218 protein-coding genes, 2 pseudogenes and 1 riboswitch (1 of these 221 running past the window's edge) are annotated in these 224,656 nt (G+C 63.7%); of the genes and pseudogenes, 112 read left to right on the top strand and 108 right to left on the bottom strand.

All coding sequences use genetic code 11. The annotated features are described in order from the left end of the window. Positions 1–123 precede the first annotated feature (123 nt). Positions 124–527, bottom strand: a pseudogene (locus tag ABG82_RS28090) (hypothetical protein). A 73-nt stretch (positions 528–600) separates the two neighbouring features. On the opposite strand from ABG82_RS28090, the gene rpmH reads away from it, so the two are divergent. The 9 genes from rpmH to ABG82_RS27360 all read left to right on the top strand — a co-directional run bounded on the left by rpmH (position 601) and on the right by ABG82_RS27360 (position 6,900). After that, positions 601–744 (top strand): 50S ribosomal protein L34, encoded by a 144-nt coding sequence (gene rpmH / locus ABG82_RS27395; RefSeq protein WP_005072119.1) that lies wholly within the window; start codon positions 601–603, stop codon positions 742–744. Between the two features lie 23 nt (positions 745–767). After that, entirely contained in the window at positions 768–1,151 is a 384-nt protein-coding gene (rnpA, locus tag ABG82_RS28085) for a ribonuclease P protein component (RefSeq protein ID WP_078343405.1), read from the top strand. Next, on the top strand, positions 1,148–1,447 hold the full coding sequence (gene yidD / locus ABG82_RS28080; RefSeq protein WP_078343406.1) for a membrane protein insertion efficiency factor YidD: 300 nt from the start codon (positions 1,148–1,150) through the stop codon (positions 1,445–1,447). The genes rnpA and yidD overlap by 4 nt, the downstream gene beginning before the upstream one ends. Next, entirely contained in the window at positions 1,440–2,522 is a 1,083-nt protein-coding gene (gene yidC, locus ABG82_RS27385) for a membrane protein insertase YidC (protein WP_043079327.1), read from the top strand. Before yidD ends, yidC begins: the two co-directional genes overlap by 8 nt. 42 nt (positions 2,523–2,564) lie before the next feature. Then, positions 2,565–3,110 carry a Jag family protein gene (locus ABG82_RS27380; RefSeq protein WP_043079326.1) on the top strand — a complete coding sequence of 182 codons (546 nt, stop codon included), beginning with the start codon at positions 2,565–2,567 and terminating at the stop codon, positions 3,108–3,110. A gap of 48 nt (positions 3,111–3,158) precedes the next feature. Continuing rightward, positions 3,159–3,872, top strand: a complete 714-nt coding sequence (rsmG, locus tag ABG82_RS27375) for a 16S rRNA (guanine(527)-N(7))-methyltransferase RsmG (protein WP_043079325.1) — start codon at positions 3,159–3,161, stop codon at positions 3,870–3,872. A gap of 124 nt (positions 3,873–3,996) precedes the next feature. Beyond that, entirely contained in the window at positions 3,997–4,872 is an 876-nt protein-coding gene (locus ABG82_RS27370) for a ParA family protein (RefSeq protein WP_043079375.1), read from the top strand. A gap of 64 nt (positions 4,873–4,936) precedes the next feature. Next, complete coding sequence (locus tag ABG82_RS27365) at positions 4,937–5,929, top strand: ParB/RepB/Spo0J family partition protein (RefSeq protein ID WP_043079324.1); 993 nt, start codon at positions 4,937–4,939, stop codon at positions 5,927–5,929. 254 nt (positions 5,930–6,183) lie between these two features. Beyond that, complete coding sequence (locus ABG82_RS27360) at positions 6,184–6,900, top strand: hypothetical protein (RefSeq protein ID WP_043079323.1); 717 nt, start codon at positions 6,184–6,186, stop codon at positions 6,898–6,900. 25 nt (positions 6,901–6,925) lie between these two features. Here the strand turns inward: ABG82_RS27360 and ABG82_RS27355 are convergent, their stop codons facing one another. From ABG82_RS27355 to ABG82_RS27315, 9 genes are all read right to left on the bottom strand, one after another. Beyond that, positions 6,926–7,837 carry an MBL fold metallo-hydrolase gene (locus ABG82_RS27355; RefSeq protein WP_043079322.1) on the bottom strand — a complete coding sequence of 304 codons (912 nt, stop codon included), beginning with the start codon at positions 7,835–7,837 and terminating at the stop codon, positions 6,926–6,928. A 112-nt stretch (positions 7,838–7,949) separates the two neighbouring features. After that, the gene (locus ABG82_RS27350; protein WP_043079321.1) at positions 7,950–9,137 is read right to left on the bottom strand and encodes an N-acetylmuramoyl-L-alanine amidase; all 1,188 of its coding nucleotides are present in this window, start codon (positions 9,135–9,137) and stop codon (positions 7,950–7,952) included. A 156-nt stretch (positions 9,138–9,293) separates the two neighbouring features. Further along, positions 9,294–9,698 carry a thioredoxin gene (trxA, locus tag ABG82_RS27345; protein WP_407661896.1) on the bottom strand — a complete coding sequence of 135 codons (405 nt, stop codon included), beginning with the start codon at positions 9,696–9,698 and terminating at the stop codon, positions 9,294–9,296. Beyond that, positions 9,653–10,630, bottom strand: a complete 978-nt coding sequence (trxB, locus tag ABG82_RS27340; RefSeq protein ID WP_043079319.1) for a thioredoxin-disulfide reductase — start codon at positions 10,628–10,630, stop codon at positions 9,653–9,655. The genes trxA and trxB overlap by 46 nt, the downstream gene beginning before the upstream one ends. A gap of 106 nt (positions 10,631–10,736) precedes the next feature. Continuing rightward, a complete protein-coding gene (locus ABG82_RS27335; protein WP_043079318.1) occupies positions 10,737–11,636 on the bottom strand; it encodes a hypothetical protein in 900 nt (299 codons plus the stop codon). Positions 11,637–11,721: 85 nt separating this feature from the next. Then, positions 11,722–12,312: an RNA polymerase sigma factor SigM gene (gene sigM / locus ABG82_RS27330; protein WP_407661846.1), complete on the bottom strand. Its 591-nt coding sequence runs from the start codon at positions 12,310–12,312 to the stop codon at positions 11,722–11,724. 244 nt (positions 12,313–12,556) lie between these two features. Next, positions 12,557–15,991 (bottom strand): lipid II flippase MurJ, encoded by a 3,435-nt coding sequence (locus ABG82_RS27325; RefSeq protein WP_062826728.1) that lies wholly within the window; start codon positions 15,989–15,991, stop codon positions 12,557–12,559. Further along, positions 15,979–18,270: a DUF6049 family protein gene (locus ABG82_RS27320; RefSeq protein WP_043079315.1), complete on the bottom strand. Its 2,292-nt coding sequence runs from the start codon at positions 18,268–18,270 to the stop codon at positions 15,979–15,981. Before ABG82_RS27320 ends, ABG82_RS27325 begins: the two co-directional genes overlap by 13 nt. Then, entirely contained in the window at positions 18,267–19,082 is an 816-nt protein-coding gene (locus ABG82_RS27315) for an NUDIX hydrolase (RefSeq protein ID WP_043079314.1), read from the bottom strand. Before ABG82_RS27315 ends, ABG82_RS27320 begins: the two co-directional genes overlap by 4 nt. 62 nt (positions 19,083–19,144) lie before the next feature. Here ABG82_RS27315 and ABG82_RS27310 point away from each other — a divergent pair, with 62 nt between their 5' ends. Further along, on the top strand, positions 19,145–20,587 hold the full coding sequence (locus ABG82_RS27310) for a CCA tRNA nucleotidyltransferase (RefSeq protein WP_043079313.1): 1,443 nt from the start codon (positions 19,145–19,147) through the stop codon (positions 20,585–20,587). A gap of 6 nt (positions 20,588–20,593) precedes the next feature. On the opposite strand, the gene ABG82_RS27305 is transcribed toward ABG82_RS27310, so the two are convergent. Continuing rightward, entirely contained in the window at positions 20,594–21,340 is a 747-nt protein-coding gene (locus ABG82_RS27305) for a sulfite exporter TauE/SafE family protein (protein WP_043079374.1), read from the bottom strand. Positions 21,341–21,507: 167 nt separating this feature from the next. Here ABG82_RS27305 and ABG82_RS27300 point away from each other — a divergent pair, with 167 nt between their 5' ends. After that, positions 21,508–22,056, top strand: a complete 549-nt coding sequence (locus ABG82_RS27300; protein ID WP_043078179.1) for a hypothetical protein — start codon at positions 21,508–21,510, stop codon at positions 22,054–22,056. Here the strand turns inward: ABG82_RS27300 and ABG82_RS27295 are convergent. From ABG82_RS27295 to ABG82_RS27285, 3 genes are read right to left on the bottom strand one after another with little or no spacing between them, the layout of a single operon-like run. Further along, positions 22,024–23,178 (bottom strand): phthiocerol/phthiodiolone dimycocerosyl transferase family protein, encoded by a 1,155-nt coding sequence (locus ABG82_RS27295; RefSeq protein ID WP_043078251.1) that lies wholly within the window; start codon positions 23,176–23,178, stop codon positions 22,024–22,026. The two genes, ABG82_RS27300 and ABG82_RS27295, sit on opposite strands and share 33 nt — an antisense overlap. Positions 23,179–23,219: 41 nt before the next feature. After that, positions 23,220–23,999, bottom strand: a complete 780-nt coding sequence (locus ABG82_RS27290) for a TIGR03084 family metal-binding protein (protein WP_043078180.1) — start codon at positions 23,997–23,999, stop codon at positions 23,220–23,222. Continuing rightward, positions 23,983–25,299: an MFS transporter gene (locus tag ABG82_RS27285; protein WP_043078181.1), complete on the bottom strand. Its 1,317-nt coding sequence runs from the start codon at positions 25,297–25,299 to the stop codon at positions 23,983–23,985. Before ABG82_RS27285 ends, ABG82_RS27290 begins: the two co-directional genes overlap by 17 nt. Positions 25,300–25,425: 126 nt before the next feature. Here ABG82_RS27285 and ABG82_RS27280 point away from each other — a divergent pair, with 126 nt between their 5' ends. Then, complete coding sequence (locus tag ABG82_RS27280; protein WP_043078182.1) at positions 25,426–26,052, top strand: YqgE/AlgH family protein; 627 nt, start codon at positions 25,426–25,428, stop codon at positions 26,050–26,052. 2 nt (positions 26,053–26,054) lie between these two features. On the opposite strand, the gene ABG82_RS27275 is transcribed toward ABG82_RS27280, so the two are convergent. From ABG82_RS27275 to ABG82_RS27260, 4 genes are all read right to left on the bottom strand, one after another. Next, positions 26,055–26,888 carry a DUF4393 domain-containing protein gene (locus ABG82_RS27275; RefSeq protein ID WP_043078183.1) on the bottom strand — a complete coding sequence of 278 codons (834 nt, stop codon included), beginning with the start codon at positions 26,886–26,888 and terminating at the stop codon, positions 26,055–26,057. Positions 26,889–26,924: 36 nt separating this feature from the next. Beyond that, positions 26,925–28,301, bottom strand: a complete 1,377-nt coding sequence (locus tag ABG82_RS27270; protein ID WP_043078252.1) for a hypothetical protein — start codon at positions 28,299–28,301, stop codon at positions 26,925–26,927. Between the two features lie 127 nt (positions 28,302–28,428). Continuing rightward, positions 28,429–28,791, bottom strand: coding sequence for a hypothetical protein (locus tag ABG82_RS27265; protein WP_052511027.1), 363 nt, complete (start codon positions 28,789–28,791; stop codon positions 28,429–28,431). A gap of 30 nt (positions 28,792–28,821) precedes the next feature. Next, a complete protein-coding gene (locus ABG82_RS27260; protein WP_043078185.1) occupies positions 28,822–29,775 on the bottom strand; it encodes an LpqN/LpqT family lipoprotein in 954 nt (317 codons plus the stop codon). A 234-nt stretch (positions 29,776–30,009) separates the two neighbouring features. On the opposite strand from ABG82_RS27260, the gene leuS reads away from it, so the two are divergent. Then, positions 30,010–32,877 carry a leucine--tRNA ligase gene (gene leuS, locus ABG82_RS27255; protein WP_043078186.1) on the top strand — a complete coding sequence of 956 codons (2,868 nt, stop codon included), beginning with the start codon at positions 30,010–30,012 and terminating at the stop codon, positions 32,875–32,877. On the opposite strand, the gene ABG82_RS27250 is transcribed toward leuS, so the two are convergent. After that, positions 32,874–33,539 (bottom strand): SDR family oxidoreductase, encoded by a 666-nt coding sequence (locus tag ABG82_RS27250; protein WP_043078187.1) that lies wholly within the window; start codon positions 33,537–33,539, stop codon positions 32,874–32,876. The genes leuS and ABG82_RS27250 overlap by 4 nt on opposite strands. Positions 33,540–33,658: 119 nt before the next feature. On the opposite strand from ABG82_RS27250, the gene ggh reads away from it, so the two are divergent. Further along, positions 33,659–34,999, top strand: a complete 1,341-nt coding sequence (gene ggh, locus ABG82_RS27245; protein WP_043078188.1) for a glucosylglycerate hydrolase — start codon at positions 33,659–33,661, stop codon at positions 34,997–34,999. A gap of 3 nt (positions 35,000–35,002) precedes the next feature. Here ggh and ABG82_RS27240 read toward each other — a convergent pair whose 3' ends face one another. Beyond that, complete coding sequence (locus tag ABG82_RS27240) at positions 35,003–35,476, bottom strand: Lrp/AsnC family transcriptional regulator (RefSeq protein WP_043078189.1); 474 nt, start codon at positions 35,474–35,476, stop codon at positions 35,003–35,005. Between the two features lie 165 nt (positions 35,477–35,641). Here ABG82_RS27240 and pdhA point away from each other — a divergent pair, with 165 nt between their 5' ends. The 8 genes from pdhA to ABG82_RS27200 all read left to right on the top strand — a co-directional run bounded on the left by pdhA (position 35,642) and on the right by ABG82_RS27200 (position 43,582). Continuing rightward, the gene (pdhA, locus tag ABG82_RS27235; RefSeq protein WP_043078190.1) at positions 35,642–36,721 is read left to right on the top strand and encodes a pyruvate dehydrogenase (acetyl-transferring) E1 component subunit alpha; all 1,080 of its coding nucleotides are present in this window, start codon (positions 35,642–35,644) and stop codon (positions 36,719–36,721) included. 11 nt (positions 36,722–36,732) lie between these two features. Further along, a complete protein-coding gene (locus tag ABG82_RS27230) occupies positions 36,733–37,692 on the top strand; it encodes an alpha-ketoacid dehydrogenase subunit beta (protein ID WP_162269284.1) in 960 nt (319 codons plus the stop codon). A 16-nt stretch (positions 37,693–37,708) separates the two neighbouring features. Then, complete coding sequence (locus tag ABG82_RS27225; protein ID WP_043078192.1) at positions 37,709–39,013, top strand: dihydrolipoamide acetyltransferase family protein; 1,305 nt, start codon at positions 37,709–37,711, stop codon at positions 39,011–39,013. Between the two features lie 90 nt (positions 39,014–39,103). After that, on the top strand, positions 39,104–39,784 hold the full coding sequence (locus ABG82_RS27220) for a sensor domain-containing protein (RefSeq protein WP_043078253.1): 681 nt from the start codon (positions 39,104–39,106) through the stop codon (positions 39,782–39,784). 76 nt (positions 39,785–39,860) lie between these two features. After that, complete coding sequence (locus ABG82_RS27215) at positions 39,861–40,598, top strand: SDR family NAD(P)-dependent oxidoreductase (RefSeq protein ID WP_043078193.1); 738 nt, start codon at positions 39,861–39,863, stop codon at positions 40,596–40,598. Then, positions 40,595–41,242 carry a TetR/AcrR family transcriptional regulator gene (locus ABG82_RS27210; protein WP_043078194.1) on the top strand — a complete coding sequence of 216 codons (648 nt, stop codon included), beginning with the start codon at positions 40,595–40,597 and terminating at the stop codon, positions 41,240–41,242. Before ABG82_RS27215 ends, ABG82_RS27210 begins: the two co-directional genes overlap by 4 nt. A 1-nt stretch (position 41,243) precedes the next feature. After that, on the top strand, positions 41,244–42,533 hold the full coding sequence (locus ABG82_RS27205) for an acyl-CoA dehydrogenase family protein (RefSeq protein WP_043078195.1): 1,290 nt from the start codon (positions 41,244–41,246) through the stop codon (positions 42,531–42,533). Then, the gene (locus ABG82_RS27200) at positions 42,533–43,582 is read left to right on the top strand and encodes a phosphotransferase family protein (RefSeq protein ID WP_043078196.1); all 1,050 of its coding nucleotides are present in this window, start codon (positions 42,533–42,535) and stop codon (positions 43,580–43,582) included. Before ABG82_RS27205 ends, ABG82_RS27200 begins: the two co-directional genes overlap by 1 nt. Here the strand turns inward: ABG82_RS27200 and ABG82_RS27195 are convergent. After that, a complete protein-coding gene (locus ABG82_RS27195; RefSeq protein ID WP_078343411.1) occupies positions 43,572–44,960 on the bottom strand; it encodes an amino acid permease in 1,389 nt (462 codons plus the stop codon). The two genes, ABG82_RS27200 and ABG82_RS27195, sit on opposite strands and share 11 nt — an antisense overlap. A gap of 149 nt (positions 44,961–45,109) precedes the next feature. Between ABG82_RS27195 and ABG82_RS27190 the strand changes: the two genes are divergently transcribed. Next, positions 45,110–46,657 (top strand): CoA transferase, encoded by a 1,548-nt coding sequence (locus tag ABG82_RS27190; RefSeq protein WP_052511028.1) that lies wholly within the window; start codon positions 45,110–45,112, stop codon positions 46,655–46,657. Positions 46,658–46,720: 63 nt separating this feature from the next. Beyond that, positions 46,721–47,551, top strand: coding sequence for a TIGR03619 family F420-dependent LLM class oxidoreductase (locus tag ABG82_RS27185; RefSeq protein ID WP_043078197.1), 831 nt, complete (start codon positions 46,721–46,723; stop codon positions 47,549–47,551). An 80-nt stretch (positions 47,552–47,631) separates the two neighbouring features. On the opposite strand, the gene ABG82_RS27180 is transcribed toward ABG82_RS27185, so the two are convergent. From ABG82_RS27180 to ABG82_RS27160, 5 genes are all read right to left on the bottom strand, one after another. After that, on the bottom strand, positions 47,632–48,723 hold the full coding sequence (locus ABG82_RS27180) for an inositol-3-phosphate synthase (protein ID WP_043078198.1): 1,092 nt from the start codon (positions 48,721–48,723) through the stop codon (positions 47,632–47,634). 41 nt (positions 48,724–48,764) lie between these two features. Further along, on the bottom strand, positions 48,765–49,319 hold the full coding sequence (locus ABG82_RS27175) for a PadR family transcriptional regulator (protein ID WP_043078256.1): 555 nt from the start codon (positions 49,317–49,319) through the stop codon (positions 48,765–48,767). A 99-nt stretch (positions 49,320–49,418) separates the two neighbouring features. Continuing rightward, complete coding sequence (locus ABG82_RS27170; protein WP_043078199.1) at positions 49,419–50,285, bottom strand: DUF1707 SHOCT-like domain-containing protein; 867 nt, start codon at positions 50,283–50,285, stop codon at positions 49,419–49,421. Between the two features lie 34 nt (positions 50,286–50,319). Further along, positions 50,320–51,105, bottom strand: a complete 786-nt coding sequence (locus ABG82_RS27165) for a DUF1707 SHOCT-like domain-containing protein (RefSeq protein WP_043078200.1) — start codon at positions 51,103–51,105, stop codon at positions 50,320–50,322. Between the two features lie 25 nt (positions 51,106–51,130). Next, positions 51,131–51,586: a hypothetical protein gene (locus ABG82_RS27160; RefSeq protein ID WP_043078201.1), complete on the bottom strand. Its 456-nt coding sequence runs from the start codon at positions 51,584–51,586 to the stop codon at positions 51,131–51,133. Positions 51,587–51,715: 129 nt separating this feature from the next. Between ABG82_RS27160 and ABG82_RS27155 the strand changes: the two genes are divergently transcribed. From ABG82_RS27155 to ABG82_RS27115, 9 genes are all read left to right on the top strand, one after another. Further along, on the top strand, positions 51,716–52,138 hold the full coding sequence (locus tag ABG82_RS27155) for a DUF5318 family protein (RefSeq protein WP_012296823.1): 423 nt from the start codon (positions 51,716–51,718) through the stop codon (positions 52,136–52,138). Between the two features lie 19 nt (positions 52,139–52,157). Beyond that, positions 52,158–54,539 (top strand): transglycosylase domain-containing protein, encoded by a 2,382-nt coding sequence (locus ABG82_RS27150; protein WP_043078202.1) that lies wholly within the window; start codon positions 52,158–52,160, stop codon positions 54,537–54,539. Between the two features lie 4 nt (positions 54,540–54,543). After that, on the top strand, positions 54,544–56,175 hold the full coding sequence (locus tag ABG82_RS27145) for a glycosyltransferase family 87 protein (RefSeq protein ID WP_078343434.1): 1,632 nt from the start codon (positions 54,544–54,546) through the stop codon (positions 56,173–56,175). A gap of 170 nt (positions 56,176–56,345) precedes the next feature. Beyond that, positions 56,346–56,636: a 30S ribosomal protein S6 gene (gene rpsF / locus ABG82_RS27140; RefSeq protein ID WP_005072064.1), complete on the top strand. Its 291-nt coding sequence runs from the start codon at positions 56,346–56,348 to the stop codon at positions 56,634–56,636. A gap of 84 nt (positions 56,637–56,720) precedes the next feature. Further along, positions 56,721–57,221: a single-stranded DNA-binding protein gene (locus tag ABG82_RS27135; protein WP_043078203.1), complete on the top strand. Its 501-nt coding sequence runs from the start codon at positions 56,721–56,723 to the stop codon at positions 57,219–57,221. A 44-nt stretch (positions 57,222–57,265) separates the two neighbouring features. Then, positions 57,266–57,520, top strand: coding sequence for a 30S ribosomal protein S18 (gene rpsR, locus ABG82_RS27130; RefSeq protein WP_005064619.1), 255 nt, complete (start codon positions 57,266–57,268; stop codon positions 57,518–57,520). Between the two features lie 18 nt (positions 57,521–57,538). Further along, complete coding sequence (rplI, locus tag ABG82_RS27125; protein ID WP_043078204.1) at positions 57,539–57,994, top strand: 50S ribosomal protein L9; 456 nt, start codon at positions 57,539–57,541, stop codon at positions 57,992–57,994. 452 nt (positions 57,995–58,446) lie between these two features. Beyond that, the gene (gene dnaB, locus ABG82_RS27120; RefSeq protein ID WP_043078205.1) at positions 58,447–59,823 is read left to right on the top strand and encodes a replicative DNA helicase; all 1,377 of its coding nucleotides are present in this window, start codon (positions 58,447–58,449) and stop codon (positions 59,821–59,823) included. A 265-nt stretch (positions 59,824–60,088) separates the two neighbouring features. After that, positions 60,089–60,304 (top strand): SRPBCC family protein, encoded by a 216-nt coding sequence (locus ABG82_RS27115; protein ID WP_052511029.1) that lies wholly within the window; start codon positions 60,089–60,091, stop codon positions 60,302–60,304. On the opposite strand, the gene ABG82_RS27110 is transcribed toward ABG82_RS27115, so the two are convergent. After that, complete coding sequence (locus ABG82_RS27110) at positions 60,301–60,891, bottom strand: TetR-like C-terminal domain-containing protein (RefSeq protein ID WP_043078206.1); 591 nt, start codon at positions 60,889–60,891, stop codon at positions 60,301–60,303. The genes ABG82_RS27115 and ABG82_RS27110 overlap by 4 nt on opposite strands. A 52-nt stretch (positions 60,892–60,943) precedes the next feature. Here ABG82_RS27110 and ABG82_RS27105 point away from each other — a divergent pair, with 52 nt between their 5' ends. Then, positions 60,944–62,092 carry a saccharopine dehydrogenase NADP-binding domain-containing protein gene (locus ABG82_RS27105; RefSeq protein WP_052511031.1) on the top strand — a complete coding sequence of 383 codons (1,149 nt, stop codon included), beginning with the start codon at positions 60,944–60,946 and terminating at the stop codon, positions 62,090–62,092. 17 nt (positions 62,093–62,109) lie between these two features. Here ABG82_RS27105 and ABG82_RS28070 read toward each other — a convergent pair. Beyond that, a pseudogene (locus ABG82_RS28070) lies at positions 62,110–62,908 on the bottom strand (acyl-CoA dehydrogenase family protein); the annotation flags it as partial. Positions 62,909–63,083: 175 nt separating this feature from the next. Between ABG82_RS28070 and ABG82_RS27095 the strand changes: the two are divergent. Next, positions 63,084–63,311 carry a hypothetical protein gene (locus ABG82_RS27095; protein ID WP_043078208.1) on the top strand — a complete coding sequence of 76 codons (228 nt, stop codon included), beginning with the start codon at positions 63,084–63,086 and terminating at the stop codon, positions 63,309–63,311. A 21-nt stretch (positions 63,312–63,332) separates the two neighbouring features. On the opposite strand, the gene ABG82_RS27090 is transcribed toward ABG82_RS27095, so the two are convergent. Further along, positions 63,333–64,475: a cellulase family glycosylhydrolase gene (locus tag ABG82_RS27090; RefSeq protein ID WP_043078209.1), complete on the bottom strand. Its 1,143-nt coding sequence runs from the start codon at positions 64,473–64,475 to the stop codon at positions 63,333–63,335. Between the two features lie 196 nt (positions 64,476–64,671). Here ABG82_RS27090 and mug point away from each other — a divergent pair, with 196 nt between their 5' ends. Both mug and ABG82_RS27080 read left to right on the top strand, forming a co-directional pair. Continuing rightward, on the top strand, positions 64,672–65,238 hold the full coding sequence (gene mug / locus ABG82_RS27085; protein WP_065212781.1) for a G/U mismatch-specific DNA glycosylase: 567 nt from the start codon (positions 64,672–64,674) through the stop codon (positions 65,236–65,238). A 123-nt stretch (positions 65,239–65,361) separates the two neighbouring features. Beyond that, entirely contained in the window at positions 65,362–66,057 is a 696-nt protein-coding gene (locus ABG82_RS27080; protein ID WP_043078211.1) for a helix-turn-helix domain-containing protein, read from the top strand. On the opposite strand, the gene ABG82_RS27075 is transcribed toward ABG82_RS27080, so the two are convergent. The 3 genes from ABG82_RS27075 to ABG82_RS27065 form a co-directional block, all read right to left on the bottom strand. After that, positions 66,034–66,831 carry an alpha/beta fold hydrolase gene (locus ABG82_RS27075; RefSeq protein ID WP_043078212.1) on the bottom strand — a complete coding sequence of 266 codons (798 nt, stop codon included), beginning with the start codon at positions 66,829–66,831 and terminating at the stop codon, positions 66,034–66,036. The two genes, ABG82_RS27080 and ABG82_RS27075, sit on opposite strands and share 24 nt — an antisense overlap. 154 nt (positions 66,832–66,985) lie before the next feature. Continuing rightward, a complete protein-coding gene (locus tag ABG82_RS27070) occupies positions 66,986–67,714 on the bottom strand; it encodes an HXXEE domain-containing protein (RefSeq protein WP_052511032.1) in 729 nt (242 codons plus the stop codon). Positions 67,715–67,754: 40 nt separating this feature from the next. Continuing rightward, on the bottom strand, positions 67,755–68,420 hold the full coding sequence (locus tag ABG82_RS27065; RefSeq protein ID WP_043078213.1) for a hypothetical protein: 666 nt from the start codon (positions 68,418–68,420) through the stop codon (positions 67,755–67,757). A 111-nt stretch (positions 68,421–68,531) separates the two neighbouring features. Here ABG82_RS27065 and ABG82_RS27060 point away from each other — a divergent pair, with 111 nt between their 5' ends. Beyond that, a complete protein-coding gene (locus ABG82_RS27060) occupies positions 68,532–69,194 on the top strand; it encodes a TetR/AcrR family transcriptional regulator (protein ID WP_043078261.1) in 663 nt (220 codons plus the stop codon). Positions 69,195–69,240: 46 nt separating this feature from the next. Here ABG82_RS27060 and ABG82_RS27055 read toward each other — a convergent pair whose 3' ends face one another. From ABG82_RS27055 to ABG82_RS27045, 3 genes are all read right to left on the bottom strand, one after another. After that, positions 69,241–69,906 (bottom strand): YoaK family protein, encoded by a 666-nt coding sequence (locus ABG82_RS27055; protein ID WP_043078214.1) that lies wholly within the window; start codon positions 69,904–69,906, stop codon positions 69,241–69,243. Between the two features lie 125 nt (positions 69,907–70,031). Then, positions 70,032–70,844: a DUF1906 domain-containing protein gene (locus tag ABG82_RS27050; RefSeq protein WP_043078215.1), complete on the bottom strand. Its 813-nt coding sequence runs from the start codon at positions 70,842–70,844 to the stop codon at positions 70,032–70,034. A gap of 127 nt (positions 70,845–70,971) precedes the next feature. Further along, positions 70,972–72,495 (bottom strand): serine hydrolase domain-containing protein, encoded by a 1,524-nt coding sequence (locus tag ABG82_RS27045; RefSeq protein ID WP_078343414.1) that lies wholly within the window; start codon positions 72,493–72,495, stop codon positions 70,972–70,974. 153 nt (positions 72,496–72,648) lie between these two features. On the opposite strand from ABG82_RS27045, the gene ABG82_RS27040 reads away from it, so the two are divergent. Next, positions 72,649–73,332, top strand: coding sequence for a class I SAM-dependent methyltransferase (locus tag ABG82_RS27040; protein ID WP_043078216.1), 684 nt, complete (start codon positions 72,649–72,651; stop codon positions 73,330–73,332). Between the two features lie 14 nt (positions 73,333–73,346). On the opposite strand, the gene ABG82_RS27035 is transcribed toward ABG82_RS27040, so the two are convergent. The 4 genes from ABG82_RS27035 to ABG82_RS27020 all read right to left on the bottom strand — a co-directional run bounded on the left by ABG82_RS27035 (position 73,347) and on the right by ABG82_RS27020 (position 76,754). After that, complete coding sequence (locus tag ABG82_RS27035) at positions 73,347–74,774, bottom strand: alpha/beta hydrolase (RefSeq protein WP_043078263.1); 1,428 nt, start codon at positions 74,772–74,774, stop codon at positions 73,347–73,349. A 9-nt stretch (positions 74,775–74,783) separates the two neighbouring features. Continuing rightward, complete coding sequence (locus ABG82_RS27030; RefSeq protein WP_043078217.1) at positions 74,784–75,257, bottom strand: MarR family winged helix-turn-helix transcriptional regulator; 474 nt, start codon at positions 75,255–75,257, stop codon at positions 74,784–74,786. 120 nt (positions 75,258–75,377) lie between these two features. Next, positions 75,378–75,806, bottom strand: a complete 429-nt coding sequence (locus ABG82_RS27025; protein ID WP_131676265.1) for a hypothetical protein — start codon at positions 75,804–75,806, stop codon at positions 75,378–75,380. A 387-nt stretch (positions 75,807–76,193) separates the two neighbouring features. Further along, entirely contained in the window at positions 76,194–76,754 is a 561-nt protein-coding gene (locus ABG82_RS27020) for a TetR/AcrR family transcriptional regulator (protein WP_043078218.1), read from the bottom strand. 174 nt (positions 76,755–76,928) lie between these two features. Between ABG82_RS27020 and ABG82_RS27015 the strand changes: the two genes are divergently transcribed. The 3 genes from ABG82_RS27015 (at position 76,929) to ABG82_RS27005 (ending at position 79,648) form a co-directional block, all read left to right on the top strand. Continuing rightward, the gene (locus ABG82_RS27015) at positions 76,929–77,495 is read left to right on the top strand and encodes a carboxymuconolactone decarboxylase family protein (RefSeq protein ID WP_043078219.1); all 567 of its coding nucleotides are present in this window, start codon (positions 76,929–76,931) and stop codon (positions 77,493–77,495) included. Positions 77,496–77,497: 2 nt separating this feature from the next. After that, positions 77,498–78,472 carry an MBL fold metallo-hydrolase gene (locus tag ABG82_RS27010; protein WP_043078220.1) on the top strand — a complete coding sequence of 325 codons (975 nt, stop codon included), beginning with the start codon at positions 77,498–77,500 and terminating at the stop codon, positions 78,470–78,472. Between the two features lie 105 nt (positions 78,473–78,577). Further along, positions 78,578–79,648, top strand: a complete 1,071-nt coding sequence (locus tag ABG82_RS27005; protein ID WP_054173129.1) for an FUSC family protein — start codon at positions 78,578–78,580, stop codon at positions 79,646–79,648. A 24-nt stretch (positions 79,649–79,672) separates the two neighbouring features. Here ABG82_RS27005 and ppc read toward each other — a convergent pair whose 3' ends face one another. Further along, a complete protein-coding gene (gene ppc, locus ABG82_RS27000) occupies positions 79,673–82,462 on the bottom strand; it encodes a phosphoenolpyruvate carboxylase (protein WP_043078222.1) in 2,790 nt (929 codons plus the stop codon). 44 nt (positions 82,463–82,506) lie between these two features. Next, positions 82,507–83,505, bottom strand: coding sequence for a ketopantoate reductase family protein (locus ABG82_RS26995; RefSeq protein WP_043078265.1), 999 nt, complete (start codon positions 83,503–83,505; stop codon positions 82,507–82,509). Positions 83,506–83,651: 146 nt separating this feature from the next. Here ABG82_RS26995 and ABG82_RS26990 point away from each other — a divergent pair, with 146 nt between their 5' ends. After that, positions 83,652–84,911, top strand: a complete 1,260-nt coding sequence (locus ABG82_RS26990) for an MFS transporter (protein WP_043078223.1) — start codon at positions 83,652–83,654, stop codon at positions 84,909–84,911. A gap of 20 nt (positions 84,912–84,931) precedes the next feature. Here ABG82_RS26990 and ABG82_RS26985 read toward each other — a convergent pair whose 3' ends face one another. After that, a complete protein-coding gene (locus tag ABG82_RS26985) occupies positions 84,932–85,210 on the bottom strand; it encodes a hypothetical protein (RefSeq protein ID WP_234708034.1) in 279 nt (92 codons plus the stop codon). A gap of 87 nt (positions 85,211–85,297) precedes the next feature. Beyond that, entirely contained in the window at positions 85,298–85,918 is a 621-nt protein-coding gene (locus ABG82_RS26980) for an FMN-binding negative transcriptional regulator (RefSeq protein ID WP_043078224.1), read from the bottom strand. A gap of 157 nt (positions 85,919–86,075) precedes the next feature. On the opposite strand from ABG82_RS26980, the gene ABG82_RS26975 reads away from it, so the two are divergent. Next, entirely contained in the window at positions 86,076–86,381 is a 306-nt protein-coding gene (locus ABG82_RS26975; protein WP_043078225.1) for a hypothetical protein, read from the top strand. A 13-nt stretch (positions 86,382–86,394) separates the two neighbouring features. On the opposite strand, the gene ABG82_RS26970 is transcribed toward ABG82_RS26975, so the two are convergent. The 6 genes from ABG82_RS26970 to ABG82_RS26945 form a co-directional block, all read right to left on the bottom strand. Continuing rightward, a complete protein-coding gene (locus tag ABG82_RS26970; protein WP_043078226.1) occupies positions 86,395–87,423 on the bottom strand; it encodes an amidohydrolase family protein in 1,029 nt (342 codons plus the stop codon). After that, a complete protein-coding gene (locus ABG82_RS26965; RefSeq protein WP_054173128.1) occupies positions 87,423–90,374 on the bottom strand; it encodes an MMPL/RND family transporter in 2,952 nt (983 codons plus the stop codon). The genes ABG82_RS26970 and ABG82_RS26965 overlap by 1 nt, the downstream gene beginning before the upstream one ends. Then, on the bottom strand, positions 90,371–90,832 hold the full coding sequence (locus ABG82_RS26960; protein WP_043078268.1) for an MmpS family transport accessory protein: 462 nt from the start codon (positions 90,830–90,832) through the stop codon (positions 90,371–90,373). Before ABG82_RS26960 ends, ABG82_RS26965 begins: the two co-directional genes overlap by 4 nt. Positions 90,833–91,155: 323 nt before the next feature. Next, positions 91,156–91,989 (bottom strand): SDR family NAD(P)-dependent oxidoreductase, encoded by an 834-nt coding sequence (locus tag ABG82_RS26955; RefSeq protein ID WP_043078378.1) that lies wholly within the window; start codon positions 91,987–91,989, stop codon positions 91,156–91,158. A gap of 117 nt (positions 91,990–92,106) precedes the next feature. Then, positions 92,107–93,609: a PPE domain-containing protein gene (locus ABG82_RS26950; protein ID WP_043078269.1), complete on the bottom strand. Its 1,503-nt coding sequence runs from the start codon at positions 93,607–93,609 to the stop codon at positions 92,107–92,109. Between the two features lie 278 nt (positions 93,610–93,887). Beyond that, complete coding sequence (locus ABG82_RS26945) at positions 93,888–94,685, bottom strand: DUF1906 domain-containing protein (RefSeq protein ID WP_043078270.1); 798 nt, start codon at positions 94,683–94,685, stop codon at positions 93,888–93,890. A gap of 73 nt (positions 94,686–94,758) precedes the next feature. On the opposite strand from ABG82_RS26945, the gene ABG82_RS26940 reads away from it, so the two are divergent. Next, on the top strand, positions 94,759–96,417 hold the full coding sequence (locus ABG82_RS26940; protein ID WP_043078271.1) for an ABC-F family ATP-binding cassette domain-containing protein: 1,659 nt from the start codon (positions 94,759–94,761) through the stop codon (positions 96,415–96,417). Between the two features lie 20 nt (positions 96,418–96,437). Here the strand turns inward: ABG82_RS26940 and ABG82_RS26935 are convergent, their stop codons facing one another. Beyond that, on the bottom strand, positions 96,438–97,466 hold the full coding sequence (locus tag ABG82_RS26935) for a fused (3R)-hydroxyacyl-ACP dehydratase subunits HadA/HadB (protein ID WP_043078379.1): 1,029 nt from the start codon (positions 97,464–97,466) through the stop codon (positions 96,438–96,440). Positions 97,467–97,769: 303 nt separating this feature from the next. On the opposite strand from ABG82_RS26935, the gene ABG82_RS28065 reads away from it, so the two are divergent. Further along, positions 97,770–97,958: a hypothetical protein gene (locus ABG82_RS28065; protein ID WP_054173127.1), complete on the top strand. Its 189-nt coding sequence runs from the start codon at positions 97,770–97,772 to the stop codon at positions 97,956–97,958. Between the two features lie 106 nt (positions 97,959–98,064). Next, complete coding sequence (locus ABG82_RS26925) at positions 98,065–98,964, top strand: glycoside hydrolase family 6 protein (protein ID WP_043078273.1); 900 nt, start codon at positions 98,065–98,067, stop codon at positions 98,962–98,964. A gap of 8 nt (positions 98,965–98,972) precedes the next feature. Here ABG82_RS26925 and ABG82_RS26920 read toward each other — a convergent pair whose 3' ends face one another. From ABG82_RS26920 to ABG82_RS26880, 9 genes are all read right to left on the bottom strand, one after another. Continuing rightward, positions 98,973–99,722, bottom strand: coding sequence for an enoyl-CoA hydratase-related protein (locus tag ABG82_RS26920; protein WP_043078380.1), 750 nt, complete (start codon positions 99,720–99,722; stop codon positions 98,973–98,975). Between the two features lie 59 nt (positions 99,723–99,781). Next, positions 99,782–100,462 carry a CoA-transferase gene (locus ABG82_RS26915; protein WP_043078274.1) on the bottom strand — a complete coding sequence of 227 codons (681 nt, stop codon included), beginning with the start codon at positions 100,460–100,462 and terminating at the stop codon, positions 99,782–99,784. Further along, positions 100,459–101,154 carry a 3-oxoacid CoA-transferase subunit A gene (locus tag ABG82_RS26910; RefSeq protein ID WP_043078275.1) on the bottom strand — a complete coding sequence of 232 codons (696 nt, stop codon included), beginning with the start codon at positions 101,152–101,154 and terminating at the stop codon, positions 100,459–100,461. The genes ABG82_RS26915 and ABG82_RS26910 overlap by 4 nt, the downstream gene beginning before the upstream one ends. Next, complete coding sequence (catC, locus tag ABG82_RS26905; RefSeq protein WP_043078276.1) at positions 101,151–101,435, bottom strand: muconolactone Delta-isomerase; 285 nt, start codon at positions 101,433–101,435, stop codon at positions 101,151–101,153. The genes ABG82_RS26910 and catC overlap by 4 nt, the downstream gene beginning before the upstream one ends. Positions 101,436–101,459: 24 nt before the next feature. Beyond that, the gene (locus tag ABG82_RS26900) at positions 101,460–102,560 is read right to left on the bottom strand and encodes a mandelate racemase/muconate lactonizing enzyme family protein (protein ID WP_043078277.1); all 1,101 of its coding nucleotides are present in this window, start codon (positions 102,558–102,560) and stop codon (positions 101,460–101,462) included. After that, on the bottom strand, positions 102,557–103,465 hold the full coding sequence (locus ABG82_RS26895) for a LysR substrate-binding domain-containing protein (protein WP_043078278.1): 909 nt from the start codon (positions 103,463–103,465) through the stop codon (positions 102,557–102,559). The genes ABG82_RS26900 and ABG82_RS26895 overlap by 4 nt, the downstream gene beginning before the upstream one ends. Positions 103,466–103,576: 111 nt before the next feature. Further along, positions 103,577–104,332: an alpha/beta fold hydrolase gene (locus ABG82_RS26890; RefSeq protein ID WP_052511036.1), complete on the bottom strand. Its 756-nt coding sequence runs from the start codon at positions 104,330–104,332 to the stop codon at positions 103,577–103,579. Positions 104,333–104,368: 36 nt separating this feature from the next. After that, positions 104,369–104,764 (bottom strand): PPOX class F420-dependent oxidoreductase, encoded by a 396-nt coding sequence (locus ABG82_RS26885; protein ID WP_043078279.1) that lies wholly within the window; start codon positions 104,762–104,764, stop codon positions 104,369–104,371. Then, entirely contained in the window at positions 104,761–105,390 is a 630-nt protein-coding gene (locus tag ABG82_RS26880; RefSeq protein WP_043078280.1) for a class I SAM-dependent methyltransferase, read from the bottom strand. The genes ABG82_RS26885 and ABG82_RS26880 overlap by 4 nt, the downstream gene beginning before the upstream one ends. A gap of 77 nt (positions 105,391–105,467) precedes the next feature. Here ABG82_RS26880 and ABG82_RS26875 point away from each other — a divergent pair, with 77 nt between their 5' ends. Continuing rightward, positions 105,468–106,040, top strand: coding sequence for a TetR/AcrR family transcriptional regulator (locus ABG82_RS26875; RefSeq protein ID WP_043078382.1), 573 nt, complete (start codon positions 105,468–105,470; stop codon positions 106,038–106,040). A 202-nt stretch (positions 106,041–106,242) separates the two neighbouring features. Next, a complete protein-coding gene (locus ABG82_RS26870) occupies positions 106,243–107,037 on the top strand; it encodes a L,D-transpeptidase (protein WP_043078281.1) in 795 nt (264 codons plus the stop codon). Positions 107,038–107,159: 122 nt separating this feature from the next. On the opposite strand, the gene ABG82_RS28490 is transcribed toward ABG82_RS26870, so the two are convergent. Beyond that, positions 107,160–107,603, bottom strand: a complete 444-nt coding sequence (locus ABG82_RS28490; protein ID WP_043078282.1) for a hypothetical protein — start codon at positions 107,601–107,603, stop codon at positions 107,160–107,162. Positions 107,604–108,189: 586 nt separating this feature from the next. Here ABG82_RS28490 and ABG82_RS26860 point away from each other — a divergent pair. Then, positions 108,190–109,134: an NAD-dependent epimerase/dehydratase family protein gene (locus ABG82_RS26860; RefSeq protein WP_054416685.1), complete on the top strand. Its 945-nt coding sequence runs from the start codon at positions 108,190–108,192 to the stop codon at positions 109,132–109,134. A 324-nt stretch (positions 109,135–109,458) separates the two neighbouring features. On the opposite strand, the gene ABG82_RS26855 is transcribed toward ABG82_RS26860, so the two are convergent. Then, positions 109,459–110,118, bottom strand: coding sequence for a biliverdin-producing heme oxygenase (locus ABG82_RS26855; protein WP_043078383.1), 660 nt, complete (start codon positions 110,116–110,118; stop codon positions 109,459–109,461). Between the two features lie 98 nt (positions 110,119–110,216). After that, positions 110,217–110,783 carry a TetR/AcrR family transcriptional regulator gene (locus tag ABG82_RS26850; protein ID WP_043078284.1) on the bottom strand — a complete coding sequence of 189 codons (567 nt, stop codon included), beginning with the start codon at positions 110,781–110,783 and terminating at the stop codon, positions 110,217–110,219. A gap of 458 nt (positions 110,784–111,241) precedes the next feature. Between ABG82_RS26850 and ABG82_RS26845 the strand changes: the two genes are divergently transcribed. From ABG82_RS26845 to ABG82_RS26825, 5 genes are all read left to right on the top strand, one after another. Next, complete coding sequence (locus ABG82_RS26845) at positions 111,242–112,813, top strand: FAD-dependent oxidoreductase (protein ID WP_043078285.1); 1,572 nt, start codon at positions 111,242–111,244, stop codon at positions 112,811–112,813. A gap of 29 nt (positions 112,814–112,842) precedes the next feature. Continuing rightward, positions 112,843–113,358 carry a nitroreductase family protein gene (locus tag ABG82_RS26840; protein WP_043078286.1) on the top strand — a complete coding sequence of 172 codons (516 nt, stop codon included), beginning with the start codon at positions 112,843–112,845 and terminating at the stop codon, positions 113,356–113,358. 14 nt (positions 113,359–113,372) lie between these two features. Beyond that, a complete protein-coding gene (locus ABG82_RS26835; protein WP_043078287.1) occupies positions 113,373–113,816 on the top strand; it encodes a lipocalin-like domain-containing protein in 444 nt (147 codons plus the stop codon). 101 nt (positions 113,817–113,917) lie between these two features. Next, complete coding sequence (locus ABG82_RS26830) at positions 113,918–114,280, top strand: cupin domain-containing protein (protein WP_052511037.1); 363 nt, start codon at positions 113,918–113,920, stop codon at positions 114,278–114,280. A gap of 44 nt (positions 114,281–114,324) precedes the next feature. Continuing rightward, complete coding sequence (locus ABG82_RS26825; RefSeq protein ID WP_043078288.1) at positions 114,325–114,903, top strand: TetR/AcrR family transcriptional regulator; 579 nt, start codon at positions 114,325–114,327, stop codon at positions 114,901–114,903. A gap of 43 nt (positions 114,904–114,946) precedes the next feature. Here ABG82_RS26825 and ABG82_RS28395 read toward each other — a convergent pair whose 3' ends face one another. The 3 genes from ABG82_RS28395 to ABG82_RS26815 all read right to left on the bottom strand — a co-directional run bounded on the left by ABG82_RS28395 (position 114,947) and on the right by ABG82_RS26815 (position 116,887). After that, entirely contained in the window at positions 114,947–115,168 is a 222-nt protein-coding gene (locus ABG82_RS28395; protein WP_131676268.1) for a hypothetical protein, read from the bottom strand. Between the two features lie 61 nt (positions 115,169–115,229). Continuing rightward, complete coding sequence (locus ABG82_RS26820) at positions 115,230–116,102, bottom strand: lysophospholipid acyltransferase family protein (protein ID WP_043078289.1); 873 nt, start codon at positions 116,100–116,102, stop codon at positions 115,230–115,232. Further along, entirely contained in the window at positions 116,099–116,887 is a 789-nt protein-coding gene (locus ABG82_RS26815; RefSeq protein ID WP_043078290.1) for a class I SAM-dependent methyltransferase, read from the bottom strand. The genes ABG82_RS26820 and ABG82_RS26815 overlap by 4 nt, the downstream gene beginning before the upstream one ends. Positions 116,888–117,534: 647 nt before the next feature. Here ABG82_RS26815 and ABG82_RS26810 point away from each other — a divergent pair. Next, positions 117,535–118,104: a TetR family transcriptional regulator gene (locus ABG82_RS26810; protein WP_043078291.1), complete on the top strand. Its 570-nt coding sequence runs from the start codon at positions 117,535–117,537 to the stop codon at positions 118,102–118,104. 37 nt (positions 118,105–118,141) lie between these two features. Here ABG82_RS26810 and ABG82_RS26805 read toward each other — a convergent pair whose 3' ends face one another. Then, entirely contained in the window at positions 118,142–119,143 is a 1,002-nt protein-coding gene (locus tag ABG82_RS26805) for an adenylate/guanylate cyclase domain-containing protein (RefSeq protein ID WP_043078385.1), read from the bottom strand. A gap of 111 nt (positions 119,144–119,254) precedes the next feature. Between ABG82_RS26805 and ABG82_RS26800 the strand changes: the two genes are divergently transcribed. The 3 genes from ABG82_RS26800 (at position 119,255) to ABG82_RS26790 (ending at position 123,105) form a co-directional block, all read left to right on the top strand. After that, complete coding sequence (locus tag ABG82_RS26800) at positions 119,255–119,701, top strand: hypothetical protein (protein ID WP_043078292.1); 447 nt, start codon at positions 119,255–119,257, stop codon at positions 119,699–119,701. 177 nt (positions 119,702–119,878) lie between these two features. Next, on the top strand, positions 119,879–120,277 hold the full coding sequence (locus ABG82_RS26795; RefSeq protein WP_043078293.1) for an MmpS family transport accessory protein: 399 nt from the start codon (positions 119,879–119,881) through the stop codon (positions 120,275–120,277). A 44-nt stretch (positions 120,278–120,321) separates the two neighbouring features. Continuing rightward, a complete protein-coding gene (locus ABG82_RS26790; RefSeq protein ID WP_043078386.1) occupies positions 120,322–123,105 on the top strand; it encodes an MMPL/RND family transporter in 2,784 nt (927 codons plus the stop codon). On the opposite strand, the gene ABG82_RS26785 is transcribed toward ABG82_RS26790, so the two are convergent. The 3 genes from ABG82_RS26785 to ABG82_RS26775 all read right to left on the bottom strand — a co-directional run bounded on the left by ABG82_RS26785 (position 123,011) and on the right by ABG82_RS26775 (position 125,734). Next, positions 123,011–124,282 (bottom strand): PepSY-associated TM helix domain-containing protein, encoded by a 1,272-nt coding sequence (locus tag ABG82_RS26785; RefSeq protein ID WP_043078387.1) that lies wholly within the window; start codon positions 124,280–124,282, stop codon positions 123,011–123,013. The two genes, ABG82_RS26790 and ABG82_RS26785, sit on opposite strands and share 95 nt — an antisense overlap. A gap of 93 nt (positions 124,283–124,375) precedes the next feature. Then, positions 124,376–125,071 carry a cupin domain-containing protein gene (locus tag ABG82_RS26780; protein ID WP_043078294.1) on the bottom strand — a complete coding sequence of 232 codons (696 nt, stop codon included), beginning with the start codon at positions 125,069–125,071 and terminating at the stop codon, positions 124,376–124,378. Between the two features lie 72 nt (positions 125,072–125,143). Next, on the bottom strand, positions 125,144–125,734 hold the full coding sequence (locus tag ABG82_RS26775) for a TetR/AcrR family transcriptional regulator (RefSeq protein WP_043078295.1): 591 nt from the start codon (positions 125,732–125,734) through the stop codon (positions 125,144–125,146). A 107-nt stretch (positions 125,735–125,841) separates the two neighbouring features. On the opposite strand from ABG82_RS26775, the gene ABG82_RS26770 reads away from it, so the two are divergent. Beyond that, positions 125,842–126,966 (top strand): alpha/beta fold hydrolase, encoded by a 1,125-nt coding sequence (locus ABG82_RS26770; protein ID WP_043078296.1) that lies wholly within the window; start codon positions 125,842–125,844, stop codon positions 126,964–126,966. 5 nt (positions 126,967–126,971) lie between these two features. Here ABG82_RS26770 and ABG82_RS26765 read toward each other — a convergent pair whose 3' ends face one another. Continuing rightward, positions 126,972–127,577 carry a TetR/AcrR family transcriptional regulator gene (locus ABG82_RS26765; RefSeq protein ID WP_043078297.1) on the bottom strand — a complete coding sequence of 202 codons (606 nt, stop codon included), beginning with the start codon at positions 127,575–127,577 and terminating at the stop codon, positions 126,972–126,974. 124 nt (positions 127,578–127,701) lie between these two features. On the opposite strand from ABG82_RS26765, the gene ABG82_RS26760 reads away from it, so the two are divergent. Genes ABG82_RS26760 through ABG82_RS26750 form a run of 3 tightly spaced genes read left to right on the top strand, consistent with a single transcriptional unit; the run spans position 127,702 to position 130,246 of the window. Beyond that, positions 127,702–128,637: a metal-dependent hydrolase gene (locus ABG82_RS26760; RefSeq protein ID WP_043078298.1), complete on the top strand. Its 936-nt coding sequence runs from the start codon at positions 127,702–127,704 to the stop codon at positions 128,635–128,637. 2 nt (positions 128,638–128,639) lie between these two features. Then, positions 128,640–129,797, top strand: coding sequence for a hypothetical protein (locus ABG82_RS26755; protein WP_043078299.1), 1,158 nt, complete (start codon positions 128,640–128,642; stop codon positions 129,795–129,797). A gap of 44 nt (positions 129,798–129,841) precedes the next feature. Next, positions 129,842–130,246 (top strand): WhiB family transcriptional regulator, encoded by a 405-nt coding sequence (locus ABG82_RS26750; RefSeq protein WP_109475895.1) that lies wholly within the window; start codon positions 129,842–129,844, stop codon positions 130,244–130,246. On the opposite strand, the gene ABG82_RS26745 is transcribed toward ABG82_RS26750, so the two are convergent. Together ABG82_RS26745 and ABG82_RS26740 are read right to left on the bottom strand one after the other, a co-directional pair. Next, complete coding sequence (locus tag ABG82_RS26745; protein WP_043078301.1) at positions 130,236–132,182, bottom strand: YhgE/Pip domain-containing protein; 1,947 nt, start codon at positions 132,180–132,182, stop codon at positions 130,236–130,238. The genes ABG82_RS26750 and ABG82_RS26745 overlap by 11 nt on opposite strands. Before the next feature lie 3 nt (positions 132,183–132,185). Then, complete coding sequence (locus ABG82_RS26740) at positions 132,186–132,911, bottom strand: hypothetical protein (protein ID WP_078343418.1); 726 nt, start codon at positions 132,909–132,911, stop codon at positions 132,186–132,188. A gap of 222 nt (positions 132,912–133,133) precedes the next feature. On the opposite strand from ABG82_RS26740, the gene ABG82_RS26735 reads away from it, so the two are divergent. Genes ABG82_RS26735 through ABG82_RS26725 form a run of 3 tightly spaced genes read left to right on the top strand, consistent with a single transcriptional unit; the run spans position 133,134 to position 134,928 of the window. After that, positions 133,134–133,616, top strand: a complete 483-nt coding sequence (locus tag ABG82_RS26735) for an RNA polymerase sigma factor (protein ID WP_043078389.1) — start codon at positions 133,134–133,136, stop codon at positions 133,614–133,616. After that, the gene (locus ABG82_RS26730; RefSeq protein ID WP_043078302.1) at positions 133,613–134,221 is read left to right on the top strand and encodes a methylated-DNA--[protein]-cysteine S-methyltransferase; all 609 of its coding nucleotides are present in this window, start codon (positions 133,613–133,615) and stop codon (positions 134,219–134,221) included. The genes ABG82_RS26735 and ABG82_RS26730 overlap by 4 nt, the downstream gene beginning before the upstream one ends. Beyond that, positions 134,218–134,928: a 2OG-Fe(II) oxygenase gene (locus ABG82_RS26725; RefSeq protein ID WP_043078303.1), complete on the top strand. Its 711-nt coding sequence runs from the start codon at positions 134,218–134,220 to the stop codon at positions 134,926–134,928. Before ABG82_RS26730 ends, ABG82_RS26725 begins: the two co-directional genes overlap by 4 nt. Before the next feature lie 34 nt (positions 134,929–134,962). Here the strand turns inward: ABG82_RS26725 and ABG82_RS26720 are convergent, their stop codons facing one another. From ABG82_RS26720 to ABG82_RS26710, 3 genes are all read right to left on the bottom strand, one after another. After that, a complete protein-coding gene (locus ABG82_RS26720; protein ID WP_043078304.1) occupies positions 134,963–135,637 on the bottom strand; it encodes a nitroreductase family protein in 675 nt (224 codons plus the stop codon). Between the two features lie 77 nt (positions 135,638–135,714). Continuing rightward, positions 135,715–136,560 carry a patatin-like phospholipase family protein gene (locus ABG82_RS26715; RefSeq protein ID WP_043078305.1) on the bottom strand — a complete coding sequence of 282 codons (846 nt, stop codon included), beginning with the start codon at positions 136,558–136,560 and terminating at the stop codon, positions 135,715–135,717. Between the two features lie 9 nt (positions 136,561–136,569). Beyond that, positions 136,570–137,391, bottom strand: coding sequence for a TetR/AcrR family transcriptional regulator (locus tag ABG82_RS26710; protein WP_043078306.1), 822 nt, complete (start codon positions 137,389–137,391; stop codon positions 136,570–136,572). Between the two features lie 91 nt (positions 137,392–137,482). Here ABG82_RS26710 and ABG82_RS26705 point away from each other — a divergent pair, with 91 nt between their 5' ends. The 3 genes from ABG82_RS26705 (at position 137,483) to ABG82_RS26695 (ending at position 140,486) form a co-directional block, all read left to right on the top strand. Continuing rightward, a complete protein-coding gene (locus ABG82_RS26705) occupies positions 137,483–138,724 on the top strand; it encodes an FAD-dependent oxidoreductase (RefSeq protein ID WP_043078307.1) in 1,242 nt (413 codons plus the stop codon). A gap of 61 nt (positions 138,725–138,785) precedes the next feature. After that, complete coding sequence (locus ABG82_RS26700; RefSeq protein WP_043078308.1) at positions 138,786–139,841, top strand: NAD-dependent epimerase/dehydratase family protein; 1,056 nt, start codon at positions 138,786–138,788, stop codon at positions 139,839–139,841. A 21-nt stretch (positions 139,842–139,862) separates the two neighbouring features. Next, positions 139,863–140,486: an MBL fold metallo-hydrolase gene (locus ABG82_RS26695; RefSeq protein WP_043078309.1), complete on the top strand. Its 624-nt coding sequence runs from the start codon at positions 139,863–139,865 to the stop codon at positions 140,484–140,486. On the opposite strand, the gene ABG82_RS26690 is transcribed toward ABG82_RS26695, so the two are convergent. Next, positions 140,483–141,442 (bottom strand): GlxA family transcriptional regulator, encoded by a 960-nt coding sequence (locus tag ABG82_RS26690; RefSeq protein WP_043078310.1) that lies wholly within the window; start codon positions 141,440–141,442, stop codon positions 140,483–140,485. The two genes, ABG82_RS26695 and ABG82_RS26690, sit on opposite strands and share 4 nt — an antisense overlap. Before the next feature lie 136 nt (positions 141,443–141,578). On the opposite strand from ABG82_RS26690, the gene ABG82_RS26685 reads away from it, so the two are divergent. Further along, entirely contained in the window at positions 141,579–142,214 is a 636-nt protein-coding gene (locus ABG82_RS26685; RefSeq protein WP_043078311.1) for an HD domain-containing protein, read from the top strand. A 9-nt stretch (positions 142,215–142,223) separates the two neighbouring features. On the opposite strand, the gene ABG82_RS26680 is transcribed toward ABG82_RS26685, so the two are convergent. From ABG82_RS26680 to ABG82_RS26650, 7 genes are all read right to left on the bottom strand, one after another. Then, complete coding sequence (locus ABG82_RS26680) at positions 142,224–143,561, bottom strand: HNH endonuclease signature motif containing protein (protein WP_043078312.1); 1,338 nt, start codon at positions 143,559–143,561, stop codon at positions 142,224–142,226. 93 nt (positions 143,562–143,654) lie between these two features. Then, entirely contained in the window at positions 143,655–145,598 is a 1,944-nt protein-coding gene (locus tag ABG82_RS26675) for a thiamine pyrophosphate-dependent enzyme (RefSeq protein ID WP_043078313.1), read from the bottom strand. Beyond that, the gene (locus ABG82_RS26670; protein WP_043078390.1) at positions 145,595–147,223 is read right to left on the bottom strand and encodes a glutamate synthase-related protein; all 1,629 of its coding nucleotides are present in this window, start codon (positions 147,221–147,223) and stop codon (positions 145,595–145,597) included. Before ABG82_RS26670 ends, ABG82_RS26675 begins: the two co-directional genes overlap by 4 nt. Positions 147,224–147,290: 67 nt before the next feature. Continuing rightward, the gene (locus ABG82_RS26665; RefSeq protein ID WP_043078314.1) at positions 147,291–150,083 is read right to left on the bottom strand and encodes a LuxR family transcriptional regulator; all 2,793 of its coding nucleotides are present in this window, start codon (positions 150,081–150,083) and stop codon (positions 147,291–147,293) included. A gap of 52 nt (positions 150,084–150,135) precedes the next feature. After that, on the bottom strand, positions 150,136–151,875 hold the full coding sequence (poxB, locus tag ABG82_RS26660) for a ubiquinone-dependent pyruvate dehydrogenase (protein WP_043078315.1): 1,740 nt from the start codon (positions 151,873–151,875) through the stop codon (positions 150,136–150,138). Positions 151,876–151,980: 105 nt separating this feature from the next. After that, positions 151,981–152,916: a patatin-like phospholipase family protein gene (locus ABG82_RS26655; RefSeq protein WP_043078316.1), complete on the bottom strand. Its 936-nt coding sequence runs from the start codon at positions 152,914–152,916 to the stop codon at positions 151,981–151,983. A 56-nt stretch (positions 152,917–152,972) separates the two neighbouring features. Beyond that, the gene (locus tag ABG82_RS26650) at positions 152,973–153,740 is read right to left on the bottom strand and encodes an SDR family oxidoreductase (RefSeq protein WP_043078317.1); all 768 of its coding nucleotides are present in this window, start codon (positions 153,738–153,740) and stop codon (positions 152,973–152,975) included. Between the two features lie 154 nt (positions 153,741–153,894). On the opposite strand from ABG82_RS26650, the gene ABG82_RS26645 reads away from it, so the two are divergent. After that, positions 153,895–154,437 (top strand): TetR/AcrR family transcriptional regulator, encoded by a 543-nt coding sequence (locus ABG82_RS26645; RefSeq protein ID WP_043078318.1) that lies wholly within the window; start codon positions 153,895–153,897, stop codon positions 154,435–154,437. A 44-nt stretch (positions 154,438–154,481) separates the two neighbouring features. Then, a complete protein-coding gene (locus ABG82_RS26640; protein WP_043078319.1) occupies positions 154,482–154,913 on the top strand; it encodes a pyridoxamine 5'-phosphate oxidase family protein in 432 nt (143 codons plus the stop codon). A 34-nt stretch (positions 154,914–154,947) separates the two neighbouring features. Here the strand turns inward: ABG82_RS26640 and ABG82_RS26635 are convergent, their stop codons facing one another. The 3 genes from ABG82_RS26635 to ABG82_RS26625 are packed head-to-tail and all read right to left on the bottom strand — an operon-like array spanning position 154,948 to position 158,542. Beyond that, positions 154,948–155,217 (bottom strand): metal-sensitive transcriptional regulator, encoded by a 270-nt coding sequence (locus tag ABG82_RS26635; protein WP_043078320.1) that lies wholly within the window; start codon positions 155,215–155,217, stop codon positions 154,948–154,950. Between the two features lie 20 nt (positions 155,218–155,237). After that, positions 155,238–158,057, bottom strand: a complete 2,820-nt coding sequence (locus ABG82_RS26630; protein WP_109475896.1) for an MMPL/RND family transporter — start codon at positions 158,055–158,057, stop codon at positions 155,238–155,240. A 29-nt stretch (positions 158,058–158,086) separates the two neighbouring features. Continuing rightward, positions 158,087–158,542 (bottom strand): MmpS family transport accessory protein, encoded by a 456-nt coding sequence (locus ABG82_RS26625; RefSeq protein ID WP_234708038.1) that lies wholly within the window; start codon positions 158,540–158,542, stop codon positions 158,087–158,089. Positions 158,543–158,748: 206 nt separating this feature from the next. Between ABG82_RS26625 and ABG82_RS26620 the strand changes: the two genes are divergently transcribed. The 5 genes from ABG82_RS26620 to ABG82_RS26600 all read left to right on the top strand — a co-directional run bounded on the left by ABG82_RS26620 (position 158,749) and on the right by ABG82_RS26600 (position 163,416). After that, positions 158,749–159,369, top strand: a complete 621-nt coding sequence (locus tag ABG82_RS26620; RefSeq protein ID WP_043078321.1) for a mycothiol-dependent nitroreductase Rv2466c family protein — start codon at positions 158,749–158,751, stop codon at positions 159,367–159,369. Between the two features lie 182 nt (positions 159,370–159,551). Further along, positions 159,552–160,721, top strand: a complete 1,170-nt coding sequence (locus ABG82_RS26615; protein WP_043078393.1) for an NAD(P)/FAD-dependent oxidoreductase — start codon at positions 159,552–159,554, stop codon at positions 160,719–160,721. A 42-nt stretch (positions 160,722–160,763) separates the two neighbouring features. Continuing rightward, complete coding sequence (locus ABG82_RS26610; RefSeq protein ID WP_043078322.1) at positions 160,764–161,840, top strand: class I SAM-dependent methyltransferase; 1,077 nt, start codon at positions 160,764–160,766, stop codon at positions 161,838–161,840. 27 nt (positions 161,841–161,867) lie between these two features. Beyond that, positions 161,868–162,263: a hypothetical protein gene (locus ABG82_RS26605; RefSeq protein ID WP_043078323.1), complete on the top strand. Its 396-nt coding sequence runs from the start codon at positions 161,868–161,870 to the stop codon at positions 162,261–162,263. Positions 162,264–162,387: 124 nt separating this feature from the next. Continuing rightward, entirely contained in the window at positions 162,388–163,416 is a 1,029-nt protein-coding gene (locus tag ABG82_RS26600) for a TQO small subunit DoxD (protein ID WP_043078324.1), read from the top strand. On the opposite strand, the gene ABG82_RS26595 is transcribed toward ABG82_RS26600, so the two are convergent. Next, positions 163,417–164,250: a glycoside hydrolase family 16 protein gene (locus ABG82_RS26595; RefSeq protein WP_043078325.1), complete on the bottom strand. Its 834-nt coding sequence runs from the start codon at positions 164,248–164,250 to the stop codon at positions 163,417–163,419. A 56-nt stretch (positions 164,251–164,306) separates the two neighbouring features. Continuing rightward, complete coding sequence (locus tag ABG82_RS26590; protein WP_043078326.1) at positions 164,307–165,467, bottom strand: NAD(P)/FAD-dependent oxidoreductase; 1,161 nt, start codon at positions 165,465–165,467, stop codon at positions 164,307–164,309. Positions 165,468–165,578: 111 nt separating this feature from the next. On the opposite strand from ABG82_RS26590, the gene ABG82_RS26585 reads away from it, so the two are divergent. Further along, positions 165,579–166,829 (top strand): M20 family metallopeptidase, encoded by a 1,251-nt coding sequence (locus ABG82_RS26585; protein ID WP_043078327.1) that lies wholly within the window; start codon positions 165,579–165,581, stop codon positions 166,827–166,829. Here the strand turns inward: ABG82_RS26585 and ABG82_RS26580 are convergent. The 4 genes from ABG82_RS26580 to ABG82_RS28390 are packed head-to-tail and all read right to left on the bottom strand — an operon-like array spanning position 166,789 to position 169,540. Continuing rightward, a complete protein-coding gene (locus ABG82_RS26580; protein ID WP_052511038.1) occupies positions 166,789–167,640 on the bottom strand; it encodes an HpcH/HpaI aldolase/citrate lyase family protein in 852 nt (283 codons plus the stop codon). The genes ABG82_RS26585 and ABG82_RS26580 overlap by 41 nt on opposite strands. A 26-nt stretch (positions 167,641–167,666) precedes the next feature. Next, positions 167,667–168,317: a thioredoxin domain-containing protein gene (locus ABG82_RS26575; protein WP_043078329.1), complete on the bottom strand. Its 651-nt coding sequence runs from the start codon at positions 168,315–168,317 to the stop codon at positions 167,667–167,669. 22 nt (positions 168,318–168,339) lie between these two features. Continuing rightward, the gene (locus ABG82_RS26570; protein ID WP_043078330.1) at positions 168,340–168,831 is read right to left on the bottom strand and encodes a Dps family protein; all 492 of its coding nucleotides are present in this window, start codon (positions 168,829–168,831) and stop codon (positions 168,340–168,342) included. Between the two features lie 46 nt (positions 168,832–168,877). Continuing rightward, positions 168,878–169,540 carry a TetR family transcriptional regulator gene (locus ABG82_RS28390; protein WP_052511039.1) on the bottom strand — a complete coding sequence of 221 codons (663 nt, stop codon included), beginning with the start codon at positions 169,538–169,540 and terminating at the stop codon, positions 168,878–168,880. Positions 169,541–169,596: 56 nt separating this feature from the next. Here ABG82_RS28390 and ABG82_RS26560 point away from each other — a divergent pair, with 56 nt between their 5' ends. From ABG82_RS26560 to ABG82_RS26540, 5 genes are all read left to right on the top strand, one after another. After that, positions 169,597–170,457: an SDR family oxidoreductase gene (locus ABG82_RS26560; RefSeq protein WP_043078331.1), complete on the top strand. Its 861-nt coding sequence runs from the start codon at positions 169,597–169,599 to the stop codon at positions 170,455–170,457. Positions 170,458–170,521: 64 nt separating this feature from the next. Continuing rightward, the gene (locus tag ABG82_RS26555) at positions 170,522–172,120 is read left to right on the top strand and encodes an acyl-CoA carboxylase subunit beta (protein WP_043078332.1); all 1,599 of its coding nucleotides are present in this window, start codon (positions 170,522–170,524) and stop codon (positions 172,118–172,120) included. Further along, complete coding sequence (locus ABG82_RS26550; protein ID WP_043078333.1) at positions 172,117–174,087, top strand: acetyl/propionyl/methylcrotonyl-CoA carboxylase subunit alpha; 1,971 nt, start codon at positions 172,117–172,119, stop codon at positions 174,085–174,087. The genes ABG82_RS26555 and ABG82_RS26550 overlap by 4 nt, the downstream gene beginning before the upstream one ends. A gap of 16 nt (positions 174,088–174,103) precedes the next feature. Continuing rightward, the gene (locus tag ABG82_RS26545; RefSeq protein WP_043078334.1) at positions 174,104–175,261 is read left to right on the top strand and encodes an acyl-CoA dehydrogenase family protein; all 1,158 of its coding nucleotides are present in this window, start codon (positions 174,104–174,106) and stop codon (positions 175,259–175,261) included. A 14-nt stretch (positions 175,262–175,275) separates the two neighbouring features. Beyond that, positions 175,276–176,049, top strand: coding sequence for an enoyl-CoA hydratase family protein (locus ABG82_RS26540; RefSeq protein WP_043078335.1), 774 nt, complete (start codon positions 175,276–175,278; stop codon positions 176,047–176,049). Positions 176,050–176,064: 15 nt separating this feature from the next. Here the strand turns inward: ABG82_RS26540 and ABG82_RS26535 are convergent, their stop codons facing one another. Beyond that, on the bottom strand, positions 176,065–176,925 hold the full coding sequence (locus tag ABG82_RS26535; RefSeq protein WP_043078336.1) for a sigma-70 family RNA polymerase sigma factor: 861 nt from the start codon (positions 176,923–176,925) through the stop codon (positions 176,065–176,067). 76 nt (positions 176,926–177,001) lie between these two features. Here ABG82_RS26535 and ABG82_RS26530 point away from each other — a divergent pair, with 76 nt between their 5' ends. Continuing rightward, positions 177,002–177,298 (top strand): hypothetical protein, encoded by a 297-nt coding sequence (locus ABG82_RS26530; protein WP_043078337.1) that lies wholly within the window; start codon positions 177,002–177,004, stop codon positions 177,296–177,298. Then, entirely contained in the window at positions 177,298–177,660 is a 363-nt protein-coding gene (locus ABG82_RS26525; RefSeq protein WP_043078338.1) for a DoxX family protein, read from the top strand. The genes ABG82_RS26530 and ABG82_RS26525 overlap by 1 nt, the downstream gene beginning before the upstream one ends. Here ABG82_RS26525 and ABG82_RS26520 read toward each other — a convergent pair. Continuing rightward, positions 177,657–178,280: a TetR/AcrR family transcriptional regulator gene (locus tag ABG82_RS26520; RefSeq protein ID WP_043078339.1), complete on the bottom strand. Its 624-nt coding sequence runs from the start codon at positions 178,278–178,280 to the stop codon at positions 177,657–177,659. The genes ABG82_RS26525 and ABG82_RS26520 overlap by 4 nt on opposite strands. A gap of 118 nt (positions 178,281–178,398) precedes the next feature. Here ABG82_RS26520 and ABG82_RS26515 point away from each other — a divergent pair, with 118 nt between their 5' ends. After that, positions 178,399–179,700, top strand: a complete 1,302-nt coding sequence (locus ABG82_RS26515) for a flavin monoamine oxidase family protein (protein WP_043078340.1) — start codon at positions 178,399–178,401, stop codon at positions 179,698–179,700. Here the strand turns inward: ABG82_RS26515 and ABG82_RS26510 are convergent. Further along, positions 179,694–180,956 (bottom strand): PucR family transcriptional regulator, encoded by a 1,263-nt coding sequence (locus tag ABG82_RS26510; protein WP_043078341.1) that lies wholly within the window; start codon positions 180,954–180,956, stop codon positions 179,694–179,696. The genes ABG82_RS26515 and ABG82_RS26510 overlap by 7 nt on opposite strands. 89 nt (positions 180,957–181,045) lie before the next feature. Between ABG82_RS26510 and ABG82_RS26505 the strand changes: the two genes are divergently transcribed. The 7 genes from ABG82_RS26505 to ABG82_RS26475 are packed head-to-tail and all read left to right on the top strand — an operon-like array spanning position 181,046 to position 189,293. Further along, on the top strand, positions 181,046–182,365 hold the full coding sequence (locus ABG82_RS26505; protein WP_043078342.1) for a saccharopine dehydrogenase family protein: 1,320 nt from the start codon (positions 181,046–181,048) through the stop codon (positions 182,363–182,365). A gap of 12 nt (positions 182,366–182,377) precedes the next feature. Further along, entirely contained in the window at positions 182,378–183,115 is a 738-nt protein-coding gene (locus ABG82_RS26500; protein ID WP_043078343.1) for a hypothetical protein, read from the top strand. Positions 183,116–183,133: 18 nt separating this feature from the next. Continuing rightward, complete coding sequence (locus ABG82_RS26495) at positions 183,134–184,444, top strand: NAD(P)/FAD-dependent oxidoreductase (RefSeq protein WP_078343422.1); 1,311 nt, start codon at positions 183,134–183,136, stop codon at positions 184,442–184,444. A gap of 33 nt (positions 184,445–184,477) precedes the next feature. Beyond that, the gene (locus ABG82_RS26490; RefSeq protein WP_043078344.1) at positions 184,478–185,959 is read left to right on the top strand and encodes a flavin-containing monooxygenase; all 1,482 of its coding nucleotides are present in this window, start codon (positions 184,478–184,480) and stop codon (positions 185,957–185,959) included. Between the two features lie 12 nt (positions 185,960–185,971). Then, complete coding sequence (locus ABG82_RS26485; protein ID WP_043078345.1) at positions 185,972–186,916, top strand: alpha/beta hydrolase; 945 nt, start codon at positions 185,972–185,974, stop codon at positions 186,914–186,916. After that, a complete protein-coding gene (locus ABG82_RS26480; RefSeq protein ID WP_043078346.1) occupies positions 186,913–188,166 on the top strand; it encodes a saccharopine dehydrogenase family protein in 1,254 nt (417 codons plus the stop codon). The genes ABG82_RS26485 and ABG82_RS26480 overlap by 4 nt, the downstream gene beginning before the upstream one ends. A gap of 20 nt (positions 188,167–188,186) precedes the next feature. Next, the gene (locus ABG82_RS26475) at positions 188,187–189,293 is read left to right on the top strand and encodes an NDMA-dependent alcohol dehydrogenase (RefSeq protein WP_043078347.1); all 1,107 of its coding nucleotides are present in this window, start codon (positions 188,187–188,189) and stop codon (positions 189,291–189,293) included. Between the two features lie 10 nt (positions 189,294–189,303). On the opposite strand, the gene ABG82_RS26470 is transcribed toward ABG82_RS26475, so the two are convergent. Next, the gene (locus ABG82_RS26470) at positions 189,304–190,158 is read right to left on the bottom strand and encodes a LysR substrate-binding domain-containing protein (RefSeq protein ID WP_043078348.1); all 855 of its coding nucleotides are present in this window, start codon (positions 190,156–190,158) and stop codon (positions 189,304–189,306) included. A gap of 71 nt (positions 190,159–190,229) precedes the next feature. On the opposite strand from ABG82_RS26470, the gene ABG82_RS26465 reads away from it, so the two are divergent. From ABG82_RS26465 to ABG82_RS28040, 3 genes are all read left to right on the top strand, one after another. After that, positions 190,230–191,246 carry a bile acid:sodium symporter family protein gene (locus ABG82_RS26465; RefSeq protein ID WP_043078349.1) on the top strand — a complete coding sequence of 339 codons (1,017 nt, stop codon included), beginning with the start codon at positions 190,230–190,232 and terminating at the stop codon, positions 191,244–191,246. A gap of 18 nt (positions 191,247–191,264) precedes the next feature. Next, the gene (gene nei2 / locus ABG82_RS26460; RefSeq protein ID WP_043078350.1) at positions 191,265–192,029 is read left to right on the top strand and encodes an endonuclease VIII Nei2; all 765 of its coding nucleotides are present in this window, start codon (positions 191,265–191,267) and stop codon (positions 192,027–192,029) included. A gap of 94 nt (positions 192,030–192,123) precedes the next feature. Continuing rightward, entirely contained in the window at positions 192,124–192,783 is a 660-nt protein-coding gene (locus ABG82_RS28040; protein WP_043078351.1) for a restriction endonuclease, read from the top strand. Here ABG82_RS28040 and ABG82_RS26455 read toward each other — a convergent pair. The 3 genes from ABG82_RS26455 to ABG82_RS26445 are packed head-to-tail and all read right to left on the bottom strand — an operon-like array spanning position 192,704 to position 196,536. Continuing rightward, a complete protein-coding gene (locus ABG82_RS26455) occupies positions 192,704–193,369 on the bottom strand; it encodes a DUF3159 domain-containing protein (RefSeq protein WP_043078352.1) in 666 nt (221 codons plus the stop codon). The genes ABG82_RS28040 and ABG82_RS26455 overlap by 80 nt on opposite strands. Continuing rightward, positions 193,366–195,234 (bottom strand): S9 family peptidase, encoded by a 1,869-nt coding sequence (locus ABG82_RS26450; RefSeq protein ID WP_043078353.1) that lies wholly within the window; start codon positions 195,232–195,234, stop codon positions 193,366–193,368. Before ABG82_RS26450 ends, ABG82_RS26455 begins: the two co-directional genes overlap by 4 nt. A gap of 48 nt (positions 195,235–195,282) precedes the next feature. Next, positions 195,283–196,536, bottom strand: a complete 1,254-nt coding sequence (locus tag ABG82_RS26445; RefSeq protein WP_043078354.1) for a sodium:proton exchanger — start codon at positions 196,534–196,536, stop codon at positions 195,283–195,285. Positions 196,537–196,816: 280 nt separating this feature from the next. Here ABG82_RS26445 and ABG82_RS26440 point away from each other — a divergent pair, with 280 nt between their 5' ends. Beyond that, complete coding sequence (locus ABG82_RS26440; protein WP_043078355.1) at positions 196,817–197,578, top strand: MerR family transcriptional regulator; 762 nt, start codon at positions 196,817–196,819, stop codon at positions 197,576–197,578. Between the two features lie 16 nt (positions 197,579–197,594). Here the strand turns inward: ABG82_RS26440 and ABG82_RS26435 are convergent, their stop codons facing one another. The 3 genes from ABG82_RS26435 to ABG82_RS26425 all read right to left on the bottom strand — a co-directional run bounded on the left by ABG82_RS26435 (position 197,595) and on the right by ABG82_RS26425 (position 199,501). Further along, positions 197,595–197,795 carry a hypothetical protein gene (locus tag ABG82_RS26435; RefSeq protein WP_043078356.1) on the bottom strand — a complete coding sequence of 67 codons (201 nt, stop codon included), beginning with the start codon at positions 197,793–197,795 and terminating at the stop codon, positions 197,595–197,597. A 30-nt stretch (positions 197,796–197,825) separates the two neighbouring features. After that, positions 197,826–197,981, bottom strand: a complete 156-nt coding sequence (locus ABG82_RS26430) for a DUF6131 family protein (protein ID WP_052511040.1) — start codon at positions 197,979–197,981, stop codon at positions 197,826–197,828. Between the two features lie 89 nt (positions 197,982–198,070). After that, positions 198,071–199,501 (bottom strand): phytoene desaturase family protein, encoded by a 1,431-nt coding sequence (locus ABG82_RS26425; RefSeq protein ID WP_043078357.1) that lies wholly within the window; start codon positions 199,499–199,501, stop codon positions 198,071–198,073. 200 nt (positions 199,502–199,701) lie between these two features. Here ABG82_RS26425 and ABG82_RS26420 point away from each other — a divergent pair, with 200 nt between their 5' ends. After that, positions 199,702–199,902 carry a three-helix bundle dimerization domain-containing protein gene (locus ABG82_RS26420; protein WP_043078358.1) on the top strand — a complete coding sequence of 67 codons (201 nt, stop codon included), beginning with the start codon at positions 199,702–199,704 and terminating at the stop codon, positions 199,900–199,902. Here ABG82_RS26420 and ABG82_RS26415 read toward each other — a convergent pair. Then, positions 199,899–200,576: a potassium channel family protein gene (locus ABG82_RS26415; RefSeq protein ID WP_043078396.1), complete on the bottom strand. Its 678-nt coding sequence runs from the start codon at positions 200,574–200,576 to the stop codon at positions 199,899–199,901. The two genes, ABG82_RS26420 and ABG82_RS26415, sit on opposite strands and share 4 nt — an antisense overlap. A gap of 60 nt (positions 200,577–200,636) precedes the next feature. On the opposite strand from ABG82_RS26415, the gene ABG82_RS26410 reads away from it, so the two are divergent. The 6 genes from ABG82_RS26410 to car all read left to right on the top strand — a co-directional run bounded on the left by ABG82_RS26410 (position 200,637) and on the right by car (position 209,410). Further along, a complete protein-coding gene (locus ABG82_RS26410) occupies positions 200,637–202,133 on the top strand; it encodes a potassium/proton antiporter (RefSeq protein ID WP_043078359.1) in 1,497 nt (498 codons plus the stop codon). 83 nt (positions 202,134–202,216) lie between these two features. Further along, a riboswitch (M-box (ykoK) riboswitch) is annotated at positions 202,217–202,385 on the top strand. Positions 202,386–202,686: 301 nt separating this feature from the next. Beyond that, a complete protein-coding gene (locus tag ABG82_RS26405) occupies positions 202,687–204,423 on the top strand; it encodes an NRAMP family divalent metal transporter (protein WP_043078360.1) in 1,737 nt (578 codons plus the stop codon). Positions 204,424–204,427: 4 nt separating this feature from the next. After that, positions 204,428–204,682, top strand: a complete 255-nt coding sequence (locus tag ABG82_RS28035; protein WP_078343604.1) for a WhiB family transcriptional regulator — start codon at positions 204,428–204,430, stop codon at positions 204,680–204,682. A 320-nt stretch (positions 204,683–205,002) separates the two neighbouring features. Continuing rightward, complete coding sequence (locus ABG82_RS28485; RefSeq protein ID WP_043078397.1) at positions 205,003–205,398, top strand: pyridoxamine 5'-phosphate oxidase family protein; 396 nt, start codon at positions 205,003–205,005, stop codon at positions 205,396–205,398. A gap of 9 nt (positions 205,399–205,407) precedes the next feature. Then, positions 205,408–205,686 carry a glutaredoxin domain-containing protein gene (locus tag ABG82_RS26395; protein WP_043078361.1) on the top strand — a complete coding sequence of 93 codons (279 nt, stop codon included), beginning with the start codon at positions 205,408–205,410 and terminating at the stop codon, positions 205,684–205,686. Positions 205,687–205,873: 187 nt separating this feature from the next. Further along, the gene (gene car / locus ABG82_RS26390) at positions 205,874–209,410 is read left to right on the top strand and encodes a carboxylic acid reductase (protein ID WP_043078362.1); all 3,537 of its coding nucleotides are present in this window, start codon (positions 205,874–205,876) and stop codon (positions 209,408–209,410) included. A 14-nt stretch (positions 209,411–209,424) separates the two neighbouring features. On the opposite strand, the gene ABG82_RS26385 is transcribed toward car, so the two are convergent. The 3 genes from ABG82_RS26385 to ABG82_RS26375 all read right to left on the bottom strand — a co-directional run bounded on the left by ABG82_RS26385 (position 209,425) and on the right by ABG82_RS26375 (position 211,675). After that, positions 209,425–209,826, bottom strand: coding sequence for a VOC family protein (locus tag ABG82_RS26385; protein ID WP_043078363.1), 402 nt, complete (start codon positions 209,824–209,826; stop codon positions 209,425–209,427). Next, positions 209,789–210,619: an AraC family transcriptional regulator gene (locus ABG82_RS26380; RefSeq protein ID WP_043078398.1), complete on the bottom strand. Its 831-nt coding sequence runs from the start codon at positions 210,617–210,619 to the stop codon at positions 209,789–209,791. The genes ABG82_RS26385 and ABG82_RS26380 overlap by 38 nt, the downstream gene beginning before the upstream one ends. 93 nt (positions 210,620–210,712) lie before the next feature. Beyond that, positions 210,713–211,675 carry an NAD-dependent epimerase/dehydratase family protein gene (locus ABG82_RS26375; RefSeq protein WP_043078399.1) on the bottom strand — a complete coding sequence of 321 codons (963 nt, stop codon included), beginning with the start codon at positions 211,673–211,675 and terminating at the stop codon, positions 210,713–210,715. 57 nt (positions 211,676–211,732) lie between these two features. On the opposite strand from ABG82_RS26375, the gene ABG82_RS26370 reads away from it, so the two are divergent. The 6 genes from ABG82_RS26370 (at position 211,733) to ABG82_RS26345 (ending at position 220,711) form a co-directional block, all read left to right on the top strand. After that, positions 211,733–212,299 carry a TetR/AcrR family transcriptional regulator gene (locus tag ABG82_RS26370; protein WP_043078364.1) on the top strand — a complete coding sequence of 189 codons (567 nt, stop codon included), beginning with the start codon at positions 211,733–211,735 and terminating at the stop codon, positions 212,297–212,299. 113 nt (positions 212,300–212,412) lie between these two features. Further along, entirely contained in the window at positions 212,413–213,747 is a 1,335-nt protein-coding gene (locus ABG82_RS26365; RefSeq protein ID WP_043078365.1) for a hypothetical protein, read from the top strand. 355 nt (positions 213,748–214,102) lie between these two features. Then, positions 214,103–214,513, top strand: a complete 411-nt coding sequence (locus ABG82_RS26360; RefSeq protein ID WP_078343607.1) for an MmpS family transport accessory protein — start codon at positions 214,103–214,105, stop codon at positions 214,511–214,513. After that, positions 214,510–217,413, top strand: coding sequence for an MMPL/RND family transporter (locus tag ABG82_RS26355; protein ID WP_043078367.1), 2,904 nt, complete (start codon positions 214,510–214,512; stop codon positions 217,411–217,413). The genes ABG82_RS26360 and ABG82_RS26355 overlap by 4 nt, the downstream gene beginning before the upstream one ends. Positions 217,414–217,453: 40 nt before the next feature. Beyond that, positions 217,454–220,315: an MMPL/RND family transporter gene (locus tag ABG82_RS26350; RefSeq protein WP_043078368.1), complete on the top strand. Its 2,862-nt coding sequence runs from the start codon at positions 217,454–217,456 to the stop codon at positions 220,313–220,315. A 57-nt stretch (positions 220,316–220,372) separates the two neighbouring features. After that, positions 220,373–220,711, top strand: coding sequence for a hemophore-related protein (locus ABG82_RS26345; RefSeq protein ID WP_043078369.1), 339 nt, complete (start codon positions 220,373–220,375; stop codon positions 220,709–220,711). Positions 220,712–220,716: 5 nt separating this feature from the next. Here the strand turns inward: ABG82_RS26345 and ABG82_RS26340 are convergent, their stop codons facing one another. Continuing rightward, positions 220,717–222,123 (bottom strand): hypothetical protein, encoded by a 1,407-nt coding sequence (locus ABG82_RS26340; RefSeq protein ID WP_043078370.1) that lies wholly within the window; start codon positions 222,121–222,123, stop codon positions 220,717–220,719. A gap of 320 nt (positions 222,124–222,443) precedes the next feature. Here ABG82_RS26340 and ABG82_RS26335 point away from each other — a divergent pair, with 320 nt between their 5' ends. Next, positions 222,444–223,223: a methyltransferase domain-containing protein gene (locus ABG82_RS26335; protein WP_043078400.1), complete on the top strand. Its 780-nt coding sequence runs from the start codon at positions 222,444–222,446 to the stop codon at positions 223,221–223,223. 231 nt (positions 223,224–223,454) lie between these two features. Then, on the top strand, positions 223,455–224,411 hold the full coding sequence (locus ABG82_RS26330; RefSeq protein ID WP_043078371.1) for a sulfotransferase family protein: 957 nt from the start codon (positions 223,455–223,457) through the stop codon (positions 224,409–224,411). 24 nt (positions 224,412–224,435) lie between these two features. Here ABG82_RS26330 and ABG82_RS26325 read toward each other — a convergent pair whose 3' ends face one another. Beyond that, on the bottom strand, positions 224,436–224,656 hold the 3' portion of the coding sequence (locus ABG82_RS26325) for a GAP family protein (protein WP_043078401.1). The gene runs 565 nt beyond the window's last position; 221 of the gene's 786 nt are visible here — the last part of the coding sequence; its start codon lies off the right edge, out of view — the gene reads right to left on this strand; the stop codon is at positions 224,436–224,438.

Genomic DNA, 224,656 nt, shown 5'->3' with positions numbered 1-224,656 from the left:
CGGCGAGCATCTCTCTGGGTGGTAGGGGACACGTCGACATTAGCCCCTTTTCAATGATCGGTCGTGGGTTTCCACACGGTTATCCACAGCTGTGGACAACAAAGCCGACCACCCCCATGGTGGTCATTGTGCGTATACCAGGAGATCGTTTCGGATCACCTGTTCCGGGAACCGGCTAGTCGGTGTCCGACCGCGATCGGCATCGACCAGTGTGGATGGTTCCGATGCATGCGCCCGGTGGAAACGGCATTCGCAGAAGCTAACAGTTTTTGTATCGCCCCGCCAACCGATCCGACGACATGGATGACAACTTTCGTGGAGGTGACAGACTCTTGTGGAGAGGGGATACGGATGTGACGGTTGTGATCAGTTTGACCGGCGCCGAGCAGGTCAGTACCCTCAAACAGTCGCCCGAACGTTGGCGACACGGCCGCGACCCGCACGTCATCAGGGATGAAACCCAGGATTCCGTAGGTACCGCGCCGGTGGCGAGTGAGAAGTACCAACGGACTGATGCGTCTCAGCACATCGCATGCGTCGTGAATTGGCGGCGTGAGTGGTGTTCGTTGAGCACGTGATGGATATAAAGGAGTAAGAGCGGTGGCAAAGGGCAAGCGGACCTTCCAGCCAAACAATCGGCGTCGCGCACGTACCCACGGTTTCCGGTTGCGCATGCGCACCCGCGCGGGTCGCGCCATCATTGCCGGCCGGCGTCGTAAGGGTCGTCGCGAACTGACCGCCTGAGTCTCGGGCGCGGGCAGTAGTCGGTGTTGCCGACTCGACACCGGATGACCAAATCATCCGAATTCCGACAGACCGTCAAGCGTGGAGTACGAAGTGCCCACGCGGACTTGGTGATTCACCTCCAGCGTGGCTGTGTGGGTGCCACCGTTGATCAGGTCGAAGGCCCCAAAGTAGGGCTGATCGTCGGAAAGTCAGTGGGCAGTGCAGTCGTGCGGCATCGAGTGTCGCGCAGGCTCCGGCACGCTGCCGCAGAGCTGCTTCCTCAACTTGAGCCGGTAGACCGCATGGTCATCAGGGCGCTGCCCAGTAGCGGTAGCGCACTCTCGGCAAGTCTGCGACAGCAACTGCGCGACGGAATCGATCGGTCGGCACGACGGCAGGAACCGGCAGCAGAGCGGCGGCCATGAGAAGTCGGCCGGCGCGCGCCGTGATCTTTCTGATCCGTCTGTACCAGACCTGGATCTCGCCGATGCGGCTACCGAGTTGCCGATTCATGCCGACCTGTAGCCAATACGCGGTCGAGGCGTTGAGCGTGCACGGACTGATCCGCGGTGGCTGGTTGGCCAGCATTCGGCTTCTGAAATGTGGACCGTGGCACCACGGTGGATGGGATCCGATACCGGAACGCCATACCAAGCACGGGGATCCAGATAGTCGGGGCGGAGAGCACGTGAGCGTGCGGAGGAGCACAGCGGATGTTTGATTGGTTCAGCCTCGGGTTCATCTATTACCCGGTCTCGGCGATCATGTGGGTTTGGTACAAGCTGTTCGCGTACCTATTGGGCCCCAAGAATTTCTTCGCTTGGGCGCTGTCGGTGATGTTCCTGGTGTTCACCCTGCGAGCGATTCTGTACAAGCCCTTCGTCAGGCAGATCCGGACCACCCGGCAGATGCAGGAGCTGCAGCCGCAGATCAAGGCGCTGCAAAAGAAGTACAAGAATGATCGCCAGCGGATGGCGCTGGAGATGCAGAAGCTACAGCGCGAGCACGGGTTCAACCCGATCCTCGGATGTCTGCCGATGCTGGCACAGATCCCGGTCTTCCTGGGTCTGTTCCATGTGCTGCGATCCTTCAACCGAACGGTCGGCGGTTTCGGCCAGGTGCACATGTCGGTGGCGGAGAACCGGGCGACCGGTAACTACGTTTTCAGTGCCGGCGACGTCGCCAACTTCCTGGATGCCAACCTGTTCGGCGCACCGTTGGGTGCCACGATGATTCAGACCAATGGTCTGGACGCGTTCACCGAATTCAATCGGCTCGCCGTCGCGGGTGTGGCCATACCGCTGATGCTCATCGCGGGTATCGCCACGTACTTCAACAGCCGGGCTTCCATCGCGCGGCAGAGCCCCGAGGCCCAGGCCAACCCGCAGACCCAGATCATGAACCGGCTGGCGCTGTACGTGTTCCCCCTCGGCGTCGTTGTCGGTGGGCCGTTCCTGCCCATCGCGATCATCCTCTACTGGGTGTCCAACAACATCTGGACGTTCGGGCAGCAGCACTACGTCTTCAACCACATCGCCAAGGAAGAAGAAGAGAAGAAGCAAGCGGATCTGGAGCGGCGAGCAGCCAACGCCCCGAAGCCGGGTGCCAAGCCGACCCGTGGAAAGAACCAGCCCGTCAAACAAGCAGACGACTCGGGTAGTACCGAAATCGTGGAGTCCGACGGTACGGACGAGGACAACGGGGGACAGGCTTCCCCGGACTCAACAAATGGATCAGGCACGACGAGCCGTACCCCGAAGCCGGGTGCGCGGCCCGATCGTCGCCGCAAGCGCTAACCGCCCGCGATTCTGTACGGGCGTGACAGAGGGAGAAGAACGATGACCGATCTGGACACTCAAGCCGAAGAGACCACGGCCGAGGCCGCCGTCGCACCCGAGGCCGAGCCGCGTACGGCCGATCTCGAAGAGCGTCTGGTTGCCGAGGGCGAGATCGCCGGCGACTACTTGGAGGAGCTGCTGGATCTCCTCGACTTCGATGGCGATATCGATCTGGACGTCGAAGGCGACCGCGCGATTGTCAGCATCGATGGCGGCAGCGATCTGTCGAAGCTCGTTGGCCGCAAGGGCGAGGTGCTGGACGCGCTTCAGGAGCTGACGCGGCTGGCGGTTCAGCAGAAGTCCGGTGAACGCAGCCGCCTGATGCTGGACATCGCCAACTGGCGTGGGCGGCGTCGCGACGAGCTCGCTGCGCTGGGTACCAAGATCGCTCAGCAGGTGCTCGAGTCCGGCGAGCGCGAAGAGCTCGCCCCGATGACGCCGTTCGAGCGAAAGATCGTGCACGACGCTGTGGCCGCTGTCGACGGTGTGCACAGCGAGAGCGAGGGCGTGGAGCCGTCGCGCCGCGTCGTCGTCCTGCACGACTGACACAAACAAATCTCATCCATGTAATTCTGTGGCCGCGCTCCGGGAGGAATGTTTCACGTGAAACACGGCGAGACCCTCCCGGTGCCGGAGGCCGCTGCCGACATCTTCGGTGAGCGGCTTCCGCTAGCGGTTGAGTACGTCGAGGCGCTCGCCACGATCGGTGTGGAGCGAGGTCTGATCGGACCCCGCGAGACCGACCGATTGTGGGGGCGCCACATTCTTAATAGCGCCGTCCTTGGTGAGTTACTCGAGACCGGGGAGCGCGTAATTGACGTCGGGAGCGGCGCGGGCCTACCGGGTATTCCAGTAGGTATTGCGCGCCCGGACGTCGATATCGTTCTGGTCGAGCCGATGCTGCGCCGCACTGAGTTCCTCCGTGAAATGATCGAGCAGCTGGGGCTGACCAATGTGTCGGTGGTAAGGGGTCGGGCAGAGGAGCCGGGCGTCATCGCCGAGGTTGGTGGGGCGGACGTGGTGACGTCCCGAGCTGTCGCAGCACTGGACAAGATCGCCCGCTGGTCGCTTCCCTTGACGCGGATCGGCGGACGGATGTTAGCGATCAAAGGTGATCGCGCAGACGAAGAAGTACAGCAGTACGGCAGTGCGCTGGGTCCGCTCGGCGCCGACGATGTGAGGGTGGTGCAGTGTGGCACGCGGTACCTCGATTCGCCCACCACGGTGGTGGTCGCGCGGCGGAAAGAATGCGACGGAGACCGTAGGCGGGGAAGCTCCCGCGGCGGTTCGCGGAGGCGGAGCCGATGAGCATCCGATCAAGGAGACGACAGTGAGTAGCGATGAGACCCTCGGGCGAAGCGCACCCAACACCGACGATGTTTCACGTGAAACCGGCGCGGCGAGCGGCGGTCATCGAGCGCCCACTGAGTTCGTGGAGTCCGAGACTCCGATTGGCGCAGCGGCACAGCGTGCGACTCAGTTGAAGCAGGGATCGGTCCGGCTGCCGAAGCCGGCGCAACGGCGGATGCTGACGATCGCCAATCAGAAGGGCGGCGTCGGCAAGACCACGACCGCGGTGAACCTCGCTGCGGCCATGGCGCTGCAAGGCCTGAACGTTCTGGTGATCGACCTCGACCCGCAGGGCAACGCAAGTACCGCACTGGGCGCCGACCATCGCGCCGGTACCCCGTCTTCCTACGAAGTCCTCCTGGGTGAGATCCCCATCCAGGATGCGATCCAGTCCAGCCCGCAGAGCGAGCATCTCTTCTGCGTTCCGGCGACAATCGATCTCGCGGGTGCCGAGATCGAGCTGGTTTCGATGGTCGCGCGCGAGGGGCGACTGCGCACAGCGATTGCCGCGCTGCCCGCCGACGCGTTCGACTTCGTCTTCATCGATTGCCCACCCTCGCTGGGTCTGCTGACGGTCAACGCGCTCGTCGCGGCCAACGAGGTACTCATTCCTATCCAGTGCGAGTACTACGCGCTGGAAGGTGTGGGACAGCTGCTGCGCAACATCGAGCTGGTCCAGGCTCATCTGAACCCGGCGCTGCATGTATCGACGATTCTGCTGACGATGTACGACGGCCGGACCAAGCTGGCCGACCAAGTGGCGGATGAGGTGCGGAGCCACTTCGGTCCGAAGGTATTGGGCTCGGTCATCCCGCGTAGCGTCAAGGTGTCCGAGGCGCCGGGCTACGGAACCAGCGTCCTTGAATACGACCCGGGTTCACGTGGTGCGCTGAGCTACCTGGACGCCGCGCGTGAACTCGCGCAGCGGCCGAGCCCGTCGGCGAGTGATCCACAATGAGTCGGGTGCGCTACGGAAAAATGAGCACGTGTGCGGAGTGGATGCGAAAAGGGAGAAGTAATCGATGAGTCAGTCGGCAGCATCACGGCGTAAGGGCGGCCTCGGCCGCGGGCTGGCGTCGCTCATTCCGACCGCTCCTGTGGACGGCGCGCCGGCCCCGGCTGGTCCCCGATTGGGTGACGCGGCGGCCGATGTCGTCATTGGGGGCGGGCCCGTGGCCCCTGCCGCGGCTGTTGCCCCCACCGCAGATATCGGTGCGGTGTACCGCGAGATCCCGGTGACTGCGATCAAGCCGAACCCCAAGCAGCCACGCCAGGTCTTCGACGAGGAAGCGCTCGCCGAGTTGGTGCACTCGATCCGTGAATTCGGCGTGATGCAGCCGATCGTGGTGCGAGTTGTCGACGGCGGCGACTATCAGTTGGTGATGGGGGAGCGGCGTTGGCGCGCCACGCAAGAAGCCGGATTGGAGACCATTCCGGCGATCGTGCGCGAGACCGCGGACGACAACCTGCTTCGCGACGCGCTGCTGGAGAACATTCACCGCGCTCAGCTGAACCCCTTGGAAGAGGCCGCCGCCTACCAACAGCTTCTCGATGAGTTTGGGGTTACTCACGAGGAACTGGCCTCTCGAATCGGTAGGTCACGACCCGTCATTTCAAACATGATTCGGCTGCTGCGTCTGCCGATCGCGGTGCAGCGCCGCGTCGCGGCGGGGGTGCTGTCGGCCGGGCACGCGCGAGCCTTGCTTGCGCTGGAGAGCGGAGCCGAGGCACAGGAAGAGCTTGCCGCCCGGATCGTGGCGGAGGGGATGTCGGTGCGTGCCGCGGAGGAGGCGGTGACGCTAGCCAATCGCAGCGATGCCCCCAAACCCGCGCCGCGGCGTAGGCCGATCCAGATGCCGGGCCTGCAGGATGTCGCCGAACGACTGTCCGGCACATTCGACACACGCGTGACGGTGAGCCTAGGCAAGCGCAAGGGCAAGATCGTTGTCGAGTTCGGTTCGGTCGACGATTTGCAGCGAATTGTCGATTTGATGTCCGGCGAGGCAACGTCCTAGCCCACAGGGGAGAAACGTCACTGTGACGTGGAACCGGCCGAACATCGCCGCGATTCTGAAAGCAGTTGGAAACTAAGGACTTTCGGCTTGGCAGTGTGATGGTGCCCATCGTCGCGCCGGCCGCCGCTGTTTCCCTGGATCGTGACCACTCCGCCGGGTGCCAAACCAGAAATTTCGCATATCCTTGAAGGGTTGCCGGACGCATGACGCGTGCCGCGCACCATGTTGACCAGACGTGGAGGCGTACTAAACCAGTGTCGGCTCGGATCGTTCCCCTGCGGCTCGATGGTTTCGAGCAGCTGCCCAAGCATGCCCGGCGGTGTGTCTTCTGGGAAGTGGACCCCGCTACCGTCGGCGATGCTCAGCACCTATCGGACCCCGAGTTCGAAAAGGAGGCGTGGCTGTCAATGGTCATGCTCGAGTGGGGGTCATGCGGTCAGGTTGCGGTGACGGGACCGCAGTCCCGCCCGACAACCGCGGGGTACGCGCTCTATGCACCGCCCGGGGTGGTGCCCCGGGCGCGATTGTTTCCCACGGCGCCGGTCAGTGCCGATGCGATTCTGTTGACCTCACTGGGGGTGGAGCCGGGACACGAGTCAGATGGCCTGCCGCATAGCATCATCGCCAATGTGGTCGCCGAACTGGTGCGTCGTGGTGTGCGCGCGTTGGAGGCGTTTGGTCGCACCAGTGAAACACTGGGAATGTGTGAGGGTTCGTTGGCCCGCCATCCCGGAGCCCCAGATGTGCTGGGTGAGTGCACTATCGAGCAATGCATGATCGACGTGGACTTCCTGAAGGATGTTGGCTTCACGGTTGTCGCGCCGCATCAGCACTTCCCGCGGCTACGGTTGGAGCTGGATCGGGGGCTCGGCTGGAAGGCCGAAGTGGAGGCAGCGCTGGAGCGGCTGCTCGAGTCGGTGCAAATCCCGCAGCCGGCCGGTGCCGGACCGGTAGTGGGTGCCGCGTTCTAGCGGTGCCGCAACGGAATTCGAGCCACTACCCGATATCCGCCCGGATACCCCAGTCAAACCCGGTACCGCTGCGGCGCACGCTCAGCGGTGAGTGCGCCGGGAAATGTGCGGTGAGTAGTCGGAGGTTCTCGTCGGCGCAGCGCTCGAGTAGCGCGTGGCGCGTGGCGATCGCCTCCAGGGGATCGGCATCGGCATAGAACGGTAGGTCCGGGAACTGTGCCTGCATGGGGTGATGGAGTGCGTCACCGGCAATGAGTAGCCCGCCATCTGATGAGCCGATCTCAATGGCCAGGTGCCCAGGTGTGTGGCCGGCCGCATCGACCGTACTGATGCGAGTGGAGCCGTGAGAGTGGAGCACTTGCCCAGAGGCGACGAGATCATGCGGTGCGCGCTCCAGGATCGGCAGAATGCTGTCTTGGTACACCCAACCGCCGTTGTTCTCCCAGTGATCGATAGGCGCTGATTCCCATTGGGACCGAATGGAATTGAGTTCGGTGCGGTGAAATAGGTAGCGGGCGTTGGGAAATGTGGGCTGCCACGTGCCGTCGATCAGCCGCGTGTTCCAACCGCAGTGGTCCAGGTGCAGATGGGTGTTGATCACCAGATCGACGTCTTCGGGGGTATATCCGGCTTGCTTGAGACGGATCAGGTAGTCGGTATCAAGCATATGAAGGTCCGGAAACAGCGGACGGTTCTTGTGATTACCTGAGCAGGTGTCGACGATGACAACGGTGCCCGCGAGCTCGATGACATAGTTGTGGATGGCGAAGATAAGTTCGGCACCGTCAATGGAGACGGCCGACGGCGCATAGGTGGCGCGGACAAACGCGAGCTGCTCATCGGTAAGAGCGGGGTACCAATCGCGCGGTTTGATAGGCCACACATCTAATTCGGTGAGCTGAGTGACGGTTGCATCGCCCACGGTGAAAGTCTTCACAGACGCGAAAAACGTAGGGAAAGCGGAACGTATTCCTCGAGGGGTGCACCGAAGGGGGTACCGGGCGCGTCACTGTGACGAAAGCCGGGCAACCGGGGGGAAAGCGAGAAAACTAGCTTCCGGCGGACAATTCGTGGGCCAGCAGCTCATCGAAGGTGAATGTGCCGGTGGGACGGTCGTTCTTGCCCAGCAGGTATACGCGCTTCACGGCAGCCAGAATCGACTCGGCCACGACATCGCGGTAGTGCGCGGAGCTGAGAACGGAGACATCGCTGGGGGAGGTGATGTACCCGATGTCGACCTGTACGGTAGGCATCCGGGTGAGACGAAGCAGATCCCAGGTACGGCCGTGGGCCCGACAGTCGCGTAAACCGGTGCGCGCCGCCACTTCCCGCTGAATGAAGTCGGCCAGCATATGTCCGATGGTGGACACCGAACCGTGCAGGTTGCCGAAGTGGTAGGACGCGACCCCGCTGGCGGCGACGGTCGGGTGCGAGTCGAAGCGCAGGCTGATCATCAGATCGGCACCCACGTTGTTGGCGTAGGTTGCCCGTTCGATATCGGTGGGGTTGTTCTGGATGGCGCGCGAGATGTAGGTGTCCATCCCGATCGCAGTCATGCGGCCCTCAAGGCGACTTGCCAAGTCCCACAAGATATCTGCTTCGCTGGTGGGACCTTCGCGACCCGGCACGATGCGGCCGTGATCGGCACCGCCGAGGCCGGGGTCGATCACGATGCGCTTGCCCGACAACTGCGGGCCGGCATTGCGAACATGTTCGGTCTCACGAATTGCGTGCGCCGAGCCGCCAGTCACGTGGCGACCCAGCAACTGGAAGGAGCGCAGGGTCTCGGGTCCGCAGATACCGTCCGCGGTCAGTCCGTACTCACGTTGGTACGACATGAGCGAGTTGTAGGTCTGCAAACCGAAGTTCCCATCGACCAGCCCGGTGTAGAAGCCGAGATCCTGCAGACGTTTCTGCAGGGTGGCCACATCGTCGCCGTACATCGGTGCGGAGAACTGGTGAAAGAGCGTGCGTGCGCCGAGCCGGTAGGAGGCTTCCTTCAGCGTGCGATAGGTCGCCGGACCGACGATGCCATCGACTAACAGGCCCCGGCACTGCTGAAACGCGCGCACGGCGTCGTGCAGCGTCGCGTCGAAGCGATCCACCATGACGTGCCGACCGGTGGCCAGCACCTCATCGGGGTCCTCCAGGAACCCGAGTGCCGTCAGCACTTCGCGCACCTCGGTGACGGCCGGGCCTCGATCGCCGTGGCGAATGTTCGACGCGCCTGTCGTCATACTCCGCCTTTCGCCGCCTTCGCGGCCCTATCTGAGGAACCGCACCGCCACCGACCCCGGCACGAGCTGCCGATCGTCGCTGGCGGCACCATTGTCTCAGATGCCTACGGGATGAGCGAAACTCTCGGCCCGGTTATGTGACCCATGTTGGGCTGGTTAGACGACGCCGTCTAGCTCACGCAGCAACGCCGACTTGCTCTTGGCGCCGACGATCCGCTTGGTGGCCTCACCGTTCTGGAACAGGATCAGGGTGGGGATCGAGGTCACCTGGAACGCACGTGCGGTCTCCGGGTTGGCGTCGACATCGAGCTTGGCGATGGTCAGCGCTTCACCGTGATCCTTCGCGATCTCCTCCAGCACGGGTGCCACCATCTTGCAGGGCCCGCACCAGGTCGCCCAGAAATCCACCAGCACAGGCTTGTTGCTGGAGACAACGTCGTCCTGGAACGAGTCATCGGTGACGGTAACGGTCGCGCGGTCGCTCATGGTTCTCCTTTGATCAGTGGCGGTTGAGACTAAGCCTCGATGAGGGTCTGCGAATGTGCCGTCTCGGCAAGCCAGCGCTCGGCGTCAATCGCTGCGGCACAACCGCTTCCGGCGGCGGTGACAGCCTGCCGGTAGGTGCGGTCTACCAGGTCACCGGCGGCGAACACTCCCTCCAGCGAGGTGTAGGTGCTGCGATCACGCACCAGCACGTATCCGTCGGGATCGACGTCTACCACGTCCTTGACGAGTTCGCTGCGTGGGTCGTGGCCGACGGCGACGAACATACCGGTGACGGGCAGCTGGGAGGCCTCACCGGTGAGGGTGTTCTCCAGCTTGAGACCGGTCACCGAGTCACTGCCCTCAACCTCGACGATCCGGGTGTTCGTGAGCACTGTGATCTTAGGATCCGAGTAGGCGCGCTCCAGCATGATCTTGGAGGCGCGGAACTCGTCGCGGCGGTGTATCAGGGTGACGCTGCGGGCAAATCGTGTGAGGAAGGTCGCTTCTTCCATGGCGGAGTCGCCGCCGCCGATCACGGCGATGTCCTGGTCCTTGAAGAAGAATCCGTCGCAGGTGGCGCAGGAGCTCACGCCGCGGCCCAGCAGGGTGTCTTCGCCGGGAACCCCCAGGTACCGCGGTGCGGCTCCCATGGCCAAGATGACGGCTCGGGCGCGGTAGACCTCGTCACCGACCGTGACAGTCTTGACGGGGCCCCGCAGGGACACCTCATCGACATCCTCGGTGCGCAGGTCGGCGCCGAAGCGGATGGCCTGCTCACGCATCTGATCCATGAGATCGGGGCCCATGATTCCCTCGCGGAAGCCGGGGTAGTTCTCGACCTCGGTGGTGGTCATCAGGGCGCCACCGAACTGGGTGCCCTCGAAAACGATGGGCTTGAGCTGTGCGCGGGCCGCGTAGACCGCCGCCGTGTACCCAGCGGGTCCCGAGCCGATGATGATGAGCTCGTGGATATCCGAGTCGGTCCCGGTGGACGGAGCCTGAGACATGCGGTTCCCTTCTGAGGCGATCTGTTTGCCTGATTCCACAGGCCGTGCGAATGCTGAAACAACAGCCTAGAGCGGGATGTTCCACGCCGGGCGGGCGGTGGGAGATCTACCGGCCGGGTGTCGCGCCGATTCGGGTCTGGGCCACTCGCTGCGGGTCGGACTGGCTGCACCCGGGCCGCACGGCCACGGCAAGCAGCTCACCCGGACGCTCAGCGGGCACCACCATGAGCACCGCGGGGCCATCGATATCGAGAGTCTGTGCGCCGAGCACCGGTGTGGAGGCGGAGAGCCCGAGGCCGGTGAGGCAGGATGCGCGCCGGGCGGCGTCATCGAGAGCACCAAACGCGGGTGTACGGCCCACAAGTGCGGTGACATCGTTCCCGGAAAGCGGGAAGGGGGTCTGGCCCATGGCGCCCTGCGCAGGCAAGTCCGGCGCCACCGGGGCGGCCGTCTTGGGTGCGATCTGCTGGGACAGCGAAGGCCCGGCAATGGCCGTGGTGGTCTGTGCGGCGCGCTGGTGATTCTGGGCGACCACGGTGATCGCGACGGCAACGCAGGCCGCCGCGGCCAGCCCGGCCCCGGAGTAGGCGAGCCAACGGCGCTTTGCCGCGGGGCGCCGCCGATGGTCCAGCGGGACAGGCCCGGTCACCAGGTTGAGACTGGCGTCGGCTGGCCGTGTGGAGCCTTCAGCTACTGCGGGCAACGTGGGCTTGGCGGACTCGGCGCGTAATGCGGCAACGATGTCATCGACAACGGACTCGGGCACCTCGGGCGCGGGACTATCCAGCCAAGCCACCAACTCGGCGCGCACCTGATCGAGGGCTGCCAGCGTCTGACGAGCGCCCGGATCTTGGTCTGCGCGTTGCCTAAGCACGTCGGCATCGCCGGTGTCGTAGACACCGGCGTGGAGGTCGGCCAAGACCTCTACTGACAGTGGCACCTCGGCGAGGTTCACCTTGTCGAGATTACCTTCGTCATCGGAACCACCCGGCTGGTTGCTGACCATTTGTGTTCATTGTTCCCATATCCAGCTACCGCCCGCCACGGCCGTTGCCCAATTGGTGAGCGGATCGTGACACGCTGATACACGGTTAGTAGTCGATGGTTTCCGGTTCGACCGAGCCGGCCTTGTCCAGGTAATGCAGGGCGACGGCCAACCGTGCGCGGGCACGCGCACAACGGCTCTTCACCGTGCCCTCGGGCACACCGAGCAGCTCAGCGGCATCGGCGACCGAGTATCCCTGCATGTCGACCGCGATAACCGCGGCGCGCTGCTCGGCGGGCAGCCGCAGCAGGGCCTTCTGGATGACGATCGAGGTATCGACATTGGTCGACGGATCCTCGAGGGTGTAGACGTCTTCTTCCAGCTCTATGGGGCTGTGCGCCTTATTGCGGCGCATCCGGTCCAGACAGGCGTTGACCACGATGCGGTACAACCAGCTGGTGACGGCGGCGTCATTGCGGAAATTGGCAGCTCCGCGGTGTGCCGACAGCATCGCTTCCTGCAGCGCGTCAGCGGCATCCTCGGGGGTACGGCTGGTGGCCCGGGCCAGTCGGTAGAGCCGACGGTGGTGGCGGCGGAACAGCTGTTCGAAAGCTGAGGGATCGCCGGCGACATGAGCGGCCAACAACTCGGCGTCCGAGTGTTGAGGAGCGGTGAGAACCCCCTGAACCATGCCCACACGCGCACAGTAATCAAAAATGGGGGGTGCCGTCGACCGCGAGGGCACCCCACAGCAAACTGTTATACAACTTTCAACAATCCGTAACGGCGATATCCGTAACTGACCAACCTGAACCCCAGTTCAGCGCCCTGATCTTAGGTTGCCATCGGGTTTCAACTACCGCGAAAAATATAGCGCCGAAATCTGTGGATCGTTACCGAAACCCCTTCGGTAACGGGTCGACTCTCAGACGATCGTGCAGCTAGGACGCAGTTGACACCGTGATTTCGCTGAGCTCCGCATGGTGATCTCCGTTGGTCGCGCCCAGCTTGTTGATCCACACCAGCACATGCGAGACCTGAGAGCTGCTGGTGATGGGAATCGTGGTTTTGCCGGACTGCAGTGTGGCGGTTGCCGAGATCTCCTTGGTGTCATTCAGAGAGCCCGGGGTGGCCGAGTCGGCGGAGCGGATCTGCACTTGCGTTCCGACACTGTGCGATTCGATGGTGACGCTGCTCAGAGCACTGGGGGACTGCAGATCCAGCAGCAGACCCACACCGGGCTTGAAGAGGTCTGGAAAGGGATCGGCTTGGGTGTAGGTGTCAGTGGTCCACGACGTCGAAGGGTTCCCATCGATTGCCAGCCCCGCCTTGCCGGGCTGGTCGGCGTCGGGGCCAGGGGGAAAGACGGTCGCCTGCACGATCTTGGCCGGGCTACCTGGCTTAGCCGTCTCGGCACTGGAGGACTGCGTCGGCAGGCCGATGCCGATGTTGATCTTGTCGAGCGGTCCGACGTCACCGAAGATCCGTGTGACCCAGACACCGAGCGCGATGCACAGCGCGATGACCAAGACACCCACGACGCCCAGCCCGATCAGGAAGATCCTGCGGTGACGCGCGGCCTCCTCCGGATCCTCGTCGTCGAGGTCGTCATATTCCTCGTCGTCGGCGGAATCAGCCGGGGCCTCAAATCCTTGGCGACGGTTGACGTTGAACGCCTGGGTGGGAGCCGCGGCGGCGGGCTCGAGCATGGTGGTGTGGTCGACGCTCGCGATGGCCGATTCCAGGCCGTCGAGAAGATCGGCGGCAGAGCCGGGATCATCGCTCAGCGCGCGGGCCGCGACATCGGAGATCTCGTCGGGCACGGTGGGGACGATGATGCGGGCCTCGACCGGCAGGCCATCGGGAGCGCGATTGGCGGCGGGCAGGCCACTGGGCTGGCCGGTCTCGGCGAGCGGCCAGCGGCGAGTGGTCAGCGCATAGAGAGCGGCGCCCAGCCCGTGCACGTCCTCGTCGGCGCTGGCCGAGGTCAACGTGGCGGGGAAGGCCAGAACGGCGTCCCCGTCGATGCTGATGCGCACCCGGTCGGGGTGGTCGATGCTGAGCGCGGACCCCGCCTCGAAGGCCGCGTCGGCGGCCTCGGCCAGGGACCGGATCGCGCGACTGGCACCTACCGCGGACGGCTCGGTATCGGCGACCTCGCGCAGCGAACCGCCGCGGACCCACTGCGCGACCACGATGCCGCCGGTGCCCTCATGTACCGCGTCCAGCACCCGGGCCAGGCCCGGTGACTCGATCTTGCTGAGCCGCAACGTGTTCGACAGGATGTCCTGCACCTGATCGGAACTGAAGGTGGCGCCGTCGATGATCGTGAGCGCCACCGGCCGATTCAGCTCGGTATCGGTGGCCTGCCAGAACTGCAGCCCGGCCGGACCGCCGTGCGAGGTGAGCAGGCGGTATCGGCCGTTGGCGATGCTGGCACCGGGCCTCACGGAGGTGGGAAGTGGGCCCGTCGACGGGGACTGGGTGGAAACTGGCCGAGTCGATGACCCCGGGGTGTCGGTCACAGCCCTGCCCTTTCTCGTATCAGCACCGCCCCCGTGCGCTGGTTTGTTTGCGGTTGTCGACTCGACGGCATCGCTGCCGCCGACTCGATCACCCGAATCAGGGTACGGCAGGGTTGGCTCGGGGGAGTTGCCCATAACCGAAGCGTGATCTTGAGGGCCGGTCCCGAGGCGGCCGCCCAGGCGGCGTTGCAGCATGGCGACCACGCTCAGGGCCTCGGGAAGCTTGACGGCAACCATGACGGCGAAGGTCACCGCCAGCATGACGATGCCGAGGATGACCAGTCGCAGGATGGAGCCGGGACCGCCGCCACGCGCGGTGAGCAGGTCCAGGCCGACGCCGCGGTCGAGGCCCACACCGATGACGGCGGCGGTCGCCGAGGCGGCGAGCGTGACCAGCACCGTGCGGGCCACGTCCGGGCCGATGAGCGATCCCGCCGCGCCTCCCAGGCTGCGGCGCAACAACAGGTACCCACAGATGGCACCCGCGACGAATCCGAGACCGTTGGCGGCACCCAGATATGCCGCGACCAGGCTGGGGTCGTCGGTGAGGTGGGGAGCGATGACCGAGCCGATGATCTTGACGGCTGTGATCACGATGATCATCAGCGTGGGTGTCCATGCCTCGTGGCGTGCATAAAACACCCGAAGTTGTAGCAGCACAAGAGCATACGGGACCAATGTGAATGCGGAGAGCGAAATAGACAAGCCCAGGTAGTGGGCGGACCCGAGCCCGAAATTCCCGTAGGCGAACAGTGCGGGACCCATCGCCGGCCCGCAGACGGTCATCACGGCCACCACCGGGAGCAGCACGGTCATGGTCAGCCGGGTGGCCAGCGCCATGTCGCCGAGCACGGCGGGGGTGTCCTCGGCCGCCGCGTTGCGGCTGAGCCGCGGCATGATCGCCGTCAGAATGGTTACCCCGACCACCCCGTACGGCAGTTGCAGGATCATCCAGGTCTGGTTGTAGATGATCGGACCGGAATCGGCTGCGCCGGCGGCGATCCGGTTGGTGATCACGAAGCCGAGCTGACTGATCGCCACGTAGGCGAACATGGCCGCCGCCATCCCGGCGAACTGCTTCAGGCGGTCGTCGATCCCCCACAGCGGGCGCATAGGGATCTGTTGGCGACGGATCGCCGGGACCAACACCAGAGCCTGAGTCACCACGCCCAGCGTGGTGCCGATACCGAGCACCAAGAGCTTCGGATCACTCATCCGTGTCGGGTTGATCGTGAGCTCGCCGGGCATCAGCCAGTACAGGACGAGGGTGACGATGGCGACGACGTTGTTCCATACCGGGGCCCAGGCGGGCGGCCCGAATACGTTGCGGGTGTTGAGAATCGCCATGAACACCGACGAAAGGCCGTAGAAGAAGATCTGCGGCAGCAGCAGATATGCCAGCGCCGTGGTCAGTGCCGCGTCGACCTTTGTGTCGGCGCCGAGCAACACCGAGGCAAGCAAGGGCGCGGCCAGCACGGAGAGCGCGGTAGTCACCAACAGCAGCGTGGTGACGATGGTCAACAGCTTGCGGATGAAGGCCTGACCGCCGTCGGCGTCCTCGCGCTCGGCACGGGTGAGTACCGGGATGAAGATGGCGGTGAAGGTGGCCTCGAGCACCAGCGCGGCAATGATGTTGGGCAGCTGGTTGGCGGTCGAGAACGCGCTGGCGGACGCCGCGCCCAGCGCGGCGGTGATCAGGAGCAGCTTGATGAATCCGGTGATCCGGCTGACCAGGGTGGCCACCGCCATCGACCCTGAGTGTGCGACGACTGCCGCGTCGGACAGCTCCTCGATGGTGTCGTCGGATTCGGGATCGGGCAGCGGGTCCAGGGGCCGCCTCACGGCTGCCAGCCTTCGTCGTCGCGGTCCAGATCGGCGCGGTCCGGTTGGCCGCGGAACCGGTGCCACAGGCGGCGGCCCGTCAGGACGAACAGCACGGTGGCGGCGGTGATGGTGATGAAGAACAGTGGCTTGCCGTACGCGTTGGAATGCACCGACAGACGCACCGGGTCGCCCAACGGCAGACCATCGGGTGTGTGCAGCGTGACGTCCACCGCCATCCGCTGCGACACGTTGACCTCCACGGGTACCTTCACCGGCAGAAATCCTGGCGGAATCTCCTGCACCCCAACGTCTGTCGCGCTCATACCGGCGGGAGTCTCGACACGCAGGGTCACCCGGATAGGTACCGGAAGCTCGTTGCGCAGCACCAGCGGCAGCGGGCTGTGTTCGGTGGCCAGGGTGTATGACCCGCCCGGATTGACGACGGTGACCGCGTTGAACAGATCACCGACCGTGCGTCTGATGGCGGCCAGGCGTTCGCGCGCGGCGTCGTCACGGGCATCGGTGGGGACGCTTTGACTCACCGCGCGCAACGCGTCCTGGCGCAGCGGGTCGGTGTACTGAGCGCCGGTGAGCCCGGTGCGCGCGTCTGCCGTCAGCGCCGCGGTGAGTCCCCACAGCCGCCGCACCTCGTCGCCGAGGCCCTGCGATACCCAGTCATCGATGGCCTGTGGTGAGTCCACGCCAAAGGAAGCGTCCACCGGATTCGGCTGGGCACCTGCCCGCGCCTCGCCGATGACGGTGGCCAGCGGGCGCGGCATCGCCAGACCGGCATGCAGCAGCGTGGACGTCGCGGACAGGATCGAGCGGGCCTCGCCGTCGGACAGATCCCAGGTGGCATCCGGCAGCAGGATCGCCTGGCGCGGTGTCTGCTGCGGACTGAGCGCCTGCCAGGCCATGGCCCCCAGCGCGTCCTGGATGCGTGCGACGCGCGAGTCATGTTGCAGGGCAAAGCGAAGCGACTGGGGCACATAGTCGGGGGTGGTGGGGTCCCGTCCGAGGGCGCTCAGTGCGGCGCCCACCGACGGGTCAAAGGGAGCGGCGACCAGCGTGTCGGACACTCGCCGTGGATTGAAGTCGGGCGGCGTCTCCTGCACCGGGGGCAGGGGAGCGACCGCGACGGTCGGGCCCTGCGCGGTGAGCAGGTTTATGCCGGCCGCCGAGAGCTGGCTGTCGCCCAGCAGTGTGGCGCCGCGCAGGCTGCCGACTCCCAGAATCTGATCGAGCACATCGGCGGCACCGGTGGTGGCCTGATGGGCCAGGCCGTCGTCGGCCATCGTGGCGACCGCGTCCAAACTTGCCTGGGCATAGGGCAGGGGGGTCACACACATGTGTTTGGCCATGGTGCGCAGCCGGTCGAGCCAGGCGGTGGCCAGCCCTTGCCCGGTACCGGGATGCACGGGGCCGGCCGGATCGGCCGCGTTGTCGAGAACCTGGTAGTTCTGCGTCATCTCGTTGACGGTCACCAGTAGATCGGGATCAACCGCCACACAGACCGTGCGGGCGAGATCGCCCTTGGGGTCGACGGCGGGCTCGGTCGCGAACTCCAGGGCGCCTAGTAGAGCGTCCAACCGCCCGCCGGGAGAAATCGAGCGCTCCAGCTGATCGTCGAGCAGCCGCACCGGCGTCGGGCCGCCGGGTTGACCCGGCGCCAGCCGTGGACGATCGGCCAGCGGCCACAGCAGTGTCAGGCCCACCGGGCGGGAGGTGTCGGGAGCGACTTCGGGTTCGGATCCGGCGCTTGTCGGCGGCGGGACGCCGAGAACCGGTAGCAGGAACCGGGCGTCGTCGAGGCGCGCGGCGGCTCCGTAATCCGGGGTGCCGTTGACGTTGACCAGCGCCGGATAGACCCCGGGGGTTTCGATGTTCCAGTTCGGCCCGGTACCCCCGCGCAGCGGGAAGGCGAGACTGAAGGGGCGCTGCTGCCCCTGCTCGAGAGTTCCTGCGACGGTGACGAATTCGCCGACTGGCCGGTACTGGTCATGATGCCCGTGCAGGTTCGCGCGGAGGTCGGCGCTAGAGCTCACCGCATCGGCGCGCTCCAGGCGGACCACCACATCGGTGACCGGGCGATCTCCGACATTGGCGACGGTGCCCCGGATGGTCACCATCGAGTCGACGGTGGTGACGGTCTGCGGATTCACCTCGTCGATGACAACCTTGAGAAACTGACCGTCACGGTAGGCCTGGGCGCGTGGGGCGGACCACGGTGCGCCGAGCAGGACAAGCGCGAGGACGGCAAGTACTGCCGCCACACGCGTCGCGTTGCGATGCGTGGGTCGGATCATTGTTGTTGTCCGCGCCCGGATCGTCGGCCCGGTGTCCTGTGCGTGCTGGAGTGCGTTTGAGGACGGCGTCGTGGTGCGGAGGGCGGCAAGGGAGGCAGAGCGGCCGGACCGCCCGTGTGGAGCTTGTCGATGAGATCACCGGCGACTTCGGCCAGCCGTCGCTCATCGGCGTAGGCGAGCCGGGTGGGGAGCTCCTCGAGCGGCACCCAGGCGACCTCGGTGACCTCGACATCGTCATCGGACAGCTCGCCGCCCAGGGAGCGCATCAGGTAATGGTGCACCGTTTTGTGCACGCGCCGGCCTTCGGTGACGAACCAGTAATCGATGCTGCCGAGCGCGGCGAGCACGCTGCCCCGGATTCCTGTCTCCTCGGCGACCTCACGGATGGCGGTCTGTTCGGCCGTCTCGCCCTGCTCGATATGCCCCTTGGGCAGTGACCACAGCATGCGGCCGCGCCGGTCGGTGCGCCCGATGAGGGCAGCCACCTGATCGTCCTTGGGGCCATCGATCCCGGCGATGACCAGGCCACCGGCCGAGGTTTCACGGACCGTGCGCAGCGCCGAGCCCGCAGGCCGGCCCTTGACGCGGCCACGGCCTTTTCCAGTGGCGCCGTTGGTTCCGTTGGCCGCATGTGGAGCCTCAGCGGCCGGGGAGGGCGCCGGAGTATTGGCGCTTTGCGCCCGGCCCTGTGCACGACCTTGCGATCGGTTGCGCCGACCGCGGCGCGACCCTCTGCCGCGCGCCGAGGCGGGTTCCGAGCCCGGTTCATCCGACGACCCACCCGTGCGGGAACCGCCGGAGGAGTCAGACACCCATGTGATAGTAGTTCCCGCTACTGAGAGCCCCTGCGATACGCGCCGGTAGGCTGCCCGACGTGCCCGAATCGATACCGACCGCCGAATTGCTGGCCACCGCCGCGGTGACCCTGAACCGGCACAAGAAGATGCTCGCGGAGTTGGGCGCACTCTTTGATTCCGCAGGCTTCAGCCTGTATCTGGTGGGCGGCAGTGTCCGAGACGCGGTGCTGGGGAAGCTGGGCACCGACCTGGATTTCACCACCGATGCGCGCCCCGAACAGGTGCGGGAGCTGGTCACCGGCTGGGCCGAGGCCATCTGGGACACCGGGATCGCGTTCGGCACCATCGGGGTGGCCCGCAAGGGGCAGCGGGTGGAGATCACGACCTTCCGCAGCGACAGCTATGACCAGCAGTCGCGCAACCCCGAGGTGGTCTTTGGCGACACCCTTGAGGGCGATCTGGTGCGCCGGGATTTCACCGTCAACGCGATGGCGGTGAAGATCGGCCCGGACGGGCCCGGAGATTTCTGCGACCCGTTGAACGGGCTCGAGGCGCTGCGCGCCGGGGTGCTGGACACTCCTTCGGCCCCGGAGATCTCATTCGGTGACGACCCGCTGCGCATGCTGCGCGCTGCCCGTTTCGTTTCCCAACTGGGCTTCACGGTGGCGCCGCGTGTACTGGACGCGCTGCACGCGATGGCCGGTCAGCTGGGCCGGATCACCGCTGAACGGGTGCAGACCGAGCTGGACAAGTTGGTCGTGGGCGCGCATCCGGTGGCGGGAATCGATCTGTTGGTGGACAGCGGGCTGGGTGCGGTGGTGCTGCCCGAGGTGGGCGAGATGCAGCTGACCATCGATGAACATCACCAGCACAAGGACGTTTATCGGCATTCGCTCACGGTGTTGGAGCAGGCGGTGGACCTCGAAGACGACGGGCCCGACCTGGTGTTGCGCTGGGCGGCGCTGCTGCATGACATCGGTAAGCCCGCCACCCGCCGTCATGAGGATGGCGGCGGGGTCAGCTTCCATCACCACGAGGTGGTCGGCGCCAAGATGGTGCGCAAACGAATGCGCGCGCTCAAGTACTCCAAGCAGATGGTCGAGGACGTTTCGCAGTTGGTGTACCTGCACCTGCGATTCCACGGGTACGGCGACGGGAAGTGGACCGACTCCGCGGTGCGCCGATACGTCACCGACGCCGGTCCGTTGTTGCCGCGGCTGCACAAGCTGGTACGGGCCGACTGCACGACGCGCAACAAGCGGCGGGCGGCCCGGCTGCAGGCCAACTATGACGGGCTGGAAGAGCGGATCGCCGAGCTGGCCGCCAAGGAGGATCTGGCGCGGGTGCGGCCCGACCTCGACGGCAACGAGATCATGGAGCTGCTGGGGGTGCCGGCCGGGCCGATCATCGGGCAGGCCTGGCGGTTCTTGAAGGAGCTCAGGTTGGAGCGGGGCCCGCTCGATCACGACGAGGCGATCGAGGCGCTGCGGGAATGGTGGGCCGAGCAGGGCGACGCGTAAGCGGGCTCAGCCGAGCATGTCGTAGCCGAGCTTGCCCACCATCACCACGACGACCACCAGCAGCACCACGCGGACGAAACCGGCGCCACGACCGAGCGCCATATGCGCGCCGAGCTGGGCTCCCGCGATGTTCGCGACGCCAAGGGCCAAGCCCAGCAGCCACAGCACATGCCCTTGTGAGGCGAAGACGATGAGCGCTCCGACATTGGTGCCCGAGTTGAGCACCTTGGCGGTGGCCGAACTTTCCAGGAAGGTCATCCCGGCGACGGCGGTCAGCGTGATGATCATGAACGTCCCGGTGCCCGGGCCCATGATGCCGTCGTAGAAGGCGATGACAATGGCGGCCATGGCCAGCGCGGTCAGGGTGGTGGCCCTCGTGCGGGTAGAGGTGTGCGCCGCGGTACCGAACTGGGGCCGCGTCGCGACGAATACCCCCACGGCCAGCAGCAGCACCAGCACCACGGGTTTGAAGACCGACACCGGTAGGCGCGAGGCGGTGTATGCGCCGACGCTGGCGCAGGCCGCGGCGACGACGAAGGCTCCCAACAACGCGCGCCAGTTCAGCGGTGTTCGGGGGAAGAGCCGAATGGCGGCCGATGCCGTGCCCGAGAGCGCGGTGAGCTTGTTGGTGCCCAGCGCGGTGGCCGGGGTCATGCCGGGAAAGATCAATAGGAGTACCGGGATGAGGATGAGGCCGCCGCCGCCCACCACCGCGTCGACCCAGCCGGCGGCGGATGCCGCGGCCAGCAGCACGGTGAGGGTAGGGGCGTCCACGGGGTCAGAGACTACGGATGGAACCGAATCGCTGCCGATCTCCTCCTACCGATATGCACCGATATCAGCGCACCTTCTGTCTGCGGGGTTATCCACATGCCGGAACAAGGCGGAACGCCCGGCGCCGGCGGGGGCTCATATCGGATATGGACTATTGCTTCGGTGGGGGAGACGGAGTGGTCACCGCGTGGGACGCGCCACCCAACGCCGACCTGGACGGCGACGGGATCATGGATGCGGTGCGGCTGGACTTCGACGGTGACGGGCTGTTCGACGACATGATGTGGGACTCCGACGGCGACGGTTCGGCCGACCACAGCGTGCTGGATATCGACAACGACGGCAGGCCCGAGACCTACTTCACCGATGATGGCCTGGGCACGTGGGCGTTTCACGTGGAACGAAGCGGGTCGGTCAGCTGGTTCGGTCTTGATGGCACCGAACACCCCGGCGGCACAGCCGATGTCGACGGGGACGGCAAGCCCGAGCAGCTGATCGACGCGGATGGTGACGGCCACGCCGAACGGGCTTTCAGTGCCGCGGATCCGGGTAATTCCGTGTACGTCGACACCACGGGGGACGGTCGGTGGGACATCGTGCTCACCGATGTGGACAGGGACGGTGTCGCCGATGCGGCCCGGACACTAGGCCCGGCGCGGCTGTCAGCGGAGAAGCCGGTCGAAGGCGCGCCCTAGCGCCGCCGTCCACGCGAGCGTCGGATCGGACTCATCGGCCACCCATACCGGATGATCGAGGCTGAGTCGCCCGTCGCAGGTGGTGACGAAGAAGCTCGGCGGAAGAGTTGTGGCGCGCAGCCCAATACGCCTACCGCGCACGGTGGCGCGGAAATCATGGACGTGTAGTCCCTCGGGCAGCTGTAGCGGCGGTATCCGTCCCCAGTTCGTCACCATGAGCGGATTCTTGATCGACGGCTGCCGCGGCAGCGGATTGCGCAGAAATGCTTGGTGCACACCGCCATCCGCGAGGCCGCCGGCCAGGGAATCCAGTACCGCGCCAGCCAGGCGCAGCGGGTCGTCATCGGGGGTGACTGTCAGAGCCGCGGTGTCGGCACCCTGGATCACCGTGCCCTGCACCGCGGTGATGGGTGTGCCGGTTCGGGTACGTAGGTCGACCGAGGACGTCAGGCAAAAGGGGACCGGGTCCGGTGATCGTGAAAGCGCGTGAGCGGCAAGCAGGATCGCGGCACACACGACTCCGTGCACGGTCAGGCGGACCGCACGGGCCGTGTCGAACAACTGCGCGGTCTGCTCATGCCCGAGCTGGGTGCGCCCGTGCCGGACCACGACCGTCGGGTCGACCGGCGCCTCGGAGCGTGATGCGGCGGGCGCGCAGGGCTCGGGTATGACGTACCCGCGCAGGGCAAGGAACTGTTCCAGCGAGATGGCCAGAGGATGCGCGCGGATGGTCCCGGGTGATCCCGTCGTGATCACACGGGTGTACAGCGAGCACAGAACGTCCAGGTATTTCAGTGCGGCGCCCGCGTCGGCGATGCTGTGGTGGGTGAGCAAGGTCAGGCGAAAGGCATTGCCGCTCTGGGCCGCATCGACGGCACACACCGCGTCGGGGTCGGTGATGGTGAAGCCAGACCGGGGTAGGGCGGTGCGGGTACCCACCTGCGGTGCGGGCGGATGGGGAACGTGTCGCAGCGTGTAACCGGCCCCGACGGGCACGATGTGCGCGGACAGCACCGGGTAGCTCGTCAACAGCGCGCGGAAAGCGATTGCCAGAGCATCGATATCGAGCGCGCCGGTACCGAACACCGAGTACGCCACGGTGCTGCGGTTTCCCGCGAACATGGCCTCCGAGGGATCGAGCGCGCGCTCGGTAACCGCGCGATTCACCCCCGGCCGGCGCCGGGCGGGCCGGCGAATGCCTGCGCGATGGAGAGCCACTTCTCGGCGTCCTCGCCGAAGGCTTTCAGATCCAAGTCCGCGCGCGGACGGCGCTGGGTCACCAGATAGCAGAAGTCGAGCGCCGATCCGGTGACACGCTGGGCGGCGTCGTCGGGACCCCAGGTCCAGATGTCCCCGTCGGGGCCGGTCAGCTCGACACGAAACGGCGCGGCGGGAGCCGGCAATGAATGCACCGAATACGCAAAGTCGCGGGTCCGAACACCCAGGTGAGCAATGGATTTCAACCGCGCGGTGGCAGCGGGTGCCACCGCGAGCGCGTCCGCGACATCCAGGGCGTGTGCCCACGTCTCCATCAGGCGGGCGGTGCCCATGGAGGCCGGGCTCATCGGCGGCCCGTACCAGGGGATCTTGACTCCGTCGGGAACGGCGCGCAGTGCCGCGTGCAGCTCGTTGCGGGTATCGCGCCAACGCGTCAGCAGCTCCGCGGGTGGAATCTGGGCGGTCTCCTCGGCGGCCTTGTCCACAAACCCGAAGGGGTCGGCCATCGCCTTGGGAAGCTCGCGGGCGAAACCCTCGGGATCGGTGGCCGCCAGCAGCGACTGCGCATCGGTCCAATGCAGATGGGCGATCTGGTGGGCGATGGTCCAGCCCGCCGCAGGGGTGTCCAGAGCCCAGCCGTCGTCGGATAGCGGCGCCACCAGGGCGTCCAGTGCGTCACTCTCATCGCGCAGGTCGTCGATGACAGCGTCAGCGGTCGAGGTCACGGGCGTGTCCTTCCGGGTCGGGTTGGCTGGATTCGGCCGGGCTGGGCCAAAGGGTCCGTGTCATGTGCACGATCAGTCCGATCAAGTAGATCACCGCGCCGCCGAAGGCCAGCCAATGCGCGTGCGTGATGAAGGCGGCGCCGACGGCCATCGCACCGGTGAAAGTGACCCAGAACAGCGAGTCCTGCACCGCGAAGACGTGCCCGCGCAGCGCGTCGTCGACGTCGGTCTGCATGCCGACATCGGCGCACAGCTTGATCACCTGACCGGCCATGCCGAGGCCGAAGGCAGCGGTCAGCACGATGGGGATGTACAAACCCGAGGCCATCAGTTGCAGGAGGACGGCGCCGCCCAGCGCCATACCGAGGGTGCGTCCGCGGCCGAAACGGCGCAGCAGCGCGGGGGTGGAGACCGTCCCCAAGAATGAGCCGACGCCGGTGCAGGCCAGGAAGAACGCCGCGGCCCCGATCCCGGCGAACACCGATTCGTTGGTGCGGACCAGGACAAGGACAAGCAAGGTGTTGAGCCCGAACACCATGCGATGGGCGGCCAGCCCGATGAGCGCGTCGAAGACCGAAGGTGTGCCGACGATGGTGCGGGCGCCGTGCAGCCACCCGGTGGCCACCGCGTAGAAGGCCGAGCCGTGCACCGCGCGCACGCTGTCGTCGGGACCCAACCGGTCACCGGCGAACCCCGATGCCACCCAGGCTGCCGCCGTCGTCGGCACGATGACCAGGAAAATGACTGTGGCAGAGCCTAAATCGCCGGCACCGAAAACGGCGCGCAGCATCAGCATGAAGTTGGCGCCGAAGAAGGTGGCGGTGGCTCCCACCGCCGTGGCGACCGAGTTCATGGTCGCGACCTGATCGCGCGGCACCACATGCGGTAGGGCTGCCGAGAGCCCCGATGTCACGAATCGGGTGACGCCGTTGACTATCAACGCGCCCAGCAGCAGCACCACGTCGTCGGCGCTGAAGGCCAGCTCGAATCCGACGAGGGCCACCAGCAGTACCCGGATCAGATTGGCGCCGATCAAGACCGCGCGCCGGTCCCAGCGGTCCAGCAGCGCACCGGCGAACGGGCCGAGCGCCGAGTACGGCAGGAACAGCACCGCGAAGGCGCCGGCGATCGCCCACGGCTCGGCTTCGCGCTCCGGGTTGAACAGCAAGGCACCCGCGAGGGCGGCCTGGAACAGGCCGTCGCTGAACTGGGTCAGTAGCCGGACCCACACCAGCCGCCCGAAGTCGGGCAGGTCGTGGATGGCGCGCCACAGGCTCAGCGGCGAGTGGCGCGCAGTCATGTGAGTCACTTTCGTGTGTCGAGATCGGTCGGGCGGAAGAGGCGGAGCGTTAACGCCCACACTACAAATGTGTAGCGGTTGGCCGAGCACAAGTCATGAAACGGCAAACGGTGTCATGATGATGAGGTGGCGCACGGGGACGAGCCCGAAGAGGGCGAGGCATATGGCGAGGGCTACATGGCGCCGCCCGCACATCGTCTGCGGGCCGGGACCCTGCTGATCGCGAACACCAATCTCTTTGAGCCGACGTTTCGACGCAGCGTGATTTTCATCGTCGAACACAACGATGGCGGCACGCTGGGTGTCGTGCTCAATCGTCCCAGCGAGACCGCCGTGTACAACGTGCTGCCGCAGTGGGCCAAGCTCGCCGGTAAGCCCAAGACCATGTTCATCGGTGGGCCGGTCAAACGGGATGCGGCACTGTGCCTGGCGACGCTGCGTGCGGGGGTCAGCATCGACGGTGTGAAGGGTCTGCGCCATGTGGCGGGCCGCATGGCGATGGTCGATCTGGACGCCGAACCCGAGGACATCGCCCCGCTGGTCGAGGGCATCAGGGTCTTCGCCGGCTATTCCGGGTGGACGATCGGTCAGCTTGAAGGAGAAGTCGAGCGCGACGATTGGATCGTGTTGTCGGCGCTCCCGTCCGATGTGCTCACCGACACCCACGAGGATCTGTGGGCCAAGGTGCTGCGCCGGCAGCCACTGCCGATGTCGCTGTTGGCGACCCACCCCATCGACGTGAGCCGCAACTAGACCTACAGGTCGTCGCCCACCGAGGGATCGGTGGGGATGACGGCGCGGCAGAAGTCCTCACCGAACGGCGTCAAGTGGATACTGCGGCGCACCGTCTTGTGCGCACGCCCTGCCCGGCGGCATGCCGCGACCACATCGGGTTGCACCTCCAGCACCTGATAGCGCTCGGCCGCAACCGCTTCCGGAGACGCGCGGACCAGGCCGAGGCGCACCAGGTTGTTCGTATACGCGTTGTTGCGGTTGGTGTAGCGGCAGCCGGAACGTTCGGCGACCATGGACAGTCCCTCGGCGATCATCTCCGAGCCGACGTCGAACGGGCGGCTGGTCCGCACATCCACCACGGGTTGCGCACCGTGCGCGGCAAGGAAGCGCAGGATCCGCGCCTCATCGGGAGCCAGCTGGTTGATGATGCGGGCGTAGGCCGGATGCGTGTCCTCGACGTCGGAGACATCGGCGGAACGCCGCAGCAATTCGGCTCCGCGGCGGCGTAATTCGTCGCCGTCGAGGGCGCCCGATTCGGTGATGTCGATGGTGACGCGGGAGGGTGTGGGCTTCTGCGGTTTGGCCAGGGTGAGCCCGGAGGAGTCGCTCGGCAGCTGTAGCGCGTCCCGTACAGCGCCCAGCACGTGCTCGGTGGCGGACAGGGCGATGTCGGTGGCCGATCGGCCAGCCCGCACGTCGTCGATGATTTTGGTTCCGGTGGTGGTGGCGACATCCGCCGACCACTTGACGCCGCGCCACCAGGTTTTGGCGGCCAGCATGGCGACCCCTTGGACCACGCGATCGGGTCGGAGCTCACGATTGTTGTGCGCTGGGACGGGCGTGTTATCGGTCATCGGGCATCATCTTGTCAGGTCGGCTCCGGATGCGTGTCAGCCCGCTGGCGGGAAGATGAGTAGGTGTGCCAGGCCGCCCGCGGCTCCCAGCACGGCGCCGTGCACGAACAGCAACCACTCGTCCTGCTTGACCGCCGAGCGCAGCAGCTCATTGAAATCGTCGAGTGAGAGCTTGTGCATCTGGGTGGACACGAAGGCGCCGATCTTGCCCTGGCGTTGCTTGTTGAACTCCGGATCGGAAAAGGCAAGGGGCGCAAAGCCGGTTGCTTCCAGGGTGACCGATTCGGTGATTTGGTCGTACTGGCGCCGGCCGACGGCTACCCGAATGGCGCGGCGAGCCGGCCCGAGTGCCTGCTCCAGGGCCGGGCGGATGCCGTCGGCGAGCATCTGCCGGGTGCGATCCGAGCGGGGCCCGTTGAGCATCTCGTCCCCGATGTTCTCCAGGGTGATGACGTTCTCGGAGATGGTGCGCGCGTATTCCTCCGAGATCTCGGCCTTGCGCTTGATGAACAGACCCTGCCGCCACGGCACCCACTTGTTGGGGTGCACGGGTTCGAAAATCATGGTGATGCCGAGGTAGTTGACGATGTACCCGATGATGACCCCACCCAGCGGCAGCACGATCCACGGTGTCCACCAGTGGTGCGGTACCGAATGCAGAATTGCGACCAGCACGAAGCCCATCGGGTAGCCGAAGTAGAAACCGAAGTTCTGCATGAACTGCAGCTCTTTGTGTCCCATGGTCCGGAAGATGTCGTTGAGCAGCTTGGGATGCGCGGTGAGGTACCGGATGATCATCAGCTTGGCGTCGACGAGCTGCTCGATGTTCTCGCCGATCTGATCGGTCATGTTCTTGATGATCTGCGGCAGCTGATTCTCGATGCGCTTGAACATCATTTCCCGCAGCGCCGGCGGCAGGTTGTGCCACAGCTGAGGGTCCTCACGTTCCATGATCTTGGTGATGACGCCGCGGATCTCTGACTTGGCAATCAGCGCAAGGTGATTGGCGATCAGGTCGGGCTCGAGCTGTTCATAGAAATCGGAGATGCTGCCGAGCTTGGCCAGGCTCTTGTCGACGGCGATGCTGGCCATTTTTTCGGCGCGCGACGGCACGATGCCCTGCCAGCCGAACCGGCCGTCGGAGGTGATGGCGGGGATCACCTGTACGCGCCGGGGCAGAAACGCGTACAGCGTGCGTAGCCCGGGGATGCGCCACCCGTAGAAACGCAAGGGTGCGAACAGCATCAGCACGCCGGTCCAGTTGGTGATGTAGCCGATGATGCCGGTGAACAGGGGAATGGTGAGCAGATCCACGGTCAACTGGTCGTCGCGATAGATGTACGCGGCGATGCCGGAAGCGACGGCGAGGACACCAACGAGGATGAACTTCACCATCTGCTTGGTGTCTTTCACGGCTCCCTTTCTGACCACACCCGTTCACGAGTGTCCGGAAACATAACACCAAAAAAGGGGCCCACATGGGCGAATACGGCTCACATTCCGACGAGGTCGCGGCCGCCGTGTCTAAAGATTGGACATGTCAGGGTTGGGCGCACACCGACGAGTCTCTGCGACTCGCGCTCGGGCATCCCCCGCAGGAGCTGCCGCAGCCTCCCGAGGACGACATCTGTTGTGCGGCGGTGGTGTACTTTGCGACCTGCCAGGCTGCCGCTCCCACCGTGACGACTGCGGCCACACCGCACACCGCCAGCCCCACCAAACCGATTGTGGCGGAGCCGAATAGCGCAGCCAGTCCACCTGTCGCCAAGATGGCCGCGGCCGCGGCCTGGGCGGGTGCGAGCATCCGCCGCGGACTGCCGTGCGGTGCCCGCAGGAACGCCAGCGCCGACAGTGCAGCCAATAGCCCGGCGAGGGCGATGGTCACGATGGCGGCGATCAACACCCGCCTAGTTTAAGCCGGGTGCGTGGCCGGCTACGCCGCGGGCGGGGCCGGCGGCACCGGCGCGGGCAAGGTCGGCAGTGCCGGCAAACCCGGGATACCCGGTGCCGGCGAAGCCGGTGCGTTCGGATCCGCCGCACCGGGAGCCGGTGCCGCGGGGGCACCCGGGACCGCGTCCGGATCGGCGAGCGCGTTCGGATCGGCCACCGGCGCGGTCACTGGCGCGGCGTCCCCGAAGCGCAGACCGTTGACGATCAGGTCGGTGGCGGGTGCCTCCGCGATGGCGTTGCCGACGGTGGTGGTGACGGCCAGCTGGACCAGGAAACGGTCCTTGCCCTGCGTGATGATCACGGCGCGGCGTGAGGTGTTCAGGCTTTCACCGTCCTGGCGGAAAGTGCCTTCCACGATCGACGAGGGAAATCCCTGGTAGGTGACCAGCGAGGAATCGGTCGGCTGCCAGCCCTGCAGTGTCTTGACCTCGACGGGGCCATGCGAGACGGCCTCGTTGGTGTCGAACTCGCCGACCAGCTTGCTCATGGTGAGCTGGGCGTTGGACTGGTAGATCCCGGTGCCGTTGGCCTTGCTGACAATCACTTGGTAGGCGTTGGGGACATTCGGGTCCGGCACGTTGGCCCAGTTGTTGGGGATCGGGATGCTGATGCGCGGTACCCCGTGACTGCTCTTGTTCAGCGGCTCCACCTTGACGTTCTTGGATGCGAAGAACTCGGTGAGCGTGCCGTCGGTAGCCGGTGCGGCGCCGGTCGGCGCGGACGGCTGCAAGGGGTTGGTCGCTGACGTGGGCGCCACGGCGGGCGCCGGCGCCGCATTGGGGGCCGGTGCGACGGCGGCGTTGGCAGTGGCCGCCGGTGCCGGGGGTACGGGTGCCGGCTGGGGGTCCGCGATCGCAACGGCCGCAGTCCCCGCGAGCAGTGCCGCGACGGAGGCCGTGGCCGCCGCGAATCTGACTGAATACCGTATGGTCGTCACCTTCTATGTCCTTCCGGCTCTGTCCAATGCGTTGTGTGAGGTTGTGGCGACAACGAGAAGCGCTGACGGCGTCGACAGACGGGCTCTCGGTTGTGCGGTCCCGAAGTTAATAAGCGCAGCTGAGAAACCACCCCGGACACCCCCGGAAGTGGCCGGATTGTGACCAGAGTGATTAACTCTCGTCGCCAAAGCGGCGATTTCTGTTCGCTGACCAGCCACCTTTACCCTTGAACCGTGACTGATGCCCAGCAAGACGCCGCCGGAGATTCTGCGGAAACGCCCGTGCACCGCTACACCGCGCAGCTCGCCGGGCAGATCGAGCGCCGCTGGCAACAGACGTGGGCCGACCGGGGCACGTTCCATGTGCCGAATCCGGTGGGATCGCTCGCGCCGACGGACGGCACGCCGATTCCGGCCGGCAAGATGTTCGTCCAGGACATGTTCCCGTATCCGTCCGGCGACGGTCTGCATGTCGGACATCCGCTCGGCTACATCGCGACGGACGTCTACGCCCGCTATCACCGGATGCGTGGAGCCAACGTGCTGCACGCCCTGGGATTCGACGCCTTCGGGTTGCCCGCCGAGCAGTACGCGGTGCAGACCGGCACTCATCCGCGGGTGCGCACCGAGGCGAACATCGTCAACTACAAGCGGCAGCTGGGGCGGCTGGGCCTGGGGCACGACTCGCGCCGCAGCTTCGCGACCACCGATGTCGACTTCTACCGATGGACGCAGTGGATCTTCCTGCAGATCTACAACGCCTGGTACGACGAGCAGGCGCGCCGTGCGCGGCCCATCGCTGAGCTGATCGCCGAATTCGATTCCGGCGTGCGCACTCCCGCGGACGGCACGGTGTGGGCAGAGCTGAGCGCCGGTGCGCGCGCGGATCTTGTTGACTCGTATCGCCTGGTGTACCAATCGGATTCGGTGGTCAACTGGTGCCCGGGGTTGGGCACCGTGTTGGCCAACGAAGAGGTCACCGCGGACGGCCGCAGTGAGCGTGGCAACTTCCCGGTCTTCCGTAAACGTCTGCGGCAGTGGATGATGCGCATCACCGCGTACTCCGACAGATTGATCGACGACCTGGATGTGCTGGACTGGCCCGACAAGGTCAAGACCATGCAACGCAACTGGATCGGTCGTTCGCAGGGTGCGTCGGTCTTGTTCGCGGTGAATGGGGCGGGTGGCCCCGCCGATATCGAGGTGTTCACCACCCGGCCCGACACACTCTTCGGCGCCACCTACATCGTGCTGGCGCCCGAGCATCCGCTGGTGGACGCGCTGGCCGCGGCGGCCTGGCCGGAGGGAACCGACCCTCGCTGGACGGGAGGGCAGGACTCGCCGCGATCGGCGATCGAGCAGTACCGCCGCTCCATTGCCGCCAAGAGCGATCTGGAACGTCAAGAGAACAAAGAAAAGACGGGTGTCTTCACCGGCGCCTACGCCACCAATCCGGTGAGCGGAAAGCCGGTGCCGGTCTTCATCGCCGACTATGTGCTGCTGGGGTACGGCACCGGTGCCATCATGGCGGTGCCCGGACACGACCAGCGGGACTGGGACTTCGCCAACACCTTCGGTTTACCGGTGCAGGAAGTGATTTCCGGCGGCGATGTCACCGAGGCCGCCTACACCGGTGACGGTGCGCTGGTGAACTCCGACTACCTGGACGGTCTCGACATCGACGCCGCCAAGGCCGAGGTGACCCGCCGGCTGACCGCAGACGGGCGCGGTGAGTCGCGCATCGAATACAAGCTGCGCGACTGGCTCTTTGCGCGCCAGAGGTATTGGGGCGAGCCTTTCCCGATTGTCTATGACGCGGACGGGCGTCCACGCCCGCTGGGCGAGGACGCCTTGCCCGTCGAGCTGCCCGAGGTCGAGGACTACGCGCCGGTGTCCTTCGATCCGGAGGATGCCTCGTCCGAGCCGTCGCCGCCGTTGTCGAAGGCCACGGACTGGGTGACCGTCGAGCTGGATCTGGGCGACGGGCTGCAGCACTACACACGCGATACCAACGTGATGCCGCAGTGGGCGGGCAGCTCGTGGTACGAGCTGCGCTACGCGGATCCCGATAACTCGGAAGCCTTCTGCGACAAGGAGAACGAGGCGTACTGGCTGGGGCCGCGCCCGGCCGAGTACGGCCCGAACGATCCGGGCGGTGTCGATCTATACGTAGGCGGCATGGAGCATGCCGTGCTGCATCTGCTGTATTCGCGGTTCTGGCACAAGGTCCTCTACGACCTGGGGCACGTCAGTTCCCGCGAGCCGTACCGGCGGCTGCTCAACCAGGGTTACATCCAGGCCCACGCCTACACGGACGCGCGCGGTATGTACGTCCCGGCCGCCGAGGTGGTCGAGGAGAACGGAAAGTTCTTCTATCAGGGCGCGGAGGTGAAGCAGGAGTTCGGCAAGATCGGAAAGAGCCTGAAGAACTCGATCTCGCCGGACGACATCTGCGACAACTATGGTGCCGACACGCTGCGGGTCTACGAGATGTCCATGGGTCCGCTGGAGCTGTCGCGCCCCTGGGCCACAAAGGATGTCGTGGGTGCTCATCGCTTCCTGCAGCGTGCGTGGCGAGTGGTGGTCGACGAGGAGACCGGCAAGATTCGTGTCACCTCCGACGACGTGACCAACGAGGACACGCTGCGGGCGTTGCACAAGACGATTGCCGGAGTCGCCGAAGACTATGCGGCCCTGCGTAATAACACCGCCGCGGCCAAGTTGATCGAGTACACCAATCACCTCACCAAGGAGTACCCGGAGGGTGCGCCGCGCGCCGCGGTGGAGCCACTGGTGCTCATGTTGGCGCCGCTGGCCCCGCATCTGGCCGAGGAGCTGTGGAGCCAGCTGGGCGGCGAGCAATCGTTGGCGCACGGGCCCTTCCCGGTGTCCGATGAGCGCTGGCTGGTCGCCGACACCGTCGAGTACCCGATTCAGGTGAACGGCAAGGTACGTGGCCGCATCACCGTGGCCGCCGATGCACCGAAGGGCGATATCGAGGCGGCGGCCCTGGCGGAGGAGAAGGTGCTGGAGTTCTTGGCCGGCGCCACCCCGAAGAAGGTGATCGTGGTGCCCGGCCGCATGGTGAACCTGGTCGTCTAGTTCTGTCGCACGACGATCTGGTGTACCCGGGCGTCGCGCGGCAGATTCACGGCATCGGCGACCAGCTGCGCCACGGATTCGGGACGCATGTATTCGCTCGGATCGTATTCGCGCCCTTCGTGTTCGGTCAGCTCTTGTTGCATCGGTGTGCTGATCCGTCCCGGGTGCACCGAGGTGACCCGAAGCGTGGGTTCCTCGGCGCGCAGTACGTCGGCGAATCCACGCAGCGCGAACTTGCTGGCCGAGTACGAGCCGATGCCCGGGTGCGCGTTGATCCCCGCGCCGGAGTTGATGAACACCACGTCACCCTGCGCCGCGCGCAGTGCGGGCAGCAGGGCCTGGGTGAGCGCGACGGGTGCTAATACGTTGACATCAAAGGTCTTTCGCCAGTCGGCCAGGCTCGAGTCGGCGATGGTGGCGGGATAGGAGACTCCGGCGTTGTGCACGAGCACGTCCAGTGTGTCGATGCCGGCCACGGCGCCGAGGACCGCGTCCTGGTCACCGAGGTCGACGGGCCAGGGGGTGGCATTCAACTCGGTGGCCAAGGCGTCCAGCCTGGTGGACGGGCGACCGCCCAAGAGCAGGCTGTGCGTGGGGGCGAGCGCGCGGGCAATGGCGGCACCGAGCCCACCGGCGGCACCGGTGATGAGAGCGTGAGGCATGTGCGTCACGCTACGCGCCGGCGCCGAAAGTCGACTTTTGGTGCGCTTTACTCGCACTTTCACACCAAAAGTCGACTTTCGGCGAGAGGGAATGGACAGCTACACCGCACAATGGACGGATGCCCTCCCACCCGATGTTCACTCCCACGCAGCTGGCCGCGCGCGCGGCATACCTGCTCAGGGGTAATGACCGGGGAACGATGACCAGTGCCGCACCGAAGCTCTATCCGCACATGTGGAGCTGGGACGCGGCATTCGTGGCGGTCGGGTTGGCGCCGTTGAGCGTCGAGCGCGCGGTCACTGAGCTGGACACCCTGCTGTCGGCACAATGGGCCAACGGGATGATCCCGCACATCGTGTTCGCGAACGGAGTCGACGGGTACTTTCCGGGTCCGGCCCGCTGGCAGACGGCCGAGCTGGCGGCGAACGCGCCGTCGGGGCATCAGACATCGGGCATCACGCAGCCGCCCGTGCATGCCATCGCGGTGCAGCGCATCCTGGATCACGCCCGACGGCGGGGCCGCAGCGCCCGGGGCATCGCGGAGGCCTTCCTGGACCGGCGCTGGTCCGATCTCATGCGGTGGCATCGGTGGCTGGCCGAGACGCGGGACCAGAATCAGCATGGTCGCATCACCCTGTATCACGGGTGGGAATCCGGGATGGACAACTCGCCGCGCTGGGATGGGGCCTACGCCAACGTTGTTCCGGGCGAGCTGCCGCCGTACACGCGCGAGGACACCACCATCGTGACCGATCCGTCGCAGCGGCCCAAGGACGCCGAATACGACGTGTATCTGTGGCTGTTGGAAGAGATGAAATCGGTGCGCTACGACGATGCCCGGCTGCCCGACGCGATGAGCTTCGCCATGGAGGACGTCTTCGTCTCGGCGATCTTCTCGGTGGCATGCGAGGTGCTGGCCACCATCGGGGAGGAGCATGCCCGCCCGCGCGCTGATGTGCGTGAATTGCACAGCTGGGCGGAGCGGTTCCGGCAGGGCGTTCTCGATACCACCGAGGAGCGCACCGGGGCGGCAAGGGATTTCGATGTCAAGACGGGTAAGTGGGTCGCCACCGACACGGTGGCTGTGTTCGCGCCGCTGCTCACCGGCGGGCTGCCGCGCCCGCAGGAGCTGGCCCTGCTGCGGCTGCTGGAGGGACCGCGGTTCTGCGGCCATCCCGATCTGCGCTACGCGCTGGTGCCTTCCACGTCACCGGTCTCGCGAGACTTTCGGCCGCGTGAGTACTGGCGGGGTCCGGTCTGGCCGGTGCTCACCTGGCTGTTCTGTTGGGCGTTCGAGCGGCGCGGCTGGGGTGAGCGCGCATTCCTGTTGCGGCAAGAGGGACTACGGCAGGCAGGCGACGGTTCGTTCGCGGAGTACTACGAGCCGTTCACCGGGGAGCCGCTGGGTAGCATGCAGCAATCATGGACGGCCGCAGCGGTTTTGGATTGGTTGGGTTAACCATCACCCCTGCCTGGCGAGACGCCGTAGCAGCGGTGTCATTCGGAACGCCACCAGCTCGTGCATCGCGATGGCGATCGAGGTACGGGTGATACCCGGGATATCGAGAATGTATCCCGCGATCCGATAGAGGTCGTCGCTATCGACGGCCACCACCTTGATCATGAGATCGTCGGCTCCGGCCAGGCCGTGCACTTGCACCACTTCCGGTATATCGGCCAGTGCCGCACCGATCGCGCTCAACTGGTGCTGGTCGATGCGCGCGGTGACATACGCCGTCATCGGATAGCCCATCGCGCGCGGGACGATCTGATGATCGATGCCGGCCAGGGCCTCGTGCTGATCCCAGCGCGTCAGTCGTGCCTGCACCGTGTTGCGCGACAGATTCAGCCGCTGCGCCAGCTCCACCCCGGATGCGCGGGGAGTTTGCGTGAGTGCGAGTAACAACTTCGCATCGGTGGCATCCAGAGTAGTCATAGCGCGCAGTATCGCACAGAATGGTCGTTTAAATCTGGGCATATTGCGCAATTCGACACGCATCGGTTGCGCAGTATGACTATCTGGTGCACTGTGAGTCATGACACAGCCACGGTGCGGCGGTCATGTTTCGGTAGTGCGTCACATCGTTAGCGAGGGCAGGTTATGGAGATCATCCAGCTCCTCGATCCGGACGGTATCCGGATCGAGAATCCGGAGTACGCACCCCTGGTCGCCGATGTCGATGACGATCAGCTGAGGGCGCTGTACGAGGACATGGTGGTGGTCCGCCGCATCGATAACGAGGCCACGGCCCTGCAGCGTCAGGGTGAGCTCGCGTTGTGGGCGCCGCTGTTGGGTCAGGAAGCCGCGCAGGTCGGTTCCGCTCGCGCGCTGCAACACGACGACTTCGCCTTCACCAGTTTCCGCGAGCACGGCGTCGCCTACTGCCGTGGCGTCGAACCCACCGCGATGCTGCAATTCTGGCGCGGCTCAACACAATCGGGCTGGAACCCGCGCGATCACAACATCACCGCGCCTGCCATCATCGTCGGCGCGCAGTCGCTGCACGCCACCGGATACGCCATGGGGGTGAAGTTCGACGGATCGGATACCGCGGTCATCGCGTACTTCGGCGACGGTGCCACCAGTCAGGGCGACGTTTCCGAGGCGTTCGCCTTCGCGTCGAGTTTCGGTGCGCCCGTGGTCTTCTTCTGTCAGAACAACCAGTGGGCGATCAGCGAGCCGGTCCGGGTGCAGAGTCATCTGCCGCTGGCCGCCCGGGGCATCGGCTTCGGCGTCCCCGGGATTCAGGTGGACGGCAATGACGTGCTGGCCGTGATGGCAGCGACCCGCGCGGCGCTGCGGCGTGCCCGCGAGGGCAGCGGCCCCACCCTGATCGAAGCGGTCACCTACCGGATGGGACCGCACACCACCTCCGACGACCCCACCAAGTACCGCAACGCGGCCGAACTGGACGAGTGGCGCGCCAAGGATCCGCTGGCGCGGGTGGAAAAGTACCTGGAGAGCAAGGGTGCGCTGACCGAATCGGAGAAGGAGCGCATCGCCGCGAAGGCCGATCAGGTGGCTGCCCAGATGCGGGCGGGATGCCTGGGCACGGTCGAGCCGACCGCCGCCGACATGTTCAACCACGTCTACGCGGAACCACATTCGCTTGTCGCCGCCGAACGGCACGACTACCTGGAGTATCTCGAGGGCTTTGAGGATGAAGGGATCGCATCATGACCAGGATGACCATGTCCGGTGCCCTGAACGCCGGGTTGCGGGCGGCGCTGGAGGACGACGACCGCGTGATCGTAATGGGCGAGGATGTCGGCAAGCTCGGCGGCGTGTTTCGGGTCACCGATGGGCTGCAAAAGGATTTCGGTGACCATCGCGTCATCGACACACCGCTCGCCGAATCCGGAATCATCGGCACCGCCGTCGGTTTGGCCATGCGCGGATACCGCCCGGTGTGTGAGATCCAATTCGACGGATTTGTCTACCCGGCCTTCGATCAGATCGTGAGCCAAGTCGCCAAGCTGCACTACCGCACCAAGGGTGCGGTCGGTATGCCACTGACCATCCGCATCCCATTCGGCGGCGGAATCGGTGCGGTGGAACACCATTCCGAGTCACCGGAGGCGTACTTCGCGCATACCGCGGGCCTGCGGGTGGTGTCCTGCAGCTCACCACAGGACGCGTACGACATGATCCGCCAGTCGGTCGCCTGCGACGACCCGGTGATTTTCTTCGAGCCCAAGCGCCGCTACTGGGAGAAGGGCGAGGTCGACACCGCGCTGACCCCGCTCCCACTGGGTGCCGCACGTATCGTCCGCCCCGGCACGGCGGCTACCATCGCCGCCTATGGCCCGATGGTCGCGGTGGCCAACGCGGCCGCGGAAATGGCTGCGGCGGAGGGGGTATCGATCGAGGTAGTGGATCTGCGTTCGTTGTCGCCGGTTGACTTCGACACCCTGGAAGCGTCGGTGCGCAAAACCGGAAGGCTGGTCGTGGTGCACGAGGCGTCGGTGTTCATGGGATTGGGCGCCGAGATCGCCGCCCGCATCACCGAGCGGTGCTTCTATCAGCTGGAGGCTCCGGTCCTGCGCGTCGGCGGCTTCGCGCTGCCGTACCCGGCCAACAAGGTGGAGCATCATTACCTGCCCGACGCGGAGCGGGTCATGGACGCCGTCGACCGCGCCATCGCCGCGTAGAAGGGGTGCGAAATCCATGGCAGTCAAACAGTTTCTGCTCCCGGATCTTGGCGAAGGACTCACCGAGGCCGACCTGATCGCCTGGAAGGTGAAGGTGGGCGACGAGGTGAAGCTCAACCAGGTGCTCGCCGATGTGGAGACGGCAAAGGCGATGGTCGAACTGCCGTCCCCCTTCGAAGGCACGGTGGTGGCCCTACAGGTGGCCGAGAACTCCACCGTCGCGGTCGGTTCGCCACTGATCTCCATCGAGGTGGCCGGTGCCGAGCCGGACGCGCCCGCCAATCTGGTCGGATACGGCCCGTCGGAATCGTCGGGCACGGCCCGTCGCCGGCGCCGCACGGGATCCGGCGCGGCGGCGCTTGCGCTTGTGGAACAGGCGGCCGAGCCCGAACCCGTCGTCGTGCCGCCGGCCGCCCAGGCGCAGCCCGTACCGGAGAGGGTCCCGGCCAAGCCGTCGGTTCGCAAGCTCGCAGCCGAGCTCGGTGTGGCCCTCGACCTGATCAACGGAACCGGCATCGGGGGCAGCATCACCCGCCAGGATGTGGAGGCGTACACCCGGAGCCTCACGGCCCGTGCGCCGCAGCCGCATTCCGCCGAGCCCGATGCCGGGTGCGCCGCGCCCCCGGGGGGTGCGGAAACACGAATTCCGATCGCGGGAGTGCGCAAGCACACCGCTGCCGCCATGGTGCGCAGCGCTTTCACGGCCCCGCATGTCACCGAGTTCCTCACCGTCGACATGACCGCGACGATGGCGCTACTGGCCGAACTGAAGGCTCGGTACCCCGATCTCAAACTCACCCCGACGACGCTGGTCGCGCGCATGGTGCTGTTGGCGCTGCGATCGCACCCCTCGCTGAACTCCACCTGGGATGAGCAGGCCGGTGAGATCGTCGTGAAGCATTACGTGAACCTGGGTATCGCGGCCGCCACCGAACGGGGGCTGGTGGTGCCGAACGTCAAGAACGCCGGCGCGCTGTCACTGCGCGAATTGGCAACGGCCGTCGCTCAGTTGGTGTCGACCGCGCGTGAGGGCAAGACCACGCCGGCAGATATGGCCGGTGGCACATTCACCCTGACCAATATCGGGGTCTTTGGTGTCGACGCCGGCACTCCGATCATCAATCCGGGCGAGGCGGCGATCTTGGCGCTGGGCTCTGTCGCCAAGCGCCCCTGGGTGATCGACGGCGAGCTGGCGGTGCGGGATGTCACCACACTCGCGTTGTCCTTCGACCACCGGCTGGTCGACGGTGAACAGGGATCGAAGTTCCTCGCCGATCTGGGGGCAATGCTCACCGATCCGCGGATGGCATTGGTGGTGTAGCTTCACATCTGGCAAGTCCCGATGGGGGATGCCGGGACAGGGGATATCGCCGATATTCTGCGGCCCATGCTTCCGACGACAAGGCGGGCGATGCGCTGGGCTCCAATGGTTTTACTCAGTGCGGCCGTGATGCTGACTTCCTGCACGCAGGCGATCACGGGTGACGCGGCAGCCCCGGACAAGCCCGACAAGCTCTATCCGATGCTGCCACCCAGACAGGCCGACCTCGAAGATCACCTGCTATCGGCGCCGGATGTTCGTGCGGCAACCGGTCTTCCGGCGGTCAAGACCATCCCGGCGGTAGAGACGGTGCTCTCGACGGCCAACACGGTGTCTGACTGTGCCTACGGGTATTCCTTGGCCACCCGCCAGCAGTACCTGAGTTTCGGTGCGGCGCGCATCCAGGCCTACTCACAGAGTGTCGAGAAGGTGCGCAAGCACACAGTCGGCACCGCACTCATCGTGTTCGAGAACGCGAATTCTGCCAGCCAGCAGTTCGAACAATTCGCCCAGCGCATGTCGCGATGCGACGGGGTGCGTGGGGTTACCTCGGTGGGCGCCGCCAAGGAGAGCTGGTCTCTCAAGATCTTGCACAGCGGTCAGGACGAGGTGAACTGGACGCGCAATACCGATAATTCGCCGTGGTCCTGCCGGCTGGTGGCGCGGCAACGCGCGAACTACGTCGCCTCGGTGATGTTTTGCCGCGTCGATCCCCAGGAGGACAAGACCGACGCGATGTTCACCCTGCTGCTGGACAAGCTCACCCACTGATCGGCCGAGACGGGCTCTTGCGCTATCGGCAGATTCTCTTTAATGTAGCGATCGCCACATTAATTGAGGAGGCGCAATGCTGCAGGACAAGGTCGTCGTCGTCACCGGCGGAAGCCGCGGATTGGGGCGGGCGATGGTGCAGGCATTCGCGGCCCACGGTGCCGACGTGGTGATCGCCAGCCGCAAGATCGATCCCTGTGCCGAGCTGGCCGCCAAGGTGGAAGCCGAGCACGGCCGCCGTGCGCTCCCGGTCGCGTGCAACGTCAGCTCCTGGGAACAGTGCGACCAGTTGGTCGACACCGTGTACCGCGAGTTCGGCCGGGTGGACGTGTTGGTGAACAACGCGGGATTGTCCCCGCTGTATCCCAGCCTGGACCAAGTCTCGGAAGCGTTGTTCGACAAGGTCATTGGGGTGAACCTGAAGGGTCCGTTCCGGTTGTCGGCGTCGATAGCCACCAAGATGGCCGCTGGGACGGGTGGCTCGATCATCAACATCAGCTCCATTGAGGCGGTGCGTCCCGAGGCGACGGCGCTGCCCTATGCGGCCGCCAAGGCGGGCCTGAACGCGCTGACCCTGGGGCTATCGCATAGCTTCGGACCGACGGTGCGTGCCAACACGATTCAGTGTGGACTGTTCAACACCGATATCGCCGCGGCCTGGCCGGAGGGATTCGCCGAGGCGCTCATGCCGAGCATTCCGCTGCGGCGCATCGGTGAACCCGAGGATGTCGTGGGCGCGGCGCTGTATCTCGCGAGCGAAGCGTCGGCCTACTGCACGGGAACGACGATTCGTTTGGACGGCGGCATCCTGTGACGGAGACCGGCGCCAAACCGCGCCGGGGCCGCCCGCCGGCATCCGACGGTGACGCCGCGGCCACCCGTCGGCGGATCATGGATGCGGCAACGGAACTCTTCGCGGAAAAAGGATTTCATGGCACGGGCGTGGCGGAGATCGGTGCCGCGGCCGGTGTGCGCGGTGGCGCTCTGTACTACCACATCGGTTCCAAGGAGGAGCTGCTCTGGGAGATCCTGCGCAGTTATATCGACGAGATGCTTACCGAGGCCGTCCATATCGCACACATGAACACCGAGCCCGCCAAGCGCTTGCGCACGTTGATCGGCTCCTACGTGATTTTGATCGTCAAGTACCGCAAGCAGGTGTCTATTCAGGTGCGTGACGGGTCGGCACTGACCGGCGAGCGTGCCGCGGAACTGCAGGGCCTGCGCGACGAGTTGCAGCACTGCTGGCAGCGCGTCTTCGACGAGGGATATGAGGCCGGGGTGTTTCGGAGCGCCGATCACGTGGTCACCAATGCGGTCCTGGGCATGTTGAACATGGTCGCGGTCTGGTACCGCGCCGACGGCAAGAGCCCGGCACAGATCGCCAAGCGCATCGCCGACATGGTTTTGGAGGGTGTACGGATCGACCGTGCGCCCGAACCGACAGGAAGTGACTGACATGGCATGGGATTTCGAAACCGACCCGGAGTACCAGGAGCTGTTGGACTGGGCCGACGAATTCGTCCGCACCGAGGTCGAACCGCTTGACTATGTGTTCCCCAATCCGTACGACAAGTCCGACAAAGAAGCCATGGACTATGTGCGCCCGCTCAAGGAAGAGGTCAAGCGCCGCGGCCTGTGGGCCTGCCACCTCGGACCGGAGCTGGGCGGCCCGGGCTACGGACAGCTCAAACTGGCCCTGCTCAATGAGATTCTGGGCCGCTCGGTCTGGGCTCCTTCGATATTCGGATGTCAGGCGCCCGATACCGGGAACGCGGAAATCCTCGCGCACTACGGTACCGAAGCGCAGAAGGCCAAGTACCTGCAGCCGTTGATGGACGGTGATATCGGCTCCTGTTATGTGATGACGGAGCCGCAGGGCGGATCGGATCCGACGCTGTTCAAGACCACCGCGGTCCGTGACGGCGACGAGTGGATCCTCAACGGCGAGAAGTGGTTCAACTCCGAGGCGCGGCACGCCGCGTTCTGGATCGTCATGGCCGTGACGAACACCGAGGTCAGTCCCTACCAGGGGATGTCGATGTTCATCGTCGACCCGAACGCGCCCGGTGTGGAGATCGTCCGGAACATCACGGTGCATGGGTTCAGTGAGGACGAGGCCTACACGCGCTTCACCAATGCCCGCATCCGCGCCGAGAACATGCTGGGTGCCGAGGGCGGAGCCTTCGCGATTGCGCAGACCCGCCTCGGTGGCGGTCGTGTGCACCATGCCATGCGCACGGTGGCCCAGGTACGTAAGGCCTTCGACATGATGTGCGAGCGTGTCATCAGTCGCGAAGCGCGCGGTGGCACCATCGCCAAACTACAGATGACCCAGGAACGTATCGCCGATAGCTGGATCGAGATGGAATCGTTCCGCCTTTTGGTGCTGCGCACCGCGTGGCTCATCGACAAGCACCAGGACTATCTGAAGGTGCGCAAGGATATTTCGGCCATCAAGGCGGCGATGCCCAAGGTGATGCACGATGTGGCTCAGCGCGCACTGCATCTGCACGGTTCGCTCGGGGTGTCCGAGGAGATGCCGTTGGCCAAGATGTTCCTGTACTCGGAGGTCATGGGGCTCGTGGATGGCCCGACCGAGGTGCACAAGGTCACCATCGCCAAAGAGGTCCTCAAGGACTACACCCCCTACGAGGGTCTCTTCCCGCCGAGCCACATCCCGGCGCTGACCGAGAAGGCACGCGCCCATGTGGCGGAGCGGCTGGAACACCGCGTGGGAAACCTGTGATGGCGGCTCCACAACATATCGATCCGAAAAGCGTTGATTTCGACGTTGTTTCGCGTTGGATGGATGGGCAGGGACTTCCCGGCGGGGAGGTATCGGATGTCTCCGCGATCACCGGCGGCACCCAGAACATCATGGTTCGTTTCCGCAGGGGTGGGCGCGAGTATGTGTTGCGGCGACCGCCCAAACATCTGCGCGACGCCAGCAACAACGTGATCCGCCGGGAGGCACGGCTGCTGGGAGCGCTACGCGGGCAGGGCGTTGCGGCGCCCGAGCTCATCGCCGCGTGCACCGATGAGACGGTGCTGGGCGGCGCGGTCTTCTACCTGATGGAGCCGGTGGACGGGTTCAATGCCACGGTCACCCTGCCCGAACTACATGCCGGCAGTGCCGAGGTTCGGCATCGGATGGGCCTGGAGGCGGTCAGCGGCATTGCGGCCCTCGGCGCCCTGGACTACCAGGCGCTCGGGTTGGAGGGGTACGGCAATCCGGACGGTTTCCTGGAGCGGCAGGTGCCACGCTGGCTCAAGGAGCTGGATTCATACGCCAAGCATGACGGATACCCGGGCCCGGACATTCCGGGTGTGCAATCCGTGGCGAATTGGCTTGAACAGCATCGACCCTCGCAGTGGAAGCCGGGAATCATGCATGGCGATTTCCATCTGGCCAACATGATGTTCCGCAACGACGGCCCGCAGCTCGCCGCCATCGTGGACTGGGAGATGTCCACGATCGGTGACCCGCTGCTGGATCTGGGCTGGCTGTTGGCCACATGGCCGTCGGAGCACGAGACCGCCTCCTTAGGTGGGGCGTTGGTGCAGGCCGGAGGCCTACCGACGGCGCAGGAGCTGGTCGCGCACTACGCGGCACGCACCGACCGGGATCTGGATGCCATTGACTGGTACACGGTGCTGGCCTGCTTCAAGCTGGGCATCATCCTGGAAGGTACGCACGCCCGCGCGTTCGCGGGGAAAGCGCCTGTGGCGGTGGGGGATTATCTGCACGGCCTGACGCTGCAGCTGTTCAAGCGGGCCGTCACCATCACCGGGTAGCGGGTTCCTGGGGCTGCGGCCGGCGACGGCGGTTGAGCCGCAGCGCCCCGAACAGCAGCAGGATCACACCCCAGGACAGCAGGCTGGTCCACAGCTGGGTGCGGGTGGCGTCCTGGAAACCCATCGCCACCAGGATGGCGACGATGCCGATCGCGGTAAGGATCGTCAAGGCGGGGTAGCCCCACATCTTGACGAGGAGTTTCTCTTCGGGGGTGCGGCGCCGCAGGATGTACTGCGAGATGGCAATCATCAAGTACACGAACAGGATTACTGCGCCCGAGGAGTTGAGCAGAAACAGGAACACGGTGTGCTCGAAGAAGTACGCCAGGATGACGCAGACAAAGCCGATGAACGAGGACGCGAGAATTGCCTGCACCGGCACGCCACGGGTGTTCACCTTGAGCCAGCTGCGCGGAGCCTCGCCGCGGCCGGCGAGCACGAAGAGCATGCGGGACGCGGTGTACATCGCCGAGTTCAAACACGACAGCACGGCGGTCAGCACCACCACCCGCATGATGTGATCGGCGGCCGGGATGCCCATCGTCTTGAATGCGGTGACGTATGGCGAAGTGCCCAATTCCGGGCTGTCCCACGGCACGATGACCGCGATCAAAAAGATTGATCCGACGAAGAAGATGGCCACGCGGTAGATCACCGAGTTGGTGGCCTGGCTGATGGCCTTGGCGGGGTCTTTCGATTCGGCCGCCGCGATGGTGGCGATCTCGGCTCCCACCATGGAGAAGATCACGATGACGATCGACGAGAAGATGGCGCCCGGTCCGTGCGGCATGAAGCCGTGGTGGGCGGTGAGGTTGGAGAAGTCCATCTTCTTGTCCGGCCACAGCCCCAACACGTAACAGCTGCCTGCGACCAGAAATGCCACGATCGCAGCCACTTTCACGCTGGCGAACCAATACTCGAACTCGCCGTAGGAGCGCACCGAGAACAAGTTGGTGGCCGTCATGGCGAGCATCAGGAGTAGCGCCACCAGCCACAGCGGTGCGCGCGGCAGCCAGTCCTGGATGAGCTTGCCCCCGGCGACCGCTTCGAAGCCGACGACGATCACCCAGAAGTACCAGTACAACCAGCCGACGGAGAATCCGGCCCAGTCACCGAGGGCGCGACGGCTGTAGTCGGCGAAGGAACCGGTGGACGGGTTGGCGACGGCCATCTCGCCGAGCATCCGCATCACCAGGACGATGAGTACCCCGGTGATGGCGTAGGTGAGAAATGCTGCGGGCCCGGCGGCCTGGATGGTCGCGCCGGATCCCACGAACAGGCCGGCGCCGATGACACCGCCGATCGCGATCATCGTGAGGTGGCGCTTCTGCAGCGAGTGCTGCAGGCCGTTGTTGTCTGTCGCCGCAGGTACTCCCATTTGCCCAGCATGCCCCGATCTGGCTCACAGTGTTGCCCATTCAGCAAGGCCAACCCTCTTGTGGTGCCCTACCCAGCGAATATCTAATGCAAAAACCGGTAACGCGTAGTCGCCAAATAACTAAACACGAAAGAACTGGGGTGTGCGTAATGTCCCTCAACGGGATTCAGCAGCGTGTGTTTGACGAGATCGCCAAGAACTTTTCCTACCGTCCGGATCTATCGCGGCTGGTCATCGAGCAGACCCAGTCCTACGTCAAGTCGCCCATGCCGCTGCATGACTACGTGACGGGTTTGATCGCGGCCGCGGGTTCAGCTCTGGAGAACTTGGGCACCGTGCGGGGCCTCCCGGCGCAGACGATCACCATCGACCGGCGTCTGGCGGCTATGGCGTTCAACGATTACGTCTTCCAGTTCATCAACGGCGATCCCACGACGATGGACATCTGGACCATTTCGCCGGACAACGGAATCTACGAAACCAAGGATGGCAAGTGGCTGTACATCATTGGAGAGATACACCACCTGCGGAACAAGATGCTTACCTACTTGGACGCGCCGCCAGACCCGAAGCGGATTGCCGCCGCGATCGCGAAAAAGGACGCCCAGGAGCATGAAGACAATCTGATCGCCCTGGGACTACCGGGTGGGTGGATGCGTTCTCCCCAGGAGTGGCTCCAGCACCCGGTGGGGGAGTTTTCACAGAGCGTGCCGCTGATCAACCTGAAGCAGCGCGGTACTGCGAAGGCCCGGACTCTCGGGGCGAGCGGTTCGCGTCCGTTGTCGGGCGTGCGCGTCGTTGACGTGTCGAACGTTGTGGCCAACCCGAATGCGACACGCCTGTTGGCGGCGGCGGGCGCCGACGTCATCAATGTCAATCCTGTTGTGGGGGACTGGATGTTGGCGACATACCTGACCAGTGGATGGGGCAAGCGCAATATCCGGCTGGATCTCAAGACGGAGAGCGGAAAGGCGCGCTTCAAGGAGCTGATTGCCAGCGCCGACGTCTTCTTGAATGGTCACACACCGGGAGCGTTCGACCGCTTGGGGCTCGACGAGGACACCCTGTACGAGCTCAACCCGAGCCTAGTGCACGCGGGGGCTTCGTTCGCACCCATCGGTTCGGTGTGGGAGCGCCGCCGCGGCTTCGAGCAGGTCGCACAGACGTGCTCCGGCGTCACCTACTTGTCGACGGGTGCTGAGCCGTATCCGTTGATCACGCCGATACTGATCAATGACTACGGAACTGCTTACCTGGTGTTCGGCGGTATCTGTGATGCGTTGGCTCGTCGTGAATCCGACGGCGGCTACTGGAACGTCGAGGTTTCGCTACTGAGAAACTCACAGTTCGCGGCATCGTTCCCTGCTGACAATGACGAGACTCCGCGGGCTGTCGACGATGAGGACATCGCCAAGTACTTGGTAGACCAGCCCTCGGCCTGGGGTACGTGGACGACGCTGCGGCCGGTGATCGATCTGAGCCATACCAAAATGGGCACGCATACCGCGCCGAATATCCCGGGGACTTCGCCGAGAGACATTCCCTGGCTTCCTGCGGAGACCGGCGAGTTTGAGGTGCCGTATGCCCCAACCGCGCTGGCGGGCAAGTTGTACGGATTCCAGCCGAACTTCGGTGTGCAGGACCGGGCGGAGGGCATCTACGACAACGATCTGTCTCGTATCAACCCGTGGTTCTAAGCGTGGGCTATTGCGTTGTAGGTAGGGGGAATGAGAACGGCCTGGCCGCAGTTTGGTTGAAGCGTGACCGGGTTTGGTGTTTCCACGTCGTCAGCCGACGGATATGTGTCTCCGGACGTGTTGGCCCGCGCCGTCGAGGAACGGGGCTTCGACTGGCTGCTCTTTGACGACCACTCGTACTTCCCGGCCGATACCCCCGCACAAGAAGAGATCCCGGCGGCCTTCCGTGCGCGGCTGCCGCTGGTCCGCGACCTCCCAGTAGTACTTGCCTACGCCTTGTCCGCGACGCGCACGCTCGTCGTCGGATCGGGGGTGGCGCTGCTGCCACAGCGCGATGTGCTGCACACGGGCAAGGCCGTCGCCACCCTGGCCACGTTGTCCGCTGATCGGCTGGTGCTCGGGGTCGGCGTCGGGTGGAACATGGGCGAGGTACGCAACCACGGGGCCGAGCCCGCGACGCGGGGTGCCAAGCTCGATGAGCAGCTGACGGCTCTGCGGGCCATCTGGACCCACGAAGTGACCGAATTCCACGGCGATCATGTCGATTTCGGCCCGATCGAGTCGCGACCGCGCCCCGGCTCACCGGTGCCGATCTATGTGGGCGGCGCCAGTAAGGCGGCTCTGTCGCGCACGGTGCGTCTTGCCGACGGCTGGCTGCCGCTGGCACCGGGCACCACTGCCGACGATGTGCGCAGTGTGCGTGCGTGGTTCGCGCAGCAGGGACGCGCCGACCTGGGGACCACCGTCACCGAGGTGCCGTCCGAGGAGCGGCTGGCCGCGAATTATCTTGAGGCGGGGGTGGATCGGGTGCTGTTCCACCTGGATCCGCTGAATGAGGGGGACACCCTGGCAGCGTTGGATGCGCCGGCGCAGATCGCTGAACGTCTCAAATAGCACCGAGGGCATACCGTACGCAGAAGAATCGGGTGAAACGTCTGCGCCTGATATGCCCTCGGCGAGTGAGGCTTTGGTGACTAGCCCTCGATGAACTGCTCCAGTTCGGCGCGCGCGACATCGTCGGCGAGCTGCTTGGGCGGGCTCTTCATCAGGTAGGCCGAGGCCGGCAGGATCGGTCCACCGAGGCCACGGTCCAGGGCGATCTTGGCGGCGCGCACCGCGTCGATGATGATGCCCGCCGAGTTGGGGGAGTCCCAGACCTCAAGCTTGTATTCGAGGTTCAGCGGCACGTCACCGAAGGCGCGGCCTTCCAGGCGGACGTACGCCCACTTGCGGTCATCGAGCCACGCGACGTAGTCGGACGGGCCGATGTGCACGTTCTTGTCGTACACCTTGTCGGCCAGCGAGCCATTGAGGTTGGAGGTGACGGCCTGGGTCTTGGAGACCTTCTTGGACTCCAGGCGCTCGCGCTCGAGCATGTTCTTGAAATCCATGTTGCCACCGACATTGAGCTGGTAGGTGCGGTCCAGGGTGACACCGCGGTCCTCGAACAGCTTGGCCATCACGCGGTGGGTGATGGTGGCGCCGACCTGGCTCTTGATGTCGTCGCCCACGATCGGAACTCCGGCGTCCTCGAACTTCTTGGCCCACACCGGATCCGAGGCGATGAAGACGGGCAGCGCGTTGACGAACGCGACCTTGGCGTCGATGGCGCACTGCGCGTAGAACTTGTCAGCCTCTTCCGAACCCACCGGGAGGTAGGAGACCAGGACGTCAACGTTGTTGTCCTTGAGGACCTTGACGACGTCGACGGGATCGGAGTCGGAGACCTCGATGGTGTCGGCGTAGTACTTGCCGATGCCGTCCAGGGTCGGTCCGCGCTGCACGATGATGTCGGTCGGCGGCACGTCGGCGATCTTGATGGTGTTGTTCTCCGACGCCGAGATCGCCTCGGAGAGATCGAAGCCCACCTTCTTGGCGTCCACGTCGAAGGCAGCGACGAACTTGACGTCGCGCACGTGGTACGGGCCGAACTTGACGTGCATCAGACCCGGAACCGTCGAGTTCTCGTCCGCATCCTGGTAGTACTGCACGCCCTGGACCAGTGAGGATGCGCAGTTACCGACGCCGACGATGGCGACCCGCACCTCAGATGATGTGTTGGACATGGACGGTTCTCCTTTACCGATGGTCGTGCTCTGTGTCACGTCTAACGCTCCTCGACCCGTGCCTGCGCGGTGCGCTCGGCGGCGATCAAGTCGTTGAGCCACTTCACTTCTCGTTCACTGGATTCCAGTCCAAGCTGGTGCAGCTGCTTGGTGTACCGGTCGAACGAACTGCTTGCCCGGGTGATGGCCTCGCGCAAGCCTTCCCGGCGTTCCTCCACCTGCCGGCGGCGGCCTTCGAGGATCCGCATCCGGGCTTCGGCCGGTGTGCGGTTGAAGAACGCCAGGTGCACCCCGAAGCCGTCGTCGGTGTAGTTCTGCGGGCCGGTGTCGGCCACCAGCTCGCTGAACCGTGCCCGCCCCGCCGCGGTCAGCTGGTAGACACGCTTGCCGCGCCGCAGCATGGTGGCGGCAGTGGTTGCCCCAGGGGCGGCGTCCTCCTCGATGAGTCCGTCGGCTTGCATCCTGCGCAACGCCGGATACAGCGAGCCGTACGAAAACGCGCGGAACGCGCCGAGCAGCCCGGTCAGACGCTTGCGCAGCTCGTACCCGTGCATGGGTGACTCAAGCAGCAAGCCGAGGATGGCCAGTTCCAGCATGAAGTCACCTCCCACACCACATATGACGACGGAGCATCTCATGTGCACCGATCGAGTCATAGTATCGCCGCGATATATGCGAGCGCCACACGGGGCGGGTTATGACGGCGGGTAGAGCTTGGGATTGAGCCCCTGGGCATCGACGGAGATGTAGCCGGATTCGTAGTTTCCGCGGGACGCGTAGATGTTGATCTTCAAACGGCCCTCGGCATCGGGCCGGATGATCACGTGACTCGGTTCGCCCTTGTCGATTCCCAGGGTCTGCGCGGCACCCCGGACGATGCCGAGGATCGCGGCCTGGTCGAACGCGCCGACGTCGCCGACGTTGTCGAAGGAGCGCGGTCGGCGATCGGGATCGTCGAAGTTGCCCTCCCGGTAGAGGTACGAAATCAGCCCCTTGGGTTCGTCCGGATCGGCGCGCTCCAAGATCGCGTACTCCGGGAAGAGATCCAGCTCATACCCCATCGAATCGCCGAACTTCTGATGGATGCGGTCGATGAGCGTGGACAGCCCGGGGCCGCTGAAGATGTTCTTCTCGGCGGGTGCGGTGCGCGGGATCACCGTGGGAGCGATCCCGTCGTCAACCGGACCCGCACCGGGCCGTACGGCGCCGGGCGCAGCCGGAGCGCTGGCCCTGTCGGGAGTGCCCGATTCGCGCACCAGCAGCCCGATACCCAGGACAATCACGCCGGCACTGAACGCGGCGACGGTAAGAAGTGGTGCGCGCCGGCGCCATGCCGAAGGTGTCCGCTCTGTGCGGAGCACGACGGGCGGGGTGTCCAGCTGTAGGTCTGTCACCAGTGCCGAGAGGTCTCCGAGGGTTTTCGCGCTGGTCGCGGAGGTAATCCGTTCCCGGTGTTCCTCCATGGACAGCTGGCCATCGCTCAGCGCGGTGTCGAGGGCCTTGCAGGTCGCGTCACGGTCGGAATCCTTGGCGCGGGTCTGGGATGGAGGTCGCGTCGCCATGTGAGGAATCGTAGAGCGGCCCGGATGGTGGTGGTCAGGACGCGGGGGCGACCTCTTTGGGTTCTCCGTTGCCGGCGACCAGCATCCGTCCGGTGCGGTCCTTCTCCGAGACCGTGATGTCGATATCGACGCCATCGTCGCTGGGCTTGATCACCATGACGGTGCCGCCCTCACCCGCGGTCGGCACGTTCAGGGTTTGGGGTGCGCCGCGCAGAACGCCGACGATCTTCGCCGGGTCGAACCGGCTCAAGTCGCCGATCTTCACATTGCGCCAGGTGCCCGGCATCGCCCCGCCGTCGCGGAACCCGCCCTGATACGGGTAGGTGATGGGCAGGTCCGGATCGGAGGCTTCGATGCGGACCAGTGCCGCATTGTTCGAGCGGACGGTCAGCTCGATGCCGACGGTGTCGCCGAACTTACCGCGCATCTGATCCAGCAGGCCCGTCAGGCCGGGGACGGAGAACAGCTTGGTCGGGGCGATCGCTATCGGTGCCACGCCGTCGTCGGCCGCGCCCGGGTCGGGCGGTGCCGGCCGGGTGACATAGACGGCGGCTCCGGCACCCAGGGCGGCAGCGATGAGCGCGGTGGCAAGGAGCGCCGGCCAGCGTCGCCGCGGCGGTTGCGCGGCAGGCAGCTCGACGGACAGCGCGCTGACCTGCAGATCGGAGACGACACCGTTGAGCTCGCTCAGCGTCTGCGCGCCGGTGGCTACGGCGATCCGCTGACGGTGCTCTTCCGAGGAGAGCTGGCCCTCGCCGAAGGCGGCGTCGAGCGCCTGGCAGGTGGCGTCGCGGTCAGAGTCCTTGGCACGGGTCGCCATGCGAGAAATCGTAGAGCGGCCGCGATCAGCCCCAGTACGAGAACTCGCAGACCGGGTTCGGCTCGTTCTTGAAGGACACCAACATGCTGCCCATCATGATCGTGCAGCCGCTGGCTCCGGCGCCGTCGGCGCGGACCTCGGACGGGGCTTCTTCGATGACGTCGATGGTGTGTTCCCAGGGCAGCGACACGTTGTCTTCGGTGTGCGTGGCGCCGCCGTTCGCCTTCCAGGTGACGGTCGCGGTGCCGCTGCCGAGCACCTTCAGGACCGCGCTGCCCACGACCTTGCCGGTGCCCCTGACGCCGGCCGGTGCCGAAGCCGTGGCGGCGGGACCGGCGGACGGCACGGGTCGTGCCGATGACGTGCTGGTGGAGGTGGGTGCGGTGGTGGACGGACTGTCGGCGGACTTGCCGCACCCGGCCGCGGCGACGGCGAGCACCGCAAAGCCGGCCAGCGCTGTGGATAGTCGACGAGATGTCATGTTGCCCCCTCTGAATGACAGTTGCTCGATCCTAACGAGTCGAACGCGGACAGAGATCGGGTTTGCAAAGGACAGGCTGTCTGTGCGGCCGAGGCTCTGTCAGCGCGCAAGGGACGTACTCTGGTTACCGTGCGATTGCAGAGACAGGTGGTGGATTACGCGCTCAAGCGGCGATCCCTGCTGGCTGAGGTCTATTCCGGGCGTACCGGCGTGGCCGAAGTCTGCGACGCGAACCCCTACCTGCTCCGGGCGGCTAAATTTCACGGCAAGCCCAGCGCCGTGGTCTGCCCGATCTGCCGCAAGGAGCAACTGACACTGGTGTCGTGGGTTTTCGGCGAACACTTGGGCGCAGTCTCGGGATCCGCGCGAACGGCCGAGGAACTCGTGCTGCTGGCCACCCGATACTCGGAGTTCGCCGTGCATGTTGTCGAGGTATGCCGGACCTGCAGTTGGAATCATTTGGTGAAGTCGTATGTCATGGGCGCCCTGCCGGCGCCGAAGGGGACCACCCCACGTCAGCGAACAACTCGGGCCCGGACGGCCAGTGAATAGGCAGACAGGTGAGGGTGGCGTGGTTGGCGAGCAGAATCCGGTAGCTCCCAACGGCGGCCCGGATTCACCGCGCAACCCCAGCACGGACGACCGTCCGACATCGATCCTGGATCCGATCGAGGATTTGCCGCTGTACCGGCGCGACGAGGACGCGGTGGCGGCGGCTCGTGCCGCCCTGGAACGTGACGACGACGGGGGCCTCGGACATGAGCCGCCACCGCCACCTCCGGGCCCGCCCGGCAGGCCGGGTGGTTCGTCCCGCCCGCCGCGCCGTCGCAAGCGAAAGAGCAATGGCTGGAAGACCTTCCGCAATGTGATGATCGCCCTGGTGTTGCTGGCGATCGTGATTCCGTTGGCGACGTTCGCGCTCGCCTATTCGGTGGTGGAGATCCCCAAGCCGGGTGATATCCGCACCAGCCAGGTGTCCACCATCCTGGCCAGTGACGGCACCACTGAGCTTGCCAAAGTTGTTCCGCCGGAAGGCAACCGGGTCGATATCAAGATCGACCAGGTGCCCCAGCACGTGCGTGCCGCCGTCATGGCCGCCGAGGATCGCGACTTCTACGGCAACCCGGGCTTCTCGTTCTCGGGTCTGCTGCGCGCGGTCAAGAACAACATGTTCGGTGGCGACACCCAGGGTGGATCGACCATCACCCAGCAGTACGTGAAGAACGCCATGGTCGGTTCGCAGCGCGCCGGCCTGGGCGGCCTGACCCGTAAGGCCAAGGAGATCGTGATCTCCACCAAGATGTCGCAGTCCTGGTCCAAGGATCAGGTGATGGAGGCGTACCTCAACATCATCTACTTCGGACGTGGCGCTTACGGCATCTCCGCGGCGTCCAAGGCCTACTTCGACAAGCCGGTCGAGCAGTTGACGGTGTCCGAGGGTGCGCTGCTGGCCGCACTGATCCAGCGGCCGTCGCGTCTGGATCCTGCGGTGGATCTTCCGGAGTCCACGAACCGTTGGAACTGGGTGCTCGACGGCATGGTCACCATCGGTGCGCTGTCCGCTCAGGATCGCGCCGGCCAGGTCTACCCGGCCACGGTGCCGCCCGAGCAGGCCGCGGCGCAGAACGCCACCACCGGCCCCAACGGTTTGATCAAACGTCAGGTGATGGCCGAGCTCACCGATCTGTTCAATATCGACGAGCAGACGCTGAATACCGAGGGTTTGCAGATCACCACGACCATCGACACCAAGGCGCAGCAAGCCGCTGAGAACGCGGTCACCAACACGCTGCAGAGTGAGAACCCGGACCTGCGGACGGCAGTGGTGTCCATCGACCCGCGCACGGGTGCGGTCAAGGCGTATTACGGCGGCTCCAACGCGCAGGGTCTGGACTACGCACAGCAGGGCCTGCAGACCGGCTCCTCGTTCAAGGTGTTCGCCTTGGTGGCGGCGCTGCAACAGGGCATCGGTCTGGGCTACCAGCTGGACAGCTCCGAACTGACCTATCAGGGCATCACCATCAAGAACAGCGAAGACGCCTCGTGCGGCACCTGTTCGGTGGCCGAGGCGCTCAAGCGCTCGCTGAACACGAGCTTCTACCGGCTCATGCTGAAGCTGAAGAATGGGCCCGATGATGTGGCCGCGGCCGCGCACAACGCCGGTATCGCCGAGAACTTCCCCGGTGTCTCGCACACCCTGTCCGAGGACGGGCAGGGCGGTCCGCCCAACAACGGTGTGGTGCTGGGTCAGTACCAGACCCGGGTCATCGATATGGCGTCGGCGTACGCGACGCTGGCTTCGTCCGGTACCTACCGCAAGCCGCATTTCATCCAGAAGGTGGTGAACGCCGACGGCCAGGTGCTGTTCGACGCGGGCTCCTCCGACAACACCGGCGAGAAGCGCATCTCCGATGATGTTGCGAACAACGCGATCTCGGCGATGAAGCCCATCGCGGCCTACTCGCGTGGACACGCGCTGGCGGGTGGACGGGAATCGGCCGCCAAGACCGGTACCGCACAGCTGGGCGACACCAAGGACAACAAGGACGCCTGGATGGTCGGGTTCACCCCGTCGCTCTCGACGGCGGTCTGGGTGGGCACCGACGACGGTAAGCCGATCAAGAACAGTTGGGGCGGACCCATTTACGGTTCCGGTCTGCCGTCGGATATCTGGCAGAAGACCATGAACGGCGCCCTGGACGGCACCCCGAAGGAGACCTTCCCGAAGCCGGGTCCGATCGGTGGTTACGCCGGCGTGCCCACGTACGCGCCGCCGCCACCGGTTCCGAACGGTCCGCCGGTGCCCGCGCCCACGGGCGGTGGAGAAGTGACGGTCATCCAGCCCACGATTGAAATCGCGCCCGGCATCACCATTCCGGTGGGGCCGCCGACGACGATTCCGGTCGGTCCGGCGGCGCCACCAGCGGGTGACGCACCACCGCCGGGGCCGTAGGCAGGTGCCGGCCGAGTCCACGGTGTCACCCGAGCCACTCGCGGATGATCTGCGCAGTGCCGATGACCGTGATTTCCCCAGTCGCACGGACGCGATGGGTATCGAGCTGTCCGAGGTGGTCGGCGGACCGGTGGGCCGGCACGCGCTGGTGGGCCGGCAGCCGTTCTGGACGCCGCTGCGGGTGGTGTTCATCATCGCGCTGGGATTCCTCATTCTGGGATGGACCAGCAAGGCGCCCTGTCTGCAGCAGAGTGGCACCGGCAACGGCGCTGCGCGCGTGGCCAACTGGGACAACAACCGGGCCTACTACCAACTATGCTACTCGGACACCGTGCCGCTGTACGGCGCGGAGCTGCTGAACCAGGGCCGCTTCCCCTACAAGTCGAGCTGGCTGGAAACCGATGGGGGTGGGCACCAGAAGATCCAGTACGACGGCGTCCCGGCGGTCCGGTACATGGAGTACCCGGTGGTCACCGGGGTGTATCAGTACACCGCGATGGCGCTGGCCAAGACCTACACGCAGGCCAGCGATCTGCTCGGGCTGCCGGTCGTGGCCGAGGTGGTGATGTTCTTCAACATCGTGGCTTTCGGGTTGGCCCTGGCGTGGCTGGTAACCATTTGGGCCAGTGCGGGATTGAGCCCGCGCACCCGCCCGTGGGACGTGGTGATGATCGCCGCCTCGCCCATTGTGATATTCCAGATCTTCACCAATTTCGATGCTCTGGCAACGGCTTTCAGCATGACGGCGTTGTGGGCGTGGGCGCGCAAGAAACCCTGGCTCGCGGGCGTGCTGATCGGGCTGGGCGTGGCCGCAAAGCTCTATCCGGTGCTGCTGCTACTTCCCCTGCTGCTGGTGAGTCTGCGCGGCGGCAAGATGCACGAGTTCTCCAAGACCGCCGCGGCCGCGGCGGCCAGCTGGGTCCTGGTGAATGCGCCGGTGGCGATGCTGTTCCCGCGCGGCTGGGGGGAGTTCTTCCGACTCAACACCCGTCGCGGCGACGACATGGATTCGCTCTACAACGTCGTGAAGTCCTTCACCGGATGGCAGGGTTTCGACGGCCCGCTGGGCTTCTGGGAGCCGCCGGTCGTCCTCAACGCGGTGTCGGCGGTGCTCTTCGGGCTGTGCTGTCTGGGCATCGGGTACGTGGCGTTGACGGCGCCGAGGCGGCCACGGGTGGCGCAGCTGGCCTTCCTGGTGGTCGCGGTGTTTCTGCTGACCAACAAGGTGTGGAGCCCGCAGTTCTCGCTGTGGCTGGTGCCGTTGGCGGTGGTGGCCTTGCCGCACCGCCGCATTCTGCTGGCCTGGATGACGGTCGATGCGCTGGTGTGGGTGCCCCGGATGTATTACTTGCTGGGTATCGAGAACAAGGGGCTGCCCGAGCAGTGGTTCACCGGCACGGTGTTGGTACGCGATATCGCGGTGATCGGACTGTGCGTGCTGGTGCTGCACCAGATCTATCACCCGAGCGAGGACTTGGTGCGCGCCCATGACGACGATCCCGCGGGTGGGCCGTGCCATGGGGCGCCCGACGCTCCTCCCGGCTGGCTGCCGGTCTGGCTGCGGCCGCGTAAACCGGCGCCACACATCGCCCGCGCGCACTCCGTGGGATCGAGTGCGAGCCTCACGCGGAAATAGCGGCCGAAAACCGCGCCAGCCTCGCTCTCGATGCGGGCCCCCGGCCGTGCTGCGACGATTTCGCCGGTCAGGGGGTGTTGCGGTAGCCTGGGCCGGTTGCCGACGCAGGCGACTCTCCTGCCACGGATACGCCGTGGCCGCACAAGACCATAGGAGGTGATGAGTTTCTCATGCGTCAGTACGAAATCATGGTCATTCTCGACCCCACCCTTGATGAGCGCACCGTAGCTCCGTCCCTGGATACGTTCCTGAACGTTGTCCGTGGCGACGGCGGAACCGTCTCGAAGGTGGAAGTCTGGGGCAAGCGCCGTCTTGCTTACGAGATCGCCAAGCACACCGAAGGCATCTACGCGGTGATCGACGTGGTCGCTGCTCCGGCCACCGTGTCCGAGCTGGATCGTCAGCTTGGCCTGAACGAGTCCGTGTTGCGGACCAAGGTTCTGCGCACCGGAGCCCGCTGACGATCTCTGGGAGAACCGACGGGAGCCGCTGGGCTTCCGTAGGCTGCCGGTTAACTAAGCCGCTGACATCTACGAGGAGGAACCGTGGCAGGTGACACCACCATCACGGTCGTCGGAAACTTGACCGCCGATCCGGAACTGCGTTTCACACCGTCCGGGGCTGCCGTCGCCAACTTCACTGTGGCCTCGACACCCCGCATCTTCGACCGACAGAGCTCGGAGTGGAAAGACGGTGAGGCGCTGTTCCTGCGGTGCAACATCTGGCGTGAGGCCGCCGAAAACGTGGCCGAAAGCCTCACTCGTGGTTCCCGTGTCATCGTGACAGGCCGGCTTAAGCAGCGCTCCTTCGAGACCCGCGAGGGCGAGAAGCGCACCGTGGTCGAGGTCGAGGTCGACGAGATCGGCCCGTCTCTGCGGTACGCGACCGCCAAGGTCAACAGGGCCTCGCGTGGTGGCGGTGGCGGCGGAGGTTTCGGTGGCGGCGGTGGCGGCGGGGGTTCCCGCTCCAGCGAGCCTGCCGACGATCCGTGGGGCAGTGCCCCGGCCTCCGGCTCTACCGCGGCCGACGACGAACCGCCCTTCTGATCTGGGCGAAACAACTTATCTAGCTAGAAAGAAAGAGATTCACCATGGCCAAGACGACTAAGCGCCGTCCTGCCCCGGAAAAGCCGGTCAAGACACGGAAGTGCGCGTTCTGCACCAAGAAGGCGCTGAACATCGACTACAAGGACACCAACCTGCTGCGCACGTACATCAGTGAGCGCGGCAAGATTCGTGCCCGCCGGGTCACCGGAAACTGCGTTCAGCACCAGCGCGACATCGCGATCGCTGTGAAGAACGCCCGCGAGGTTGCCCTGCTGCCGTTCAGCTCGGCGACGCGGTAGGGACCGGAGGGACATCTAATGAAGCTGATTCTGACGACCGAGGTCGAGCACCTCGGCACTGCCGGTGACACCGTTGAGGTCAAGGACGGTTACGGACGTAACTACCTGCTGCCGCGCGGACTGGCGATTGTCGCCACCCGTGGTGCCGAGCGCCAGGCGACGGATATCCGTCGTGCCCGTGAGGCCAAGGAGATCCGTGGCGTCGAGCACGCTCACGAGATCAAGCAGGCGATCGAGGGGCTGGGTGCCGTCAAGCTGACGGTGAAGACCGCCGGCGAAGGCAAGCTGTTCGGTTCGGTGACCGCCGCTGACGTGGTGGGTGCCATCAAGGCCGCCGGTGGCCCGAACCTGGACAAGCGGACCGTCACCCTGCCGAAGGCTCACATCAAGCAGATCGGTTCGTACGCGCTGGACGTGCACCTGCACACCGGTGTGGCAACCAAGGTCACTGTGGATGTAGTCGCCGAAGGCTGATCGATCCGAAATAGTGCCGGGTCAACGGCGTCGCGGATTTCCGCGGCGCCGTTGCCGTATCTACTGGCGAATGTATTGTACGCGTGTGCCAGTCCAGCGAAGCTACCTCTAGTTAACCTAGAGGGTTGGTCGGGGTAACAGAACACGCCCGAAGACGCAACCTGCGGCGACACGCCGGAATGAATCCCATCCACAGTCCTGTCAATTGATTCAACGGCCTTCACCTGGGAAAAGTGCAGGAACGTAGGTAGCTATCCCCAGGTTTTCCCCAACCCCCTAACACCGCGTTGGACAGTAGTCCACACCCCATGCCCAGGCTCATCCACAGGCCCGCTTGGCAGGGCCGCTAGCAACATCTAACGTCTACCGCGGCGCGCCGGGGTGAACCGTACTTGTCAGACCTAGACGCGATCATGTGTTCGACTTGATGTGAGTAGGAGGACCCGCGCGCCGTGGCGATAGTCGACGATCTGGGCCAGTCCGGACCAGTTGCCCCTCCCGACGAGGAGTTCGGCCGTCAACCACCTCAGGATGTGGCTGCCGAGCAGTCCGTGCTGGGCGGGATGCTGCTGTCCAAGGACGCCATCGCCGACGTGCTGGAGAAGCTGCGGCCCCACGACTTCTATCGGCCCAATCATCAGAGCGTGTACGAGGCCGTCCTGGACCTCTACGGCAGGGGAGAGCCCGCCGATGCGGTGACCGTGGCCGCCGAGCTGGACCGGCGTGGGCAGCTGCGCCGGGTGGGTGGTGCACCTTATTTGCACACGCTGATCTCCACGGTGCCGACAGCCGCCAACGCCGGGTACTACGCGGGCATCGTCGCGGAGAAGGCGCTGCTGCGCCGGCTGGTGGAGGCCGGCACCCGGGTGGTGCAGTACGGCTATGCCGGGGCCGAGGGCGCCGACGTGGCCGAGGTGGTCGACCGGGCGCAGGCCGAGGTCTACGACGTCACCGACCGGCGGATGTCGGAAGACTATGTGCCGCTGGAAGAGCTGCTGCAGCCCACGATGGATGAGATCGATGCGATCGCGTCGGCGGGCGGTATCTCCAAGGGTGTGCCGACGGGGTTCACCGATCTGGATGAGATCACCAACGGACTGCATCCGGGTCAGATGATCATCGTGGCGGCGCGACCTGGTGTGGGTAAGTCGACGCTTGGTTTGGATTTCATGCGCTCGTGCTCCATCAAGCACCAGCTGCCCAGCGTTATCTTCTCGCTGGAAATGAGCAAGACCGAGATCGTGATGCGACTGCTCTCGGCCGAGGCGAAAATCAAACTGGGCGACATGCGTTCGGGCCGGATGAGCGATGACGACTGGACGCGCCTGGCACGGCGGATGAGTGAGATCAGCGAGGCGCCGCTCTATATCGACGACTCGCCGAACCTGACGATGATGGAAATCCGTGCCAAGGCGCGACGGCTCAATCAGAAGGCCGGGCTCAAGCTGGTGGTGGTGGACTACCTGCAGCTGATGACCTCCGGTAAGAAGCACGAATCCCGTCAGCAGGAAGTCTCGGAGTTCTCCCGAAACCTGAAGCTGTTGGCCAAGGAGCTCGAGGTTCCGGTGATCGCGATCAGCCAGCTGAACCGTGGTCCCGAGCAGCGCACCGACAAGCGGCCGCAGGTCTCGGACCTTCGTGAATCGGGCTCGCTGGAACAGGACGCCGACATGGTCATCCTGTTGCACCGCCCGGACGCGTTCGAGCGCGACGACCCTCGCGGCGGTGAGGCCGATCTGATCCTGGGCAAGCACCGTAACGGCCCGACGGCGACCATCACCGTGGCGCATCAGCTGCACCTGTCGCGGTTTACGAATATGGCGCGGTAGCCGAAAGCAGTTTTCGAGACGCGCCGGATATCGACAGGACACGCCTAGCTACTTTGACGAGATTCGGGCGTGTCGCGGGGATTTGCTAGTCTAGCTTGTAAAAGTCCAGGTCAGAGCGATGCTCGCGCTAGAGCAGGTACCGCCAGGCCGCACCCCCCTTCGACGCGCCAAGGGAGGGGCTTTTTGACTGGCAGGCCGTCGTTAGTCGGCATCTGGATATCGAGTCGTCCGGCGCGGCCACCGGCCGAACTCGTTCAGCTACGACGTGTTCCGGTCGTTCCCGCCGTCGCACCAGCAGAACGGTCAGGTTGTCTGCACCGAGGTTGCCGGCGGCACTCGGCTGCAGTGGACGACGAGCTTCGAGGTCCGCATTCCCCTCATCGGGGAGGCGATCGGCCGCTGGATCGCCCAGCCGTTCATGCAGAGGATGTTCGAGCGGATCGTCGATCGGGCCGAACGAGACCTGGTCTCGACGCGTTAGCGCGCGCCGTGCCGGCGCAGGGCGAGTTGCACCGACCGTTCGATGACACGGTCGTCGATGCGGCGTCCCGTGACGAGCAGACGGAAATAGGTCAGGCTCACCAAGTCTTCGATGACGTTATAGGGATCGCAGTCGTGCGGAAGTTCTCCCCGCTCCATCGCCTTGGTGACCACCACCGCAGCGTTGGCGAAGTGTGCATGCCAAAAATCTGCCCTGACCTCGGCGAGTTCGTCGCTCCCCTGGCCCAGGCCCACGGCGAAACGAATGAGGCGCGCAATCTCGGCACGCTGGAGGAGCCGGACCGTGTCGGTGAGCAGCACGCGAAGATCGGACTCGAGTGTTCCCGTGTCGGGGATCGGGATTTCGAGCCGCGCAAGGTCAGCGAGAGCATCAGCGGCGAGCGCCTGCCTGGTCGACCAGCGGCGATACACGGTCGTTTCCGCCACGCCGGCGGCGGCCGCCACCCTGGCAATGCTCAACTGCTCGTAGCCCTCGTTGAGAAGGATTTCCGTCGTCGCCCGCACAACGTTCTCCCGATTGCGCGCAGTGCGACCGCCGGGGCGTCGCTGAACGGACTCGCTGCTCACATGTGACCTCACTCACCTACTAATGCAAGTAATCTTGCACTAGCATTCAAGTATGACACACACATGGATCATCGGCGCGGGTGGGCGCGTCGGACGCCGAATTGCCAAAGACTTGTACCTCGACGGTGTGGCTCTCGTCCTGGTCGACCTCGATGCCGCGCGCCTGGCCGACCAGGCATCGGAGTTGGCTGCCAACGGCGGCCCGAGGCCGGACATTCTGGTCAGTGGCGATCTCGCGGCGCAGATCGCTGAGCATCGTCCCGCGGTCGTGGTCAACACGGTCGGGCCCTTCACGCGAACGGGTGGCCCTACCGCGCGGGCGTGTATCGCCGCCGGTGCCCATTACGTCGACATGTCCAACGAGTACCGGCCGGTTCGTGAACTCCTTGACATGCACGACGACGCCGTGCAAGCGGGGGTGACGGTCGTGACCGCTGCCGGGTTCGGCGGACTCGCGACCGAGGCGCTGACGCGGGCACTCATCGCGGGCCGACCCACTCCGGCGCGTGTCGAGGTCGCGAACATGCCAATGACCGCCCAGATCGGACCGGCGCTGGTGGCGAGTGTGCTCGAAGCCGCCCAGGCCGGTGGCCGGGAATATCGCGGCGGCGAACTCGTCCGTACCAGGCTGGGGTCCAATCTGACCAAGACGCCTCTTCCGGATGGATCAACCCGCAAAACCGTTGCCGTGCCGATGGGTGAACTCGAAGGAGTCTTCCGGGCATCCGGGGCGCCAGAGGTTGTCGCGCGCTCCAGCGATATGCCGACGCACTTCATCGCCCGATGCATGCTGCCCGCGGTCGGCGTCCTGCTTCGCAGCGACCGTGTGCGCCAGTTCGTTCTGCGCAGGGCGAGGCAGAACCCGTCTACCCCCAAACAGCACGGCGACACCTCGTGGGCGTACGCCGAGGTCCAGTGGGACAACGGGGAGCGTCGCGATGCCTGGCTCAGTACCAGCGAGAGCTACGAGTACACCGCGCGGGTCACCGCGATTGTGGCGGAACGACTCGCGGCCGGGGACGCGCCGCGCGGCGCGTACACCCCGAGCGCGCTGTTCGGGCCGAACCTCGCGCGCGAGGCCGGCGGCACCATCACGTTCGGCACGAGTCCCGAGGGTACATCCATCTACCCGTCGGGACTGAACCCTCGCATCGTGGTCGATGATCTCCTTGATGACATCGGGCGTCGGCGTTCGCGTTGACGCCCGATCGCAGCCCGTCAGCGCAGCAGTGAACGTGCCATGACCGGTCGCTGGATTTGGTTGGTTCCTTCGTAGATCTGAGTGATTTGGCGTCGCGGAGGTAACGCTCAACGGGAAAATCGGCGGTGTAGCCGTGACCACCGAATTGCTTGCGCTCCTTCGTGTAGGCGATTGTCTCGTCCAACGCGCCCTGCGCGATACCGACAGCTTGGGCGCCGATGGTCGGTCGTGTGTTTTCAAGGGTGGCCAGTGCGTTCTTGAACCTGGTGCCGGTTTCACCGATGATGCGGTCGCCGGGGATTCCGCAGTCCTCGAAGTACAACCCGGTGGTCGGCGAGCCGTTGAGCCCGAGTTTGCGTTCCTTGCCCCGACCGTGAAGCCTTCGTCATCGCGATGTATCGCGAATGCCGAGATTCCATTGGCACCCTTCGCAGGATCGGTCACGGCCATCACGGTGTACCAGGAAGCCTTGCCGCCGTTTGATATCCAGCATTTCGCGCCGTTGAAAACCCATTCGTCTCCGGCTTCGTGGGCACGGGTCTTCATCGCTGCCGCGTCGCTGCCGGCTTCGCGTTCGGAAAGGGCGTACGCGGCTAGCGCTTCACCGGAGGCTAGTGACGGGAAGACCTGAGCTTTGAGCTCGTCGGAGCCGCGCAAGACGATGCCCATGGTCCCGAGTTTGTTGGCGACCGGAATCATCGAGGACGATGCGCAGACCCGGGCCACTTCCTCGATGACGATGCAGCCGGCGACCGCATCCGCCGCCTGACCGCCGTGCTGCTTCGGGATGTGAACGGCCGACAGCGCCGCCGCGTTCTGTTGACCCGTGAGGCAGCAGAATTTTTGAAAGTCAAAGATTCTCGAATCCGACAATGACGGCTAGCCCGTTCTTTGTGGGAGGTGTGCAACCGCGAGGGCTTTTCGGTGCTTCCCCGAGTGTTCGCGGAGCTACCAGACATCGCGATATGTCCTGGTGGAGAGTGAGGCTGTTATGAAGAGAGTCGTCACGATCACCGGCATTGTTGTTGCGGCGCTGATTGTGGTGCTCGCCGTGCCAACGAAGGTGGTGTGCCCCAACGGCCCCTGTTCGACGGCGCCTGATGCACAAGGCAACGTCCACCGGTACTACGAGATGAAGCCGTTGGGTGCGAAGCTGGTCGAGGAGGTTGCCGGCTTCCCGATCCCGATTCACTACACATCAGGCCAGGACACTTCGTGAACAAGGATGGTCGACACGCGTTTAGACGCGCGCAGTCAGCTTCCGCAGCGTCTGATACTCGGCGTCGCGATACGGCCGCCCGTCTGGCTGTAGTAGATCGCTGAACCACACGTTCGGGATCTTCGTGTAGGGCTTGTCCCAGGAATCCCACGGAAAGTAGGTCTGGGTCTTGCCTGCCACCAGCCCCCAGCTGTACGCACCAACGTTGTGCCGCTTGGCAACTGGGAGCACACCCTCGACTGTGCTGCCCTGGTCGCGGGCCAGGTATTCGGTGCACAGGATCGGTCGGCCTAGCGGGGCGAGCTCGTTGATGCGGGCCTCGAATTCGCCCGGGCCCGCGTACGAGTGGAACGAGATGATGTCGGAGTTGTCGAGTTGGAAACCGGCCATCGCACTGCGGCTTCCGCGATCCCAGCTGCCCTGCCACACACCACTGGTCAACGGCTGCACGGGATTGACTGAACGTGCCCAGTTGAATACCTGAGGCAGCAGCCCACTGACGGCATCGATCTTGTCTTTGCGCTCTACCTTGCGGTACTGCTTGGCCGGGTTGTCCGGCTCATTCCACAGGTCCCAGCCCAGGACTCGGTTGTCATTGCGGAACTGGCTCATCACGCCCGTCACGTAATCGCTCAGCACCCCGCGGTAGCGCGGGTCGTCGATGCGGTGGGCCCCCGGGCTCTGTACCCAGCCCGAGTTGTGCACGCCCGGCGTCGGCGCCCGCTGAGCTCCTAGCTGAGGATTTGGGTCCCAGCACGAGTCGAAGAATACGAACAGCGGCTTGATGCCCTGGCGCGCGGCGATCCCGACGAATTGCGAGAGCCGGTCCTGGAATCCGGCGCGGTCCTGGGCCCACAGCAGATCGTGCAGGAACACCCGTACGGTGTTGAACCCCAACAACCGGCATGCCCCCAACTCGCTGTCGATACGCCGCGCGTCGTAGGTGCCCGGCCCGAACATCTCGAGCTGGTTGATCGCGTTTGAGGTGATGAAGTTGGTGCCGACCAACCAACCCTGTGCCTGGTACCACGCATTGGCGCGTTCAACCGGCCATTGACCCGACGCGGCAGTCGCCCGCGGGATCACCGAAAGAGGAGCCAGTACCTGAGGGAGAGCCGCTGCTGCCAGTACCAGCGGGATCTTCAGGGCCGTTCGACGGTGCACTCAGTGACCATAGGGGCGCCCAGCAAGCGCTCAGGGCTCGACGTATCGCATTGCAACCACTGAGGTTTCATATCGTTATCAACCTGAAGCGCCCCGGGTTTGGTGGTCTACGACATGGATCAGCGGGGACTGTACAACCAGGGACGAAGGTTGTCCTTGGCGCGACTGCCAGGTCGCAATGAGAAACTCCACTGTTGTGGGCCAGTACTCTCCCGATATTCTCGCCGCCGAACTCGATGTGGTTTTCTGTGGGATCAACCCCGCCGCTACCGCTGTAGCAGACGGACACAACTTCTCGAGCCGGAGCAACCGTTTCTGGGAAGTGCTCTATCGGGCGGGGTTCACCGACATTCGGCTACGCCCGGAGGATGAGCGTCAGCTATTGACCTACGGGTGCGGCATCACCGCTGCCGTGAGTCGTGCAACGCCGCGCGCCGACGAGATCGGAGTTGCCGAGTTCCGTGCGGCTCGGCCGGATTTCGAGGAGAAGATCCGTTGCGTAAGACCTATGACACTGGCGTTTCTTGGTAAGCGTGCGGTGGTGTCCATGCTCGAAGATCGACACATCGCCTTTGGACTTCAGCCATTTCGCTTCGCGGAAACCACGACGTGGGTGCTACCGAATCCCAGCGGCCTCAACCGGCGGTTCACGCTCGAGGGGCTCGTCGCGGCGTATGCCGAACTCCGTGTGTCCCTGCCCGGAAGGTTCTCCGGCGGCCGACCCCTCGAACGGCCGCCGGGGAACCATCGCGAAGGTGTGTGAACCCATCTCTGATCGGTCGAGCTGGCCCGGTTCTACCGGCCTGGTTGGCCCTGAAATGGCTACAGCTAAATAACCATTGGGGTCGATTGGCCGTCAAGAGGTGCGAGGGCGTACTTTTTGTACGTGTCCAACGCTAACTACCTTGCGGCGCTGGTGAAGGGTGTGCGGGAGCGAGCAGGAATGACACAGCGTGGCCTGGCCGATGCCATGGGGTACAGCGAGGCGCTGATACAGAAAATTGAACTAGGCACTCGTATGCCCGGGCTCAAGGTCCTTGCCGCATTGGCCGGGGTTCTGGAATTGTCGTCTTGGGAAAGCCGATACCTGCATCTGTTGGGGGGAAGGACGATGCAAGACAGCGGAACGCCGCCACCGAACATCGAGGGCTACCTGGAGTCGTTGATGCCGCATCCGGCGGCGTGGATAACTCCAGGGTGGACCATCGTTCACGCGAACAGTAAGTTCGAGCACCTATTTCCCGGCCTCTGGATGACACCTAATTTCATTCACTGGCACTATCATTCGGTCAAGTCGCGGAAAGTTATCGACAACTGGGAACAAACATCCGAATGGTGCGTTGGCTGGCTGCGTTGGAGTCTGGCCGCAAATCCCGGCGATCCGGCGCTGAAACGAATCGTTAACTCGCTCATGCCGATATCGGTGTTTCAACAGCAGTGGCAGCAGCCCATACCGATCGACCCGGACACGCGGGCATGGGTCATCAATGATTCCGTGGGTGCGGTCCAGATTCTGGATATGCGCACGTGGCACAACCCGCAGTCCAGCGGTTCGCTGCTACTGGGCGTGGCTTCCGGTTAGCCATGCTGTGGCGTGCTGCGCCACAAGAGGATTGAATGCAATACTGATCGATTGCCGTTCACCCTCAATGAGCTCGAATACGGTGGGGCCCCCGAGGTTTCGGGCGACGGCTTCTCCTAGCTCCCGTGGCACAAAGAAGTCCGTGCTGCCGTGTAGAACCAGTGCGGGGCACTCAATCTTGCGCAGCAAGTCGACGAAGTCGGTTCGGTTTGCCAATGCGTTGGACGACTCGCGGTAATCGGCCCACGCGGAACGCTGCCACCGGCCAAACAAAGCTTCGGCGTCTTCGGGTGTGCCTGTGGCGAACTCGGCCACCAGACGGTACACGGCCGGGTCAGGTCCTTGGGTGCACCAGATCTCCATCGCCGCGTGCAACGCCCCGTTCTCTGCGGCATCGGGTGCTGCGGCAGTCGGCCCGATCAGTACCAGCCGGTCGACTCTGTCGGGTGCGGCCAAAGCGGTGCGAAGTGCCAGTACGGCGCCCTGTCCTTCACCGAGAAATGTGAATGACTGCACTCCGAGGTGATCCATCAAGCCCAACGCATCGGCGGCCATGTCCTCGATCATGTAGGGCGTCTTGTCGTAGACGGTTTGGCCGTGGCCACGCAGGTCGAAGGCCACCACCCGGTATCCGGAGGCGGCGATGGCTGCCGTCAGGGGCTCGAGTGACACCGTGTCCATCAATGTTGCGTGGGTTGCCAGTACGACGGGACGGTGCAGCTCGCCGGTATCGGTATAGAAGATGCGCTGACCATCGAGCTCGATGCTGGGCATGCCACGAGCCTACGACAACCTGTAAGGTGCGCGTTCTCCGTGGACGGGGACAGCAACGCCCGAGGCCGCCGATTCATCCACGGCGGCCGATCTGCCGAACGGATGCCCAACTGCATTGCGCCACTGCACTGTCGGATACGCGCATTTGGAATCTCTACTGCTGTACGACTTCGTCGGCGGGCCCCGGCCGTGGTTGTAGCAGTCCGCCGGTCAGGATGATGAGCGCGGCGATGGCCGGTTGCAGCAGATCGAGGATCGGCCGGGAGATGGCGCCGTGCAGGAACAGCTGGATCGTCAGCGGCAGAGCGCCATTGACGACGATGCCGACGGCGACGATGCCCAAGAGCCGTCCCACACCGAGCGCCGGTTCCCGGTGCGTGAGGAATACGTACCCGGCCCACGCTGAGGCGGGCAGGAACAGGGTGATCGAGGTGAGTAGTCCCGGGTTGTACGTTCCGGTGACGAGGGCTGCGACGATGTGGAACACGCAGTTGACGGCCACCAGGCTGTAGAACGCGAACCCCATCACCGCGTATCTGCGTGCGAGCAGGGCGCAGAGCACCGCTACCACCCAGGTCAGCCCGATGTTGACGAAGAGGTAGAACTCTGTCGGGATCGGGCAGGCCGGATACGTGCCGATGCCGAGCGTGCCGCACAGCGTGTCGGGGAAGGCGTGCCGGGTGCCGTTGGCGGCGATGCCGTACTCCTCGAAAATGTGGAACAGGTACAGCACGACGGCGAGCCAGCCCAGCCAGCACGGGTCCTTCCGCCGGGGCAGCCCGACGTCGCTGCGCAGTACGTCGGTCGATAGCAGGACCACGGTGAGGACGACGGCGGCGCCGAGGCCGATCCAGGCGAACTCGAGATCGAAAGTGGTGAACACGCTTTGGGCACCTTTCAGGGTCCGGGCGGATCGACGGCCGTCAGCGGGCTGCGTGCGCGGCCTGCGCCCAGTTGAGGAACTCGCAGGCGAAGTGCCATTGGTGGCCTGTGAAGACGTCTTCGGGCGCGTGTGTGGGGAACTGGATCGTCAGCCGGATTCGCAGACCACGCGGACCGTCGCCGAATTCGTGCATGACGCGGCATATCTCGGTGCCATCGGCCAGCCGGCCGGTGCCGCCGATTCGGACGGGATAGTTCTCGTGGCCTGGGTCCGCGATCGGGACACCGTCGTGGAAGGTGAGGAAGAAGCGCAGCGGCCGTGAGCCGATTGTTTCGATGATCTCGACCACTCCGTCGGCGGCGTCGGCGAGGTAGTGCTCTGGATTGGCGGCGAGCAGCGCCGATCGGTCCGCGATCGCGAATCGGCGCTGCCACCAGCCCAGGAACTCCTGCGCGGTGATCCCGCCGATCTCCATCTCGGTGACCGCGGATCGCCAGGCACCGCCCGACGCGTCCGGCAACAGCGCCATCGTCTGATCGGCCGCGCGCAGATCCTCGGCGAGCAGCTCGCGCATCGACTCGTCCCCGATCCGGTTCTTGAGCAGGGCGAGCGCGGCCCGGGCGCGAGCCAGTTCCCAGCGATGGACGTCGTCCTGCGCGTACTCGGTGCCGTCGATCGTGGTTCGGACGGTCAGTGCGCTGCTCATGGCGTACTCCCCTCAGCTCGCGTCATTAAGCGGAGAATTTCTCTCCGATTCTGAAGATACTATAGCGGAGAGATATCCTCCGGTTCGGCGGTGAAGGAAGGGCGGCACACCATGCGAGCGGACGCGGCACGCAACAGACGGCGGATTCTCGATGCGGCCCGCGACGTCTTCTTGGCACAAGGCCTGGACGCACCCCTGGACGCGATAGTGCGCCGCGCAGGTGTGGGACCCGGCACGCTCTACCGCCGTTACGCCGACCGGGAGGCCCTTGTCCGGGATCTGACGGGCGATCTGTTGGTACGCCTGGAGGGCGTGGCCGAGGCGGCCGTCGCAGGAGGCGACGACGCCTTCGCGGCCTTGCGCCGCTTCCTGCACGGTGCGGCGGAACTGCGGATTGGTGCTGTGATGCCGGTTCTGTTGGAGGGTCTCGTGGTCGACGACGAGCTGGTGCGGATCCGCACCAGAACCGCGAGCACCGTCGGCGCCCTGATCGATGCCGCACACCAGTCCGGCAGGCTTCGCCGCGACGTGGGGATGGGCGACCTCATATTGCTGTCGATCCGCCTCGCGCGCCCTCTTCCTGGCGGGCTGGACCGCCTCGACGTTGGCGGCGATCTTCTCCACCGCCACCTCGATCTGGCCCTCGACGGTCTCGATGCGGCGGCAGCGCCCAAGTCTGCGACGGCCCCAGCACAGGGCACTCGCCTGAGCTTCGACGATCTCGTCGCGGCGGCAGACCGTCCGGCGGTTGCCGACGACGCAGGGCGGCCATAGGCAGACACTTGCGCCTTGAAACCCGTTACTACCCTTGATGAATGAGCTATTCGGTGGTCCGCACCGGGTCGATTATCAGCATGATGAGCATGACGGTGGCGATTCCGGCGGCGGCCCAGCTCGCGTGAATGTCCCATGCCTGGGTGGCGAAGGCGCCGGCCACCGCGCCTCCGGCGAAGGAACTGATCAGTGCCCCATAGATCCGCGCGGCTTGCCGGGCGGGGGAGCTGCGCTGCGTTAGTGCGTCGTAGATCTGTTGGACGAATCTCATCAGGTTGCCGGTAGTGGCGGCGGGCATGTACGTCAGGTCGCCGACTGTGCGGAACAGGCCGATCTGCACCGCGCCCAGAAATGCGATGGGCACGGTGATGAATCCGTGTGGGGTGGATGCTGGCAGGAATCCGATGATGATGAGTGCCACGACCTGGGCGCCTACCGCCCAGCGCAGTGGATGCGCCAATCGGGTGTGGCCGGCCTCGATGCGCGCGGCCATCGCGATGCCGAGCATGAAGGCAGGGACCGGCCACACGTGTGCTCGGGCGTCGTCCCAGTTCCGGGTGGCCGCGTCGACGGCGAACAGCACCATATTGCCGGTCTGGGTGATCGCGAAGGCGCCGCCGCGCGCCAGGTAGGTGTAGGCGTCCATGAAGCCGCTGCTAAGCGTGAGCACCAGGGCGAAACGCAGCGTGCGCGTTGGTGCGAAGTCGTCCATCTAGGAGATGCCCTCCAGGCGCTCATATCCCAAAGTTGTCGATACACAGGGATCTTCGCGATCACCGTATGCGGAGGCGGGCCGATCCGCAGGGGATGAGGGACGGGGTGCGCGTTGTTACGGCCTCACTGGTGAAAGTTCCACTGCCCGACATCCTGGGCCAGGGCGTCGCTGACGTCGACCTCCAGGCCGCCGACGACCGGACCGGGGTTGGATACGGTGCTCACGATGCGTTGGTAGAGCACCGCGCCGGGGAAGACCTGACCGCGCGACCATGACCGGGTCTGCCAGGCCCACACGTGGCCGGGTGAGCGCGAATTGCCGATGACACCATCGGAGGCGGCCCACTGACAGGGATTGATACCGCCATAGATTCCCGTGCGCTGCACTCCGAGTACCGAATTGATACCCCGAAACCATTGCAGTGCAACGTCGTTCCAGGTTCCGCGGTTGATGTCATCGTCGACGGAGAAGAAGATCGGCGCACTCTGGCCGCCGCCGGCCGCGGTGTGCAGCTGCCATGCGGTGCGGGCGTCTTCGACGCCTCCGTCGAACCCGCGGGTGAAGTCTGACGGCGCGGTGCCGCCGGGCTTTCCGTACTGAAAATTGCTGACGATCACCAATCCCGCGGAGGTGAGTGACTGGGCGTAGGGCCGGGTGATCGGCTTCGCGCCCATGGATGAGCCGGGCCGCGATGTGGAGACGTAGTTGATCACCCCGGCATGCCCGGCGGCCTTGATGTCCTCCGCCGGAATTTGGCGCATGGCGAAGTCGATCAATGTGGGTGCGGCGGCCGAGGCCGTGGGTATACCGGCATTCAGTGAGGCCGCACCGAGTCCGGCCAATGCCGAAACCGCGGTGGCGTAGCGCAGCGCGTCACGCCGGGTTACCGGACGTGAGGTGCGCCGAGGGCTCTGATTCCCCGACGAATCTTGCATGGCGCGATGTTAACAAAGTGACTGGTGTTAAAACTGTTGCCAGCGCGGCACTTTGATAACGCTCTTGTATCAATGCGGCTGATCGTGTGATCTGAACAGGCCCAAGCGTTTTCGATAGATGCTTGAACTAGTTGCGGTGGAGGCCCAGCACACGTGCGGTTGTGGTGGCGATATCGCCGCTCAGCCGCACAATGGGTGGACCGCCGCGTTGGTGGATGACGTTCGCCAGCACGACGACGTAGGTGTCCGAGGCGGGGTCCATCCACACGGACACCCCGGTGAAGCCGGAATGCCCGAAGCTGCCGATGGGGAAGAGCATTCCGCGGGGTTTCGACAGTTCGGTGTCGATGTCCCAACCGAGGCCGCGCAGGTTTTGCCCCACGATCGCCGGATAGTTGGGTGCCAGCAGGGGATCGGTTGGGTTGGGACTCTGGTGGATCGCTCGACTGCTGGCATCGTTGGCAGCGGGGAGCTGGGTTGCGGTGTGCCCGGGCTGTTGTGGGCTCGTCATCAGGGCAAGGGTGGACTGTTTCAGTGGAAACGCACTGGGGCGGCCCGCGAGCCGATCAAGAAGTGCTTGGCAATACCGGCCCACGTCGTCGGCGGTGGAGAACACACCGGCGCTCCCGACCACACCGCCCATCCGGCGTGCGGTCGGGTCGTGCACCGTGCCGCGGAGCAGGCGGTCATAGTCGGGATTGATGCCCGGGGTGTCTTCGTCACGAGCGGTCGGTGCGATACGAGTCAGCAGATCGGTGCTCCAGGTTCCCGGCGGGCATGGTCCAACGCTGCGCACACTGTTGTCCAAAGCGATTGATGTACCGATGATTTGGTGCGGACCGCAGGCCTTGGCGGCGGGCAGATAGCGTGTATCGGTCATGTTCAACGGTGCAAAGACGTTGTCCTGCACGTACACATCCAGGGCAGTGCGCGTGGTCTTCTCGATGAGTGCGCCGAGGATGATGAAGTTGATATCGGAGTAGTGGAATGTTGTTCCGGGGTCGAAAGCCAGTGGGGCGGTGAGCGCGCGATGGAGGCCGTCGGGCTTGTCCGGCGCGGTGAGACCCCACGGGCCCTGATGGCTCAGATCGCCTCCGAGGCCCGAAGTATGGGTAAGCAACATGCGCAGTGTCACGTGGGCGCGCCGGGAGTCGTTGTCGGGGTTGAAGTCTGGCAGATAGGTCTGCACGGGTTCGTCTATCCGAACCAGACCTCTCTCATACAACTGGAGAAGCGCCACGCTTGTCGCAAGGGGTTTGGTCAACGACGCGAGGTCGAAAATGGTGTCCGCGGTCATGGGTTCGGCGGGTGCTGGTGATCCGTCGAGGCCTGGTTCGTCGGGGAGCTTGCGCCAACCGAAGGCCTGCCGGAACACGATTGAGCCGGCATGTCCGATGTGAACCACCGCACCCGGCAGCCGCGGTTCCGCCACGGCGTCGTTCATCAGACGGGTGACGGGAGCGAAAGGCCCCTGCGGGACGACGCTGGGTGCGGTGAGCGGCGGCGTCGAATGGCTACACGCGGACACCTGCAGGAGGGCGAGCGCGACGGTCAGTGCTGTGCGGGCTCGTGCCACGCACCGTCCCAACACCTTCACGAGATCGACGGTAGTGCACGGATGCCATGAGACATCCCGGTAATGGCTGTCCATTACGTATCCAATTTGTTATCGAATTCCAGGTAATTCACAATTAATGCGACGCAGATATTCAGTATCGAGGAGTAAAACTCAGCGTGAGAAATAATCGTGCTGAATGAAATTACTTGATTGCCGCCCGTGTGCACCGCGCCTACCATCGGCAATATGCCAACATTTGATGTGAATTCTGTGGACTGGGACGAGCTGTACCGGGGTGAAGCGGTGTACGCGCCGGGTGATCCGGGCTGGAACATTGGCGAAATGCAACCCGAGATAGCGGCGCTACATCGCCAAGGAAGGCTCGAAAGCCCTGTTCTGGACGCAGGCTGCGGAGTCGGATTGACCTCGCTGGCATTGGCAGGACATGGCTATCAGGTAGTGGGACTCGATTTATCGGGCGGTGCCATAGAAAAAGCGCGGAAGGCGGCTGAGCCGCTGGGTCTTGATGTTGTCTTCGATACCGCTGACCTGACTTCTGATATCGGTTATCGGAACCATTTCAATACGGTGGTAGACGGACTTGTATTCCACTGTTTACCCGACGAGCTCAGGCAAAATTACGTGCGCTCTTTGGCGCGCACGCTTAAGACGGGCGGCAGGTTCTTTGCGCTTGTATTTGCCACCGAGGCTTTTCCGCCCAACGCCGAATTCGGGCCCCGGCCGTTCACCGAGCAGCAGTTGCGCGACATCGTCGGACAGCACCTGGTGATCGATGAGGTGCGGCGTGCCCGAGCGTGGGTGAATGTTCCCGGCCAGCTGCCGGAAGGCTTCGAATACCGCAACGTAACGATCGGTTCCGATGGACGCGCGCAGCTGCCGGCCTGGCTGGTTTCGGCGCATCGAAGTTGAGATGGCAGCCACGGCTACCTGCCGGGTGCCGGTGACAGTGGGGCAGCGGCATGCACGGTCACCGCGGGCTCTGGCGCCAAGCCCGGTAGGGCAATTCGCGGCGCCTGCGGTGTACCGAGTCTGCCCGCCAGCCACGGGAGTGCGGCATCGAACGCCTGCGCGGCGAAGGGCCAATCGTGTCTGCCCGGTTGTGTCGATACCGCGCACCGGATGCCGTGGCTGCTGGCCAGCTCACACAGTGAGTTCGCGGCCAGGTCTTGTCCTTCGGGGTTGGCCAGGCCGTCATGCGGGCTGTCGCTGACCGAGCCGATACCCGTCGCCGTCAGCAGGCGACGTCCGGTGCCGCCGGGGATGTCGAACCAGCCGGCCACCCCGCGGTATTGGCCGTGCTGGCTGACCACGGTAGCGGGATCAAACCGCGACCACGCCTCGGCGTCCCCGCCGAACAGGGCTGCGATGCTGCGCGCCTTGTCTCCGGTATTGGGGCCCGAATCACCGGCAATATCAACGAATGCCGAGAACAGTTCGGGGTGCATGACCGTCAGATCGAGCGCACAGGTGCCGCCCATCGACCAACCGGCTACGCCCCAGTTATGCCGGTCGGGGCTGACCCGGAAGTTGGACACCACGTACGGCACCACCTCTTTGACGAGGTGGTCGGCCGCATTGCCCCGGCTGCCGTTGACGCATTCGGTGTCATTGTTGAATGCCCCGGTGGCATCGGCGAACACCAGCACCGGCGCATTGCCGTCGTGCTGTGCGGCGAAGTCATCGGCGCTCTGCGCGGCGTGGCCTGCCCAGACCCAGTCGGCGGGGGTGTTCAGCGCGGAACCCACCATCAGCACCACAGGAAGCTGCGGTGCGGGATCATGGTCAAACCAGGCAGGCGGCAGATATACCAGCTCAGTGCGATGGTTAAACCCTGACACGCCAACGGGAATGGATATCGGTGTGATGACGCCTGCTGGGGGGCGTACGCCGGCCAGCTGCATGGCCAGGATCGTGCCGCGATCTACCTGACCGGGCACGGGTGCGGAGGTGAGTCGGCTCCACGCGGCATGCACGGTAGGCAGGTAGCCGATCCATGCGTTCATCGACAGTCCGGCGCACAGCACACACAGCGGTACCGCCGTGGCCGCCATCATGCGTTCCCACCACCGTGAGCCGCGCCAGAACGCCGCCAGCACCAGGGTCAGACCCGTGGCCGTAAGCCACAGCCACAGTCCCGGTGGCGCGGGGTCGCCCGCGACGCCCACCGACGTGAGATACCAGTATGAACCCAGGGCCAGCGTTCCGCCTGCGGCAAGACCTACGAGGAACGTGCCTCGGCTACGTCGCACTCCGCCTGCTACGACGACCAAAAATATTGCCGCCGAGGCAATTTGGGTGAGCGCGGGAAGCCACCCGTGCAGAAGGGACAACTGCCCGACGACATGGCGCATGCGGTCCACCTACAGGCCGGCAGAGGCCGGCGGCTCACCACCGGCTGCGGTGAACGCATTCAGCGCCCGCACCAGGCCGCGGCGCTCGCGCGCCGCCATCTTGCCGGCGATCTCGGCAATCACGGCCCGACGGCGGGCGGTAACCTCCTGAACCACGCCCTCTCCGTGAGCTGTCAACTCTGCCACCAATTCCCGTCGTGAGCGGGGGTGCGGACGGCGATCGATCAAACCCACGCCCACCAAGCGGTCCACCATCCGGCCAGTCGTCGAGGGCTGTACGCCCAACAGCTGAGCCAGGGTGGCCAGGTTGATCGGCCCTTCGTTGGAAAGAATCACCAGGGTGCGGAACTGGGCGAATGTGATCGTCTCGTCGACTTCTGCGATGGATCGGGCCGAGATGGCCAAGAGCAGCCGGGAGGCCACCAACAGCGAGTCGGTAAGAGCATCTAATGATTCGTCGGGCTCGACCTCATCAACAGCCACACCGGCTCTCTTTCGTGTTGGGCCCGCCTACCGCGACGCTCGATCTTATGATAACCAATAGAAACTATTGCGTTACGCAACAGTATGCCTCGGAGAGTCCGGGAGCTCTCGGCGCTGACGCTACGGGGAATGGCTGATGACGGCGGGAAACGGCAGATCTCGCAGGACTGCGTCATCGGGAAAGCAGACCGAAGCGACGGAAATGGTCGGTGGTTGGTCGACGGCGATCTGTAGCCGGTAGCCGGGCCTTGGCTCAGCGGTCCATCCGGGCCGCGCAGCGCCAGGGGTCGTTGTGATGGGTACCCCCCAGCTGCGCCACAGTGCCGCAGCCTGGGAGGCAATCGCGTCGGAGTGCATCGCGGGCGATGTCATGACGGTCATCGAGATCTCGAACCGCACCGTTGGTTTGGCAGGGTCGGCATCGGGGCAGCCCGCGGTGCGACCGCCGACCGGCATGGCACTGCCGTCCAGGTAGGTGCCAGGCGGCAGCGCGTTGACGGTCTTCTCCAGGTAGCCGACCACCTCCTGCTGCACCGTGGGCCTACTCACGCCCGGGATGGTCGCCCCCATTGAATGGCCCTCGTGGTCAACGTTATTGGTTCCGGTTGCCGGCGCTGATTGGGCCGAACACGCGGTGGCGACCGCGAGCAGCCCGGCCGCGGCAAGGGCGCGGTGTCGTTGTGCGCATCTCAATACGGTGACCACCAATTACTCGGAGAGGTTGATCCCTTTCAAGTATTGCATATAGCTACTATTTCTGACGGCTTCTATCGTTGCCCAGGGCGTATCACGTTGATAGTGAACAGAACACCCCGCTACACGGCCGGCGAATCAGAGTTCCGTTGTTGGCTTTGGGCGCGGCATCGGGCATCGGTTCTCTCCTCTATGAGCGGCTACTGCCGCTGGGCCCGAATCTTTCATCGCCACCCTGGCGCCCTAATCGCCGTGGTCGGTTTGCGAGGCCGCCGCGTGTATCGCGGGCAGATAGACGGTGTCGACCAGTGCGGCGAGCGTGCTCGCCTCAATCTTGTCGCGCGCGAAGAGCAGTTCGTTGCGGATGAGGGCGAAAATGCTTGTAGCCACCAATTCGGGAATTGCGGCGGGGCCTAGGTCGCCACGCTCGCGGGCCGCGTCCAAAGTACGGCGGATCGTTTGATCCGCTTTTGCGGCGACCTTGGCCTGGAATGTCCGCATCGTGGCGTCGTCGGCTTCGGCGATGAGGCTGCGATAGGTGTCGATGCCGATCCCCTGCCATGTTTCGACGATCGATTCAGTCAGGGCGATGATGTCGTCTCGAAGAGACGTCGATGGCGTTATATCGACGGGTTCCACCCGCAAGGTGGGCAATGCGTCGGTCACCATCTCTGCGCGAGAGCTGTAGCGGCGGTATAGGACTGGCTTCCCGGTCCTAGCACGCCGGGCCACCCCTTCGAAAGTGACGCCGGAGTATCCGTGATCCATCAGCTCGGCCCAGGTGGCGTCACGAATCGCTGACATCAACACGTCGTCGCGGCGTCGTGAAGCGGGCGCGGAATGCGCACTGCCGGGTTGATTAGGCACGTTGCGTAGCTTAATCGACCGGGCTATGCTCTGAACCTGTAGGGAACGGAGCGTTCCTTATGGTCGCGTTCACGAGTGACCTCTCGATGTGACTGTGAGGTGGGTAGAACCATGGCTATTTCGCTGCCGAATGTGGCAGACCTCGATCCCGCGCAACGCGAGGTCTATGACTTGTTTCCGGCCAATCTCTCCCGGGGCCTGGTCATGACCAAGGCCAGTGGAAAGCCTTATCTGGGGCTAGGGCTTTCCTTCCGTGCGGGTGCGTTATCGCCCGAAGTTCGGGAACTGGTGATTCTGCGGGTCGGTGCGGTGACCAACGCGCAGTACGAAATCCATCATCACGTGCCCGAGGCGCGAACAGTGGGTGTACCAGGCTCGGTGATCAACGCCGTCTTGTCGGGAGCTGCCGTGTTTGGCGACCGGCGTATCGATGCGCTCATCGCCTTCGTCGACGACCTGCTTACCCGGATCAAGGGAGCGGGCGCCGACACCACGGGTATGCAGGAATTCTTCTCCGATAACGAGATCGCCGAGATCACCCTGCTGACAGGTCATTACGTGATGACGGCGATGTTCATCAAGACGCTGGGCGTGGTCCCTGAGACCGATGCCGTGGATGGTCCGAGCATTCTGGCCGGAGCCACCGCCAAGTTGCACGCGGAACAAACAAAGGACTGATGATGTCAGACGCGATCCCCTTCCAGGAGGGACTCTTTGAGCTCGGTGGCGGGGCGTATGTGTTCCTGTCCGGCGACACCGGGTTTGGCCTCGCCAATGCGGGCCTGGTGGTCAGCGCTGGCGAGTCGCTGGTAATCGACACGCTCTACGACGTGCGGCATGCGCGCGCCATGCAGGCGGAAATGGACGAGCTGACCGCGGCCGCGCCGGTGCGGCATGTGTTCAACACCCATACCGACGGCGATCACTTTTTCGGCAATCAGGTTTTTCCCGCCGACACCGAGATCATCACCACCGAGGCCGCGAGCGCCCTGATGGTCCAGGAACATGCGGATCTTACGGCGAAGCTGCTCGGTGCAGATACCAAACCCGGTGGCGCCCTGCATGCATTGGCGCCCTTGGCGCGTCCGTTCAATTTCGGTGAGGTGCGGGTACGCCCCGCCGACGTGACGTTCTCCGGCGAAAAGGCCGTGCGGGTGGGCAACCTGGATGTGGAACTACATGAGCTCGGTCCGGCGCACACGGTGGGTGACGCGATCGCCTATCTGCCCGAGCTCGGTGTCCTGTACGCGGGAGATCTGCTGACGCGGGATCTCGTTGCGGTCGTCTGGTCGGGTTCTATTCCGAACTGGATTGCGGCACTTGAGCGCATCCGTGCGTTCGGAGCCCAGAAAGTAGTGGCCGGGCATGGGCCGGTGCTTGTCGGCGGTGAGATCAATGCGGCCATCGATCGTGGTATCGGATTCTGGTCCGCATTGCACACGGACGCCACGCGGCTCTACGACCTTGGTGTGCCGGTGGATGAGGCAGTGGCACGGATGAACATCAGCGACTATCCCGAAGCGGCGGTGACTCTGCCGATTATCGTCACGGCGGTTTACCACGAGTACGACCCGGAGATCCCCTACCTGGATCTGGCTCAGTCCGTGGAGGCCATGGCGACGCGGCTTACCCATCTGGCGCCCGGACAGGAGTAAATGAACGTTCGACATCCGCCCCAGCTAAGCGCACATGCGGCAGCACGGTTGAGTAGCGACGTACTGTACGGCTGACGGTGTGGGAGCTGTAGGAGTCATCGGACTGTGGTCGCACGGATCGGCTCGGCAATGAGCAAGGCGGTACGGCGCGTGCGCGGTCATGCCGCGGCATTCGCACAAGCCTCGGTTTCGGCCGGCCTGGCCTGGTTTGTCGCCCATGATCTGCTGGGACACCCACAGCCGTTCTTTGCGCCCATTGCCGTTGCGGTCTGTCTGAGCGCGAGCACCGTGCTGCGTTCCCAGCGGGCTCTGCAGATGATCTTCGGAGTCAGTTTGGGGATCGGTATCGGCGTTGCGGTGCAGGGGCTGTTGGGTACCAACGCGCTCGCGGTGTCGTGCGCTATGTTCGTCGCGCTGTGTATGGCGGCGGTGCTGGCCCGGGGATTCATTGCGCAGGGCCTGATGTTCTCCAATCAGACCGCGGTCTCGGCTATTCTGATCATCACGCTGCCGCATGGAGGGACGGGTGCCGAGCGCCTGTTCGACGCACTGGTCGGCGGCGGCATCGCGATCGTGGTCAGCCTCTTGCTGTTTCCCGCCGACCCGGTGGCCTTGCTACGCACGGCCCTGCGCTCCACGCTTGCGGCCACGGCGGACACGCTCATCCGGCTGGCAGGCCACATCGAAGACGGCGGCGGTGAGTCCGGCGGTGCCGATTGGATCGGGGTCGAGGCCGAGCGCCTCAATCAGGATCTGGCCACCGTCGCGCAGGCACGGGCCACCGCGGGTCAGGTGATACGGGTGGCCCCGCGCAGACGGGCGCTGCGTCCGGCGGTGGAGAGTCTGGAGCGCGAGGCCACGCAGATCGCGCTGCTTACCAGCGCTGTGCTCAACCTGGCCCGCACCGCCGAGGCCGCACTAGAAGCCGGGGAGACCCTGCCCGACGGGCTGTCCGCGGCGATCCGCGATCTGGCCGACGGTTTGTCGCTGCTGGTATCCGGGGACACCTCGGCCGCGACGGCTGCGACCGCCCGGGCCGTTGGACGGATGGGCGAGCCCGCGGTCGCGGCGCCGAGTAGGGCGTCACTTCTCATCCTGCTCATCGTCGATTGTGGGCGTGACCTGGAGGCCATTGTCGCGTTCAGCGCCGCGGCGGCAGCGCGCCGTGGTGCATGACTTCGGTGGCGTTGACCGGGGGACTTACCCGCTGTTGCGCAGCGCGGTGGCCAGACCACTCATCGTGAGCAGGATGCCGCGTTGCACGAGTTCGTCCTGGTCGCCGGAGCGGTACCGACGCAGCAGCTCAACTTGTAGGTGGTTGAGCGGTTCCAGATAGGGAAAGCGGTTGAACACCGAACGTGCCAGTGCCGGGTTGTCGGCCAGCAGGTCCTCGTGTCCGGTGATCAATTGATGCATGGCGATGGTCTTGTCGTGTTCGGCCACGATCTTGTCGAAGACCCGGTGCCGCAGCGTCTCGTCCTCGACAAGTTCGGCGTAGCGGGCGGCCAACCCCATATCGGACTTGGCCAGTACCTGCGCCATATTGGACAGCACCGTCTGAAAGAACGGCCACTGACGGTAGAGCTGCTGCAATACCTCAAGTCGCCCATCACCTTCGGCGATCCACTGTTCAATAGCCGTGCCGGTGCCGTACCAGCCGGGCAACATCACCCGCGATTGACTCCACGCTAAAACCCACGGGATGGCGCGGAGATCGGCGATCGATGTGGTGGGCTTCCTGGATGTGGGCCGACTGCCGATGTTCAGCGCGCCGATCTCGTTGACCGGCGTCGATGCCTTGAAATAGTCCACAAAGCCCGGTGTTTCGTGCACCAGCTCGCGATAGGTGCGCTGGGCGCGCGCGGCGAGGTCATCGAGTATCTCGTAGGCGGTGTCGGCCGCCGCTCCCAATCCTTCGACATCGAGCAGTGTTGATTCCAAGGTCGCGGCCAACAGCGTCTCGAGGTTGCGATGGGCAGTGCGTGGTTCGGCGTACTTGGCGGCGATCACCTCGCCCTGTTCGGTGATGCGAAGCGATCCGGACACCGCTCCCGGTGGTTGCGCCAAGATGGCGTCATAACTCGGACCACCGCCGCGGCCCACGGTGCCACCACGACCGTGGAAGAGGCGCAGTCGGATTCCGGTCTTGCGCGCGGACTCCACCAGGTCCAGTTCGGCGCGGTACAGGGCCCAGTTGGCGGCCAGGTAGCCCCCGTCCTTGTTGGAATCGGAGTACCCCAGCATGACCTCTTGGCTCTCGCCGCGGGCTGTCACCAAGGCTCGGTACAGCGGAATTTCCAGTGCTGCTTCGAGAATCGCGGAACCACGTTGCAGGTCGTCAATTGTTTCGAACAGCGGCACTATGCCCACCGGACAGAATGGTCGCGGGCGGGAGGCGTCCAGCAGGCCTGCCTCCTTGAGGAGAATTGCCGCCTCCAACATGTCCGAAACCGATTGGCACATCGAGATGATGTAGTTGGGCACCGCCTCGGGACCGTAAACCCGTACGGCCCGCGCGGCAGCCGTGACGATGTCGAGTTCCTTGCGGGCGAGCTCGGAAAGCTCCGCGCCATCGCCGATCAAGGGACGGCGAGTGCGTAGTTCGGTGACCAGCACCTCGACGCGCTCGTGCTCGGGCAGCGATCGATAGTCGGGATGCACGCCGGCCCACGCGAGTAGTTCGGACACCACCTCTTCATGAATGTCCGAGTTCTGCCGCATATCCAGGCCGCTGAGGTGGAAACCGAAGACCCGCACAGCTTCCCGCAGTCTGTACAGACGATCGTCGGCCAGCACGACGCTGCCGTGCGCACGCAAGGAGGCGTCCACGACGTCGAGGTCCGCCAGAAATTCGTCCGGAGTGCCGTATGGTGCCAGGCCCAGATCCAGATCGTGCTCTGGCATGTGGTCGAGGATTTGCGCGGCGGTCGCGGTGAGGCGCGCATGGATGACCCGCACGGCCCGGCGATAGGGCTCGTCGGCGCGGTCGGCCTCTCCACACAGCTCGGCCAGCGCGATCAGGTCGGGGGACACGGTGACGAGCCGAATCGAAAGGGACAGCTCTTGCTCCAGTGCCACCAATTGTTCGAAATAGTGGGTGACCGCGGTCAGCGCGGCGCTGCTGGTCGCGAGATGCACCACCTCGGCGGTGACGTTCGGATTTCCATCGCGGTCGCCACCGATCCAGGAGCCGGGGCGCAGAATTGGCTGGCTGAGCAGATGAGCATCCGGCCAGCGGCGGCGCAACGCGGTGCGGACCTCGGCATTGATCTCGGGTATCACGTCGAAGAAGGCCGCTGGGTAGTACCGCAGTCCCACCGCAATCTCGTCTTGAATCTTCAACCGGGACAACCGGATCAGTGCCGTTTGCCACAGCGTGAGGATGTGCCGCTGCAACTCACTGTCGATATCGCGGCCGGCTTCGGTCTGCGATAACCCGTGCATACGAAGCCGCATGAGCTCGGTGATGCGATGTTGGGTCTCGAACACGGTGCGCCGGCGGGTCTCGGTGGGGTGTGCGGTGATCACGGGTGATACCAGCGCGCCCGCCAATGCGTGCGCGACACGGTTCGAATCTATTTGCGCGGCATCTAGTTTGAGATATGTGGCGGCGAGACTGCTGTCCTGTGGGGGTGCGCCCGCCGCGACGTGGATGACACGCCGGCGCTCCCGGTGAATGTCCTCGGCGACGTTGGCCAACAACGCGAAATGGGTGAAGGCCCGAATCACGGGGATTGCCTGATGGATGTCGACACCATGGAACAGCTGTGCCAGTTCTGCCCGGTCGATCTCCGAGCGGCGCACCCGGAATGACTCCACCCGCGCCCGCTCGACCAGGTCAAAGACTTCGTCGCCGCACTGCTCGCGCACCGTGTCGCCCAGGATCGCGCCGAGCAAACGGATGTCCTCACGCATCGGTTCGGTGGCCTCCCGCCCCACCTGTGTCCGGGTGACGGCGCCTATCGGTGCAAGATCCGTAACCTCAGTCATACGTCGAGTATCCGTGGCGACGAGTCCTTGTGCACGGCGAGTGCCTATCGAGTTAGCTCTGCGTCCACCGCTGCGCGCAGCTCGGCCTCTGACATGGAGCTGGGCGCCCGTCCATCGCGGACGAATCCGTTGGCGAGGCGGCGCACGAACTCGTTGACCGGCGCGGATATGCCGTTCAATCGTGCTATCAACGCGATTTCACCATTGAGGTAGTCCGATTCGATTCGGCCGGTGCCCCGGGCCAGGCTTTGCCATGATGAGCTGCCGCCGATACCGGCGCCGAGCACCTGTGCCGTGCTGGCCCGCAGTTCCCCGAACCGGAGCTGTTCCTCGTCAGCCGACGCGAATTCGATCCCGGCGCCGGTGAGTACCTTCACGCCTTCCGCCTGCGCCCGGCGCATAAGGTCGGTGGCGGTGGGTCCGGGTGTGGCCACTGCGTCGATGGCGTTGACTAGGTTGGTCAACAGTTTTGCGTACTTCCACCGCATGATGTCCGGCCGCGCCACCGAACCGCACCCCGCCGATTCGATAGCCGCAGCAATAAATTCGGCGGTGTCGTCCACCCCGCTGGGATAGCGGCCGACGTCGAGAATCGCCGGGATGGGCCACGATCGGTACTCGACGACACCGGGACGCAAGTGCACTGCCGGGAAGACCGTCGGGACGCCGTACACATTCGCGAACCTGCGCAGCGCGGCACGTTCATTGGCCACCCCGTTCTGTACACAGACGATGGGAGTTTCTGGGTGCGCAACGACGGCAAGGTCATTCAGCGCGAGCGCGGTGTCGTTGCTTTTCATCGCCAACAGCACCACATCGTGGGCCGAGAGCGACACCTCGTGCGGACCGGCCACGGCCGCAACGGGAACGGTCTCGGTGCCGGACTGACTAACCACCTGGAGACCGTCCGATCGCAGGGCAGCCAGGTGGGCTCCACGGGCGATCAACACCACCTCGTGGCCCGCCTTGGTCAACAGGGCACCCAAACCGCCGCCGACGGCGCCTGCGCCATAGATGACGAATCTGCGGGGCGTACCGAGCATCAGAACCTCCCGAATCACGGCCGTGGGGCGCGGTGCGGACGACCCCTTCGACTGTACGGAGAGATACCAGGGGGCGAGATCGTCCCAGGCGGCTACCGCGCGTAACCACTTACAGTGGTCTAGCGGAGAAACTTCGAGAGGACTGTATGGCCACGGAAACGCCTGATATACGCCCTGAGGCGGACGTCCGGATCGCGCAACCGCGCGCCTTCTTGCCGGTCTTTCTGCTGGCCTACTTTGCCTCCGCGGTCGCGCTGTTGGCTGCCGGCGGAGTGAGCATTCCGCTGCGGCTCGCGGAACTTGACCCGGATCACAAAACCCAGGCGCTCTCGTTGACCATGGCCCTCGGCGGAATCGCGATCATCCTGGTCACACCCCCGCTGGGACACCTCAGCGACACGTCGACATCGCGGTTCGGGATCCGGCGGCCGTACTTGGTCGGCGGCACCCTCATCGGGGCGGTGGGCCTAATCACCTTGGCCACCGCTCCCAGCGTCGGGGGCGTCGTTGTTGGCTGGTGCATAACTCAGATGGGTTTCGCCGCAACCCTCGTGGTGTTCAATGCGCTGCTGGCAGACCAGATTTCGATCGCAATCCGGGCACGCGTCGCGGCAGTCTTCGGTATCTCGACCAGCCTGGCACCGGTGATCGGCAGCGTATTCATCAACGTCCTGCCCGATGATCCACGTTGGTGGTTCGGCCTGCCCGCGGTGCTGGCCTTGGTGTTCAACGGTGTCGCGGCCGCCATCCTGCGCGATACGGTGCGCACGCGGCGCGCACCCCGGAACTGGCAACAGATCTTGTCCAGCTACTGGATAAACCCAAGAAAGCACCAAGATTTCGCGTGGGCATGGATCTGCCGGCTCTTCGTCACCATGTCGGTGCTGTTGGTGACGGTCTACATGCTGTACATCGTGGCGGGAACGCTGGGGCTCTCCGAGCATGAAGCAGCCGCCAAGTACGGCGTCATCATCGGATCTTTCTTGATCACCAACACCCTTACGGCAGGGGTTTGTGCCTGGTGGTCGGACCGCACCGGGCGGCGTAAGGGCATTGTGTGGACGTCGTGCCTGATCACGGCGGTCGGATTGGTGATTCTGCTGTTGTTCAAGGACTTCCACGCGCTCTTGCTGGGCGCGGCGGTCATCGGCGCAGGCCAAGGTGCCTATGCCGCGGTGGATCTGGCCTTGATGACCGAGGTGCTGCCCGAGACGGATTCATCGGGCAAGGACCTCGGAGTGGTGGCAATGGCCTATCTGCTGCCGCAGCTACTGGTACCGCTCCTGGCGACGGCGCTATTCGGGTTGCACGGCGCGCAGGGTGATTTCAGCGTCCTGTACATCGCGTCGATGGTGCTGTCCGTCCTTGGAGGTCTGGCGGTCCTCCCCATCAAGGCGGTCCGCTGAGCCCAGGGCCGGTGATCGCACTAGACGGGTGAGACCTCGCGCCGCTGGCCCGGCGAGGTGATGACGTCGCGGGAAGCCGGGAAGCGGCGGTGTAGCCCGTCGATCATCCGGTGTGCCTCCAGCATTTCTTTACGCATCGCGGCCAGTCGCTGGCGCAGATGACGCCACGACGCGGTGTGTTGAGGGGTATGCCGAAGCCGCTGCTCAACCTTGGTCATCGACTGGGTGAGGGCGTCGATGTGTTCATACAGAGACGCCAGCAGCACCCGGGCCTGCGCCACGGACGGGTCCTCAATCACCGGCATATGGTCGCACGTTCTGAGACGATCCACGCACTTTACGTCCCCTAGGGGTGAGTCCACTGCCGCGCCGGGGGAGGCGCGCGACTATCCCGCGGTGTTCAGGGAGGCCACCCGGTCGGCGACGCATTGGTCCGACGGAACAGCGGAGCTGCGCAATCCCTCGATGACGCCCGTGCGATTGCGTTCCGGCTGATTCTGCGACATCTTCGCCTTGCCTTCCACGTGATCGATACTCAGCTCGATCCCGACGATGGCACGGATCTGCGCGGCCGTGAACGACTCGGGCGCGTCCTCGATGCCCCACGGTGCGTCCCGGTTGTGTTCGTGTCGATCGGTGAGTTCGGTGACGAGCGCGCGCACCCAGTCTGGATCGTCGTGTGCGGTGAGGGTCCCGTGCACGGTGAGAACCTCGTAATTCCAGGTGGGTACCACCTTGCCGGATTCGGCTTTGGTGGCATAGAAGCTAGGCGAGATGTATCCCTGAGGTCCGGTCACGATCGCGATGGACGGGCCGGTGCGGTGCCAATGCGGGTTGGCGCGGGAGACATGCCCCACCAGCGTGTTGCTGGTGGGCCGGTACAGCAGCGGCACCGGTGTCACGAGGTAGCCGCTGTCGTCGTGCGTGACGAGGTGAGCCAGGCCGATGCCGGCGAGCACGGCGGTGATCTGCTCGCCCTGCATCGCGAAGTTCTTGGGTACGTACATGGGCCCATTGTCGCGCAGACGTGGGGAACACCACGACACCTTTTACCTGCTAGCAGGTAAGGCAGACCACCCGTTAGCAGCGATGTGTGAAGACCGCACTTCCCGAAGACTTTTCACTAACGCCGCGACTGCGCGGCACGTGTGAAAGGAGTGGGTCATGGGCCTTCCGTCAAGGCGCGTCTGGCTTGCGGCGATGATCGTCCCCGCGTTTATCACCGTGGGTGCCACCGTGGGAACAACCATGGATCAGCCGGCAGCACCACACCGAATTATGCTGGCAAGTAACGATTCTGGACCCAACAACCCTGACTCGGATATCAGCGGCCCGTACGACTCGGACGAAACCAATATCGCGCCGAAGGCACCGAGCAGTGGCACCGGCATGGAATGCGAAGACCAGGGCGTTGGCTGTGATCACGATCAGAGCGGGTCGGTGCTGTCGTCAGACAACGACGAGGTGTAGTCACACCGGATCGTCAGCGTGACGCCATCAATCGTGCGATGCCGCGCATCACCGTGCGCCGCGCCGTGTTCCGGATGGTTCCGGCCAGTGATTGCGGCACGCCGGCAGGCGCGGTGCCCAATCGCGGGAACAAAGCGAGCGCATTCTCGTGATCGATCGCAGTGCGGGTCGGGGCATCCAGCGGATAGCTCTCCAGTCCGGCGGCGAACAACTGTGAGGCCGGCAGTGGCGCGAACGGCCAGTCCGACCCGAACAGCACGTGAGTGGGGTCGGTGAAGGCCAGCAGGGAGGGCAGGGCCGCAGGGCTGGAGGACAGTGCGGTATCGAAGTAGAAGCTGGCGAAGTCCTCGAGGCAGTCGGTGGGGCTCGCGCCGGTATCGCTGGTGATCGCAACCGCCATGCGGTGGCTGGCGTATGGCACAAAACCGCCGGCGTGACTGAGGATGAATCTGATGTTGGGATACCGCCTGCGAATACCGTTGCGTACCAGAAGATATGCCGCACGGGTGGTGTCCAGGAGGAAGTCGGCCGCGAACGGCAGCACGCCGGGGACGGCAGGTCCGGGTAGATCTGCCGGGTGAATGAATACCACCGCGGAGCGAGTGTCGAGCTCCGCGAACAGGGCCTCTTGGCCTTCCTGCCCCAGGTAGATGCCGTCGTTGTTGGCCAGCAGCACCACACCGTCGGCATGCAGAACGTCCAGGGCGCGCACGCTTTCGGCTACTGCCCCGTCGACGTGTGGCATGGGAACGGTGGCAAAGAAGCCGAACCGGCTGGGGTGATCGGCGACGACGGCTGCGGTGTAGTCGTTGAGATCGCGTGCCAGTGCGGCCGCATCGGCGGCGTTGGGTAGGAAGGTGGTCCCCGGCGTGGACACCGACAGTATCGCGGTGGCCACATCGAGCGCCGACATCGTTTCAAGCGACGCTTCCGGGCTCCAATCGGGCAGGGCTCGCCCGCCGGCCTCGTCGATGCCGGCCCGGCGGAGGACGTCGCGATACAAAGCGGGGATGCAGTGGTGGTGAGTGTCGATGCGCGCCATTACGCTTGCGTTCCCACCTTGTCATTCGATGTCGCCTCGCCGCCTGGCACATCTCTGAACTGAGCAGGCTCTCGAGCGGGGAGTTTCTGGGGCCACCAGAACCAGGGGCCTAGGATTCTGGCCAGTGGCATTACCAGGAATAGTCGCACGATCATCATGTCGAAGATCAGTCCGATGCAGATGGTGGATCCGGCTTGGCCGATGTTGACCACGTCGCTGGAGAGCATGGCCAGCATGGTGCCGGCTAGCACGAAGGCCGCGGTGACGGCGACGTTTCCAGATCCGGCGATGGTGCGGATCAGGCCGGTGCGGATTCCTGCGTGCAGCTCTTCGCGGTATCGGGACAGCAGCAGCAGGTTGTAGTCGCAGCCCACCCCGACCAGCACGATGAATGCGATGGGCAGTGTGAGCCAATGCAATTCGATGCCGATCAGGGTTTCCCAGATGAATGCTGCCAGCCCGAGTGAGCCCAGGAAGGACAGCACCACGGTGATCAGGACGATCACCGAACCCGCCAGGGTCCGGGTGATGACCATGACGATCAGGAACACCAACCCGAAGGTGGCCAGCATCATCGTCAAGATGTCGTTCATGGAAAACGCCTGCACATCACGATAATTGGATGCGGCGCCGGCCATCAGCAGCTGGACGTTCGATAGTGAGGTGCCCTTGATGGCCTCGTGGGCGGCGGCCTGCGCCCGCTGGATCTGATCAATACCTTCCGGGCTCATCGCCTCGCCTTGGTGATAGATCAGAATGCGGGCGCCCTTGCCGTCGGGGGTCATCATGAACTTCAGGCCAACCTGAAAGTCGTTGGTTTTGAACGAGTCCGGTGGCATGAAGAAGAAGTCGTCATTCTTGGCGTTGTCGAAGGCCTGACTCATGTCGACCATCGGATTGATCATCGGTTCGAGCTGAGCGATGGTGGCATGAAACAGGCTCTGCATGGTCAGTGTGAGCCGCTGCATCACCGCCATGTTCTGCACGGTGGCGTTGAGTTGGGCGATCATCTGCGGCGTGGCCGCATCGACCATGCTCAGGCCATCGACCATCGGCCCCAGTTGCGAGGTTGCTTCATCGATGTTGTCGATCGACTCATTGAGCGAGCGCAGGGCCCAGCAGATGGGGATGTCGAAACAGTGTGGCTCCCAATAGAGGTAGTTGCGCATGGGCCGGAAGAAGTCATCGAAGTTGGAGAGGTTGTCGCGGGTCTTGTCCATCGCGGCCTTCAAGCCACGGGAGGCTTCCACAGAAATGTGGGTGCCCGCGGAAAGTTGCCCGGTAATCTCTGCCATTTTCTTGGTCGACTCCATCATGTCGCCCATGCGGGCGGCCATGGTGTCGATATCGGCCACTCGATCCTTCAAGAACCCTAGGTTCTGGCCGATCTTGGTGCCCATGGACCCCATCGCATACGGCAGTGAGGCGTGTTCCAGCGGGCGTCCGTTGGGCCGGGTGATGCTCTGCACCATCGAAATACCCGGTGTGCGAACGATGTTTTTGGCAATGCGATCCAGGCTGATCATGTCGGTGGTGTTGCGCATATCGTGATCGGCCTTGATATACAACGTGTCGATGGACAGCTGACTGGGCTGGAAATGCCGGTCGGCCGCCGCGTATCCCTGCGATGATTCGACACTCTTGGGTGCGTAATCGCGGTCGTTGTAGCTGACCGTGTAGTTGGCCAAGTTGGCGATGCACAACGGAATCACCAGTGCCGCAACCGCGATCATGGCGCCAGGCCATTTGGCGATGACGGTGCCGAGCTTGCGCCAGGCCGGGCTGGTCTTGGCCGGTGCGGACAGCCAGGGCACCTTGCTGCCCAGCGTGAGCAGCGCCGGGCCCAGTGTCAGGGCCGCGATGACCGCCACAACCATCGCCACGAAACACGGCGGGCCCAGAGTTCGGAAGTAGTCCAGCGTCGTCAAACTCAGGCACAGGCACGCTCCCGATATCGCTATACCGGAGCCGATCACGACGTGCGCCACGCTGCGTACCGAGGTGTAATACGCAGACTCCCGGTCCTCCCCGGCGCGGCGGGCCTCCTGAAAACGGCCGAGATAGAAGATGCCGTAATCGGTTGCGACACCGAGAACCAACGACACAGCCATGTTCATCGCGAAGGACGAGATCCCGATGACGTGGTTTTCCACCAGCAGCGACACCACACCGCGCGCGGTGGCCAGCGTGATCAACACGCCCACCAGTGGGATGATCGCCCGGGTGAATGACCGGTAGGCGATGAGCAGCATGATGATGATCACCACGATGGTGACGATGGTCAGCGTGACCATGCTCTCGTCGGCGGCATTGAGCGTGTCCGAGGCCAGCGGGGCCGGGCCGCTCACGTAGACGGTGAGGCCTGCGGGCCTTTCTTTGTCGAGCTTTTCGACGATGCCGCGGATGGCCTTGATGGACCGATTCGAGTCGGCATCGCCCAGGTCTCCGGCGGGCCGTACCGTCAGCGTTGCGGCTTGCGCGTCCGCGCTCTGCTGGCCCGACCGGGTGACGGGGTCACCCCACAGGTCCATCAGCGACTGCACGTGCTCTTTATCTTCGAGCAGACGCTGGACCATTTTGTTGTAGTACTCGTGGTCTTGATCGCCGAGCTTGCGATCCTTCGTCTCGAGGAGAACGACCGCCATGCTGGTGTAATCGGACTCCTTGAAGTCCTGGCCTTGAGTGATCGCGCCCGCCGATGACGGCGCATCACGGGGGATCATCGCCTTGGCGTTGGCGGCTGTCGTTTCTTCCAGGGTGGGCACAAAAATGTTGAGGATCGCCGCGGCGATGACCCAGAAGATCACCACCGGGATCGCCAGCACGCGGAGCAATCGCGCTGGGGCGGGGCGCTTCTCGGGTGCCTTGACCGCCCGCGAGCTGGTCGCGACCGGAACCGGCCCAGTGTCTTCGTCGTCACCCGGTGGTGGCGGCTGCTGACCTGACGTCATGCTGCCGTCACCGTGCATGCGACGGCGGCACTGGCGTGATTGACGACCTGTTCGTCGCGGACCGCTCCGTTGACCCGAATGCGGCAACCCAGCGAATTGCCATCGACCTGTGCGACCAGGCTCAGCGAGGCGGCCGAGGACATCGTGGTCTCCGAGACCGACCACGGAAGTGAGGTCAACACGACTTGAACCGGCTCGCTGTTGAGGTTGGCGTAGGACACTTTTCCGCTATTTCCGAGATCGCCGAAAACCTCATAGGTGACGTTCTTGGGATTGATCTGAACCACCGTGGCAGGGATCGGATGGGTGTCCGGAGGGTGGCTGATCGCATGCGATTTCTCCCGAATCCGATTCACGCCGAAGCCGACAACTACGATCACAATGACTGCCACCAACGGCATCCACAACGTGCCGAGGATTCTTCCGGCTCGTCCTTTTGATTTCTTGCGTCGGCTCATCATCGAGACCGTGTCGCATGGGCGGGATGGATCACGATCACGAAATCCCCTTCGCTCGGGCGGCGCGTGAGGCAATTGAAACACGCTTGCATCCTGATCGCCTGCGAAGTTGCCGAATAGCGCGTTAAATAGTCGAGAACATGACGGAGAGTTTGCCGTCAGGGCGTGATCTATTGCGTAGCAATGGTTCCGAATGGCTATTCCGCACAATTACCTGCTGCGAAATAATTGCGTCGCAAGACGCCGCCCGACATACCTGTTGAGATGATTTACCTGCGTTGGGTATCTCGGAACGAGCTGGCTCGTCGCGAATTCAATACGCCTCAGGTGATTGACGCGATGGTGGTATCGGACACCGTGGGGGACAGCAGATCGATGGCCGGCAGCAATGCGCGCAACACGGCTGGATTGACCTGCACCGGCTGATGGGTCACCGCGCGCACAATCCAGCGCCCGGCTTCCTGTGCCGATAATGCGGCCGCATCATCATATTCGGCTGTGGGAGTAATCATTTCGGTGCGTACCAGCGGAAAGTGCACGTTGGTCGCATGTACGTGGGGGTGTGGCTGCTCGGCGTTGAGGCTGCGCCCGAAGATGGCCAGCGCACTTTTTGAGGCCGCGTAGGCGGAGAACCGCGGGAAGGTATTGGCGTGCAGTGCCCAGGTGCAGACATTGACAAACTGGCCCCGTCCACGCTCGATCATTCCGGGCAACAAACCCAGGCTCAGCTGCACCGCCGCGAAGTAATTCAGCGCCATGGTGCGCTGGTAGTCGTGCAGCCGATCGGACGCGTCGACAATGCGACGGCGGATGGAGCGCCCGGCGTTGTTGACCAGCACATCCACCTCTTGCCCCGTGAGATCCTCCAGCAGTCGGGCGATCTCGTCCTCGTCGCCCAAATCGCACACGCGCCACTCACAGCCGGTCTGCGCGGCGAGGCTTTTCAGTTCGTCCGCACGTCGCGCCACCCCGATGACCCGGGCGCCTTGTGCGCTCAGTTGTATGACGCTCTCTCGGCCGATTCCCGCCGATGCGCCGGTGATCACCACTGTCAGCCCGCTGATATCGCGCCCCGGCCCAGACAGCAGGGAGTCGATCCGGCCGGGCAGCAGCGTGCGGCGCTGGGCAATCTCTTGGACGGTACGGCGAACAGACACGGGCACCCTTTCACTCGCTGTGGTCACCCCGGTATCTATGTGACCATACGGTCATATTAGGGGGTATGCGAGCGCGGGTATGGCCCCAGGTACGGGCCTGTTGATGACGCGCCTTGCTTAGAAGGCTCGGCGATCGTCGTCGGCGACATCCCAGGTGCCCGGCAGCATCGGGGCGGTCCGGGTCTCGGCGATGTCTCCCTCGAATGCGGAAAGGCCTGCGGCGCCGATGTCTCTCGATGCCGCGTGGACTCCGGCGAAGCCGAGCCGCCCGGCACCCGTGCCGGAAGTGGTGACGGAGCTCGTCTCATCGGGGGGAGACGGCGTGGAGTCGTCCATGGTGGCGTATTCGTGACGGTAGCCGCGATCCTCAATGGTCCGGGTACGCCGCTTGCGGCGCTTGGCCATATCGGGATTGCAGGCACGCGCGGCGGTAGCAGCCACCGCACTGCTCGACGCGGGGGCCGAAGCGCCGGCGCTTTGCCCCATGGTCGGGCCGAACCCGAATCCGGGACCGTCGCCCCGAACGGCGTATCCGAGGCCCTCGGCACCGGCGGGCGGTGGTGGCGATGCGGGAGCGGAACTGGGGGCCGGTGCGGGCGCGGAAGTCGAGGTGGGGGCGGCGGTGCTTGCGGAGGCTGTCGGGGCACCACCCATCGCGACAGCGTGTGGCTGTTCGGTGCGCACGGGGGCAGTTTCGGCGGGTACGTCTTCCGGCGGAGCTTCCGGCATCTGCGCCAGGCTCGACAGCGTGATGGCAAGGGGAATCGAGATCCCCGCCGCCGGACCCATGATTGCGGCATAGATCGGCGTACCCATCACGGCAAATGTTGCGGCATAAGCGAATACGAAAAACAGTGGTTGCCAGGTAACCAGCGCGGCCGCCGGGTCGGTGGCGAAGTCGATGATGATCTGGACGATGGTGCCGACCGGGTCTTTGATCAGTCCCTTGAGCGCGCGATACATGCCCAGGAAGTGCTGCGAATTCTTCAGCAACATTTCAATCGGGTCGTTTGGATCGGGCACGATCGGTGGTGGCTTTTGTGCGTCCTGGGCCGCTGCCCTCGCGACGGAATCGCTCTCTGCCGAGAGCACCGTCGGGGACGGTGACGTCGGTGGCGCTGACGACAACGAGGTCCCGGAGACGGCCTGGTACGTGCTCATCACGGTGGCGGCCTGTATCCACATCCGGATGTAGTCTGCTTCGTTGAGTGCTATCGGAATGGTGTTGATACCAAAGAAATTGGTGGCAACCAGGGCGCCATGCGTCGCGTGGTTGGCGGCAAGCTCCGCCAGTGTGGGCATGGTGGCCAGTGCCTCGCTGTAGGCAGTCGCCGCCGTCTCGGTTTGTGCGGCCACCCCGGCGCTCACCGCGCTGGTCTGCTGCAACCAACTCAGATACGGCACATGCGCTGCTTGGTACTGCTCGGCGCTGGGCCCGTTCCACACCCCGGCCTGCACAGCGCCGAGCGTGGTGGTGAGTTCAGTTGCTGCCGAGGAATATTCGGTGCTCAGGGAACGCCAGGCATCGGCGGCGGCAAGGAGTGAGCCGGGGCCGGGGCCGTTGCTGAGCAGGGCCGAATGGACTTCGGGAGGAGCTGCCATCCACAGCGGAGCCGTCATGATTCGTTGCCCGCCTCGCCCATTGAATCGATTGCGCAAGAACCAATTTCGGTAGTCTTCATTGACCGATTGCCAGAACCGCGGACGGGCTACCCGGCGTCTCCTCTCCAGTGCTCGCTGACCGTGCCTCTGAAATCAAGTCAGCCAACGTAGGTTAGCGTAACCTTCCTTCGAATTGTGAAGTTCCTGTGAGGCGCCGGCTGGCCCGGTTGCGGCGGTCTACTTCTGGTCCATTGTCCAATAACCCCAGGGCATCCCGGATCTGCGGGTATTGCGCGCTATCGGGCTAGCGACCACTGACCAAAATCGGTTGCCAGAACGTCATCGACGTCAACGTGGACATCGTCGATGAGTGGACCCGGATTGGACGCGGTGTTGACCGCGGTTTGGTACAGCACCGCCGCCTGCTCACGAGCGCCCCCCGACCATGCGCGGGTCTGCCAGGCCCACCGATATCCGGCAGTCGTCGAGTGTCCGATCACGTCGTCGCCGATGGCCCAGCCACAGGCACGCGCGCTCCCGTAGATGCCGGTGCGGCGAACGCCCAGCACCGCGTTGATGCCCCGAAACCATTGAACGGCCAGCGTTTTCCAGGCCTTCTCGTCGATATCTTCGTCGACGCTGAAGAAGATGGGTGCGGTAGCCGGTCCGCCGGCAGCGCCATGCAGGCGCAGCGCGGTCTGTGCGTCCGCAATCCCGCCGTCGTAGCCACGGGTGAAATCCGACGGTGTCGGCCAACCTGGTTTGCCGTACTGGTAGCAGCTGACGATGTGCAGCCCCGCCGCGCGTAGCCCGTCGGTGTACTCACGAGTGACCGGTTTGAAGTCGAAGTCCGCGCCCGGCCGCAACTCCGATACGTAGACGAGCGCACCCGCGTAGCCGGCCGCCTTGATCTGTTCTGGCGTGACCAGCCGCTCGGTGAAGTCGATCAACCGCAGGCCTTCGGCCGACGCGCGGGGCGAGGTGAGAATCGGCAGGCCCGCGAGCAGGGGAGCGGCCAAGGCGTACCGGAGGGCGTCGCGGCGCGATACGAAGAAGGTTCCGTGGTGCGGTTCGGATGCCGACGACTCGTGCACGGCGCGATGTTAACAATCTGAAGGCCAGGCGTGCGTGAGTTCCACCGCACGGTGGTGATGCGACGATGAACCGATGACGGCAACGCTTGTCGCGAAGAATCTGGCCGGCGGTTTCGCACACCGCACGCTCTTCGAAGGGCTTGACGTAACCGTGGCTCCGGGTGATGTGGTCGGAGTCGTGGGCGCCAACGGCGCCGGAAAGAGCACCCTGCTGCGGATCCTGGCCGGGGACCTGGAACCGCTTGCCGGAGTAGTCAGCGTCGCGCCGAGTGATGCGTTCATCGGTTGGCTGCCTCAGGAGCATGAGCGTGTACCGGGAGAAACCGTGTCCGCCTACATCGCACGTCGCACGGGATGTGAGGCCGCGACCCAGGCCATGGAAGCAGCGGCTTCCGCGTTGGCGGACCACGTTGAGGGCACCGCCGATCCAGCAGAGGAATACTCTGCCGCGTTTGATCGCTGGCTTGCCTCCGGTGCGGCCGATCTCGACGAACGGTTGCCCGCGGTGCTGGCCGACCTGGGCCTTGGCCCGGCGACAGTGCAACCGGCGACGACCCTGATGACGTCTCTGTCGGGTGGGCAGGCGGCACGTGTCGGGTTGGCGGCCTTGGTGTTGTCGCGGTTCGACATCGTGCTGCTGGACGAGCCGACCAATGATCTCGACCTCGATGGGCTGGCGCGGCTGGAGGACTTCGTCCGGGACCTGCGCGGTGGTGTGGTGCTGGTGAGTCACGATCGTGAGTTCCTTGCCCGCAGTGTCACACACGTTCTCGAATTGGACCTGGCGCAGAACATGACCACCGTTTTTGGGGGCGGCTACGAGAGCTATTTGGACGAGCGGGCGGTTGCCCGGCGGCACCGGCGCGAACAGTACGAAGAGTTCGCCGATAAGAAGGCAGATCTGGTGGCACGCGCCAGAACTCAGCGGGAATGGTCAAGCCAGGGCGTCCGCAATGCGATACGGAAGGCGCCCGACAATGACAAGATCCGCCGCCGCGCGGCCTCCGAGTCCAGTGAGAAGCAGGCGCAGAAGGTGCGCCAGATGGAAAGCCGCATCGCGCGCCTTGAGGAGGTCGTCGAACCCCGCAAGGAGTGGGTGCTCGAGTTCACCATCGGCGCCGCGCCCAGATCGAGCTCGGTTGTTGCCACCCTTGAGAATGCTGTTGTGCGGCAAGGTGAATTCGTCCTTGGCCCGGTGTCGCTTCAAATCGACGCGGGCGAGCGGATCGGTATCACGGGTCCCAATGGGGCGGGTAAGTCCACGTTGTTGCGGCTGCTTTTGGGCCGCCGGCAGCCCGATGAGGGCCGGGCGAGCCTGGGCGCTAATGTCGCGATCGGCGAGATCGACCAGGCGCGTGCCGATTTCACTGGCACAGACAAGCTGGTCGATCGCTTCGAGCAGCGGGTGCCGTCATGGTCGACCGCCGATGTGCGAACTCTGCTGGCGAAATTCGGGCTGCGCGCAGACCACGTGGAGCGCACCGTCGACGAGCTGTCGCCCGGTGAGCGCACACGTGCGGGCCTTGCGCTGCTGCAGGCCTGTGGCACCAATGTGTTGGTTCTCGATGAGCCGACAAACCACCTTGACCTGCCCGCCATCGAGCAGCTTGAGCAGGCCCTGGAGACCTATGAGGGTGCGCTGTTGCTGGTGACGCACGACCGCCGGATGCTGCAGAACATTCGGTTGGACCGTTCGTGGACCGTCGACAACGGCCGCGTCACGGAGGGCTAGCTGAGGACGGCGGTGCCGGCTCAGCCGAAGCGCACACTCATCGTCGCGAGCCCAAAGATCTTCTTACCGCTGGACTTCGCGGTAACCACGACGACACCGGAGCGGGTGTCCGGATCCAGCGATTTGATCTTGCCGCCGAATTCGATGTCCGCGCCCTCGCCGGCCGAGACAATCGCGGGTGCGGATAGCCGCACTGCGTAGCGGGTGACCGCACCGGGATCGCCCGACCACGCGGAGAAGAACCCGGCGCCCAGCCCCATGGTGAGCATTCCGTGCGCGATCACATCGGGTAGCCCGGCCAGCTTGGCGATCTCCTCGTCCCAGTGAATGGGGTTGGCGTCACCCGCCACCCCGGCATAATTGACCAGATCACCTCGTGACAGTCGGGTGTGGTGCACCGGCAATTCGTCGCCGACCTTGACGTCATCGAACGACGGCGTCCCCGGGCGGCGGGCGGTGTCCCCGGCCATCCGTACCTCGGTCACGGGCCGCACCGTCTTGACGTAGGAGTCTTCCGAGGCGCCGATTCCGGAGAAGTCGACGTCATGCATCATCGCCTTCTGAACAGCGGCCATCGTCCCCGGGCTGATCTCATCGGCGGTGACTCCGACGACGGTGGTGTGCAGGGTGTGCACCCGCTCGCCGGCCGTGTCGGTAAAGGTGTTGGTCACGGTGATCAGGTCGCGCCCCGCTACGCGGCGCACGGACGTCAGTTCCACGTCGATGTGCAGTTCGTCCCCGGCGACGATCGGGCGGTGCTGTTCAAAGACCTCTTCGGTCTGCAGGTAGGTGTCGTATCCGACCACCACCGACTCGAACATGCGACGGTTACACGCCATGGCGGGGGTGGACGTGAACGTTAACGGCGCCACCACACCCGAGTAGCCCAGATCGGCAGCTGCGGCCTCATCCCAGTGGGAGGGGTGGTAGTCCTGCACGGCGCGGGCGTATTCGCGCACCTTCTCGCGGCCGACCAGGTAGGGGCCGTCCATCTGGTAGTAGTGGCCGACTCGCGCTTCGAGTGCCGACGCGTCTACAGGTGCAGTCATGAATGTGTCCAACTTTTCTACCGGCATGTTCGCTGTTGCCGACCTGAGCACATTAGCGCGCCGCCAGTGCGTCCAGGGACGCTGTCGCGGACTGGCGCCCTGGCCAACAACCGGTGACCACGATGTGACGAGTACCCCTCGAAGGGATTACCAAGATCGTGTTCCGTTGCGTGCGCTCGGCCGTAAACTCAAAGGTCAGGGGTTGTGCCCACGGAAAGAAGGGAGGGCACCGCAGTGACCATCATCAAAGGGATCGCCGCAGGAGCCTGTGCGATAGCAATTGCAGGCGCTTACCAAGTCTCCATGCCCGAGGTGGCATCCGCGATGCCACAGAGCCATCTCATGTGCGAGGAGGAGAACGCCGTCGGTGACTGTGTGCGGGACACGCCCAGTGAGCAGAACGGTGGAGACAACTGTGTGCTCGTCAATGAGCTGGGCGCGTGCGAAGACCAGCAGGAAGTGGATGACCCCGCGCACACCATGCTGAGGTAATCGCCGGGGGCGACTGGCGATCATGGAGCGTGGCCGCTAGTTTTCTGAGGTGATTTCCTCAGCTGCCGGTGCTGTTGTGCGATGGATTGCTCCCTGCCTTGCCGCGATGTTCTTTGGCGTGCTTTTGGGCCCGGTGGCCCAGGCCGACAACCCACTGGATGGTCAGGGGTTTTACGTCAACCCCAACTCGGCGGCCATGCGTGCCGCGCAGGGTGCAGGCAGCCCCGAACTGACGTCCATCGCGAACACGCCGCAGGCGTATTGGATGGACAACGTGTCCTCGCCCAGCGTGGATGCGAAATACATCAGTACGGCACAGGCCTCCGGTGCCACCCCGGTTCTGGCGTTGTACGCCATCCCGCACCGCGACTGCGGCAGCTTCGCCGCCGGTGGGTTCGGGTCCGCCGACGCGTACAAGGGGTGGATTGACGGAGTGGCGTCCGCCATCGGAGCCGGCCCGGCGGTGGTCATCCTCGAACCCGACGCGCTGGCCATGGCTGATTGCCTGTCGGGCGGCCAGCGCCAGGAACGTTTTGATCTGATGCGCTACGCCGTGGACACCCTGACCCGCAATCCGGCCACCGCCCTCTACATCGACGGCGGCCATTCGCGTTGGGTCAGTGCGGACACTATGGCCGCCAGGCTCAACGAGGTCGGTGTCAGCAAGGCGCGGGGCTTCAGCCTGAACACCGCGAACTTCTTCACCACCGACGAGGAGATCGGCTACGGCGATGCGATCTCCGGCATGACCAACGGCGCGCACTACGTGATCGACACCTCGCGTAACGGAGCCGGTCCGACCGCTGATGCGCTCTATTGGTGCAACCCGAGCGGTCGCGCATTGGGCACCCCGCCGACCACTGCCACCGGCAACCCGAACGTGGATGCCTACCTGTGGGTCAAGCGTCCGGGTGAATCCGATGGTTCATGCGACCGGGGAGACCCGAGGGCGGGCACCTTCGTGAATCAGTACGCGATCGACCTGGCGCGTAACGCCGGCCACTAGGAATCGGGCTAGTTGCCTGTCCAGCGTGGCGGACGGCGTTCGAAGAACGCGGTGATCCCTTCTGCCATGTCCGCGGACTGCAGCACGGCTTCGAATGCTGTCTCGGTGTCTCGCCAGCCGGCGGCGTCGGCGTGGTCGAACGCCTTGTTCGTGGCGAGCAGGCTCTCCTGCACGGACACCGGCGAATTGAGCACTATCCGCTGAGCCAATGCGACGGCGGCGTGCAGGGCGGCACCGTCCTCGGTTACTTCGTTCACCAACCCCAGCTGGTATGCGCGGTCCGCGGATATCGGCTCGCCGGTGAGGAGTATCTGCCGTGCGATGTTCACCGGTAGGGCGCGCTGTGCGCGGAACAGCCCGCCACACGTAGCGATCACGCCGCGGCGCGCCTCGGGGAGTCCGAAGGTTGCCGACGTGGACGCCACCACCAGGTCGCAGGCCAGCACGATCTCCATTCCACCGCCAAGGGCCATTCCCTCGACAGCAGCGATCAGTGGCTTGCGACGCGCGCGCCGGACCACGCCATACTCTCCACCACGGTCGGTACGTGGGCCGGAAGATTCAGCGAGATCGGTTCCTGCGCAAAAGCCTTGGCGGTAGCCCGTCAGCACGGCAACCCACATCTCGGCATCGTCTTCGAACTCATTGAGAGCCGCGTCCAGCGCCAGTGTCATTGCTGGGTTGATGGCATTGCGCTTCTCCGGACGGTTCATCTGGATCACGCAGATCCGGTCGCGCTTCTCGATCGTCACAGGCATACCGCCGAGCATGGCCGATGTTCGTGCCCATGTATAGGCGCCTTCGGTGCTCCGCTGGATCAGCGCGTGGAGAGAAGTCTCTCGCCCAGTTCCTGGGCGGAGATTCCGTACGTTTCGATAATGCGCGCCCCGGCGGGGCCCAGCTCGATCTCCGCGAACTCGGTGTAGATCCGATTCACACACGACTTGCCGGTGAGCGGGTACGTGCATTCCGGCACCAATTTCGGTGTGCCGTTCTTGGCGAACATGGACATGAGCACGTAGACGCACTTGGCACCGATCGCCAGATCCATGGCACCGCCCACTGCGGGGATGGCTCCGGGAGTTCCGGTGTGCCAGTTGGCCAGATCGCCGGCGAAAGACACCTGGTAGGCGCCCAGCACGCAGATGTCGAGATGCCCGCCGCGCATCATGGCGAACGAGTCGGCCTGATGAAAGTAGGCGGCGCCGGGAAGCTCGGTGACGGGAGCCTTGCCCGCGTTGGTGAGGTCGGGGTCCACGGCGTCGCCGTGGGCCGCCGGACCCATACCGAGCATGCCGTTCTCGGTGTGGAGCACCACGCCCGGCTCGGGCGACAGGTGATCGGCGACCTTGGTGGGCTGGCCGATCCCGAGATTGACGTAGGAGCCATCCGGAATCTCGGCGGCGATGGCTGCGGCGAGCTCGTCCATGGTCCGTGGTGCTTGGTCGAGATGCTCACGGGCACCGCCGATTTCGATAGCAGGCTGCGTAGGGATCATCGGGCACCCGCCACGAGATAGTGACGTGGCCGGACTTGCACCATCCGGTCGACGAAAATAGAAGGGGTGATGATCGATTCGGGGTCCAGGGTGCCGGCCGGAACTACCTCGGTGACCTGAACGATTGTGGTGGTCGCTGCCGTCGCCATCACCGGGCCGAAGTTACGCGCGGTCTTCCGGTACACCAAGTTGCCCATGGCGTCCGCACGATGCGCGGCGATCAGCGCGACGTCGCCATGGATGGGCAGTTCGAGCAGGTACTCCCGACCGTCGATCATCCGCGATTCCTTGCCTTCGGCGAGGGGTGTGCCGACTCCGGTGGGACAGAAGAAGCCGCCGATGCCGGCCCCGGCCGCACGCATCCGCTCGGCGAGAGTGCCCTGCGGCACCACCTCGAGGTCGACGCGGCCGGACAGGTACAGCTCATCGAATACATACGAATCCGATTGTCGTGGAAAGGAACAGATCACTTTGCGAACACGTCCGGCCTGCAGCAAGGCGGCCAGGCCCACCGCGCCGTTGCCCGCGTTGTTGGACACGATGGTGAGATCGGCGGCACCCTGCCGGATGAGCGCGTCGATGAGGTCGAACGGCATGCCAGCCAGGCCGAAGCCGCCTACCAAAATCGTTGAGCCGTCCTCTATTCCGGCCACGGCAGCATCGGCGTCATGGAGTAACAGTGTGCGCGTCATCCCGCCGTCACATCCGATGGGTGGGTTGCCAGGGGTGTGACGGTGATGTCCATGTAGGGGAAGAGTGGGAGGTTGGACAAGATCCCGTGGAGCTCGTCATTGGATGCCACATCAAAGATGGAGAAGTTGGCGTACTCGCCGACGATGCGCCAGATGTGTACCCAGGTCCCGCTCCGTTGTAGCTCCTGGGAGTAGGCCCTTTCTCGGGCGACGGTGTCGGCCAGCGCATCTGGGTCCATATCGACGGGAATATGGACGTTCATGTGTACGTGAAAGAGCATCGGGTGATCTCCTTGGCTGGTGGTTCAATTGAGCCGGTAGCGCTGCAGTTTTTCGGGGTCGACGGTGATCCCGAGCCCGTTGCCTTGCGCGACACGCAGCTCACCGTTGGTGATGCGGAGTGGTTCGGTCAGTAGGTCGTCGCACATGTCCAGGAAGTTCGACAGCTCTGCCGCCCGGCGTGAGGTGTGCGCGAACGCCGCGCCGAACGCGACCGTGCACGCCGACCCGATCTGGCCATCGATCTGATTGCCCATGACCACTTCGACACCAAGCCCCTCGGCGAGGTGCAGCACGCGGCGCCCTTGGATGAAGCCACTGCGTGCGGTCTTGATGCTGATCGCAGTGGCGGCACCGTCCAGGATGCTGCGTGTCACTTCGGCGGGCGTGGTCGCGGATTCATCGGCGATGAACGGGATATCCAGATGTCTGACCAGCCAGCGCCGGCCGACCACATCGTCAGCGGGATTGAGTTCCTCGGCGAAGAGAAGATTCAGATCGGCCATCTGCCGCATGGCGGCCAGTGACTCACTCGCCGTCCAGCCCCGGTTTCCGTCGACGTAGAGCTCGATGTCGGCGCCGAATCGTTCGCGCAGCGCACAGACGATGGCGATATCGAGCTGTACCGGTCGGCGCCCCACCTTGACCTTGAATGTGTTTATCCCGTAGTGCTCCCGGATCTCCTCGGCCTCGGCCACCATGGCTTCCGGTTGATCGAAGCCGAGCATGTGGCTGACCCGGAGGCGATCGCTGTATCCACCGAGCAACTCGGTGACTGTCGCGCCCACAGACTTGCCCCACGCATCCCACATCGCCATGTCGATGGCCGATTTCGCGGTGGGGTTTCCGATCGTCCGGGCCAGCCGCTCAGCAGCGACCTCGCGCTGCCACAAGCTGAGTCCCAGCAGTTGGGGTGCGAAGATGTCCTCGATGACGGCGACGATGCCGCGCTGGGTCTCGCCGTACGTGAACGGGCGTGGCGGTGCCTCGGCGATGCCGACGATCCCGTCTTCGGTAGTCACCCGGACCAGCACGTGATTGGCAGCGCTGATCTCGCCCGAGGCGAATCGCAGTGGCTTGCGGTAGGGGATGGCGAACGGGATTGCCTCTATCTGTGCAATTTTCATGAGCGCGCTTCCGGCGAGAGGTGTGTGATGAGGTCGTCGGCTTCCAGGACGGCCAGGACCGCGTCGGTGACCGGATTGGTCCGGTCGCGCAGCCAGGCCAGCATCAGCTCGATTGAGCCGACGCCGGTGATGTCCCGGAAGGTGACACCGTCGAGCGGCAGTGCGCGCGCGGCGGACGGCACGAGCGCGACGCCCAGGCCGGCTCCGACAAGAGCCAGTAGTACCGAGGTGCCGGGTGCTTCGTGGACGAGGTCCGGCATGAAGCCCGCGTCGTGGCATGCCTTGACGGTCGCCAGATTCACCGCGGACTGCCTGCTGACGTATCCGACGAACGGTTCCGCGCGTAAATCACCCACGCGGACAATGGGTTCTGCGGCCAAGGGGTGCTCGGAGGGCAACGCCAGGATGAGCGGTTCGGTCGCGATCACGCGAGATTCGATGGCGGGCCCGCCGACTGGGGGCCGCAGTATCGCGAGATCCAGAGTGCCCGCGCCGAGCATGTCGCATTGGTCGGGGGTGAGGAGGTCGGCATGGATCTGCATCGCGATACCGGGTAGTTCCCGGCGTATCAGCCGCGCGATCCGGGGCAGATGCGAGTAGGCCGCGGTCCCGGTGAGTCCGATCCGCACGGTTCCGTACTGGCCACTGGCGATTCGCCGCACGCCCGCGATGGTGTCGTCGAGGGTGTCGAGGATTCGTCGCGCCTCTCCCAACAGGAACTCGCCGGCGGGTGTCAGCGTCACCTTGCGGGTGGTGCGGCTCAGCAGCGGAGCGTTGAGCTCAAGTTCCAGCTGTTTGATCGCTTGGGAGAGGGCAGGCTGGGCAATGTGGAGTCGTTCGGCGGAGTTGCCGAAATGGCAGGTCTCGGCGACCACCACGAAGTAGCGCAGATGTCGCAATTCCATGAATCCTCCTACCCGTGCGACGGGCAGAGGACACCGGCGCAACATTCACGCTAGGGCCAAGACTCATCAGTAACAAAGACCTATTTGGCGCAGATTAATAATCTCTGGATATCAATCAACGTCAAGGAAGTGCTGCTCCAGGAGCCAGGCCACGGTGTCGGGGGCTTCGGCCGGTGCCAAGTGGGCGATGTCGGGGAGGATTGACACTCGGCCGTTTTGCACGCCGTCGGCGATCTCCCGCTGCTTGTCAGGCGGGGTCGCGATGTCGTGAGCGCCGCCAATGGCCAGTATCGGGGTGCTGATGGTGGGCAGCTGTTCACGCAGATCGAAGTCAGCGAGTGCTTCACATACGGCGGCGTAGCTCGTCGCATCGGCGGCGGCCAGCGAGTCAAGCAGCGGACCGGCGATCTGAGGCTGGTCGTCGATGAATCCGGGCGCGAACCAACGCTGACGTGAGCTGTCGATGACGGCCTGCGTGCCAGTGGCACGAACCATCGCCGCGCGTTCCAGCCATGCGCTGCGCTCGCCGATCTTGGCTCCCGTGCACAGCACCGCGACCGAACGCAGCCGCACGGGGGCTAGCAAGGCCAACTGCAGGCCGACCGCACCGCCAACCGAATCGCCGGCATAGACAAACGGCCCATCCAGGGCGGTCAGCACGGCATGCGCGAGATCGGGGATCGAACACGCTGTTACGCCCTCGGTATTGCTGCCATGGCCGGGCAGATCCCAGCCGATGACGTGGAAGTGTCGGCCGAGAGTGCGCGCGCACTCACCCCACAGCGCGGTTACGGAGGTTCCCAAGGAGGGGCCCACCACCAGCATGGGTGCGCCGGGTGTGCCTGCCAGGGTGACCGTGGAAATCAAGTCAGCTCGCCTTCGTTCGGATTCGCGCGAGAGATATTAGCCGCCAGTACTTCTCGCGCGTGTATCCGGATGATCGATCCCCCAGGAGACAATTCGCCGAGGGGTGATGCGGATGATGTCACCGCTGAGTCCGTCGTCGGTGTTGCCCTGTCCCGGCAATGCTTGCGCGGTCCCACGGACCTCGACGCCCTGGGCGCGGGGAGGTTTCACCGAGGCGACCTCATCGACGATGAACGCCACCCGCGGATTACCGATGACGTTGCGCCACTTCTGTGTTGAGGCAAGTGCGTGGCCGACTATCTCGATAGTGCCATCTGCGCCGAGGTGCACCCCGACCGGCCTGATCTGCGGATCGCCGTCCGGACCCACGGTGCAGAGGTGGCCGATGGGCTGTTGGCCCAGGAATTCCTGTTCGTTCGGGGTGAAGGTCATACTGGGCCGCCTTGTACCTTGCGGGCCGTCAGAAGATGTCCGGGCAACTGGACACTTGTCGGTCCGGTCCCTGCCTGCAGACGCGCGGGGCGGATGCTCTCGATGTGCCAGTGCTTCGAAACGACATCGCGCAAGTGGTCTTCGGAGAACTGAGTGGGCGCAGGCCCGTCATGATCCGGGAAGGCACCGGTACCGAACGCCAGGATGTAGAACGAGGCGCCCGGCGCGGCCGCGCGATGTACGGACCGTAGGTATCCGTCCCGTAGTGCCGCGGGTAGGGCGTGCAGCAGGCCGCTGTCGAAGATGGTGGAGAATCGGCCGTCGTAGCCCGTGAACGAGCTGATATCGGCCTGTTGGAACGTCGCGGTGTGCAGACCACGTTCGGCGGCTGCTGCGGTAGCGGCCTCGACCGCGGTGGGGGTCAGGTCGATTCCTACGACGGTGTGTCCCCGCGCCGCCAGGGCCAGGGCCAGTTCGGCATATCCACAGCCGGCGTCGAGCACCTCGCCGCGTACGGCGCCGTCCTGGTCGATGAGTGCGGTGAATTCGGGCTGTGGTTCACCGATGTTCCACGCCGGCTGGCCCCCTTCGCGGTAGGCGCCGTCCCAGTCGATTACATGTGCCATTCGTCTGTCCCTTCTCGTCGGCGTTCATGCACAATAACTCAACGCGTGTCTACTTTTATTCCTGCGAGGATGTCCCCATGTCTTCACCTGCACCCGAGCGCAAGGGACAGCGGACCCGACAACGCATCCTGTCGGCTGCCCGGCAGGTGTTCGCCGAGTTCGGGTACGAGAAGGCCACGATTCGGGGTATCGCGGCCACGGCCGACGTGGACAAGTCGTCGGTCATCCAGTACTTCGGGAGCAAGAGCAACCTTTTTCGCGAGGCTGTCCATTGGCGAATCCCGGTAGATGACCTCACCGTGGAGGACCCTGCGGAAACAGCGGAGAACTACCTACGCGGCTTGCTTTCCGGATGGGCAGCCGAGCCGGACGGCCCCATGGCCGTGCTGCTGCGCAACAGCATGACCAGCGAAGATGCCCTGAAGTTGTTGCGCGAGCAGGTAACCGACCATGCGGTGAGTTCCGTGGCGGCCACCATCGAACAGCCCGACGCGCGGCTGCGAGCGGCATTGTTGAGCGCCGTGTTGATGGGTATCGCAAGCCAGCGTTATCTCCTGCAGATGCCTGATCTGGCGGCCGCCAGCGACGACGAGATTGTCGCGCTGATGGCCCCGTTGTTGACCGCCCTCATTTCTGGGGAAAACGCCTGATGAGACCCCATAATTTGGGGTCTTCGCGAGATCAGTTAGCGGGCCCGATCGGCCGACTTTTTCGTTACCAAAATGTGGGGAACGCGTTACCGAAATAGAAAGCGCGCCCGCTACTTCGGGGGTTTAGGCGTACTTACGATCACATCGTTCATGACAAAGTAGTCATCCCAGAGGGGTCGGGCCGATGAGGGCAGTTCTTCACATGGTTGTTGCAGTGTCTGTTGTTGGTGCGACACTCACCGGGCACGCTGTCGACGTTGAGTCCACAGCGGTGAGCCTGCCGCTCGAATTGGACGTCAGATCGATTGCGCCATCGCCAGATCGGCCGGTGGGCATCGCGCATCCCGTGGTCGTGACGTTCAACGGCCCCGTCGCGAATCGAGAAGCCGCCGAGCGCGCGTTGGGGATCACCTCGACGCCCCCGATGACGGGTAAGTATGAATGGCTCGATAACAATGCTGTGCAATGGATTCCAGACCGATTCTGGCCCTCACACAGCACCGTGAAGCTGATGGTCGGTGGCAAGCCCGCGGAGATTTCAACGGGTCCGGCCCTCATCGGCATCGCGAGCGTTTCGCGGCACACGTTCACCGTGTCCTATGAAGGAGTGTGGCGGAACCCTGCGGAGGACGCGGGATTGCCTGCGCCTCATCATCTTCCCCGAATGGGTGAGGAGGGGGTATTCCCTGCTTCAATGGGCCGGCCCGAGTATCCGACACCGCTGGGCACCTACTCGGTGCTGGGAAAGGAACGCTCGGTGTTGATGGATTCCAGCAGTGTCGGCATTCCTGTCTCAGCTCCCGACGGATACAAGATCGACGTGGAGAACGCCGTCCGCTTCACCAACCGCGGCCTCTTCGTGCATTCGGCACCGTGGGCTGTACCGGCGATGGGTTATGAGAATGTCAGCCACGGCTGCATCAGTCTGGCTCCGGCGGCCGCCGAGTGGTACTTCAACAATGTCAACGTCGGCGACCCGGTAGTGGTGCAGGAATAACAGCACGCCCCATGAGACCTGCTGAGACACAGATCATTTAGTAGAAACGCAACTCCTGAAATAGCAATGAGGCCGAGGCTCCTTTCCGGAGCCTCGGCCTCATTGAGGTGTGAAGGTGGCGGTCAGTAGCCTTCCGGGCCGGCCGGAATCGGTACACCCGGTGTCGGACCGCCCGGCACCGTAGAAGCGACGGGTACGCCCTTGCCGCCGACCGGCCCCGCGGCTATTCCGCCGTCGAGGGGCGCCGCGGCCGGCACGACGGCGGGGGCGGCCGGAACCACCGGCACGGCGGGAACAATCGGCGCGGCGGGAACAACAGGCGCGGCGGGAACAACAGGCGCAGCCACCGGGCCCGGAAGGATTGGCACGCCGGCGACGGGTCCTGGCCCGGCGGCGGGGGCACCCACCAACGCTCCCTTGCCGGAGCCGCTCGCCCCGTCCTCAATGGAGTACTGCCCGCCGATTACCGGGGTGGCGTTGGCATAGGGGCTCAACACCACGGCGGCCACGCCAAAACCGGCGCCGGCAATTACTTGAATAACCACTCGATCGAAGTTGATCGCCACCGACCCGACTCCCTAGCTTGTGCGTGTAAATCACGCGGTTGAAATTCTCTGGCTGAACTTTAAAGCGTGCTAGAAATTGCGTCCAGACGGGATCTGGCAGTTTATGAAGCTGATATGGAAAAAGGGCTGCGTCCGTGACTTAAGGGGTTTCGTACCACCGCTCATCGACCGTCTCCTACCGGTTAACTACCAGCTCGTAGCAGCGTTCTGATCACGAGCAGTCACTTCTTTTCATGAGATAGAACCGTGACCAGAACGTGTTCAGTACGAGCTTCTTATCGCGTACGGAACGGATTCGCTGACCAAAAAAAGGGCCCTAATATGGCGAATTACTGAAAGTAAGCTCTATTAAGTAAAGGCTTGTTAAATGAACAAGCGGAACAAACATTTATCGCGGATTTGTGCCGCATCCATTACTCAAATTTGCGGGTCGAGCGGAAGGGGGCCGGATGTGGCCGTCGCGAGCGTGCGGAGCTGCGTGTCGCTTGCTTTCCTCCGGCGTGTCGGGGGGGGTGTTGCCTTCCGCGCGGGGGCCGGATACCTTGGTCCTTAATGTACATATATGTACCTTAAGGAAGGTGGCCTCGTGCGGTTCTTTGTGATTGGTGGGTCTGGTTTCATCGGCTCGGCGGTCTGCCGCCAGCTGCAAGAACGCGGCCATGAGTTGGTGGGTCTGGCCCGCAGCGACGCGTCGGTGGCCAAGCTGGCAGCGATCGGGATCCAGCCCCTGCGTGGGGCGTTGGGGGACATCGAGGTTCTCGGTGAGGCCGCGCGCGCCGCGGACGGGATCGTGCAGATTTCGACTGGAGGGAATCTGGGTAACGCCGCCAAGAACGCGGAGGCCGCGCTGAGCAGTTCCGACACGCTGCTGAAGGCGATCGCGGGTACCGACAAGCCCTATATCTACACGTGTGGCACGGGACTGTGGTCGGACACCGGCACCATCGATCCGGAACGGGTTGTCACCGAGGATGATCCGGAGACGGTCCCCTACTTCTACACCCACATTGGGGAGATCTACCGCCGGATGCTGGCGGCGGCGGAGCATTCACGCGCCATCGTCATCCACCCGGCGATGGTGTACGGACGTACCGGCGGTCCGATCGGCCCGATCACCCGAATGTTCGATGGGGTACGTAAGCACGGCGTTGTCTTTGTCGCGCCCGAAGATAACGCGTATACCTATGTGCACGTGGATGATCTGGCCGACCTGTACGTACGCGTGCTGGAAAACTCGAATGCCCGCGGTTCGTACTTCGCGGCGGCCGATGACACAGTCACCACCGTGGATGTGGCCAAAGCGGTGAGCGTGGCCGTGGGTCAGAGCGGAGATGTGGTGGCTGTGGACCATGTCGCGCTCCGGCGCTTGAACGGCCGTGCCTCGGAGATGGACTTCTGGCTCAACTGCCGTGCCTCCGGCAACAAGGCGCGCGCGGAACTCGGCTGGACGCCGGCGCATCCGAGTGTGGTGGCGGACTTGTGCGCACTGCCGCAACCGCTGGACCCGAATCTCGTATACCCCGGGCGGTGAATCGCCGACGATGAGTCGGGCGATCGATGTCTTGAAGGTGTTCGACGGTTTCGGAACGAGCCGCTCGTTGACTGACACCACCTTGGCGGCCAGGCATTCCGAATGCCGCGGCACACCGACGCCTCGCTAGCTTGGTCGCGCACGGCGTGGTCGAACGTCAAGGAGACCGCTATGTGTCGGGCGCGGCGATGTTCGCACTGGGCAATCAAGTGCCGTTCTGCCGGCCACGACAACTGAGGGACGTTGCCCGGCCGGTTCTGCTGGCGCTGTGCAGAGAGTGGCGGGTATCGGGGGCGCTGCGATACGGGATAGGCATCGGCTTCCTCAGCCTCGGTATGCGGGCAGATTGGCGGCCAACTCGTCAAACATCGCCTGGTTCAGGCCGAACGCGATCTTGACCTCGTCGACTACCCGCCTAGTTTCTTCCGCATCCAGCCCCAGCTCATCCAGGCGGGCGCGGTATGCGTCTTTGTAAGGTTTCGGCCGCATCGGGAACTGGTAGAACGACAATCCGGCCCCGCCGAGGCGGAAAGCGCGGTCGAGTATGCGCCCGATGGCCTGGCCTCCGGACAGGTCACCCAGGTACCGCACGTAGTGGTGCGCCAACAGCGAGCCGCCCCAGTCGATATCTGCTAGCCGCTCTTGGTAGGCCTGCCCTGCAGCGGAATTCACTTCGCGGGTCGCACCCGGAGCCCAGTGGTCCAGATCATCATCGAGGGCATCGAGCCGTTCCAGCGCGGGGTCGTAGACGGCGGAGATCAGGGGATCGTCACGATGCGATCGCACAGCCTCTTCCACGGCCGCGTAAATCATCCGCAGGCGCAGCAGATAATCGACGTAACCCTGGGGGTTGATCTTGCCGGCGAGTAACTCCGAGACGAACGGCGATTGTTCCGCGGCATCGTGCTGGACACGCGAACCGTCACGCATTGCCAGTGAAAGCGATTCGGTGGCTTCGGGAACCGTGGAGGAACTCAGAGTCATGTGGCGCACTTCCTGCCCGTGAGATGTCATTGACAGCTTGTCAGGATCATACTGACAAGCTGTCAGAAACGTAGCACGAGGTTGAGGCTAAGTGGCGGCTACGGGGTTGCGCCCAGAGCCCGCAGCACGAACCGTTCGATGGCGGCAACCGGCAGGTGTCGCGGGGCCAGGCAGGCATGGATCAGCGAGAGTGTGGAGGACTGGTCGTCCACTGTGAAAATGCCGGCAGCGACTCCATCGGTCAGGATCTCGAGCAATACGTCTTCGACGGCGGTCACATGCTCACGGATAGCCAGCGACGCATCCCGCGACAAGGCGCCGTACAGCTGACTGCCTAGACCCATATGGAACTGTTGGCCGGCCTCAAGTTGGTGTCGGATGTAGACACCCAGCCGCTGCGCCGGATCGTCGATATCGGCTAGTGCGGTTCGAAGGCCCTCAAGGTAGCGGCTCGTTTCATGCGACGCGAACCCGATGATCACGGCTTCCTTATCGGCGAAATGGTGGTAAATCGCCGTGCGCCCAATGCCTGCTGCCGAGGCTAGTTTGGCCATGGTGATCGCGTCGAAGCTCTGTTCGGCCATCAAGTCGGCGAATGCCGCGAAAACCTGACGGTGCACCTGTTCGCGGTGTTCTTCCACTGAAGAAGCGCTAATCCTGGGCACTTCGCGACTTTAGCCCGCCGGGCCGAAGGCTCGGCTCCGACAGGCTGAAAGCCAGACGCGCGCTGAGCGCGCTATTGCTGGATCGGGCGCAGGGCCAAGGCGAGTGCGTCATGCACCGCCCGCCCGTGGCTCGTTCGATGCGTCCTCGAATCGTGTCGCGATCACGCCGTCTGGTCGGATGAGCAGGGCGCCGCCGCTGGGCAGGATCAAAACCCCACACCTTCCTCTTGATCATGAGTACTTAAGTCCAGCAACAATTTATCTAGATCTGCTGGCATTGAATCCGGGCGTTGGCGCGTCAGTTCCGTCATGGGGAACCCGTGCGCTCGGGGGCCGGGGGTGGGGGACCAGGGCTTCGGCGACCGGCTTGCATTACCGCTCGGGGAGGCCTATCTTGACTACTAAAGTACAGATACTTACTTTAAGGTGCACGCTGATGTCGCGAAGGAGAAGAAGCGATGGGTGACACCGCGACAGGTGGCTGGACAGATGCGGATTGCGACGTGCTCGTCATCGGGGGTGGTTTAGTCGGCTTGACGACAGCGATGTTCCTGGCGCAGCAGGACGTGCGGACCATCGTGGTCGAGCGGCACGAAGCGATCAAGGTTCTGCCCAAGGCCCGGAACCTGTCGATCCGCACCATGGAACTGTTTCGTGAGGCCGGGATCGAGGATGTGGTCCGTGCCGCCGGGGATGTAGAGAACTTGGTCGGAATTGGCGATACGTTGGCCGGTGAGTACGAGCGCGTCTTTCGGCCGGCGGATGTGGCGGATCCGGAGGGGCAGAGTCCGGTGGGACCCGCCTCTTGTGAGCAGTATCGGCTTGAGCCGATCTTGCGTCGCCACTGTGAAGAGCTGGGCGCCACGGTGTTGTTTGGACATCGCGCGGTAACCATTGCCCAGCACGAGGACTCGGTCACTGTCGACGTGCTGCCCACCGGTGGCACGGGCGCGACCTCCTTCGTGGCTCGATACCTGGTGGTGGCCGACGGTGCCAACGGAACATTCCGCCAGGTACTCGGTATCGGGCGTCACGGCCAGCCGTACCCGGGGACCGGTCTGAGCATTCAATTCGAGGCAGATCTGGCCCCTGCGCTCGGTAGCCGGGACATCACCGCGTTTCTTTCGCCCGAACGTGACGCGCTGATCTTCCTGCGTGGCCGGGCGCGGGACTATCACCTGCTGGCGTTGCCGCCGCGCGTGGAACTGGACGGGATGAACATTGATTCCTCTGGTGCCCAGGCAATTCCGTTCGTCAACGCGGTGCTCGGCGTCGACAACATCGACATCGACGTGGTTGGTGCGGGCGTGTGGCACACCGGGTCCTATGTCGCGGAACGATATCGGGCGGGCCGGGCATTCTTGGTCGGCGATGCTGCACATATCAATTCACCACACGGTGGCTACGGCGCCAATACCGGTATCGCGGAGGCACACAATCTGGCGTGGAAGATCGCTGCGGTACTACGCGGAGACGCCGAGGACGCGTTACTGGATACCTATGAAACAGAACGCAAGCCGATCGCTGAATACACCGTCCTTGAGGTGCGGGAAATGGCCCGCAAAGGCGGATACATCGGTGAGGGAAATCCAGGTCCGGTGAATGTGACGCTCGGATTCCGGTACCCAGCGGCGGGAGCCACGGGATACGACCCGCTCTCGCCAGTGCAGGATGCCACCGCGTCATACGGTGAGCCGGGAACCCGTGTGCCTCATGTCGAGCTCATCGGCGACATCACCAGCACACTGGATCTGGTTGACCCACGTGGGTTTACGCTGCTTGCCCCCGAATCGAGTGTCTATGCCGCTGCGCTGCACAAGGATCCCCTGCCGAGGGTGGGAGCGCGCACGATTGCCGAAGAGCAGGTAATCGACAAGGCGCGTTGGCACCGGATCTTCCCCACGCCCGAGCACGGTGCACTGTTGGTGCGGCCCGACGGTGTAGTCGCCGCGCGCTTCGAGTCGGCGGCGGCTGCCCCGAGACAGGCGGTAGAGCAGTCGAAAGCACGTGTACTGCGCCCCAGTCACTAAAACAAACTAGACAAGGAAAAGAGGACGATATGACAGCATGGGAAGCGATTGCAGCGCGTCGTAATGTGCGCGACTACCGCCCCGACCCGATCCCGGGCGCCGACTTGGACCGGATTGCCGAGGCAGGGCGACGGGCGCCCTCTGCGAACAATAACCAACATTGGGACTTCGTCGTCGTCACCGATGGGGAGCGGTTGCAGGAACTGTCTACCGTGTGGCCGGGTGCGACGCATATCGCTTCCGCCCCTGCTGCTTTCGCGTTGATCTTACCGCGGCCGGAGAACGATTTGGCCGCACGGTGGGACCAGTTCGATCTGGGACAGGCCACCATGGCAATGATGATTGCCGCCACCGAACTAGGCATCGGTACCGCACACTCAGCGGTCGGTAATCAGGGGAAGGCCCGTGCGCTGCTTGGTGTGCCGGACGACCATGATGTCGCTTACCTGATGGGCCTGGGATTCCCGGCGGATCGCTCCCTGGCGCCGATTCGCAAGCCTAATCGGCGTCCGCTGGAAGACGTCATGCATCGCGAACAGTGGTGAGTAGGCGGAAAGAGATGACCGATATCCGTTCCCGTCTCATCGGTGGTTGGCGCATGATTGACATGAAAACCATCAAAAATGGTGAGCTGCATGACTTACCGATCGGCCCGACCGAACAGTGTGGTGGCCTACTGATCTATACCGAATCTGGACTGATGAGCGCAGCGCTCAGCCTGCTGAGCCGGCCGGCTTTCACAGACCCTTCCCTGGGAGGCGGAGGAATTCACGAAAAGGCCTACGCCTATGACACTTTCGTGAGCTACTGCGGCACCTTCGAAATCGATGAGGACACCGCTACAGTGCACCATCGTGTGCAGTACGCGAGCGTTCCACACTTCGTGGGCCAGGACCTTCGGCGCGCCTGCATCTTTGACGGCGACATTCTCACTCTGGACACGCCGCCTATGAAATTCAACGGCGAAGAACTCGCAAGCTACGTCAAATGGATACGGATTTAGGAGGTCTGATGCAACCGATTCGCAGAATCATCACTGGGCACGATGACAGCGGCAACGCTGTTTTTGTGGAAGACGGAGTGTGTCCTCACGTTCAGGAGATTATGGGAGCAGGAACCGCTGATCTCTGGCAGAACACCGCGACCCCCGCCGGCAACTCGCGACTCGACTACTTCGTCGGCGGCGCAGTGTTGAAACCACCGGTGGGTGGCAGTGTTTTCCGTGTTGTCGAGTTCGCCCCGCATACATCTTGTCCCTCTCATCGGACCGCGAGCATCGACTACACCTGTGTGATCTCGGGCGAGCTTTACGCGGTGGTCGAGGACGATGAAAGGCTAATGCGACCCGGCGATGTGATCATTCAGAGAGGCACCGTTCACAGCTGGGAAAATAGGTCCGATGAACCAGCCCGGATCGTGGTTGTGCTCGTCGACGCGGAGCCGCTGCCAGGACTGGAACCGGTCTAGCGTCGCGCGCCGGTGCCCCCTAGGCACATCGGTACGCTGGGCCGATGACTGACCCGGTCCGACGTCCAGGCGGGCGCACCGCGCGCGTACATGCGCAGGTGATGGCCGCTACCGTCGAAATTCTGCTGGAGGAAGGATTGGACGGCGCGACGGTACCTGCGATCGCCGAGCGGTCGGGCGTCTCACACGTGTCGATCTACCGGAAGTGGAAAGATCGGGGATCGCTGATCCGCGAGGCGTTGCTCGAGACGATCGATACCGCGGTGGCGGTGCCCGACACGGGCAACGTCAAAGATGATCTGATGAGTCTGTTCGCCAAGGTGATTGCGGCGCACCAAGCTCCGCTAGGCCGAGTACTTCTGGATGTCACCCGCTCCGGGGACCCCTCACTTTCCGAATTGCAGCACACGCTGTGGCGGACTCGGCGTGATTCGTGTGCGTTAATCATCGAGCGGGCTATCGAGCGGGGAGAAGTAGTCAAGGACACGGATCACCGACTGATCTTCGAATTCATGCTCGGACCGATCTTGAGTCGTGGTCTCATGACCGCCGAGGGACTGGAAAGCCTGCAGCCTGAAAAGATTGTGGGCATGATCTTGCGCGGTGCACAGCCCGCCCACTGAGGTGCACGCACGACATCCCACGTATCGTGCGCCGTACTAATAATCAGCTTACTGATATGAAGTCGGGTAGCCGTGCGGCATCCATCGCGGCAAGCCGCGAGTCGCCCACCTCCCCCACCCTTCGCCCGCCATCCTCGAGAAGTTTCGTGCTGCCTCCCGGTCCAGGCAATCCACGCGCCAGGAGCGCGGCGGGGTTGATACGAGCGGAAAGAGCTGGGAACACCACATGCTCCTCGACTGCAATGATCGGTGGATTCTGTGTCATCGCCGGCAGGACTCCTTGGCCGTGATTGATGGAAAATGGGTCTCGATATGATTGGTGCACATTAAGATTCGCAAGGTTCCGCCGGAAAGATGGCCTTGCGCCAGGCCAGCGGGTTGAGTGTCCGGTACGGATCACGGGCACGCACCTCTTGTAGCTCGGCAAGGATTTGTTCGAGTGAATCCTGCGTCTGTTGTTTGACGTTCTCCACCCACACAGTCTCGGGAATCTGATGCGGCTTGATGGTGCTAATCGGTGCGGCGAAACGTAGATACATGCGGTGTGGGCGGGGAATCAAGGTAGGGCCGATTCCGCGCATCAAGGGTGGCGCGAAGTCCCGCCGATCAAAGAGTCGTTCGGTCAATTTCAAGGAGAGTTGCCCCAGTCGGCTATCCCGTGTCAGCAAGCTCTCGTACAGGTCGTCGCCTCCGACGAGTCCTACCGGAACTATGGGGTAGTCGCTTTCCACAGAAAGGCGGGCGAATCCGGAGCGCCCATCCCAACGCAGCGTGTACTCCTCGTTCTTGAACTTGGGCAGTTCTCGTCCACCGCCGGGAAATACGAGCATCGACTCATTGTTCTGCATCAGTTCTCGTGCACTTTCCGGTGATCCCACTACGGCTCCATAGGCTGCCAGCATGTCGCGGATCGGTTCGGGCGCTTGGCCAATGGCACGCTCCGCCAGTGGCCGCACGCGTCTTCCGAGTTCACGATGGATGAAATGAGAAATCAACGGCGCTTCGATGCCGATCTGAGTGTGGTTGCCGACCAACAGGAATCGACCATCACGGGGTAGGTTTTTCAGCCCGTCGACGTAGGGCCGGTAGAGGTTGATCAACGCGGTGATGGTGGGCTGTGCGCTGTGCAGTGTGCGCCGTAGGGCTTGGACCCGTTCGGGCGGGTTCATGATCGCAGCGATGTCAGAAGTCTCGGTCATGCCAGTTCCCTTGGCTGTGTATCGGTTTCGTGGGATCTCCGGGAGAAGGTCACGATAGTTGGATTGAGGAACCTGGCGCGAGGGCGCAGAAATTTGATTCGCATGTGGGGGTCGACGGAGCTACCGAGGGCAATGAAGGCTGAGTGGCTGTATGCGCGCAGCGCGCTGATCAGGCCGTCGTGCAGTACCGGGCGAATGGCGGAAAATGGAAGTAGCAGTGGGGAGACCAATACCGCCGCAACCACATTGATAGCCAGAGGTATTGGCTTCTGACGTTTGAGATCGATAACCAGGAACTGCCCGCCCACCCTGGTGGCTTCCGCGATCGCTCGGAAGGCGATCGCGGGCGGCAAATGGTGGAATGCCTGTGCGAGGATGACCAGGTCGTAACTGTCATCGGGACTGTCGATCTGGGTGGCGTCGATGACCTGGGTTCGGGCGCGTGGATGTGAACCCAGCGGACCATTCGCGATGTTCTGCACGGAGACCGGATCCAGATCGCTGATCGTCACCGTGGCCGTGGAGTGTAGTTGAAGGATCTGCGCGGAGAGCTTGCCGTGGCCGGCGCCCAGCTCGAGGATCCGGGGATTCGGAACGTCAGAAACTAGCTGCAGTGCGGTACGGGCGTTCTTCTCGTGCTCGTCGGACACCGTGCCGATGCGGTCCAACGCGGTAATCACCTTCTGCTTGACGCTGTCGGGAATGTCGTAGCGATCGGTGTATTCAAGGATGTCGGTTTGCAGTCGCCGGTCCAGCCAGGACGCACGCGGCCCGCCCCGAGGCATCGCCCCTACCCACTTCTCGGTTCCAGCAGTCGATTGGTTCACCGCGACCTCCTCAGATATTCGGCAATTACATTCACAGTACCGAACGAACTAGTTTGTCTGCTAGCGTGCGAGTGTGATCTTGCGCAGTGCGGTGGGTCGAGTACCGCGATATTGGGCATCCCTTCCACATGAAATGAGGATTGACATGGAGTTTCGTGGACACCCAGTGCGCCGCGTGGTTATCCGCGCCGCACTTGCGTCGGGCGCCGTTGCCTGTGCGTTCGTTGGTTTCACGCCCGTGGTTGCGCAGGCCGAGGTAGCGCCGGCAACGGCGAGCATTCAACTACCGCCGCCTGGTCCACCCGGCCCGCCGGGGCCCCCTGGTCCGCCGGGGCCTTTTGGGGGTCCCGACTTCGGCCCACCCGGTCCGGACTTCGGTCCCGGGTTTGGGGGCCGCGGGCCTGATTTCGGTCCACCCGGTCCGGACTTCGGTCCCGGACGGGGGCCTGATTTCGGTCCGCCGGGCCCCGGCGGCCCCTGGCGCTGATCTACGGAGGCTGGGTCCCGCACACATAGCGGGGCCCAGCCTTCGCCGAGGAGGGATCGTGTTTGACGGCAGCGGAAGCGCTGCTCAGCAAAATGATGCAGCGTCATACCATAGGCGGATGCGTAACACCGCCGAGCTGCGAGACGAGATACTGGCTGCCGCGCGTGCCGAGTTTGCCCAATACGGTCTAGCCGGAGCCCGTATTGATCGGATTGCGAAGGAGGCCAACGCAAGTAAGGAGCGTCTCTACGCCCATTTCGGAGACAAGGAAAGTCTATTCAACCAGGTGGTGTTGGCCGATGCAGGCGAGATGTTCGGTGCTATCGAGCTACTTCCCGATGACGTTGCGGGTTTCGTCGGCCAGATCTTCGATATGGTCCGGGAGCGCCCCGACCATATCCGTATGGTCGATTGGGCCCGTCTCGAAAGGGTGCGGCTGAATCTGCCGGACGGCGACAGCGTGCATTTCGTCGAGAAGATGCGCGGGGCTCTGCGGGAGGCGCAGGCACGCGGATTGGTCGATGAGCGGTGGGACCCAGCAGACCTTCTGACGATGCTCTTTGGTCTGGGTCTGTCGTGGGTGCAGTCCCCGGACCCCTCCGCCGACACGACTAACAAGAAGGTCATTGCGCGGCGGCGCGCCGATGCAGTGGAGGCCGCTCGCCGCATCATCGCCCCTGCGGATTAGTCCAGAGCTGTCCTGACGAATCGGAAGAGCTCTGGAATCAGCGCTTTCGTACCCGCAAAACATGCGAACCCAGCCGGGAGAAGCCCTTGACGCGAACCCCGCGCAGGTGCCGGAGGGTGAACTCACTGTTGTCGCCCAAAGCGGCCGCGGCGCCATCGTCGAGCAGGATGGTTCCAGGCCGCGCGACACCGGTCAGTCGCGCCGCGACGTTGACCACGGTGCCGTAGAGGTCTCCGAAGCGGCTCAACACCTGTCCGTAGGCCAGGCCCACGCGTATCTGCGGCATGTCCGGAATAGTCTGTGCGGCTTCGGTAATAGCCGTATTCATGGCTACCGCGATGCGGGCGCCCGCTTCCGCGCTCAGTGCCGCGAACATGACCTCATCGCCGACATTTTTGATCACCCAGCCGCCGTGCGTGGTGATCGCTTCGGTGAGAGCGGTCTCGAATGTCTCCAACAGATGGGTGAGTTCGTCGGGATCCAAATGGCGGGAGAGCCGGGTATAGCCGACCATGTCCGCGAACCCGACAAGTAATGGCCTTGTGATGCTGCCGGATTCGTTGGTGCGCTGTAGCGCTGCGGCCAGGTGCCGCTGCCACGCATAGTCCTGCAAGGCCGTCAGCGTCGCGATGGTTTGTGTCGCGGCTTCGACGCTCGACGCAGCCGCCTCGGTGCTCGCGGCGGTGGTGATGTGCTCGCCGACCACTCGCGTCAGCAGGTCGGCTTGCCATTCGGCCAGCCGCGCCATGGCCTGCCCCAGACTGCGTGCAGCGGCCACTTGGCTCTGCTCGTCGGTGGCGGTGATTGGGCCGAGCGCCGCGAAGGTGCGGATGGCCGCGACGTCGGCGTCGGTGAAGATGACCTCCTCATCGTTGTCCGCTGCCGCGAATCCCAGCGCCACCCACAGCTTGCGCGCGCGCCCGACCGGCACCCCGGATAGCTCGGATACCTGCGAGCGGGTGTATTTTCGCGGGCCCCCGAGTAAGACTTGCTCGACCGCCGCGTCAACTGCCTCGCTGAGCTCGCCGGCCTCGGACACCACGCCAGTACAGCACACCGGGTATGCGGTGTCAGGAACCTTGACTTGTGGACAGGAAACCCCGAGTATCTCCAAGGGCATTCCTCGACGACGGGGCAAAGGGACGGTGCGATGAACTGGAACTTCTTGGGACATAACTGGCACCTCTTCGGGCATCTGGCGATTCTCGCCTTCGTGGCCCTGTTGGTCTTCGCCACCTGCATGTTTGTGTACACCACGCGCCTGAGGAAACAGGCGGCATCACCGCTGGCCGAAAGTGTCGGTGGCTATCCGTTTGTGCTCAGGAAAGTGCGCAAGCGCGAGCAGATGTCGGCGGACGAGCTGCATTTCGCACGCCAGGCAATTGCCGATAGGGGGTCATTGTGGGCGTTTTCCATCCCCGCCAGTATCTTCAGTCTCGGCTGTTTCTATGTATTGGGCAGTATGGAGCAGTTGCATGGCGCAACGCCCTCGGAGCGAACCTTTCTCGGCGTGATTCCGATGATCTCGTCCATCAACATCACCGCGCAGGTGCTCCGCATGAGACGTCTCAGGGGGCGGCTGCCGCGAGTGCAATAGCGCCTATCTGACGGACTTTCCGAGCCGTAAAAGTTGACGCGCGTGTTCCCAGGTTTGGCTGATAGCATTCTCGACCGTGCTCATGTCAGTTTTATTGACATATAGCGGGGTGAGGTCCGGAAAGGTGGTCGGGTGAGTCCACGTTCGGTCGGCAGGAGATTCCTGGCACGTGCCTGGATGCCGCTGGTCGCTGTCATCGCGCTCGGTGTGGCCGGTGGCTCGATGTTGAAGGTACATGAGCTCTCTGCCCCCGGCCCGGTGCTCACCGTGAACCCGCCGCAGGCTCCTCCTGAGTTCACCCCCAAGACGCTCACCTACGAGGTGTTCGGTTCGGTCGGGAATGGCGGAATGCTGAGCTACATCGATATCAACGGTCATCCGCATCAGGTCGACTTGACCGAGCTTCCGTGGTCTCACACGGAGACAACGACTCTGACCGTGGTGTCCGGCAGTATTTCGGCGCAGGTGCATGGAGGCCAGATCGGCTGCCGGATGAGGGTGAACGACGTTGTCCGTGACGAACAATCCGATGATCATCCGGACGCGAACGTGATGTGCAGGGTGAAGTCGGCGTGAGCGAGCAGAGCAAGCACAGTGTGAAGCGGCCCTTCGTCCCCCGGATGGTCCGCGTTTTCGCGGTGCCGATCATCGTGTTCTGGGCGATCGTCGCCGTGACGACGAATACCTTTGTGCCGCACGTGGAAGATGTTGCGGCCGAGCTCGCCGGACCGATGATTCCGCACTACGCCCCGTCGCAGCGCGCGATGCTGCAGATCGGCGAGAAGTTCCAGGAGTCCACATCCACCAGCCTGACCATGCTGGTGCTGGAAGCAGACCGGCCGCTGGGCGAGGCCGACCACCAGTACTACGACGAACTGGTGCGCAGATTGAAGAACGACACCGCGCATGTCCAGTACGTCATGGACACCTGGGGGAAGCCGATCACCGCGGCCGGGGCGCAGAGCCTCGACGGCAAGTCCGCGTTCGTGTTGTTGCGCCTGGCAGGTGATATCGGCCAGATGCAGGCGAACAGGTCCGTCGAAGCGGTCAGGGACATGATCGACAAGGACACGCCACCAGGCGGGCTCAAGGTCTATGTCAGCGGTGCGGCGCCACTCGCCTCGGATACCTTGAGCGTCGCGAACTCCAGCCTGAACAACATCACCATCGTGACCATCTTCCTGATCATCTTCATGCTGTTGATGGTCTACCGCTCGGTTACCACCATGCTGGTGCCGTTGTTCGGAGTCCTGGTCGAGATGCTTGTGGCGCGAGGAGTTGTCGCCACCCTCGGACATTTCGGATACATCGAGCTGTCCTCCTTCGCCGTCAACATCGTCATTTCGCTGACGCTCGGTGCCGGAACCGACTACGGAATCTTCCTATTGGGGCGGTATCACGAGGCGCGGAACTCCGGACTCAATCGCGAGGACGCCTTCTACGCGGCCTATCGCGGCGTCTCACATGTCATCATCGGTTCGGGCCTGACGATCGCGGGAGCCGGTCTGTGCCTGAGCTTCGCGCGGCTCAACTACTTCCACACCATGGGCCCGGCGGTCGCGATCGGCATGCTGTTGACCATCGCGGCGGCGCTCACCCTCGGGCCGGCGATGCTGCACCTGGGCAGCCTGTTTGGGCTCTTTGATCCCAAGCAGCGGGCCAAGGCACATCTGTACCGGCGCATCGGGGCGAGCGTAGTGCGCTGGCCTAAACCGATTTTGGTGGCGAGCTCCGCGGCCGTGTTGGTTGGTGCGGTCTTCGTGCCGACCTACCAAGTGAGCTATGACGACCGCGCCTATCAGCCGTCGGATGCCCCCGCCAAGGAAGGATTCGCGGCGGCAGACAGGCACTTCCCGCCAAGCAAGCTGTTCACCGAGATGCTCATGGTCGAGTCGGATCACGACATGCGCAACTCAGCCGATTTCATATCGCTGGACCGAGTGTCGAAGAGCCTGGTGCGGCTCCCCGGTGTCGCCATGGTGCAAAGCATCACCCGGCCCATGGGGCGCGCGCTCGAACATGCGTCCCTGCCGTACCTGTTCACGACCCAGGGAAGCGGAAACGGCCAGCAGCTCCCGTTCACCAAGGCGCAGAACGCCAATACCGACAAGCAAGCCAAGATCATGGCGCACTCGGTCGCCGTGTTGAGACAAACCACCGACCTGACGCAAAAACTCGCGGACGAGATGCACAACACCGTCGTGACGATGGAGGACATGCAGCAAGTCACCCAAGACATGAACGAGAAGGTCTCGAACCTCGACGATTTCATGCGTCCACTGCGCAACTACTTCTATTGGGAACCGCACTGTTTCGACATTCCGGTCTGCTTGTCCTTCAGATCCCTATTCGACATGCTGGACAGCATCGACAAGTTGGCTGCCGATATCAAGGATGCGGTGGGCTCCCTGGAAGTCGTGGACCGGCTGCTGCCGCAGATGGTGGCGCTGCTGAAACTGACGGCCAATGACCAGGAAGCCTTGCAGGCGCTCATCGTCAACACCTATGGCCAGACCAACCTGCAGGCCACGGCGACGGACCAGACCTTCGACGACATGATCAACGTCGGTAATGACTTCGACGCATCTCGTAGTGACGACTTCTTCTACATACCGCATGAAGCTTTCGACAACGAAGACATCAAAACCGGTATGACACTGATGATGTCACCGGATGGCAAGGCGGCCCGGTTCATCGTCACCCATATGGGTAACGCCATGGGGCCGGAGGGTATTGAGCATGTCAACGACTTTCCCGATGCCATCACGACGGCACTGAAAGAAACCTCGTTGGCCGGGTCGAAGGTCTATATCGGCGGCGCCGGCTCAAACAACAAGGACATCAAGGAGTACGCCGCTTCGGATCTGCTCATCGCGGCTATCGCGGCCTTCACCCTGATATTCCTGATCATGATGGTGATTACGCGAAGCCTGGTGGCGCCCTTCGTGATTATCGGAACAGTGGCCTTCTCGTTCGCAGGGGCGTTCGGTCTTTCGGTGCTCATCTGGCAGCATCTGGTCGGGTTGCCCCTGCATTGGCTGATCCTGCCGCTGACATTCATCATCCTGGTGGCGGTGGGTTCGGACTACAACCTATTGCTGATTGCCCGGCTCAAAGAGGAGACTCACGCCGGGCTGAACACCGGACTCATTCGGGCACTGGGCAGTACGGGCGGAGTAGTGACGTCGGCCGGTTTGGTGTTCGCCTTCACGATGCTGGCCATGCTGTCTAGCGATCTGCGAACCATCGGGCAGGTGGGCACCACCGTTTGCATCGGTCTGTTGCTCGACACACTGATTGTGCGCTCGTTTATCGTGCCTTCACTTGTTCGCTTGCTGGGGACGTGGTTCTGGTGGCCGACGCGGGTGCTGGCCCGGCCGCCCCGAGAATCTGTACGTTCCTGACACGCGTGCGTCGCTTGGCCCGGCGACGCCAGCGCCAGGTGCTCAGGCCGGTGAGGGCAAGTAGTAGGGGAGTCATCCCGAGCACGAACCAGAGCGCGCGCCAGTAGCCATTAACGGCGAGGCCGAAATGGGCGGCAGAACCGGCCCATTCGTCGGCAATCGCGTTCGACACTGTCGCCGGTTTTGCCCGCAGGATTTGCACATGGCCGACATCGTGGGCATCCACACCAATGGACCGATTCGCGTGGTAGTTGAGGCTGTACGCCCGCAGATCCGGGCTGCCGGAATCCAGCAGGTCGACCGTGTAGTACGGCCTATCTTTGTCCGGCAGGCCGATCCAGGTCACCTCGGATTCAGGAAAGTGGTTTATCGCCACGGCAATTGCCTGTGCGATGGTGACTTCTTTGTCGCCGGAACTCTCCGGAGCGGTTTGTTCGGAAGCGTGTCCGCCGGTGAGGGAGTACCAGAGGTCGGTGAGCCCCGGAGCTTCGAACTGCAGCCCGGTCAGCGCCCAGATCAGCAGCGGCCCCGTGGCGATGATGCCGATGACGGCGTGTAGATCGAAATCGCGGGCGAATCTTCCCGAACTCCATCGGACACGTAAAGCGTTGCCTAACTTACGGATCGCTTTCCACCAGATGAATGGCGCGGGAATCACCAATGCCAGCAGGACGATGGCCGCCAAGGCCAATAAGGCTGATCCCCAGGACAGCCCCGAGAGCGCGCCGAGTTTTCCGAGCGGACATGGCTGTGCCAGGAATGGCAGGTACCCGCTGTAGCCCTCGCAGGTGAACCCGCAGTCGTGCATGTTCACCAGGAATCCGAATGTGCCCGCGCCAAGATCTAGCCGTCCGTTGAGAAGCCCGGTTCCGGCGTCCACGAAGAAGGTGTCATGTGTATCGGATCCTGCGCGCAGCAGATACACCCCGTCCTTGAGAGATGCACTCGCAAGCTGTATTTCGGGGTAGTGCGACCGTACTTCGGCGATCGCCTGGGTGAATCCAGCCGGGTTGCCGGTCGGCGTGGTGTGGAACAGTTCTGGGTGCATGGCCCGTACCAGTTCCGGCTGATAGACGAGGATCGCGCCGCTGGTACTGACCATCACCACCAGGAGCCCACAAATGAGACCGACCCAGCGGTGGCTCAAAACCAAAGCGCGTCGGGCCTTCAATGACAACCGACGGCGCCGGGGTGTGGACACCTTCTCCTCCGTAGCCGCACTGATCGCTGCCTGGAGTAAGGCTAGCGACGTCGAGCGCGCAACGGGTGGCTACGTCTGCTGTCTGCGCAGGATGGTGACGGACTCGTTGATCTTCTTGAGCTTTGAGAAGACGTCGGTGGGAACCCCGAACACCGCGGCGAGTACGTCGGGGGGCAGCTTGCTGATCGAGGCACCAATTCCGATGTCATCCTTGCCTTCTGCGGTGCTGGCATTGAATACGATCAGTAGCTTGAGATCCTCGGTGCCCTTGTTCTCGAAATAGTGCAATGAGCCCTGCGGCGCAAAGACGACATCGCCCACGTGGGCATCGAAGGTCTCCGAATGCCCTTCCGGATCCAACAACGTCCACTTGGCGACGCCGCTGGTGATCACGTTGATCTCCCAGGCGCTGGGATGCCAGTGCGGTTCCCGGATTCCGCCCGGTTGGAGTGTCACCATGACAATGCTGGCCTGCTGCCCGGTAAGGATGGGGAAGTTGCCTTCGTGGGCTTGACGTAAGTCGCCGCCGTCGAAGGTTTGTGGTGCCAGTGCGCTGAGATGAAACAGATGCGGCTGGGCAGTGTTCAGTTCGGCGGGGATGCGGGGGTCGCCAAAGCGGGCGGCGTCATCGGTCACGGTCACGTCCTCTGGATTGTCATGGGAGCGGGGGGTCGAAAACGCCCAGTCGGTACCGGCGCCCGCGGCGGCTGCGACCCCGGCGACGCCGACACCGCCGAGCACGGTGCGTCGATTGATTGGCTTCATATTGCGACGGTAGGGCCGTGCGAACTGATTGCGAAAGGCGATAGAATCGATTATTAGTATCGAATATCGCGATTAATTAGCCGCGCTGATTCCCCGCAACACCGTATCGACGATGAGGCGAGCCGTGTGATCATCGAGAGATGACCGAACGCTGATGACGCGGAAATGCACTGGTGCGGTGATCAGCTCGAGGACCAATGCCGCGTTGGTGCTCTCGGCCAGCTCGCCCCGCATGACAGCACGCTCGATCATCACCCTCGCGGTCTCGAACCGAGCCTGCCAGAAGCGATCTCGGTGCGCGGCAAGGTCGGTGCCGTCTTCTACCGCGACCATGCTTCGGACCAGGGCCTGCCCTACGGGCGAGGTCATGTAGTCCGCGGTTTCCCGCATAAAGGCGACCAAATCCTCTCGGATGCAACCGGTGTCGGGAATGGGGAGATTTTCGAGGCTCGATGCCAAGAGTGCGTCGAGAAGGACGGCGTCCACGGTGCCCCACCGGCGGTAGATCGATGTTTCGTGCACGCCTGCTTGATGGGCGATCGCGCCGATCGAGATCTGGCCCACGCCGCGCTCGGCCAGCAGCTGCAGCGCGGAACGCAGGACCGCCTCGCGAACGGCGGCCGAGCGGCCGCCGGTGCGGCGGCGGATCTCGGCGTCTGGCATTCGAACAATCTACTGCAATTTTCTTGCATTAAGCGCGCACCTACTCTAGCGTCACTTAACGCAGGATTCATGCGTTAATGAAGTGCCGCGCGGAAAGGCTCAGCGACATGTTCACTTTCGATCTCGACAGCGAGGATCTCTTCGAGGAGCGGGCCAAGCAGTTTGTCGGGGCCTGGGGCATCCCGGCGCCGATCGTCACTCGGGTCCGCGCCCGAATTCGCGATATGTGGAGTGACCAGGCCGGCGGGTGGACGCCGGAATGGGGCCGCGAAGCCGAGACCGCTGAATCCCAGGGTGACTGGTTGCTTGCCGCACTCTGCTGGGGTGCCGCCAAATTTCCGACCATTGCGACGCCTATCCGGGCCGAGGCGTTCGGGCGGCAGTTGGCGGCCTATGAGAAGGCGGCACCATCGTTTCCGGTGTCCTTCGAGCGTCGCCGCTTGGTCGTGGCAGGCCCCGACGGCGCCACCGAGGTGGCCGCGCACATCTTTCAGCGTCGTCGGCGCCGTCGTGACGGTCTCCTTGTGATCTGCGGCGGTGTCGACACTTGGAAGGTCGAGCTGCACAACGCGGCGGTGCGAATGGCCCGCTTGACCGGATTCGCCGTTGTGGCACTGGATAATCCCGGAACAGGTGAGACCACCGCGCCGATCAGTCCACATGCCGATCGCATTGTTGCCGAAACCATCAGCGCGGTAGCAAACGGCAGTGGGCCGGTCGGGATGGTCGGGGTGAGCTTCGCGGGCTTGTGGGCCGCCAAGCTGGCCCTCGATGGGCGAGTGGACGCTGCGATAAGCCTTGGCGGCCCGGTTGGAGCGCAGATCATCCAAGATGTGCGCGCCCTGCCGAATGGTATGCCCGGCATCCTCGCGCACGCGGCACAGTTGAACGAGCTTCCAGCCGTCGAGGACTACCAGGGCTTCATCACCGAGTTCTCGCTGAGGCGTCAGGGTTACTTCGATCGCCCGCCGGTATCGCCGGTGCTCGCGATCAACGGCGATCATGACCATTTCGTTCCGCTCGCCGACACGACGGTATTCACCGGGCTACCGGGCTGCGAAGCCTGGGTGGTACGCGATGGCACGCACTGCGCACCCGAGAGGCTCTCGACGATCATGCCTCCCGCGGTGATGTGGCTCATCGCCCGTATGACAGGGAGCCCACTGGACAAGGCGGGAGCGGCGTTGCTGAAACCCCTTGCCATGCCGTCGCTGCGGCACGATCTCGCCTGAAGCGGTCAGCGCTTTTGCGCAAGAATCGCGCCGCCCAGCCATCGCTTGAGGAAGCGGCGTAGTTCGTCGTGAGATCGGGTGGTCTCGTTGGGTGAGACAAAGAACGACAGCATGATGCGCAGGGCGAATTCCACTAGCCCGCGTTTGGACTCATCGTCGTATCCGTACCGATCCCAGTCGACGTCGAAGCGTTCGAGCATGCGCAGGCCGAATGCCTGCGCCTCATCTGATGTCATGTCGCTGGTATGCGAATGCGCGTACGGCTCAGACATCATGATGCCCAAATGTGGTGTACGAGTCACCTCTTCCAGGGTGTAGAGCACACCTTCGGTGAGTGCGTCGGCCGGATCGGCGATGCCGCGCACCACCTCTGTCAGTCGGTCCAGGAATCCGTCGACCGACGCGATGGACGCGGCATGCATGAGTGCATCGGCAGTGGGGAAGTACCGGTAGACCGTCTGTCGAATCACGCCGAGTTCTGCGGCGACATCGGCAAGGCTGACCGCGGAGCCGGTCTCGCCGATCAGCTTCACTGCGGCGGCGACGATCCGCTCGGAAGCCTCCGCGTCGCTACTGGGCGGGCGCCCGTCCCATCCCCGCCTACGTGCCATCCCTGAACTCCCCGGCCGTCGGCATCTCTGCAGCATATCGCCGTTGACAGCGGGAGTTGATTCCAGTAATCATACAGATCAACAAATTACTGTCTTATTGTATGTTCAAGCGAGGTGCTTCTCCATGACGGAACTGATCGTGCGCAAGCTGCGGTTCGCATTCGCCGACCATCACGTCCCGTTCCTGTGGAACGAGTCCAACCCGGCGTTCTCGAGCATGGCCAACGCGGTTTCCTTCCTGGCCATCGCATTCGAGAAGATGATCGGGCAGATGATCCCCGAGGCCATGCCGTTGATCACCGACCCGGCGATCGCTGAAGAGGCCGACGCGTTTGTCCGGCAGGAGGGCCAGCACTCGATGGGCCACCGCCAACATGCGAAGGGTTTGATCAAGAGTTACCCGGGACTCAAGGAGACCCTGGACGAGGTGATCGCCGCCTTCGATGACCTGACCGCCAATAAGTCTTTGAAATACCGGTTGGCCTACACCGCCGACCTGGAGGCCACGTTTACCCCGGTGTTCAAGTTGATGCTCGATCACGACGACACCCTGTTCGCTCCGGGCGACGATCGCGTCGCCTCGTTGTTCCTGTGGCACTTCGTCGAAGAGGTGGAGCATCGCAGCTCGGCCCTGATCATCTATGACGCGGTGGCCGACGACCCGTGGTACCGGATGCGGATGGCGCCCTCGATCTTCCGGCACGTCTGGGCGGTGCTGCGCATCGCCTGTGAAGGATTCAACAAGCACGTTCCCCTTGAGGATCGCAGGATCGATGCGTTGTCGATGTTCGGCATGCAGGCGCGTAAAAAAGCCCTCTTGCAACGCCTCCCGCTCATTGATGGACCGAATGACGGGCCCATAGCGAACGCCTTCCGTCATCTGCCGGTACGAGAGGTGATGGTGGCGATGTCGGGCGCGGTGCGCAGTCAGATACCGGGCCACAACCCCGCCCACGAGAAGTTGCCCGCTCTGGCCGACGAATGGTTCGCACGATACGCGGCGGGCTACGAGGTGACGCAGTGGTACACGGCAGGTCAGACGGCGCGGGTGGGAGTCTGAGCATGTCTGATCTCTGTGCGCCGACTTTCGCCGAATTGGCAGCGCGGCTGGGGTTCTCGTGTGACACCGCGGGAGGTATCGCCGCGGTGCGCAGCCCGTTCTCGCTGGAGAACTGGACGTTACCGGTGTTGGAGCTGACCGTGATCGCGGGAGCCGTGTTGGCCTTGATCTACGCGATCGTCAGACTGCGCCGCCACAACGATCCAACCAACATCGCGGTGTGGTTCGGAGCGATCGCCTACTTGTTGATCATTGAGCCGCCGCTGTATTTCCCCGGTGCGTTCGGCATCAGCGATCACGTCGACACGATGTTCGCGCACAATGTATTCACGGTGGACTTTCTGTGGGGCCGACTGCCGCTGTACATCATCGCCATCTATCCGATGATGGCGACGGTGGCCTTTGAGATTGTCAGGACGCTCGGAGTCTTCCGGCGCTATGGCGCGCTGATCGGCGCGGCCTGCGTGGGGCTGATCCACCACGCGTTCTATGAGATCTTCGACCACCTGGGTCCCCAATTGCGTTGGTGGGAATGGACTCTGGACAATCCGCTGAACAAGCCGTTCTTCGACTCGGTGCCCATGGGCAGTGTCGTAGTTTTCGCCGCGCTATGGCCGATGTCCCTGGCGTTCTGCGCACAGATGTTTGTCGGGCGCCATGTGGACGCGGGGCGATCCTTCACGGGGGGCCAGATCGTCTGGCGCACGGTGAGTATTGGTGTGCTGGCGTCGATCGGCACCGCAGTGCTGCCGCTGCCCGCGACCGTCGCGGGCGCGATATCGGGAAGCACCACTGTGGTTGGTGTTGTGTACGCCCTGGAGCTGATCGTCCTGGTGACACTGGCTGTACCCGTGCTCATCAAACAATGGTTGGCTCTTCGCCGTGACGGCACGGATGGCTACCTCACGCATCCGGCGATCCTGATCTATGCCGGCGGCTACCTGACGGTGATGACGGTGTTGTGGGCCGCCGCGCTACCGGACTACTTCGGGGCCACGAACGGCGTTACCGCCACGGGTGATCCGATCGGCAGCCTGTGGTACGCCGTGATTTGTCTTGGCGTCGCCGCGGCGAGCACAATCGCTGCCTGGACCATTGTGGCGTCTGCAGGTGGAGGCGAGACCGCGCGCAGGATAGCGGTTGGCGCAGTCGAATCCTAGAGCCAGTCTGATTAATTTCCCGGTGCGATTTGTCCACAGTGGCCATGGCGTCCCGGTGGCGGTTGGTTCCACACTCGGTGGATGCGGATGGCTTCGACGCACCCGAATGCTTGCCGGCGGTCTGGAGCAAGGCCGTGACGCGACCAAAGTTTCGCGCCGCGGCAGCGGGGCTGGACGAAATGGAGTGGCAGGTCAAAGCGGCCTGTCGCGGAGTTTCGACGGATATCTTCTACTACGCCGAAACCCAGCGTGGTGCCCTGCGTAAGCAGTACGAGGTGCAGGCCAAGCAGATATGCAACGAGTGTCCCGTGCGCATGCAGTGCGCGGCTCATGCCATAAGAACTGATGAACCCCACGGAGTTTGGGGTGCGATGACGACTCGCGAGCGGCGGCTGGCCATGTCGCGGTCGCAGCGTAAGTCCGTCGCAGCGGATCAGCTCACATCTTGATCGAAGGCAGCAGCCGCGTCAGATTCCACAACTGATTGCGCCGGGCGGACAGGCTGGTGATGAGTAGGCCGCCCAGGAGAATGAAGAGCAGCGTGACCACCGCATGCCAGAGCCGACCGTCGATGCCTCCGAGGATCAGCTGACGTAATCCGTCGACACCGTAGGTCATGGGGTCGTACTTGTGCAGAATCTGGAACGGCCGCGACGTGGTCTCCACGGGATACATTCCGCCAGCGCTCACCAGTTGCAGCATGAGCAATGCCATCAGCAGTACACGGCCGACGGCAGGCCCCACCAGCGCATTGACGGCCTGGGTCGCGGCGACGAACGCGAAGGAGATCAGCACCATGAAGGCCAGCATCGCGACGGGGTGCGCGGCATGCATTCCCAGGGCGAATCGGACCACGCAGTACAGGATGATCGCTTGGAAGATCCCGATGGTTGCGGCCGGCAGATAACTGGACAACGCTACGCGGAGGGGGAGGATCTCTGCGGCGATGGCCCGAGTCTGCAAGGGCCGCAATATCATCCATAGAACCAGTGCCCCGAAGAACAAGGCGAGCGTGACGAAGAACGGTGCCATTCCGGTGCCGAAGTTGGGTGCGGCATTCTCGTGCGAGGTCTCCAGATGGACGGGGCCGCCGATGGTGTCGGCGATGGCGTCCTTCTGCTGATTGCTCCAGGTGGGCACCTGCTTGGCGCCGTCGGTGAGCTTGGTTGCCAGTTCGGCCGAACCAGACCGCAGCTGCGCGGTGCCCGACTTTAGTTGTTGCGCACCGTCGTCCATTCGGGCGATCCCGCTGGCCAATTGTGCGTTCCCGGTGGCGAGCTGCTGTGCCCCGTTGCGCATCTGATTGAGCTTGTTGGTGAGTTCCTGCCCCTTGCCGCCGACCTGATCGAGCGCGGACTTCAGCGGGCTGCCCGGTCCGCGGAGTGTCTCGGTCATCGCGATGGAGGCGTTCTCGGCATCGGTCAGCTGTTGACGAACCTGGGGCGTGAACTGATGCTCACGCAGCTGATCTTGTATTCCGCGCAGGGTGTTGGCGGCCGGATCCTGCCGTCCGGCGAGCTGATCGATCACCGCGGTGAGTGCATTGGCGGCGCTGTCCTGTGCTTTTGCGATGCCGTCGATTTGATCATTGGCCTGCCGGAGCGCTTCGGTGCCCTGCTGCAGTTTGTCGGTGCTTCCGCCGATGTTAGCGACGGCCTTGCTCACGGTGAGTAAGGGATCGGTAGCTTGGGTGATGCCGTCGGACAGCTGTTTGGCCCCGGTGGCAAGTTGCGCCGATCCGGGCCGCGCGGTGTGCAGCCCGGTAGCCAGTTGACCGGCACCGTCATCGACCTTCGCCGCGCCGTCAGCGAGCTGTCGAGCGCCGTCGGCGGCCTGTTGAATACCGGTGCCCGACGAAACTACTACGGAAAGAACCTGATTGACGGCCTGTCCGGAGATGCGGGTGGAGACGGCGTTGAGGACCTGATCGATGGCAGTGCGCCCGATGCTGGAGGAGATGTAGTTGTTGGCATCGTTGTACACGGCAACCAGGTTGGCCTGCTTGGGTTCTCCGGTCAGCGGTGAGGCGATGGCCTCACTGAAGTCCGGCGGCAGCTCCAACATGAAGTAGTAGTTCCCGTGGTCGACTCCACTGCGTGCCTCGTCCAGGCTCAGGACGTGCCAATCCATACTGCCGTCGGCGGTCAGGCTCTTGGAGATCTCCTCGCCGATGTTGACGTGTTGGCCGGAAACGGTGGCGCCCTTGTCGGCATTGACCAGCGCCACTGGCATCTTGTTCACGTGGCCGAAGGGGTCCCAGTAGGCCCATAGATACAGCGCGCCGTACACCAGCGGCAGCAGCATGAGAACCACGATGGCGGCGCGCGTCATGCGACTGCGCCCGAAACGCTTTATTTCTGAGCCGAATGCGAGTCCAGCGAGCATGGGCTAGTCCCTCCCGGTGAGGATGCGGTGATCGTGTAAGTCATGGATGGGTGCCTCGGCGCCCAGCGGGTTGGTCACCCCGACAACTACGGTGCGGCTTTGCGCGATCACGCCGAGCCGCTCGACCGCCAGGGTCCGGCGCGCGTTGTCACGCACCTGTTCCAAGTCGCCTACCACCAGGATGGGCCGGTCCGAGAGCAGCGCCAGGGTGATGCGCAGCAAAAACAGATCCAGGTCGGACAGTTCGACAATGAATGTCTCGCCCGAGGGAGGCGGGAGCTCGCCGAACACCTCGTGCAGCTTGTCGCGCCCGGAGCCGGTGGGGACACGGGAGAACCACGGCGCGAGCCAGTTGCGTTGTTCGGAGAGCACGGTCTGGACCGTCACGGTTTCTTCAAGCTCGTCGATATCGGCGAACGCGGCGATAGCGCAGTGCCGACGGATTGCCCGCGGTTGGCTGTCGCCCATCACGGTGACGGTGCCGTGGCTCGCTTGGAGCCGGCCGGCCAGGGCGAGCAGCAGGCAGTGCTGTCCGGGGCCACCAGGCATCTGGATGGCATGAAAGCCAGCGGAGAGTTCGAGGTCGATGCCCGAGAAGAGCGGACCGTGCTCGCCGTCCACGCCCAACCCGGCTGCGGTGATCAATGCCGGAGCCTCGGTGTTTGTCTCCTCAGGCATAGCGGTATCTGTTTCGTCCGGTGCGGTGTCCGGTTCGTCTTGTGCGTTCACGGGTTGCTCGTTTCAGATCGCTGACTGGCACGTCCATTCGATCAAACACGAGGCTGCCTGGGGAAATCAGTGTGATCTCCGATATTCGTGACAGCGTGAGTGACGCCGGCGGGGTCACCGCATCACTACCGGGGCCGCAAACGCTATCTCTTGGACTTGGAACGCGCAGGATCGGGCAACATTGAGACCTCACGAAACCGTGCGCAGGAGCGTCTACCCAGTGTGAAAGCCAAACAGCCCTTCGAGACCGTGGTGAGCGATCACGGCCCCACGGTGTTGCGGGTGTGCCGCGCTGTTGTCGGACCGACCGATGCGGACGACGCATGGTCGGACACCTTTCTGGCTGCCATGAAGGCCTATCCGGACCTTCCTGCCGATGCGAACATCGAGGCTTGGCTGGTGACGATCGCGCATCGAAAGTCGGTCGACATCACCCGCGCCCGTACCCGGCGAGCGATTCCCACCGATGCCGTCCCCGAGACGCCGACGGCTCCGGACGCTGAACCTGACGACGATCTGATCGAGGCCTTGGATCGTTTGCCCGACAAACAGAAACACGCGGTTGCCTACCACTACCTGGCCGGTCTGCCCTACAACGACGTAGCCGCGATTCTCGGTGGCAGCGCAGCTGCCTCGCGTCGGGCGGCCGCCGACGGCATCGCCGCGCTCAGACGCACATATGCCCTACCTGGGAGAGCACAATGAACAACACTGAATTCATTCATAGCCTGGTGCGCGTCGGCGACGATGCCGACAAGCTGTCCGAACTTCGGGCCCGTTTGGCCGCGGCGGCCCAGCGCGACGCCGTCCTAGACATCGCCTACCGGGTTCTCGACGCACCGGTTGGGCCGCTCTTGGTGGCGGCCACCGAGCAAGGTCTCATTCGTGTCGCCTACGCCCGCGAGGACCACGACGCGGTTCTGCAGCATCTCGCGGACAAGATCAGCCCCCGCATCTTGTATGTACCAGGGCGTCTTGACGCGGTGGCCCGAGAACTCGATGAATATTTCGCGGGCGCCCGCCACGACTTCGGAGTGCCGCTGGACTGGCGCTTGTCGGCAGGATTTCGCAGCACAGTCTTGCATCACTTACACGAGATCGGCTACGGGCAGACCGCAAGTTATGCCGCGGTGGCCAAACTCGCCGGTAACCCGAAAGCTGTTCGCGCAGTGGGCACCGCGTGCGCGACCAACCCGCTGCCGGTTGTGGTGCCGTGCCATCGGGTGGTGCGCAGTGATGGCACGATGGGCGGCTACCTCGGCGGGGTGGAAGCCAAACGACTGTTGCTTGACCTGGAGCGCGTTGCATGAGTTCGTGGCGAGAAAGAGTCGATGGCACCGACTGGTGCCGTGTTCAGGCTGATTTGGATGCTCTGGGGTGCGCCATCACTGGGCAACTGCTGACCGCCGGGGAGGCTGCCGAGATTGCGGGGCTGTATTCCGATGCGAGCCGATTTCGCTCGACGGTCAACATGAGCAGGCACCGTTTCGGGGAAGGTGAGTATCGATACTTCGCTCAGCCCTATCCCGAGGCAGTGGTGGCGCTGAAGCACGCGCTGTATCCCAGATTGCTTCCCATCGCACGAGATTGGTGGGGCCGGCTTGGTCGACGGGCCCCCTGGCCCGATGATCTAGACCAATGGCTGCGAATGTGCCATGACGCGGGGCAGGACAAGTCGACGGTCATCTTGCTCAAGTATGGCGTGGGTGACTGGAACGCGTTGCATCGAGATCTCTACGGCGAATTGATATTTCCGCTCCAAGTGGTCGTCAATCTCAGCACCCCGGATGTCGACCATACGGGTGGGGAGTTTCTGCTCTATGAGCAGCGCCCCCGGGCTCAATCGCGCGGAACTGCCGTGACAATCCCGCACGGACATGGGCTGGTTTTCACTACCCGGGATCGGCCGGTGCAATCGGTGCGTGGCTGGTCGGCGGCACCGGTGCGGCACGGGGTATCAGTGATCCGCAGCGGTACCCGGTACACCTTGGGTCTGGTCTTCCACGATGCCGCATGACACCAGAAGATAAGCGCTACTCACGCTCAGAAGCTCAGCTGTTCCCGGTGAGGTACGGTGCCCCGTCGAACCTTTCGCGGGTGACGAACTCATCGACACCATTGCGACGTAGCTTCGTCAGTTGTTTGACCGGTTTGCCGATGGGCAAGACTGCTGCGACCGCATGGGTATCGGGGATACCCAGCAGGTCACGCACCTGAGGTTCTTGTGCCACTGCCATGGTGGTCAGGGTGCCGCCGTATCCCTCTGCCCGCGCGGACAGCAGGATGTTCCACACCAAGGGGTAGATCGAAGCACCGCTGATGACCCCGACACGATGCAGGTCCTGATCCGTCGCGGCGATCAATCGCAGGTCGACGCAGACGACAAGGACAACCGACGCGGTGCGCAGTGGGCTGAGCACCGACTCGGGAACCGCGGTGGCGGCGATGGATGCTGCGCTGACGGTGGTGGGGCTGACCGGGTTCCACGGTGACTCTCCGGCTTTGATCTGCGCGAAATACCGGCGTGCACCTGGCGCTGTCGCCTTGGCGAGGCTCTCTCGCATATTCGGGTCGTTCACCACAATGATGTGACCGGCCTGACGATTGCCGCCGCTCGGCGCGAATCGGGCGTTGTCCAGGATGCGGTCTAACACGTTGTCGGGCAGCGGCTCCCCGGTGAACTCACGTGCAGCGAATGTTGTGCGCATGACGTCGTAGAGCTCCATGCCGCCACTGTAGTAGTCGCTTTATTCGACGAGGCTTTGAGTGCTGAGTCCTATGGCTAGGGCGAGGCGCCCGGCACTCAGTTGTGGTGGTGTTCCAGCAGATCGGCCTGATTGATCTTGAATCTCGGCATGAGTAGCCATCTGCGGGTCTGTTCGCGTGCGCGGCCGATGAGTTCGTCGGCGTGCGAGAAATCTGCCGGTGAGGTACGGACCGGGCATAGCCCCGGCACCACTCGTAGATCGACGCTACCCTCGAATCGACTCACATCGGCGACCAGGCGCTGGTTGATGGCCAGAGTCATCGCATGCAAAGCCATAGCCACTGCACCCCTGGGTGTTTCGGTGAGAGCACAGGCATATCCGGTGGGCAGCACCCAGATCTCGGTGGCGCCGAGTGCCACGGCGTGCGAGAGCGGGGTGTTGTTCACCACGCCGCCGTCCATGAGGTCGCGCCCGACGATCCGTACCGGCGGCAACACCGCGGGGACCGCGGCACTGGCGGCGATGGCGTCGATCGGATTCCCGCTGGACAGCAGGACGTCCTTGCCGGTGAGTACGTCGGTCGCGACCACATGCAGAGGGATCGGTGCGTCTTCAAGCCTGCGAAACAGTAAGTGTTCCTTGAGGAGACGTCGCAGCCCCGAGTCCGATACCAGGCTTTGCCGCTGGCCGATGAAGCCAAGGAATCCCACCGAAAGATTGGTGGGAAATACGTCCTTACGCGAGAGGGACCGCCACAGGTCGGCCAGGCCGTTGATGCCGTCAACGTCGGGCCGTGAGGAGATCCAGCCGCCGTTGAGGGCCCCGACCGACGTTCCGACGATCAGGTCGGGCGTGATGCCGGCCTCGGCCATGGCGAGCAGCATGCCCACCTGGATCGAGCCCAGGCTGGCTCCACCGGAGAGCACGAACGCCGTTGTCATGAAATGACACTAGCCACGCGGCGCCGCCGGAACCCGGACGCCATGGAGGAAGGCCTCGGCGAACATCTTGCAGACTTCTTGAATGTCCGGGAAGTCCAATCCGAGCACTCCCTCCGCCGCGGGGCGGAAAGCGGTATGCATGACGACGGGCGCGATGAGCTGTTGCGTCAGCACAGGAACCGGCAGATCCCGAATGCGGCCCGCGGCAATCTCACTGGACAGCCACTGACCGACGCTGGCGAGCATGCGTGGTGCGTTGTGCTCGATGAGCTTGCGCACCGAGGGATCGGAGGGGCGCGAAATGATCTCGGCATACATCGCGGGCATGACCCGGGGCTTGTGGCTGAAAGCCTCCGCGAGGCGCTGATAGATGCGGTGCAGCTTCTCTTCCGTATCGGCTGATGGATCGGCCACGGTGTCTTCGATGTCCACGATGGGCCCGAACCTGTCGAAGGTGGCCCGCATCAGTTCGTCTCGGCCACCGAACGTGGCATAGAGACTGTGTACAGAGCAGTCCGCTCTGGCCGCCACCGCTTCCAGAGTGACTGCTGCCAAACCGCGTTCGTCGATCAGTTCAGCAGCGGCGAAGGTCGCACGCTCGCGCACCGGCGCCCGGCCTCCCGGGTCGACACCCGTCTCTCGCACCGCGGCGTCCAGGGCCTGCCGGGTGCCACCCAAACGGCGCAACAGCGTGCTTCGGGACACCCCGGCGGCGCGGGCGACTTCCACCAGGGGCACGTCCGCGACGTCCTTGCCCAGTGTGTGCGCCGCCTGCAGCGCCGCGTTCACCAAGTCTTCCGTGACGTGGGTAGCTGCCTTTGCTGAGGTCACAGTCCGATGATACCCCTAGACATGGAACTTGATTAAATGTAATCTGTACTTGAATTTCAACGGTGAGTGAATACCTGGAAGGGGCGAGAACATGAGCGAGAAGACGACATGTGTCGTGGTGGGTGGCGGTCCGGCAGGGATTTTCGCGGGCTTGCTCCTAGCCCGGGCCGGGGTGGAGGTGGTCGTGCTGGAAAAGCACGGAGACTTCTTACGAGACTTTCGGGGCGACACCGTGCACCCATCCACCCTGCAGGTGCTCGACGAGCTGGGCCTGTTCGAACGATTCGACAAACTGCCCCACACAAAGCTTCAGCGGATGATGGTGACCACGCCGGATGGCCGACGGGTCCCGATGGCCGATTTGACTCGGCTACGTACCCCGCACCCCTACATCGCAATGGTGCCGCAATGGGACCTGCTGGACATGTTGGCCGAAGCGGGAAGGGAGGAACCGGATTTCGACCTGCGCATGCGTCACGAGGTGACCGGCTTGCTGTGGGATGAGTCCGGCCGGGTTGCCGGTGTCCAGTATGAGAGCCCGGACGGCGCCGGTGAGCTGCGTGCGGATCTGACCCTCGTGTGCGACGGACGCTGGTCGCTGTGCCGTCGGGAAGCCGGGCTCGTGCCCCGCGAATTCGCGGTGGGCACCGACATCTGGTGGTTCCGCGCGCCGCGGGTGCCGGGAATCGGCGAGGAGCTGGTCCCGCGCTTCAAGGACGGAAAACTGCTCGGGATCATCCCGCGACAGGGCTACCTGCAGATTCCCCAGTTCATACGCAAGGGCGACGACGCGCGGTTGCGGGCGCGGGGTGTCGAGGCGTTCCGCCGCGACCTTGCCGATGTGGTGCCCGAGCTGGCCGATGTGGTCGACGAGATCGAATCCATGGATGAGGTCAAACTGCTGGACGTTCGGGTCAACCGGTTGTCCCGCTGGTACACCGACGGGCTGCTGTGCATAGGCGATGCGGCCCACGCGATGTCGGGTTTGGGTGGTGTGGGGATCAACCTCGCGGTGCAAGACGCCGTTGCGGCGGCGCGCATCCTCGCCGAGCCGCTGCGTCACAAGCGCCTTACCCGTGAGGATTTGGCCGCAGTGCAGGGCCGGCGCATGTTCCCAGCGGTGGTCACCCAGGCCGTTCAGCTCGTGGCGCACCGGTATCTGCTGGACCCGATTTTCACCGGTAGGAAGCTCAGCGGTGCTGGGCGGCTATTGCCGATCATCTCCCGTTTCCGGTGGCTCACCGTGATCCCGGCGTACTTCATTGGCATCGGTGTGCGACCCGAACACGCCCCGGACTACGCCCGGCGGGCCGCCGCGGTGGTCAGCGCCTAGGCCTGCTGGACAGGTGTCTGGTTTCTGGGCGATAGTGGACACCTGTCTATCGGAGGTATGCGTGGGCGACAGTCAAATCCTGGTGACCGGTGCGTTCGGATTGGTCGGGTCGCAGGTCGTGGCAACACTGGCCGCCCAGGGATACCCCGTGGTCGCCACTGACCTGCGCACCTCGGCCAATTTGCGCAGCGCGCAGCGCCTGCCCCGCGGTGCCGAGGTGCGCTGGGCAGACCTCACCTCCGGTGCAGAGGTCGAGTCCTTGCTGGGGTCCGTCGCCCCACGGGCAATCGTTCACCTGGCCGCGCTGATCCCACCTTTCTGCTACATGAATCGCTCGCTGGCACAGCAGGTCAACGTCGAAGCTGTGGGGCATTTGATCGCCGCGGCTTCGCGGCTGCCGTCACCCTCACGTTTCGTCCTCGCCTCCAGCGTCGCGGTCTATGGGGCGCGTAATCCCTATCGCGACAACGAATTGCTGACGGCGAATACGCCGGTGTGTCCGAGCGACCTTTACGGTGCCCATAAGGTCGCGGCAGAAGAACTCGTCAGGGCGTCGGGGCTTGACTGGGTGGTGTTGCGGCTTGGCGGTGTACTGACGGCGGCACCGCGCTGGAGCATCGATCCCAACTTGGTGCGGTTCGAGGCGGTCCTTCCGGCCGACGGCCGCATCCAGACCGTCGACGTGCGCGATGTCGCCAGTGCCTTCTGTGCCGCGATAACAACAAGCCATATCGGCGAGGTGTTTCTCATCGGTGGCGACGAGTCCCATCGCACCACCCAGCTGGCGGTCGCGTCGGAAACGGCCGCGGCCATGGGGCTTGCCGGCGGCATCCCACCAGGGCGCCGCGGAGATCCGGACAAGGACGGAGCATGGTTCGCCACCGATTGGATGGATACCCAACGCTCCCAGGAAGTCCTTGCATTCCAGAGTCATTCACTGCACGCGATGCACGCGGAGACCAGCGCTGCGGTGGGGTGGAGACGCGCCCCGCTGCGGTTGTTGGTCCCGATCGTGCGAGCCGGGTTGAAGTCGCGGTCGCCGTACCGTGGTCTCGGCGGACAGTTCGCAGATCCGTGGCGTGCCATAGAACGGTGCTGGGGTGATCCGCGATACTGAGGGCATGCGAAAGGTCGATGAATGAGTGGAATCGAACGGGTCATAACTCGCGGAACCTTCGAACTTGACGGCGGCAGTTGGGAAGTCGACAACAACATCTGGATCGTTGGCGAAGGTGACGATGTGGTGGTTTTCGACGCCGCCCATTCCGCGGAACCGATCATCGAGGCGGTCGCGGGCCGCAATGTGGTCGCGGTGGTATGCACTCACGGCCATAACGATCACATCACCGTCGCTCCAGAGCTGGGTCAAGCGCTGGACGCTCCGGTGCTGCTGCATCCTGGGGACGAGGTCCTGTGGCGAATGACGCATCCGGACAAGGACTTCCGCAAGGTTCAGGACGATATGGTGCTGCCGGTCGGTGGCCTGGAGCTGCACGCCTTGCACACGCCGGGCCACTCACCGGGATCGGTGTGCTGGTACGCGCCCGAGCTGCGCTCGGTCTTTTCGGGGGACACGCTGTTCCAGGGCGGCCCGGGTGCTACCGGGAGGTCGTTCTCCGATTTCCCGACCATTCTGCGATCCATTTCGGGCCGGCTCGGCCCGCTGCCCGAGGACACCGTGGTCTACACGGGCCACGGCGACACCACCACGATTGGCGACGAGATCGTGCACTACGACGAGTGGGTAGCACGCGGCCACTAGCGTGCCGCGGTGCGGAATCGGTCGCGGTAGGCCTTCGGTGAGACACCCAGCTCGCCGACGAACACTCGCCGCAGCGTTTCCGAGCTCCCGAACCCGGCGATCCGGGCGGCCTCGGCGACAGTGCTGCCGGCATCCAACGCCCCGCGCGCGGTATCTATGCGGACGAGCTCCACGTATCGCGCCGGGGTGATACCCAGTTCGGTGTGAAAGAGCCGGGTGAGCTGGCGCGCGCTGAGTGCGGCCCGCGCGGCCAGCTTGGCCACGCTGTGGTCGGCGGCGGGATCGGCGGCTATCGCGTCGGTAGCCGGACGCAGCGCCGAACCCGCGGGTGGCGCCGACTCCACGAAGACGGAGAACTGTGATTGCCCTCCTGCTCGTTTGAGGTAGACGACCAGTGACCGTGCCACGTCCCGGACCATGTCAGAACCGTGGTCGTCCTCGACCAGGGCCAAGGCCAGATCGATGCCCGCTGATACCCCTGCCGAGGTGAAAACGTTTGCATCCCTGACGAATATCGCATCGGGTTCGACGGTGGTGTTGGGGAAGGCGCGTTGCAGCAGGCCGGTGTGGCGCCAGTGTGTGGTGGCACGGCGATCGTTCAGCACTCCCGCCTGTGCCAGCAGGAAGGCGCCGGTGCAAATCGATGCGATCCGCCTGCAGCGTGCCTGCACATGGCCCAACGCGTCGACCAGCGCGGTGTCGAGCGGGCGGCCGATCAGGACGTCGCCGCCCGCCACGAGCACGGTGTCTGCCGACTCGATGGAGTCGATCGTTGCGGCCACCGAGAAGGGCGATCCGATGGACGTGGCCACATCCTGGCCATCGACGGACGCGACCACCAGCCGGTAGTTGGCACCAAATCGGTTGGCCTCGGCGAACACCTCGGCGGGTCCCGCCAAGTCAAGCAGCTTCATGCCGTCGAACACGACGATCATGACCAGCCGCTCATCGGACATGCCCCCAGGATCGCAGATGCACGCTCGTGCACATGTCCGGATCTGTGGGATCGATGACGGTTGGACACCTATCACCTGCGGTCTGGGGGCCCACAGACTCGTAGGAGACAGAGTTTCACGACACGAAGGACATGCCATGACCGACATTGCCGGAATTGAAATCCCCGATACCCCGTTGGTGCGTGAGATCACCGAGTACATCCGCGACACAGCGGATGATCTGTTGTTCCATCACTCGCGCCGGGTGTATCTGTTCGGTGCGCTGCAGGGCCAGCGGCGCGGCGTGAAGCCGAATCTGGAGCTGTTGTACGCCGGTGCGATGTTCCACGACATCGGGCTCACCGCGGCGTACCGGAGTTCGCAGCTGCGGTTCGAGGTCGATGGCGCCAACGCCGCCCGGGACTTTTTGACCGAGCGCGGGATCAGCACCGAGGATGCGCAGAACGTGTGGCTGGCCATCGCGTTGCACACCACACCCGGTGTTCCCGAGTTTCTCAGCCCTGAGGTGGCGCTGGTGACTGCCGGTGTCGAGACTGATGTGGTTGGTATTGAGCGGAATGCGTTGTCCACTCAGGATTTAGATGCGGTGGTTGCGGCTCACCCCCGACCTGATTTCAAGAACAGGATCTTGCAGGCCTTCTTCGAGGGAAACCGGCATCGGCCGCGTAGCACCTTCGGCAATATGAACGCCGATGTCCTCGAGCACTTCGATCCGGCCTTCGTCCGGGACGATTTTGTCGAGATCATCCGCGCGAACAGCTGGCCAGAGTAGAGCGCTTCGCTAGAAGGGCGGCGGGTCCTTGGCGGCGATGGTAGCGAGCGCCGCTTCCCGTTGTAACCGATTCTGGTGATTGAGGTTTCGCTCATGCTGGCGCCGGTTCTGGCGTTCCTGCTTTCGAGTACGTTGGCGGGTAAGGGTGGGGAAAAGGAGCCCACCGCCGGGGCTGGTGGTGTAGGTATGTCCGGTCGGCGCCTTCCAGATCACGGTCCCATCGGGCTCCTGGATCTCGCGCCAGCCGCCGAACGTCTTGAGTAGATGATGCTTGCGGCACAACGCCTTCAGATTGTTGCCGGTGGTGGGTCCGCTGGCGCCCCAGGGCACGGTGTGGTCGAGATCCGTGCGATCGGCGGCCGCGTCACAACCCGGGAATCGGCACAGCTGGTCACGCGCACGCACAAAAGCGGCAAGCCCACTGGACGGGCGGTATCCGTTGGTCACCGAATCGGTGAGTCTGCGGCTGCGCGCGTGCACGGCGGCGAAACGGGCTTGCTCGGCTGCCAATACGCCGAAACTCGGGAGGTAAGCGGGAAGGTCATCCTCGTCGTCTAGAGAGGACTGATTGATGACCACATTGACCACCACCGAGACGTCGGCAATATCGCGACCGGCGCATTCGGGACGTTCGCAGCTGCAGCGCATCTGAGTAAGCCCGCTGGTCAGTGCCCCGAGAGCATCCGCGCGGCGCTGGGCCTTGGTCCGTGGATCTGCGGGACACACGGTGTCGGCTAAGAGGTCGAGATGTTTGTCCAGCGCTACGGCGTGGGTGGCCTGCAGAGTGCCCCAGATCTCGGCAACCGGTTCTCCGTTGCCGAGAGGGCGAATCTCCACATGCCGACCTTCGGTGGCGGATCTGTTGCGCCGGACGGCGTCTTGATCGAAGCGAAGCACCAGGGCATCGAGTGCTGCCGCGATCCGTTTGCGTGACCATCGCGCCCAGCGCGGCAGGGCTTGAACGATGGCGGCGTCCACCCGCATGACCACGGCGTCGTCTTCGAGAAGCTCGGTGCGATTGATGATCAGCGCGACGGTGCGAAAGTCCAGATCGCCGGTGGCGAAACGTTCGGCGACCGCTCGAAGACGGTGCCGCAGAACCTGTGCGTAGCGCATCTGGCTGGAGGCCAGCGCCTGCGTGATGCCTTGAGCCGCCGCGATCTCCGCAGCGACCCGATCCCAGCGATCCAACGGGTGATGGTCACGTTCATCAGGCTTATCCAGATCGGCGTACCGGTCGACAAGCACGCCGATGGCGCCCAATCTGCGGGCGCACGCCTGCGCTTCGGCACGATGCGCCGCCGTGATCACCTCGATCAGGTCTCCATCGGTCAGCGAATCGAACACATGTTTGATATTAGTGCGGCCGACCGGACAGTGGTGGGCGCGGGGATGTGCTTGTGGATGAATCTCGAACTGTGGATAACCGATCGAAATCCACTAGTGGGAACGGGGATCGGTGAGGATCTCCACCAGTGCCGGGCCCGGATGGCTGAGAGCTTCAGCGATGACCGAACGCAATTCAGTGGCATCAGTGACGCGCTTGCCGTACGCCCCGCAGTCTCGTGCGAACGCCGCGAAATCGGGATTGTGCAGGGAGGTCTGCCACACCGCGTACTCGGCGCTGCGCTGCTCCTCGCTGATCTTGGCCAGCTCGCCGTTGTTGAGCAGGATGTGGGTGATGTTCATGTTGTACTTCACCGCGGTGGTGAAGTCGGCGAGATACTGACCGAATCCGCCATCTCCGGTGACGGCGACGATCGGCCGGTCCGGGGCCGCCGCCCATGCGCCCATGGCGGCGGGGAACCCGAATCCTATCGAGCCCAGGTAGCCGGACATGAGCACTGATTGCGCGGTGGGCTCGAAGTAGCGGCCGAACGAGTAGGCGTGGTTGCCCACATCGACTGTCAGCACCGCGTTTTCGGGCACCAGGTCGTTGAGTTCATGGAAGACGGCGGCAGCGGGCACGCGCCCGTGCGCCGACGCCGCGGCCCGGCGGGCCTTCTCCGCTCGCCACACCGTCCAGCGCTCGGCGAGTTCGGGGCGCTGGTCGGTCACGGCTGGGCCTGTGCCGAGTCCGTCCGACAGTGCCAAGGCTGTCACCCCCACATCGCCGAGGATCGGGACCGCGACGGGGCGGAACCGGCCGAGCGCCAATGGATCGGTATCGACCTGGACCGTCGCCTTGTACGGCGAGATGCCGGTGTGATTGGAGAACGAGGCGCCGAACACCAACAGTAGATCGGCCTTGTTCATCATCCACGATGCGACAGGTGTCCCCGAGCGGCCCAGCACCCCGCCGGCCAGCGGATGGCGTTCGGAAACCTGGCCCTTCGCTTTGAACGTGGTGAGGATCGGGGCGTTCAGCCGCTCGGCAAGTGCGACCACCGCAGGCATGTCGAACTTCGCACCGGCACCCACCACAATCACTGGGCGCGTGGCAGATTCGATGAGATCCAGCGCCTCCGCGAGCGCCGCCGCAGGCGGGCCCACCCGCAGGTCCGGCATCCGGCCCTGCGGCCCGGAGGCAGGATTGCCCGGGCTGGGGAGCACTTGCACCTCATCCGGGAGCACCAGATGGCCGACACCACGCTCCAAGATCGCGTGTTTGAGCGCCATCGTCATCAGCTCGGCGTGGTCGGAGCCCGCCCGGACCATCGCCGAGTAGACGGAGACGTCGGAGAAGGCGGCCAGTAGGTCGATGTCCTGGAAGGCGCCCTTGCCGGCCACCGAGGAGTCCACGTTGCCGGAGATGGCAAGTACGGGTGCGCGATCGGCCTTCGCGTCGTACAGCCCCGTCAACAGGTTCGTGGAGCCGGGCCCGGCGATACCGAAGCATGCGGCGGGACGTCCGGTCAGTTTTCCGTAGGCGGAGGCCGCGAACGCCGCGGCACCCTCGTGGCGGATGCCGAAGTACCGCAACTTTCCGTCTTTTTCGGCGCGATGCATGGCCTCGGCGACACCGAGATTGGAGTGCCCGACCATACCGAAGACCGTATCGACACCCCAGTTGGTCATGGTCTCGATGAGCACATCGCTGACCGTGCGGACATGGGGTGCTGGAGGTGCCGTGCCCACATACACGCCGTCGGCCCGCACCTCGACGGGATAAGTCGGGACATCGAAGTCAGGCCCGCCCGCTGCCTCGCCGGTGAACGGGTCGAAGTCGAATCCATGCCAGGGACAACGAATTTTGTCGTTCTCCAGGGTGCCCTGTCCGAGCGGGCCGCCTTGGTGCGGACAGCGGTTGTCGATGGCGCCGAATTGACCGTGCAGTTTTGTCAGCGCCACCGACTTCAATCCCACCGGGCAGACTGTCACCTGGCCCTCATCGAGGGCATCGTGATCGAGTGCCTTGTGCCAGACCAGTTCTTGATCACTCACAGTGGTATCGCTCCTGCGTAGGGGACTGCGCTGAGATAGGCGAAGTCGCGGTCGAAAGTGACGAGGTCGTCGAGCCCAAGGTCGCCGAGGCGATGATGTCCGCATGCCCTGGCCAGTATGGTCATCAGCTCGACGGTGGACTCCAGAAACCGTTGCAAGCGCGTCGCGGCCAGCTCGACGGGTAACCGGTCCCGCAGCTGGGGGTCCTGCGTGGCGATGCCGACGGGGCAGGTGTTGGTGTTGCAGGCGCGCATGCCGACACATCCGATTGCCTGCAGCGCGGCATTGGACAGCCCGATGGCGTCGGCGCCCAGCGCGAGCGCCTTGACCATGTCCGCGGCGGTGCGAATGCCGCCGGTGACGGCCAGGGTCACGTCTCGTGCGTCGGAGTGGTCCAGATGCCTTCGGGCGCGCGCCAATGCCGGGATGGTCGGGACGGAGATGTTGTCGCGAAACAGGATTGGCGCCGCTCCGGTACCGCCACCGCGGCCATCGAGGATGATGTAGTCGACACCAATCGTGAGCGCGGCATCGATATCGCGTTCGACGTGCTGTGCGCTCATCTTGTAGCCGACGGGTATTCCACCAGAGGCCGCACGGACCTGCTCCGCGAAGTCGCGGAACTGGTCAAGGGATGTCCAGTCGGGAAACCGGGCCGGCGAAATGGCCGGCGTTCCCGGGGCGAGGCCCCGGACCTCCGCGATCTTTCCGATCACCTTGTTGCCCGGCAGGTGCCCGCCGGTACCGGTCTTGGCGCCCTGCCCGCCCTTGAAGTGGAAGGCCTGCACCTTCTTGAGGTGCTCGAAGCTCCACCCGAATCGGGCCGAGGCCAGCTCGTAGAAGTATCGTGAATTATGTTGTTGCTCCTCCGGGAGCATGCCTCCCTCGCCCGAACAGATCCCCGTCCCGGCGAGCTCGGCTCCCGCGGCCAGCGCGACCTTGGCTTCTTGCGAGAGCGCGCCGAAACTCATATCGCTGACAAAGAGCGGGATGTCCAGGGTGAGCGGTCGCTGGGCACGCGGACCGATCACTGTCCGCGTGTCCACCGGCTCGTTGTCCAGCAGCGGCAGCCGGGCCAGCTGACCGGTGATCACCTGAATGGAATCCCACGAGGGCAACTGGTCGCGTGGAACTCCCATCGCGGACATCGGGCCGTGGTGTCCGACCTTGTCCAGCCCGTGCGAGGCCAGGTCGTGGATCTGCGTGACGAAGGGTTCTTCGGGGGTGTTGGTGGGCTTGATCCAGCGGCCTTGATAGCCGTCGTCCGCATAGGACACAGGATTCGCCTTCGCGAAGGTCGACACGGCCGACTCATCCACGTACACAGAGCCATTGGTGACCCAGGCGGGGAACCGGGTCAATGTCACCGCGGGATTGACCGGCGAGACACCCGTGTCGACCTCGTAGCGCCAACCGTGCACTCCGCAGACGAGAAGATCGCCGTCGAGGTGGCCGTCGGACATCAACGCGCCACGGTGTGCGCAACGCCCGTACAGCGCCGAGACATCGTCACCCCGGCGGACGAGAACGATATCGACGCCCCCTGCTTTCGTGGCGTAGGGCGCGCCATCGGGCAGCGCGGATAGCTCTGCCACCTGCAGTGCCGCCGTGGGCAGAGTAGTCATGAATGCACTGTGCATCATGGGTGACCCTGCGCGCATCAGTCAGATGACTGACGCGTTGTGCAGATTGCTAAGTGACGAGGTCACGCAGCTCGTGCCGGCGGCTGACTCCGAGCTTGGGGTAGACGTGATACAGATGCGAGGCGATGGTGCGGGGCGAGAGGTTGAGCTGATCGCCGATTTGACGGTTGGTCATACCGGAGGCGGCAAGCCTGACAATCTGCTGTTCCTGTGCGGTGAGCGAGTCGAATCCCGCCGTGGTCCGAGCAGATTTGGAGACGACGCCGGCAGCGCGTAATTCTGCTCGGGCAACTGCCGCCAAGGACTCCGCGCCGCGGCATTCGAAGGCGGATAGAGCTGCGGACAACAGTGGCCGGGCCTCTGCGAGCCGCCGCGCACGCCGGAGCCATTCGCCGTAGTGCAGCTGAGCACGGGCCCGCTCCAGCGGCCACTGATCGCCGGCAGCGTCGTGCGCCGCAAGCTGAAAGTGACTCTCCGCGTCTGGGGTTGAAGACACCATGGCCGCCGCCTGGTGATGCAAGAGCTGAAGTCGTTTGGGCCACGATGAGTTGAATTGTGCTCCAATGGCCTTGATCAGCGGCGCCACTTCCGTGGCGCGGCCGCTGCGCGCCGCAGCCCATCCCAATTCGGCCATCCCTCGGTGTGATACGACGAAGTGCGTCGGTGTTCCATCGGAATGAAACTGTTCATGCAGGTGCAGGTACGCACTGTCGAAATCTCCTTCGACGATGGCGATCCATCCGCGCGCACGTGCCAGCGCTGCGCGCGTGGCCGCTGATTTCGGGCCCAACGCGGACATGTCGATCCGGCGCAGCGCTGTTGCGGCCCCGGCAGAGTCGCCGCGGTACGTGAGTAGTTGTGCGCGGCACACGATTGTCTCGTTGTGTAGCAGTGCGAGATCATGGATCTCACACAGAGCCTCAGTCATGGCCAGCAGTTCGTCGAGCATCTCCCAACGCCCAGTGTCGAGCAGCGCCCAGGCGAGTGGGGCGATCGCATAGGTGAAGCCGCGCATTCCTCCAGTGGCTTTGAGCGATTCCACAGCCTCGGTGAGCTGGCTGACGGCAAGATCGGACTCTTCGGTGACGGCGGCCATCACCCCCACGACGAGATGCCGGAAGGGTTCAAGGATTGGCGCCTGGGGGGTCAGCCAGCACCGGTCGAAATGCGTCGGCCTGGAATTTCCGCTGGAGGCGGTATCGGCGAAGATACTGACGTACGTGCGTTGCAGTGCGGCCGATCCCGCTGGGAAAGCGAGGAATTCGAGGTCTGTTGCTTCTTGCTCGAAATCGTCAACAGGGAGGCGGGGTATCCATTTCTGGACGGCTTCGTGGTGGGCGATGTCCCCGGTGTAGTACGCCGCAGTGGCTCCCAAGTGGGCCAGGGTGAGCGCGAGCCGGCCCTCGGGTGGTGTCGGGCCCTCCATGCATCGGCCGACCAACTCGAAGGACTCGGTGGCCCGGCCCGATTGCAGTCGGATGGAACTGCGGGTCAGTGATGCGTAGCCGAGGACATCTGGGTGGTATGTACTCTGAGACGACTTGTCACACAGTGCAAGTGCCCACGCAGTGTCGCCACCGAAGTTGGCGGCGGCAGCCGCTCCGGAGTACCTGCGTCCGGCATCGTCACTGTGTGGGCTCAATTCGGCCGCACGCTGTAAAACGCGCGCGACCTCCAGATAGCCGCCGCGGCCCTGGGCCTGACGTGCCGACTGTTGCAGTGCGGTCGCTATGGCTTCATCGGGTCCGCTGGCGGCCGCGGCCAAGTGCCAGGCGCGGCAGGCATCGTCCAACAAGGGTGATCGTCCAAAGGCGAGGTGGGCACTGCGCTGATCGGTGAGACTGGCATCCGTGTAGGCGAGGGTACGCAGCAGCGGATGACAGAACTTGACCAGCCGGTCTGCAGTGATGGTCAGCATCCCGGTCTTCTCCGCCGCAGCCCAGACCGACACGTCGGAGCCGTGCCCAGCGACATCGGTGATGATATCGACGGTTTCGTATCCTGATCCGGAAGCACTGTATAACAGCAGTTTTCGAGTCTCCTGGTCGAGCTCCGCTAGCTCCATTGAGAAGATGGAGTAGGCCCCCCGATATCCGGACATGTTGTTTCCGCGAAAGACCGTGGCGCCGGAAAGTCCGTAGTAACGCGCCCCTTCGATGAGTGCCAACGGATTTCCGTCTGCCCACCGGATGAGCTCACCACGAATACCGCGCGGCGGAGGCGGTGATTGGATCTCGAGCAGATCGCTGGCCTCACGATCGGTCAGTGGCGGCACATCGATGATGGCGATGACCGAGTCGAAACCCGGCAGGCTTTCTCGGTACCGGGCCGTCATGATCACCGACACGGCGGTGTCCACGAGCCGGCGGGACACAGAGATCAGCACTTCACGTGTATCGCGGTCGAGCAGGTCGACGTCGTCGAGTGCGAGGAGCAGCGGACGTTCGCGGGCGGCGGATTGCAGCAGGGCAAGGAGTGCTTGCCGGACGGTTTCCGGTGCACGGTGCGAAGGTGTGCTGCTTGTCCCGATGATGCCGCCGAGAGCGTCACGCAGTGGCTGCGGCAGGCTGTTGACGTGATCGTGTAGCGGACAGATGAGCTCGGCCAGCGACGTATATGCACGCAGCAGATCGGGCTGACCGCCGGCGGCGAACAGCACCGCAGCGCCCGCCTCGGAGGCCGCGGCAGTCGCGTCCATCAACAACGCTGACTTACCGACCCCGGGCGCTCCCACCAGAAGTAGCACGTTGGGCGGGTTGTCCGTCGTGGTCGCGGCATGCCTGACCGCCTGGCGTAGGTCGTCGCGTCCGACGAACCGGGAAGCAGAAGTAGGCGAGGTCATGGCGTTTGCGATGGTAACGCCATGACCTCGGCACTGCCGCTGGGCCAGCGGCTTATCGGCGGCGCAGGCGCGCGCCGAGATTGGTCTTTGCCAGGTCGATGAGTTCGTCGCCGCGTCCGGAGAGCAGGGTTTTCGTCGCCCACAATGAGAACCCCGCCACCTGAGCGGCGGTGATGGTCGGCGGTATCGATAGTTCCTGGCGCGCGGTCAGCACTTCGACAAGGGCCGGGCCCTGGTGGCTGAAAGCCTCCCGCAGGGCGGCGTCGAGCTGATCGGGGCGCTCTACCCGAACGCCGTGAATCCCGACTGCCCGCGCGAGATCGGCAAAGACCGGGTTATCCAGGGCGGTACCGTAATTCACGATACCGGCGGCCTTCATCTCCAGCTCCACAAAGCTGAGCGCACCGTTGTTGAACACCACCATCTTGATGGGCAGCTGGGACTGGGTCAGGGTGATCAGATCGCCCAGCATCATCGCCAGTCCGCCGTCACCAGAGAGAGTCACGACCTGACGACCCCGGTGGGAGGCCTGCGCACCGATTCCCTGCGGTACCGCGTTCGCCATACTGCCGTGATTGAACGATCCGAGCAGTCGGCGCCGGCCGTTCATGGACAGATACCGCGCCGCCCAAATGACGGGTGTGCCGACGTCGGCGATGAATACCGCGTCGTCATCCGCCAACTCGTCGATCCTGCGCGCGACCAGCTCCGGCAGCACGGGCGTTTGGTTTCCGTCGCCGACAGCCAGCCGATCGAGCTGGGCACGTGTACGTGTGTAGTTCTCCTTGGCCCGCTCAAGATGCTTGTCGTCGGAGTGGGGCAGAAGCATCGAATTGAGTTTTTGCAGAGTGTCTTTCACCGAACCGACGAGCGGAACATCCACATTGACGCGTCGGCCGATGTGTTCACCGCGGATGTCGACCTGGATGACGGTGGCCTTCGGCGGATAGAACTGCCGGTAGGGAAAATCCGTGCCGAGCATCAACAGCACCTCGGTGTCTTCGAGTGCGTCGTAGCCGGAACGGAATCCAAGCAGTCCTGTCATACCGACGTCGAACGGATTGTCGTATTCGACGAATTCTTTGCCACGCAACGTATGCACAATCGGGGCCTGCAGGGTGTGCGCAACCGCCAGCAGCTCGGCATGGGCGCCTTCACAGCCGGCCCCGGCAAGGATGGTTACCGCGCTCGATCCGTTCAACACACCGACGGCGCGCTGCAGGGCGTCGGGGTCAGGCAGCCGGGTCCCCGCGCCCGCGACGATTTTGGTCGACGGGGGCGACGCATCCACCTTGGCGCTGAGGATGTCACCGGGGATGGTCAGGACGGCCACTCCCTGCTGGTCCAGGGCCGCGCGGATGGCGGTGTTCAGGACGTACGGTAGCTGTTCGACACTGCTTACCAGCTCGCTGTATACGCTGCATTCGGCGAACAGATTCTGTGGGTGGGTCTCCTGGAAGTAGCCGCTGCCTATCTCGGCGCTGGGTATGTGGGACGCGATAGCGAGGACGGGAACCCGGCTGCGATGCGCGTCGAAGAGCCCGTTGATGAGGTGCAGATTGCCTGGGCCGCAGCTCGCGGCGCACACCGCGAGGTTGCCGGTCAGCGCTGCCTCGGCGCCCGCGGCGAAGGCGGCGGCTTCCTCGTGCCGCACGTGGACCCACTCCACCGTGCCATCGCGTCGCAGCGCTTCGGTGAAGCCATTCAGCGAGTCACCCGGCAGACCATAAATACGTTGGACACCAGCGGCTTTCACGGTATCGACGATGAGTTGCGAAACTGTGCGGGCCATGGTGTGTGCTCCAGGTGTTAGTGGCGGTGGGACGGTCGGTCGTAGCCTGCGTCAAATGACTGAAGGGGTCATCAGTCATTTGACTGATGACCAGGTGGTGAATGCCTAGTTGGTGTTCGCATAGGAATCGAGAGCCTCAGCCGCGCAACGACGGCCGACCTCAATCACTTCGGTGGCGCGGTGAAAGTCGAGGCTGCGGCTGACACTGCGCGGGACTTCGATGAGGACATCCGGCGGGTGCGCGGCGAGCTGCATGCGGGCAAGTTGCGACTGCATGACCTCGATGGTGCGGTTCATCACCTCGAAGCTCGTCAGCTTCGCGGCCGGGTCTGGTTGCCCGGTTGTCTCTGTTTCATCGGTTGAGAACAGCGCCGAGGTGCTCCGCATCAGCCTGTTGAGCCACTCCGTTGTCACACGAGGCTCGCGTGGCTCTGGCTCCGATGGCGGCGCGGGAGCGCGCCGTTCATCGCCTCCGCTGAGGGTCACCGCCACCCGTAGTTCCGCGTGCACCCCGGCCAGGGGTGCGACGGCCGGTAGATCCAGAACTCCGCCATCTGCCAGCACCCGTCCGTTGAGAACATGCGGTGAGATCATTCCGGGAATCGCGATGGATGCTCGAATGGCGGAGGCCAATGAGCCACTCTGCAGCCACACCGACTTGCCGGCGATCAAATCTGTCGCAACGGCCGTGAATGGGATCGGAAGGTCTTCTATCGCGACATCGCCGAGTAGCTCGCGCACTACGTCAAGAATCTTCTCCGCGCGGAAGAATCCGGGGCTGGTCCAGGTAGGGTCCAAGAGTCTGAGCACCGCGCGTTGAGTCAGAGATGTTGCCCACGAGGCAAATTCGTCGAGAGCCCCGGCGGCCTCCAGGCCCCCTACCAACGCGCCCATGGATGATCCGGAAATGCCGGAGATCTCAAAGCCGCGCTCGTGCAGCTCCTGAATCACGCCGATATGTGCATAGCCGCGTGCCCCGCCGGCGCCCAGCGCCAGCGCGATCTGTGTGCCGGGTGCGCCCGTACTCGCCTCGCCAGTCATCACCTCAATCTTGGCAAGAGTGTGACCGCGTGGCCAGGTGAGGTCCGCGACAGGGGCTATTCGCGGGCGTGGGGATCGGATGCGTTGAGCGTCGCGACGACCTGGTCGTAGTCACCACGGGCCTCGCCGTACCGCAGAAACTTCACTCGCTCCACCTGGATCTCGGTGGCATCAGGCTCGGTCTCCAGCAGGGTGACCACTTCGTCGATGAAGTCCCTCAGAGGCATGGCGAAGTCACTTTCCTGCTGACCGGGCATGAGATCGGTGCGAACGGCAGGAGGTTGCAACTCCTTGATCTCGATTCGGGTGTCGGCGAGCTGCAACCGGATGGACTCGCTGAGCATGTGGATGGCCGCCTTGGAGGCGTTGTAGCTGGGCGTGACCTTCAGCGGAGCGAAAGCCAACCCCGAGGACACCGTGACAATGGTGGATTGAGGCTGCTTCTGGAGGTGCTCGATAAAGCCGGCGATCAGGCGAATCGGGCCGAGAACATTCGTGATGATGATTTCTTCGGCGGATCGCAGGAACGACTCGGGATGGTGCCAATCCTCCACGCGCATGATCCCGGCCATCGCGATCAGGACATTCAGGGTGGGATGCGCGGCGAGTATCTGATGGGCGGCGGTGCGAATACTCGCCGGGTCGGCGACGTCGATGCGCACGGTGGCGATGCCGGGGTGCTCCGCGCCGATCTGTTCCAGCAGCTCAGCACGGCGACCGCCGACTATCACCGTATTGCCCTTGGCCTGCAGGGCCAGCGCGAGTTCCAAACCGATCCCGCTGGTGGCCCCTGGGATGAACACGGTGTTGCCCGAGATCTGCATCGGACGTCCTCTCATTATTTATATGTACGATTCGTACACATAAATAACGTACGGTACGTACACATAGTTGGCAAGGATTTAGGGGAGGCAAGGGGTGGTCGCAGTGCCGGGCGAGGCGAAATTGCCTCGACGAGGTCGTCGGCCCGCGGAGGAAGTGCGCGAGGAGGTCTTGAAGGCGGCCGGTGATCTGTTGTTCGACGAAGGGATGACCGGATTCACCATCGACAAGGTCGCGGCCCTTTCCGGGGCAAGCAAAATGACGATCTATAAGTGGTGGCCCTCAAAAGGGGCCCTCGCGCTCGACGGATACTTTCGAAAGGTTGAACCGCGATTGGGTTTCCCCGACGGTGGAGACATCGAACGTGACTTGCGCGCTCAGCTGCGGGCCTTCCTGGGCGTCCTTCGAGACACTGCCGGCGGCGGAATCATCGGGGAGTTGATCGGGCAAGCCCAGGTCGACCCCGAGCTCAAAGCCGCTTTTCTGCAACGATATTCGGGGCCCCGTCGAGCCCTTGCCGTTGCGGCGATACGCCGGGCCCAGGATCGTGGTCAGCTCAGAACGGATGTGGATCCGGAAGTTGTGGTCGATCAGCTATGGGGCGCCTGCTATCACCGCCTGCTCATCCCCGACCAGCCGCTGACCGAGGGCTTCGTGGACGCGCTGCTGGATAACCTGCTCGGCGGGATCAGGGCGTGAGGCAGGCGGGAATAAGTTCGGCGGATTAGATGGTTTGAGGCCACATGCCACGCCCTTTCACCGAAGCAGAACGCCAGGAGTTTCTTGCCGCAAAGCATGTCGCGGTGCTGTCGGTCGCGGCCGACAGCGGACGCCCGCCCGCCAGCGTGCCGATCTGGTACGACTACACGCCGGGTGGGGACATCCGGATCAACACCAGCGCGGGTAATCGCAAGGCACGCCTGATTGAGCAGGCGGCCGCCATAACCCTCACCGTGCAGCACGAAGAGCCGCCGTACCAGTACGTCGTTGTCGAGGGCGCGGTCGTCGGCGCGGAGCGGCCGGCGTCTGCGTCGGCGCGGGAGGAGATCGCCATCCGCTATCTCGGCGAGGAGGCCGGGCGTGAGTTCGCGCGCGGTTACGACAACGCCGATACGGTGCTGTTCACCATCAGGCCGGACCGTTGGTTCACCGCCGACTTCTCGGGTGACCTCTGAGCCGTCTGATCGAGCGTGCCCGCCGCGGCCCGTGCTAGGCCAGTGCGAGAAAGAGCTTCTCCAGTTCGGCCTCGGTCATGGGCGCGGTGTCCCCGTTCTTGTCCGCGGCGATGCATTCGCGTAGACCGGTGGCGACAATCTTGAATCCCGCGCGGTCGAGCGCCCGTGACACCGCCGCCAGTTGCGTGACGACGTCTTTGCAATCACGCCCGGTTTCGATCATGTTGATCACTCCATTGAGCTGTCCCTGAGCCCGGCGCAGCCTGCTGAGAATCGCAGTGATGCTGTCTTGATCGTCGATCATGTGTCTACCTTTCGGGGGCTCTAGCTACTGCTAGTATACCCGGCTGGGTATATGGGTGTGGTGGGTTTACCCGCAGCTCGTGTCCGTACTCTCAGGGGCCACCAGAACCACGGGCCGAGCAGCCCGGCGATGGACGGGGTCATCAACGAGCGCACGATGAGCGTGTCGAACAGCAGGCCCAAGCCGATGGTGCTTCCGGCTTGACCGATCGAGCTCAGATCACTTGCAGCCATGGACATCATGGTGAAAGCGAATACCAGCCCCGCGGACGTGACGACTCCTCCGGTTCCTCCCATTGAGCGGATGATGCCGGTCTTCAGTCCTGCGCCGATCTCCTCCTGAAAGCGTGACACCAACAACAGGTTGTAGTCCGAGCCGACCGCCAGCAGGATGATCAATCCGAAGACGGGCGCGATCCAATTGAGCTCAAGACCGAAAATGTGCTGCCACACCAGCACCGAGACTCCGAATGCGGCACCGAGAGAGAGCAATACGGTTCCGACGATCACCAGCGAAGCCACGAACGCCCGCGTGATGATCATCATCACGGCGAATATCAGTGTCACGGCTGCGATCCCCACGATCAAAAGGTCATACCGTGAGCCGGACTGAATGTCGCGATAGATCGCCGCGGTGCCGGTGAGGTAGAAGGTGGCGTCGGTCAGTGCGGTGCCCTTGACGGCCTGGTGGGCGGCCTCCAGTTCAGATGCCACTGCGGAGATTCCAGCCGGGGTGGCTGGGTCCTTATCGTGGGTGATGATGAACCGTGCGGCCGTGCCGTCGGGGGAAAGAAATAGCGTGAGGCCGCGCTGAAAGTCGGGGTTTTGGAAGGCCTCTGGTGGTAGATAGAAGTAATCCCCACTTCTGGACGCGTCGAAGGCATGTCCCATGGCACTGGCCGTGTCGGTCATCTGTGCCAGCTGGGTGATCAGGTTCGAAAAGCTGCTGTGCATGGTCAGCAGAGTGCCCTGCATGGATCTGGCGACGGCGATGATCGGCGGCAGCTGTGCCGCGATCTGTGGGATGATCGCGTCGATATTTCCGAGATCTGCCGTCAGCGCATGCATCTTGTCGGAGAAGGTGTCCACGCCGTCGATCGCGTCGAACACGGAGCGGACGGCCGAGCATGCCGGGATATCGGAACAGTGTTGCTCCCAGTAGAAGTAATTGCGCAGGGGCCGTATCACGTCGTCGAACTCGGCGAGGTGATCCCGGATCTCGTCCAGCGCGGCCTTGGCGTCCGTCATGTCGGTGGTCATGCGATCGGTCTCACCGCGCATCGCCCCGAGCAGGGATTGCATACGTTCCAAGGGGCCGATCATGGCGTCGAGATCCTTACTCATGGAGAGCATGTCCGCGGCCCGGTCCTTCATGAATTGAAGGTTCTGCTGGATGGGGATCGACTGAGCGCTGATCTGGAACGGTATAGAGGTGTGCTCGATGGGTCCGCCCAGGGGGCGGGTGATGCTTTGCACCATGGCGATTCCCGGTGACCGGAAGACGTCCTTGGCGATCCTGTCCAAGATGATCATGTCGCCGGTGTTGCGCATGTCGTGGTCGCTCTCGATCATCAGTATGTCGGGATTCATTGTGGCTGCGCTGAAATGGCGTTCGGCTGCCATGTATCCGATGTTCGACGGTAGATCGTCGGGGATGTAGAAGCGGTCGTTGTAGCTCACCTTCATGGTCGGCATGATGGCAATACCGATGAGTGCGATGGCCAACGACGCGGCGAACACCGCGACGGGCCAGCGCACCGTGGCCGTGCCGATACGACGCCACCGGCGAACCTGCACTGGCCGCGTGGGGTCGAGTAGCCCGAAACGGCTTGCGACCACGACGACGGCCGGTGCTGCGGTAAGTGCGCCCGCTACCACGATTAGCAATCCCAGAGCGGATGGAAGACCTAGTGCCTTGAAGTAGGACAGCCGCGCAAGGTGTAGGCACAAGGTCGCTCCGGCGATGGTCAAGCCTGAGCCCAGGATGATGTGGAACGTCCCCCGAAACATTGTGTAATAGGCGGTTTCGCGATCTTCGCCGGCTTGACGAGCCTCCTGGTAGCGCCCGACGAGAAAGATCGCGTAATCGGTGCCGGCGGCGATCGCCAGTGATGACAGCATGGCCACCACGAATGTCGAAAAGCCCAAGAGGTCATAGTTTCCAAGAAGCGCGACAAAGCCTCTGGCGGTGCCCATTTCGAATCCCACCATCACCAGAACCAGCAGCATGGTGCTGGCGGAGCGGTAGGTGATCAGGAGCATGATCATGATGACCGCCCCGGTGACACCCATCATGATGAGCATGCTCTTATCGGCGGCCTCGTTCATGTCCGTGGTCAGCGCCGCGGGGCCGGTGACGTACACCTTGATTCCCGGCGGTGGCGTGGAACTGCCCACGATTTGCCTGACGGCGTCCACTGATTTGTTGCCCAGGGTACTTCCCTGATCACCGGCCAGATTGAGTTGCACGTAGGCGGCCTTGCCGTCGCGGCTCTGTACGCCCGACGCGGTCAGTGGATCGCCCCACACATTCTGGACATGCTGCACATGGTCGGTATCTGCCTGTAAGGCGAGCACTAAATTGTCGTAGTAGTGGTGGGTCACCTCGTCGAGTGGCTTTTCCCCCTCGAGCACGATCATCGCGATGCTGTCGGAGTCGGACTCCTGATATTTCTGGCCGATGTGTTTTGCCGCGATCATGGCGGGCGCGTCTTGCGGCGACATGGTGACCGCATGTTCTCGGGCCACCGATTCGATTGGTGGCACAAGAACATTGACTGCCACGGTCAGTAGCAACCAGCCGGCCAGTATAGGGACTGCGAATCGGCGGATACCTCGCATGAAGGCAGGCTGCTTCGGCGTGGAGGTACTCATGCGGCCTTCACCAGACAGGAGGTCTGGGCGTGGCGCCCGTCCGTGGACCGCTCGTCCCGTACCCGGCCATTGACGGTTATCCGGCATCTCAACGTAGCGTTATCTCCTTGTGCCACAACACTGGCAATCACGGCGGGTACGGTGGTCTCGATCGTGTAGGTCCACGGCAGGCTGGTGAAGTCGACCCTCTGTGGGTGCGCGTCTTTATCCAGGTAGTTCACCGAGCCGGTAGTGTCGCTGGGACCGTAGATCTCGTAGCGCACCTGTTTGACTGTGGATGACGCGAGTGGTTCCGCGTTCGCGCCTGTCGCCGAGAAGATCGGTTCGGACCCGAATGCGCCGCGCAGATTGTTGACCGCGATGGCGCCAAGCCCGACCGCGCACGCAACAACCAAGGGCACCCACGCCCGCTTCAGTCCGGAAACCATGGCTGTGCGCACGGTCTCGCCCACCTTTCTGCTGTAGATCACGGGATCTTCAGCATCATAAATACCATACCCCCTACGGTATATCCCCCCGCTCGCCCTGACTCGCCTCGGCTTGTGCAAATACCTTAGGGGGTATGGTATGAATGAGTCGGGACGAACCCGCGCGCCGACGTGGATGAGATCTGTTTTGGTGGCGCCGGCCTTGTTTCACAAGTGATGGGAGATGCTGGATGTCAACCGATAGCGATGCGGCGCCAAGGGAATCCTTCGATGTGAGGATCTGGCTAGACCCGGTGTGCCCGTTCTCCTGGAATACCGCGCGATGGCTTGACGCGATCGCGACCAGGTCTGGCGTACGGGTCGACTGGCGGCTGATGAACCTGGCGGTATTGAACGAGGGCAAGGAGTTGTCGCCCGCTCTACAGGCCCGGATGCGCGACTCACGACAGGTGGGGCGGCTCATGGCAGGCGTTCAGCGCGACCTGGGCCAGCGAGGTGTGCACGCGGCCTACTTCGCTTTTGGTCGGCTCTATTTCGACGAGTCACTACCTGTCGATGCCGAACTCGCGGATCGGGTGCTGGGTGCGGTGGCGCCGTTGCGGACAACGAGGGAGTCGCTGTCGGACACCTCGTTGGATGAGGTCATCCGACAATCCCACGAGGAGGGGCAGCGCGCGCTGGGTGATGTCGGCGGCAGTCCGCTCGTGCAGGTGCAGGGGCGCACATTCTTTGGGCCGGTCCTCACGGAAGTACCCGATGAAGACGGTGGCCAGGTGCTCTTTGATGCGGTCACCGGGCTCGCCCGGGTCCCGGAGTTCGCGCAGCTGCAGCGGCCGCGGCCCGCCCACTAGGAGCGCGCGATGTGTCACCCCGTGAAGTGCAGAGTGTGTGCGAAGACCACGTGGTCGGGCTGTGGTCACCACATTGAATCCGTCAAAAAGCAAGTCCCCGAGAGTCAATGGTGTGGGGGGCACCGCTCATCGCCATCTGCTCCCGCACGCGGGGGCCTATTCAGGAAGAAGGAGCGCGAAAGATGAAGAAGATCGTCATCCTGGGTGCCGGAATCGGCGGCCTGAGTGTGATCAATGAGATCCGCGAGTCCGGAGTACCGCTGGATGACCTGGACATCACGGTGGTCGACGAGGACTTCGCGCACTTTCTCGGCTTTACCTTGCCCTGGGTGATGAGAGGTTGGCGGGAAGCCGATAGTGTGCCGATTCGGCCCAGTGCCCAGGCATTGTCGGGGATAAACACCATCACGGGCTCTGTTACCGGAATCGATCCCATTGCCCGCACGGTGACCCTGTCCGACACATCGACCCTGTCCTTCGATGCCCTCATCATTTCCACCGGCGCCCGCAATGCCCTGGACAAGGTTCCCGGTCTGGCCGAATCCGCCGCTCGGGGCGACGCGGTGCACTATTACAGCGTTGCCGGAGCCGGTGATGCGCGTCGCGCACTGGCGAACTTCTCGGCAGGCAAGCTTGTCTTCCTGGTGACGTCGCAGCCATTCCGATGTCCGGTGGCTCCGTACGAGGGCGCCCTGTTGGCCTCGGATCTGCTGAGCGAAAAGGATGTACGGTCCAACGTCGATCTCAGCGTGTACACCCCGGAGCTACACCCCATGCCCTCGGCGGGCCCCTATGCGGGACCACAGCTGGTGCAGTTACTCAGGGACAACGGTATTGCGTTTCACGGCGAACATAGGACGGAGCGCATCGACCCCGACGGCAAGGTGGTCGTATTCGCCGATGGGACCACGGTGAGCTTTGATCTGCTGGTGTTTGTGCCCCCGCACGAGCCGTCGGTCACTATCGAGGGATCGGGGTGGATCGATGTGGATGCGGAAACCATGCAAACCCGGTACGACGGGATCTGGGCGATCGGGGACACCGCGGCCGTGACGTCACCCTCCGGTAAACCACTGCCGAAGGCAGCGATTTTCGCCAAGAACGGCGCGAAAGCCGCTGCCCAGAACGTGCTTCGCTATCTGGGGCGGTCCGATCGCGGCGGTGCCCTGTCGGGACTGGGGTACTGCTACCTCGATACCGGTCAGCATCGCGCGGCGCAGGGTAAGGGCGACTTCTTCTCGTTGCCGCACCCGGCTATCACCCTTACCGAACCTTCCTCAAGTCAGCATCACGACAAGCAGGATGAAGAGTCCCAATGGCGTGCCATGTGGGAGTCACGTTCCGGTGCTTGACATCTCGCTGTCGCGATATGCGTTCGCGTAGGGTGGGTAAGCGTGACCGCGCTCAGTGAAAACGCCATGCCAGAGACCGCCGAGCAGTTTTCCGCGCGACTCACCGAGGCCATCGACAGCGCCGGCCTGGTCTTGCTGATGAGCATCGGGCATCAGACCGGCTTGCTGGACACCTTGGCGGCGTCGCCGGGTTCGACGAGCGATCAGCTCGCGGATGCCGCCGGGCTGGAGGAGCGTTATGTTCGCGAGTGGCTCGCCGGGATGACCGTTGCGCACGTTGTGGACTACGAGCCGATGAGCGCGACGTACACGCTGCCGGGCCATCGTGCCGTGACGTTGACGCGTGGTGCCGGTCTGAACAATCTGGCACGCCTGGCCCAGTACATGCCGCTGCTCGGCGAGGTCGAACAGAAGATCGTCGACTGCTTCCGCCAGGGAGGCGGGCTGAGTTACAGCGATTACCCACGTTTTCACGCGGTGATGGCGGAGCGCAGCCGCGAGGTCTTCGACAAGGCGCTGATCGGGACGGTGCTTCCACTGGTCGACGGGCTGCCGGAACGCCTGGAGCAAGGTCTGGATGTTGCCGATTTCGGCTGCGGCAGTGGATATGCGCTCAATCTCATGGCGCGGGCATTTCCCGCCAGCCGGTTCACGGGTATCGATTTCTCGGACGAGGCGATTGCCACGGGGGCCGCCGATGCCACCCGGCAGGGGCTGCGCAACGCGGCATTCCTCAGTGCGGACGTGGCCACCGTGACCGCGTCGGCCGCCTATGACCTCATCACAGCCTTCGACACGATTCATGACCAGGCGCATCCGGCGGCGGTGCTCGCCAATATTCATCGGGCACTGCGTCCGGGTGGAGTCCTGCTGATGGCCGATATCAAGGCGTCCAGTCGATTGGAAGACAACATCGGCGTCGCCATGAGCACGTACCGATACACCGTCTCGCTGACACATTGCATGCCGGTTTCACTGGGTCTGGAAGGCGCCGGGCTGGGCACCATGTGGGGACGGCAGCGGGCCGAGTCGATGTTGGCCGAGGCGGGATTCTCGGACGTCACGGTCCGCGATATAGCCGAAGACACCGCCAACTATTTCTACATCGCCAGGAGATGACGCACCAGCACTGTTAGGATCCGGTATATGCCGCTGGCGCAACGCGATCGGAGATCGATAGCGCACCGCCGGCTTCTTGTGGCCGCCATTGTGGTGCTCGTAGGTGTACTGGCCTCGCTGTCTCTGGTGCATTGCCCTAAGGGCGTTGCCGCACTGACTCATACCGCGGTGTCGAGCGGTATCCTGACGCAGGATTCGGCGGAACAACCAGGCGGCACCTGCGCATCTGCCGAGGTGGTCGTTTCCGAGGATGTGAAGCATGTGGGCCGGCCGCTACTGGCGGCGCCCGCACTCATCACCTCCTTTCGGGATCCGCCGATCCATGACGGGATGTACGGCGCATATCCACCCGGGAACGTGAATCCTCTTGCGGCGCTGGATGGTCGCTCACTTCTGTATCGGATCAGTGTGATCCGGCGCTGATTCACGCGCCCCGACATCTTTCACACCCTGATGGGCTGCTGCCGCGTGCTGCGCACTCGCAGGCACGTGCGCGCGAGGCTGCCCTTTCCGTTGCACAAACCCAAGGACTTGAGGTCGACAATCGATGACTGCTGACGTTTCCCCGAATAACTCCTGGCGTGACAGCGCCGGGCTGATCGCACTTCCGATCCGGCTGGTGGTCGGATGGACCTATTTCTCCGCTTTTTGGAGAAGGGTCGCGCTCGAGAACAAGCTGGACCCCGATGTCTCGGGCTACGTAGGAGCGAAGTTCAATCACTTCCTGCCGCAGGCCTTCGGCATCAAACCGGTGATCGGCTTTCTGGTAGAGCATCCGGACCTCTTGAAATGGGTGATGGTCGTGTTCACCGTGGTGGAAGGCATCACGGGGTTGTGTCTGATGGCGGGGATTCTCACCAGGGCGATGAGTGTCAGTGTCTTCCTGCTCGCGCTGGGGATACTGCTGGGATCGGGCTGGCTGGGCACGACGTGTCTGGACGAATGGCAGATCGGGATTCTCGGGATTGCCTCGGGACTGACCCTGTTTCTCGCCGGCGGCGGCCGATACTCGGTGGATCACTGTGTGGCGGAACGTCATTGCCCACTCACCACACGGCGCTGGTTTATCTGGCTGACATCGGGGCCCGTTGGTGTTCCCCGCCGTCTGGTTCTCGGTGGCGCGGCGGCGGTACTGGCGATCGCGCTGTTCACCAACCAGCACTTCCACGGCGGTGTCTATGGTCCGCTGCACAACAAGTCAGTGACGCCCGGCATCGAGATATCGGATGCACATCTCTCCGATCGAAATCTGCGATTCACCGTGTACCGAACCGAGGGTGTCGATGTCTACGGATCGTTCCTGGTGGGCGTCACCGTTACTGAAAGCGAGACCGGACGGGTCGTTGTGGACCTACGAGCGGATCAGCTGAGTGGGCTATCGGCCGAGTCCATCAAGAATCGGTACATCGCGACGGTGAAAACCGGTGCGTACGGCGTGATTGTGCCGCTGGGTGCCAAGGCCGAGCTGAACATCGATACTCGGCACGCACCAATCGAGCCGCGACATCATTACACGCTGTCGCTTGCCGACGTCAGCGGTGCGGTGTGGGCGCAGGCCGTACAGGTCGGCGACTAGCTACCAGACACGAATCCAGTCGACGAGCATCTCCGCGGGGTAGGTGCCCCCGCGGGGATCGCCGCCGCCGGATCCCGCCACGGCCAGATTCAGCACGGCAAAGGCCTTGTGTCCCGGATTATTGAACGGCCAGTCCGCCAGGGAATTGGCCGGAACCTCGAAATACGGTGCAGCCCCGTCGGTGTAGTCCCTCCAGAACCGAATGCCCTTGTCATCCCATTGAGTACGCCAGGTGTGCCAGGCGCTGTCGAGGGAAAGGTTGTGTGTCTTCCACTCCGAGCCATTTGCTTTGGCGTGCACGGTGGTTGCCGCTGGCCAGCTGCCGTTGCCGTACCACTCGACAATGTCGATCTCACCATCTTGGTCGCTGCCGAGCCAGAACGCGGGCCATGCCCCCGGCGTCAGACAGTTGAACTTGATGCGCGCTTCCCAGGTGTAGCCGATACCCAGTTCGGTCGTGCTGTAGATCTTGCCACCGTAGTAGGTGTTTCCCTCTTTGGCGGCCTTGATTACCAGGCTCGAGTTTCCGTCCAGGAACACGTTCTTGCGGTCGTCGCGGTACTGGCCGACGTTCTCGGGAAGCTCCCAGAAAGTCGGGTCCTTCATGGACTCGCGAGCCTTCGAGATTGCCCACTTCGAACCGTCGGGCGCCGAACCCGCCGGTCCGTCGAACTCGTCGACGAAGACGTACTTGCCGGTGGGGGGAGCCGCGGGCGGCCGCATCGGTGGGTTCTGTGGAGAAGGTTGCGCCCACGCCTCCGGCATAGAAGCCGCGGCCGCCAACATTCCAAGCCCTGAAAACGCCATCATGCGGCGCCTATCCATGTTCACCATCGTGGCCGACCATAACAGGATTTGCCCGAATTGGTCCCGGCGCGTGGGAACGGCTGCTAGCCGTGCACGCGCAACGAGTCACGGCCGGGTGCCAGCACTTCCGCCGTCAGGCCACGAATGGCCAGATCGTCCGGCATGGGTGCGCTCATTGCCAGCGCGGCGCCAACGCGGGCAAGAGCAGGTGCCATCTGGATGCCGTAGCCGCCCTGGGCCGCGTACCAGAAGAATCCCTCGGCCCCCGGATCGGCACCGACTACGGGCGTGCGGTCGGCGGTGAAGGAACGCAGGCCTGCCCACGCGGAATTGACGGACCGGATGCCAAGTGTGGTTGCCTCGTTGATCATCCCGATCGCCCGTGCCATCTCCAATTCGTCGGGCCGGGGGTCTCCGGGCGCCTGCGGGGTCTCGTCGGCAGGCGAGCAGAGGAACTGCGCGCCATCGGGTTTGAAGTAGAAGGCATCGGACGCGTCCAGGGTCATCGGAAGCGAGCCGTGCGCATCGGGGCGCGGAGCAGAGGCCATGAAGGCGGTACGTCGCAGCGGCTGGATACCCACCGGACGAGCGCCGAAGAGCTGAGCGAGTTCGTCGCACCAGGCACCAGCGGCGTTGACGACGGTGCCCGCTTCGAATACCCGGTCCGAGGAGTCTTGCAGGACCCAGCGGCTACCCTGCCGGGTCGCGCGCGTGATCCCGGCCGACTTCACGATGGTTCCGCCGCGCCCGCGCAGACCGCGTACATAACCCTGGTGCAGCCCGTGGACGTCCAGCTCCATCGGGGACAGATCGATTGTCGCCAGTTGGGTGTACCCAGGGCGCAGGTACGGGTTGATCTCGCCGGCCACCGCGCCGTCGACCAGCTCGGTGTTGCTTCCCAGCGCGGCGGCCTGGCGGTGTGCGTCGCGGAGCGCTTCCGTGTGCGCCGCGTCCGCGATGATCAGGAGCGGGATCGAGGTGGCCAGTGGCGCGTCGAAGCCCTCGCGGGGATCGGTGAAGAAGTCGCGGCTGGCCGCGGTCAGCATCCGGATGACGGGATTTCCGTAGTTCTCGATGAAGGTGGCTGCTGATCGCCCGGTGGTGTGGAAGGCCAGCGTGGATTCTCGCTCGAGCAGCGCCACGGTTCGGTGCTGGGCCAACTCATACGCGATCGAGGCTCCCGACATACCGCCGCCGATGACGATGACATCGACGGAGAGTTTGGTCTCGATGGGGTGACTCACGTGACCTCCGTCTCGGTAAGGATGAATGTCTGTTGAGTTCGAGGGTAGGTGCTGAAAAGCGCCGTATTGTCGGTACCGAGCCTTAGCACCTCACAGAGCCTGGGAGGCCGAATGCCGATTACGTTGCCCGACAACTGGGCTGACCATGTGGACGACTTGGCCGACTTCTATCGCGATCTGCATCAGAATCCGGAATTGTCGTTCCAGGAGTATCGAACCGCCGGAAAAATCGAGGAGGCCATCGCGCCCCTCGGGCTTGAGGTGACGGCGGGTGTCGGCGGCACCGGGGTGGTTGCCGTGCTGCGCAACGGACCTGGTCCGGTGGTCTGGTTGCGGGCCGACTTCGACGCACTGCCCGTGCTGGAGCAAACGGGCCTTTCCTATGCGAGCACGGCCCGCGCTACCGATCCCGACGGCAAGGACGTTCCCGTCATGCATGCGTGTGGCCACGATATGCATGTCGCCGCTCTGGTGGGCACGTTGCGGCTGCTGAATGAACTCAAGCCGACGTGGTCGGGAACGGTGGTCGCGGTGTTCCAGCCGGCCGAGGAAGTGGGCGGCGGCGCGAACGCGATGATCGCCGACGGCATCCTCGACCGATTCCCCAAACCCGAGATCGTCCTAGGCCAGCACGTCGGTCCGCTTCCGGCGGGCATGATCGGTTACAAGACGGGTACCGCCCTTGCGGCCTCGGACTCGTTGAAGATGCAGCTCTTCGGGCGGGGTGGCCATGGCTCGCAACCGGAATCGACGATCGATCCGGTAGTGATGGCATCGAACGTGGTGCAGCGTCTCCAGACGATCGTTTCGCGCGAGCTGTCGCCGTTCGAACCCGCTGTGGTCACCGTCGGCTATCTACACGCGGGAGCGAAGGACAACATCATCCCCGACGACGCCGAGCTCGGCATCAATGTCCGCACCTTCAACGAGGACGTCCGGAAGAAGACATTGGCCTCCATCACACGGATCGCGCAGGCGGAGTCGGCGGCATCTGGCTCCGAGAAGGAACCGGCGGTCACATCGATGCACACGTTCCCGGTCACCGTCGTAGATGACGCCGCGATGCAGGCGATAGCCGCGGTGTTCCGTGAGCACTTCGGCGCCGAACGGATACTGGAGTCTCCGAGCCCGCTGGCGGGCAGCGAGGATGTCGGAGTCTTCGGGACCACCGCAGGCGTCCCCACCGCGTTCTGGTTCTGGGGAGGCTACGAGCAACAGCGCTTCGAAGACGCGGCAGCGGCCGGAAAGCCGGTGCCGTCCAACCACTCTCCCGAATTCGCGCCGGTGCTCGAACCCACACTCGTAACGGGGATTGAGGCGCTCACCGTGGCGGCGTTGTCCCGGCTGACCGCTCCGAGCTGATCAGTCCGAGCATCTTGGCCCGTTCCAGGATGATCCGGGCGCGGTTGAGCCGGGGCAGATCACTGCCGTCTTTGGGCTTTCCGCCCTGGCTGTTGAAGCGCTCCACGAAGTCCTGTGCCCACGAAACGTCTTCATCGGACGGGCTCAAGCCCTTGTTGATGGTGTCGGCATCGGATGAGTGCAGGGCGAGCTTTCCGGTCATGCCCATGCGGCGTGCCAGCGCAACTCCTTGGGGCAGGTCAGCAGGATCGCGTGTCGGGCCGTCGATAGGCCCAGGGAGATGCGCGGCGCGTGAGGCCACCACCAGTTGAGAACGGCTGTACGCCAGCGCCAGTGGGTCTTGCTCGACGCCGATGTCAAGCGTGTAGTCGTTGACGCCGAAGGCGATGCGAAAACAGGGGCGGGCGGCGGCGATGTCGTGCACGCGGGAGAGCCCGCGCGCGGTCTCGATGAGCGCGATCACCGGAATTTCACCGCCCAGGCGATTGGCAGTGTCCCACATATGATTTCCACCCTCGGTTTTGGCGAGGACTACGCCCTTGAGGCCGTGGGCGTCAGCGAGTGTTCGGCAGTCGGCGGACCAGAAATCGCTGGAGGCGTCATTGACACGCACCCATGCCCGACCGCCGGAGTTGAGATATTCCAGCACGCGTGCCCGTGCTGGCTCTTTCTCATTGGGCGCGACGGCATCTTCCAGATCCAGGATTACCTCGTCGGCACCCGTGGAGGTAACGGCGGCGTCGAGATCGGGCTCCCGGGATGGATTGACCAGCAGCCATGAGCGTGAAACCTTCGAATTCACTGTCACCACACCAGTATTGCGTAGAGTTATCGACATTACCGAGGGATGCGGCTCAGCCAGTTGGATTCTCCGTCGACGGGCTGACCATTGATGACAACCATGGGTACGCCGGATTTGGGGAATGCGCGTAACAGCGGCAGGTTACTCGCCGCGATGACGCGGCCGTCAAACGGGACTGGCAGCCCGAGCCGGATCAGATCTTGTGCGGCCTGGGGCGCGTTGACACGCTCGGCCAGTGTTGCCAGCTGGTCATTGCCCAAGTCGGTATCCCCTTCTTCCTGGGGCTGCTGATCCTTCGCGTAGATCTGTCGGATAAACCGCCAGGTGACATCGCTTGAGCGCGATTGGTCGGCGACCACAAAGCTGGCGTAGATCGCACGAGTGTCGTATGTGCCGCTGGCCGAGTACTTATCGAGGAAATCCACGAATCGAAGGTTGATGTGCAGCTTTCCGGATTCGATGCGCCGACCGATTTCTTCGCCTTGGTCTTGAACCATCTTCCCGCTGTACGGGCACAGCGGGTCGAGATAGAGATCGACCTGTCCGGGCGCTTCGGGGTTGCCGATAGACAACACATCGCCCGCGGGCACCGATTCGGCCGCACGGGCCACCGCGACACTGGGAGTCCAGACCAGGACCGCGGTGGCCAGACCGATGATCATCGCAAGACGTTTCACTGCGTGCATCGGTCCATCATCGCGCAGTCGGCTACACCTTGCGGTTCTCGGATGCGATCAGCCAGGCCAGCTTCTCCAGCCCATCGATCAGCTGGTGCAGGATGTCGGCTGTGGTGGGATCTTCGTTGTCCACCTCGTCGTGTACGGCGCGCAGCGTATTGACCGCGGCCTGAATCCGGATGGTGATGAGGTCCACCACATCGCCGGTGCTGCGCTCATACGGCGGGAATTGGGGCAGTGAGGTGCTGGCCGTGACGGTGTCCGACCGGCCGTCGGGCACGGCATACAGGGCACGCATGCGTTCGGCGATGGTGTCGCTGCCTTCGCGAGCGAAGTCGACCAGCTCATCCAATTGCAGATGCAGATCGCGGAAGTTGGTGCCGACGACGTTCCAGTGCGCCTGCTTGCCCTGCAAGTGAAGCTCGATCAGGTCCACGAGGACGCGTTGCAGGTTGTTCGACAGCGTCGGCGAGGCGCTGAAGTGCTTGACATCGGATTCTGAGAGACGGGCTGTGTTCGTCATGTCAGGTACAACAGCATTAATTTGGATCTATTCCAGATTGGTGTCTCTAGGTGCCTGTGCCCGCGATCCCGTTGAGCAGTACCCCGGCGCAATGCTCGGCGAATCGTTCGAGCAACTGGTCGTCCAGCTGCTCTCCCGCGAGCGGCAACCAGCTCTTGGCGGCGAACAGGAATTCGCACATGCCCACCGTTGTGAAGAACAACAGGTTGGAGTCGACGTCGGCGCGAAATTCGCCGGCGGTGACCCCCTCTGCGACGAGATCTCGGTAGAAGTCGAGCGTGGGCGCCGCGAAACGTTCTGTGACGGGCCGTGTTTCGGGCTCAGTGGCCGCCAGTATCTCGCTGATGTGTTGTGCGTACGGGTATCGCACAAAGTTGGCGATCATGCCGCGGACATGCTTGCGCAACTTTTCCGTCGGTGACAGGTCGGAGGCGGCGAGATTGCGCAGTTCTTCCAGCACGTCGTCGGTTGACCGGTACAACAGGGCATTCAACAGCTGGCGCTTGCCGCCAAAACAGTAGCTGACCATCCCGGCCTGCATCCCGGCCCGCGCGCAGATCTGGCTGACGGATGGTTCGGCCCCGCCGGTCTCGATGAGCAACTCATGGGTCGCCTGCAGTAAGCGCTCCCGGGAGGCGTCCGCGCCTCGTAGCGGCTCGGGCTCGTCGGGTGTGCGGAACTTCCGGCGGATATCGGCGGACGGGTTCACTCGATGAGTATGACACGGTGTTGACACTGTTTGAATGATCGTGCAATCTTCCTTGCATGATCGTTCAGGATGGTCAATCCGGGCCGCCGCGCTCCGTCCTGGTGCCGGATCTGTTGGCGGGAAAGGTGTGCGTCGTGTCCGGGAGCGGCAGTGGACTGGGGCGAGCGGCGGCACTGGAGATGGCACGCGCCGGTGCGACGGTTGTGGGTTGCGGGCGGCGAGCCGACCCGATCGAGGCCACGGCCGAGATGATTCGAGCTGCTGGCGGCCGAGCGGACGCGCGACCGCTGGACATTCGCGACCCGGACGCGGTCGACGAGTTCTTCGACGGTGTGTTGGAAGAATATGGCCGCGTTGATGTTCTGCTGAACAACGCCGGCGGTCAGTTTCTCTGCCCAGCCGAGAACATCACCCCGAAGGGGTATCGCACGGTCATCGAATTGAATGTGCTCGGTACCTGGCACATGACTCATGCGGCCGCCACCAAGGCAATGATCCCGCGGGGAGCGGGCCGGATTCTCAGCGTGACGTTGTCACCGCATCACGGATTTCCGTTGATGACCCATACCGGAGCGGCGCGCGCCGCCGTGGAATCCATGACGCGGTCGCTTTCGATCGAATGGGCTCGCTACGGAATCACCTTGTGTGCCTTGGCGCCCGGGACGATGGGTACGGAGGTTTTCAACACCAAGTACCCGGCCCAGTACCGAGCGATCGTGGAACAGAGCCAGCCGCTCACCCGAGTGGGTACCGAATGGGAGTGGGCCAACTTCGTCACCTACATGGCGGCGGATGTCGCGGGTTTCTTCACCGGTTGCGTGCTCACGATGGATGGCGGCCGCGACAACTTCTCGAGCAACTTTCCGACACCGGCGATGGGCGCCATGGCCGGCTTACCCAGTGAGGAACGGAAATGACCGTCATGGGGTGCGATCCACTGTGGTGCGCGCGCATATCAGGGCAATCGAAGGGGCATGACGCATGAGTGTGCTGGCGACGGCGGTGGACACCTCATCGGACGCTTACCGCATCAATCGGGAGGCGATGCTGGCACAACTCGCCATCGTCCGGGCCGAGCATGACAAGGCGGTGGGCGGCGGTGGCGAAAAGTACATCGAGCGCCACCGCAAGCGCGGCAGGATGTTGGCGCGGGAACGTATCGAGCTACTCATTGACGAGGATTCGGCTTTTCTGGAATTGAGTTCACTTGCCGGGTGGGGCAGTGGATTCCACGTCGGTGGGAGTCAGATCACCGGTATCGGTGTGGTCTGCGGCGTGGAGTGCGTTATCGGCGCCAACGACCCAACCGTCAAGGGCGGCACCATGAATCTGTACAGCCTCCGTAAAGGTCTGCGGGCCATGGATATTGCCTTTGAAAATCGGATGCCGCTGATTCAGATCGTGGAATCGGGTGGTGGTGATCTGCCGGGACAGAAGGATTTCTTCGTGCCCGGCGGGCGCTCGTTCCGGGATATGACCCGGATGTCCGCCGCCGGTATCCCGACGATCTCGATAGTGACCGGCAATGCCACCGCGGGCGGTGCCTATGTGCCCGGTATGTCGGATTACGTCGTCATGGTGAAGGAACAATCGAAGGTGTTCCTCGCTGGCCCGCCGCTGGTGAAGATGGCGACGGGCGAGGAATCCGATGATGAAACCCTGGGTGGCGCCGATATGCACGCCAGGACATCTGGGCTCGCGGATTACTACGCGGTGGACGAGGTAGATGCCTTGCGACTCGGGCGCCAGATTGTGTCCAGGCTCAACTGGCGCAAGCTGGGCCCCCCGCCGTCGGCCACCGCGCCGCCTCCGGTCCATGATCCCGAAGAGCTTCTCGGACTTATCCCCTCCGATCCCAAGCAGCCCTTCGATCCTCGCGAGGTGATTGCGCGCCTGGTCGATGGCTCGGAGTTCGACGAGTTCAAGCCGCTCTACGGGACCAGCCTTGTTACCGGCTGGGCACGTGTGAACGGGTATCCCATCGGAATCCTGGCCAACGCACGGGGGGTTCTGTTCAACGAGGACGCCCAAAAGGCAACGCAATTCATCCAGTTGAGCAATCAAAGTGATACGCCGCTGTTGTTTCTGCAGAACACCACCGGTTACATGGTGGGCAAGGATTATGAGCAGCGCGGCATGATCAAGCACGGCGCGATGATGATCAATGCCGTCTCGAATTCGACTGTCCCGCATATCACTGTCGTGATGGGTGCATCCTACGGCGCAGGCAACTACGGAATGTGTGGCCGCGCCTACGATCCCCGTTTCTTGTTCGATTGGCCGAATTCGCGTACCGCGGTGATGGGCGGGCAACAGCTCGCCGGGGTGCTCTCGATCGTCGCGCGCCAGGCCGCCCAGGCAACCGGTAAGCCATATGACGAGGCGCACGACGCGGCGGTTCGAGCGGCGGTAGAGCAGCAGATCGATAGTGAGTCACAGGCTCTGGTGATTTCGGGCCTGCTGTACGACGATGCCGTCATCGATCCCCGCGACACCCGCGCCGTGCTCGGTATCGCGCTATCGGCGATCCACAATGCTCCCGTCCGTGGGGCCGATCGATTCGGAGTGTTCCGGCCATGACAGTGCGTGCCCTCCTGGTTGCCAACCGCGGTGAGATCGCGCGGCGCGTGTTCCGTTCCTGCCGAGATCTCGGAATATCCACCATCGCATTGCATTCGGATGCCGATACCGGCGCGCCGTACGTGCAAGAGGCGGATGCGCGGGTCCGTCTCGCGGGCAACACGCCCGCGGAGACCTACCTGCGCACCGATCGGGTAGTCGCCGCTGCTTTGCAGGCCGGTGCGGATGCGGTGCATCCCGGCTATGGCTTCCTATCTGAGAACGCGGACTTCGCGAGGTCGGTAATCGGCGCAGGTCTCACCTGGGTGGGTCCGCCGGTCGAGGCCATCGAGACCATGGGTTCCAAGATCGAGTCGAAGCGGCAGATGGCTGCGGCGGGGGTGCCAGTGCTTGCCGAACTGTCACCGGATGCTGCCACCGAAGCCGACCTGCCGGTTCTGATCAAGGCATCCGCCGGCGGTGGCGGCCGGGGCATGAGAGTGGTGCGCTCTCTGGATGCGTTGCGGGGTGAGATCGAGCTGGCAAGTGCGGAGGCGCAATCGGCTTTCGGCGATGCCACCGTGTTTTGTGAGCCGTATCTGGAAACCGGTCGCCATATCGAGGTTCAGGTAATGGCCGATATGTATGGAACGGTGTGGGCGGTAGGCGAACGCGAATGCTCGATACAGCGGCGCCACCAGAAAGTGGTCGAGGAAGCCCCGTCGCCTCTGGTTGAGCGTGTCGACGGCATGCGCGCCAAGCTGTTTGAGGCGGCATGCACGGCCGCCCGCGCCATCGACTATGTGGGTGCGGGCACGGTCGAGTTCCTGTCGGATGACACTGGCCGGTTCTACTTTCTGGAGATGAACACACGGCTGCAGGTCGAGCATCCCGTCACCGAGGCAACGACGGGATTGGACCTGGTGGCGCTGCAGATCGATATCGCCGAAGGCGGCCGACTGGCTGCCGAACCCCCGGCTGCCCGCGGCCACGCGATCGAGGTCCGCTTGTACGCGGAGGACCCCGCCGCGCAGTGGCAGCCGCAAACCGGCACCCTGAGTCGATTCGAAATACCCGGCGTGGTAGCGGAATTCGAGAATTCTACATACGGCATCCGGCTCGATTCGGGTGTGGTGGACGGGTCTGCCGTCGGTGTGTATTACGACCCGATGCTGGCGAAGGTGATCGGGTTCGCCCCGACCCGGCCGGCGGCGGCCCGAGCACTCGCGCGGGCGCTGCACCGCGCCCGAATCCACGGAATGATCACCAACAGAGATCTGTTGGTGCGGGTGTTGCGGCACCCGGCCTTCCTGGCGGGGGACACCGATACCGCGTTCTTTGATCGGCACGGGTTGGAGACGCTTTCAGCTCCGCTCGCCGATCCGGAGACGCACACGTTGGCGGCCTTGGCGGCCGCGCTGGCCGATGCCACCCTGAACCGGGAGGTGTTGTCCGTGCAGCCCGGAGTGCCCACGGGTTGGCGAAATGTCACCAGCCAGCCGCACCGCAAGTGCTACTCGGCGGCAGGGAAATCGGTCGAGGTCTGCTATCTCTCGGGCCGAGACGGATTTGCCGCGGTGGACCGTGACGACGTACGGGTGGTCGCTGCCGCACCGGCGGAGGTGGTTTTGGAGGTCGCAGGGGTGGCCCATGCCTTCTCCGTCGCACGCTACGGAGACCTGCGCTGTGTCGATTCCGCGCTGGGTGCGGTGATGCTCCATCGTGAGAGCCCCTTTCCCGATCCCAGCAGTGTTGCCGCACCGGGATCATTGCTTGCTCCGATGCCTGGCACCGTGGTTCAGATCGCGGTCGGCGCGGGCGATCAGGTGGATGCCGGCCAGCCGATCCTCTGGTTAGAGGCCATGAAGATGCAGCACCAGATCAATGCTCCCGTCGCGGGCGTGGTCGCCGAGCTGCCGGTTCGGATCGGCCAACAAATGGAATTGGGCGCCGTACTCGCGGTCGTCGAATCAACCGAGAATCAGTGAAAGGGAGCTGTTAACAGTGGATTTCAGCGAAACCGACGAACAGATCGCACTGCGCCATGCGGTATCCAAACTGGCGCAGAGCTACGGTCCGGAATATTGTCTACCCCGGTGCCGTAGTCGTGAGCCCTTGCGTGAACTGTGGCAGGAAGCGGGCCAACTGGGGTTCCTCGGAGTAAACCTTCCCGAGGAGTACGGCGGCGGTGGCGCGGGCATGTACGAGTTGACGATCGTTTACGAGGAGCTCTCGGCCCAGCTGTGCGGCTTGCTGATGATGGTGGTCTCGCCCGCGATCGCCGGCACCATCATCACGAGGTTCGGCACGGACGAGCAGAAGTCATACTGGTTGCCGGGTATGGCCACCGGCGAGAAGATCATCGCCTTCGGTATCACCGAACCAGACGCCGGGACCAACTCCCACAACATCGCCACGGTGGCTCGCCGGGATGGGAGCGACTGGTTACTCACGGGCCGTAAGACATTCATCTCCGGTGTCGACCAAGCAGACGCGGTCCTGATTGTCGCGCGCACGGAGGACGCCAAGACCGGCAAGCTCAAGCCCGCACTGTTCTTGATGCCCACGGACAGTCCCAACCTCGTCAGACATCGCATCGAGCTGGACCTGGGATTGCCCGACAACCAGTTCGCGCTGTTCCTCGACGATGTACGTCTACCATCGCATGCCCTTGTCGGGGAGCATGATTCAGCGCTGTGGCAGCTTTTCGCAGGCCTGAACCCCGAACGTCTCATGGTCGCCGCGGGCAGCGCGGGCGTCACCCGCTACTTCTTGGACAAGGCTGTCGGATACACCAAGACTCGCTCGGTGTGGGGCACGCCCATCGGCGCACACCAAGGACTCGCGCATCCGCTGGCACAGATCAAGATCGAGCATGAGCTGGCCAAACTCATGCTGCAGAAGGCTGCCACCGTCTATGACACGGGCGACGATCTGGCGGCTGGCGAGGCGGCCAATATGGCCAGGTTTGCGGGAGCTGAGGTTGCCGCTCGTGCGAATCAGCAAGCCGTGCAATCCATGGGTGGCAACGGGCTTGCGGCCGAACACGGTATGGCCATGATGCTGAGCATGACCGCGCTCGGCCGCATCGCTCCCGTCAGCCGCGAGATGGTGCTCAACTACGTCGCCCAGAACAGCCTGGGCCTGCCCAAATCGTACTGAGGAAGGGAACCATCATGGCTGTATATGCGGAACTCGTTCACTATCAACGGGACCGGGGCATCGGTCGGATAGAGCTGGACTCACCGCACAACCGCAATGCACTCTCACGTCAGCTGACCGCCGAACTGGGCGAGCGCCTCGCAGAGGCCTCGTCGGACCCGCGCGTCCGCGCTATCCAGCTGACGCACACCGGGCCCGTCTTTTGTGCGGGCGCGGACCTGTCTGAGATGAAGTCCGGAGTCAAGTCGACGGACTCGATGATCGCCCTGCTACGCGCGATCGTCGAGGCGCCGAAACCGGTGGTCGCCACCCTCGATGGCCACGTGCGTGCGGGCGGGCTGGGGCTGGTCGGTGCGGCAGACATCGTCCTGACGGGGCGGTCGTGTTCGTTTGCGTTCAGCGAAGTCCGGATTGGGGTGGCACCGGCAATGATCGCGCTCACCACCATGGGTCGCATGTCCGAACGTGCGGTGAGCCGCTACTACCTGACGGGTGAGAAGTTCGACGCCGCGACCGCGGCGCGGGCAGGCTTGATCACGGAGGTGGTTGATGATGTGACCGCTGCGGCTGAGGCCCTGTTCGACGAGCTGCGACTGTGCTCGCCGCAGGCCCTTGCCGCGTGCAAGCCCGTCACCACCCAGGCGCGCCGCGCGGCATTCGACGCGCAGGCAGATGAGCTCGCCGCCATGTCGGCTCGCCTGTTCAACTCTGGCGAGGCGAAGGAAGGCATGCTTGCCTTTCTCGAAAAGCGCAGTCCCAGTTGGGCAGTCGAGTACAGCAGCGCCTAAGTACGTCGGTCGGTTCTACGGGATCTGGCCTTGCGGCACCGACAGCTCGACACGCCCGGCCGCGTATGGGGCGATGTTGATTCCCGTGACCAGTCCGTCTCGGGTGTCCATGTGGATGACGGCGAGGGGATGGCCGCCCGGTGCGATGACGGCGCCCGGCCGTCCGTCGACGAGCAGTGCTGTTGCCACCGAAATGCGCTCGATGAAGGAGCGTGTCTCCTCGGCGACCGCCCGGGCTCCGCGCACGAGTGTGGCGGCGCCGCTGGGGATGAGCGCACGATCAACTGTGCGGACTACATCGGGCGCCATCAGAGTGATCAGCCGCTCGATGTCGCCGCCGCGGGCCGCCGACAGGAAGGCCTCCACGATCTCGAGTTGATTCTCGGTCTCGCGGGCACTCTCGGGGTCCGCGTCGCTGAGCCGTATCCGAGCGCGGCTGGCGAGCTTCTTAGCCGAGGCGGCCGTGGTGTCGAGCACGGCGGCGATGTCCTCGAACGGTACGGCGAACAGATCGTGCAAGACGTAGGCGATGCGCTGCTTGGGGGAGAGTTCGTCGAGCACCACCAGCATCGCCCGTGAAACCTCCTCACGGCGCAGGAAATCCTCGTCTGCGGCCAGCTGTGTTCCGGGGATGTGTTCCGCGGTGAGTGGAATCTCGCCGTGGCGCTCGCGGACGCGGAGCTGATCCAGACACAGACGCGCGGTGACTGTGGTGAGCCACCCGTCGAGGTTATCCACCGATTCCAGATCTGCGGCCTGGGCGCGAATCCAGGCCGCCTGCACCGCGTCCTCTGCGTCGTGGTGCGAACCCAGGATGCGGTGAGCGATGGACAGCAGCCGCGGACGTGCCGCGTCGAATTTTTCGATGAGACCCACGGGGAGGTCACCTTTCCGTCATGCCGGTCGTCAAGAGGGGTGAGGTTAGCGAATCCGACTAGATAGGAGGGCAAATATGAGCGTACAGATGGTCCGGTTCAGCACAGCGGCGGAACAGATCCAGGAGGTGGAGAGTGCCATCGCCGCGCTGTTCACGGCGGTGGGTGCGGCCGCACCGGAGGGCATGACGTACACCGCGGGCAGGGTGGGCGATGGTCCCGATTTCGTGTTTATGCTGCAGTTGGCTGACGGCGTAGACAATCCGCTGCTCGGCATCCCCGCTGCACTCGACTTTCGCTCGAAGGTCACGGGTTGGGCCGGAGAGCCCGTTGCACCCCAACCTTTCACGGTGCTGGGAAGGTATGAGGGCTGATGTCCATACTCGAAGGCGGCCTGCTGGTCGCGACGGTCCTGTGCGTTATCGCCAATGGATATGAGGTGGCTGCCAAGGCGGTCAAGGCGGAAGCCGTGCTCAAGAACTCGGGAGAAGTGGGGCTGGCGCCACGCTGGCTTCCGTATCTTGCGGTGATCGAGGGCGCCGGGGTAGTGGGCCTTGTCATCGGCCTTGCCGGTGTGAAGGTGCTCGGTCTTGCGGCGGCAATTGGCTTGGTGGTGTTCTTCGTTGTCGCCATCGCCGTCCACATCCGCGCCAGGGTGCTGTACAACATCGCGTTCCCAGCCGTATTCCTGGCGCTGGCGGTCGGGTCTGTGGCGTACTTCGCGCTACCCGCCTAGGCCTGCGGCGCGTAGGTCTGCAGGTATGCGGTGATCATGCCTCGTAGCTCTTCGATGATGGCTTCGTCCCCGGTCGGGGAGCGCTGGAAGGCGACATCGAAGAGCCGGTCGCCGGCTTCAAAAGCCAACTGGAGGACAAGCACTGGTGTTTCGGCGCGGATCAGCTCCGCATCGAGCAAGAGGCGCCACAGCTGTTCGGCCCATGCCGCATCGGGTGAAGGGGAGAGGCCTCTCGTCGCGTCGCGCCCCACAAACCAGAGTTGAACGAGGCTGGGATGCGCCCGGAAGTAGGCAAGCAACGGATTGACGCTCGCCTCGACCGCTTCTCGCAGGGTGCGCGGAGGGTGATCTTGAATCGCTGACCGCACGCTTTCGTTGAGCGCGGTCAAGTGACGTTCGAGGAGCGCGGCGTCGACTCGGTGCCGGTCCGCGAAGTAGTGATACAGCGATGCGGTGGGAATGCCGGCGCGCTCGCCGATCGCCTTGAGCGTGGCGGCCGAGTAGCCCTGCGTGCTGTGCAGATCCTCGGCGGCATCCAGGATCGCCTGAACCCGCTCGATACCGCGGCGTTGTACCGCGGTGGAGCGTGTCGTCGTCGGTGCAGCATTGTTCTCGATCACGATTCGAGATCGTACGGGCTATCTGTGATCCACTCTAACTCGAATTCGAATCGAAATCGAGTTAGAGTGGTCATGTGCCGCGCAGTGCGGTCCAACAAGGTCGACGAGGGAGAAGGCGATGGCTAGCAGCTATGACGTCGTGGTGATCGGGGCCGGCTTCGCCGGTGCCATCGCCGCGCGGGATCTCGGAACGCGCGGATATTCGGTGTTGCTTTTGGAGGGGCGTGACCGCGTCGGCGGGCGTACTTATACGGGCGAGGCCTTTGGCCGGCCCATTGAATTCGGCGGCACTTACCTGCACTGGACCTCGCCGAACGTCTGGCGTGAGCTACAGCACTACGGCCTCAAACTCGACTTTCCGCACCACATCGATACCGTGCACTGGCTGGCAGACGGGCGCGTGCACCACGGATCCGCTGAGGAGTTCGGGCAGGCCGCGGCCTCGGTGATGGCTCGCGTCGCGGCCGATGCGCGCCAGTGGTTTCCCGCCCCGTTCGAAGTGAATGCGGTGGATACCTCGCCGATCGAACAGCAGACAATGGCGCAACGGTTCGACTCGTCCGGTCTGTCCAGGTATGAGCGGGATGTGGTCGAAGGTGTGCTCGCTTCGCTTTCACACTCGTACGACGAGCAAGGCGTCGCGCAGCTGCTGCTGTTGGTCGCTGCCTACTGCGGGGACTGGGCGGGGTACTTCGAGAGCATCGGGTCTTGGCCGGTAGAGGGCGGGATCAAGCAGCTCTACGACGGCCTCATCTGTGAGTCGGGTGCCGAGGTGCGACTGAGCACGCCCGTCGCGGCGGTGCAGGACAACGGGATCTCGGTCACCGTGACCACTCGCGCCGGCGAGCGGATCGATGCCCGCACGGCGGTCGTCGCGCTGCCCCTCAACACCTTGGGCGATATCGCCTTCACCCCGGATGTCCCACTTGCCTCACGCACCATGATCGACCAGAAGAACCCGGTGCTGGCGTCGAAGATCTGGGTGCGGGCGAAGGGCGAGATCGAGCCGTTTCAGACCGTTGCGCCCATCGGTCAGAACCCGATCAACGTCGCGCGCTTCGATTCCTATCATGATGGCGACACCCTCATTATGTGTCTGTGCTCGGACGCGTCGGCCATCGACGCCGACGATCACGAGGGCGTGCAGCGCGCGCTAAGAGTCTTCGTCCCCGATATCGAGGTGGTCGACACTGCGAGCCACAACTGGGGCGCCGATGAGTTCTCCAAGGGTGGCTGGATCTGGCATCGGCCGGGGAACCTGACGGGTGGGGCCGCGCAGCTGCGCGCGGTGAGTGGCCGAGTTCGCTTCGCCGGCAGCGATATTGCCGGGCTGGGTGCTGGCGGTGTGGAAGGTGCATTGGAGACCGGAGCGGCGGCAGCTCGGGAGGTCGCCGGGGTATTGGCGGACGGTTCCTACTGATTCGGTGCGAGCACTCGCGGCCCCAGGTGCTGGGCGAGCTCAAGGGCGAGCCCCAGTGCCAGTCTTCGGTCCGCGGGTGGGAAGCCGAGTAGCTCGGTGGCGCGGGCAACGCGCTGCAGCACGGTGTTTCGATGCGTATGCAGCCGAGTTGCGGTGCGCGGCGCGTTGTCGGCCTCGTCGAGAAACACGCGCAGCGTCTCACGCAGACGCTCGGCGCCGGGGTTGTCCTCGGCGAGATTCCCAAGTGTCGACTGCACGAATTCCGTTGCGCGACTGATATCTGCAGTCGCGAGTGCGGTCACTTCCAGGTCGCGGTAGAGCCCGACGGAGGGTCCGTCGAGGTTTTCGGCGAGTAGTCGTTGCACGGTCAGCGCCTGGTCGTGTGACCGGCGGAACCCCGCGATCCCCCGCAGCGTGGAGCCCACGGCCACACGGATATTCGGTGCGATCTTGTCGGCTGGCTCGCGTAGCGCAGCGAGGTCCGGTTCGGCGTCACTGCCCAACCACGCCCAGAGTGCGGACGTTCCGACAGAGTGGGTGAGCGGCGGCCGCGCGCCTACCGCGCGGGCCAGGGCGGTGGCGGCCGATTCCAATGCGCCTTGTGCCTCGCCGCCCGGCCCCGACCACAGCACCAGCGCGGTGTGCCAGCGGCTGAGCTGGTATCCGAGCCGTTCACTGGCGCGGTCACTGTGAATGGGTGCGTCGTCCAGCACGAGTCGGATTGCCTCGGCCCGACGGGCAAGCGCGCCGCCCAGCATCTCCTCGCGTTCACGCTGGGTGGCGGCGATGACTTTGGTGAGTGCGTAGTCGATGTAATCGAACAGCCGTTCCGAGGACACGTGCAGTAGCTCCATCAGTACGGGTCCGGGGGGTGCAATCCGGGTTGCGTGCGCCATGAAATGGCGCCAGGCCACATTCTGCGCATACCGATACGACTGGAAGATCACGTCGAGGTCCAGTCCGCGGCGCGCAACGGTGTGGGCCACGTCGAGCATTTCGTGCGGCAGTTCGAATGATGCGGTTCGCAGTGTCCAGTTGGTATCGCGCCGGATGAACAGGCTGAGTAGTTGGCGCGCACCCGCGTGGTTGCTGGCTGACGTATCCGCTATCGCCGACGCATCGACGCCCAGCACCGGAGATAGTTCCACCTCCGCCGCGCTCATCTCGGCGACGAGAGCATCGAGGTCGGCGAGCATGACTTCGGCCACTTCGCCCATCAGCTCGATGACCTCGGGTGACGGTGGCCGGTTGCTCATGAGGAAAGTGTGCCACCGCACATATTCACAGACAAGATCTGGGCCGCCGACCATACCGCGGAGAGGCGCGCGGTTCGTACGCTCGGGCCATGGCTAGAGAGACCAAACGGATCGTCTTCATCGGGGCAGCGGGCGATATGTGCCGAGTCGCGATCGAACGATTCGCGCGGATCGCGGACGACGACGCGAACTGGAAGCTGCAGCTGTACGACATCCGGCCCGAGCCGTTGCATGCCCTGGTTGCCCAGCTCCCTGCGGGATCGGCGACGGTTGGCTCGCTTGACCTCTTCGATGAGGGCGCGTTGCGCGAGGTGATCGAAGGGGCAACCCTCGTCGTGCTGGGCGCTGGACCGTACATCCGCACCGCGGAGCCCGTCATGGAAGCCTGCATCGAGAAGCGGGTGCCCTATCTGGATCTCGACGACGACGAGGCCAGCACGCGGGCGGCGATGGAACTCGACGTGCAGGCCAGGCAGGCCGGGGTACCGATCTTCGTGGGATGCGGGGCCTCACCCGGCCTGACGAATGTCATGGCGGCCGATGCGTTGCGTGATATGGACACCGTCGAGCGAATCGACGTGTGCTGGGTGACCGGTGACGAGGGACCCGTGGCCTTCGGACGTGCGGTGCTCGATCACGCGATTCGGGGTTTCGCCGGGCCGTGCCAGACCTGGGAGCACGGGCGTGTGGTCACTCACCAGACCTTCCTGGAGACGGATGTCTTCGACATCGGCAATTCCTTTGGTGACGGCTATCGGTTCTACGAGTGTGCGCACCCGGAGGCGGTGACGATGCCTCGGCGCTGGCCGGGCGTCGATCGCATTCGAGTGTTGGGTGCTCTCGATCCGCCTCCGATTAACGGGATCATGCGAGGTATCGCGGTTGCGGTGCAGCACAACAAGATTGAAATGAGCGAGGCAATCGACTTCGTCAACGACGTGATGACAGACCAAACCGGTTCCCTCAAGGTCTGGAGGCACGCGTTGGCGGGGCTTTGGGGCACTATTCGGCGCGGCGAGATCCGCGTGACCGAGGTGCTCAAGTATCTGGCGACCGCGGCCGCGAAGAAGCATCCCGAATATCGCGGGACCAACTACGTGCGGGTGACCGGCACGCGTGACGGGGAGAAGGTGGTTTCGGTCCGGCGACTAGCGGTGAGCGGACCGGGTACGGCCTGGACCAGCATGGCAGCCGGAACCGGCTCGGCGACAGCGGCATTCATGGCCTTGGCGGTTGACGAGATCGGTGGGCTCTCGGGTGTCTTATCTCCGGAGGACTGGGCCGATCCGGAGCGGTTCTACGCGACGCTGGCCGCCACGAGTGGCTCGAAACCACATGAGGTCATCGAGGCCATCGTCTCGCCGAGCTCCGCGGTTACCGCGCGCCGGCTCAGCGACGTCCACCAATAGGCAGGGAGTCCGATGGATATCAGAGGCGCACTGTTCGCGCTCGCCGACCTGTTCATGGTGTACGCGGGATTTACCTACGGGTGGAAGTTCATCCGCAACTACAAGAACTATCTACTCGGTCTGGAATGGATCATCGTCGCTACATCGGGAACCAACTTCCTGATGTATGGCCTGCTGGGCCTGCGCCCGGACAGCACGAGTTTCCACATCGCGATCTTCTTCGACGCGTTCTCCAGGTCGGTGGGCATCACGGTGATCCTTGTGCTGGGACTGATGGTCGTCACCCATGGGTACAAGCCTTCGCGCGCAGTCGATATCGGCGTCTTTGCGCTGGCCGGGTTGGTCGGGCTGGGGCTGACCGAGTACGCACTGCGGACCATGGACCCCGCCACCCACCACGTCGGGCTCACGGGCGCGCTCTTTCTTGTTGCGATGAACCTTCTCACCACGGTCTTCTTGCTGTATTTCGCCGCTCGGCTGTGGAACGTCGGTGAGCGGATCCAGGCGGTGCGCGTCGTGATCGTCACCTTCATGGGCTTCGCCGTCGCGGTGACATACGACTTCTACGACATACCCGGTGACGACGCGAACCGGACCCTCTTCTACATCGCGGCCCTCACGACGTGGGGACTACAGATGATCGTCTACCACAACGCCTACCGCGCGCTGCATAACCACAACCGGCGACCAGTTCCGCTGTCGCCGTTGACCATAGATCAAACGGTGGGCCAAACACATCGCAGTACCTGAGTAGGAAAGGAGCCTGAGATGGCTGGCATGGAGTATCTATTCGACACGGGCTGGGTGCCACGACCGGACAACACGGCCGCCGCACTGGAGGGCGAGACCCGTTGTGATGTCGCGATTGTCGGCGGCGGGTTGGGCGGAATGGCGGCTGGGCTACGGCTGGCTGAGCGAGGCGCCGACGTCATTGTGTTGGAAGCTGGGATCTGCGGCTGGGGATCGAGCTCACGCAACGGCGGGCACCTGTCCGATGCTCTGGGTGGCGATCCGCGCTTGTTGAAGTTGTTGCATCCGCGTCGGCTGCCGAGCATTGTCCGCTTTGGCGAAGGAGCCTTGGAATATGTCGATGGCCTGATCGAGCGTCTGGGCATCGAGTGTGACTACCAGCGCACCGGCAACGTGGCGATGGTCAGCTCATCGGAGCGCGAGGTCCGCAGCGCCAAGAAGGCCGCCGAGATCCTGCGGGCCGCCGGTTCGAAAGCCGAATACGTGGACGGCCGAGAATTCGGCCTGCCGCACGGATTCTTGGGAGGCGTGCTGGAACCGGGCGGCGGTCTGGTCAATCCCGGCAAGTACACCCTCGGGGTGCGGCAGGCGCTTTTGAATTCCGGCGCAACGGTTTACGAGCACACGCCGGTGCTCTCGGTGCAGTCCAGCGGTGCCGGCCTTGTCGTCGGTGTCCCCCACGGTCAGATTCGCGCCGGGCGGGTTCTGTTGGCGACCAACGCCTATTCTCAAGATCTGCCCTTTGCCCCGCCCCGTCTTGCCACACCCCTGTGGGTATCGGTAGCCGAGACAGAGCCCATCGATCCCGAGCGCATTGCGGATACCGGCTGGACCAGCGGTGCTGGGTTCACCACCAACAGCAGTGTGGTATCCAACTTCCGGCCAACCCCTCACAACACCATCGTGTTCGGCACTCGACAGGTGCAGTCCGCGCAGGGACCGGTGGGAGTGCGCGCACCTGAACCGGAGATCGTGAAGGACCTGCTGCGCGGATTCCGCGACCGGTTCCCTTCGCTACGTGATATCGCGCCGCGGCGCACCTGGGGCGGCTGGGTTGCCATGACCCCGTCGTTCCTGCCCGTCGCGGGGCAGTCCGATCCGCGCATTCTGTACGCCCTGGGCTGCAACGGTTACGGATTGACGCAAGCGCCGTACCTGGGTTCGTTGCTGGCCGATCGTCTTATCGATGGTAGGTCGCCTGAGGATTTGGAAGCGGTCTGGACAAATCGAACCTGGTTTCCCCCGAACCTGCCATACAGCCCCCTGGCAGTACGCGCCCTTTGGGCAGCCGACAGAGTGTCCGATCAACTCAGCCGCCGCGGCTACTAATAGCCGTTGTCATTCTTCCCGGGGAACAAGTAAATGACCACCATTCAACAGGTCGATGTGCTGATCGTCGGCGCCGGAATCTCGGGCATCGGGGCGGCCTATCACCTCAAGACTCATCGACCGGGAGATTCCTTCGTAGTGCTAGACGCTCAGGATGCAATCGGTGGCACGTGGAACTTGTTTCAATATCCGGGAATCCGGTCGGATTCGGACATGCCCACCTTCGGCTACGGGTTCCGGCCATGGACACACCGGCAGGCCATCGCCGATGGGCATCTGATTCTGGACTACCTGCGGCAAGTTGTCACCGATAGCGCGCTGGCACCGCACATTCGTTTCGGTCGTCGGGTGTTGAGCGCCGAGTTCGACTCGAATAGCGGTCGGTGGGTGGCGACAGCACAGCACACCGGCACCGGGGAGGTGGAGCGGTTCTCCGCGCGATTTCTGTTCTCGGGCACCGGGTATTACGACTACGACGCCGGGTACACCCCCGAGTTCAAGGGTGAGGAAAACTTCCGTGGCGATGTCATTCATCCGCAGCATTGGCCGACAGGCCTGGACTACTCGGGTAAGCGTGTCATCGTGATAGGTAGTGGCGCTACGGCTGTCACTTTGATCCCGGCAATGTCAGGTGCCGCTGCGCATGTCACGATGCTGCAGCGCTCGCCCAGCTATGTGGCGTCGATCCCGGCGTCGGATCCCTTCGCCAACGTCGCCAACAGACTGCTGGGACACGGTCGCGCCCACCGGGTGATCCGCCGCAAGAACATTGCGCTGAGCCGCGGGGTCTACAAGGCGTGTGTACGGGCTCCTTGGCTGATGCGAAAGCTGTTGATCGCCAATGTGCGCCGGCAGCTTCCCAAGGGTTTCGACGTCGACACTCATTTCTCGCCCCGCTATAGCCCGTGGGAGCAACGCCTGTGCATGGTGCCCGACGGCGATCTGTTCAAGTCGATCTCGTCGGGTAGGGCTTCGGTGGTCACCGACCGAATCGAGCGATTCACCGAGCGAGGGATCCTGCTGAAGTCGGGCCAGGAGCTGATCGCCGATATCATCGTCACCGCAACCGGGCTGAACATGTCCCCGATGGGCAAGGTCCGCTACGCCGTGGACGAATCGCCGGTAAATCTGGCTGATACAACGACTTTCAAGTCCATGATGCTGTCCGGTGTGCCGAACTTCGTGTTCGCGGCCGGGTATACGAACCTATCGTGGACTCTTAAGGTTGATCTCGTCTGCGAACACTTCTGCAGATTGCTTGACCACATGGACTGTCATGGATACGGGGTTGTGACTCCTGTGCTGGATGGCCGGCCGATAGGTCGTGGACCGTTCATGGATCTGAGCGCGGGTTATGTCCAACGCGGGATCGCGCAGTTCCCCAAGGCCGGGGACCGCGGCCCATGGACCGTGGCACACGCGTATGAGAGCGATGTTGAGCGGCTACGACATGGGCCCATTGAAGACGTCGCCCTGCGATTTGCGCCCGTGACGTCAGCCCAACCACAGCCCTGATCGGAGATCGAAATGTTGAGAGAACTGAATTTCACCAGCCACGGCACACGCTGTGCTGCATGGCATGTCGGCGCCGAGAGCGATTCTTTAACCAGCGCGAGGGGCAGGCCCTGTGTGGTCATGGCGCACGGATTCTCAGGCACCCGCGACACTGGGCTACTCGGATATGCCGAGGCATTTGCCGAGGCGGGAATGGATGTGCTCGTCATCGACTACCGGGGTTTTGGTGAGTCCGACGGTGAAATCCGCCAGGATATTTCGTACCGCCGCCAACGGCAGGACTATCACGCCGCCATCGGGGCGGCGCGGCACCTGCCCGGTGTGGATGCAGAGCGTGTTGTGCTGTGGGGCATCTCGTACTCGGCCGGTCATGTCGTTGCCGTTGCGGCACAAGATAAACGAATTGCGGCCGTGGTATCGCTCACCCCAGCGACGGACGGTCTCGTGACCCTCGCGCAGCTGGTACGGGACGCTGGCATCGGCCGGTTAGTCCGGCTTGCCGGGCACGGTCTGTTAGATGTTGTTCGGGTGGTCGCTGGTCGTTCACCGCATCACCTCGCCGTCGTGGGGCAACCGGGGTCAACATCATTGATGAATATTCCGGGGGCCGAGGAGATCTATACGTCATTGGGAGGGCCGACGTGGCGCAACGAGGTGCGCGCACGGGTGGCACTGGAGGTCGGGCTGAACCGACCTACCCGATACGCGGGGCATTTGGCGTGCCCGGTCCTGTTCCAGATCGGCGCCAACGACAGGGTGGCGCCTCCGCGCGCCGCACGCCGCACCGCGCGGAAGGCGGGTCCCTGGGCGCGGGTGCGTGAATATCCGGTCGACCATTTCGATGTCTATGACGGACCGTGGCTCCGGTCCGTGCTCGACGACCAGCTGGAGTTCCTTGCGGGTGTTCTGACGCCCGGGCGGATAGACAGTGACTACGCAAAGGGAGTGGGGCGATGAGCGCGCAACGAGTCGTCTTCATCGGCGCAGCGGGCGAGATGTGCCGGTTGGCCATCGAGCGGTTCGCGGTCGCCGACGGAGAGCGAGAGCTCGCCTTATATGACATTAGACCCGAATTACTCGACACATTGGTCCGGAAGCTTCCTGCCGGACGCGCGACGGCACAGCGGCTCGACCTGTATGACGTCGAGGCGCTGCGTGCGGCAGTCGGCGGAGCTGCCCTCGTGGTGCTCGGTGCTGGGCCGTACAACCGCACCGCTGAGCCCGTCATGAACGCGTGTCTGGAGGCCGGGGTGCCGTACCTCGACTTCGACGACGATATCGAGAGCACCTTGCACGCACTGTCTTTGCACGACCGGGCCAGATCGGCCGGTGTGCCCATGTACGTCGGGTGCGGCGCTTCGCCCGGGATCACTAATGTCCTCGCCGCCGACGCTGCAAGCGAGCTGGACAGTGTCGAGAACATCGACGTGTACTGGGTTGTCGGCGACGAGCGCGGCTCGATTGGGCGCGCGGTTCTCGACCATATGCTGCGCGTCGCAGCGGGTCCGTGCATGACGTGGCAGAACGGCGGGCCGGTGATGCGCCAGTCCTGGGAGGAGACCCGCTGGACCGACCTGGGTGGTGGGCTGGGGCTCACCATGGTGCACGAGACCGCCCACCCGGAACCGGTAACCCTGCCGCGTAAGTATCCGAACGCCAGCAACATCCGCTGTTTTGGCGGTCTAGACCCCGCGCCCTACAACGGCATGGTCCGCGGCGTCGCGCTGGCCGTGCAGAAGGGGCAGATGCCGGTGGAGGAGGCGATCAACTTCCTTGAGGCGCTATTGACTGGCAAGCTGGGCAGCTTGACTGGATGGCGTCACGCCCTATCGGGCATGCGTGATCTGGTGCGCACCGGGGAAGCGACCCGCTCCGAGCTGATCAGGTTCCTTGCCCTATCGGCCGTTGGTCATGTGTTCCCCTACAAGTCCGGACTCAAGGTCGAGGTGACGGGCCTGCGAGACGGGATACCCACGGTGGCCAGCCGCCGCACCTCGGTGGCCGGTCCGGACACCTATCTGTTCACCGATATGGCTGCGGCGACCGGCACGGCATGTGCCGCGTTCATGGTCGTAGCGCTCGACGGCGGATCGGACGTTCGTGCCGGAGTTTTCACGCCCGAGGAGTGGGTCGAGCCGCGGGCCTTCTACAGGGCGCTGGAACGGGTCGGGGTGCCGAGCCAAGAGTTGCCAGCCGCAGTCCATTAGCCGAGTCAAGGGAGAAATTTGTGAAGACAACCGCCGCAGTGCTTTTGGAAGCCGGAAAGCCTTTCGAGCTCATGGAGCTCGACCTAGACGGCCCAGGCGAAGGCGAGGTTCTCATCAACTACACCGTTGCCGGACTGTGTCATTCGGATCTACACCTCACCGACGGAGACCTGCTGCCCCGTTATCCGATCATCGGCGGACACGAAGGCGCGGGCATCATCGAGGAAGTTGGTCCCGGAGTCACCAAGGTCAAGCCCGGTGACCACGTGGTCTGTAGCTTCATCCCGAGTTGCGGGTATTGCCGCTACTGCTCGACGGGGCGGCAGAGCCTCTGCGATATGGGAGCGACCATCCTGGAAGGCTGCATGCCCGACGGTACCTTCCGATTCCACGGCGCGGGAATCGATTTCGGACAGATGTGTATGTTGGGTACTTTCGCTCAGCGCGCTACCATCTCGCAATATTCGGTCGTCAAGATCGATGACTGGATTCCGTTGGAGACGGCGGTGCTCGTCGGATGTGGCGTACCGACAGGGTGGGGCAGCGCCACCTATGCCGGTGAGGTACGACCCGGAGACATCACGGTGGTGTATGGGATTGGCGGAATCGGCATCAACGCCGTGCAAGGAGCGGCACAGGCCGGCGCCAAGTACATCGTGGCCGTCGATCCGGTGCCATTCAAACGGGACATGGCTTCCAAATTCGGTGCCACGCATGCCTTCGCAACCGCGGAAGAGGCAGCCGAGAAGCTCAACGAACTGTCCTGGGGGCAGGGCGCGGACCAGGCCATCATCACCGTCGGTGTGGTGGATGAGGAGGTTGTCACCGCCGCATTCAACGCTGTCGGCAAGGGCGGCACGGTAGTGGTGACTGGGCTGGCGGACCCGGCGAAGCTGACCGTGCATGTATCGGGGATGGAGATGGTGCTCTTCGGCAAGACCATCAAAGGGACTCTTTTTGGTTCCGCCAACCCGCAGTACGACATCGTGCGGTTGCTTCGTCTCTACGACACGGGCCAGCTACAGCTAGACGAGCTGGTAACCGCCAGATACCGCCTGGAGGACATCAACCAGGGTTACCAGGATCTGCGGGATGGCAAGAACATTCGCGGAGTGATCGTTCACTGAGTAGTTGACGTCAGCGGTGCAGCCTATGCGTGCTCGCGATAATCGAGTCGCACAGTGCCTGTTCGGGTTCGGACAAGACGCTGCGGCGGCGCAACAGCACGAACTCCAGCTCGCCCAGATCGGGCAGGCTGTCATCGCTGACTTTGACCAGGCCCGCCGGTAGGAGTGATTCGGCATGGGAGATCACGCCCATGCCGGCCAGGGCCGCAGCCCGCAGGCCCAGCTGACTGTCGCTGACACAGGCGATGCGCCAGGTGCGTCCCTCGCGTTCGAGGGCGCGCAGCGCCGCGTGCCGGGTCAGGCTGGGCGGGGGATAGGTGACGATGGGAACCGGATCGCGGACGTCCTGGGTGTTGGGCCTTCCGGCCCACACCAGCTTGTCACGCCAGAGCAGCTCACCATGCGTCTCGCCCGGCAGCCGCTTGGCCACCATGAGGTCTAGTTCGCCCGCGGTCATCCGGGTCTTGAGGTACTCGCTGAGTCCGACGACAAGCTCTAGATCCACGCCAGGGTGGGAGTTCTGGAACTCCACAAGAACATCGGGCAGCTCGCGAGCTACCAGGTCATCGGAGGCCCCGAGCCGGATCAGGCCGGTCAGCTCGGAACTCGCAAAGTAGCGATCGGCCTGTGCCTGGGCGTCGAGTATCGAACGGGCGAAGCCCACCATGGCAGCGCCGTCCGCGGTCAATGCCAGATTTCGGGTGTCGCGGCGGAACAGCTCACGTCCGACGGACTGTTCAAGTCGGGCGATGTGTCCGCTCACGGTCGACTGCCGCAGCCCGAGAATCCGCCCCGCCGCGGTAAAACCGCCTGCGCGTTCAACTGTCAGAAAAGTTCTCAACAACTCTGGGTCCAACACCTCCATCACGATACGCGTTCATAGATATCGTTTCTATCGGCTTTTATAATCAGTGCTTGTCCTCGTACGGTGGCATAGTGAGATGGCTGGCCAAACTCCGTATTGACGGGTTCTTGTTGGGGCTGTTCGCCGCGATGGGAATCGGACTGCTGCTCCCCGCGCGCGGCGACGCAGCCGATGTTCTCGATTGGGCGACCAAGATCGCCATCGCCGTGCTGTTCTTCCTTTACGGAACACGACTTGAACCGCGCGAGGCACTCGAGGGACTCAAACATTGGCGCCTGCACACCACGGTACTGGCCGCGACCTATGTGCTTTTCCCCGTTCTCGGCCTGGCGATGCGGCTATTGGTGCCCTCGGTGTTGACCGACGACCTCTACACGGGAGTGCTGTACCTATGCCTGCTGCCCTCGACGGTGCAATCCTCGATCGCCTTCACCTCCATTGCCCGCGGCAATGTCGCTGCCGCAGTGGTGAGTGCGTCGGTCTCGAACATGTTGGGTGTCTTCATGACTCCCTTGCTGGTGATGCTGCTCATGCAGACGACCGGCGAAGCGACGGTGTCGCCCACGGCGATCTTGGAGATCGTGGTGCAGCTGCTGTTGCCCTTTGTCGCCGGTCAGGTGTTGCGGCCCAAGCTGTATCGGGTGCTGTCTCACACCGTGCTCACCAAGGTCGTCGATCGGGGCTCCGTTTACCTGGTTGTCTATGCGGCATTCAGCGCGGGAATGGTCGAACATGTCTGGCAGGGGCTGCAGGTATCCCGGCTGCTGGCGGTCGTCGCGGTCAGCATCGTGCTGCTGGCGGTGGTGTTGGGTATCACCGCAGGTGTGGCTCGCTTGTTGCGGTTCGACAGGGCGGACCGCATTGTCGTGATCTTCTGCGGTTCCAAGAAGAGTCTGGCGACCGGGCTGCCGATGGCCACGGTGCTCTTCGCCGGGCATCCGGTGGGCCTGATCGTGCTGCCATTAATGATCTTTCACCAGATCCAATTGATCACCTGCGCAGCGCTGGCTGGGCGGTGGGGCAGGGCCGCTGAGATTGCGGATGCGGCGAGTGTAGAAAGTGAGACGGTCTCTGTCAGTGATCGCTAGTGCGAGGAGGGTGCTGGAATGCCTGAAGGAGATACTGTCTTCCGCACGGCACAGCGCCTGGCCGATGCACTGACGGGTCGAGTACTCACCGGCTGCGATATCCGCGTTCCGCGTTTCGCCACGGTCGATTTGAGTGGCGAGAGTGTCGACGGTGTGGTCGCACGCGGCAAGCATCTATTCATTCGCGCCGGCTGGGCCAGCATTCACTCGCATCTGAAAATGGACGGGAGCTGGCGGATTACGTCCGCGCGGCAGGCCATACCGAGCTGGGACCATCGAGTCAGGGCGATACTCACGACCGATGACTTCGTGGCAATCGGAACCAGCCTGGGCATCTTGGATGTCGTCCAGCGGGGTCGGGAATCCGATGTTGTGGGGCATTTGGGCCCGGATCTGCTTGGGGCAGATTGGGATCCAGATTTGGCAGTCGAACGGTTGATCGCGCGATCAGATGATGCGCTGAGCGCGGTACTTCTTGACCAGATGGTGATGGCCGGCATAGGCAATGTGTACTGCAACGAACTGTGTTTTTTGGCCGGCCTGCTGCCGACCGCGCCGGTACGGGATCTGGCAGACCCCGCCGGTCTCGTCGAGTGCGCACACACGTTGCTGCACGCGAACAAGGACAATCACCGCAGGACCACCACTGGTGACCGTCGGCCAGGCCGCGAGTTATGGGTGTACGGACGACACGGAAGGCCGTGCCGCCGTTGCGGAACCCTGATCGCCCGACATCAGGGACCATCGCGCGTCGCATATTGGTGTCCCAGCTGCCAACGATGACCCGGCGTCACGCACGGCGAGCCGCCCGATGTCAGAGGGCTGGCTTAAAGTTCACGCAATGATGCTGCAGCGTTTCAGGCGGAGGGCGGCTCGTATGCGTCGTCGCCTGTCGCGTGCATTTGTCGCGCTGATTGTGGTGGTGCTGGCGGGTCCGGTCATCGCGCTGATCATGTGGCCCGGGGTCCTGGTGTACCGAAACATGGGAGACCCAGTGCTTGCCGCGTTGGCCCAGGCGGCGTACCTCGCCTTGCCGTACGCCATCTACCTGGTCCTGCGTGGAGTTGGGTGGGGCCTGCGGTGGCTTGGTGACACGATGCGGCGACACCGGTATGAAGCCCAGTTGCTAAGGTACGCAAAACTATCCGGACTCTCCGAGATCGACGAGTTGTCCGGTATCGATTTTGAGACATTCGTGGCGGCCCGCCTGCAAGGTGCCGGATGGCATATCGAGACTACCCCGGCATCCAATGATTACGGTGTCGACCTGATAGCCACGAATCGGCGCGATGTTGTTGCCGTGCAATGCAAGCGCTATTCAAAAACGGTAGGTGTGCGGGCCGTGCAAGAGGTTGTCGCGGGCGCGCGGCACTACGCCTGCACCCGCGCCATGGTGGTCAGCAATCAGGATTTCACCCGTCAGGCTCAAGCACTTGCCGCAAGCAGCAGGTGTGAGCTCATTGGCCGGGATCGGTTGCCGCGCTGGCTAAATCAGGGTGAAGCATCCGTCTTTTCGAGCGCCGCACCGCCCAGATGACCACCAACAGGGCTACCCCGAACAGCGGGTAACCCATCGCGATGCGAGCCACGGCTAGCCAGCCGACCGAGTCTTGGGTGTACAGCCACTCCTGCACAACAAATCGGGATGCGAACACCACGGCCAGTGCCAGCGTCGCCACCGAGAAGGCGAATCGAGACGGTTTGTCCTTGCGCCAGTGCTGCCCGGTGCCGGTGAAACCGTGCCAGATCACCCCCGCGAGTGGCCAGCCCAGCATCACCGACATCACGAAGACGATCGCGGCGATGAGGTTGGTCCAGATGCCCATGAGGAAAAAGCCCTTGGCGGAGCCGATCTGGTAGGCGATTGCGACCGATATCGCGACGCCGAACAACGCGGAGATCGCCGGTTGCAGTGGTTGGTTGCGTAGCCATCGCCAAGCCGCGATGGCCGCCGCAGTGGCAACGGATACCCATATTGCACCGGCCAAGCCAAAAGTGCTGTTACCCAGAGCAAATGTAAGGCTTGGCAGACCGGCGTAGATGATTCCGGGCACACCACCGGCCTGTTCTAGTGGCGTGAGCTTCCGTTCGGGGCTCTCGGGCAGTTCGGACACCTCGGTCACGAGGCCTGCCGTCCACCCAGATGTTGGGCCAGGAATCGCTCTGTCGCATGGAACAGGTCGATTTGGTTCTCCGGGTTCACGAATCCATGCCCCTCGTCCTCCTTCACCATGTAGTCGACCTCGACACCGCGGGCACGCAGCGCCGCCACGATGTTGTCGGACTCGGCCTGTACCACACGAACATCGTTGGCGCCCTGCGCAACCAGCAACGGCGTACGGATCTGGTCCACCCGGCTGATGGGCGACCGGGCGAGCATGTCGGCTTCCTGTTCCGGCACGGCGGGATCGCCGACATAGCGATACCAGTTATTGGCCAGATGCGGCCGCACGAACGGCGGAAGGCTACGCATGAAGTTCGCGAGATTCGAGATGCCCACGTAGTCGATGGCGGCTGCGAAGACATCTGGCGTAAATGTGACCCCGACCAGTGCGGAGTACCCACCGTAGGAGCCGCCGAATATCGCTACCCGGCTGGGGTCCGCGTATCCGTGCTTGACCGTCCAGTCGACGGCATCGATCAGGTCGTCGTGCATCTTGCCCGCGAATTCTCCGATCGCGGCTTTGGTGAAGGTCTTTCCGTAGCCGGTGGATCCGCGGAAGTTGACCTGTAGCACCGCATATCCCCGGTTCGCCAGGAATTGCACCGCTGGATCGAAGCCCCAGCTGTCGCGATGCCATGGGCCGCCGTGGACCACGAGCACCAGCGGGAGCCCGGTGGGCTCGACGCCGACAGGCAGCGTCAGGTACGAAGGCAAGTTCAAGCCATCGCGTGAGGCGATGGTCACGGGAGTCATGGGCGCCAGACTCGCTGGATCCAGGTGGGGATAGGGGCGGAAGAGCTGCCGGCTCTCGCCTGTCGCGTGGTCGTAGAAGTACGTGACACCGGGATCTCGGTCGTGCGTGAAACTGACCACCCAGCGTCGGCCGTTCTCGTCGGACGAGACTTCCGCCAGGTCGCCATCCGAGAGTTCCTGGAGCTTCTCGAGCACCGGAGCGAAATCCGGATCGAGGACGTGGATTTCCTGCCGCTCGCCAAGGTATCGAACGGCCAGCAGCTCGCCGGTTTTCCGATGCCGGATGAGGGTCGATGCCAGGCCGAGCGCGGCCGACAGATCCAAGGTCGGATGGCTGTCGACCTCGGACTCCGCGCCGGTGCTCAGGTCCAGGCGGACTAGACGTGTGCGGTCGGTGTCCTGGCAGGAACCCAGCCACAGTGCGGTGCCGTCCGGTGTCATCTGGGTCGGATGCATGCCGACGGGGTAGTCCGCGCCGTTGTACACGCACAGAGACTCCAGCCTCCCAGACTTGTAGTGGGAGAACTCGATATCGCCTGCTGGCGTCAGCGATTGCGCGAACACATCATGGTGGGGACTACAGAACCAGCCCATGACACCGCCGGGATTCTCGGCAAGCATGGTCAACTCACCCGAAGCGACGTCCAGTTCGTACAGGTCGACGTGGTCGATCCTGCGGTGGTTCAGTTGTACGTACACCTTGTCGGGGCGGCCGTGTGGCCGTTCCAGGCCGAGCAATCTGACTCCCGGAAACGGCGTCAGGTCCACCGCGGGCGCCTCGGGGTCGTTCAGGTCCACGCGGTACAGGTGCCAGTTCTCGTCGCCTCCCGAGTCCTGCACGTAGAGCAGCCAGCGCGGATCATCGGCCCAGAAAAAGCCAGTCACGCTGCGGATTTCGTCGCATGTGACACACCGGGCTTCTTCTGAATCAACTCGCTGAATCCACACATTGAGGCGGTTCTTCCGCGGAGCCAGGTACGCGATCGTGGTGCCGTCCGGTGAAATCGACGCGGAGGTACGGACGGGTGGTTCGAAGAACTCTTCGACGGTGATGAGCTTGGGCAGCCCCATGTGCTTGTTCCTCTCAGTGTCGGCGTGACACCAGGAGAAACTATGCCGCTACGGCACAGTCAACTGCAGTGTCGCTGACCTGCTGAAGGGTGCCCGAATCGTCGCAATAATGTGGCGGCGGTTGACGATCAAACCCGCGATCGCCAGCACGCCGTACACGCCGCACAGGATCAGCCGACCATGGGTCGAGGTGATGGGGAACTGGATCACGAACAATGCCAGCAGCGCCCATGCGGTCGCGCGGTGGAACCGCAAGGCAAGGATCAAGGCCACGCCCATCATGGTTTGCGTTGCGGTCAGCAAGGTTTCTTCAACTTGTCGGGCATCCAGGACCAAGGAGAACCCACCACCACCAGCGAGGTGGGCGATGGGCAGCGACCCGATGAGCAGGGTCCATTGGTTGACCTTGGACGAAATCAGCGTCGCGATGGCTGCGGTGCCCTTACCCCGGGCGGCGAAAATCGCGGCGATGATGAACTCGGGTGCCTCAGAGGCCAGTGGGGCGAGCCACTGCACCAGCAGGAACTGGTCGACACCCAATTGTGTTCCGGCACTTACCAGACTGTTGGCAAAGGGCTCGGCGCACAGGAGGATGACCGACGCGGCGAGGACGAACATCGTGATGACCGTGCTGCGGCGCATGTGCTTGGGCAGCATGCCGATTGCTGCGGCAGTGCCCACCAGGTCCGGCTCTTCGGCCTCGCCCCGGCTGATGGTGAACAGATAGAACCCGAACCATGCGAGCAGAGCCATGCCGAGCACGAGGTGAATCTGGCCACTCGCCGGGATCACGAACGCCACCACGCCGGCCACCAACAAGAAGCCGAGTTCGATCCGGTTGGACGGCTCCAGTGTGAGCAGATTGGTCGGACGGCCGGACATCTTGCGTGCCACGGTAAGGGCGATGAGAACCACCGCAGGCCATCCGAGGCCCATCAACAGACGGTTCGATCCGGTCATGTTCGCAGCCGCGAACTGGGTGTACTCGGGAGCTTGACCGGAAATGTAGGCGTAGTAGAGATCGACGGCATATTCGGGCAGTACCGCGATCAAGGCAAGTACCGCGATGGCCAGGCCGCCGGAGACATCGATCTGCGCGGCCTCGGCGGCCCATGCCAAAACGAAACTGGCGGCCACGACAGCGGCGCCGTAGGTGACGAGTGCGACCACAGGGCTGGGGTGTAGTCCGCCGATGCGTGTGATCAGTGCGGGGGCCATGAACAACGCGGTGATGCACACAGAGCGGAGCAGTTGACGCCTGAGTCCACGGACTACGGCGGGCGTATTCACGGTGGTCTGCACGGCATCCTCTCTCGGTTCTGGCGGACACATGGCTGATTCCGGCCTCTCGGGTCGCAGACAAAAGCTAGCACCGCCGCGCCCGCTCAGCAACAGATTGATATCCCTGTGTAATGCGCTTGATATAGGAAACTAGCCAGCTAGTAGCCTCCTTTATTGTTTGTTCGGGTACCCTAATGTGAATGTGTGGCAAACCAGATCGAGGTTGGTGGCGAAGAGTCGCTGATGGGGTGGGGGTTTCGGATGTTGACCATGCCGTAGCGGCATAGTGTCGAGTGGCGGCATGTCATGGGACGCAGAAGGAGTAGCAGTGGGCTGGAGCACCCGGGAGCTTGCCGAACTTGCCGGTACCAGTTTGCGCGCGGTGCGTCACTATCACGATGTCGGTCTGCTCGGCGCGCCCGAACGACGGTCCAATGGCTACAAAAGTTATGGCGTCGCACACCTGGTCCGGATCTTGCAGATCAAACGACTCACGGGGTTGGGCCTGTCGCTGAAGCAGATCGCGGAGATGGATCAGGCGGCCGAAGATCCACAGGAGGCATTGCGGGCACTCGACGCGGAGCTGGCTGCCACCATTGAGCGGTTGCAGCGCGTGCGTGACGAGTTGGGGCAGATTCTCTCCAGTGAGATCGCTGCGGATCTCCCGCCCGAATTTGGTGCTGCTGCGGTGAGTGCGGAGCTGTCGGACACTGATCGATCGCTCGCATTTGTCATGTCTCGGGTGTTGGGCCCAGTCGGGCTGCAGGCCTTTGTGGGAATGTTCCTGGACCAGCAGGACCGCGAGCTCGATCGGGAGCTGGAAAGTCTGGCCCCCGATGCCGACGAGCGGACACGCGCCGATCTTGCCGAACGGATGTCCCTGGAGGCCAGGCGGTTGTATGCCGAGCATCCGGGGATGCTGAACTCGACGGCCGATGCGCCGCGCGGCCAGCGCTTCGCCGAGCGCACGGTGGCGCAGGCGCTGCTCGATCTTTTCAATCCCGCACAGCTTGACGTGCTGGTTCGGGTGGGTGCCGCGGTGCGCTCGGAAGAATCTCGCTAGGCGGAGCGGCCCCGAGTCACGGGCTGGGCTGGGGGATGCTGCAGTGGGTGACCGTCGGATTGAGCCCCGCGTAATTGAGCGGTCCGGCGACCACGGTCAGCGCGATCGTGCCTGCGCTGGCACAAGTTTGTGAGCTTTCGGTGAAGTATCCGCGTTGCGCCACCGCAATGGCGCCGATGATCAACCAGATGGCCAACAGGGTTCCGGCATAGCGCATGGTGTCCTCCTTGCCGTGTGAGCGGTGAGGTCAGTAATAGTGACGGCGGCCGCCGATGGCATGCCCCATGCGGCCCGCGATCATGAGGACCAGGCCGATGACGATGAGCACGACCCCTGCTGTCCACAGCAGGCCGATGTCGAAGAAGAAGCCGGCGGCCAGCAGGATAGCTCCGAGGATGATCATGGTTCTCACCCGTTTCAGGTTGTTTACTGTGTCAACTATACGCCCTGGATTCCCGTCGGGAAGGGGAACCATCTACGCCGCAAAAGAACTCACGGGTGACGCGAGCTTCGCCGCAGATGTTTGAGTGCGGCATTCGCGGCGTGCACACCGCACATGCCGTGTGCGCCGGGACCCGGTGGGGTGGCCGCGGAGCAGAGGAACATCCCCGGTGCGCCGAGGCTGTACGGCGAGAGCCCGATGCGCGGGCCGAAAACAAGTTGCCGGACATCCTTGGCGCCCGTCATGATGTCGCCGCCCACGTAGTTGGCGTTGTACGCGGACATCGCGGTTGTCGAGCGCACGGCTGTGCCGACGATCCGCGCGCGGAAACCGGGTGCGAACCGTTCGATTTGCCGGATGATCGCCTCGGTCGCATCCCCTGGATAACCGAACGGCACGTGCGCGTAGGTCCAGAGCGGGTGTACGTCGCTGACAGAGCGTTGTGGGTCGGCCAGGTACTGCTGCCCGACGAGCACGAAGGGGCGCTCCGGCATGGTGCCGGCATGGATCAGGCGTTCAGTGGAGGCAAGCTCGGCATACGAGCCGCCGAGATGCACAGTGCCGGCCCGGTGGGCATCGGGGTTGGTCCACGGAACTCCGCCCTCAACCGCGAAGTCGACCTTGAATGCGCCCGGGCCGTGCCGAAATCTCCGGAATGCGCGTAGGACTCCTGTGGGCAACCGATCACCGAGAATCTTTGCTACGGAACCCGGTTCGAGATCGAATAGGGTCAGGTCCGCGTCGGGCAACTGCCCAGCGCGGTCGACGCGAGCCCCGATGTGAATTGTTCCGCCTAACTCGGTAAGAGTCGCGACCATGGCCCGAACGAGGGAACCGGTGCCGCCCGAGACGACGGGCCAGCCATACCGGTGCCCGGCTGTCATGATCCCCAAACCGACCGCAGCCGTCATCGGGTAATGCAAGGGGCGGAACGCATGGGCAGCGACACCGCCGTACAGCGCCCGGGCGGGCTCGGTCCGGAACAGTCGCGCAACAGCGGACGCGGGGAGCGCCGCGGGAACTCCGAACCGCGCCAGGTGTATCGGGTGGCGGGGGATGCGCAGCAGTGGTGCCGTGATGTCCTCGGCGAGGGTGTCGAAGTGCCGGGAAGGATAGCCGAACAGAGCGAGCCAACGGCCGCCGTCGTTGCCCAGTCCGGCGGCCGTGTCGTCGACCGACCGATAGAGGATGCCGGCGGTGCCGTCATCGAGTGGATGGGCGCAGTCGACCTCCGGCAGGAGCCAGCGAACGTTGTGACGGTCCAGATCCAGACTCTTCAAGAAGGACGAACCAATGGCCATCGGGTGAGTCGCCGCGCAGTCGTCGTGGATCAGGCCGGGAACCAGTGACTCCGAGGAACGGCACCCACCCCCGGGCCGATCAGTGGCCTCCAACACAGTGACAGCGATTCCCGCACGGGCAAGAGTAATTGCTGCGGCCAGCCCGTTGGGCCCACTGCCGACAATGGTCGCGGTGCTCATCCGCGAGCCGTATCGGCAGCGTGGCGGTCACGAAAAACGCAGGCGATAAACGATTTACGGCAGATCCGCACCGTGACATCCACCTCCGTCGTATCCGTCTTGAAAGTGTACAAACCTGGTTGCCGGACGCTTGGCTGGCCGACACCGACCGCATTTCTCGTGGTTGACGAAATTGCAAACGTAGTGCAAATTTTGTCCCCGTGACAGGTGTCGATGAGCAGGTAGGTATCGGTCAGCTCGTTGAGGATCTGCAAGGCCGCCATCCCAGTCTGACTCCCGATGTGGTTGATGCGGTGGTGCGCGAGGTGCACTCCCGCTTCGATGGCAGCCCGGTACGTGACTATGTTCCGCTGCTGGTGGAGCGGCGCGCCTGCGAAGAATTGGCGCTACTCAGCGTCTAGCGATCGGGAGCCACTCCGGCCCCGTGAATCGCGGCGCGGATCGCGTTCTCGTCGGCGCTGTTGGCGATGAATAACATCTCGTCGCCGGCCTCGAGGAGATCTTCCGGGGCGGGCGTCATGACTGTTCCGTGCCGAACCACGGTGACCAGCGCGGTATTCGGTGGTAGGTCGAGATCTGCCACTCGCCGTCCCACCAACGGATTGTCTTCCGGCAGATTCAGTTTTGTCAGATCCGCGCGACCCTCACGCAGGCCCATGAGGCGAACCAGGTGCCCGATGTCGATCGCACCCTCGATGCCGGCCACCATGGCGCCTGGCGTCGACACCGCCACGTCAACTCCCCATGCCTGGCCGAAAAGCCATTGGTTCCGGATGTCATTGATGCGGGCGACCACGCGGGGCACGCCGAATTCACTCTTGGCGAGCAGGCCCACCACCAGGTTGGCTTTGTCGTCACCGGTGGCGGCGACCACCACATCGCAGGTTTCGATTCCCGCTTCCTCAAGGGTGTCCAGTTCGCACGCATCGGCGTTGAGCCAGTCCGCGCCGGGCACGGCCTGGGGTTCGAAGTTGCTGCGCTCCTGCTCGATCAGCAAGATCTTGTGGCCGTAGTCGAGCAGTTCACGCGCGACGGAACGGCCGACCTTGCCCGCGCCGGCGATCGCGACTCGCATCTTCTGTTCCACCACCCCGCTATCGTGCCCTATTAATCAGAGTCGACCGACGGGAACGAAGTGAGCCTGCACCAGCTGTACCTGGACTTGCTCATCGGTGGGCTGGTGCTGCTCGCCAGCATCGTGGGCACCCGCGTGGCGACGCGGATCGGATTCCCCAGCCTCTTGTTCTTTTTGTTGGTCGGCGTGGTTCTCGGCGAGGACGGCCTGGGGCTTGAGTTCGACGATGTGGAGTTGGCCCGGAACGTATGCACGGCTGCCCTGGCGGTCATCCTCGTGGAGGGAGGTCTGACCACACGGTTCGCCGACATCCGCAAGGTGCTCGCGCCCGCCGGTGTGATGGCCACGGTCGGCGTGGTGATCAGCACCGTAGTGACCGCGGTTGGCGCCCATGTGCTGCTACGCATGGACTGGCAGCTGTCGCTGCTGCTCGGCGCCATCGTGTCTTCCACCGATGCCGCCGCCGTCTTTTCGGTATTGCGAGTGCTGCCGCTGCCGCGCCGGCTCGCGGGCCTGCTGGAGGCGGAGTCCGGATTCAACGACGCGCCCGCGGTGATCCTGGTGCTGATGTTCAGCGTCGTGCCGTTCATCTTCGAACCGAAGAGCGCCGCGATACAGATCGTGTACGAATTGCTTGCCGGTTCTGCGATAGGTCTGCTGTGCGGCTTCCTGGGTGCCATGGCACTGCGCCGGGTCGCGCTGCCGGCCTCCGGGCTCTACCCGATCGCCACCTTCGGTATCGGCCTGGTCGCCTTCGCGGCGTCGGGCAGTGTGGAGGCCAGTGGCTTCATCGCCGCGTACTTGGCAGCGGTGGTGCTCGCGAACTCCGGTCTGCCGCACCGGTCCGCCACTCGCTCTTTTGCCGAGGGGCTGGGCTGGCTGGCGCAGATCGGCCTCTTTGTACTCCTGGGATTGTTGGTCAATCCCAGTGAGCTGCTGGACGACCTCGTCCCCGCGATCGTGGTGGGGCTGGTGTTGCTGTTGGTAGCGCGTCCGCTATCGGTCGTGGGATCACTTGCCGGATTTGGTGTTCCATGGCGCGAGCAGGCTTTTCTCTCATGGGCCGGATTGCGCGGCGCCGTCCCTGTCGTGCTGGCGACGTTTCCGATCGTGGAGGGCGTGCCCGACAGCTCTCGCCTTCTCAATATCGTGTTCGTGCTGGTGGTGGTTTTTACGCTGGTGCAAGGCCCGAGTCTGCGCCCCGTCGCGCGCCTCCTGGGATTGATCACCCGGGAGGAGACGCGGGAAGTCCAGGTCGAGGCAGCTCCTTTGGATGTATTGGATGCCGAGCTGCTCACCATGAAGGTTCAGCCAGGATCCCGCCTGCGCAATGTCACGATCCTCGAACTGAGGCTGCCCGATCCGGCCGTCGTCACGCTGATCATCAGACAGGGGCACACCTTTGTTCCGCTGCCTGATACTCGCATCGACTCGGGCGATGAGCTGATGATCGTCACCACCAGCAAGACCAGAGCGTTGACCGAGTCTCGGCTACGTGCGGTGAGCAGGCGCGGCAAGCTCGCGCACTGGTTCGATGAATACGGGGACGTGGGCTGATGCTCGCCCCGCACCATCAAGCGGCCGTTAAGAATTGGGGTTGCGTTGACGCGCAGCGCCACTCGGGCATACAGTGACCGGCGTCAGCACCTCGCTAGGCGAGGCTCCTGCGCGAACATAGGCCACTGATCCGACGACGTCGAGAGACGCCCAGGGTTAGGACAGATCTCCCCGGGTTAAGGGGTGATCCGAGGTGGCTGCCCTCCAGGATTACGTCGCGCAGTGCCGAAGCTCTGACGAGAGAGGTGGTCGGCCCGTTCATGGCGGGTGCCCTTCTTTGTCTGAGCGCGTTTGACGTGCGCTGATGTGAAACCGTTTGCGGCACAGCCGCCCTGGCAGCGAGGAGGTGAGGGACGACATGCAGTCCGGCGATAGTCCGTATCCCAGTCCGGATCGAAAACCTGGCTTAGCCCAGTACATATACGTGTTCCCAGCCTTCCGCTGCGGCACCGTTTGCGCCTGACCTGACGCGAGACATCATGCGGCAGGCCCGTTTTGGCGTGCGCGGATACGTTCGCAGTGGACCGAACCCTGAGAAAGGGCGGCAACTGCAATGGCATTTTTCAACGGCGTCTCGCGCCGATACGACAGCGGCAGGCATGCCCCGACCGGCGCCGTGATGGACAGCGCACATGTCGGAGACATTGTCGGCGCTCTGGGCACCATTGGGCAGCATGAGAGCACCGAGGGGCGCAGCCGGTGGCAGCGATTCCGGATGCTGTTGGCAGTCTTGGGCCCTGGCCTCATCGTGATGGTGGGCGACAATGATGCGGGTGGGGTGGCCACCTACGCTCAGGCGGGTCAGAACTACGGCATGGCGTTGCTGTGGACGTTGGCGCTGCTTATCCCGGTGCTGTACGTCAACCAGGAGATGGTGGTTCGGTTGGGGGCGGTCGCCGGAGTCGGGCATGCCCGGCTCATCTTCAGCAGATTCGGGCGCTTCTGGGGTGCTTTCAGTGTCGGCGACCTTTTCGTGGTCAATGCGTTGACCATAGTCACCGAATTCATCGGTGTTGCAATGGCACTGAGCTACTTCGGCCTCCCGCGCTGGATCTCGGTGCCGCTATCGGCGGTGCTGTTGTTCGCCGTGGTGGCCGGTGGTTCGTTCCGGCGGTGGGAGCGATTCCTTTTCGCGCTCATCGCTATCAATATTGTGATGATTCCGATGGCGATCCTGGTGCATCCATCGCTGGGTAAGACTGCATCGGGGTTCGTGCCGTCCTTTCCGGGTGGCCTGAATGCCGAACTCTTGATGCTGATCGTGGCGATTGTCGGCACCACGGTGGCTCCGTGGCAGCTGTTCTTCCAGCAGTCCAACATCGTGGATAAGCGTCTGACACCGCGCTGGATCCGCTATGAGCGGATCGATCTCGCGGTGGGAATCGTGGTGGTGATGATCGGTGCGGTCTGCATCATGGGTGCCGCGGCATTTGGATTGGCAGGCACGGACGCGGTTGGAAATTTCACCGATGCTGGCGCCGTCGCCCGTCTGTTGCATGAGCACGTGAGTCCTACCGTCGGTGCGCTGTTCGCCGTCTTGCTGCTGGATGCCTCGCTCATCGGTGCCAATGCCGTGGGGCTGGCCACCACCTACGCGTTGGGGGACACCTTCGGGAAGCGTCACTCGCTGCACTGGAAGCTGTCCGAGGCGCCCGCGTTCTATCTGGGCTACGGGGCACTGCTGGCGGTTGCGGCTGCGGTCTCCTTCAGCCCAGACCCGGTGTTGGGAGTGCTCACCCAAGGGGTGCAGGCACTGGCTGGTGTGCTGCTTCCCTCGGCCACCGTCTTCCTGGTGTTGCTGTGCAACGACAAAGCAGTCCTGGGACCATGGGTGAACAGTGTGCGTCAGAATATTGTTGCAGGAGTGATTGTTTGGGCTCTGGTGTTGCTGTCTTTGTCGCTCACCGCAGCGACCTTCTTCCCCGATCTGGGCACCGGGCAACTCAAGGCGTTCTTCGTCGGCGGCGCGGCCGTCGGCCTGATCGGCGGATTGACCGTGTACGTGGCCAAGCATCGCGCCGAGCGCGCCGCCGCGCGGGCGACCGCTGCCGATCTCGGTGGGTTGGATCCGGATCAGATTCAGGACTTGGACTCATCGCCACGGGACCGGACGTTGCGGCGTGAGATTCTGTGGCAGGAGCGCGAAACCTGGCGCACCCCAGCGCTTGACACGCTCGAACGCCCCATCTGGTCACCGTTGCGAACCGCGGGGATGATCGCGTTGCGCGGCTACCTCGTGGTGGCGGTGCTATTGGTCGGTGTCAAAGTCGCGCAGACCATCATCGGGTAGCGCGATGAAATGGCTTGAGTGGGCGCATTGCCGGGGCATGTCGACAGACCTGTTCTTTTCACCGGATTACGAACGGGGAAGAGCGCGCAGCTTGCGTGAGGCGCGCGCCAAACAGATCTGTAGAGGCTGCCCCGTCCGTGAGGCATGTAGCAGTTACGCCATCACCGCGGGCGAGTCATTCGGGGTCTGGGGTGCGACCACTCCCCGGGAAAGGCGGGATCGCACCAGGGTGTCCCGGGCCAGCGGGCACTGGACGTAGTTAGGCATTACGAATAAGATAGTTAGGTGACCCGAAATCATGAGGCGGCGCTGGACTCCTCTGGTGCCTCATGGTGCGAGACAGTGGCGGTGGCACAGGCTCTCGCCCTGGGAGACAAGGTTTCCGCGGCCCGCATCCTGCGGACCAGTCGGCGTCTCCTCATGGTTTCGGAGGGTCTGCTGCATCTACTCGCGCTGCTGATGCGCGCGGCCCCGGCCGGTGACACCGATCGGTTACTTGATACGGCCCGGGCCTGCGCGCCGCCGCCACCGATACCGAATCTCGTTCCAGTGCAATCATTCCAGGAGGTTACGTACACGATGCCCACCCTCTCCGACGAGATGAAGCGGATGCTCGGTTCTCAGCTGGCGATCCTTGCGACGGTGACCGACGGCATTACTCCGAACATCGGACCCAAGCGCTCGCTGCGGGTCCATGACGATCGCTCGCTGATATTCAACGAGAACACGGGCGGGCAGACGCTGGCCAACATCGATGCGGGATCGAAGGTTTCCGTCGCGGTGATCGATCGCGAAGCACTGGACGGGTACCGGTTTGTGGGCTCGGCACAGATTCACGAATCAGGTCCGGCGTTCGAGGACGCCGTCGCCTTCGCGCAGGAACGTGGCATGAAGTATCCGCGCTGCGCGGTGGTCATCACCATCGAGGACATCTACACGCTCAAGCCAGGAGCTACCGCGGGTAAGCGGGTGTAGACATACAGCATGACGGATTCGCTGCCGGCCCCCGATGAGGTAGTTGTGTACTGGCGGCCAGGCTGTCCGTTCTGTATCAAGCTGCGGGCGCAGTTGCGTTTCAGTCGGCTGCGCTATCGCGAGGTCAATATCTGGGAATCGCCGGAGGCGGCCGCCTACGTGCGCTCGGTGGCGGGCGGTAACGAGACGGTGCCCACCGTGAATGTTGCGGGCCTGCCCTTGGTGAATCCGTCGCGCCGGCAGCTGTTGGCGGCGGCACGCGAGCATGCGCCTCAATCATTGCGGTAGTGACGCTGCTCACGTCCTGTGGTCACGTATTCGGGCGATCTCACCGTCCACCAGCGGGAATATCCGCTCGACGAGGGGCGGTGAACATCGGCTCACAGGGAATAGTTAGCTTAGGTATGTACTTTTACCGTATGGGCAGCGGCGCCCCTAAAAACTCCTAACACCGATTCTTCCGAGGTATCCAGGCATGACTGAAACGATCTCCACAGCAGCTGTCCCGACAACGGATCTCGAAGAACAGGCGAAACAGCGCATCGCGCAGATCGTGTCCAGCGATCCGCAGCTGGCGTCGCTGCTCCCTGAGGATTCGGTCACCGAGGCCGTCAACGAATCAGGCCTACCGCTGGTGGAGGTGATCAGGCGGCTCCTGGAGGGTTACGGTGACCGCCCGGCCCTTGGGCAGCGCGCGTTCGAATTCGTCACGGACGACAGCGGCGCGACCGTCATCGCGCTGAGGCCCGAGTACACCACCACGTCCTATCGGGAGTTGTGGAACCGCGCCGAGGCGATCGCTGCCGCTTGGTATGACAGCGGAATTCGCGACGGCGACTTCGTCGCCCAACTCGGGTTCACCAGTACAGACTTCGCATCTCTGGATGTGGCCGGACTGCGCTTGGGCACCATCTCGGTGCCGTTGCAGACCGGTGCCTCGCTGCAGCAGCGCAACGCGATCCTCGAGGAGACCGGGCCTGCGGTCTTTGCCGCCAGCGTCGAGTACCTGGACGCCGCCGTTGACTCGGTACTCGCGACGCCGTCGGTGCGACTGCTCTCGGTCTTCGACTACCACCCGGAGGTGGACAGTCACCGTGAGGCACTCGATGCCGTGCGGACCCGGCTGCGGGAGGCCGGCCGGACGATCGCGATCGAGGCGCTCGGCGAGGCCCTCGTGCGGGGACGTGAGCTCCCCGCCGCACCTCTGCCCAGCGACGACCCCGACGCGCTGCGTCTGCTCATCTACACCTCCGGTAGCACCGGCACCCCCAAGGGTGCGATGTACCCGCAATGGCTCGTTGCCAATCTTTGGCAGAAGAAGTGGCTCACCGACGACGTCATTCCGTCGATCGGCGTGAACTTCATGCCGATGAGCCACCTGGCAGGCCGCCTCACCCTCATGGGGACGCTGTCCGGCGGCGGAACCGCCTACTACATCGCGTCCAGCGACCTTTCGACATTCTTCGAGGACATCGCGCTCATCCGGCCTTCCGAGGTGCTCTTTGTGCCGCGCGTGGTGGAGATGGTGTTCCAGCGTTTTCAGGCGGAGTTGGACCGGTCGCTTGCTCCAGGAGAGAGCAACGCGGAGATCGCACAGCGAATCAAGGTTCGCATCCGCGACGAGGACTTCGGCGGCCGCGTGCTGAGCGCCGGATCCGGTTCGGCGCCGCTGTCCCCCGAGATGACGGAATTCATGGAGTCCCTGCTGCAGGTGCCGCTGCGCGACGGGTACGGATCCACCGAGGCTGGTGGCGTGTGGCGTGACGGAGTTCTCCAGCGGCCACCGGTCACCGACTACAAGCTGGTTGACGTCCCAGAACTGGGCTACTTCACCACAGACTCTCCGCATCCCCGCGGTGAGCTGCGGTTGAAGTCGGACACGATGTTCCCCGGCTATTACAAGCGCCCGGAGACCACCGCCGACGTCTTCGACGAGGACGGGTACTACAAGACCGGTGACGTGGTCGCCGAGCTGGGACCGGACCACCTTAAGTACCTCGATCGCGTCAAGAACGTGCTCAAGCTCGCTCAGGGTGAGTTTGTCGCCGTGTCCAAGCTGGAGGCTGCTTACACCGGCAGCCCGCTGGTTCGTCAGATCTTTGTGTACGGGAACAGCGAGCGTTCGTTCCTACTGGCCGTCGTCGTCCCGACACCGGAGGCCCTTGAGCGGTACGCGGATTCGCCGGATGCGCTCAAGCCCCTGATCCAGGATTCGCTGCAGCAGGTCGCCAAGGACGCGGAGTTGCAGTCCTATGAGATCCCGCGCGACTTCATCGTCGAGACCGTGCCGTTCACCGTCGAGTCCGGGTTGCTGTCGGACGCACGAAAGTTGCTGCGCCCCAAGCTGAAGGACCATTACGGGGAGCGCCTGGAGGCGCTGTACGCGGAGCTGGCGGAAAGCCAGAACGAGCGGCTGCGCCAACTGGCCCGTGAGGCGGCGACCCGTCCGGTGCTGGAGACGGTGACCGATGCCGCGGCCGCGCTGCTGGGCGCGTCGTCCTCGGACCTGTCTCCTGACGTGCGGTTCATCGACCTCGGAGGTGACTCGCTGTCGGCGCTGTCCTATTCCGAGCTGCTGCGCGACATCTTCGAGGTAGACGTTCCGGTGGGCGTGATCAACAGCGTTGCCAACGATCTTGCCGCGATCGCCCGGCATATCGAGGCGCAGCGGACCGGAACGGCGACGCAGCCGACATTCGCGTCCGTCCATGGCAAGGACGCGAAGGTCATCACCGCGTCCGAACTGACTCTCGACAAGTTCCTGGACGAGTCGTTGTTGAAGGCGGCCAAGGACATTCAACCGGCTACCGCAGACGTCAAGACTGTTCTCGTGACCGGTGGCAACGGCTGGCTCGGACGCTGGCTGGTGCTGGACTGGTTGGAGCGGTTGGCTCCTCATGGCGGCAAGGTATACGCCCTTATTCGCGGTGCCGATGCCGAAGCAGCCCGCGCGCGGTTGGATGCCGTGTACGAATCGGGTGACCCGAAGTTGTCGGCGCACTACCGTCAGCTGGCGCAGCAGGGTCTGGAAGTGATCGCCGGGGACTTCGGCGACCAGGATCTGGGTCTTACTGAAGAGGTTTGGCAGAAGCTCGCCCGTGACGTGGACCTGATCGTCCACTCCGGTGCGCTGGTGAACCACGTGCTGCCGTACAGCCAGTTGTTCGGTCCGAACGTGGCCGGCACCGCCGAGATCATCAAGCTGGCGATCTCTGGGCGGCTGAAGCCGGTCACCTATCTGTCCACCGTGGGTATCGCCGACCAGATTCCGGTGACACAGTTCGAGGAAGACTCCGATGTGCGCGTGATGTCAGCGGAGCGCCAGATCAACGACGGTTACGCCAACGGATACGGCAACTCAAAGTGGGCCGGTGAGGTGCTGCTGCGGGAAGCGCATGACTTGGCTGGGCTCCCGGTGCGTGTGTTCCGCTCCGACATGATCCTGGCGCACAGTGACTACAACGGTCAGCTCAACGTCACCGACGTGTTCACCCGGAGTATCCAGAGCCTCCTGCTCACCGGTGTCGCGCCAGGCAGCTTCTACGAGCTGGATGCTGACGGTAACCGCCAGCGTGCCCACTACGACGGTGTGCCAGGCGATTTCACCGCCGCATCGATCACTGCTATCGGCGGTGTGAACGTGACCGATGGCTACCGCAGCTTCGACGTGTTCAACCCGCACCACGACGGCGTCTCGATGGATACGTTCGTCGACTGGTTGATCGAGGCCGGCTACAAGATCTCGCGTATCGATGACTACGGCCAGTGGCTTGCGCGGTTCGAGTTGGCGCTCAAGGGGTTGCCCGAGCAGCAGCGCCAGCAGTCCGTGTTGCCTCTTCTCAAGATGTATGAGAAGCCGCAGCCCGCGATTGACGGAAGTGCGCTCCCGACAGCGGAATTCAGCGGAGCTGTACGTGAGGCCAAGGTAGGCGAAGACGGTGAGATCCCACACGTCACCAAGGAACTGATCCTCAAGTACGCCACGGACATCCAGCTGTTGGGTCTGGTGTAGCCGAGCGCCCCTGGTTATCCAGGGGTCGGCTCGCCGGCGTAGTCGCCAAACGACCACAGGTTGCCTTCGGGATCGCGAACCGCGAACTCGTTGGCGCCGTAGTCGGTTACTGCCAGTGGCCGGACGATATCGGCATTCTTGGAGACGACCCGCTGATAGAGGCCGTCGGGGTCACGGGTCACTACGTATCCGCCTGCGGTCCCTGGTCGCAGGGTCCATTCACCGCCTGGTCGGTGGCTGCCCAGCATGATGCCGCCGCTGCCCTCTGGCCAATTCAGTTGGGCGTGATCGACCCGATCGCCCTCACCGTAACGAGCGGCGAGGATGAAGCCGAAGGTGTCGACGTAGTAGTCGATGAGCGCCGGGGCATCGTCGGTCTTAAGGGTCAGCCACACGGTGGGCGTCGAGGTAGTCATGCTCCCACTGTGATCCGAACGAGTGCCCGCCGTCTTGTATATTTCGGAACTCCGCATTCAGCCACGTTCGCGGCGGTACACCGGTGAGTCGGACGAATTCGTGCGTGAAGTGTGCCTGATCGGCGAATCCGGTTGCGGCCGCTATGGCTGCCAGGTCGACCCGCCCGGCTCGTGCTGATTCGGCGAGCAGACCGGTGGCCCGTTGGAAACGCATCAGCATCGCCACCGTCTTAGGTGATCGACCGACCTCTCGCTGGAACAGAGTGGCCAAATGGCGAGAGCTGATTCCTACGCAGGAAGCCAAGGTGCTCATGGAAATTCGGCCCTGACTGCGTTCCAGTAGATGCCAGGCCTGAGCGACCTCAGGACGGACGGGCTCTGTCGTCCGATGTCGCCGCGACTCTGCCAGGTAGGTTGCGACGGTATCGAATGCGTCGGCCCAGCCACGGCTTCGGGCGGTACGTTCGGGTAGGCCCGCGGCAGCACTGCCCAGGAACTCGAGTCCATCGAATTCCGTGACGGGAAGTTCCGCACTGGGAACTCCGAACAGCGCGCGGGACGCCAATGGATGCACGGCGAGTTGGACACCGGCCTGTCCGGAGCGCTGTCGTATCCGTGCTGCTCGGGTGTGCAAGCCCCCGAGCACCAAGGGATTCGGTTGGGCGTTGATGAGTGCGGCGGCGGAGCCGGCGGCTTCGACTCCGTCGTCGAGGCTGACGATGAAGGTCAGCGTGGCCGACGGCATGCCGAAGTGAACCTCTTCGGGGACGTCCAGGGCGCGATAGCCCACCATCGACGCGACACCCGGCACGCTGCGCGGTGGCGCGACGACGAAATCCCAGCTGGGTTCTCCGGTTCCCGCCATCCGTGCCAACGCTACGCGGCTCTAGCGGGATTTTCCCGGGAGAAGCCGGTATTTGGCACGTTGCGGGTCGGCCCGGTACCAGTTGATGGTCTGGCGTATCCCATCATTCCAGTCGGTGGCGGCGCGGCCAAAGAGTGCACGAAAACGGCTGTCGTCCACAAGGAATGGCTGCTGGAACTGGTACAGCAGCTCGGCACCTTCTCGCGCGATGGGTGCCACCACCTTGAGGACCCTGATCAAACGCGGCGTCAGCCGCCCGACCTTCGGGGAGGATCCGGCGATCTTGCCGATCTTCTCGATGAATCGCCTGCCAGTGATGGCGGGGGCGACCGGGACATGAAAGACCTGTCCCGCAACCGCCGGATGTTGCCCCAGATCGGCCAGCGCCCGGCCGAAGTCGCCGATGAAAGTGGCCGTCACGGGCAGGTCCGGATCACCCGGCCACATCGCCTTGTGTCCGGTCAGGACAGCGGTGAATAGTGCTGCCCCGAACAAGGATTCGACGCGCGGGCCATAGAGTTCGGCGGCGCGGCCGATCACGGTCTCGGTCTGTCCCCGGGCATGTGCCGACAGGATCATCTCCGCGGCGAGTGCCCGCAGCGCGCCCTTGTAGACCACCGGCCGGATCGGGCTGTCCTCGTGCATCGCACCGTCTACCTTCCCGTACATCCAGGTGTCGTCGGCGTAGACAAGCCGGGCGCCGACCTTTCCGGCCGCACTGATCAGTGCACGGGTCAGGTCGACATAGGTGGGCAGCCAGGAGTCCATCGGCGGCAGCGCACAGTGATAGATGGTTGTCGCGCCGGCGCAGATTTCGGTGATCCGTCCGGCATCGGTCGCGTCGGCGGCGATCGCGTCGACTCCCTTGGGCGCGCCCCTGCCGGTACGACTGACGGCGCGCACCGTGTGTCCGGCGGCCAGTAGTTCCCCGCATAGGACGGTGCCGGTCGCTCCGTTGGCTCCCACCACGACATGTATGCCCACCACAACTCCTCTACGTTTGTAGAGGCACGGTACTCTACGAACGTAGAGGGAGGCAAGATGTCCGATGATCGTCGAACTCGGATAGCCGATGCGGGGCTGACTGTGCTGGCAGAGGCCGGTGCGCGTGGTCTTACCCATCGGGCTGTCGACCGCTCGGCAGCGCTGCCCGAGGGCTCCACGTCGTATTACCTGCGAACCAGGGCCGCACTGTTGCAAGCGTGCGCGGCACGGCTTGGCGAGCGGACTCTGCGAGCGGTCAGTCCGCTGGCAGAGGCCGACGACCTCGACGTCGATGAACTTGCGCAATTGGCGGTCCGGGCCGTGCGGACCTGGACCGCCAACGGAGGTGTCCTCGTGCTCGCGCGGCATGAGTTGCTGCTGGAATCGGCGCATCACCCCGACGCGCGAAGTGTTCTTGACGCCGCAACTCAACGTGTCCGCGGACTCCTCGAACAGCGGGTGATCGCGCTGGGCACTTCTGATCCCGTCGAGCGCACCGCGGACCTCGTCGCATGCCTGGACGGCGTGGCGCTCGCCTATGCCGTTCGCGGGGTGGCAGAAGAGAATTCGCTGGAGAGAAGTGTGGTGCGTGTGGTGACCGGTCTTCTCGCCGCCCGTAATTAACCTCGGCGAGCTAGCGCTTCATGCGCTCTGGAAGCTTCAATACCCGCGAATCAGGATGTGACTCAGGGTTTTCCCGGAGGCGCGGTGTCCCTCGCGGCGGCTAGGCTCGCGGCATGACGACCGTTGCGCCCGAACAGTCAGGCACTTCCGCGGATGATGAAGCGCAGGGCCCGGTGCGATGGACCTCGTTGGAAAAGCTTGGATTCCGTCTGCTGTTCACCATCGGCGGGGGCATTCTCGTGCTGTCGGTATACGACAATCTCGGGCTGTTCGGGATACTTGAGCCGGTGCTGTGGCTGACCACGCAGATTGGGAGTTTTTTGATCCGTGGTCAGGGGATCGAGCTGACCGCGTCGGCAGGGGGCGATCTGCTCTGGATGTGGTGCTTCCACCTCGGATGGGTTGTCGTGGCGGTGGTCATCTCGGTGATCTGGACCGTGTTGGATCGCAACCGGCCGAACTACCGGCGGCTGGCAGCCACGCTATGGGTGTTCGCCCGGTACGGTCTGGCCTTGTCGATGATTCTGTACGGGATGGCCAAGGCCATTCCCACGCAGATGGGATTCATGGCGCTTCCTGATCGGCAGCTTCAATTAGTCGGCGACACAAGTCTTTTCGCAACACTCTGGGGTTTCATGGGCGCTTCTGAGCCCTACTCGATAGCCACGGGAATCGTGGAACTGGGCTCGGGCCTAATGCTGCTGTGGAATCGCACATGGATCTTGGGCGCGCTGGGTTCGGTTTTTGCGATGGGTCAGGTCTTCCTGCTCAACATGACCTACGACGTGCAGGTCAAGCAGGTATCGGGCGAGCTCTTTCTGATCGCGGTGGCGATCACCGCACCCCTGTGGCCAAACCTCGTGCGGGTGGTCTTCAACCGTGGTACTCAGCCGGTGCGCCTGTGGCCACCCCTCGGCGCGGGGCGGGGATGGTTGTTGAAAACGGGCATCATACTGAAGTTCGGCTTGGCGTCAGCTTTGACAGTGCTGTGTGTCTATCAGAGCACGCTCGTGTACTCGACCTATAAGACGCCGACCTCCGATTTGGACGGGGTCTGGCGTGCAACGTCATTCACCATTGACGGGCACGAGGCAACGCTCAAGGAGAGTGATCCCGCGCCCTGGTCCAATGTGGCCATCACCCACCGCGACAAGGTGGACGAGTTCGGAGTGAAGGCATTCGTCTCTCAGACGCCCGACGGGACCACCTCGCGGTGGCTGCTGGAGATCAACGGGGACCGGCTGGAGTTACGCAAGCGTAAATCAGATGCGCCACAGCAGATTCTGGGGATACATCAACCCAGTTCGGATCGGTTGATTCTCACCGGTGAGGTAGCGGGCAAGCAGGTCGTGGGCAGTTACGAGCGCCGGATCATGGAGCGCGACAAGTCAGGGTTCCGCTGGGTTCAGCCCGAGATCGATCCAGACTCGGCGGCCACGGCCGAATAGCCGGCAGGTGCGTGCGCCAGATATCCAGAGCTATTTCTGAACGAGTATTTCATTCCCAAATTCGGCTGATATCAAGGCATTAGACGTTGCCAGACCAGTCCTGAACAAGATTTCGGTTTGTATCGTTCGTGGGCTGCGGACGTGGTTTACTCGTCGGTAATCGGGTCGCGCGCGACGAGGCGTGCCGCACGTTGGCGGTGCTTCGCATACGACCGAGCCTGGGTGCCGCCGCATTCGAAGTTCGGTTATCCGTTGTGTTCACATCCGATCTGGAGATACATGTTTGGGCAGCTGACATGCTGCCGAGCGCGGAAGACAGTCGGAGGGACTCGAGATTTTCAGGCTCTTGAAGCATGTGTGGATTCCGTTGGTGCTCGCGGTGGTCGCAGTTGCAGGCGGGTTCACGGTGTCGCGGTTACATGGCGTGTTCGGTAACGAACGCCGCCCGGAGTACGCCACTGCCGAACGTGAAGAGAAGCGGCCCCATGATCCCAAGTACCTGATCTATGAGGTGTTTGGTCCGCCGGGGACGGTGGCGACTATCAGCTATTTCGACGCTGACGCCGAGCCGCAGGTCATCAGGCAAGCCGCGCTGCCCTGGTCTGTGGAGTTTCCGATTACTGACGCGACCGCGATGGGCAACATTACCGCGCAGGGGGATGCCGACAGCATCGGATGCAGGATTCTGGTGGGTGACAAAGTCAAGGACGAGAAGATCCGGTACGGCGTAAGTGCTTTGACCTTCTGCATGTTGAAGGCAGCATGAGCACGCACAGCGAACCCCCAACGGAGCCGTTGCCCACGCTGAACCGACCGCCGTTCGTGGCGCGGATGATCCGCCGGCTATCGGTGCCCATCATCCTCGGATGGTTGGCCATCGCCGTAGTGTTGAGCATCAGCGTTCCCTCACTCGAGCAGGTCGAGAAGGACCATGCCGTCGCGATGAACCCTGATGCCGCTCCGTCGTTTCAAGCAACGCAGCGGATGGGCAAACTATTCGATGAGTCCAATTCCAGTGTGGTGGCGATGATCGTCCTGGAGGGACAACAACCCCTCGGGGATGGCACGCATCGTTATTACGACGATTTGATCCGCCAATTGAAAGCCGATACGGCACATGTGCAGCATGTGCAGGATTTCTGGGGCGATCAAATGACTCAGGCCGCTGCGCAAAGTCTCGACGGTAAGGCCACTTATGTACAAGTGGCCCTTACCGATCCGCGGCGGGGTGCTTCTGCGAATCAATCTGTGGAAGCCGTCCGGGCCATCGTGGACCGCACACAAGCCCCGTCGGGAGTCAAGGCCTATGTCACAGGTCCGGCGGCCTTCGCGGCAGATCTCGGCCCGGCGGGTAACCGGACCGTGTTGCTGGTCACCGGGCTGAGTCTTGCGGTGATCTTCACCATGCTGCTCCTGGTCTACCGTTCAGTGGTCTCCGTCATTCTCATGCTGGTGGTCGTCGGAATAGAACTGACGGTCGCCCGAGGCTTCGTGGCGTTTCTCGGAAACCTCGGGCTCATCGGCATCACCACTTTTGTCGTCAATCTGCTTGTGGCGCTTGCTATAGCAGCCGGAACAGATTACGGGATCTTCTTCACCGGCCGCTACCAAGAGGCACGCCAGTCCGGCGAGGATCGGGAAACCGCGTTCTACACAACCTTTCGCAGCGTCGCCAAGGTGGTGTTGGGCTCAGGCTTGACCATCGCCGGCGCGGTGCTCTGCCTGCACTTCACACGGCTTCCCGTGTATCAAACATTGGGTGTTGCGACCGCTGTCGGCATGGTCGCTGCGGTGGCAGTGGCCATCACACTGGTTCCGGCGGTCATCGCGGTGGGTAGCCGTTACGGATTGTTCGAGCCCAAACGAAAGGTTGCGGTTCGCCGCTGGCGACAGATCGGCACGGCCATCGTGCGCTGGCCGGCACCCATACTTGTGGCGACATGCGCGGTGGCGCTGATCGGATTGTTGACACTGCCGGTGTATCAGCCCAGCTACAACGACCAGAAGTACATTCCGCAAGACATCCCCGCCAATGTTGGCTATGCCGCTGCCTCAAGGCATTTCCCGCAGTCGTTGATGATGGCACCGGACATCCTGTTGATCGAGGCCGACCACGATATGCGTAACCCGGTCGACTTTCTGGTGCTGAACAAGCTGGCGAGGGGAGTTCAAGCGGTCCCCGGAGTTTCGAGGGTGCAGGCTGTGACCCGTCCCGGTGGCGAACCACTCAAGCACACGACCATTCCATACATGCTGAGTATGAGCAGTGCCAGCCAGTCGCATTTGATGCCATTTCAGCGTAATCGCATGGACGACCTGCTGGTTCAGGCCGACGACATGCTGAAGACGATAGCGATCATGAAGCGCATGCAATCCTTGACAGAGCAAATGGTCGGTACGACCCATGACATGGTGGCGACCACGCATGAGCTCGAAGACATCATGAATGACTTGCGGGATCACGTAATGGATTTCGACGACTTCATCAGGCCGATACGCAACTACCTCTATTGGGAAAAGCACTGTTACGACATTCCGGTGTGCCAGGCCATTCGCTCGGTCTTCGACACCCTGGACGGCGTGGATGAAGTCTCCGACAAGCTGAGCGATCTGGTCGCGAATCTAGATCGGCTGGATCAACTTCTGCCGCAGATGGCTGAACAGTTCCCGGTGATGATCGAGACAATGGAATCGACCCGAAAGATGATGTTGTCGATGCACAGCACCATGTCGGGGATCTTCGATCAAATGGAACAGACGACCAACAACGCCACGGCGATGGGCAAAGCCTTTGATGCCGCGCAGAACGACGATTCGTTCTATCTGCCGCCGGAGGTCTTCGACAATGAGGACTTCAAACGCATGATGAACATCTTCCTGTCACCGGACGGGAAGGCCGCTCGGCTGCTTATCTCGCAGCGAGGAGATCCCGCGACACGCGAGGGCATGTCGCTGGTTCAGCCCATCGAGACAGCCGCCGCGGAGGCACTCAAGGGCACACCGCTCCGTAATGCCAAGATCTACATGACGGGGACCGCGGCCTCCGTGAAAGACATCGTCGACGGCTCCAAGTACGACCTTCTGATCGCGGCGACGGCGGCGCTGTGTTTGATCTTCGGCATCATGCTGGTCATGACGCGAAGTTTTGTCGCGGCACTGGTAATTGTTGGGACAGTGGCACTTTCATTGGGCGCTGCCTTTGGGCTCTCGGTGCTGATCTGGCAGAGCATTCTGGGCATCCCGTTGAACTGGGTCGTCCTGGCGATGTCGGTGATCATCTTGTTGGCGGTGGGGTCGGATTACAACCTGTTGCTGGTATCACGGATGAAAGAAGAGCTGGGCGCCGGGATCAATACGGGCATCATTCGGGCCATGGGGGGGACCGGAAAGGTGGTGACCTCGGCGGGTTTGGTGTTCGCGTTCACGATGCTCTCGATGGTGGTCAGCGACCTTGTCACCATCGGACAGCTGGGCTCGACCATCGGCATCGGTTTGTTGTTCGACACGCTGGTCGTGCGGGCGTTCATGACACCGGCGATCGCAGCGCTGCTCGGGCGTTGGTTCTGGTGGCCACAGCGAGTGCTTCAGCGTCCCGCCAGGACATTACGTGCTCCAGCGGGTTCGCGCCCGTTGGTGAGTTTCCTCCTTCAGAAGGAAGAGCGCTAAACACGATGAGTGCCTTTGCCTGTCGTCGAGCGGCGATCGCATGAGTATCCATCGAACGGCCCATCGGCCGCCGCTACTGGCGGGATTGATCCGGCGTTTGTCGGTTCCGATCATCCTCGGCTGGCTGGCGGTGATCGCCGTAGTGACTTTCGCTGTGCCGTCGCTGGAGCAAGTCGGCCGGGAAAGCTCGGTATCGCTGGTTCCTCAAGCGGCGCCGTCATTTCGGGCGATGCAGCGGATGGGCGAGGTCTTCGGCGAGTCCAACTCGGACAGCGTGGCCATGGTGGTGCTGGAGGGACAACAACCTCTGGGCGACACCGCGCATGCCTATTACGACGATCTGATTCGGCAGCTGCGCGCCGATACGACCCATGTGCAGCACGTCCAGGACTATTGGGGAGATCCACTCACCGCGACGGGGGTGGAGAGCGGCGACGGCAAGAGCGTGTATGTCCAGCTGAATCTGGCTGGTAATCAGGGACAAGCTCTGGCGAACAAGTCAGTGGAGGCCGTTCGGAGCATTGTCGAACGGACGTCGCCACCACCCGGGGTACAGGCCTACGTCACCGGGCCCGCGCCGTTGGTGACGGACATGAATCATGCTGGCAATTCATCCATCGTCAAGATCACCATCGTGACCATGGTGGTCATCTTCACGATGTTGCTTTTCGTGTATCGCTCGGTGATCACTGTGATCCTCCTGCTGATCATGGTGGGTGTACAGGTGCAAGCGGCTCGGGGCATTGTGGCGCTCCTGGGCGATCACGGAGTCATTGGGCTGTCGACCTTTTCGGTGAACCTGTTGGTGTCGCTGGGCATCGCGGTCGGGACGGACTACGGCATCTTCTTCACTGGGCGATACCAGGAGGCCCGCCAGCGCGGTGAAGACCGCGAGACGGCCTTCTATACGACATATGGCAGCGTCGCGAAGGTGGTCGTAGCGTCCGGGCTGACAATCGCAGGAGCGATCTTCTGTCTGAGTTTTACCCGGCTCCCCTATTTCCAGACGATGGGCATACCTGCCGCGATCGGAATGGCGGTGGCGGTTGCCGTCGCCGTCACGCTGGTTCCGGCAGTCATTGGATTCGGCAGTCGTTTCGGACTGTTCGAACCCAAGCGGCGGATGATGGTACGTCGGTGGCGGTGGATCGGAACGGCGATTGTCCGGTGGCCGGGACCCATTCTGGCCGCCGCGTGTGCGGTCGGAATGGTTGGGCTGCTGGCACTTCCGGGATATCAGACCAGTTACGACGACAGACTGTATGTGCCCAAGGACATTCCGGCCAATATCGGTTACGCCGCCGCGCAGCGACATTTCCCCGAGTCGCGGATGACGCCCGACGTCATGGTTCTGGAAGCGGACCACGATATGCGTAATCCGGCCGACTTTGTGGTGCTGCACAAGTTGGCCAAGGGTCTCTTCGAAGTTCCGGGTATCTCGATGGTACAAAGCATCACTCGGCCGGAGGGCAGCCCGATTGAGCGGACGTCCATACCGTTCCAGATCAGCCTGCAAAGCGCGGGCATGTTGCAGATCCTGCCGTTCGGAAAAGAACGTGTGGACGACATGCTGAAGCAGGCTGAGGACACGACGAAGATGATCAACCAGATGCAGCACACCTACGAGTTGATGCGCAATATATCCGACATCACCAATGAGACCGTCGTCATGAACCGAGAGCTGACCGCAACGGTCGACCGGCTGCGCGACTACATCGCCAACTTCGATGATTTCTTCAAACCGCTACGGAACTACCTCTACTGGGAGAAGCACTGCGAGACCATCCCGATCTGTTTCGCGATTAGATCCGTCTTCCAGGCGCTCGACGGCACCGACCTGCTCAGCGAGCGCACCCATCGGATTCTCGAGCGCGTCGAGGAGATGAACATGTACCAGCGGGAGCTGATCAATCTGTTCCCGCCGATGATCACGACCATGAAATCGATGCGCGCCATGATGTTGACGATGCACAGCACCATGTCAGGCATCTTCTCCCTCATCGATCAGACGGCCGCGAACGCCAGCGCCATGGGAAAGATCTATGACGGGGCGCAGAACGACGATTCGTTCTATCTGCCTCCCGAGGTCTTCGAGAACGAAGACTTCAAACGCGCCATGTCCCTGTTCTTTTCGCCGGACGGCAAGGCTGTCCGACTGATTCTCACGTATCGCGGCGACCCGGGAACACCGGAGAGTCTTTCGCGGGTGGATGCGGTGAGGACCGCTGCGGAGGAGGCGTTGAAGGTAACGCCCTTGGAGAATGCCAGGATTCATCTCGCGGGTACCGCGGCTACGTTCAAAGACCTGCGGGACGGGTCGGCCTACGATCTGCTGATCGCCGGGGTAGCTGCGCTGTGTTTGATCTTCGGCATCATGCTGGTTATGACGCGAAGTTTTGTCGCGGCACTGGTAATTGTTGGGACAGTGGCACTTTCGTTGGGCGCTGCGTTTGGGCTCTCGGTGTTGGTGTGGCAGAACATACTCGGTATAGAGCTGCACTGGCTGGTGCTCGCGATGTCGGTGATCATCTTGTTGGCGGTGGGGTCGGATTACAACCTGTTGCTGGTATCGCGGATGAAAGAAGAGCTGGGCGCCGGGATCAATACGGGCATCATTCGGGCCATGGGGGGGACCGGAAAGGTGGTGACCTCGGCGGGTTTGGTGTTCGCGTTCACGATGCTCTCGATGGTGGTCAGCGACCTTCGTGTAATTGGGCAGGTCGGTTCCACCATCGGTATCGGATTGTTGTTCGACACGCTGGTGGTGCGGGCGTTCATGACGCCGGCGATCGCTGCGCTGCTCGGGCGTTGGTTCTGGTGGCCCCAACGGATACCGCGGCGCCCCTCTGCGGCAGCACGCGAGTCGGCGGCCTCACGGACGATGGCGCTGCAAGATGCCTGACTTGCCCATGAGAGGCCTGATCACACCAAAAATATTGGAATGAAAGGAAGTACATAGATGTTTCGTCTGTCACTTGCCGGACTGTCCGTAGGGCTGGGAGGTCTGGCATTGTCGCTGGCCGCAGGTGCCGGGGTTGCCGCTGCGGATCCTGATCTGGATCTGGCCATCAACACCACCTGCAACTATCCGCAGGTGGTCGCGGCTCTCAACGCTCAGGACCCACAGTTTGGTAAGGCGTTCTCGCAGTCTCCGTTACTGCAGCGTGGCCTGCGCGAGTTCTTGGCGGCCGGGCCCGAAAAGCGGGCGCAGACAGCGCAGGACGTGGCGAACGCTCCGGCATTCCAGCCTTATCTTGGTGCGATGGAGCAGGCCTACCGGACCTGCCATAACTTCTGACCGCGTCAGTGAATCTCGGCGGTCAAGCCGAAGTCAGCCAGTGTTCGATCGGCTAATTCGCGCAATGCTTCCTTGGTATTGGCCGAGCCGGGCTGATAGGCGCCGACACTGATGAAGATCTTGCCGTTCAGGCGGCCGGAGAGAATGAACATCCGGCCGCCGGTCCGCTCAAGCAGCCGGCGACTTTCGCGTTGTCCGGTGGCGCGTGCGTTCTGAAAGTCGGCAAGCGTGCCGGCGGGCCAGCCGATCATCGAATGGAGATCACCTAAGTAGGAACAAAAGACTGATTGATCGGGGTCTGCGGGCAACCTGGCGACCATCCGCTTGAGCGTGCGCTCGGGCGCGAATGAAGGCAGCCATAAGAGTTGCTTGGATTCGTCCGGCGTTTCTTTCAACGCCCGCAGGGTCTCCTTGATGGCAGCTCGTACCTCGCGGAGATCTGTGGTGAGTTGAGCCGGATCGATGCTCACGCGAGCATACGACAGTGCCATGGCTCGAGTGTCGTCCTCGGTACGGTCACTGATCGGAATCTGCAAGGTGATCGCGCCGTCAGCGGCGCGACTGCGGCCGATGCGCTCTCCGAATCGGGCGGCGAACGCGGCGGCGAGGGTATGGCTCGCTCCGCCGAGGACTGCCGCACAAGCGTCCCAATCTTCCAGGCCGACATAGATGGTGATGGCGGGGACCAGCACAATTTCATCGGGCACCCCCGCACTGGGCGGCGCTGCTGTTGAGGGTGCCGTCGCACCTTTGTCACGAGCCTGTTGCCGCCCCAGCTTCACCGCCGCTACCAGCGCGCGCGCGACCTGGGGAACGTCACGCGCCGTCTGTCGCGCGTCCTGGCCCAGCGCCCGGAGTCGTCTGCGGGACAAGGGCGCTGGATATCCGAGATCTCGCACCCGGCCGAGAACCGCCTCGACAATCACCAGGGCCAGGCCCAGACCGTCGATGAGGTTGTGGGAGAGCACCAAGCTGATTGCGGTTGTGCCGTCCTGAAGGGGGAGGACGCCGAGGTGCCAGCCGGGTCCGGACTCAGGATCGATACGCAGCTGCGAGCGCTCGTCAACCCAGTCGCTGAACTCTGAACGCGGACGGGCATGCGCAGCGATGTCGATATCCGCGGGCCCATGATCCAATACCCAGCGATGCCGGGCTATGGGCAGCGCGGGGCGCTCGATGCGCCGGCCGAGTAAGCCTTGCCCCAGATTGTGACGGAAACGCTGCAACGCCTCGAGATCGACATCAGCTCCGTACAGCCAGGTAACTTGAATGACCACGTTCATGCCGGCGGCGTGATGTTCGGCAAGCAGTGCCTGGTCTGCCAGCGCCAACCGATTATCCAGTTGTGCAGCACTTTTGGCTGCACGGCGTCTGCTCATGGATTCGCGTACACGCCGCACTTGCCCAGACACCGATCAGACTCCTTCGCTCTCGACTGTTACACGGTGTGAGCGGCAATGGATTTGGAGATACGCATGGCTCAGTTGCAACGCAATTTCGCCGGCCCTCGGCCGAGCCCACAAGAACCGAATAGGTCCGCAGCCTAGTCGGTTCACGGAGATGCCGTGGTGAATTCTAGTTCGTGGTGGCCGCCGGCAATCTGAATGACGGGCGGGCCCAAATCGCCGTTGCGGCGTGTCACCGAATAACTGGATCGATCTTGCATATTTTCTGCCCCACACCGTATTTGATTTCACGACAGATATACCGGGAAGCACCGTCGTGATCCATGATGTTGTACGTGGACAACAGCGCATGCGATATTTCGGGCATGCCTCGGGGCGGCCCCGACGCATCCTGGCTGGACCGGCGATTACAGACCAATCGGCTGGAATACTTGGATCGCGACGACGTCGATGATCTCAAGCGGAAGGTCATGCAGTCACTCGATCGCGCCGGGCGACGGCGGCGGATCGGGATCCACGAGAAGTGCGCGCGAATGGTCCTTCGCGAAGTGGCGGGGGTGGAGCAGCCGGAAATCCTGGAACTCGGTGCCGGACTCGGCGGGTTGTCACACAAGTTGTTGGAAATGCATTCCACAGCCCGGGTGACGGTGACTGATATCGATCCGAGTTTTGTGGCCGCGGCGGCGGCCAGTGAAATCGGCAGTCATCCGCGCGCAACAGTCCGACAAATGGACGCCACCGAAATCGACGCGCCAGAACGGCATTACGACCTGGCGGTGTTTGCATTATCTCTGCACCATCTTCCGCCGGAGCTTGCCGCCAGGGTCTTCGCGGCAGGGACCCGGGTGGCGCGGAAGTTGTTGATCGTTGATCTACCCAGGCCGCCGGTGCCGTTGCACATCGCATTGTTGGCGGTGGTGCTACCGCTGGTCAGAATCTCGCCGCTGCAGCACGATGGATTCATCAGTTCTCTTCGCGCCTACAGCCCGTCGGCGCTGCGGGCATTGGCGTGTCACGCGGATCCGGAGATCACCGTCGAGTTCCGAAGCCGAAGGGGATTGGGGCCGACGGTGTTAGTCGCGAGTCGGCCGGAACGGACCGGCTGAGAGATCGGAAAGTTGTTCATTATCACCACCGTTACCACTTCTGAAAAGCATCTCGATGTCGTCACATGTGCTGCGCACGCATGATTCAATGTGCGACAGTCAATTACGCCTCGAAACTCGTTCTGATCGGATAGGCCCATCAGGACCGGGCGGTCTATCGCTGGAGGAACATCTCATGGTGCGGCACGGTGCCTCCCTACTCAATGCGATATCGAGCGGGAGTCCGGGAATATGAGTGGGGAGGGTCAGGGCCGCCCGATTCTTCTCTTTGTCATGGGCATGGCCAGATCGGGTACCTCGGCGATCACCCGCGTTCTCTCGTTGTGTGGCGGTGCGCTTCCCTCCGCGCTCGCTGGAGCGAACCCGGCCAACCCTCGAGGCTATTGGGAGCCACGCAAAGCGATCATCCTCAACGAGAGGATCCTGCACCGCAATGGCAGCTCACGATTCGACACGACATTGCGCCTACAGGAGCCGGAGGCGTTCAGCGCGGGCGAGAAGGCGGCCTGCCTCGCTGACATCCAGGCATATCTGAAGACGCTGCCGCCCGCGCCGTTGGTTGTCATCAAGGACCCGAGGATAAATCTGCTGTCCGACATGTGGTTTGAGGCCGCACAACTGTCCGGATTCGATGTGGCAACGGTGATCGCGGTGCGTCACCCCACCGAGGTGGTGGCGTCGGTCGCTGCTCAAGCGGCCGCTTCGCCGGAATTCTCCAGCGCTCTGTGGCTTAAGTTCAATCTGTTGGCGGAGGCGAATACCCGCGATGTGCCGCGTGTTTTCGTCGGATACACCAACCTTCTGGAGGATTGGCGCAGGGAGGTGAAGCGGATCTCGGTGGCGCTCGGCGTCAACCTGGATTCTCGCGACGAGGAGGCCATCGACGAGTTCCTCGAAGCCGATCTCCGGCGGCAAAAGTACTCGGGCCCAGTCTCAGAGCCCTTCGGCACGGACTGGATGTCGGTTGTCTACGGCACTCTCTGTGCGGCCGCGCGAGACGACCCGTGGGACACGGCCGAACTCGACCGGGTCTTGGGTTCCTATCGGACCAGCGAGCGTGGTTTCCGGGCCTTGATTGAGGATTTCCAGAGATTCCACAAGCTGAGCCGCCGTACTCGCCCGTCGATGATGAAGCTGATCTACGAGGTCATGGCGACCGCTAATGGTCGCCGCGGCACATGGGCGTGAACCGCACCGCATGACCTGACGGATTCAGGCGATGCCGTTGATGATCTGGATGGTCCCGGCGATCGAGAAGATGGTGATCAGCACCTGCCGTCGGTGAGCGAGAGCCCAGTCGTGTAGGGGCTGCAGTACGACGAGGGTTCGCGTAGGCGCGATCAGGTAGCAGACCAGGGTGAGTTCGACCACCGCGAACATCCCGAAGACAAATGCGATGACAGCGATGACTTGAGTGACGATCGGGGCGCCGG

This window comes from Mycobacteroides immunogenum (assembly GCF_001605725.1).
Lineage (GTDB): Bacteria > Actinomycetota > Actinomycetes > Mycobacteriales > Mycobacteriaceae > Mycobacterium > Mycobacterium immunogenum.
This window is presented reverse-complemented; position numbering and strand designations above follow the sequence as displayed.

What these genes read in the sequence shown, in the direction of transcription:
- yidD (WP_078343406.1), top strand. Translation starts at nt 1,148, where the DNA reads ATGAGAAGTCGGCCGGCGCGCGCCGTGATCTTTCTGATCCGTCTGTAC.
- yidC (WP_043079327.1), top strand. Translation starts at nt 1,440, where the DNA reads ATGTTTGATTGGTTCAGCCTCGGGTTCATCTATTACCCGGTCTCGGCG.
- ABG82_RS27380 (WP_043079326.1), top strand. Translation starts at nt 2,565, where the DNA reads ATGACCGATCTGGACACTCAAGCCGAAGAGACCACGGCCGAGGCCGCC.
- rsmG (WP_043079325.1), top strand. Translation starts at nt 3,159, where the DNA reads ATGTTTCACGTGAAACACGGCGAGACCCTCCCGGTGCCGGAGGCCGCT.
- ABG82_RS27365 (WP_043079324.1), top strand. Translation starts at nt 4,937, where the DNA reads ATGAGTCAGTCGGCAGCATCACGGCGTAAGGGCGGCCTCGGCCGCGGG.
- ABG82_RS27350 (WP_043079321.1), bottom strand. Translation starts at nt 9,137, where the DNA reads ATGACGACAGGCGCGTCGAACATTCGCCACGGCGATCGAGGCCCGGCC.
- trxB (WP_043079319.1), bottom strand. Translation starts at nt 10,630, where the DNA reads ATGTCTCAGGCTCCGTCCACCGGGACCGACTCGGATATCCACGAGCTC.
- ABG82_RS27335 (WP_043079318.1), bottom strand. Translation starts at nt 11,636, where the DNA reads ATGGTCAGCAACCAGCCGGGTGGTTCCGATGACGAAGGTAATCTCGAC.
- ABG82_RS27320 (WP_043079315.1), bottom strand. Translation starts at nt 18,270, where the DNA reads ATGATCCGACCCACGCATCGCAACGCGACGCGTGTGGCGGCAGTACTT.
- ABG82_RS27300 (WP_043078179.1), top strand. Translation starts at nt 21,508, where the DNA reads ATGGACTATTGCTTCGGTGGGGGAGACGGAGTGGTCACCGCGTGGGAC.
- ABG82_RS27295 (WP_043078251.1), bottom strand. Translation starts at nt 23,178, where the DNA reads ATGTTCGCGGGAAACCGCAGCACCGTGGCGTACTCGGTGTTCGGTACC.
- ABG82_RS27285 (WP_043078181.1), bottom strand. Translation starts at nt 25,299, where the DNA reads ATGACTGCGCGCCACTCGCCGCTGAGCCTGTGGCGCGCCATCCACGAC.
- ABG82_RS27275 (WP_043078183.1), bottom strand. Translation starts at nt 26,888, where the DNA reads ATGACCGATAACACGCCCGTCCCAGCGCACAACAATCGTGAGCTCCGA.
- ABG82_RS27250 (WP_043078187.1), bottom strand. Translation starts at nt 33,539, where the DNA reads ATGCCTCACGCTCTCATCACCGGTGCCGCCGGTGGGCTCGGTGCCGCC.
- ggh (WP_043078188.1), top strand. Translation starts at nt 33,659, where the DNA reads ATGCCCTCCCACCCGATGTTCACTCCCACGCAGCTGGCCGCGCGCGCG.
- ABG82_RS27240 (WP_043078189.1), bottom strand. Translation starts at nt 35,476, where the DNA reads ATGACTACTCTGGATGCCACCGATGCGAAGTTGTTACTCGCACTCACG.
- pdhA (WP_043078190.1), top strand. Translation starts at nt 35,642, where the DNA reads ATGGAGATCATCCAGCTCCTCGATCCGGACGGTATCCGGATCGAGAAT.
- ABG82_RS27230 (WP_162269284.1), top strand. Translation starts at nt 36,733, where the DNA reads ATGTCCGGTGCCCTGAACGCCGGGTTGCGGGCGGCGCTGGAGGACGAC.
- ABG82_RS27225 (WP_043078192.1), top strand. Translation starts at nt 37,709, where the DNA reads ATGGCAGTCAAACAGTTTCTGCTCCCGGATCTTGGCGAAGGACTCACC.
- ABG82_RS27220 (WP_043078253.1), top strand. Translation starts at nt 39,104, where the DNA reads ATGCGCTGGGCTCCAATGGTTTTACTCAGTGCGGCCGTGATGCTGACT.
- ABG82_RS27215 (WP_043078193.1), top strand. Translation starts at nt 39,861, where the DNA reads ATGCTGCAGGACAAGGTCGTCGTCGTCACCGGCGGAAGCCGCGGATTG.
- ABG82_RS27205 (WP_043078195.1), top strand. Translation starts at nt 41,244, where the DNA reads ATGGCATGGGATTTCGAAACCGACCCGGAGTACCAGGAGCTGTTGGAC.
- ABG82_RS27200 (WP_043078196.1), top strand. Translation starts at nt 42,533, where the DNA reads ATGGCGGCTCCACAACATATCGATCCGAAAAGCGTTGATTTCGACGTT.
- ABG82_RS27195 (WP_078343411.1), bottom strand. Translation starts at nt 44,960, where the DNA reads ATGGGAGTACCTGCGGCGACAGACAACAACGGCCTGCAGCACTCGCTG.
- ABG82_RS27190 (WP_052511028.1), top strand. Translation starts at nt 45,110, where the DNA reads ATGTCCCTCAACGGGATTCAGCAGCGTGTGTTTGACGAGATCGCCAAG.
- ABG82_RS27180 (WP_043078198.1), bottom strand. Translation starts at nt 48,723, where the DNA reads ATGTCCAACACATCATCTGAGGTGCGGGTCGCCATCGTCGGCGTCGGT.
- ABG82_RS27175 (WP_043078256.1), bottom strand. Translation starts at nt 49,319, where the DNA reads ATGCTGGAACTGGCCATCCTCGGCTTGCTGCTTGAGTCACCCATGCAC.
- ABG82_RS27170 (WP_043078199.1), bottom strand. Translation starts at nt 50,285, where the DNA reads ATGGCGACGCGACCTCCATCCCAGACCCGCGCCAAGGATTCCGACCGT.
- ABG82_RS27165 (WP_043078200.1), bottom strand. Translation starts at nt 51,105, where the DNA reads ATGGCGACCCGTGCCAAGGACTCTGACCGCGACGCCACCTGCCAGGCG.
- ABG82_RS27160 (WP_043078201.1), bottom strand. Translation starts at nt 51,586, where the DNA reads ATGACATCTCGTCGACTATCCACAGCGCTGGCCGGCTTTGCGGTGCTC.
- rpsF (WP_005072064.1), top strand. Translation starts at nt 56,346, where the DNA reads ATGCGTCAGTACGAAATCATGGTCATTCTCGACCCCACCCTTGATGAG.
- rpsR (WP_005064619.1), top strand. Translation starts at nt 57,266, where the DNA reads ATGGCCAAGACGACTAAGCGCCGTCCTGCCCCGGAAAAGCCGGTCAAG.
- rplI (WP_043078204.1), top strand. Translation starts at nt 57,539, where the DNA reads ATGAAGCTGATTCTGACGACCGAGGTCGAGCACCTCGGCACTGCCGGT.
- ABG82_RS27105 (WP_052511031.1), top strand. Translation starts at nt 60,944, where the DNA reads ATGACACACACATGGATCATCGGCGCGGGTGGGCGCGTCGGACGCCGA.
- ABG82_RS27095 (WP_043078208.1), top strand. Translation starts at nt 63,084, where the DNA reads ATGAAGAGAGTCGTCACGATCACCGGCATTGTTGTTGCGGCGCTGATT.
- ABG82_RS27075 (WP_043078212.1), bottom strand. Translation starts at nt 66,831, where the DNA reads ATGCCCAGCATCGAGCTCGATGGTCAGCGCATCTTCTATACCGATACC.
- ABG82_RS27065 (WP_043078213.1), bottom strand. Translation starts at nt 68,420, where the DNA reads ATGAGCAGCGCACTGACCGTCCGAACCACGATCGACGGCACCGAGTAC.
- ABG82_RS27060 (WP_043078261.1), top strand. Translation starts at nt 68,532, where the DNA reads ATGCGAGCGGACGCGGCACGCAACAGACGGCGGATTCTCGATGCGGCC.
- ABG82_RS27055 (WP_043078214.1), bottom strand. Translation starts at nt 69,906, where the DNA reads ATGGACGACTTCGCACCAACGCGCACGCTGCGTTTCGCCCTGGTGCTC.
- ABG82_RS27050 (WP_043078215.1), bottom strand. Translation starts at nt 70,844, where the DNA reads ATGCAAGATTCGTCGGGGAATCAGAGCCCTCGGCGCACCTCACGTCCG.
- ABG82_RS27045 (WP_078343414.1), bottom strand. Translation starts at nt 72,495, where the DNA reads ATGGACAGCCATTACCGGGATGTCTCATGGCATCCGTGCACTACCGTC.
- ABG82_RS27040 (WP_043078216.1), top strand. Translation starts at nt 72,649, where the DNA reads ATGCCAACATTTGATGTGAATTCTGTGGACTGGGACGAGCTGTACCGG.
- ABG82_RS27035 (WP_043078263.1), bottom strand. Translation starts at nt 74,774, where the DNA reads ATGCGCCATGTCGTCGGGCAGTTGTCCCTTCTGCACGGGTGGCTTCCC.
- ABG82_RS27020 (WP_043078218.1), bottom strand. Translation starts at nt 76,754, where the DNA reads ATGTCAGCGATTCGTGACGCCACCTGGGCCGAGCTGATGGATCACGGA.
- ABG82_RS27015 (WP_043078219.1), top strand. Translation starts at nt 76,929, where the DNA reads ATGGCTATTTCGCTGCCGAATGTGGCAGACCTCGATCCCGCGCAACGC.
- ABG82_RS27010 (WP_043078220.1), top strand. Translation starts at nt 77,498, where the DNA reads ATGTCAGACGCGATCCCCTTCCAGGAGGGACTCTTTGAGCTCGGTGGC.
- ppc (WP_043078222.1), bottom strand. Translation starts at nt 82,462, where the DNA reads ATGACTGAGGTTACGGATCTTGCACCGATAGGCGCCGTCACCCGGACA.
- ABG82_RS26995 (WP_043078265.1), bottom strand. Translation starts at nt 83,505, where the DNA reads ATGCTCGGTACGCCCCGCAGATTCGTCATCTATGGCGCAGGCGCCGTC.
- ABG82_RS26990 (WP_043078223.1), top strand. Translation starts at nt 83,652, where the DNA reads ATGGCCACGGAAACGCCTGATATACGCCCTGAGGCGGACGTCCGGATC.
- ABG82_RS26980 (WP_043078224.1), bottom strand. Translation starts at nt 85,918, where the DNA reads ATGTACGTACCCAAGAACTTCGCGATGCAGGGCGAGCAGATCACCGCC.
- ABG82_RS26975 (WP_043078225.1), top strand. Translation starts at nt 86,076, where the DNA reads ATGGGCCTTCCGTCAAGGCGCGTCTGGCTTGCGGCGATGATCGTCCCC.
- ABG82_RS26970 (WP_043078226.1), bottom strand. Translation starts at nt 87,423, where the DNA reads ATGGCGCGCATCGACACTCACCACCACTGCATCCCCGCTTTGTATCGC.
- ABG82_RS26965 (WP_054173128.1), bottom strand. Translation starts at nt 90,374, where the DNA reads ATGACGTCAGGTCAGCAGCCGCCACCACCGGGTGACGACGAAGACACT.
- ABG82_RS26960 (WP_043078268.1), bottom strand. Translation starts at nt 90,832, where the DNA reads ATGAGCCGACGCAAGAAATCAAAAGGACGAGCCGGAAGAATCCTCGGC.
- ABG82_RS26950 (WP_043078269.1), bottom strand. Translation starts at nt 93,609, where the DNA reads ATGACGGCTCCGCTGTGGATGGCAGCTCCTCCCGAAGTCCATTCGGCC.
- ABG82_RS26940 (WP_043078271.1), top strand. Translation starts at nt 94,759, where the DNA reads ATGACGGCAACGCTTGTCGCGAAGAATCTGGCCGGCGGTTTCGCACAC.
- ABG82_RS26935 (WP_043078379.1), bottom strand. Translation starts at nt 97,466, where the DNA reads ATGACTGCACCTGTAGACGCGTCGGCACTCGAAGCGCGAGTCGGCCAC.
- ABG82_RS28065 (WP_054173127.1), top strand. Translation starts at nt 97,770, where the DNA reads ATGCCCGAGGTGGCATCCGCGATGCCACAGAGCCATCTCATGTGCGAG.
- ABG82_RS26925 (WP_043078273.1), top strand. Translation starts at nt 98,065, where the DNA reads ATGTTCTTTGGCGTGCTTTTGGGCCCGGTGGCCCAGGCCGACAACCCA.
- ABG82_RS26920 (WP_043078380.1), bottom strand. Translation starts at nt 99,722, where the DNA reads ATGCCTGTGACGATCGAGAAGCGCGACCGGATCTGCGTGATCCAGATG.
- ABG82_RS26915 (WP_043078274.1), bottom strand. Translation starts at nt 100,462, where the DNA reads ATGATCCCTACGCAGCCTGCTATCGAAATCGGCGGTGCCCGTGAGCAT.
- ABG82_RS26910 (WP_043078275.1), bottom strand. Translation starts at nt 101,154, where the DNA reads ATGACGCGCACACTGTTACTCCATGACGCCGATGCTGCCGTGGCCGGA.
- catC (WP_043078276.1), bottom strand. Translation starts at nt 101,435, where the DNA reads ATGCTCTTTCACGTACACATGAACGTCCATATTCCCGTCGATATGGAC.
- ABG82_RS26900 (WP_043078277.1), bottom strand. Translation starts at nt 102,560, where the DNA reads ATGAAAATTGCACAGATAGAGGCAATCCCGTTCGCCATCCCCTACCGC.
- ABG82_RS26895 (WP_043078278.1), bottom strand. Translation starts at nt 103,465, where the DNA reads ATGGAATTGCGACATCTGCGCTACTTCGTGGTGGTCGCCGAGACCTGC.
- ABG82_RS26885 (WP_043078279.1), bottom strand. Translation starts at nt 104,764, where the DNA reads ATGACCTTCACCCCGAACGAACAGGAATTCCTGGGCCAACAGCCCATC.
- ABG82_RS26880 (WP_043078280.1), bottom strand. Translation starts at nt 105,390, where the DNA reads ATGGCACATGTAATCGACTGGGACGGCGCCTACCGCGAAGGGGGCCAG.
- ABG82_RS26875 (WP_043078382.1), top strand. Translation starts at nt 105,468, where the DNA reads ATGTCTTCACCTGCACCCGAGCGCAAGGGACAGCGGACCCGACAACGC.
- ABG82_RS26870 (WP_043078281.1), top strand. Translation starts at nt 106,243, where the DNA reads ATGGTTGTTGCAGTGTCTGTTGTTGGTGCGACACTCACCGGGCACGCT.
- ABG82_RS26855 (WP_043078383.1), bottom strand. Translation starts at nt 110,118, where the DNA reads ATGACTCTGAGTTCCTCCACGGTTCCCGAAGCCACCGAATCGCTTTCA.
- ABG82_RS26845 (WP_043078285.1), top strand. Translation starts at nt 111,242, where the DNA reads ATGGGTGACACCGCGACAGGTGGCTGGACAGATGCGGATTGCGACGTG.
- ABG82_RS26840 (WP_043078286.1), top strand. Translation starts at nt 112,843, where the DNA reads ATGACAGCATGGGAAGCGATTGCAGCGCGTCGTAATGTGCGCGACTAC.
- ABG82_RS26835 (WP_043078287.1), top strand. Translation starts at nt 113,373, where the DNA reads ATGACCGATATCCGTTCCCGTCTCATCGGTGGTTGGCGCATGATTGAC.
- ABG82_RS26830 (WP_052511037.1), top strand. Translation starts at nt 113,918, where the DNA reads ATGGGAGCAGGAACCGCTGATCTCTGGCAGAACACCGCGACCCCCGCC.
- ABG82_RS26825 (WP_043078288.1), top strand. Translation starts at nt 114,325, where the DNA reads ATGACTGACCCGGTCCGACGTCCAGGCGGGCGCACCGCGCGCGTACAT.
- ABG82_RS28395 (WP_131676268.1), bottom strand. Translation starts at nt 115,168, where the DNA reads ATGACACAGAATCCACCGATCATTGCAGTCGAGGAGCATGTGGTGTTC.
- ABG82_RS26820 (WP_043078289.1), bottom strand. Translation starts at nt 116,102, where the DNA reads ATGACCGAGACTTCTGACATCGCTGCGATCATGAACCCGCCCGAACGG.
- ABG82_RS26815 (WP_043078290.1), bottom strand. Translation starts at nt 116,887, where the DNA reads ATGCCTCGGGGCGGGCCGCGTGCGTCCTGGCTGGACCGGCGACTGCAA.
- ABG82_RS26810 (WP_043078291.1), top strand. Translation starts at nt 117,535, where the DNA reads ATGCGTAACACCGCCGAGCTGCGAGACGAGATACTGGCTGCCGCGCGT.
- ABG82_RS26800 (WP_043078292.1), top strand. Translation starts at nt 119,255, where the DNA reads ATGAACTGGAACTTCTTGGGACATAACTGGCACCTCTTCGGGCATCTG.
- ABG82_RS26795 (WP_043078293.1), top strand. Translation starts at nt 119,879, where the DNA reads ATGCCGCTGGTCGCTGTCATCGCGCTCGGTGTGGCCGGTGGCTCGATG.
- ABG82_RS26790 (WP_043078386.1), top strand. Translation starts at nt 120,322, where the DNA reads ATGGTCCGCGTTTTCGCGGTGCCGATCATCGTGTTCTGGGCGATCGTC.
- ABG82_RS26780 (WP_043078294.1), bottom strand. Translation starts at nt 125,071, where the DNA reads ATGAAGCCAATCAATCGACGCACCGTGCTCGGCGGTGTCGGCGTCGCC.
- ABG82_RS26775 (WP_043078295.1), bottom strand. Translation starts at nt 125,734, where the DNA reads ATGCCAGACGCCGAGATCCGCCGCCGCACCGGCGGCCGCTCGGCCGCC.
- ABG82_RS26770 (WP_043078296.1), top strand. Translation starts at nt 125,842, where the DNA reads ATGTTCACTTTCGATCTCGACAGCGAGGATCTCTTCGAGGAGCGGGCC.
- ABG82_RS26765 (WP_043078297.1), bottom strand. Translation starts at nt 127,577, where the DNA reads ATGGCACGTAGGCGGGGATGGGACGGGCGCCCGCCCAGTAGCGACGCG.
- ABG82_RS26760 (WP_043078298.1), top strand. Translation starts at nt 127,702, where the DNA reads ATGACGGAACTGATCGTGCGCAAGCTGCGGTTCGCATTCGCCGACCAT.
- ABG82_RS26755 (WP_043078299.1), top strand. Translation starts at nt 128,640, where the DNA reads ATGTCTGATCTCTGTGCGCCGACTTTCGCCGAATTGGCAGCGCGGCTG.
- ABG82_RS26750 (WP_109475895.1), top strand. Translation starts at nt 129,842, where the DNA reads ATGGCGTCCCGGTGGCGGTTGGTTCCACACTCGGTGGATGCGGATGGC.
- ABG82_RS26745 (WP_043078301.1), bottom strand. Translation starts at nt 132,182, where the DNA reads ATGCTCGCTGGACTCGCATTCGGCTCAGAAATAAAGCGTTTCGGGCGC.
- ABG82_RS26730 (WP_043078302.1), top strand. Translation starts at nt 133,613, where the DNA reads ATGAACAACACTGAATTCATTCATAGCCTGGTGCGCGTCGGCGACGAT.
- ABG82_RS26725 (WP_043078303.1), top strand. Translation starts at nt 134,218, where the DNA reads ATGAGTTCGTGGCGAGAAAGAGTCGATGGCACCGACTGGTGCCGTGTT.
- ABG82_RS26720 (WP_043078304.1), bottom strand. Translation starts at nt 135,637, where the DNA reads ATGGAGCTCTACGACGTCATGCGCACAACATTCGCTGCACGTGAGTTC.
- ABG82_RS26715 (WP_043078305.1), bottom strand. Translation starts at nt 136,560, where the DNA reads ATGACAACGGCGTTCGTGCTCTCCGGTGGAGCCAGCCTGGGCTCGATC.
- ABG82_RS26705 (WP_043078307.1), top strand. Translation starts at nt 137,483, where the DNA reads ATGAGCGAGAAGACGACATGTGTCGTGGTGGGTGGCGGTCCGGCAGGG.
- ABG82_RS26695 (WP_043078309.1), top strand. Translation starts at nt 139,863, where the DNA reads ATGAGTGGAATCGAACGGGTCATAACTCGCGGAACCTTCGAACTTGAC.
- ABG82_RS26690 (WP_043078310.1), bottom strand. Translation starts at nt 141,442, where the DNA reads ATGTCCGATGAGCGGCTGGTCATGATCGTCGTGTTCGACGGCATGAAG.
- ABG82_RS26685 (WP_043078311.1), top strand. Translation starts at nt 141,579, where the DNA reads ATGACCGACATTGCCGGAATTGAAATCCCCGATACCCCGTTGGTGCGT.
- ABG82_RS26670 (WP_043078390.1), bottom strand. Translation starts at nt 147,223, where the DNA reads ATGACTACTCTGCCCACGGCGGCACTGCAGGTGGCAGAGCTATCCGCG.
- ABG82_RS26665 (WP_043078314.1), bottom strand. Translation starts at nt 150,083, where the DNA reads ATGACCTCGCCTACTTCTGCTTCCCGGTTCGTCGGACGCGACGACCTA.
- poxB (WP_043078315.1), bottom strand. Translation starts at nt 151,875, where the DNA reads ATGGCCCGCACAGTTTCGCAACTCATCGTCGATACCGTGAAAGCCGCT.
- ABG82_RS26655 (WP_043078316.1), bottom strand. Translation starts at nt 152,916, where the DNA reads ATGACTGGCGAGGCGAGTACGGGCGCACCCGGCACACAGATCGCGCTG.
- ABG82_RS26650 (WP_043078317.1), bottom strand. Translation starts at nt 153,740, where the DNA reads ATGCAGATCTCGGGCAACACCGTGTTCATCCCAGGGGCCACCAGCGGG.
- ABG82_RS26640 (WP_043078319.1), top strand. Translation starts at nt 154,482, where the DNA reads ATGCCACGCCCTTTCACCGAAGCAGAACGCCAGGAGTTTCTTGCCGCA.
- ABG82_RS26635 (WP_043078320.1), bottom strand. Translation starts at nt 155,217, where the DNA reads ATGATCGACGATCAAGACAGCATCACTGCGATTCTCAGCAGGCTGCGC.
- ABG82_RS26630 (WP_109475896.1), bottom strand. Translation starts at nt 158,057, where the DNA reads ATGCGAGGTATCCGCCGATTCGCAGTCCCTATACTGGCCGGCTGGTTG.
- ABG82_RS26620 (WP_043078321.1), top strand. Translation starts at nt 158,749, where the DNA reads ATGTCAACCGATAGCGATGCGGCGCCAAGGGAATCCTTCGATGTGAGG.
- ABG82_RS26615 (WP_043078393.1), top strand. Translation starts at nt 159,552, where the DNA reads ATGAAGAAGATCGTCATCCTGGGTGCCGGAATCGGCGGCCTGAGTGTG.
- ABG82_RS26605 (WP_043078323.1), top strand. Translation starts at nt 161,868, where the DNA reads ATGCCGCTGGCGCAACGCGATCGGAGATCGATAGCGCACCGCCGGCTT.
- ABG82_RS26600 (WP_043078324.1), top strand. Translation starts at nt 162,388, where the DNA reads ATGACTGCTGACGTTTCCCCGAATAACTCCTGGCGTGACAGCGCCGGG.
- ABG82_RS26595 (WP_043078325.1), bottom strand. Translation starts at nt 164,250, where the DNA reads ATGGTGAACATGGATAGGCGCCGCATGATGGCGTTTTCAGGGCTTGGA.
- ABG82_RS26585 (WP_043078327.1), top strand. Translation starts at nt 165,579, where the DNA reads ATGCCGATTACGTTGCCCGACAACTGGGCTGACCATGTGGACGACTTG.
- ABG82_RS26575 (WP_043078329.1), bottom strand. Translation starts at nt 168,317, where the DNA reads ATGCACGCAGTGAAACGTCTTGCGATGATCATCGGTCTGGCCACCGCG.
- ABG82_RS26570 (WP_043078330.1), bottom strand. Translation starts at nt 168,831, where the DNA reads ATGACGAACACAGCCCGTCTCTCAGAATCCGATGTCAAGCACTTCAGC.
- ABG82_RS26560 (WP_043078331.1), top strand. Translation starts at nt 169,597, where the DNA reads ATGATCGTTCAGGATGGTCAATCCGGGCCGCCGCGCTCCGTCCTGGTG.
- ABG82_RS26555 (WP_043078332.1), top strand. Translation starts at nt 170,522, where the DNA reads ATGAGTGTGCTGGCGACGGCGGTGGACACCTCATCGGACGCTTACCGC.
- ABG82_RS26550 (WP_043078333.1), top strand. Translation starts at nt 172,117, where the DNA reads ATGACAGTGCGTGCCCTCCTGGTTGCCAACCGCGGTGAGATCGCGCGG.
- ABG82_RS26540 (WP_043078335.1), top strand. Translation starts at nt 175,276, where the DNA reads ATGGCTGTATATGCGGAACTCGTTCACTATCAACGGGACCGGGGCATC.
- ABG82_RS26530 (WP_043078337.1), top strand. Translation starts at nt 177,002, where the DNA reads ATGAGCGTACAGATGGTCCGGTTCAGCACAGCGGCGGAACAGATCCAG.
- ABG82_RS26525 (WP_043078338.1), top strand. Translation starts at nt 177,298, where the DNA reads ATGTCCATACTCGAAGGCGGCCTGCTGGTCGCGACGGTCCTGTGCGTT.
- ABG82_RS26515 (WP_043078340.1), top strand. Translation starts at nt 178,399, where the DNA reads ATGGCTAGCAGCTATGACGTCGTGGTGATCGGGGCCGGCTTCGCCGGT.
- ABG82_RS26510 (WP_043078341.1), bottom strand. Translation starts at nt 180,956, where the DNA reads ATGAGCAACCGGCCACCGTCACCCGAGGTCATCGAGCTGATGGGCGAA.
- ABG82_RS26505 (WP_043078342.1), top strand. Translation starts at nt 181,046, where the DNA reads ATGGCTAGAGAGACCAAACGGATCGTCTTCATCGGGGCAGCGGGCGAT.
- ABG82_RS26500 (WP_043078343.1), top strand. Translation starts at nt 182,378, where the DNA reads ATGGATATCAGAGGCGCACTGTTCGCGCTCGCCGACCTGTTCATGGTG.
- ABG82_RS26495 (WP_078343422.1), top strand. Translation starts at nt 183,134, where the DNA reads ATGGCTGGCATGGAGTATCTATTCGACACGGGCTGGGTGCCACGACCG.
- ABG82_RS26490 (WP_043078344.1), top strand. Translation starts at nt 184,478, where the DNA reads ATGACCACCATTCAACAGGTCGATGTGCTGATCGTCGGCGCCGGAATC.
- ABG82_RS26485 (WP_043078345.1), top strand. Translation starts at nt 185,972, where the DNA reads ATGTTGAGAGAACTGAATTTCACCAGCCACGGCACACGCTGTGCTGCA.
- ABG82_RS26480 (WP_043078346.1), top strand. Translation starts at nt 186,913, where the DNA reads ATGAGCGCGCAACGAGTCGTCTTCATCGGCGCAGCGGGCGAGATGTGC.
- ABG82_RS26470 (WP_043078348.1), bottom strand. Translation starts at nt 190,158, where the DNA reads ATGGAGGTGTTGGACCCAGAGTTGTTGAGAACTTTTCTGACAGTTGAA.
- nei2 (WP_043078350.1), top strand. Translation starts at nt 191,265, where the DNA reads ATGCCTGAAGGAGATACTGTCTTCCGCACGGCACAGCGCCTGGCCGAT.
- ABG82_RS28040 (WP_043078351.1), top strand. Translation starts at nt 192,124, where the DNA reads ATGCGTCGTCGCCTGTCGCGTGCATTTGTCGCGCTGATTGTGGTGGTG.
- ABG82_RS26450 (WP_043078353.1), bottom strand. Translation starts at nt 195,234, where the DNA reads ATGGGGCTGCCCAAGCTCATCACCGTCGAAGAGTTCTTCGAACCACCC.
- ABG82_RS26440 (WP_043078355.1), top strand. Translation starts at nt 196,817, where the DNA reads ATGTCATGGGACGCAGAAGGAGTAGCAGTGGGCTGGAGCACCCGGGAG.
- ABG82_RS26435 (WP_043078356.1), bottom strand. Translation starts at nt 197,795, where the DNA reads ATGCGCTATGCCGGAACCCTGTTGGCCATCTGGTTGATCATCGGCGCC.
- ABG82_RS26430 (WP_052511040.1), bottom strand. Translation starts at nt 197,981, where the DNA reads ATGATCATCCTCGGAGCTATCCTGCTGGCCGCCGGCTTCTTCTTCGAC.
- ABG82_RS26425 (WP_043078357.1), bottom strand. Translation starts at nt 199,501, where the DNA reads ATGAGCACCGCGACCATTGTCGGCAGTGGGCCCAACGGGCTGGCCGCA.
- ABG82_RS26415 (WP_043078396.1), bottom strand. Translation starts at nt 200,576, where the DNA reads ATGCGAGTCGCGATCGCCGGCGCGGGCAAGGTCGGCCGTTCCGTCGCG.
- ABG82_RS26405 (WP_043078360.1), top strand. Translation starts at nt 202,687, where the DNA reads ATGGCATTTTTCAACGGCGTCTCGCGCCGATACGACAGCGGCAGGCAT.
- ABG82_RS28035 (WP_078343604.1), top strand. Translation starts at nt 204,428, where the DNA reads ATGAAATGGCTTGAGTGGGCGCATTGCCGGGGCATGTCGACAGACCTG.
- ABG82_RS28485 (WP_043078397.1), top strand. Translation starts at nt 205,003, where the DNA reads ATGCCCACCCTCTCCGACGAGATGAAGCGGATGCTCGGTTCTCAGCTG.
- ABG82_RS26395 (WP_043078361.1), top strand. Translation starts at nt 205,408, where the DNA reads ATGACGGATTCGCTGCCGGCCCCCGATGAGGTAGTTGTGTACTGGCGG.
- car (WP_043078362.1), top strand. Translation starts at nt 205,874, where the DNA reads ATGACTGAAACGATCTCCACAGCAGCTGTCCCGACAACGGATCTCGAA.
- ABG82_RS26385 (WP_043078363.1), bottom strand. Translation starts at nt 209,826, where the DNA reads ATGACTACCTCGACGCCCACCGTGTGGCTGACCCTTAAGACCGACGAT.
- ABG82_RS26380 (WP_043078398.1), bottom strand. Translation starts at nt 210,619, where the DNA reads ATGGTGGGCTATCGCGCCCTGGACGTCCCCGAAGAGGTTCACTTCGGC.
- ABG82_RS26370 (WP_043078364.1), top strand. Translation starts at nt 211,733, where the DNA reads ATGTCCGATGATCGTCGAACTCGGATAGCCGATGCGGGGCTGACTGTG.
- ABG82_RS26365 (WP_043078365.1), top strand. Translation starts at nt 212,413, where the DNA reads ATGACGACCGTTGCGCCCGAACAGTCAGGCACTTCCGCGGATGATGAA.
- ABG82_RS26355 (WP_043078367.1), top strand. Translation starts at nt 214,510, where the DNA reads ATGAGCACGCACAGCGAACCCCCAACGGAGCCGTTGCCCACGCTGAAC.
- ABG82_RS26350 (WP_043078368.1), top strand. Translation starts at nt 217,454, where the DNA reads ATGAGTATCCATCGAACGGCCCATCGGCCGCCGCTACTGGCGGGATTG.
- ABG82_RS26345 (WP_043078369.1), top strand. Translation starts at nt 220,373, where the DNA reads ATGTTTCGTCTGTCACTTGCCGGACTGTCCGTAGGGCTGGGAGGTCTG.
- ABG82_RS26335 (WP_043078400.1), top strand. Translation starts at nt 222,444, where the DNA reads ATGTTGTACGTGGACAACAGCGCATGCGATATTTCGGGCATGCCTCGG.
- ABG82_RS26330 (WP_043078371.1), top strand. Translation starts at nt 223,455, where the DNA reads ATGAGTGGGGAGGGTCAGGGCCGCCCGATTCTTCTCTTTGTCATGGGC.